204 protein-coding genes, 7 pseudogenes, 1 riboswitch and 1 other annotated feature (2 of these 213 cut by a window edge) are annotated in these 230686 nt (G+C 36.9%); of the genes and pseudogenes, 153 read left to right on the plus strand and 58 right to left on the minus strand.

Features of this window, described 5'->3' with window-relative positions; genetic code table 11:
- The 12 genes from MHB39_RS03540 to MHB39_RS03595 form a co-directional block, all read left to right on the plus strand.
- Positions 1–823, plus strand: partial view of a flagellin gene (locus MHB39_RS03540; protein WP_342545858.1) — the 3' portion only. The gene continues 437 nt to the left of window position 1, outside the view; 823 of the gene's 1260 nt are visible here — the last part of the coding sequence; its start codon lies off the left edge, out of view; it ends in the stop codon at positions 821–823.
- A 93-nt stretch (positions 824–916) separates the two neighbouring features.
- The gene (locus tag MHB39_RS03545) at positions 917–2608 is read left to right on the plus strand and encodes a 6-hydroxymethylpterin diphosphokinase MptE-like protein (protein ID WP_312123819.1); all 1692 of its coding nucleotides are present in this window, start codon (positions 917–919) and stop codon (positions 2606–2608) included.
- Positions 2605–2952 (plus strand): hypothetical protein, encoded by a 348-nt coding sequence (locus tag MHB39_RS03550; RefSeq protein WP_342545859.1) that lies wholly within the window; start codon positions 2605–2607, stop codon positions 2950–2952. Before MHB39_RS03545 ends, MHB39_RS03550 begins: the two co-directional genes overlap by 4 nt.
- A gap of 115 nt (positions 2953–3067) precedes the next feature.
- Positions 3068–4033 (plus strand): UDP-N-acetylglucosamine 4,6-dehydratase (inverting), encoded by a 966-nt coding sequence (gene pseB, locus MHB39_RS03555; RefSeq protein ID WP_342545860.1) that lies wholly within the window; start codon positions 3068–3070, stop codon positions 4031–4033.
- Between the two features lie 73 nt (positions 4034–4106).
- A complete protein-coding gene (locus MHB39_RS03560; protein WP_342545861.1) occupies positions 4107–4829 on the plus strand; it encodes a glycosyltransferase family protein in 723 nt (240 codons plus the stop codon).
- A gap of 11 nt (positions 4830–4840) precedes the next feature.
- Complete coding sequence (gene pseG, locus MHB39_RS03565; RefSeq protein ID WP_342545862.1) at positions 4841–5794, plus strand: UDP-2,4-diacetamido-2,4,6-trideoxy-beta-L-altropyranose hydrolase; 954 nt, start codon at positions 4841–4843, stop codon at positions 5792–5794.
- Complete coding sequence (gene pseI / locus MHB39_RS03570) at positions 5791–6837, plus strand: pseudaminic acid synthase (RefSeq protein ID WP_342545863.1); 1047 nt, start codon at positions 5791–5793, stop codon at positions 6835–6837. The genes pseG and pseI overlap by 4 nt, the downstream gene beginning before the upstream one ends.
- The gene (locus MHB39_RS03575; RefSeq protein ID WP_342545864.1) at positions 6837–8003 is read left to right on the plus strand and encodes an ATP-grasp domain-containing protein; all 1167 of its coding nucleotides are present in this window, start codon (positions 6837–6839) and stop codon (positions 8001–8003) included. Before pseI ends, MHB39_RS03575 begins: the two co-directional genes overlap by 1 nt.
- Positions 8004–8005: 2 nt before the next feature.
- Positions 8006–8680, plus strand: a complete 675-nt coding sequence (locus MHB39_RS03580; RefSeq protein ID WP_342545865.1) for a class I SAM-dependent methyltransferase — start codon at positions 8006–8008, stop codon at positions 8678–8680.
- Positions 8681–8836: 156 nt separating this feature from the next.
- Positions 8837–9976, plus strand: coding sequence for a UDP-4-amino-4,6-dideoxy-N-acetyl-beta-L-altrosamine transaminase (gene pseC / locus MHB39_RS03585; protein ID WP_342545866.1), 1140 nt, complete (start codon positions 8837–8839; stop codon positions 9974–9976).
- Between the two features lie 76 nt (positions 9977–10052).
- A complete protein-coding gene (fliB, locus tag MHB39_RS03590) occupies positions 10053–11285 on the plus strand; it encodes a flagellin lysine-N-methylase (protein WP_312123809.1) in 1233 nt (410 codons plus the stop codon).
- A 174-nt stretch (positions 11286–11459) separates the two neighbouring features.
- Complete coding sequence (locus MHB39_RS03595; protein ID WP_312123808.1) at positions 11460–13238, plus strand: hypothetical protein; 1779 nt, start codon at positions 11460–11462, stop codon at positions 13236–13238.
- A 197-nt stretch (positions 13239–13435) separates the two neighbouring features.
- On the opposite strand, the pseudogene MHB39_RS03600 reads toward MHB39_RS03595, so the two are convergent.
- The 3 genes and pseudogenes from MHB39_RS03600 to MHB39_RS03610 form a co-directional block, all read right to left on the minus strand.
- Positions 13436–14626, minus strand: a pseudogene (locus tag MHB39_RS03600) (ISL3 family transposase).
- A 228-nt stretch (positions 14627–14854) separates the two neighbouring features.
- Positions 14855–15763 carry a hypothetical protein gene (locus MHB39_RS03605; RefSeq protein WP_312123807.1) on the minus strand — a complete coding sequence of 303 codons (909 nt, stop codon included), beginning with the start codon at positions 15761–15763 and terminating at the stop codon, positions 14855–14857.
- On the minus strand, positions 15756–16148 hold the full coding sequence (locus MHB39_RS03610) for a hypothetical protein (protein ID WP_312123806.1): 393 nt from the start codon (positions 16146–16148) through the stop codon (positions 15756–15758). Before MHB39_RS03610 ends, MHB39_RS03605 begins: the two co-directional genes overlap by 8 nt.
- Before the next feature lie 688 nt (positions 16149–16836).
- Between MHB39_RS03610 and MHB39_RS03615 the strand changes: the two genes are divergently transcribed.
- The 9 genes from MHB39_RS03615 (at position 16837) to secA (ending at position 26558) form a co-directional block, all read left to right on the plus strand.
- On the plus strand, positions 16837–17883 hold the full coding sequence (locus tag MHB39_RS03615) for an AAA family ATPase (protein WP_312123805.1): 1047 nt from the start codon (positions 16837–16839) through the stop codon (positions 17881–17883).
- Positions 17876–18412 carry a hypothetical protein gene (locus tag MHB39_RS03620; protein WP_312123804.1) on the plus strand — a complete coding sequence of 179 codons (537 nt, stop codon included), beginning with the start codon at positions 17876–17878 and terminating at the stop codon, positions 18410–18412. The genes MHB39_RS03615 and MHB39_RS03620 overlap by 8 nt, the downstream gene beginning before the upstream one ends.
- 495 nt (positions 18413–18907) lie before the next feature.
- On the plus strand, positions 18908–19297 hold the full coding sequence (locus MHB39_RS03625; protein ID WP_312123803.1) for a flagellar protein FlaG: 390 nt from the start codon (positions 18908–18910) through the stop codon (positions 19295–19297).
- A 26-nt stretch (positions 19298–19323) separates the two neighbouring features.
- A complete protein-coding gene (fliD, locus tag MHB39_RS03630; protein WP_342545867.1) occupies positions 19324–21687 on the plus strand; it encodes a flagellar filament capping protein FliD in 2364 nt (787 codons plus the stop codon).
- 27 nt (positions 21688–21714) lie between these two features.
- Entirely contained in the window at positions 21715–22074 is a 360-nt protein-coding gene (locus MHB39_RS03635; RefSeq protein WP_312123801.1) for a flagellar protein FliT, read from the plus strand.
- Between the two features lie 202 nt (positions 22075–22276).
- Positions 22277–22687, plus strand: coding sequence for a flagellar export chaperone FliS (gene fliS / locus MHB39_RS03640; protein WP_342545868.1), 411 nt, complete (start codon positions 22277–22279; stop codon positions 22685–22687).
- A gap of 190 nt (positions 22688–22877) precedes the next feature.
- Complete coding sequence (locus tag MHB39_RS03645; protein WP_004227539.1) at positions 22878–23261, plus strand: PilZ domain-containing protein; 384 nt, start codon at positions 22878–22880, stop codon at positions 23259–23261.
- 90 nt (positions 23262–23351) lie between these two features.
- Complete coding sequence (raiA, locus tag MHB39_RS03650) at positions 23352–23903, plus strand: ribosome-associated translation inhibitor RaiA (protein WP_004227537.1); 552 nt, start codon at positions 23352–23354, stop codon at positions 23901–23903.
- 144 nt (positions 23904–24047) lie between these two features.
- Positions 24048–26558 carry a preprotein translocase subunit SecA gene (gene secA, locus MHB39_RS03655; RefSeq protein WP_054549768.1) on the plus strand — a complete coding sequence of 837 codons (2511 nt, stop codon included), beginning with the start codon at positions 24048–24050 and terminating at the stop codon, positions 26556–26558.
- A gap of 63 nt (positions 26559–26621) precedes the next feature.
- Here the strand turns inward: secA and MHB39_RS03660 are convergent, their stop codons facing one another.
- On the minus strand, positions 26622–28004 hold the full coding sequence (locus MHB39_RS03660; protein WP_257520888.1) for an IS1182 family transposase: 1383 nt from the start codon (positions 28002–28004) through the stop codon (positions 26622–26624).
- A gap of 410 nt (positions 28005–28414) precedes the next feature.
- Here MHB39_RS03660 and MHB39_RS03665 point away from each other — a divergent pair, with 410 nt between their 5' ends.
- Together MHB39_RS03665 and prfB are read left to right on the plus strand one after the other, a co-directional pair.
- The gene (locus MHB39_RS03665; RefSeq protein WP_048392056.1) at positions 28415–28957 is read left to right on the plus strand and encodes a competence protein ComK; all 543 of its coding nucleotides are present in this window, start codon (positions 28415–28417) and stop codon (positions 28955–28957) included.
- Positions 28958–29082: 125 nt separating this feature from the next.
- Positions 29083–30184, plus strand: a protein-coding gene (prfB, locus tag MHB39_RS03670; RefSeq protein WP_100069623.1) for a peptide chain release factor 2 whose coding sequence is annotated in 2 segments (ribosomal slippage) — positions 29083–29154 and positions 29156–30184 — 1101 coding nt in all. Because the reading frame shifts where the segments join, the coding sequence is not laid out codon by codon here.
- A gap of 43 nt (positions 30185–30227) precedes the next feature.
- On the opposite strand, the gene MHB39_RS03675 is transcribed toward prfB, so the two are convergent.
- Positions 30228–30737, minus strand: a complete 510-nt coding sequence (locus MHB39_RS03675; protein ID WP_048392055.1) for a competence protein ComK — start codon at positions 30735–30737, stop codon at positions 30228–30230.
- 227 nt (positions 30738–30964) lie between these two features.
- Between MHB39_RS03675 and MHB39_RS03680 the strand changes: the two genes are divergently transcribed.
- The 7 genes from MHB39_RS03680 to MHB39_RS03710 all read left to right on the plus strand — a co-directional run bounded on the left by MHB39_RS03680 (position 30965) and on the right by MHB39_RS03710 (position 41132).
- Positions 30965–31213 carry an IDEAL domain-containing protein gene (locus MHB39_RS03680; RefSeq protein ID WP_048392054.1) on the plus strand — a complete coding sequence of 83 codons (249 nt, stop codon included), beginning with the start codon at positions 30965–30967 and terminating at the stop codon, positions 31211–31213.
- A gap of 430 nt (positions 31214–31643) precedes the next feature.
- Positions 31644–33623 (plus strand): excinuclease ABC subunit UvrB, encoded by a 1980-nt coding sequence (gene uvrB, locus MHB39_RS03685; RefSeq protein WP_312123797.1) that lies wholly within the window; start codon positions 31644–31646, stop codon positions 33621–33623.
- A 7-nt stretch (positions 33624–33630) separates the two neighbouring features.
- Entirely contained in the window at positions 33631–36498 is a 2868-nt protein-coding gene (gene uvrA, locus MHB39_RS03690; protein ID WP_342545869.1) for an excinuclease ABC subunit UvrA, read from the plus strand.
- Between the two features lie 283 nt (positions 36499–36781).
- Positions 36782–37969 (plus strand): DUF4097 family beta strand repeat-containing protein, encoded by a 1188-nt coding sequence (locus MHB39_RS03695; protein ID WP_342545870.1) that lies wholly within the window; start codon positions 36782–36784, stop codon positions 37967–37969.
- Positions 37970–38213: 244 nt separating this feature from the next.
- The gene (gene ftsE / locus MHB39_RS03700) at positions 38214–38900 is read left to right on the plus strand and encodes a cell division ATP-binding protein FtsE (protein WP_016991524.1); all 687 of its coding nucleotides are present in this window, start codon (positions 38214–38216) and stop codon (positions 38898–38900) included.
- Positions 38890–39774: a permease-like cell division protein FtsX gene (gene ftsX / locus MHB39_RS03705; protein ID WP_016991523.1), complete on the plus strand. Its 885-nt coding sequence runs from the start codon at positions 38890–38892 to the stop codon at positions 39772–39774. The genes ftsE and ftsX overlap by 11 nt, the downstream gene beginning before the upstream one ends.
- 53 nt (positions 39775–39827) lie before the next feature.
- Positions 39828–41132: a peptidoglycan DD-metalloendopeptidase family protein gene (locus MHB39_RS03710; protein ID WP_342545871.1), complete on the plus strand. Its 1305-nt coding sequence runs from the start codon at positions 39828–39830 to the stop codon at positions 41130–41132.
- A gap of 26 nt (positions 41133–41158) precedes the next feature.
- On the opposite strand, the gene MHB39_RS03715 is transcribed toward MHB39_RS03710, so the two are convergent.
- On the minus strand, positions 41159–41584 hold the full coding sequence (locus MHB39_RS03715) for a hypothetical protein (RefSeq protein ID WP_342545872.1): 426 nt from the start codon (positions 41582–41584) through the stop codon (positions 41159–41161).
- A 204-nt stretch (positions 41585–41788) separates the two neighbouring features.
- On the opposite strand from MHB39_RS03715, the gene MHB39_RS03720 reads away from it, so the two are divergent.
- From MHB39_RS03720 to MHB39_RS03740, 5 genes are all read left to right on the plus strand, one after another.
- Positions 41789–42421, plus strand: a complete 633-nt coding sequence (locus MHB39_RS03720) for a hypothetical protein (protein ID WP_342545873.1) — start codon at positions 41789–41791, stop codon at positions 42419–42421.
- A complete protein-coding gene (locus tag MHB39_RS03725) occupies positions 42418–43005 on the plus strand; it encodes a redoxin domain-containing protein (RefSeq protein ID WP_016991519.1) in 588 nt (195 codons plus the stop codon). Before MHB39_RS03720 ends, MHB39_RS03725 begins: the two co-directional genes overlap by 4 nt.
- 237 nt (positions 43006–43242) lie before the next feature.
- Positions 43243–44685 carry a S41 family peptidase gene (locus MHB39_RS03730; RefSeq protein WP_016991518.1) on the plus strand — a complete coding sequence of 481 codons (1443 nt, stop codon included), beginning with the start codon at positions 43243–43245 and terminating at the stop codon, positions 44683–44685.
- A 122-nt stretch (positions 44686–44807) separates the two neighbouring features.
- Positions 44808–45989 (plus strand): PDZ domain-containing protein, encoded by a 1182-nt coding sequence (locus MHB39_RS03735; RefSeq protein WP_333006430.1) that lies wholly within the window; start codon positions 44808–44810, stop codon positions 45987–45989.
- Positions 45989–46210, plus strand: coding sequence for a DUF2198 family protein (locus tag MHB39_RS03740; RefSeq protein ID WP_016991517.1), 222 nt, complete (start codon positions 45989–45991; stop codon positions 46208–46210). Before MHB39_RS03735 ends, MHB39_RS03740 begins: the two co-directional genes overlap by 1 nt.
- A gap of 55 nt (positions 46211–46265) precedes the next feature.
- Here the strand turns inward: MHB39_RS03740 and MHB39_RS03745 are convergent.
- The 3 genes from MHB39_RS03745 to MHB39_RS03755 form a co-directional block, all read right to left on the minus strand.
- A protein-coding gene (locus MHB39_RS03745) for an IS3 family transposase (protein ID WP_342545874.1) occupies positions 46266–47596 on the minus strand; the annotation gives its coding sequence in 2 pieces (ribosomal slippage) (positions 46266–47215 and positions 47215–47596; 1332 coding nt in all).
- A gap of 112 nt (positions 47597–47708) precedes the next feature.
- Positions 47709–48035: an AzlD domain-containing protein gene (locus tag MHB39_RS03750; RefSeq protein WP_016992181.1), complete on the minus strand. Its 327-nt coding sequence runs from the start codon at positions 48033–48035 to the stop codon at positions 47709–47711.
- Positions 48032–48766 carry an AzlC family ABC transporter permease gene (locus tag MHB39_RS03755; protein ID WP_342545875.1) on the minus strand — a complete coding sequence of 245 codons (735 nt, stop codon included), beginning with the start codon at positions 48764–48766 and terminating at the stop codon, positions 48032–48034. Before MHB39_RS03755 ends, MHB39_RS03750 begins: the two co-directional genes overlap by 4 nt.
- A gap of 124 nt (positions 48767–48890) precedes the next feature.
- Here MHB39_RS03755 and MHB39_RS03760 point away from each other — a divergent pair, with 124 nt between their 5' ends.
- From MHB39_RS03760 to MHB39_RS03805, 10 genes and pseudogenes are all read left to right on the plus strand, one after another.
- On the plus strand, positions 48891–49442 hold the full coding sequence (locus MHB39_RS03760; RefSeq protein ID WP_016992183.1) for an XRE family transcriptional regulator: 552 nt from the start codon (positions 48891–48893) through the stop codon (positions 49440–49442).
- Between the two features lie 11 nt (positions 49443–49453).
- Positions 49454–50092, plus strand: a complete 639-nt coding sequence (locus tag MHB39_RS03765; protein ID WP_081977475.1) for a TVP38/TMEM64 family protein — start codon at positions 49454–49456, stop codon at positions 50090–50092.
- A gap of 285 nt (positions 50093–50377) precedes the next feature.
- The gene (addB, locus tag MHB39_RS03770) at positions 50378–53887 is read left to right on the plus strand and encodes a helicase-exonuclease AddAB subunit AddB (RefSeq protein WP_342545876.1); all 3510 of its coding nucleotides are present in this window, start codon (positions 50378–50380) and stop codon (positions 53885–53887) included.
- A 1-nt stretch (position 53888) separates the two neighbouring features.
- Positions 53889–55151, plus strand: a pseudogene (locus MHB39_RS03775) (UvrD-helicase domain-containing protein); the annotation flags it as partial.
- A gap of 672 nt (positions 55152–55823) precedes the next feature.
- Positions 55824–57740 (plus strand): group II intron reverse transcriptase/maturase, encoded by a 1917-nt coding sequence (ltrA, locus tag MHB39_RS03780; RefSeq protein ID WP_016994770.1) that lies wholly within the window; start codon positions 55824–55826, stop codon positions 57738–57740.
- A gap of 100 nt (positions 57741–57840) precedes the next feature.
- Positions 57841–60297: pseudogene (gene addA / locus MHB39_RS03785) on the plus strand (helicase-exonuclease AddAB subunit AddA); the annotation flags it as partial.
- 82 nt (positions 60298–60379) lie between these two features.
- Entirely contained in the window at positions 60380–61546 is a 1167-nt protein-coding gene (locus tag MHB39_RS03790; protein ID WP_342545877.1) for a DUF418 domain-containing protein, read from the plus strand.
- A 124-nt stretch (positions 61547–61670) separates the two neighbouring features.
- A complete protein-coding gene (locus tag MHB39_RS03795; protein WP_048392038.1) occupies positions 61671–62573 on the plus strand; it encodes a fumarylacetoacetate hydrolase family protein in 903 nt (300 codons plus the stop codon).
- A 200-nt stretch (positions 62574–62773) separates the two neighbouring features.
- On the plus strand, positions 62774–63142 hold the full coding sequence (locus MHB39_RS03800; RefSeq protein WP_004227486.1) for a YisL family protein: 369 nt from the start codon (positions 62774–62776) through the stop codon (positions 63140–63142).
- Positions 63143–63326: 184 nt separating this feature from the next.
- Positions 63327–64793 (plus strand): alpha-amylase family glycosyl hydrolase, encoded by a 1467-nt coding sequence (locus MHB39_RS03805; RefSeq protein WP_342545878.1) that lies wholly within the window; start codon positions 63327–63329, stop codon positions 64791–64793.
- Positions 64794–64843: 50 nt separating this feature from the next.
- Here MHB39_RS03805 and MHB39_RS03810 read toward each other — a convergent pair whose 3' ends face one another.
- Both MHB39_RS03810 and MHB39_RS03815 read right to left on the minus strand, forming a co-directional pair.
- Positions 64844–65701 (minus strand): DegV family protein, encoded by an 858-nt coding sequence (locus MHB39_RS03810; RefSeq protein WP_036076685.1) that lies wholly within the window; start codon positions 65699–65701, stop codon positions 64844–64846.
- 142 nt (positions 65702–65843) lie between these two features.
- Complete coding sequence (locus MHB39_RS03815) at positions 65844–66653, minus strand: Cof-type HAD-IIB family hydrolase (RefSeq protein WP_066036276.1); 810 nt, start codon at positions 66651–66653, stop codon at positions 65844–65846.
- 121 nt (positions 66654–66774) lie between these two features.
- Here MHB39_RS03815 and MHB39_RS03820 point away from each other — a divergent pair, with 121 nt between their 5' ends.
- Together MHB39_RS03820 and MHB39_RS03825 are read left to right on the plus strand one after the other, a co-directional pair.
- A complete protein-coding gene (locus tag MHB39_RS03820) occupies positions 66775–67539 on the plus strand; it encodes a prolyl oligopeptidase family serine peptidase (protein WP_066036275.1) in 765 nt (254 codons plus the stop codon).
- A 53-nt stretch (positions 67540–67592) separates the two neighbouring features.
- Positions 67593–67901 (plus strand): metal-sulfur cluster assembly factor, encoded by a 309-nt coding sequence (locus MHB39_RS03825; protein ID WP_004227477.1) that lies wholly within the window; start codon positions 67593–67595, stop codon positions 67899–67901.
- Between the two features lie 60 nt (positions 67902–67961).
- Here the strand turns inward: MHB39_RS03825 and MHB39_RS03830 are convergent, their stop codons facing one another.
- Positions 67962–68648, minus strand: coding sequence for a Crp/Fnr family transcriptional regulator (locus MHB39_RS03830; RefSeq protein ID WP_342545879.1), 687 nt, complete (start codon positions 68646–68648; stop codon positions 67962–67964).
- A gap of 269 nt (positions 68649–68917) precedes the next feature.
- On the opposite strand from MHB39_RS03830, the gene MHB39_RS03835 reads away from it, so the two are divergent.
- Complete coding sequence (locus MHB39_RS03835) at positions 68918–71044, plus strand: AAA family ATPase (protein WP_342545881.1); 2127 nt, start codon at positions 68918–68920, stop codon at positions 71042–71044.
- A gap of 49 nt (positions 71045–71093) precedes the next feature.
- Here MHB39_RS03835 and MHB39_RS03840 read toward each other — a convergent pair whose 3' ends face one another.
- Positions 71094–71288, minus strand: coding sequence for a YjzD family protein (locus MHB39_RS03840; protein ID WP_016994327.1), 195 nt, complete (start codon positions 71286–71288; stop codon positions 71094–71096).
- Between the two features lie 342 nt (positions 71289–71630).
- Here MHB39_RS03840 and MHB39_RS03845 point away from each other — a divergent pair, with 342 nt between their 5' ends.
- The 5 genes from MHB39_RS03845 to MHB39_RS03865 all read left to right on the plus strand — a co-directional run bounded on the left by MHB39_RS03845 (position 71631) and on the right by MHB39_RS03865 (position 75633).
- Entirely contained in the window at positions 71631–72569 is a 939-nt protein-coding gene (locus MHB39_RS03845; protein WP_016994328.1) for a beta-ketoacyl-ACP synthase III, read from the plus strand.
- Between the two features lie 30 nt (positions 72570–72599).
- Positions 72600–73841: a beta-ketoacyl-ACP synthase II gene (gene fabF, locus MHB39_RS03850; RefSeq protein ID WP_016994329.1), complete on the plus strand. Its 1242-nt coding sequence runs from the start codon at positions 72600–72602 to the stop codon at positions 73839–73841.
- Positions 73842–73966: 125 nt separating this feature from the next.
- On the plus strand, positions 73967–74392 hold the full coding sequence (locus MHB39_RS03855; RefSeq protein ID WP_058844812.1) for an HTH domain-containing protein: 426 nt from the start codon (positions 73967–73969) through the stop codon (positions 74390–74392).
- Positions 74335–75297, plus strand: a complete 963-nt coding sequence (locus MHB39_RS03860) for an IS3 family transposase (RefSeq protein WP_231745103.1) — start codon at positions 74335–74337, stop codon at positions 75295–75297. The genes MHB39_RS03855 and MHB39_RS03860 overlap by 58 nt, the downstream gene beginning before the upstream one ends.
- Positions 75298–75411: 114 nt before the next feature.
- Entirely contained in the window at positions 75412–75633 is a 222-nt protein-coding gene (locus MHB39_RS03865) for a hypothetical protein (RefSeq protein ID WP_016994330.1), read from the plus strand.
- Positions 75634–75635: 2 nt separating this feature from the next.
- On the opposite strand, the gene trpS is transcribed toward MHB39_RS03865, so the two are convergent.
- The gene (gene trpS / locus MHB39_RS03870) at positions 75636–76625 is read right to left on the minus strand and encodes a tryptophan--tRNA ligase (RefSeq protein WP_016994331.1); all 990 of its coding nucleotides are present in this window, start codon (positions 76623–76625) and stop codon (positions 75636–75638) included.
- 105 nt (positions 76626–76730) lie between these two features.
- Positions 76731–76952 (minus strand) — a binding site (T-box leader).
- Between the two features lie 491 nt (positions 76953–77443).
- Between trpS and spxA the strand changes: the two genes are divergently transcribed.
- From spxA to pepF, 4 genes are all read left to right on the plus strand, one after another.
- A complete protein-coding gene (spxA, locus tag MHB39_RS03875) occupies positions 77444–77839 on the plus strand; it encodes a transcriptional regulator SpxA (RefSeq protein WP_025116803.1) in 396 nt (131 codons plus the stop codon).
- Between the two features lie 433 nt (positions 77840–78272).
- Complete coding sequence (gene mecA / locus MHB39_RS03880) at positions 78273–78941, plus strand: adaptor protein MecA (protein WP_004227456.1); 669 nt, start codon at positions 78273–78275, stop codon at positions 78939–78941.
- 187 nt (positions 78942–79128) lie between these two features.
- A complete protein-coding gene (locus tag MHB39_RS03885; protein ID WP_342545884.1) occupies positions 79129–80250 on the plus strand; it encodes a competence protein CoiA family protein in 1122 nt (373 codons plus the stop codon).
- Between the two features lie 50 nt (positions 80251–80300).
- Positions 80301–82118 (plus strand): oligoendopeptidase F, encoded by a 1818-nt coding sequence (gene pepF, locus MHB39_RS03890; protein ID WP_342545885.1) that lies wholly within the window; start codon positions 80301–80303, stop codon positions 82116–82118.
- A gap of 388 nt (positions 82119–82506) precedes the next feature.
- On the opposite strand, the gene MHB39_RS03895 is transcribed toward pepF, so the two are convergent.
- The 4 genes from MHB39_RS03895 to MHB39_RS03910 form a co-directional block, all read right to left on the minus strand.
- Positions 82507–83316 (minus strand): DsbA family protein, encoded by an 810-nt coding sequence (locus MHB39_RS03895; RefSeq protein ID WP_036076678.1) that lies wholly within the window; start codon positions 83314–83316, stop codon positions 82507–82509.
- The gene (locus MHB39_RS03900; RefSeq protein ID WP_004227447.1) at positions 83309–83716 is read right to left on the minus strand and encodes a hemoglobin; all 408 of its coding nucleotides are present in this window, start codon (positions 83714–83716) and stop codon (positions 83309–83311) included. Before MHB39_RS03900 ends, MHB39_RS03895 begins: the two co-directional genes overlap by 8 nt.
- Before the next feature lie 220 nt (positions 83717–83936).
- Positions 83937–84695 (minus strand): lytic transglycosylase domain-containing protein, encoded by a 759-nt coding sequence (locus MHB39_RS03905; protein ID WP_342545887.1) that lies wholly within the window; start codon positions 84693–84695, stop codon positions 83937–83939.
- 20 nt (positions 84696–84715) lie between these two features.
- On the minus strand, positions 84716–85303 hold the full coding sequence (locus MHB39_RS03910) for a CYTH domain-containing protein (protein WP_258860673.1): 588 nt from the start codon (positions 85301–85303) through the stop codon (positions 84716–84718).
- A gap of 126 nt (positions 85304–85429) precedes the next feature.
- Between MHB39_RS03910 and MHB39_RS03915 the strand changes: the two genes are divergently transcribed.
- The 6 genes from MHB39_RS03915 (at position 85430) to MHB39_RS03940 (ending at position 90492) form a co-directional block, all read left to right on the plus strand.
- Entirely contained in the window at positions 85430–85813 is a 384-nt protein-coding gene (locus MHB39_RS03915; protein ID WP_016994337.1) for a hypothetical protein, read from the plus strand.
- Positions 85814–85869: 56 nt separating this feature from the next.
- On the plus strand, positions 85870–86541 hold the full coding sequence (locus MHB39_RS03920) for a GTP pyrophosphokinase family protein (RefSeq protein WP_004227437.1): 672 nt from the start codon (positions 85870–85872) through the stop codon (positions 86539–86541).
- On the plus strand, positions 86538–87332 hold the full coding sequence (locus MHB39_RS03925; RefSeq protein ID WP_016994338.1) for an NAD kinase: 795 nt from the start codon (positions 86538–86540) through the stop codon (positions 87330–87332). The genes MHB39_RS03920 and MHB39_RS03925 overlap by 4 nt, the downstream gene beginning before the upstream one ends.
- Before the next feature lies 1 nt (position 87333).
- Positions 87334–88242 (plus strand): RluA family pseudouridine synthase, encoded by a 909-nt coding sequence (locus MHB39_RS03930; protein ID WP_342546885.1) that lies wholly within the window; start codon positions 87334–87336, stop codon positions 88240–88242.
- A gap of 418 nt (positions 88243–88660) precedes the next feature.
- Entirely contained in the window at positions 88661–90037 is a 1377-nt protein-coding gene (mgtE, locus tag MHB39_RS03935; RefSeq protein ID WP_048392024.1) for a magnesium transporter, read from the plus strand.
- A 53-nt stretch (positions 90038–90090) separates the two neighbouring features.
- Positions 90091–90492 carry a hypothetical protein gene (locus MHB39_RS03940; RefSeq protein ID WP_231595610.1) on the plus strand — a complete coding sequence of 134 codons (402 nt, stop codon included), beginning with the start codon at positions 90091–90093 and terminating at the stop codon, positions 90490–90492.
- Positions 90493–90555: 63 nt separating this feature from the next.
- On the opposite strand, the gene MHB39_RS03945 is transcribed toward MHB39_RS03940, so the two are convergent.
- Entirely contained in the window at positions 90556–91080 is a 525-nt protein-coding gene (locus tag MHB39_RS03945; protein WP_004230953.1) for a CotY/CotZ family spore coat protein, read from the minus strand.
- Between the two features lie 133 nt (positions 91081–91213).
- On the opposite strand from MHB39_RS03945, the gene MHB39_RS03950 reads away from it, so the two are divergent.
- The 6 genes from MHB39_RS03950 (at position 91214) to MHB39_RS03975 (ending at position 94054) form a co-directional block, all read left to right on the plus strand.
- Entirely contained in the window at positions 91214–91618 is a 405-nt protein-coding gene (locus tag MHB39_RS03950; protein ID WP_257961534.1) for a YhcN/YlaJ family sporulation lipoprotein, read from the plus strand.
- Positions 91619–92074, plus strand: coding sequence for a stage V sporulation protein AC (gene spoVAC, locus MHB39_RS03955; protein WP_016994343.1), 456 nt, complete (start codon positions 91619–91621; stop codon positions 92072–92074). It abuts the gene before it with no gap.
- Positions 92068–93063 (plus strand): stage V sporulation protein AD, encoded by a 996-nt coding sequence (locus MHB39_RS03960; protein ID WP_036076668.1) that lies wholly within the window; start codon positions 92068–92070, stop codon positions 93061–93063. Before spoVAC ends, MHB39_RS03960 begins: the two co-directional genes overlap by 7 nt.
- A gap of 10 nt (positions 93064–93073) precedes the next feature.
- Positions 93074–93439, plus strand: coding sequence for a stage V sporulation protein AE (spoVAE, locus tag MHB39_RS03965; RefSeq protein ID WP_016994345.1), 366 nt, complete (start codon positions 93074–93076; stop codon positions 93437–93439).
- 65 nt (positions 93440–93504) lie between these two features.
- On the plus strand, positions 93505–93675 hold the full coding sequence (locus tag MHB39_RS03970) for a YjcZ family sporulation protein (RefSeq protein WP_009374137.1): 171 nt from the start codon (positions 93505–93507) through the stop codon (positions 93673–93675).
- A gap of 130 nt (positions 93676–93805) precedes the next feature.
- Positions 93806–94054, plus strand: coding sequence for a stage VI sporulation protein F (locus tag MHB39_RS03975; protein WP_004230969.1), 249 nt, complete (start codon positions 93806–93808; stop codon positions 94052–94054).
- Between the two features lie 120 nt (positions 94055–94174).
- On the opposite strand, the gene MHB39_RS03980 is transcribed toward MHB39_RS03975, so the two are convergent.
- From MHB39_RS03980 to MHB39_RS03990, 3 genes are all read right to left on the minus strand, one after another.
- Positions 94175–94603 carry a GNAT family N-acetyltransferase gene (locus MHB39_RS03980; RefSeq protein WP_026023480.1) on the minus strand — a complete coding sequence of 143 codons (429 nt, stop codon included), beginning with the start codon at positions 94601–94603 and terminating at the stop codon, positions 94175–94177.
- A 3-nt stretch (positions 94604–94606) separates the two neighbouring features.
- A complete protein-coding gene (locus tag MHB39_RS03985; RefSeq protein WP_036076666.1) occupies positions 94607–95122 on the minus strand; it encodes a YjcG family protein in 516 nt (171 codons plus the stop codon).
- An 83-nt stretch (positions 95123–95205) separates the two neighbouring features.
- On the minus strand, positions 95206–95925 hold the full coding sequence (locus MHB39_RS03990; RefSeq protein ID WP_342545889.1) for an alpha/beta hydrolase-fold protein: 720 nt from the start codon (positions 95923–95925) through the stop codon (positions 95206–95208).
- Positions 95926–96038: 113 nt separating this feature from the next.
- Between MHB39_RS03990 and MHB39_RS03995 the strand changes: the two genes are divergently transcribed.
- The gene (locus MHB39_RS03995) at positions 96039–96620 is read left to right on the plus strand and encodes a phosphatidylglycerophosphatase A (RefSeq protein ID WP_054549790.1); all 582 of its coding nucleotides are present in this window, start codon (positions 96039–96041) and stop codon (positions 96618–96620) included.
- A gap of 530 nt (positions 96621–97150) precedes the next feature.
- Here MHB39_RS03995 and MHB39_RS04000 read toward each other — a convergent pair.
- The 3 genes and pseudogenes from MHB39_RS04000 to MHB39_RS04010 all read right to left on the minus strand — a co-directional run.
- Entirely contained in the window at positions 97151–98962 is a 1812-nt protein-coding gene (locus MHB39_RS04000) for an ABC transporter substrate-binding protein (protein WP_342545890.1), read from the minus strand.
- A 12-nt stretch (positions 98963–98974) separates the two neighbouring features.
- Positions 98975–100471: an ABC transporter permease gene (locus MHB39_RS04005; RefSeq protein WP_342545891.1), complete on the minus strand. Its 1497-nt coding sequence runs from the start codon at positions 100469–100471 to the stop codon at positions 98975–98977.
- Between the two features lie 13 nt (positions 100472–100484).
- Positions 100485–101501, minus strand: a pseudogene (locus tag MHB39_RS04010) (ABC transporter permease); the annotation flags it as partial.
- Positions 101502–101516: 15 nt separating this feature from the next.
- Here MHB39_RS04010 and MHB39_RS04015 point away from each other — a divergent pair.
- Positions 101517–102971 (plus strand): annotated as a pseudogene (locus MHB39_RS04015) (ABC transporter ATP-binding protein); the annotation flags it as partial.
- A 133-nt stretch (positions 102972–103104) separates the two neighbouring features.
- A complete protein-coding gene (locus tag MHB39_RS04020) occupies positions 103105–103725 on the plus strand; it encodes a thermonuclease family protein (protein ID WP_258860668.1) in 621 nt (206 codons plus the stop codon).
- Positions 103726–104029: 304 nt separating this feature from the next.
- On the opposite strand, the gene MHB39_RS04025 is transcribed toward MHB39_RS04020, so the two are convergent.
- On the minus strand, positions 104030–104905 hold the full coding sequence (locus MHB39_RS04025; protein WP_342545892.1) for a glycine betaine ABC transporter substrate-binding protein: 876 nt from the start codon (positions 104903–104905) through the stop codon (positions 104030–104032).
- A gap of 221 nt (positions 104906–105126) precedes the next feature.
- Between MHB39_RS04025 and MHB39_RS04030 the strand changes: the two genes are divergently transcribed.
- From MHB39_RS04030 to MHB39_RS04055, 6 genes are all read left to right on the plus strand, one after another.
- The gene (locus MHB39_RS04030) at positions 105127–105699 is read left to right on the plus strand and encodes a manganese efflux pump (RefSeq protein WP_342545893.1); all 573 of its coding nucleotides are present in this window, start codon (positions 105127–105129) and stop codon (positions 105697–105699) included.
- Between the two features lie 275 nt (positions 105700–105974).
- Positions 105975–106262, plus strand: coding sequence for a class B sortase (locus tag MHB39_RS04035; RefSeq protein ID WP_342545895.1), 288 nt, complete (start codon positions 105975–105977; stop codon positions 106260–106262).
- Between the two features lie 134 nt (positions 106263–106396).
- A complete protein-coding gene (locus tag MHB39_RS04040; RefSeq protein ID WP_058844812.1) occupies positions 106397–106822 on the plus strand; it encodes an HTH domain-containing protein in 426 nt (141 codons plus the stop codon).
- Positions 106765–107727 (plus strand): IS3 family transposase, encoded by a 963-nt coding sequence (locus MHB39_RS04045; protein ID WP_231745103.1) that lies wholly within the window; start codon positions 106765–106767, stop codon positions 107725–107727. Before MHB39_RS04040 ends, MHB39_RS04045 begins: the two co-directional genes overlap by 58 nt.
- Positions 107728–108008: 281 nt before the next feature.
- Positions 108009–108536, plus strand: a complete 528-nt coding sequence (locus MHB39_RS04050; protein WP_004224534.1) for a YceI family protein — start codon at positions 108009–108011, stop codon at positions 108534–108536.
- Positions 108537–108722: 186 nt separating this feature from the next.
- Positions 108723–109664, plus strand: coding sequence for an NAD-dependent epimerase/dehydratase family protein (locus MHB39_RS04055; protein WP_036075245.1), 942 nt, complete (start codon positions 108723–108725; stop codon positions 109662–109664).
- Between the two features lie 79 nt (positions 109665–109743).
- Here the strand turns inward: MHB39_RS04055 and MHB39_RS04060 are convergent.
- Positions 109744–109953 (minus strand): annotated as a pseudogene (locus MHB39_RS04060) (tyrosine-type recombinase/integrase); the annotation flags it as partial.
- A gap of 764 nt (positions 109954–110717) precedes the next feature.
- Here MHB39_RS04060 and MHB39_RS04065 point away from each other — a divergent pair.
- From MHB39_RS04065 to ssuE, 8 genes are all read left to right on the plus strand, one after another.
- A complete protein-coding gene (locus MHB39_RS04065) occupies positions 110718–111302 on the plus strand; it encodes a matrixin family metalloprotease (RefSeq protein WP_342545896.1) in 585 nt (194 codons plus the stop codon).
- Between the two features lie 17 nt (positions 111303–111319).
- The gene (locus tag MHB39_RS04070; protein ID WP_333006604.1) at positions 111320–111886 is read left to right on the plus strand and encodes a hypothetical protein; all 567 of its coding nucleotides are present in this window, start codon (positions 111320–111322) and stop codon (positions 111884–111886) included.
- Between the two features lie 618 nt (positions 111887–112504).
- Positions 112505–112873, plus strand: coding sequence for a hypothetical protein (locus MHB39_RS04075; protein WP_342545897.1), 369 nt, complete (start codon positions 112505–112507; stop codon positions 112871–112873).
- Between the two features lie 410 nt (positions 112874–113283).
- Entirely contained in the window at positions 113284–114561 is a 1278-nt protein-coding gene (locus tag MHB39_RS04080) for an ATP-binding protein (RefSeq protein ID WP_312123773.1), read from the plus strand.
- Positions 114558–115133: an RloB family protein gene (locus MHB39_RS04085; protein ID WP_016993453.1), complete on the plus strand. Its 576-nt coding sequence runs from the start codon at positions 114558–114560 to the stop codon at positions 115131–115133. Before MHB39_RS04080 ends, MHB39_RS04085 begins: the two co-directional genes overlap by 4 nt.
- A gap of 126 nt (positions 115134–115259) precedes the next feature.
- Positions 115260–117341, plus strand: a complete 2082-nt coding sequence (locus MHB39_RS04090) for a catalase (protein WP_193364702.1) — start codon at positions 115260–115262, stop codon at positions 117339–117341.
- Between the two features lie 197 nt (positions 117342–117538).
- Entirely contained in the window at positions 117539–118876 is a 1338-nt protein-coding gene (lpdA, locus tag MHB39_RS04095) for a dihydrolipoyl dehydrogenase (protein ID WP_342545899.1), read from the plus strand.
- A 166-nt stretch (positions 118877–119042) separates the two neighbouring features.
- Entirely contained in the window at positions 119043–119576 is a 534-nt protein-coding gene (ssuE, locus tag MHB39_RS04100) for an NADPH-dependent FMN reductase (protein WP_258860663.1), read from the plus strand.
- A gap of 45 nt (positions 119577–119621) precedes the next feature.
- Here the strand turns inward: ssuE and MHB39_RS04105 are convergent, their stop codons facing one another.
- Positions 119622–119777, minus strand: a complete 156-nt coding sequence (locus tag MHB39_RS04105) for a hypothetical protein (protein ID WP_167334351.1) — start codon at positions 119775–119777, stop codon at positions 119622–119624.
- A 211-nt stretch (positions 119778–119988) separates the two neighbouring features.
- Here MHB39_RS04105 and MHB39_RS04110 point away from each other — a divergent pair, with 211 nt between their 5' ends.
- From MHB39_RS04110 to MHB39_RS04140, 7 genes are all read left to right on the plus strand, one after another.
- A complete protein-coding gene (locus tag MHB39_RS04110) occupies positions 119989–121377 on the plus strand; it encodes an aldehyde dehydrogenase (RefSeq protein WP_258860662.1) in 1389 nt (462 codons plus the stop codon).
- A gap of 317 nt (positions 121378–121694) precedes the next feature.
- Positions 121695–123161: a UDP-N-acetylmuramoyl-L-alanyl-D-glutamate--2,6-diaminopimelate ligase gene (locus MHB39_RS04115; protein WP_016994940.1), complete on the plus strand. Its 1467-nt coding sequence runs from the start codon at positions 121695–121697 to the stop codon at positions 123159–123161.
- A 135-nt stretch (positions 123162–123296) separates the two neighbouring features.
- Positions 123297–124874 (plus strand): peptide chain release factor 3, encoded by a 1578-nt coding sequence (locus MHB39_RS04120; RefSeq protein ID WP_048392002.1) that lies wholly within the window; start codon positions 123297–123299, stop codon positions 124872–124874.
- 195 nt (positions 124875–125069) lie between these two features.
- Positions 125070–128123 (plus strand): efflux RND transporter permease subunit, encoded by a 3054-nt coding sequence (locus MHB39_RS04125; protein WP_342545901.1) that lies wholly within the window; start codon positions 125070–125072, stop codon positions 128121–128123.
- Between the two features lie 19 nt (positions 128124–128142).
- On the plus strand, positions 128143–129228 hold the full coding sequence (locus MHB39_RS04130) for an SDR family oxidoreductase (RefSeq protein ID WP_342545903.1): 1086 nt from the start codon (positions 128143–128145) through the stop codon (positions 129226–129228).
- 325 nt (positions 129229–129553) lie between these two features.
- Complete coding sequence (locus MHB39_RS04135; protein ID WP_036075192.1) at positions 129554–130309, plus strand: TerC family protein; 756 nt, start codon at positions 129554–129556, stop codon at positions 130307–130309.
- 111 nt (positions 130310–130420) lie between these two features.
- Complete coding sequence (locus MHB39_RS04140) at positions 130421–131776, plus strand: potassium transporter TrkG (protein WP_036075771.1); 1356 nt, start codon at positions 130421–130423, stop codon at positions 131774–131776.
- A gap of 341 nt (positions 131777–132117) precedes the next feature.
- Here the strand turns inward: MHB39_RS04140 and MHB39_RS04145 are convergent, their stop codons facing one another.
- Positions 132118–133857 carry a B12-binding domain-containing radical SAM protein gene (locus tag MHB39_RS04145; RefSeq protein WP_016992456.1) on the minus strand — a complete coding sequence of 580 codons (1740 nt, stop codon included), beginning with the start codon at positions 133855–133857 and terminating at the stop codon, positions 132118–132120.
- A gap of 310 nt (positions 133858–134167) precedes the next feature.
- Here MHB39_RS04145 and MHB39_RS04150 point away from each other — a divergent pair, with 310 nt between their 5' ends.
- Both MHB39_RS04150 and MHB39_RS04155 read left to right on the plus strand, forming a co-directional pair.
- Positions 134168–135535: an ATP-binding protein gene (locus MHB39_RS04150; protein WP_238542750.1), complete on the plus strand. Its 1368-nt coding sequence runs from the start codon at positions 134168–134170 to the stop codon at positions 135533–135535.
- 122 nt (positions 135536–135657) lie between these two features.
- Positions 135658–136104, plus strand: a complete 447-nt coding sequence (locus tag MHB39_RS04155; protein ID WP_016992454.1) for a MarR family transcriptional regulator — start codon at positions 135658–135660, stop codon at positions 136102–136104.
- A gap of 86 nt (positions 136105–136190) precedes the next feature.
- Here MHB39_RS04155 and MHB39_RS04160 read toward each other — a convergent pair whose 3' ends face one another.
- The 3 genes from MHB39_RS04160 to MHB39_RS04170 all read right to left on the minus strand — a co-directional run bounded on the left by MHB39_RS04160 (position 136191) and on the right by MHB39_RS04170 (position 137824).
- Positions 136191–136877 carry a hypothetical protein gene (locus tag MHB39_RS04160; RefSeq protein WP_339280619.1) on the minus strand — a complete coding sequence of 229 codons (687 nt, stop codon included), beginning with the start codon at positions 136875–136877 and terminating at the stop codon, positions 136191–136193.
- 61 nt (positions 136878–136938) lie between these two features.
- Complete coding sequence (locus tag MHB39_RS04165; protein WP_036075766.1) at positions 136939–137556, minus strand: type II CAAX endopeptidase family protein; 618 nt, start codon at positions 137554–137556, stop codon at positions 136939–136941.
- Between the two features lie 79 nt (positions 137557–137635).
- Positions 137636–137824, minus strand: coding sequence for a DUF2187 family protein (locus MHB39_RS04170; protein WP_004224583.1), 189 nt, complete (start codon positions 137822–137824; stop codon positions 137636–137638).
- Between the two features lie 123 nt (positions 137825–137947).
- Between MHB39_RS04170 and MHB39_RS04175 the strand changes: the two genes are divergently transcribed.
- From MHB39_RS04175 to MHB39_RS04185, 3 genes are all read left to right on the plus strand, one after another.
- The gene (locus MHB39_RS04175; protein ID WP_016992451.1) at positions 137948–138136 is read left to right on the plus strand and encodes a hypothetical protein; all 189 of its coding nucleotides are present in this window, start codon (positions 137948–137950) and stop codon (positions 138134–138136) included.
- Positions 138137–138228: 92 nt separating this feature from the next.
- The gene (locus MHB39_RS04180; RefSeq protein ID WP_004224595.1) at positions 138229–138405 is read left to right on the plus strand and encodes an aspartyl-phosphate phosphatase Spo0E family protein; all 177 of its coding nucleotides are present in this window, start codon (positions 138229–138231) and stop codon (positions 138403–138405) included.
- A gap of 300 nt (positions 138406–138705) precedes the next feature.
- Complete coding sequence (locus MHB39_RS04185) at positions 138706–139572, plus strand: NAD(P)-dependent oxidoreductase (protein WP_016992450.1); 867 nt, start codon at positions 138706–138708, stop codon at positions 139570–139572.
- A gap of 68 nt (positions 139573–139640) precedes the next feature.
- Here the strand turns inward: MHB39_RS04185 and MHB39_RS04190 are convergent, their stop codons facing one another.
- Positions 139641–140033 (minus strand): DoxX family protein, encoded by a 393-nt coding sequence (locus tag MHB39_RS04190; RefSeq protein ID WP_342545907.1) that lies wholly within the window; start codon positions 140031–140033, stop codon positions 139641–139643.
- 158 nt (positions 140034–140191) lie between these two features.
- Between MHB39_RS04190 and MHB39_RS04195 the strand changes: the two genes are divergently transcribed.
- The 6 genes from MHB39_RS04195 to MHB39_RS04220 all read left to right on the plus strand — a co-directional run bounded on the left by MHB39_RS04195 (position 140192) and on the right by MHB39_RS04220 (position 148908).
- On the plus strand, positions 140192–140512 hold the full coding sequence (locus MHB39_RS04195) for a helix-turn-helix domain-containing protein (protein WP_016992449.1): 321 nt from the start codon (positions 140192–140194) through the stop codon (positions 140510–140512).
- Positions 140513–140714: 202 nt separating this feature from the next.
- Positions 140715–142037: an MFS transporter gene (locus MHB39_RS04200; RefSeq protein ID WP_016992448.1), complete on the plus strand. Its 1323-nt coding sequence runs from the start codon at positions 140715–140717 to the stop codon at positions 142035–142037.
- 65 nt (positions 142038–142102) lie between these two features.
- Positions 142103–143005 carry a chemotaxis protein gene (locus MHB39_RS04205; RefSeq protein WP_016992447.1) on the plus strand — a complete coding sequence of 301 codons (903 nt, stop codon included), beginning with the start codon at positions 142103–142105 and terminating at the stop codon, positions 143003–143005.
- Positions 143006–143171: 166 nt separating this feature from the next.
- Positions 143172–144719 (plus strand): Ppx/GppA family phosphatase, encoded by a 1548-nt coding sequence (locus tag MHB39_RS04210; RefSeq protein ID WP_342545908.1) that lies wholly within the window; start codon positions 143172–143174, stop codon positions 144717–144719.
- Positions 144716–146872: an RNA degradosome polyphosphate kinase gene (locus tag MHB39_RS04215; RefSeq protein ID WP_016992445.1), complete on the plus strand. Its 2157-nt coding sequence runs from the start codon at positions 144716–144718 to the stop codon at positions 146870–146872. The genes MHB39_RS04210 and MHB39_RS04215 overlap by 4 nt, the downstream gene beginning before the upstream one ends.
- Before the next feature lie 29 nt (positions 146873–146901).
- On the plus strand, positions 146902–148908 hold the full coding sequence (locus MHB39_RS04220) for a bifunctional diguanylate cyclase/phosphodiesterase (RefSeq protein ID WP_312123765.1): 2007 nt from the start codon (positions 146902–146904) through the stop codon (positions 148906–148908).
- Between the two features lie 19 nt (positions 148909–148927).
- Here the strand turns inward: MHB39_RS04220 and MHB39_RS04225 are convergent, their stop codons facing one another.
- Positions 148928–149566 carry a TetR/AcrR family transcriptional regulator gene (locus MHB39_RS04225; protein WP_342545911.1) on the minus strand — a complete coding sequence of 213 codons (639 nt, stop codon included), beginning with the start codon at positions 149564–149566 and terminating at the stop codon, positions 148928–148930.
- A 236-nt stretch (positions 149567–149802) separates the two neighbouring features.
- On the opposite strand from MHB39_RS04225, the gene MHB39_RS04230 reads away from it, so the two are divergent.
- The 17 genes and pseudogenes from MHB39_RS04230 (at position 149803) to MHB39_RS04310 (ending at position 169768) form a co-directional block, all read left to right on the plus strand.
- The gene (locus MHB39_RS04230; RefSeq protein ID WP_036075757.1) at positions 149803–150696 is read left to right on the plus strand and encodes an NAD(P)-dependent oxidoreductase; all 894 of its coding nucleotides are present in this window, start codon (positions 149803–149805) and stop codon (positions 150694–150696) included.
- Positions 150697–150711: 15 nt separating this feature from the next.
- Positions 150712–152232, plus strand: coding sequence for a CoA-acylating methylmalonate-semialdehyde dehydrogenase (locus MHB39_RS04235; RefSeq protein ID WP_312123764.1), 1521 nt, complete (start codon positions 150712–150714; stop codon positions 152230–152232).
- A 222-nt stretch (positions 152233–152454) separates the two neighbouring features.
- Positions 152455–152987, plus strand: a pseudogene (locus tag MHB39_RS04240) (GntP family permease); the annotation flags it as partial.
- Positions 152988–152999: 12 nt separating this feature from the next.
- Positions 153000–153761: a 3-hydroxybutyrate dehydrogenase gene (locus MHB39_RS04245; protein WP_342545912.1), complete on the plus strand. Its 762-nt coding sequence runs from the start codon at positions 153000–153002 to the stop codon at positions 153759–153761.
- 15 nt (positions 153762–153776) lie between these two features.
- Positions 153777–154961, plus strand: coding sequence for an iron-containing alcohol dehydrogenase (locus MHB39_RS04250; RefSeq protein ID WP_333006373.1), 1185 nt, complete (start codon positions 153777–153779; stop codon positions 154959–154961).
- Between the two features lie 152 nt (positions 154962–155113).
- Positions 155114–155881: a 2,4-dienoyl-CoA reductase gene (fadH, locus tag MHB39_RS04255; protein WP_036075751.1), complete on the plus strand. Its 768-nt coding sequence runs from the start codon at positions 155114–155116 to the stop codon at positions 155879–155881.
- A gap of 63 nt (positions 155882–155944) precedes the next feature.
- Positions 155945–156184: a hypothetical protein gene (locus tag MHB39_RS04260; protein WP_036075750.1), complete on the plus strand. Its 240-nt coding sequence runs from the start codon at positions 155945–155947 to the stop codon at positions 156182–156184.
- 197 nt (positions 156185–156381) lie between these two features.
- A complete protein-coding gene (cbpB, locus tag MHB39_RS04265; protein ID WP_004224640.1) occupies positions 156382–156822 on the plus strand; it encodes a cyclic-di-AMP-binding protein CbpB in 441 nt (146 codons plus the stop codon).
- A gap of 69 nt (positions 156823–156891) precedes the next feature.
- A complete protein-coding gene (locus MHB39_RS04270; protein WP_016992439.1) occupies positions 156892–157779 on the plus strand; it encodes a LysR family transcriptional regulator in 888 nt (295 codons plus the stop codon).
- Between the two features lie 161 nt (positions 157780–157940).
- Positions 157941–160334: a hypothetical protein gene (locus MHB39_RS04275; RefSeq protein ID WP_036075747.1), complete on the plus strand. Its 2394-nt coding sequence runs from the start codon at positions 157941–157943 to the stop codon at positions 160332–160334.
- A complete protein-coding gene (locus tag MHB39_RS04280) occupies positions 160334–161269 on the plus strand; it encodes an ABC transporter ATP-binding protein (RefSeq protein ID WP_016992437.1) in 936 nt (311 codons plus the stop codon). Before MHB39_RS04275 ends, MHB39_RS04280 begins: the two co-directional genes overlap by 1 nt.
- Positions 161266–162111, plus strand: coding sequence for an ABC transporter permease (locus MHB39_RS04285; RefSeq protein WP_036075746.1), 846 nt, complete (start codon positions 161266–161268; stop codon positions 162109–162111). Before MHB39_RS04280 ends, MHB39_RS04285 begins: the two co-directional genes overlap by 4 nt.
- A gap of 12 nt (positions 162112–162123) precedes the next feature.
- Positions 162124–163551, plus strand: coding sequence for a hypothetical protein (locus MHB39_RS04290; protein WP_312125526.1), 1428 nt, complete (start codon positions 162124–162126; stop codon positions 163549–163551).
- Positions 163552–163562: 11 nt separating this feature from the next.
- The gene (locus MHB39_RS04295; protein ID WP_258860268.1) at positions 163563–164558 is read left to right on the plus strand and encodes a MoxR family ATPase; all 996 of its coding nucleotides are present in this window, start codon (positions 163563–163565) and stop codon (positions 164556–164558) included.
- Positions 164555–165430 carry a DUF58 domain-containing protein gene (locus tag MHB39_RS04300; protein WP_342545914.1) on the plus strand — a complete coding sequence of 292 codons (876 nt, stop codon included), beginning with the start codon at positions 164555–164557 and terminating at the stop codon, positions 165428–165430. The genes MHB39_RS04295 and MHB39_RS04300 overlap by 4 nt, the downstream gene beginning before the upstream one ends.
- Positions 165431–165441: 11 nt before the next feature.
- On the plus strand, positions 165442–167187 hold the full coding sequence (locus MHB39_RS04305) for a BatA and WFA domain-containing protein (protein ID WP_258860267.1): 1746 nt from the start codon (positions 165442–165444) through the stop codon (positions 167185–167187).
- The gene (locus MHB39_RS04310) at positions 167171–169768 is read left to right on the plus strand and encodes a VWA domain-containing protein (protein ID WP_342545915.1); all 2598 of its coding nucleotides are present in this window, start codon (positions 167171–167173) and stop codon (positions 169766–169768) included. The genes MHB39_RS04305 and MHB39_RS04310 overlap by 17 nt, the downstream gene beginning before the upstream one ends.
- A 256-nt stretch (positions 169769–170024) precedes the next feature.
- Here the strand turns inward: MHB39_RS04310 and thiW are convergent, their stop codons facing one another.
- From thiW to MHB39_RS04345, 7 genes are all read right to left on the minus strand, one after another.
- Entirely contained in the window at positions 170025–170525 is a 501-nt protein-coding gene (gene thiW / locus MHB39_RS04315; protein ID WP_342545916.1) for an energy coupling factor transporter S component ThiW, read from the minus strand.
- Positions 170526–170621: 96 nt separating this feature from the next.
- Positions 170622–170729, minus strand: a riboswitch (TPP riboswitch).
- A 66-nt stretch (positions 170730–170795) separates the two neighbouring features.
- Positions 170796–171992 (minus strand): MFS transporter, encoded by a 1197-nt coding sequence (locus MHB39_RS04320; protein WP_342545917.1) that lies wholly within the window; start codon positions 171990–171992, stop codon positions 170796–170798.
- A gap of 501 nt (positions 171993–172493) precedes the next feature.
- Positions 172494–173567, minus strand: coding sequence for an ABC transporter substrate-binding protein (locus MHB39_RS04325; protein WP_342545918.1), 1074 nt, complete (start codon positions 173565–173567; stop codon positions 172494–172496).
- Positions 173564–174361 carry an ABC transporter permease gene (locus tag MHB39_RS04330; RefSeq protein ID WP_342545919.1) on the minus strand — a complete coding sequence of 266 codons (798 nt, stop codon included), beginning with the start codon at positions 174359–174361 and terminating at the stop codon, positions 173564–173566. The genes MHB39_RS04325 and MHB39_RS04330 overlap by 4 nt, the downstream gene beginning before the upstream one ends.
- The gene (locus tag MHB39_RS04335; protein WP_016992850.1) at positions 174358–175167 is read right to left on the minus strand and encodes an ABC transporter permease; all 810 of its coding nucleotides are present in this window, start codon (positions 175165–175167) and stop codon (positions 174358–174360) included. Before MHB39_RS04335 ends, MHB39_RS04330 begins: the two co-directional genes overlap by 4 nt.
- On the minus strand, positions 175157–176263 hold the full coding sequence (locus tag MHB39_RS04340) for an ABC transporter ATP-binding protein (protein ID WP_036075738.1): 1107 nt from the start codon (positions 176261–176263) through the stop codon (positions 175157–175159). The genes MHB39_RS04335 and MHB39_RS04340 overlap by 11 nt, the downstream gene beginning before the upstream one ends.
- Before the next feature lie 17 nt (positions 176264–176280).
- Positions 176281–176823 (minus strand): XRE family transcriptional regulator, encoded by a 543-nt coding sequence (locus tag MHB39_RS04345; protein WP_004224674.1) that lies wholly within the window; start codon positions 176821–176823, stop codon positions 176281–176283.
- Positions 176824–177229: 406 nt separating this feature from the next.
- Here MHB39_RS04345 and MHB39_RS04350 point away from each other — a divergent pair, with 406 nt between their 5' ends.
- From MHB39_RS04350 to MHB39_RS04380, 7 genes are all read left to right on the plus strand, one after another.
- Complete coding sequence (locus MHB39_RS04350) at positions 177230–177772, plus strand: peroxiredoxin (RefSeq protein WP_036075735.1); 543 nt, start codon at positions 177230–177232, stop codon at positions 177770–177772.
- A gap of 148 nt (positions 177773–177920) precedes the next feature.
- The gene (locus MHB39_RS04355) at positions 177921–178376 is read left to right on the plus strand and encodes a redoxin domain-containing protein (protein WP_004224678.1); all 456 of its coding nucleotides are present in this window, start codon (positions 177921–177923) and stop codon (positions 178374–178376) included.
- 141 nt (positions 178377–178517) lie between these two features.
- Entirely contained in the window at positions 178518–179180 is a 663-nt protein-coding gene (locus MHB39_RS04360; protein ID WP_004224679.1) for a TrkA family potassium uptake protein, read from the plus strand.
- Between the two features lie 6 nt (positions 179181–179186).
- The gene (locus tag MHB39_RS04365) at positions 179187–179666 is read left to right on the plus strand and encodes a hypothetical protein (protein WP_342545920.1); all 480 of its coding nucleotides are present in this window, start codon (positions 179187–179189) and stop codon (positions 179664–179666) included.
- Between the two features lie 130 nt (positions 179667–179796).
- A complete protein-coding gene (locus MHB39_RS04370; RefSeq protein WP_342545921.1) occupies positions 179797–180900 on the plus strand; it encodes a GNAT family N-acetyltransferase in 1104 nt (367 codons plus the stop codon).
- Positions 180901–181034: 134 nt separating this feature from the next.
- Positions 181035–181550, plus strand: a complete 516-nt coding sequence (locus tag MHB39_RS04375) for a GNAT family N-acetyltransferase (protein ID WP_342545922.1) — start codon at positions 181035–181037, stop codon at positions 181548–181550.
- Positions 181547–182527, plus strand: coding sequence for a S66 peptidase family protein (locus tag MHB39_RS04380; RefSeq protein ID WP_342545923.1), 981 nt, complete (start codon positions 181547–181549; stop codon positions 182525–182527). The genes MHB39_RS04375 and MHB39_RS04380 overlap by 4 nt, the downstream gene beginning before the upstream one ends.
- Positions 182528–182563: 36 nt before the next feature.
- Here the strand turns inward: MHB39_RS04380 and MHB39_RS04385 are convergent, their stop codons facing one another.
- From MHB39_RS04385 to MHB39_RS04395, 3 genes are all read right to left on the minus strand, one after another.
- Positions 182564–183106: a GNAT family protein gene (locus tag MHB39_RS04385; protein ID WP_342545924.1), complete on the minus strand. Its 543-nt coding sequence runs from the start codon at positions 183104–183106 to the stop codon at positions 182564–182566.
- Positions 183107–183221: 115 nt separating this feature from the next.
- Positions 183222–183425 (minus strand): hypothetical protein, encoded by a 204-nt coding sequence (locus tag MHB39_RS04390; protein WP_016992859.1) that lies wholly within the window; start codon positions 183423–183425, stop codon positions 183222–183224.
- Positions 183426–183603: 178 nt separating this feature from the next.
- Positions 183604–184866, minus strand: a complete 1263-nt coding sequence (locus MHB39_RS04395; RefSeq protein ID WP_036075722.1) for a dicarboxylate/amino acid:cation symporter — start codon at positions 184864–184866, stop codon at positions 183604–183606.
- A 396-nt stretch (positions 184867–185262) separates the two neighbouring features.
- Here MHB39_RS04395 and MHB39_RS04400 point away from each other — a divergent pair, with 396 nt between their 5' ends.
- The 3 genes from MHB39_RS04400 to mprF all read left to right on the plus strand — a co-directional run bounded on the left by MHB39_RS04400 (position 185263) and on the right by mprF (position 190532).
- Complete coding sequence (locus MHB39_RS04400) at positions 185263–186864, plus strand: sensor histidine kinase (protein ID WP_036075720.1); 1602 nt, start codon at positions 185263–185265, stop codon at positions 186862–186864.
- Positions 186865–187572 (plus strand): response regulator, encoded by a 708-nt coding sequence (locus MHB39_RS04405; RefSeq protein ID WP_342545925.1) that lies wholly within the window; start codon positions 186865–186867, stop codon positions 187570–187572.
- Between the two features lie 434 nt (positions 187573–188006).
- Positions 188007–190532 (plus strand): bifunctional lysylphosphatidylglycerol flippase/synthetase MprF, encoded by a 2526-nt coding sequence (gene mprF, locus MHB39_RS04410; protein WP_342545926.1) that lies wholly within the window; start codon positions 188007–188009, stop codon positions 190530–190532.
- 204 nt (positions 190533–190736) lie between these two features.
- On the opposite strand, the gene MHB39_RS04415 is transcribed toward mprF, so the two are convergent.
- On the minus strand, positions 190737–191984 hold the full coding sequence (locus tag MHB39_RS04415) for an MFS transporter (RefSeq protein ID WP_036077024.1): 1248 nt from the start codon (positions 191982–191984) through the stop codon (positions 190737–190739).
- A 547-nt stretch (positions 191985–192531) separates the two neighbouring features.
- On the opposite strand from MHB39_RS04415, the gene MHB39_RS04420 reads away from it, so the two are divergent.
- Positions 192532–194097 carry a family 10 glycosylhydrolase gene (locus MHB39_RS04420; protein ID WP_342545927.1) on the plus strand — a complete coding sequence of 522 codons (1566 nt, stop codon included), beginning with the start codon at positions 192532–192534 and terminating at the stop codon, positions 194095–194097.
- Positions 194098–194149: 52 nt separating this feature from the next.
- On the opposite strand, the gene MHB39_RS04425 is transcribed toward MHB39_RS04420, so the two are convergent.
- Entirely contained in the window at positions 194150–197239 is a 3090-nt protein-coding gene (locus MHB39_RS04425) for an efflux RND transporter permease subunit (RefSeq protein WP_342545928.1), read from the minus strand.
- Between the two features lie 99 nt (positions 197240–197338).
- Between MHB39_RS04425 and MHB39_RS04430 the strand changes: the two genes are divergently transcribed.
- Positions 197339–198172, plus strand: coding sequence for a TetR/AcrR family transcriptional regulator (locus MHB39_RS04430; RefSeq protein WP_342545929.1), 834 nt, complete (start codon positions 197339–197341; stop codon positions 198170–198172).
- Positions 198173–198232: 60 nt separating this feature from the next.
- Here MHB39_RS04430 and MHB39_RS04435 read toward each other — a convergent pair whose 3' ends face one another.
- The 3 genes from MHB39_RS04435 to MHB39_RS04445 all read right to left on the minus strand — a co-directional run bounded on the left by MHB39_RS04435 (position 198233) and on the right by MHB39_RS04445 (position 201178).
- Positions 198233–199006 carry a protein kinase gene (locus tag MHB39_RS04435; RefSeq protein ID WP_258859197.1) on the minus strand — a complete coding sequence of 258 codons (774 nt, stop codon included), beginning with the start codon at positions 199004–199006 and terminating at the stop codon, positions 198233–198235.
- Positions 199007–199295: 289 nt separating this feature from the next.
- On the minus strand, positions 199296–200963 hold the full coding sequence (gene rnjA, locus MHB39_RS04440) for a ribonuclease J1 (protein WP_036077035.1): 1668 nt from the start codon (positions 200961–200963) through the stop codon (positions 199296–199298).
- A 5-nt stretch (positions 200964–200968) separates the two neighbouring features.
- The gene (locus MHB39_RS04445; RefSeq protein ID WP_004224712.1) at positions 200969–201178 is read right to left on the minus strand and encodes a DNA-directed RNA polymerase subunit epsilon; all 210 of its coding nucleotides are present in this window, start codon (positions 201176–201178) and stop codon (positions 200969–200971) included.
- A gap of 436 nt (positions 201179–201614) precedes the next feature.
- On the opposite strand from MHB39_RS04445, the gene MHB39_RS04450 reads away from it, so the two are divergent.
- From MHB39_RS04450 to MHB39_RS04460, 3 genes are all read left to right on the plus strand, one after another.
- Positions 201615–202385 carry a Cof-type HAD-IIB family hydrolase gene (locus MHB39_RS04450; RefSeq protein WP_016994990.1) on the plus strand — a complete coding sequence of 257 codons (771 nt, stop codon included), beginning with the start codon at positions 201615–201617 and terminating at the stop codon, positions 202383–202385.
- A 143-nt stretch (positions 202386–202528) separates the two neighbouring features.
- Complete coding sequence (locus tag MHB39_RS04455) at positions 202529–202957, plus strand: hypothetical protein (protein ID WP_333007006.1); 429 nt, start codon at positions 202529–202531, stop codon at positions 202955–202957.
- The gene (locus MHB39_RS04460; protein ID WP_339281000.1) at positions 202897–203859 is read left to right on the plus strand and encodes an IS3 family transposase; all 963 of its coding nucleotides are present in this window, start codon (positions 202897–202899) and stop codon (positions 203857–203859) included. The genes MHB39_RS04455 and MHB39_RS04460 overlap by 61 nt, the downstream gene beginning before the upstream one ends.
- An 88-nt stretch (positions 203860–203947) precedes the next feature.
- Here the strand turns inward: MHB39_RS04460 and MHB39_RS04465 are convergent, their stop codons facing one another.
- Positions 203948–204709 carry a DeoR/GlpR family DNA-binding transcription regulator gene (locus MHB39_RS04465; protein WP_312125557.1) on the minus strand — a complete coding sequence of 254 codons (762 nt, stop codon included), beginning with the start codon at positions 204707–204709 and terminating at the stop codon, positions 203948–203950.
- Between the two features lie 145 nt (positions 204710–204854).
- Here MHB39_RS04465 and MHB39_RS04470 point away from each other — a divergent pair, with 145 nt between their 5' ends.
- The 5 genes from MHB39_RS04470 to phnX are packed head-to-tail and all read left to right on the plus strand — an operon-like array spanning position 204855 to position 210130.
- Positions 204855–205607: an ABC transporter ATP-binding protein gene (locus tag MHB39_RS04470; RefSeq protein ID WP_342545930.1), complete on the plus strand. Its 753-nt coding sequence runs from the start codon at positions 204855–204857 to the stop codon at positions 205605–205607.
- Positions 205600–207231, plus strand: coding sequence for an ABC transporter permease subunit (locus tag MHB39_RS04475; RefSeq protein ID WP_342545931.1), 1632 nt, complete (start codon positions 205600–205602; stop codon positions 207229–207231). The genes MHB39_RS04470 and MHB39_RS04475 overlap by 8 nt, the downstream gene beginning before the upstream one ends.
- Positions 207228–208214, plus strand: a complete 987-nt coding sequence (locus MHB39_RS04480) for an extracellular solute-binding protein (protein WP_342545932.1) — start codon at positions 207228–207230, stop codon at positions 208212–208214. Before MHB39_RS04475 ends, MHB39_RS04480 begins: the two co-directional genes overlap by 4 nt.
- Before the next feature lie 13 nt (positions 208215–208227).
- Positions 208228–209328, plus strand: a complete 1101-nt coding sequence (gene phnW / locus MHB39_RS04485; protein ID WP_016995003.1) for a 2-aminoethylphosphonate--pyruvate transaminase — start codon at positions 208228–208230, stop codon at positions 209326–209328.
- Positions 209318–210130, plus strand: a complete 813-nt coding sequence (phnX, locus tag MHB39_RS04490) for a phosphonoacetaldehyde hydrolase (protein WP_342545933.1) — start codon at positions 209318–209320, stop codon at positions 210128–210130. Before phnW ends, phnX begins: the two co-directional genes overlap by 11 nt.
- Positions 210131–210171: 41 nt before the next feature.
- On the opposite strand, the gene def is transcribed toward phnX, so the two are convergent.
- Positions 210172–210729 carry a peptide deformylase gene (gene def / locus MHB39_RS04495; protein ID WP_016995004.1) on the minus strand — a complete coding sequence of 186 codons (558 nt, stop codon included), beginning with the start codon at positions 210727–210729 and terminating at the stop codon, positions 210172–210174.
- Positions 210730–211122: 393 nt separating this feature from the next.
- Between def and pdhA the strand changes: the two genes are divergently transcribed.
- From pdhA to MHB39_RS04520, 5 genes are all read left to right on the plus strand, one after another.
- Positions 211123–212238 (plus strand): pyruvate dehydrogenase (acetyl-transferring) E1 component subunit alpha, encoded by a 1116-nt coding sequence (pdhA, locus tag MHB39_RS04500; RefSeq protein ID WP_258859607.1) that lies wholly within the window; start codon positions 211123–211125, stop codon positions 212236–212238.
- A gap of 3 nt (positions 212239–212241) precedes the next feature.
- A complete protein-coding gene (locus MHB39_RS04505) occupies positions 212242–213219 on the plus strand; it encodes an alpha-ketoacid dehydrogenase subunit beta (protein WP_004224734.1) in 978 nt (325 codons plus the stop codon).
- 47 nt (positions 213220–213266) lie between these two features.
- Positions 213267–214616, plus strand: coding sequence for a dihydrolipoamide acetyltransferase family protein (locus MHB39_RS04510; protein ID WP_258859606.1), 1350 nt, complete (start codon positions 213267–213269; stop codon positions 214614–214616).
- A gap of 5 nt (positions 214617–214621) precedes the next feature.
- Positions 214622–216037, plus strand: coding sequence for a dihydrolipoyl dehydrogenase (gene lpdA / locus MHB39_RS04515; RefSeq protein ID WP_004224738.1), 1416 nt, complete (start codon positions 214622–214624; stop codon positions 216035–216037).
- A 480-nt stretch (positions 216038–216517) separates the two neighbouring features.
- Positions 216518–217300 carry an SDR family oxidoreductase gene (locus MHB39_RS04520; protein ID WP_016995007.1) on the plus strand — a complete coding sequence of 261 codons (783 nt, stop codon included), beginning with the start codon at positions 216518–216520 and terminating at the stop codon, positions 217298–217300.
- 53 nt (positions 217301–217353) lie between these two features.
- Here the strand turns inward: MHB39_RS04520 and MHB39_RS04525 are convergent, their stop codons facing one another.
- The 5 genes from MHB39_RS04525 to MHB39_RS04545 form a co-directional block, all read right to left on the minus strand.
- Complete coding sequence (locus MHB39_RS04525) at positions 217354–218880, minus strand: tripartite tricarboxylate transporter permease (RefSeq protein WP_036077051.1); 1527 nt, start codon at positions 218878–218880, stop codon at positions 217354–217356.
- A 17-nt stretch (positions 218881–218897) separates the two neighbouring features.
- Positions 218898–219374: a tripartite tricarboxylate transporter TctB family protein gene (locus tag MHB39_RS04530; RefSeq protein WP_036077053.1), complete on the minus strand. Its 477-nt coding sequence runs from the start codon at positions 219372–219374 to the stop codon at positions 218898–218900.
- A 95-nt stretch (positions 219375–219469) separates the two neighbouring features.
- Positions 219470–220489 carry a tripartite tricarboxylate transporter substrate-binding protein gene (locus MHB39_RS04535; RefSeq protein ID WP_312125570.1) on the minus strand — a complete coding sequence of 340 codons (1020 nt, stop codon included), beginning with the start codon at positions 220487–220489 and terminating at the stop codon, positions 219470–219472.
- A gap of 125 nt (positions 220490–220614) precedes the next feature.
- Positions 220615–221301 (minus strand): response regulator, encoded by a 687-nt coding sequence (locus tag MHB39_RS04540; RefSeq protein ID WP_342545934.1) that lies wholly within the window; start codon positions 221299–221301, stop codon positions 220615–220617.
- Positions 221294–222940 carry a sensor histidine kinase gene (locus tag MHB39_RS04545; RefSeq protein WP_244905052.1) on the minus strand — a complete coding sequence of 549 codons (1647 nt, stop codon included), beginning with the start codon at positions 222938–222940 and terminating at the stop codon, positions 221294–221296. Before MHB39_RS04545 ends, MHB39_RS04540 begins: the two co-directional genes overlap by 8 nt.
- A gap of 334 nt (positions 222941–223274) precedes the next feature.
- Between MHB39_RS04545 and MHB39_RS04550 the strand changes: the two genes are divergently transcribed.
- From MHB39_RS04550 to MHB39_RS04560, 3 genes are all read left to right on the plus strand, one after another.
- Entirely contained in the window at positions 223275–223721 is a 447-nt protein-coding gene (locus tag MHB39_RS04550) for a CidA/LrgA family protein (RefSeq protein WP_036077057.1), read from the plus strand.
- Complete coding sequence (locus MHB39_RS04555; protein WP_036077059.1) at positions 223714–224391, plus strand: LrgB family protein; 678 nt, start codon at positions 223714–223716, stop codon at positions 224389–224391. The genes MHB39_RS04550 and MHB39_RS04555 overlap by 8 nt, the downstream gene beginning before the upstream one ends.
- Before the next feature lie 236 nt (positions 224392–224627).
- Positions 224628–226201 (plus strand): IS3 family transposase gene (locus MHB39_RS04560; RefSeq protein WP_342544679.1). Its coding sequence is split into 2 segments (ribosomal slippage): positions 224628–225270 and positions 225270–226201, totalling 1575 coding nucleotides; the frame shifts between segments, so codons are not numbered across the junction.
- Positions 226202–226271: 70 nt separating this feature from the next.
- On the opposite strand, the gene MHB39_RS04565 is transcribed toward MHB39_RS04560, so the two are convergent.
- A complete protein-coding gene (locus MHB39_RS04565; RefSeq protein WP_016992872.1) occupies positions 226272–227741 on the minus strand; it encodes an aminotransferase class I/II-fold pyridoxal phosphate-dependent enzyme in 1470 nt (489 codons plus the stop codon).
- Between the two features lie 145 nt (positions 227742–227886).
- Here MHB39_RS04565 and MHB39_RS04570 point away from each other — a divergent pair, with 145 nt between their 5' ends.
- Positions 227887–228846 carry a nitronate monooxygenase family protein gene (locus tag MHB39_RS04570; RefSeq protein WP_312127325.1) on the plus strand — a complete coding sequence of 320 codons (960 nt, stop codon included), beginning with the start codon at positions 227887–227889 and terminating at the stop codon, positions 228844–228846.
- A 20-nt stretch (positions 228847–228866) separates the two neighbouring features.
- Entirely contained in the window at positions 228867–229154 is a 288-nt protein-coding gene (locus tag MHB39_RS04575; RefSeq protein ID WP_016992870.1) for a UPF0223 family protein, read from the plus strand.
- Positions 229155–229256: 102 nt separating this feature from the next.
- On the opposite strand, the gene MHB39_RS04580 is transcribed toward MHB39_RS04575, so the two are convergent.
- On the minus strand, positions 229257–229883 hold the full coding sequence (locus MHB39_RS04580) for a DUF1054 domain-containing protein (protein ID WP_016992869.1): 627 nt from the start codon (positions 229881–229883) through the stop codon (positions 229257–229259).
- A gap of 126 nt (positions 229884–230009) precedes the next feature.
- Between MHB39_RS04580 and MHB39_RS04585 the strand changes: the two genes are divergently transcribed.
- The gene (locus tag MHB39_RS04585; RefSeq protein ID WP_026023402.1) at positions 230010–230207 is read left to right on the plus strand and encodes a hypothetical protein; all 198 of its coding nucleotides are present in this window, start codon (positions 230010–230012) and stop codon (positions 230205–230207) included.
- A gap of 212 nt (positions 230208–230419) precedes the next feature.
- Positions 230420–230686: the beginning of an inositol monophosphatase family protein gene (locus MHB39_RS04590; RefSeq protein ID WP_004224769.1), read on the plus strand. 528 nt of this gene lie beyond the right edge of the window; the window shows 267 of its 795 coding nt (coding positions 1–267); it begins with the start codon at positions 230420–230422; its stop codon lies beyond the right edge, outside the window.

The following is a 230686-nucleotide window of genomic DNA, read 5'->3' on the forward strand; positions in this document are numbered from 1 at the left end:
TGGTGCGAATGAAAACCAAGATATGGCTATGGACATCGGCAACATGGGGGCTGCAAACTTAGGGTTGACAAAAACAGTTGTAGGTGCGACTGGTAAAGATGTATCAACTAATTTCAAAGATGGTTCATATAAAGTTGACAAAGATGGTAATTTATTAGATGCTAAAGGTCAGAAAGTTGGACAAATTGCTGGCAATAAAATTGAAGTAGATGGTAATGTTGTAACAACATTCACAGGTATTGCTAATGGAACAGGTCTTTCAACTGGTACTACTCTTAGCGTTAAAGATGGAAAAGCTGAAGTTCGCTTGAATGCAAATGCAGATGTTTCTAAAATTGCTGCTGGTGAATATGAAATTAGCGGTTCCAATGTTTTAAAAGACGGTAAAAAAGTAGGGACATATGCTAGTGGTAAAGTAACAATTGAAATTGATGGCGGTAAATCAACTTCAGTATCATTAACAGCAACTGGAATTGGTCTTACAACTGCTTTTGGCGACGGAAGAAAATTCACAGTAGGCGGTGTAGATGTATCTACTCGTGACCAAGCTACTGGTACAATTACAGCTGTTGATGATGCAATTAAAAAAGTATCTGAGCAACGTTCTGCGCTAGGTGCGGTTCAAAACCGTTTAGAGCATACAATTAACAACTTAGGTGCTGCTTCTGAAAACTTAACAGCTGCTGAATCTCGTATCCGTGATACAGATATGGCGAAAGAAATGATGGAGTTCACTAAGAACAATATCTTAATGCAAGCTGCACAGTCAATGTTAGCGCAAGCTAACCAACAACCACAAGGTGTATTACAACTTTTAGGTTAATTTTTAAATAAGCTCCCTATCTTTAATAGATGGGGAGTTTTTTGTATAAAATTATAAGAAGGAACCGATATAGTAATTAGGTAGGTGAGCGAGATGAAATATACTATTGAAAAAGAACAATATACATATGAAACATTAAAAATTAATAACTTATATGTCCATAGTAAGTATAATCCAATCAAAGAAGCGGAAAGAATCGTAGAAAAAGGCTACAAACCTCATCATGTACATGTTTTATTTGGATGGGGATTAGGATATGTTTATGAACAATATAAAAAAGTGAAAAAATTTGATGAAGAAATTTATATTATTGATCCTTTAGTAGACTTAGGATTATTAGAGATTAAAGAGGATATCAACTATTTAAAATTAGATAAAAAAAGTTTAAATAAGCTTTTTCTATTTTTAACTTATGAGAGAGAACAAAATGGTAAGTTAATTCAAATTATAACAACACCCAATTATGATAAAATTTGTTCAGAAGAGTATAAAAATTTATTGCAGCATATTAGAAAATTTCAAGAAACTTTGTTAATAAATGAAAATACAAAGTATGATGGAGCATTGCAATGGGAATTTAATCGATTAATCAATATGGGGAATCTACTAAAATCTTGCTCTGTTAAACACTTAGAAGGAAAATATAATGCTCCAGTTGTTGTTGCATCAGCAGGACCATCGTTAATAAAACAATTACCCCTAGTTAGGAAATATCGTAAACAAATTATCCTGGTTGCTTCAGGATCTACAATTACAACATTGATGAAGGAAAATATTGAACCAGACTATATACTATCATTAGATGGCAATATAGTTAATTATGAATTATTTAGTCCATTAAAGTTTAAACATGCAAAGCTTATCTATCATATGACAAGTCATCCATTTATCCCAAGACAATTTAAGGCACCTTATTATGTGACTGAACGAGACGGTGGGGGTATTAACTATCGCTATTTAAAAAATAAATTAAATATTACTGTTCCAATGTTAGCAGCAGGACCATCAGTTGCTAACCTATCTTTATCTTTTGCATTATATATAACGACAGGAAAGATTGCCTTTATAGGACAGGACTTGGCCTTTACTAATAATTTAAGTCATGCCGAAGGAAATGCGGGATCAATTAAAATAAAAGATGAAGAGCATGTATTGAAAGGGCATTATAAAGTAAAAGGATATTATAATGATGATGTGTGGACTTCTTCTGTAATGAATGCAATGAAAGAAAATTTTGAAAGTCAACTCCGAAATTTCTTTGGAAAAGAACGAGTATTTAATTGTACTGAAGGTGGAGCATATATTGAAGGAATGAAACAACAGCCTTTTAAGGAGTTTTGTGATCTAAATGTTTCTAAAGGTATAGTTGAAATTATTGAACCAACAAGGGAACAAATAATTTCATTTGATTTAGAGGCTGAATTATTGAAAGAAGTGAGAGTACAACAAAAAGTTATTTCTTATTGCAAAGAAGGATTAAGTGCTCTTGCGCTAAATAAATCACCAGTAGCATTTTCTCCGCAAACGTTAAAAAAATTAGAAAAAGCGGATGAACAGATTCAAAAAAGTTTAAGTGAGTTACCGATTAAGGCTATTTTAGACCCGATTCAACAAAAGATTATAACGGGTTATTTGCCAAAAGTAAATGAAACAGATAAAGAAGCTTTTGATAGAGTATATGAGCAAAATAAATCTTTGTACATGGAATTAATAGATATTTTAACGTATGTCAATCGACTGTATAAAGAAGCGATTAAATATTATAAAGAGCAGGAGAATTTATGATGGAAGAAATAAAACAAGTAGTTGAGAGTTATAATGAATATATTGTAAAGGTACCAGCAGGGTGTATAATTATTGCGAATGATTTAAGAGTTGCAAATAAAAATAGAGGATTAGCTATTATTCAGGATTTTATTGATGGAATGTTTTGGTTGATTGAGGCAGATAAGCTGTTGATACAAAATAAAGTAGCAACAGGATTTAGTGTAGAAAAAGCAACAGAGTTTTTAAATGAAATCAATAGTGGATTAGAGAATAAGGATTACTTTTTAGTAGCTGATTTATTTGAGTATGAGGTAGCTCCGTTTTTCGAAAAATTGGAAGCTATTAGTTTCCAAAATAATTAAAGAGATCAGGAATAGTGTAAACATTATTTGAGTTACTCTTAACGAAATATTTGAAGAATAAGTGGATGATTATACATAATATCCAAACACTTTTAGAGCAGAGGTAGGATTTGTTATGCTACAAGATAAAACAGTATTAGTAACAGGTGGTACAGGTTCATTCGGTAAGACGTTTATACGTAAAGCTTTAGAACTAGATGTAAAAAAGATTATTGTTTTCAGTAGAGATGAATTAAAGCAATATGAAATGAAACAGGAATTTCATGATGAACGTTTACGCTTTTTTATTGGAGATGTTCGTGATAAGGAGCGATTATATAGAGCATTTGATGGTGTAGATATCATTATTCATGCGGCTGCAATGAAACATGTAGATGCTTGTGAATATAACCCATTTGAAGCAGTCAAAACGAATATTCATGGTGCACAAAATATTATTGAAGCTGCAATTGATCGTGGCGTAGAGAAGGTTATTGCACTTTCAACAGATAAAGCTTGTTCACCAGTAAATTTGTATGGTGCAACCAAATTAGCATCAGACAAACTATTTGTTGCAGCAAATTCATATGTTGGTGAGAAGAAAACCCGTTTTGCAGTAGTTCGTTATGGCAATGTTGTTGGTAGTCGAGGAAGTGTTGTTCCATTTTTTAAAAAGATTAAGGATACAGGTGTGATTCCGATTACAGACGAACGTATGACGCGCTTTTGGATTACGTTAGAACAAGGTGTCCAATTTGTATTAGAAAACTTAAAACGTATGCATGGCGGCGAAATTTTTGTGCCTAAAATTCCAAGTATGAATATTATGGATTTAGCAAAAGCAATTGCACCAGATTGTAAATATGAAATTGTTGGTATTCGTCCAGGGGAAAAGTTGCATGAAGCAATGATTATGGAAGATGATGCTCGTCATACTAAGGAGTTTGATACGTATTATGTCATCCAACCTGAATTTCCATGGTGGTCGATGGAATATATTAATGAAGGGAAGCTTTTACCAGAAAACTTTGCTTACACAAGTGATAAGAATACAGAATGGTTAAGTATTAAACAATTACAGCAATTAATAGAAAATCTATAACAACAATATGAATAATTTTAGGGGATTTTATATTATTTAAAATATTATTAGAATTTAATTAGGAGGTACAAGGGTGAACATAATAGTTATTATTCAAGCAAGAATGGGTTCATCACGTTTACCAGGAAAAATTTTAAAACCGCTTCATGATGTTGATGTATTAACATATAACGTTACTCGTTGTAAATCAATTGAAGGAGTAAGTGAAGTGATTGTAGCAACAAGTTCATTACCACAGGATGATGAACTTGTAAGGTGGTGTGAAAAACATGACGTAGTATATTATCGTGGGTCAGAAGATGATGTGCTTGATCGCTATATACAATGTGCAAAATTGTATCAACCTGATTATATTATGAGAGTTACATCAGATTGCCCATTTGTAGATTATGAAATGGCTAGTGAAATGGTTAAATTAATACAAAAAGAACACAAGGATATTATTTTTTTAGAGGGAGATATTCCGCGCGGATTAGCGGTTGAAATCATTTCATACAAAGCACTATTACATATTTATAATGTGGGTCAGAAGCCACGTCATCGTGAGCATGTTACATATTATGCATATGAATTTAAAGAACAATTTGAAGCAGTGACTTATAAAGTTCCAGAAAATCGGAAAGCTTTAAAGTTACGTATTACACTCGATACAAAAGAAGATTATAAATTAATACAAGCTGTTGCAAATTATTTTCAAAATCCCTTAGTATCAAGCGTAGAAGTTATTCAATATTTAAAAAATCATCCTGAAATAGCAAAAATAAATGCACATATTCAGCAGAAACCGGTGATTTAATGAAGAAAATTGTGATTGTAGCAGATGCTTCAATTGAAATTGGTATCGGTCATATTATGAGATGCTTAACTATTGCAAATAATTTAAAGAAATATTCATATTATATTACTTTTGTCATGCGTAATTTGCCCGGTAATTTAATTGATTATGTTATAAAACAGGGATATGAGCATAGTTTTGAATATACAAAAGCAGATTTATATATAGTAGATTGTTATGATAGAGATATTCAAGATGAAAAAGAAATGCGTAATTATACAAAATATATTATGGTGATAGATGATTTAGCAAATCGTGAGCATGATTGTGATATTTTATTAGATCAAAGTGTACTTCCAGACTATTCTGTACGTTATGATTTATTAGTGCCAAAACATTGTATAAAGCATTTAGGACCACAATATTTAATTTTGCGTGATGAATTTTTAGCTGTACGTCAACCTAGAAAAATACATTCAATTAATCGTCTACTTGTTTTTATGGGCGGATCTGATCCGACAATTGAAACTTTAAAAGTATTAAAAGCGCTGCAAACTACATCGTTTGAACATGTCGATATTGTTGTTGGAAGTAGTAACATGCAAAGACAAGAGATTCAAAAAATTTGTATAGAAAAAGGTTATCAATATCACCAACAAATTAATTATATGGCTGAATTAATGAGTAAAGCAGATTTATCTATAGGTGCTGGAGGCATCACAGCTTGGGAAAGAAGTTTTATAGGTTTACCTTCAATATGTACAATTGTTGCAGAAAATCAACGATTAGGTACTACTTATGCGGGGCAGATAGGGACTTGTATAAATCTAGGATGGCACGAAGAAGTAACTGTAGCCACATATAAAAATATATTGAATACTGTTACAGTTGATAAATTACAACAAGTAAGTGATAAAGGATTAAAGATAACAGAAAATGATAAACCTAATGCATGGGTAGATTCTATATTGGAGTTGATACAATGATTAAAATAGGAAATCGTGAGATAGGAAAGCATGAAAAACCTTTTATTATTGCTGAGATGTCGGGCAATCATAATCAATCATTAGAACGAGCTTTACATTTAGTGGAGTTGGCAGCAGAAGCAGGAGTAGATGCGTTAAAATTACAAACGTATACTGCGGATACAATTACATTAGATGTGCATACAGATGAATTTTTCATAACAAATGAAAATAGTTTATGGAAGGGACAATCATTATATGATTTATATGAACAAGCATACACACCATGGGAATGGCATAAACCGATTTTTGATTATGCAAATGAATTAGGGTTAATTGTATTTAGCTCACCATTTGATGAAACAGCGGTAGATTTTTTAGAAACATTGAATGTCCCAGCCTATAAAATAGCATCATTTGAAAATGTCGATATCCCTTTAATAAAAAAAGTAGCAAGTACAGGTAAACCTATTATTATATCAACTGGTATGGCGACAGCATCAGAATTAGATGAAGCAGTTAGAACCGTATTAAGAGAAGGAAATAACCAAATTATTTTATTAAAATGTACAAGTACATATCCTGCATCACCACAGAATTCAAATTTAGCTACTATACCACATATGCGTGATTTATTTAATGTAGAAGTGGGTTTATCTGACCATACGATGGGACTAGGAGTATCTGTAGCAGCTGTGACTTTAGGAGCGACAGTTATCGAAAAGCACTTTACAACTTCTCGTATTGAAGGTGGAGTAGATTCGGCATTTTCGATGGAACCACATGAATTAAAAATGTTAGTGGAAGAAACGGAGCGAGCTTGGCAAGCTGTAGGTAATATAAAATATGGTCCGACAGAATCTGAAATAAAAGCAACCGATGACCGACGCTCTCTTTACATTGGTGAAGATATGAGAGTAGGAGATGTATTTACAAAAAAAAATTTAAGAGATGTACGTCCAGGGCTTGGATTGCCTACTAAATATTATGATTTATTATTAGGTAAGACGATTAAACAGGATGCTAAAAAAGGAACACCTGTAAGTTGGGAGCTAATATTATAGTGAATTTAAAAGCTTTGGCTGTTGGTGCTGGAGAAGAACAAATCTTTTTTATTGAAGAAGCACAAAAATTAGGTATCTATGTTATAGCTGTAGATGGCAATCCTTTAGCAAGGGGATTGACTGTAGCTAATGAAGGTTATTGTATAGACATAAAAAATGAAGAAAAAATAATTGAACTAGCAAAAAAGCATGCTATTAATTTTGTTATACCAGTACCAATTGGAAGTTTAATTACTACAATGGGTGCTGTCAATGATGCATTAAACTTAAAGGGAGTAACTCGAAAGCAAGCTGAATTATTTTCAGATAAAGAAAAATTTAAGGAGTTTAAGATAACTCATGGATTCTATAATCCAAAAGAACTTTCAATAAAAGAGCCTACTATATTTCAGATTCAAGCTGCTCTAGAAGAATGGAATTGTTGTTGTATTTTACGTCCAAGTAAAGGTTCTGGAAGTCGAGGTATTGTTCTTGTTGAGAAAGAAGACTCTGCCTTAATACAAGAACATCTAGATGCTTTATTACCAACAGAGCACTGTTTAATAAGTGAATTCGTAAAGGGGATTGAATATGGTGTGGATTTAGTTATTTCAGATAAAGTTTATATACTGAGTATTCGTGAGAAACTGCTGACTGATATGCCATATCGACAAGAAACAGGATTTACTATTGTAATTGATAATAGCATTCAAGAAAAAGTAAAAAAGGAATTTGAAAAATTAGTACATATAGTCAGGTTAAAAAATGTAATGATGCATGCTGATGTAATTATTGATGGGGAACAAATTTTTATTATTGAAGCTTCACCAAGACCAGCGGGGTTAGGGATTTATGAGAACTTACTTAATGTGTATTACAGAGAACCTGTTGTTCAACAATGTATCAATATAATGACGAATGACAATAATGATTGTGTACTAACAGACAAAACAAATTTCATAGGCTTATATTTTTGGGACTTGCCAAATAAAAAAATTACAAAAGCTTTAGATTATTCAAAGGATGGTATCATTAAATTTAAATTTAACCTAAATATTAATGATACGGTACCTACAGTAAAGCAAGGTGCTGATATTTATAAGAGAGGCTATTTTCTATTAAAAGCAAATACAAAAGAAGCAATATTAGATTTAAGACAAAATGTATTAGATTCGGTGGTGCGATAATAATGGTGAAAAATTATGATGAGCAAAATAAAAAGATTTGGTCCTCTGTTATTGAAAAGGATGTTATGTTATATCCAAATGAACGAGTAGTAGCTTTTTTAGCGCGTAACTATCCAAATATAGAAGAAAATAAGGAAACACGCAGAGGTTTTGATATTGGTTTTGGATCTGGTAGGCACTTGAAATTATTAATGGATTATGGATTTGAGGCACATGGAATAGACTATAGTGAATCAAGTGTAGATACGGTCAAAAGCTTATTTGGTAGTAATGTTCATGTAAAATTAGCTAATTTAGATGATGTAAAATATACAGAGTTTTATGATGTTGTTTTGATGTTCGGAGTAGCCTTTTTGCGACCTGAAGAAGAGATAAAAAAAGATTTAGAAAGAGTAAATAAATTTCTTAAAAAGAATGGTAAGCTTTTTATTAATTTTAGAACAAAAGAAGACTTTTTATATAAACAAGGAAAGCAGTTAGCAAGAAATACATATTTACTTGAGAATCAAGGAGTTTATAGTGGGCTTACTTATACTTTTTTGGATAAGGAAGAGGCTGTGAAATTATTACAAAATGCAGATTTTAAAGTTGAGTTAATTGAGCGAGATGATTATTGGAAAAATAATTTGAAAGAACATAATAGCTGGTGGGTTATCACAGCTCAAAAGATTAATTAGAAAGATATAAAATGTATTATTAAAATAGAAGAGTAACAAGTTTCTGATTTGAATTAGATACATATGGCTCTTTATTATACGCAGAGAGTTTTACGAAAAATATTGTTAATTATTTCTGTGTTTATTGTTATTTTGTGAAATGAGGAATAATAGATAATGCGAAAATATATGCATTTTATTTCATATGGTTGTCAATCAATTGATGAAGAAGATATTCAAACAGTTATTGATACACTACGTTCGCCATTTTTAACACAAGGACCTAAAGTTGCTGAGTTTGAGCAAGTAATTGCGAATTTTGTTGGAGCAAAATATGCAGTTGCTTTTTGTAATGGAACAGCAGCATTACATGGTGCTTGTTATGCTGCGGAGGTTGGAGAAGGAGACGAAGTTATTACTTCTCCTATTACTTTTGTTGCTAGTGCAAACTGTGTACGTTATGTTGGAGGAACGGTTGTTTTTGCTGATATTGACCCAGTGACTTATAATATCAACCCGGCACAAATTCAAGCTAATATTACAGAGAAAACGAAAGCAATTATTCCGGTTGATTTTACAGGACAGCCTGCCGATATGGACGAAATTATGTCAATTGCGAAAGAGCACAATCTGGTTGTTATTGAAGATGGCGCTCATTCGTTAGGTGCTGAATATAAAGGGAGTAAAGTTGGAATACAAGCGGATATGACAATGTTTAGCTTCCATCCAGTAAAGCCGATTACAACTGCTGAAGGTGGCGTTATTGTTACTAATAATAAAGAGTATTATAAAAAGCTTCGAAAATTCCGTAGTCATGGTATTGAACAAACGTCTTATGCAAAAGAGCAAGGTGACTGGTATTATGAAATGACTGAACTTGGCTATAACTACAGAATGACAGATTTACAGGCAGCACTAGGTCTTTCACAAATGAAAAAGCTGGACCAATTCATTGAGAGGCGTAGAGAAGTTGCAGAGTTGTATACAGAAAAATTGAAAATTATGGAAGGTGTTATTACGCCACAGCTACTAGAAAATACAGCGTCTGGGTGGCATTTATATATGATTCAATTAGAGAAGGGAAATCGTAAACAGATTTTTGAAAAAATGCGTGCAGCAAATATTGGTGTACACGTGCATTATATCCCTGTTTATTGGCATCCATATTATCAAAAATTGGGTTATGAAAAAGGGCTTTGCCCAGAAGCAGAAAGTTGGTATGAAAAAGCTTTAACATTACCTATTCATCCACAAATAAGCAATGAAGAAATAATGTTTGTTATAGATAAATTAAATTCATTTGTAAATACTAATTAATTTTGTGGGACTGAAAGTTAACTTAGAAAGAAACTAGTTTAATAAATAGGACAAAAGAATTATAGGGGGAAGTTTGTTGATTAGGACTGATATAATGGGTAAAGTAATGATAGTTCCAAAAGGCACTGAGGAATTTCGATGTATAGGTACTGCCTGTGAGGATCATTGTTGTAATAGCTGGAGAGTTGATATTGATCGTGTTGGATTTATGAAGGTGACAACATCTAGTAATTCTGTAATTAAGCCTTTAGCTAAAAAGGCGTATGTGAAAAATCAGAATGCTACAAATGATTCTAACTATGGCTTAATGCAATGGAATGGCGAAAGATTATGCCATTTTTTAGATGAGAACAAATGGTGTATTATTCATAAAGAATTAGGGGAAAGTGCTTTATGTAATACATGTGCTATTTATCCTCGTGAGCATCGTCAAGTCGGTGAGTATGTTGAAAAATCTTTATCACTGTCCTGTCCAGAAGTAGTCCGGACATTATTACTTCAAGTAGAGGGATTAGAATTTGAGGAAGTTTTGGCACAGTCGAATGAACGAGTTATAAATAAAGCCTTTGTAAAAGGTGAAGCAGTAGATTTCATATGGAAAGTTCGAATATTTGCGATAAATTTGCTTCAAGAACGTAGTATTCCACTCGATATACGTATGTTGCTTTTAGGAGTATTTATGGAGCAAGTGAATAAAAAAACGCAAACACTTGAAAATATTGAGCAAGTAATTTTGAAGATGGAGCAACGGATATCAATGCCAGAATACCTACAAGCAATTTTGAGTGTTAAGGGTAACGAACTTGTACAATTACAACTGCATAAAGAATTAATTCGAACAACGATTGAAGAAATTTCATTTAATCCTCGTTTTGTGAATGTTGTCAACCAATTTATTCGAGGGTTACAAACAGGACCACTTGAAGAGAAGGAAATTACAGAAGAAACGCTTAAGGCATATATTACTGCACAGGCTAACTATCATAAGTTTATTCAAGAGCATCATTATATTTTAGAAAATTATGTAGTGCATTATATTTTTACAAATCTATTTCCTTTTAATGCTGCAGCACCATTTGAGGCATATGAGGATATTGTGATTAATTATCAAATCATTAAAGCTCTTTTAATTGGTGTGGCTGCGCATAATGGTGAGCTCACAGTTGATGATGCGATACTTGTTATTCAAAGTTATTCAAAAGTAGCGGCACATAACAGTAAAAGTTACAGCACGTTACGTAAAAAAATGAAAGAATCTGGGTTAGAGGCATTACCATTTTTATTTGCTTATATTAAAACAAATAAGTGAAGTTGATTGAAAGCTCACTAAGTTTCTTTTCAGTGTATTAATTTGGGAATAAGAATAGTTGAATTTTTTTCCTTTGGAGGGATTTTGGGGTTATCCAATCTCTCTTTTTTTCGTTTTTTAAGTATTTTGGGTAATATAATGAGATAAATATATGAAAAAAGGTAGATGATGAGCGTGGAGCATTTATTTTTTAAGAATGTCCATAGTTTTCGAAATGATCAAGGAAGAGTAACTGATTTAAGTAAGGGATATTTACAGCAATCGATTCAGTTTATATTAGTCAACGTAGTATTAGCTGCTAAGACAGTTCGAGTTTGCAAAGAAGAACCAGGATATATTTTTATTTACTTTATGGATAAGGTGTATTATGGAAAAATAGTACGGTTGTATTCTAAAGATGAAATTAAAAAATTGACCGAAGAATTAGCAAATGAAACGTTTACTTATTCAGTTGAGATAGCAGCTTTAAAAGAAATGCCTGTAGAACATTTAAAGTATTTATTTGCAAAGAGTAAGCGGAAGTGTATTGGTGATGCTAATTATTCTTTATTCCAGACGAAAGATGATAATTATCCATATGCTACTCCAATTGTAGATAATACAAAGGATTTCTTTCTGGATACATATTGCATTGTTAATGACTTTAAAGAAGTTATTTTATACAGCAATGACACTATTCAAAATCAAAAAACATACGGTAAAATTGTTGAAGAGGATGGGGAAATTTTTGTTACTTTAACGAACGAAAAGATGCTTCAAGTGGATACGGGTTATTTATTAGGCGAATATGATTCACGCTTCCCGAATTATCGACCGTATTTTTATGAATTTATCCCAGTCCATTTAACAGATAAAAAAATAGAACAAATGGGGTTAGAGAGAAATAAATGGTATAACGTAAGCCTTTATATTGATGTATCTGTTCAGGGGGAATTTAATGAAAAAATGATTAAAGGTACACTTCTTTTTAGTGCTTCTCCTATCATACGTAAAGGACGGCGACTAATATTTGGAGAAGAGGCTTCTACAGATATTGAACAGCATTTTAATCAATTGTTAAGTCAAGAACAGGAAAACTGGATAGTGAATAAAGGGGATGAAGTAAAGGAACAATTTGAACAAGCTTTAAATTTATCACAATATAATGATTTTGAAATAAATGTTATTGTCTATTCAGTAGGCCAAGGTAATTGGATTCAAGTGAAAGGTATGGACAAAGGGAATGAAATATTTTCATTGTGCTTTGATATTGGATTTACTATCACTGAAACAAGTACCCTTTATGAGGATGCGATACAACAGGCGGCATTAGAGGCTAAAAAATCAAATTTAATCATACTCTCCCATTGGGATTTAGATCATATTTTAGGTGTTTCTAAATTCAGTAAAATCGATTATGAGAAAACATGGATTGTCCCACAAATTATTGATACTGCGAGTGAATCTTCTAAACGATTAGCAGTTTATTTAGTAAAAGAAAGCAATATTAATGCCGTTTTTGCTGCAGATACATTTAATGGAACAGTCATTTTTAAGAGCGATTATTTTGTATTAGGAAAAGGACAAGGGAATCAATCAGGAAAAAAGATGACAATTGGAAATACTTATAGCTGGAAGACAAAGTACAATAATTTAAATAATTTAGGGCTAATATTAGAAGTGAAAAACAATGGGCATTCAATGTTATTGCCTGGCGATTGCGAATACATAGAGTTCCCGCAACCTTTTATGAAACTCTATAATACAATTGTCGTGCCACATCACGGCGCAGCTGTAGAAGGTGTTGCTTTACCAGACCAAAGTGTACATTGCAGTGAAGCGATTGCCTGCGTAAATCGTAAGAAAAGTAGAGGCTATCCGAAGAAAAAGCATGTGGATATTTTAGAGAACGATAAAGGTTATCAAGTAAATTCAAATACTTGTTATAAAATTTCTAAAACTTTTAAATTATAATTTTAAAACTGGGGTATCTGAAAATTTAGGATGACTACGTATGTTAAACTATACATCAATAGCATAGTAAAAAATAATAAGTATAGTTAAGGATGGAATAGGTAAACTTATAAGACGAGGGGGAGTTTGATGTTATTTGAAATTGAAAACTTTAAAGGTTCTACGTCAAATGTTGGGGTGGTGTAATCTTTAGCATGTTAACCCAGACGAACCCCGATTTCTTTATACTTAAATTTAATAAGATTTTTGCTCGAAAGTGATTGAAGCGTCGAAAGCCATATGCATTCCGTTTCATCACTTTTGTTTTATTATTAATGCCCTCCAAGAAGCCTTTGGAATAACCAAAACTGAAGCTATTTAAAATTTCTACTTGCCAGTTTTCAATGTTTGAATTGCTTTTAAGAAAGTGGGTAATTTTGTCCCTTCTACCTTACGGCAAAAAGCTTGTAATCACTTTTTCTTTTCTACGACATCATTCCTTGCCCAATCAAACCAATAGGCTTCCTTTAATTCATGAGCTACTTTCAATGTTGCAGACATTTCTGTATAGCGCTGTAAGTACCACTGTTGTTTCGGTGATAATTTGGATGCACGTTTATAAAACACAGGACGCATACGTTTACATTTTGTGCGATTGCATTTGTCCCATTCTTTTTGTACTTGTCGGCGTACTTCATCCATAGCCCAGTAAATATAACGACTAAAATGAAAGCGATCTGCTACAATGACAGGTCGACCCAGCGCTTGACGAACAGCTGCTTTAAAACTTAGATTCATATCTATGACCACTATTTCAACATCTGTTCCATACTGACTCAAGTAATTTTTTATTGTTGCTTTTTTACGATTGGGTAAAATATCAATCGGTTCGCGTGTCTCCGCATTTGCAATGATTAGCTGATAGGTATCTGTATCTGTATTGCCTTTATACTCATCAATCGCAATCGCTTTTGGTAACCGTACACCCTCTACTAATTGTTTAGTCGCTATCTTTTTAAAACGGAGAATGACCGTCGTGGTTGATGTACCTAGTACTTCTGCAACTGCTTTAAATGTTTTGGCTTTAATAGCACGTATACTTACCACTTGATTCCATTCTTTTGAGTAGCGTTGATATTTATCAACGAAAGGGGTATTTTCAGAGAATCGCTTTCCGCAATGACATACATAACGACGACGTTTATAGAATAGAATCGTTAAACGTTCAAACCACTTTAAATAATGGATCTTCTGTATACGATAATCGTGAACCTTCGATGTTTTTTATAAACTGGACGTGGATACGTATATTTTGGCAATTGTACATATAACGCGATTCGATCGTCTATTTCTTCCATTTTCATAACTTCTACATCTTTTAATCCTGGGATATTCATGTTAAAATTCATTTGCACAGTTCACCTTTCTATTACTTGTTTATCGACAATTCAAGTATATATAAATAGGTGATTCTGTGCTTTTTTTATGCGTGTAATTGTATGAATACCCTAAAAAATATTATAGAACCAAAAATTAAAAGACCTAAGCCCGGCGGAATACCGGACTCAGATCTTAGAAGTTGCTTAACTATATGTCTAACTTTTTTTGGTCAAATTACTTATTGTAAAAGATTAGCGTTAGGTAATACTATGAATCTTAATCCCCAGCTTTTTTTCAATTTTCTTTTTTCGGTGTTTTATCTGTTCCATCATTAGGTTTGTAGTATTTGGGGATAGCTGATCAAATTTGCTTTGCGCTCTTTTGGCATAATTAATAAAATTTCCGTATACCCCTCGATTTGTTCCTAAATCGGTATATAAACCATAAATACGTTTACGATAAGGCGCTTTGTTTAGACTTTTTCTCTTTTGCACTTTTTTTGCCCGGTGGATTAGTCTATATGCTTGGCGATAAAATTTATAAGGGCTTTTTCCACGCATAGAGACATTTTTTCCATCGAAAACAAAGCCTAAATAATCAATTTTAGTTAATGTTTGGCCATCGCTAGTTGTTATTTTTTTATCTTTATAAAGGTAAGAGTTAGTTTTTTCTTTTTGAATTTCGATACTATTTAACGATGCTAAACGAAGCACATTCATTTCGATTTGTCTGAATTCTGCCAGTGACAATATATGTGTGCATTGATCTTTAGGAATGACTAAAATAAAATCATCAGAGTATCTTCTATAGACACCCGAATATTGATTGGCTATTCTTTTCATTGAGACATCAAAGTCGGTTGCATAAACATTAGCAAAAACTGCACTTATAGCAGTGCCTTGGGGGATGCCATAAGGATGCTTATTTTTTTTCGTCTTGTGTATCTTTTGGAATTCTCTAAATCCCTTAAGTTGACTAAAGTAACTAGTTTTCTTATTACTTTTTAATTGTTTATCTGTACCAAATTGTTCGATTAGAAAATCCTTTTTATAATAACCGTATTTCGTAATAGACTTAAAAATATTATACCAATCGTTACTTAAACGAATATCATTTAAAACGACTAGCAATCTTCTTTTTAATAATCTATGGTTGATTTTAGTCATTTATAATTGTAGCTGCGAAATCAATGTTTGATTGACCATGTTTATTATTTCTGTATGCAATTGAGCATTCGTCAACTCCATTATCATCACACCATTTATTATATTTTTTGTTTAAAATTTCCTCAGTGTAATATTTGTAAATATAATTATCAAGATGACCTGCATACATAATATTGCGTTCTTTAGATGTAGCAGGGCGATTGTTTAATTCAGGATTATTTATGCCAGTATACTTTTCAGATGTAATCGTATAATGAATAAACGGTAAAAAACTATGTACAGCAATTCTCTTTGAATCTGTTATATAGCTTTCAACATGCTGTATTTGTATTCTATGATCAAAGTGTAAGTAGTGTTTCATTCTATATTTTTGGCTATCTAACATATATCTTCACCCTTTTTTGGAACAAAAGAGACGGCAAACCTGGCTTTTGTCAATTGTCTCTTTTGCGCTCTGAGTCATAGTACTATAGTATTGACCATTTTTTATATATAGTACGCCAGAAAGTTTAATCAACTGTGTTACGATGTGATTGCATCGATTGTCAGTAATCAGGAAGGTGGCATCGACATGAAGTTATCAGTTCTGCCAATCTTGTTTAGCTTAGTCGCTATTAAGATATCAATCCAGTTTCTACTAGATTTACTCTATAAAGCATTACTTGACAGTCTTAATCCCCGTGTTCTACTAACATATGTTATAGTAGGCAATTTCATAATAGCATATCTATTAGTAAGGGTATACAGATTAAACATGTATTTAACAATTGCTCTACCCTTGAGTGAAATAAATGAGCAATAAGGTAGAGACTACTGGCGGACAAATCTAATTTAATATGAAATTTTAAGTCAATAGGAACCAGTGCTTGATTTTGTATCTATAGGTTTAAAAAGTAGCCTATACTTTACGAAATATCATAACAGTAATAGATTTGAAAGCATGGACGAAAAAACGATAGAAATGTGGTGTGCAAAATGTGGCAAGGGGATATTACCATATGTATATGGATATCTTGTATAATAAGAATAACAAAAAATGATTTGTACAAAGTAAGATAGCGAGGGGTGTGTCGATGACAAGTCATGCAATTGAATCGATATGTTTAACAAACTTTACCGTTTTTCAAAAAAATGAAATAACATTTGCTAAGCATATTAATATTATTAGTGGGGAAAATGGTGTTGGTAAAACGCATTTGATGAAGGTGTTGTACAGTATAGGATCTTCACTTCAGAAAACGGAGGAAATCTCTTCAAAAAAGTTAGAGGAAAATCTTGCGGCTAAACTTGTTGGCGTTTTTCGCCCCGATCAACTCGGCAGGTTAGTGAAAAGAAAAGCAGGACGTCATAAAGCGAGTGTTGAAGTGAAGTGGTGTTCAGGTTCCACGTTTACAACGACATTTGCAACAAGTAATTCTAAATCTGTCAGTGTGGAGTTAAATCATCCACAACAAAAATGGCCAACGATGGTGTTTATCCCTGTAAAAGAAATGATTTCAGCAACGGAAAATTTCACTGGTCTTTATGAGGAGTATCATATCGCGTTCGAAGAGACGTATTATGATTTAAATAAACAGTTACTATTGCCATTGAAACGCGGACCTTTTGTTCAGACTCAAAAAGAATTATTATCAACGTTAGAAAGAGCGTTGTCAGGGCAAATTATACAGGAGAACAATAAATTCTATTTAAAGCAGCTTGGCATTGGGAAGCTAGAAATGGGCTTATTAGCTGAAGGGTACCGTAAAATTGCGACGATTGTTCAATTGATTGCAAATGGTACAATTCAGGAAAATACGATTTTATTTTGGGACGAGCCTGAATCAAATATTAATCCAAAAATGATTCCTATTTTAAGTGAGCTATTCTTACAGTTAGCGCGCTTAGGTGTTCAATTGTTTATTTCAACACATAGCTATTTTTTATTACAAGAAATGGGACTCTTCACTGAATACAATAACGAGGAGCAGCTAGACATTCAGTTTCTATCTATGCATATGGAGGAAGGGGTATTAAATGTGGAAACTGTATCCCAATTAAAAGACTTACAGCATAATCCTATAGCAGATGAATTTAACAGACTGTATAACCGTGAGCAGGAGCTGTTTTTCAATGACTGAAGTAATAGAGAGTCGTATGAAATTTTCAGTCGATGACACTGTTGATTTTGTAAAATTTGATGAAACTACTTTCTTCAATAAGCATTTTAAAAAACTACAAGATTCTAAAGGTATTGATTTTATTTTTTATGATACTGAAGCGAACGAGTATGTCATTATTGAAGTGAAAAATTTCCGAGGTGCTGAACAAGAACCAACTACTAAGAATCGTTTGAAAATTAATCATCCAGACAGTGTGATTACAGAAACAGCTTTGAAGGTGAGAGATTCGCTTTCATGTTTAATAGGTGTTTCAAGAAGTGAACAAGACTCTGAACTAAAGTCTTTTCAAAAGATACTTAAAAAAGATAGTAAGATAAAGATAATTTTGTTGTTAGAGGCTAATTCAGTTGATAGTAAATGCTATAAGATATTAACAGACGATTTAAAGAAGAAGTTGGCATGGCTGAATATCCGTGTATTAGTTGCTAATAAAGACGATTTACAAAAATATATTACATGGTTACAAATAAACAATATACCAGATTAGGAATCTTCACCAAAAACTGCAATTTCCACTACAAGCGGACGCTTTTTGCAAGGCGTCCGGTGAGCTACTTGGGGCAAAAGAAAGTGGGGCACGAAGGCATTGTCACAGGACGTGACGTATTAAGCCTTCGTTCTTCAATCCGTCCAATCCGTTTTTTATCCCCAAAGTATTTCTCCTTTTAATTCCGCATATTTACATATTTTTAGCTCAAGAACATATTTCGATATTGATTCTAAATTAATCAGTCATTTTTTTATAATCGATCGCTTAATTTCAGAGATGTTTTAGGCTGCCTTATGAAATTAGGCTAGTTTAAAGTGACCATTCGTTCTGTTTTGCTCTTTTTTAAGAGACAACAATCTACAGTTTTTTTCAGGAAATCTCTACAATCCTCCCAACCTCTATTACATTGTTTCATAAAAAACTGAAATTCTATATTTTTCATCCGATATTATTACTACTAATATTTGTATGACGGTCAAGGAGGATGGACATATGCGTATTACAAGTAATGCCGATATAACTGCAGTATCTGTAGGTAAACAAGATAAAATAGCCGTACAAGCAGTAGATCAAACAGCATCCAATCAAAGCGAAGCCGTGCAGAATAAAAAGGCACCTACGGTTGAGCAAATACAGCAGCTGAGTCATGATGATGAAACAAAGGCAAAATTGCAAGAAGTTGTTGATAAAATGAATCAGATGCTAGAAGTAAATCATAATGCAGCAAAATTTAAATATCATGACGGACTTGATCGCTATTATGTAACAGTAGTAGATCGTGCGACAGATGAGGTTATAAAAGAAATCCCGCCGAAAAAGTTACTTGATGCATTTTATGAAATGCAAAAGTTATTCGGGATGATTGTAGACGAAAAAGTGTAAATTTACTTTAAAATGGAGGGCTAATTATGGTAATGCGAATTGGTGGACTAGCATCAGGAATGGATATTGATGCTTTAGTAGAAAAATTAATGAATGCAGAAAAGGCACCATTAAACAAGCTATTACAAAATAAACAAAGATATGAGTGGCAACGTGATGCTTATCGCGATGTTAACAATAAGTTAAGAACATTTGATACGTACATTGCAGATAATTTAGTATTAAAAAATTTAAATACAAAAACAGCAAGTAGCTCAAATTCAGATTTAGTATCAGCTATTGCAACTAGTAAGGCTACAGGAACACTTTCCATTGAAGGGGTTTCACAATTAGCATCTGCAGCACGTACAACAAGTGGACAAATTGATGGTACTGGTTCAACAAAAATGAGTGAGTTAGTGGGAAGTGATACGGAATTTATTGAATTCACAGCTCCTACAGCTGATGGTTCAAATCCAACAAGTGTAAAAGTTCCAATTACATCCAATATGACAGTAGATTCCTTTATTGAAAAAGTGAACGAAAGTAATGCAGGTGTTTCAGCAATTTTTGAAAACGGACGCTTCTCTTTCACAGCTCAAAATACCGGTAAAGGCGATATCACTGTTAATGGTGTTAATGCTAATGGCACAAATACGGATATAAGTAAATTGAAGTTACAAGAGGGTGAAGGTGCAACAGTAACTGAAGGGAAAAATGCTATTTTCCAAGTAAATGGTATTGCCACAGAGCGTAATTCAAACACATTTACACTTAATGGTTATAACATTACCCTAAAAAAGACATTTAATGATACAGCTACAAATGTAAATAAATATCTTGCTGCACAAACAGAATTTACTAATGCTACAGCAGCTAAGGCTGATTTAGATACAAAAGCTACAACTGCAAATCAGGCATTTAATACAGCTTCACTTGCATATCAAGATAAGCTTAATGATGTATTTAAAGTTGGATTTGATGATACAGAGAAGGCAGCTTATAACAGCTTTAATCAGTTATTTTTAGCTAATCTAACAGATGATGAGATTTTAGAACTAGGTAATCTTCCTGTATTTGATGCAGATGATACATTTGAAGATATGCTAGCTAAAATCTCAGCTGATAGTACGATTTCAGAAGATTTAAAGGAAAAGCTACACACTTCTTTATCTTCAAAGGAACAGTTAGAAACATTGAAAGATTTAGATGCAACAGCTTTAACGAAATTCCGTGCAGAAGCAAGTAGAGAGGTTGACTATGCTAGTTTAAATAAGTCTTTTTTAAGTGGATTAACTACTGATGAAATTGAGGTGATTGCTAGCCTTGATTTATCCAAAGACGATCCATTTGAAGGGCTAAGCCTAGATGCTGATTTACAAGCAAGCGTTCAAGCAAAATTAGATAGTTTATCTACGGCACAAAAGGAGAAATTAGATACAGTTACCAAAGAAGATTTAACATCCTACTCCGAACTTGCACAATTACAAATTGTACATGATGAGAAAAGAGCTGCTAAAAACTCAGCAGATGCTGCACTTACTGCTGGAGAAGCTCGTTTAACAAATGCGACTGCCGCATTTGCATCAGCAAAGGCTGAAGCTGAAGCTGCAGGGATTTTAGAAGAAGGAACTGAAAATATTAAAGAAGGGTTGCCTACAAACCCAACTGAAGCTGCTGTTACATTGTCTTCTACAACAAACGTTGACGATATGATGAACAAAATTAAAGATTTTGTGAATATGTACAATGCGTTCGTTACAGATTTAAAAGACCAAACGACACAAACGAAATATCGAGATTATGCGCCACTAACAGAAGATCAGAAAAAAGATATGAAGGAAAATGAAATTAAGCTTTGGGAAGAGAAAGCGAAGAGTGGTTTACTTCGTAATGATTCTATCCTTCGTGATGGACTTTCGAAGATGCGTTCTCTTGTCTATGAAACAGTTCCAGGTCTTGAGGACTCAAAATTCCAGACATTATTTAGTATCGGTATTACAACTACAAAAAATTACAATGATGGTGGCACATTAGAAATTGATGAAAAGAAACTACGTGAAGCGCTAGAAGAAGACCCAGATGCAGTAGCACGCCTATTTAAAAATGATGCCGGTAATGAAAAGGATACTGTAAATGGCCAAACTGTTGATACACGAGGCTATCTTGCAAGACTCCGTAGTTCAATGGATGAATTCAAAATTTCAATTGAGCAAAAAGCTGGTCGTGCTACGATGACAGATCACCAATATACGATTGGTAAAAACTTAATTGATACAGAAAAGCGTATTTCTACATGGCAAGATAAGCTAAAAAATATCGAAGCTCGTTACTGGAAACAGTTCACAGCCATGGAGCAAGCCATTAATAAAGCTAATCAGCAATCTGGAATGTTCATGCAACAAGGTTGAGGCTTCTAATTAAGGTAGGGGAAAAATATGCAGCTAATAGATCAACTATTGCAAGCTTCAGCTAATTTATTTAAGCATTTGGGTGAAACTCCAAAAGGTGAAGACCGAGATGAATATATCGACACTATCAACAGCATGTTGGACAAACGTGGTACGATTTTGGAAAACCTAATGAAAGAAGGGTTTCGTTTCGATGAACAAAATCGCATTCATCGTACACTGTTGGAACTCGATAATGGCATTAAAGAACGGTTAGCGGCTGTTATGGATGCAGTTAAACAAGACATGGCAAACCTACAAAAAACGAAAAAAAGTGAACAGCAATATTATAATCCTTACTCGAATGTTCGCGTAATGGATGGCATGTATTATGACAAAAAAAATTAATAGTTTATCTTCATTCATCGTGCTGGAAGTTGCTAGCTGAATGAAGATAAAGCATTGGCAGATGTCATCCGATTTTAAAAGGAGTGAATTGTGATCATACAATTCAAAATCCAGACAAAATTACGCTGAGACGTAAATAGCTTTTCTTCGGAAAATGGTTTAAACTAGTAAATAAGTAACCTTTCAAAGGAGTTGTCCTTTATTGGCAGCAAATTTAACAGCACAAAACGCGTATAAGCAAAATAGTGTGACTACAGCTTCACCTGGCGAACTGACATTAATGCTTTATAATGGATGCTTAAAATTCTTGCATAAAGCGAAACTAGCTATCCAAGATAAAAATATTCAAGAGAAAAATACAAACATTCAAAAAGCTCAGGCGATTATTAGTGAACTTATGTCTACACTCAATATGGACATTGAGATTTCGAAACAAATGCTACCTCTTTACGAATATATGAATCATCGTTTAGTAGAAGCCAACATTCAAAATGATGTAGCCATTATTGAGGAAGTGGAAGGATTTGTGACGGAATTTCGCGATACGTGGAAGGAAGTTATTCGCATTAATCGACAACAGCAGTTTGGTCAGGGAAACAGCGGACAAATTTAGACACAATTAGAGACCATCGAAAAAAGATGGTCTTTTTTTTGTTAAACATTGAATTCGTAATTATCACTAACTAGTCATAATTTAGGCTATTCAACGGTAAAATATGTTACTTATTCCCTGTAGCTGTAAGTTGGGCATCATGGCATAATCAAAGCAATAAACATGTTTAAAAGAGTACTGGGGTGGGAATATGATCTTTAAGCGTCAAGAAGGTTTCCGATTTAAATTTAAGGAGCCGATTCAAATAACTTTTGCTATTTATGAGAATGGAAAGGTCAATCATGGACAAACGGCTATGGCTGAATTGTTGGATATTAGTCCACGTGGATTGAAGATGTTTACGGAAGTGGATTTAGGTATAAACCCTCCTCCATTAGATATCCATTTTGTGCTTGATACACAAGAAGTTCGAGCGTATGGAGAAGTAATTTGGAGTCGTCCATTTGGGAGCGGCAAGCAATACGGCATTTATTTTAATAATCAAGGACCAGTGGAAGATTTGATTGTTGGAGAACTAAAGCTTCGGCGAAAAAAGGAAGCAGCGGAAGCGAAAAAACAAAATAATAATTCATAAAAATTTTTGTAAAAAAAAGAATGATTTTAGAGGAATTTCACACACTTGTGTAGAAATAGATAGTATAGCAGTTATAAAGGAGGAGTTTACATGTTAAACTTTAACATTCGTGGTGAAAATATTGAGGTAACTCCAGCTATTCGAGAGTATGTTGAGAACAAAATCGATAAAGTTGAACGCTATTTTAACGAAGATGTTAATGCCAACGCTAATGTCAATTTAAAGGTTTACAATGACAAACAAACTAAAGTGGAAGTTACTATTCCAATGAAGAATCTAACTCTTCGTGCTGAAGAGCGTCATAATGATATGTATGCTGCTGTTGATCTAATTGTTGATAAATTAGAGCGTCAGATCCGCAAGCATAAAACAAAAGTAAACCGTAAATTCCGCGAGCGTGAAGGTGCAGGCCTTTATTTTGCTACTACTCAAGCAGCCGCTGATGCTGTGTCAGAGGAAGAAGAATACTCAATTGTTCGTACAAAGCAATTTGATTTAAAACCTATGGATCAAGAAGAGGCTGTTCTACAAATGAATATGCTTGGACATGATTTCTATGTCTTTACAGATGCTGAATCGAACGGCACAAATATTGTATATAAACGTAAAGATGGAAAATATGGCTTAATTGAAACTACTTAAAACTTCATGATGACAAAGGCTCTCGCGATGGCGAGGGCCTTTTTTTGGTATGACAATCATATGTAGCCGGGGTGACAGTTTGCATGAAACTGTTACACAATGGTAAAATGAAAGTTGAATCTATATAGGAAGTGAAAAACATTCATGGCAAACCTATTAAATAAATTATTTGATTTCAATAAACGTGAGCTAAAAAAATTAGAAAAAATCGCTGACCAAGTTGAGAGATTCGCTTCTCAAATGGAACAGCTTTCAGATGATCAACTACAAGCGAAAACAGATGAATTTAAAAAGCGCTATGCTGAGGGTGAGCATTTAGAGTCGATTCGTGCCGAAGCGTTTGCTGTTTGTCGAGAAGCGGCAAAACGTGTATTAGAGATGTACCCATTCCGCGTTCAAATCATGGGGGCAGCCGCTCTTGATGAGGGGAATATTGCGGAGATGAAAACCGGGGAAGGTAAAACTTTAACAGCGACAATGGCTGTTTATTTAAATGCCATCACTGGTAAAGGTGTACATGTTGTAACAGTCAACGAATACCTAGCGAGTCGTGATGCTGCTGAAATGGGACAACTTTATAATTTCTTAGGCTTATCTGTTGGGCTTAATTTAAATAGCCTTTCAAAAGATGAAAAACGTACTGCTTATGAGGCAGATATTACGTATAGTACAAACAATGAGCTAGGATTTGACTACTTACGTGATAACATGGTGCTTTACAAAGAGGAACGTGTACAACGTCCATTGCACTATGCTGTCATTGATGAGGTGGACTCGATCTTAATTGATGAAGCTCGTACGCCATTAATTATTTCGGGTCAAGCTGGGAAATCAGCACAGCTTTATAAACAGTCTAATGCGTTTGTGCGTATGTTAAATGCAGAGACAGACTATACGTATGAAGAGTCAACAAAAGGTGTTACGTTAACAGATGCAGGTGTGGAAAAGGCAGAAAAAGCATTTGGCATCGATAATCTATTTGATTTGACACATGTTCGTTTAAATCATGCGATCAATCAATCATTAAAGGCGCATGTAAGTATGCATAACGATGTCGATTATGTTGTGCAGGATGGCGAAATTGTGATCGTTGATGGCTTTACTGGTCGTTTGATGAAGGGTCGTCGTTATTCTGATGGCTTACACCAAGCGATTGAGGCTAAAGAAGGCGTTGAGATTCAAAATGAATCGATGACAATGGCGACAATTACCTTCCAAAACTACTTCCGTATGTATCAAAAGCTTGCAGGGATGACAGGTACAGCGAAAACAGAGGAAGAGGAATTCCGTAATATTTACAATATGAATGTTGTCGCTATTCCGACGAATAAACCGATTGCTCGTGATGATCGTGCTGACTTGATTTTTGCAACGATGGAAGGGAAATATAAAGCAGTTGCTGCTGATATCGCAGAGCGTCATAGAGCTGGTCAACCTGTTCTTGTTGGTACAGTTGCTATTGAAACGTCTGAGATTATTTCTAAACTATTGGATAAACATAAAATTCCTCATAATGTATTAAATGCGAAAAATCATGAACGTGAAGCTGAAATCATTGCGAACGCTGGTACAAAGGGTGCAGTGACAATTGCAACTAACATGGCTGGACGTGGTACCGATATTAAACCTGGCGAAGGAGTACTCGAAATTGGCGGTTTAGCGGTAATCGGTACAGAGCGACATGAATCACGTCGTATTGATAATCAGCTTCGTGGACGTTCTGGTCGTCAAGGGAATCCAGGGGTTACACAATTCTACCTATCCTTAGAGGATGATTTAATGCGTCGTTTTGGCTCTGATAATATGAAGTCGATGATGATGCGCTTAGGTATGGATGATTCCCAGCCATTGCAATCTAAAGTTGTGTCGAGAGCTGTAGAATCAGCGCAGAAACGTGTCGAGGGTAATAACTTTGATGCGCGTAAACGCTTATTACAATATGACGATGTACTACGTCAGCAACGTGAGATTATTTATAAAGAGCGTTATGATGTACTAGAAACAGAAAATATGCGTGTGCTTGTTGAGTCTATGATTCAAGAAACAATTGATAATGTTGTTAGCCTGTATACTCAAGGTGAACAGAAGGATTGGAACCTAAAGGCTATTGAAGACTTTGTAGCGGCTAATCTTTTAGAGGAAGGTCAACTTAAAGTATCTGATTTCCAAGGCAAGTCTGCTGAAGATATTAATCAGCTAATCTCTGATGCTGTTCATGTTCGTTATGATGAAAAAGAGGCAGAACTGACACCAGAGCGTATGCGTGAGTTTGAAAAGGTTATTTTATTACGATCAATCGATACAAAATGGATTGATCATATTGATGCAATGGATCAACTACGTCAAGGTATCCATCTGCGTGCTTATGGTCAAAACGATCCACTTCGTGAATATCAACAAGAAGGCTTTGCGATGTTTGAGGATATGGTAGCCTCTATTCGCGAGGATGTTGCGAAATATGCGATGAAAGCAGAAATCCGCAATAATCTGGAGCGTGAAGAGGTGGCAAAGGGGCAGGCTGTTAATCCAAAAGAAGAAGGTGGCGCTGCGCCGAAAAAGCAACCAGTACGTAAAGCTGAAAACATTGGCCGTAATGATTTATGTCCATGTGGTAGCGGCAAGAAATTTAAAAACTGTCATGGCACAGCTCAATAATATCTAGGTGAAAAACAACCCTGTCAATGAAATCCCTGTGAATTTCCACAGGGATTTTTTGAATTATTCAAAAGAATCTTCTATAATTTTATATGTGAGATGGAGTCCAACTTGTTTTAGTGAACGGAGCTTGGTCCATTTCTTAAAGTTTTGAATGAGTGCGATCATCAAAACTTGTGTTTTTACTTTGGGTATACCACGGTATCTGGCATAACGGAGACCGTGGTATTCTTTGCTATGGGCAAAGCTTAGTTCAATCGTTTGTGGTCGGACAGTTTTTAAAATTTTCCCTTTCCATGATAATCTCATTTCTCTTAGACGATCATAGGTTTTTTGATGAATAGAAAGCCTTAAAATACGGTCTTTTTCGTTTAAAGCGTACGGGCAGTTTTTGCAGCTTCCTTTTGATGCTTTAAATTCGTGATAGCCTTTGCGCGTTGATGTTGTATAACGAAACGGTACGCCCATTGGACAAGCATACGTCGTTTCGTTTAACTTTTTGAATTGATGACGCCGACAGCTTGGATGTTCTTTTGTCTGGCTTCTTTTATAAGGTATGGAGACAAAAAAGCCTCGTTTAAAGAGCTCATTCGCACATTGTGCATTATAATAGCCAGCATCTAATGTAATTTCTTTCGCATACTGCTGAAATAGTTCATGCAATTGATTCAGCTGCTGAGGTAAAATTTGATGTCCAGGTCTATTTGCTGCTGTGATTTCAGAGGCAATAATAAATCCATGTAATGTATCGACAATACGATGTTCATAATACGCAAATTGCCCTCTCTCCACATGTTTAACGGATAGGCGCGCATCTTCATCGACAGGACTAAAATTCGTTGGATGAAATATCACTTTAGATAGGGCCGGCTTTAATGGTTTTTTTCCTTGTTTTTCGCGGAATTGATTGATTCGTTTTAAATCGTTCTCATTCTCTTCAACCATTTTTTTCACAAGGAGCCGTTGACGAAAACGTTTATTGGCATTGGCCTTTAACTCCGTTTCATCTGCAGCCCACGTTTTATTCGCAATAAATCCTTCCTGATGAATGGCCCACACTTGTTCATTAAACAACGCTAACCAAAATGGAGGTCCTTTCAGACGTTCCCATAAAAAACGAGAAATTGTACTATGATGAGGTACTTTTTCAAATAGATGAATCCCTAGAAACCAACGATACGTGGCATTTGATTGAACTTGTTTACACGTCAAACGGACAGATCGAAACCCTTCTAGACTTTGAATCAATAATATCTTCACCAAAATAATCGGATCTTTAGACGGACGCCCGGTAGGTGTATTTGAATAATAGCGCATCAACTTTTTTAAAATCGATTGCCAATCAATTAATTGATCCAATTGCACTAACAGGTGGCTCTTATCATACATAGCTAAATAAGCCTCCCGATTTTTTTCGATGGTCTGTCTTGAAGTAGTAAAGAACATAAAAATCCCTCCAATTCATTTCATAGAATTGAAAGGACTTTACCCGATTTTTCAAAAAAATTTCATTGACTAAATAGTTTATCAACAGAATGAAAAAATCATTTTAACTACGTGTTAAAATGATTTTTTCTTTTTAAAATTACTCAAAAATGAAGAAATTTTAGTATAAAAAGTCAGAATTTATAGACAATTGAAAAATATGGGTATACAATAGCTGTAATAATAGGTATATAGTACAAGTTATTTATCCTGTTATTATCCTGAATTTTTGATGGTGATACTAAGTCTTAAGGAGGATCGGAATTTTCAAGCAATCTTACTCATTGAAAATAGCGGGAATGTACGCATATTTGTATATTCCTTTTTATTTTGACTGGAAGCAACATAAAATGTATAAAGGGGGACTATAGATGCATAAAAAAGATATTATGAATAGTGAAACAATGATGTATATGCCTGTGTATGATTCCTTTGGAAATTTATGTACGCAGGTGTATGAGAAAAATAATGAGTATATATCTACGTTACCACCAACGAAATTATTGGACTTTAATCTGCGTTATTTTGGTTCTAGTTTAAGAGGAGCGTTCGATGGTTCGAAAATGATCCTAGGCAAGCTTAATAAAAATCCTATCGTCGTGCACGAACGTTGTAATATTTTATGGTTTCCTAGTAGGTCTCCTTTACACCCTGACTGTATCTGGTTCGCTGTTCATCATATTGATGACTATGTCGCTGTGGATAAAAAGAGGACAAAGGTTACTTTTATGAATGGCAAGGAATTTATTGTGGATGTCAGTGTCAATGCGTTAGAGTCTCGGATTCAAAGAGCATTTTTATTAAAATATAGACTAGAGAAACGAACAAAATATTTACTTGTTCAGTATGACCGTGTGAAAGTATTTCAACGTCTTGCCAAAAATATGTTTGAGGACGAGACGCAGGATAGTTGACTTAATTCCACAAAACATCTGCTAGATAGTATGTTTTCGTTTCTAAAAACGTTATAATAAAAAGATACGGAGCTTTATAAATAAAGTGTTAGCTCCATGACTAACGTTCGGAGGATTTAACGATGATTGAATTAGCAGATGTACGCAATGTGTTAGACACTACAGCCAAAAAATTGGCGGACTTTAGGGGGTCTCTTTGACTTAGAGAACAAAGAGGCACGTATTCAGGAGCTAGATGAAATGATGCTAGAGCCAGGCTTTTGGGATGATCAGCAAGGTGCTCAGGTGATTATCAATGAAGGAAATGGCTTAAAAGCGATTGTCAATGAATATAAAGATTTAGTGGAAACACATGAAAATTTAGATATGACACTGGAACTTTTACGTGAAGAACCAGATGAAGAATTACAAGAAGAACTAGGCAAAGAACTAGCAGAATTCCAACAAAAGATGGCTGATTTCGAGCTACAATTACTGCTAAGTGGCCCATACGATCAAAACAATGCCATTTTAGAGCTACATCCTGGTGCTGGTGGTACGGAATCACAGGACTGGGGTTCAATGCTATTACGTATGTATACGCGATGGGCTGAGAAGCGTGGATTTAAAGTGGAAACAGTGGACTATCTACCAGGAGATGAAGCTGGGATTAAATCTGTAACATTGTCGATTAAAGGTCACAATGCTTTCGGTTATTTACAAGCGGAAAAGGGTGTGCATCGTCTAGTACGTATTTCTCCATTCGATTCGTCTGGCCGCCGTCATACGTCCTTCGTTTCCTGTGATGTTATGCCAGAGTTTGACGACAATATAGAAATCGATATTCGTACAGAGGATTTAAAAATTGATACGTATCGTGCAACAGGTGCAGGTGGTCAGCATATTAATACGACAGATTCTGCCGTTCGTATTACGCATATTCCTACTGGTACGATCGTACAATGTCAAGCTGAGCGCTCCCAGATTAAAAACCGTGAAAAAGCGATGACGATGTTAAAAGGGAAGCTATATCAACTAGAACTTGATAAACAGCAGGCACAATTAGATGAAATACGCGGTGAGCAAAAAGAAATAGGCTGGGGCTCCCAAATTCGTTCGTATGTCTTCCACCCATACTCGATGGTGAAGGATCATCGTACAAATGAAGAAACAGGTAATGTGGGTGCTGTGATGGATGGCGATTTAGATCCATTTATTAATGCCTATTTACGTTCAAAAATAAATTAATACCCAGATTCCCCAAGAGTGAGATGCTCTTGGGGAATTTTTGTTAAAAGGGTGGATGATAGGGTGCATCTTGGCTCAGCTGTTTTCGTTCATTCATGTAATATTTATACAGCATAGATGCGTTAAGAAATTGTTTACTAATGGAAGCATAACGAATAGGTAGTTCGATTTGTTTATCATTTTTTAACGTTACAATACACCCCAATTCACTAGGAGTAATATTAATAATTGCATGAAGCCCTATCCATATATTGTGAATGGAGCTGGGTGAATAAGTTGGCAAAAAAATACAGGGATAACCATAATCAAAGGCCACGACGATTGGTAGCTTGTGTTGATTGCCGAAAAAACGTTTAGCCGATTGTTTTGCGGCTTCATAAGTTGATCCTAATGAGAGACAGGATTTTCGAAGGACATGCATCGGTTTGCGTGTAACAATCAGCTCATTATGCTTATCAATCACGTGCGTGAAGACTTTGGAGTCATGCTGAATAGGTTGCAGCAAATAAGTATTGAATGAAATTAAGTAGCCGTTTACAAAGTTAGTTGTCATATAGGGAGTGCCTCCTTTTTTCTAGTTATAACGGTAGTGTAAAACAGAATATGACTTTCTTAAATTAAATGAAATAGTTGAAAATCGTTGAGAAAAGCACGAAATGCCTAGAGAATTTGCTCTAAATATCAATTGATTAATAGCTAATCCAAGATATTTTCGAATCGTAAGCATTGCTTTTTAATTTCAATTTTCATATAATTTAGAAAAGGATCGAGGTGAGATCGTTGGATAAATATTATTCGTATACAGATTTTCTGAAAGCCGTTGGTCAGTCGAAAAAAGTTGATGAGGCAGAGAAATTATTAAACGAGATTTATTTAGATTTATTTTTAAATCGTATCCAGCGTATGCATCGGCAAGAGCAGCTCATGGTTCTGATAGATAGAGCACTCGATGAAAAAGATGAAAACGCATTTTATCAATACGCATCCGAACTAACTTCCTTACACCAAACAGAAGATGAATCATGTTGACGAACCCGCTCTCCATATCTATTGGAGAGTGGGATTTTTTTGCTTTTGAAAATATTTGCAGAGGATGTGAAGATTGTATGTTTTGGTTAGAAGAAGTGATCTTGCTTATAGAATGGGGAAAGTCATTTAAAAAGTTTGAGACGCTGTTTATAAAAAAGTGAGAGTCGCTCTAAAAGTACATAGCCCGGCTCCTGAGAGAGTGTGAGCTGCACATAAAGCAAAACAGGAAATCTCATCCATAAATAAAGCTTGAAAACTTGATAAAACGGCTATTATAAGAGTAAAAAGTTAAATTGAACGCCATGTTATGTATTAAAAATTTTAGAGATGAAAAAATTTTTTACAAACATTCGTTCGTTAAATGTTCGAAATTTTAATATCGCTATGCTAAAATATATGTACAAATTGGAAGGAAAGGATGGGGACATGAGTGCAAACATTTGATTTACAAGCGCCATATCAGCCTAACGGGGATCAGCCACAGGCCATTGCGGAATTAGTGGAGGGTGTGAAAGCAGGCAAACGTCATCAAACATTGCTTGGTGCTACTGGAACAGGTAAGACGTTTACCATTTCGAATGTCATCCAGCAAGTCAAAAAACCAACACTAATCATGGCACACAATAAAACGTTAGCTGGCCAGCTATATAGTGAATTTAAAGAGTTCTTCCCAAATAACGCCGTTGAATATTTTGTCAGCTACTATGATTACTACCAACCAGAAGCTTATGTACCGCAGACAGATACCTATATAGAAAAAGACTCTAGCATTAACGATGAAATTGATAAGCTGCGTCACTCTGCTACCTCTGCATTGTTTGAGCGTGAGGATGTCATTATTATTGCATCTGTGTCCTGCATTTATGGTTTAGGTTCTCCCGAAGAATATCGAGAAATGGTTGTTTCCATTCGTACAGGTATGGAAATTGAACGTAATCAGCTACTGCGCAAGCTTGTAGACGTTCAGTATGAGCGTAATGATGTTAGTTTTACTCGCGGAACATTTCGGGTACGTGGAGATGTAGTGGAAATTTTCCCAGCCTCTCGTGATGAGCATTGTATTCGGGTGGAATTTTTCGGTGATGAAATTGATCGCATTCGTGAAGTAGATGCACTAACTGGAGAGATTTTATCGGATCGAGAGCATGTTGCTATTTTCCCAGCATCCCACTTCGTTACACGAGAAGAAAAAATGCGAAAAGCAATTGAAAACATTGAAAAAGAATTAGAGGAACGACTTGCATTATTACGATCAGAAGATAAATTACTAGAGGCACAGCGTTTAGAACAACGTACACGTTATGATTTAGAGATGATGCGTGAAATGGGCTTTTGCTCTGGGATTGAAAACTATTCACGTCATTTAACATTGCGTGAGGCAGGGGCCACTCCATATACTTTGCTAGATTACTTCCCTGATGACTTTTTGCTTGTGGTCGATGAAAGTCACGTAACACTCCCACAGGTTCGAGGAATGTACAATGGTGACCAAGCGCGTAAAGGTGTGCTCGTGGAACACGGCTTCCGCTTGCCATCTGCTTTAGATAATCGTCCATTACGTTTTGAAGAGTATGAAAACCGTGTACATCAAGCCATTTATGTATCAGCCACACCAGGTCCATATGAGCTGGAGCATACACCAGAAATGGTAGAGCAAATTATCCGACCAACTGGATTATTAGATCCATTAATTGATGTACGTCCTATCGAAGGGCAAATCGATAATTTAATTGATGAAATACAAGATCGAATTGCGCGTGATGAGCGAGTTTTAGTGACAACGCTAACGAAGAAAATGTCTGAGGATTTAACGGCTTACCTGAAGGAAATGGGCTTAAAAGTTGAATATTTACATTCAGAAATTAAGACACTAGAACGTATTGAAATTATCCGTGAGCTTCGCAAAGGAACGTATGATGTACTAATAGGTATTAATCTATTGCGTGAAGGTCTTGATATCCCTGAGGTGTCCCTTGTGGCGATTTTAGATGCTGATAAAGAAGGATTTTTACGTTCAGAACGTTCATTGATTCAAACCATTGGTCGTGCTGCTCGTAACGCGAATGGTCATGTCATTATGTATGCGGATCATATAACAGACTCGATGAAAAAGGCGATTGATGAAACGCAACGTCGTCGTGCATTACAAATGGCTTATAACGAGGAGCATGGCATAACACCTCAAACGATCATTAAGAAAATCCCAGATGTGATACGTGCAACACAAGTAGCAGAAGAAGAGGAATCCTATGTAACAAAGGCAACAAAAGGCAAAAAGCTAACAAAGGCGGAAAGAGAACAGCTCTTAGCTTCCCTAGAAGTCGAAATGAAGGAAGCAGCAAAAGCGCTTGATTTTGAACGTGCGGCTGAGTTGCGAGATACAATATTTGAATTGAAGGTAGAAGGGTGAATGACTTGTGAAAAATACTGAAATTGTCGTGCAAGGCGCACGTGCTCATAATTTAAAAAATATCAATGTCACAATTCCACGTGACCAATTAGTCGTTTTAACAGGATTATCAGGCTCTGGAAAGTCTTCTCTAGCATTTGACACAATTTATGCGGAGGGCCAACGTCGTTATGTTGAGTCCCTCTCCGCCTATGCCCGCCAATTTCTTGGACAAATGGATAAACCAGATGTCGATGCAATAGAAGGCTTGTCGCCTGCTATTTCCATTGACCAAAAAACAACTAGTCGTAACCCACGATCTACTGTCGGTACGGTAACGGAAATCTATGATTACCTACGTTTACTTTATGCACGTATTGGTAAACCGATTTGTCCAAATCATGGCATAGAAATCACTTCCCAAACGATTGAGCAAATGGTGGATCGTTTATTAACCTATCCTGAGAGAACTAAGATGCAGCTCCTTGCACCAATGGTTTCTGGACGTAAGGGTACCCATGTTAAACTACTAGAAGATTTAAAAAAGCAGGGGTTTGTTCGTGTACGAATTGATGGGGAATTGCGTGATTTAGATGATGCTATCGAACTTGATAAAAATAAAAAGCATTCCATCGAAGTAGTAGTGGACCGTGTTGTTATGAAGGAAGGTATTGCAGCTCGTCTGAGTGATTCTTTAGAAACGGCTTTACGTCTGGCAGATGGACGTGTGCTTGTCGATGTGATGGAACATGAAGAGTTACTATTTAGTGAGCATCATGCCTGCCCATTATGTGGTTTTTCGATAGGTGAATTAGAGCCTCGTATGTTTTCATTTAATAGTCCATTCGGTGCTTGTCCAAGCTGTGATGGCTTAGGTTCGACACAAGAGGTGGATTTAGATTTAGTGGTACCTGATTGGGATCGTTCCTTGCTAGAGCATGCCATCGCACCATGGGAACCAACTAGTTCACAATACTACCCACAATTATTAAAAGCTGTATGCGATCATTACGATATTCCAATGGACGTGCCTGTGAAGGATTTGCCAAAGGAAAAGATGGATAAAGTTTTATATGGCTCTGGAAAAGACAAGATACACTTCCATTATGAAAATGAGTTTGGCAATGTGCGAGATCAGATGATTGAATTTGAAGGTGTTGTGCGCAATGTTGAGCGTCGTTTTAAAGAGACAACATCCGATTATGTTCGTGAGCAGATGGAAAAATACATGGCACAGCAGGCTTGCCCTTCATGTAAAGGGTATCGTTTAAAACCTGAAACGTTAGCAGTGAAAGTAGCCGATAAGCATATTGGTGAGGTTACCCAATATTCGATTCAGGAAGCAGACACATTCTTCAAAGAGCTTGATCTCTCTGAAAAGGATATGCAAATTGCTCGATTAGTTTTACGAGAAATCGAAGAACGATTGGGCTTCCTTGTGAATGTTGGTTTAGACTATTTAACATTGAGTCGTGCAGCAGGTACATTATCTGGTGGAGAGGCGCAACGTATTCGACTTGCTACGCAAATTGGTTCACGATTAACGGGGGTCCTCTATATTTTAGATGAGCCTTCGATTGGTTTGCATCAGCGTGATAATGATCGGCTGATTAGCACGTTACAAAATATGCGTGACATAGGAAATACGCTAATAGTGGTAGAGCACGATGAAGATACGATGCTTGCAGCCGATTATCTCATCGATGTAGGACCTGGAGCAGGCGTTCATGGCGGGCAAATTGTGGCAGCAGGTACACCGCAGGAAGTTATGAATAATGAAAAATCTTTAACTGGACAATATTTAAGTGGTAGAAAGTTTATTCCTTTACCAATAGAAAGACGCCAACCAAATGGTCGAAAGCTCTCCATTAAAGGTGCCAAGGAAAATAATTTACGCAATGTTAAAGTAGATGTTCCATTAGGCTTATTTGTAGCAGTGACAGGTGTCTCTGGTTCAGGGAAATCGACACTGATTAATGAAATTTTATATAAATCTTTGGCACAGAAGCTGAATCGTTCAAAGGTTAAGCCTGGCGAGCATAAAGAAGTGACAGGTATCGATGAGCTTGAAAAAGTAATTGATATTGATCAATCGCCAATTGGGCGTACACCTCGTTCAAACCCAGCAACTTATACAGGTGTTTTTGATGATATTCGCGATGTTTTCGCAGCAACAAATGAAGCAAAGGTACGAGGCTACAAAAAAGGACGCTTTAGCTTTAATGTCAAGGGCGGTCGCTGTGAAGCATGTCGTGGCGACGGCATTATTAAAATTGAAATGCATTTCCTTCCAGATGTTTATGTACCATGTGAAGTATGTCACGGCAAACGGTATAACCGTGAAACACTTGAAGTGAAGTATAAAGATAAGAGTATTGCAGATATTCTCGATATGACGATTGAGAATGCAGTAGTGTTCTTTGAAAATATTCCAAAGATCCAGCGTAAGCTACAAACGATTGTTGATGTTGGGCTGGGCTATATGAAATTAGGTCAACCAGCCACAACCTTATCGGGTGGAGAGGCACAGCGTGTAAAACTAGCCTCTGAATTACATCGACGCTCTACAGGGAAATCCTTCTATATTTTAGATGAACCAACAACAGGATTACATGCCGATGATATTGCTCGTTTACTTGTCGTGTTGCAGCGTCTTGTTGAAAACGGTGATTCGGTATTAGTTATTGAGCATAACTTAGATGTGATTAAAACAGCAGATTATATCATTGACTTAGGTCCAGAAGGTGGAGACAAAGGTGGTTCGATTGTTGCAACTGGTACACCTGAAGAGGTAGTAGAAGTAGCTGGCTCCTATACAGGCAAATACTTAAAACCAATCCTGGAACGTGATCGTATGAGAATGGATGCATTGCTAGCAGAAGCTTCTAAATCTTAATGGATTTACATTTGAACGGAAATGATCAATTTGGATTGAACGGTGATCTTAAAGTGGAGAAAGTCGCTCAATCCAGATTGAAAATGATCCGAAATGGGAAGAACCAGCTTAAACAGAGGCCGGAAGTGATCCAACTAATCTAAAAAACGAGCAATAAAATCTTCATAGGTAAAAGCCTGACGATGTTGTAATGAAAAGACCCAATTTATTCAATTTTGCAGTGAAACTTTTCACATGATGGATCGTATAAATAGTATAACGAACTGAGGGAGGCTATTTATTTATGCAAAATGAACGTCAACGAATTTTAGAACTTGTAGAAAAAGGAACAATTTCGGCACAAGAGGCGATTACATTATTAGAAGCATTAGAGCAACCTGGCAAGTCTACTCAACATGTTATGAATGATGTGTCGAAAGAGACGCAATCCTTTTCAAGTGAAAAAGAGCCATTATTTGAAGAAAAATCAAAAGATGGTGACAAGAAAAAAGATGATTTTATGAAATACTTCCAAGATGAAATGCAAGATTTTCGTAAGGATTTAACGCAAATCGGTTCTCTTTTTATGGATATGATGAATACGGCTGTTAAAAAAGTGAAGGAATTCGATGTTGCTTCTCCATTCGGAGATAAAATTGAATTTACCCATACAGAAGAAGTGGCTGCTGCTAATGTAGACAAGATTATCGTTGAATTACCTAATGGTAACTTCTCATTGGACTCCGGTGAAGGCGATACTATTCAAGTAATCTGCAAGGTAAAGGCACCTTTGATGAACGATAGTGAAGAAGAAACTCGCAATCACTTTTTAGAGCAATTTGTTGTGAAAGAGGAAGCGCAATCACTTCGTATTTTAAGCCAATTAAAGCTTGTTCAAGTCAATGTGAAGGTGCTAGTACCAAAGGATAAGCTTGAAAAATTATCTGTGCGCCTAATGAATGGTAGTGTTTCATTACAGGATACAGAATTTGAAGAATTAAAAGTGAAAACGTTAAACGGTGCCATTAAAGGAACGAAATTTAATTTCGGAAAAGCGGAAGTGGATTCTTCTAATGGTTCCATTGAATTAACGAATGTTCGAGGTAAGGAATTAGAGGCTGAAACATTGAATGGGCGTGTATATTTAGATGGTGCTTTGGATGAAGTGGAAGCTAAGTCTGTCAATGGACATGTAGTCGTGACAACATGCTCGACAAATTCATCTAAAATTAAAGCTCAAACAGTCGCTGGAGCAGTGGAATTATATGTTCCACGAACAATTTCATTGAGCGGCAAAGTGGTCACAAATTTTGGTAAAGTGGATGTGGGTATCCAGGATGTTTCTAAAATGGAGTCACAAGATCAATTCCTATCCAAGGTAGTCCGCTTCGACAAAGAAGTTGAAAATGCGAATCGTTTATTCATCGAAGGCGAATCAAAAACAGGTGCTGTCTTAGTGCGCTACACAACAACAGATGAACAACAAATTTAACAGTAGGAGCATTCAAGTTAAAGCTTGAATGCTTTTTTTCTTGTCAAACAAGATTCGACCTTGCATATAGAGGCGAATCTTGTTTTCATTTTTGTCATTTTCTTAAGGATAATGGCAAGGAAAGAACGAAATAGAAGGAACTGCCACGGATTGAAATGAAACTGTAATAAAAAAACAGAAATAGAGTGCTATAATAGTAAAAGAAATACCTCTTACATAGATGAGAGTTTTAGGTGGTTTAATCATGATAGAAATGAAAAATGTGACAAAGAAATACCCAAACGGTGTTGTTGCGACAAATGGTATTTCGGTTAATATAAAGCAAGGCGAATTTGTGTATGTAGTCGGTCCAAGTGGGGCAGGTAAGTCTACATTTATTAAATTGATGTACCGTGAAGAAAAGGCAACATCAGGACAAATTATTGTGAATGGTATTGATTTAGCAACTTTAAAGAATAAGAAGGTCCCTTTTTTGCGCCGTCAACTTGGTGTAGTTTTCCAGGACTTCAAATTATTACCTCGTTTGAACGTTTATGAGAATGTAGCGTTTGCGCTTGAAGTAATTGAAGAAAAGCCAGATGAAATTCGACGTAGAGTTATGGAAGTGTTAGAACTAGTTGGATTGAAGCATAAAGCAAGAATGTTTCCAAATGAGCTTTCAGGCGGAGAGCAGCAACGGGTATCGATTGCTCGTTCGATCGTCAATGTTCCAAAAGTGGTGATTGCAGACGAACCTACAGGGAACCTTGATCCTGAAACATCATGGGAAATCATGAATTTGTTTGAGGAAATTAATGCACGTGGGACAACGATTGTAATGGCGACCCATAACCGTGAAATTGTAAATACGATTCGTCGTCGTGTTATTGCAATTGAAGGCGGCTTAATTGTCCGTGATGAACACGGAGGTGAATACGGCTATGAAATTTAGTACAGTAAAGCGCCACTTCCGGGAAAGTATCAAATCACTTGGTCGAAATAGTTGGATGACCATTGCCTCTGTCAGTGCCGTAACCGTTACGCTCATTCTAGTAGGTGTTTTTGCGCTTATTATGATGAATTTAAATAAAGTAGCAACGGATTTAGAAAATGATGTCGAAATTAAAGTGTTAATTGATGAGACAGCAGATGAAGCTGCGGAAAAAGTTCTCATCGAAAAAGTCAAAAAATTGCCTGGTGTCTCCGAGATGACTTATTCCACTAAGGAAGATGAGTTAACCAAGCTAGTAAAAGACTTCGGTGATGATTTTAAACTCTTTGAACAAAGTAACCCATTACGTAATGTTATTTATGTAAAAGCTGCTGATCCACAGCAAACAGCAAAAGTTGCGAAAGCTATTGATAAATATGAGTATACATATGACGTGATGTATGGCGAAGGAAAAGTAGAAAAACTATTTAACTTCTTAAATATTAGTCGTAATGTAGGAATCGTACTTATTTTAGGGTTATTATTTACAGCAATTTTCTTAATTTCAAATACAATTCGTATAACGATTATAGCTCGTCGTGATGAAATAGAAATTATGAAACTTGTAGGGGCTACGAATTCATTTGTGCGTATCCCATTCCTATTAGAAGGCATGTGGCTTGGGATTTTAGGTTCTATTATTCCGATTGCGGTTGTCACAACCCTTTACCACAATATATATAAAATTATTGCTCCACGTTTACAAGGAGAGCTTGTTCAATTACTAGACTTTTCCCCACTTGTGTATCAGGTAAGCGGTCTTCTGTTACTCATTGGTGTTCTGATCGGTATTTGGGGAAGCTTCATGTCAGTACGTAAGTTTTTAAAAATTTAGTCACAACGGATATTTGTGAAAAAGAAAAGAATAGTCGAAGGGGAGTTCAATCGGTGAAAAGTAAGGCGAAAAACACATTGAAAACACTTGCAGCTGCATCTGCTCTAATTCTTTTTATCCAAACTCCATCAGCATATGCAACAAGTTTATCGGATTTAAAAGAAGAAAAGAAACAAGTTGAAACAAAGAAGAATCAGTTAAATTCATCTATCAGCAATAAATCAAATGCAATTACAGCAAATCAAGAAAAGCAACAACAAATCTTAGATCAAATTCAAGCATTGAACGCTGAAATCGACAAGACTAATAGTAATATTAAAAAAGTACAAGCAGATATTCGGGCAACAAATGAGGAAATTAAAAAGTTAGAAGCGTCTATCGAAGAGCTTTTGCATAAAATTGAAGAGCGCGATTTATTGTTACAAGAACGTGCACGTGCGATTCAAGCAGGGGGCTCTGTTAGTTATTTAGATGTATTGCTTGGCTCTAATAGTTTTGTAGACTTTATTGATCGTTTCTCTGCAGTTAATGCATTATTGGAAGCGGATCGTCAAATTATTCAAGATCAAAAAGATGATAAACAAAAATTAGAAGAGCAAAAGCAAATTGTAGAAGAGAAGCGTAAAAACTTAGAAGATAAAAAAGCTGAGCTTGAACGATTAAAAGCATCATTAGATAGTCAAAAAGCTGAGAAAAATAAACTAGTCGACCAATTAGAAAAAGAGCAAGAAAAGCTGAAATCAGAAAAAGTATTACTTGAAAAAGAGTACTCAGAGGCTTTAGAAGTTAGTCAGGAATTGCAAGATCAAATTATTGCTGAACAAAATCGTTTGGCTGAAATTGCGCGTCAACAAGAGGCGAAACGTAAAGCAGCCGCAGCGGCAGCAGCTGCTGCTGCTAACAATGGTGGCGGATCATCTGGTGGTACAGTCCATGCACCTCAATCAAACGGAACATGGATTAAACCAACGAATGGTCGTTTAACATCACCATATGGTTGGCGAAATCTTGGAGCAGGACCTGAATTCCATTATGGTGTCGATCTTGCAAATGCAACAGGAACACCAATATGGGCAGCAGCAGATGGCGTTGTTTCTTACGCAGCCCCACTTAGTTCGTATGGTAATGTTGTCATTGTGACGCACTCAATCGATGGACAAATTTATACAACCGTTTATGCACATTTAAGTGCATTTAATGTTAGTGTAGGACAAGAAGTAACACAAGGTCAGCAAATAGCAGCGATGGGTAGTACAGGTCGCTCTACTGGCCCACACTTACACTTCGAAGTGCATATTGGACCTTGGAAAGGACAAGCAGTCGGCAGTGTTAATCCACTGAAATATATTCCATTGTAAACATAAAAGCTATACACTAGCGTTTTCTAGTGTATAGCTTTTAATATTTCATCGAATGTTTCACCATTCACCAGTTTATAGGTTTGCCCATCTATCGCCAATAAGCCATTATTGTAGAAAAATATTTTTAATGTATGGTCATAGTAAGTAATGTCCAATTGATAGACAACATCAGCTTGTTTGTTATTTAATAAGGTTCTTTTTACTTCCCAAGTACTTAAGGCTAAACGCATATCCTCTAATCGTGGATCGTCACGATTGATAATAGCCAAGCTTTTATTGGTACCATTGCCAACTTCCCAAATTGTCATCTTATTTACTATTTCTTCAAGATCCTTATTAGGTAAAAAATCTTGTAGCAAATTCTTTGTTTGATACTCTGAATACAGCATCAGAATACTAATGCCGAGAAAAATGGCGGCAATCCATAGTATAAGTCGCTTTGAAAGCATATCTCCCTCTCCCCTTTTATCATTTTACGAAATATTCCAATGAAAGTTTCATCGCTATTATAAGATTCTAATTAATGTTATGATGAATATATACATAGTGGGGTATTTTTATTGTTGTTATTTCTGAAGATTTTCTTAAAACAATGTGAAATATTCTTTTTTAAAAAGGTTCTATGCTATGCTTTCGGAGGAGGATTCGTTGGAATGATAAATACAGAGTGGTACTCGATCCGAACATTAACTTTACCAGCTACTGCAGTCGCTTTACTTATTACTTTTTTTATTGTATGGCTGATCCTGCGCTTACAATTTTCTAAAAGGTTGTCTGAGTTATATAGTGACGCCATTTTCACGTTTATTATTGTTTGGAAGTTAAGTTTGCTTGTAACAGATTTCAGAACGGTTATAAGCAATCCAATCACATTGCTTTATTTTAATGGCGGAACAATGGGTGTTTATCTTGGTGTTATCGTAGCATCCTTACAAATATGGAGAAAGCGACAGAGTCTACAGCTTGAGGAACAAGAGATGCTAGCTGGTAGCTGGGCTATTATTTTAACCCAATCCATTTATCAAATGCTTGCGGTGCTACTTAATGACAATAACACATCGAGTGAAGTTATAACATTAGCTGTGCTAAGTGTGGTCACACTCCTCATATTATGGAAACTAATAGCAGTGAAACAAGCTTTATTACTCTATACATTAAGCTATTTGATAGTGGCTTTCATACAGCCACTTGGTATATGGCAAACAGCTGTGGCTGTTAGTTTAATACTACTTAGTTTGGGTTTAATCATTCAGCATGAACGAATCAATGTGGGAGGTAAGAAATGAAAAAAAATATTGGGCTGCTGATCGTTGTGCTATTAGTGGTTGCGATGATTGGTACATATGTAAAACAACAAATTGACGAAGAACGTGCCATTGATAAATCGGCTCTAGGTAAGGATATGGAGGAGTCAGAAACCGGCTTAGGTAAAGGCAATATACCGCCTGATTTCACCTTAACAAGCTTAGATGGGGAAGATATCACATTAAGTGACCTTCGTGGAAAAAAAGTTGTTTTAAATTTCTGGGCGACATGGTGCCCACCTTGTAAGGCGGAAATGCCACATATGCAAAGCTTCTATGATGAGTATGCAAAAGAGAAAAATGTTGAAATTATAGCGGTCAATTTAACAGATGCTGAACGTGATGTGACCGCTGATGCCAAAGTGGATACAGTGATGACATTTAGAGATAGCTTTGAGCTAACGTTCCCCATCTTACTGGACCCAGACAATGAAGCTGGCTTAAATTATCAAGTCATCACAATTCCAACCACTTATTTTATTGATTCCAACGGCTACATTCAACGCGCCATCAGAGGACCAATGGATGTGGATATGTTAAATGATTATGTAGATGCACTAGATTGATTCATAAAAATCTGCTCGTTTTCTATAGTAGAAACGAGCAGATTTTTTTATTTTCTATGAAGTCAAGGTGAGTCGCGGAAGCATGTTGAATACCCTCGAAGTCAAGGTACATTCCTGCGAATCAGCAATCATCATGCATGTGTAAAGTGAAATATTCTCTCTTTATAATTTTGAAAGGTAATTTTGTATGTTTGAAAAAATAGAGTCATACAGTAAAAGAGACGGAGGAGGGAAGATTTGCGCAAATTAACAGCCGGTGTCGGAGTCCTACTTAGTAGTTTGGTGGTGGGCAGTGGTATTTACTTTGATTGGTTTAATATTGGCGATAAAAAGGAGCCTGTTACGGAGGTTGATACTATTGGTGAGGCTATGACACTCATTGAAGAGAAATCAGTATATAGTACAAAAAAGGATGCATTGGTGGAGGGGGCTCTTCGTGGTATGGCTGATGCCATTAAAGATCCTTATAGCACGTATTACTCCAAGGAAGAGGCTGAGCAACATCGGCAAATGTTGGCTGAGGAACGAGTAGGCATCGGTATTGAACTGACGGAAAATAAAGGGAAGTTTATCGTTGTGTCACCTGTTCGTTCATCCCCAGCAGAGAAAGCAGGGATGCGTTCACTCGATGAAATTGTACAAGTTGATGGGGTACGAATAGATGGAAAAACGATGAGTGAATTAATGCATTTAATTCAAGGTGAAAAGGGAACGAAAGTAACCATTGTTGTCTATCGTCCAAGTGAAGATAAGCATATTAAGATGACGATGGAGCGCGCAGCCATTTCTAATAAAACGGTTACCAGTGAGGTTGTGAAGGTAGAAGATACAGCTATTGGCTATGTGGTGATCTCCTTATTCGGTGAAAAAACCGCTAATGAATGGGTGGCTGAAACGAGTAAATTACTTCGTAAAGATGTGGAAGGAATTGTAATCGATGTACGGGATAATCCAGGTGGTTATTTACATAGCGTCGCAGCGCTACTGAGCACAGTATTGGACAATGGCAAAGTATTTGCATATATGCAAAATGCGGAAGGTGCTATGGAACCATTAAAAACACAAACAAAAGGCTTCGATCAAAAATATATAGAAACGATGAATAAAATTCCCATTGTTGTGTTACAAAATCAAGGTAGTGCGTCTGCTAGTGAAGTATTAAGCGGTGCTTTAAAAGGCTGGGGACGCGCTTCACTTGTTGGGGTTAAGAGCTTTGGAAAAGGGACTGTACAAGAATCTTGGGAGCTTTCCAATGGTGGGGAGCTTAAATTATCAACCAATAAATGGCTAACACCAAAGCGCGAATGGATTCATGGGCAGGGCATTGAAGCCAGTTTAATGATCGAGCAAAATGAATTATTTGCTTTTCAACTTCATCCACTAACAGGTAAGTTTAAAGTGGGCGATATGAGTGAAGAGATTTCCTATTCACAAAATGCCTTACAGAAACTAGGTTATCAAATCGATCGTTTAGATGGCTATATGGATGAAACGACTGCAGAGGCCGTTAACCTTTATCGTAAACAGAAAAAATTAAAGCTAGCAGAAGATGAATTTTATATGGATACGACATTCTTTAATAGTTTAAACGAAACATTAAAGGATTTTAAAGCCGATCGTCAAAATGACCAGCAATTCCAAATGGCCACTAGTTTTTTACTGCATACGATTGAACAATAAAACTTGCTGACAGAACAAAAATACCATAATACAAAGCTTTCTATGAGTTTGTACTACGCAAGCGTGTAGTCCTTTGATACAATAAATTCATAGTATTCAAGATAGAAATGGCGGGTGTTCGTATGGTTAGTGAGATATTAATAGAAATAGTAACAGCGATTGGCCGCTTTTTACTCAACCCATTACTGTATATAGTCATAATATTTGCTATTATTTTAGGTTATCGTCGAGTAAAACAGGAGCGTAAATTCTTTAATAGACGTATTATTTGGGGCTGGACGGAGTTAATCGGACAATGGAAAGATGGGTGGCTCTATGCACTAATTATTTCTGTCATTAGTATTGGAGCAGGTCTAACTGTCCCAAAGGAATTTTTAATCATTTTAACGGCAGTTTCTATAGTGGCACTTATCTTATTTGTCATGAATGCAATGTCACCTATTTTGACAATGGGGATTGCCACACTTGCCATATGGGGTATGTCCTATTACAATTGGTCATTTTCCTGGTGGAAAATTTCATTAGGGACTGTCCATTTAGAGAATGGCGCAATTGTGACAATTACCATTCTTGCGGGCCTTTGTGTCATTGCAGAAGGGCTATTAATTCGACGTATGGCGATGAAGGTGTCAACACCGTGTATTGAGAAAACGAAGAGGGGTATGCAGGCAATTGTCTATCGTTCAAGAAATGTGTGGGTATTACCTATTTTCTTTGTTATTCCTGGCGAGGCGATTTCGGCGATGTTCCCATATTGGCCTCAGTTTACGATAGGTCATAATAGCTTTGCGCTTGTGTTATTTCCACTTGTCATTGGCTTTACTAAACTGACAAGAAAGGAATTACCAGCATTAATGTATCCAAAAATTGGCCGACCTGTCTTTTTACTAGGGCAGCTTATTTTAATAGGAGGATTGGCTGCATATTTTGAGCCAGTGATTGGGTTCATTACACTTGCTGTTGGTGTAATTATCCGTATTATAATTGCTATCTACTTTGCACAGCAGGAAAAAACAGATCATTATGCAGTTGCGCCAAGTACGAAGGGTGCTATTATTGCAGCCGTTCTTCCTGATTCACCTGCTGAGAAAATGGGCTTACTTGCTGGGGAATGTATTCGCAAGGTAAATGGTGTGTCAATTTTTACAGAAAATGAGTTATACGAAGCACTGCAATTAAATGCCGCTCATTGTCGTCTAGAGGTTTTAGACCGAAACAATGAATTACGTTTAACGCAACATGTGATTTATAGTAATGATCATTACCGTATTGGACTATTATTAGCTGAGCCGAGGGAAGTATAATGGACGTTTTTGGGAAAATGATGTTAGCATTATTCATACCAGCTATATTGGTATTATTATTCACCAGAATTACCTATAATCGCTATGTTGCATTGTTATTAGCCATTGCACTTATTGCCGCCTCAGTATATGCAGGCTATACATCCCCACCTATTATTTTCGTTATTGATGCATTTTCATTAACAGTAGGCTTTTGGCTAGCAAGTAAAATGAATAAATAAGAAAGGTCAGTCCAGGCATAAACTGTACCCTTTGTAAAGGACATTTTGAAAAAGGTTAGGCAACTTCTTGAAGCTGCTGTCTGTATTTTGCAGGCGGCAGCTTTTTTAAATTCCACTGACCTCGATAATGGTTATAATAGATCATATAGCTTTTCACTTCTTGTTTTACATCTTCTAATGTCTCACAATCTTTTATATTCGTCTCATCTTTAAAATGTCCAAAGAATGATTCTTGAGGTGCGTTGTCCCAACAGTTTCCTCTGCGTGACATCGATTGACCTAAGCCCATTTGTTTCACGAGTTTTTGGAACGCTGGATTGGTATAATGAAAACCTTGGTCTGAATGGATGAAGGCGTCCTGAGCTAGGTGCTTTAACTTTTTCAGTTTTTTCAAAGTGTCGAGCACAATTTCCATTGTGATGCTATCTGCTACTTCATACGCCAAAATCTCATTCGTCTCAGCGTCTTTAATCGTTGATAAATAAGCACGTTTACCATTTTTATATGTCAAATACGTAATATCTGTTAAGAGGACTTTACCAGCCACGCCTTGTTTAAATTGGCGTTCGAGCAGATGTGGACACGTACGATGTTCTTGTGTGGCTTTGGCTAGACGACGGTAAGGATTCGCTTTACGAATTGGACAGATAACCCCAAACTTCTTCATAATGCGGCGAATTCGCTTCAGATTATAGGTAATACCATATTGATGGTAAAGCGTCATTTTGATTTGACGGGCTCCTTTGTGACGTCGTCGGAATCGATACGCTTTTAAAATCACTTCCTTTACGACTTCATCTGCTTGGTGTTTCATCGCTCTTTTTTGAAGAGATTCTTCCTTAAAATAGTTATAATAGCCTGAGCGTGATACCTCCAACACTTCACAAAGATAGCGTACCATTCGCTTCAATCCATACGTTTCAATCGTTTGACCAATCAGTTCAAATTTCAGTTCTGGTGCGAGTTTTATTTCTTTTTCAACATCTGCCTTTCGAGTAAATCGATCTTTTTTAATAGTTCGTTTTCAGCTTCCAATAAACGCATTTTTGCTTCAAGTCGTGCATACTTTTCCTCTATACTTAATTCTCGCTCGATAGGGCGTCCTGTACTGTGTTTTCTAGAATCTTCTAAACCGGTGATTCCACGTTTTTTATAAGCTGTTCTCCACCTAGTACCTGCTCTGTGAATACGTGTTATACCAATCGCTTCCACGTCAAATCCCGCTTCTTCAAAAATTTCTCTTGGTAATTTTCCCGTTTCAGATTGTGCAATAAATAAGCGTTTAAACTCATCTGTATACGTAATCGCTTTATTGCTCACAGCTTTTACATACGGATTCTTTTTTAATTCATTTTGTTGGTGGGGTGTTAAAAAGTTTTTAGTCATAGTAGTGGCTCCGAATCTTGTTTTTTTCAATTATAAACAAAAATGCCCTATAAGATGACCTTTTTCAAGTGTCTATCTTATAGGGTACACTTTAGCAATGGGACTGACCTTTTTACATGAAAAATCGCACAGCTGCCATAATAATTACTCCTGCAACTACTGTAATCGATAAGCTTTTTGTGACAAGGGCAATAATAAGTGTAGGAACAAATGTAATAAAGACTGGCCAATCAAGTGACACTACTTTGCCGCTTTCAGTGTCTATTAAATTTTCAATGACAAGAGCACTTAATATACAAACAGGAATAAAACTAAGCCATTTTAGCACAACATCAGGTAGTGTTACACTACGCACAAAAATAAATGGAATGACACGTGGTAGCCATGTTACAAGTGCGCAGCCAATAATAAGCCAGACCATATAAGAAGTTGTTGTCATTTATCTGTCACCACCCCAATTGTTGCGACAATCACGGTAGCCAGAAGCACAGCCACATGTGAAGGGACTACATAAGAAAGACCGTACATAATAACCGCCATATAGCCGATTAATTTGATATATTGCATGATTTTACTTTTGCCAACGCTGCTCAATTGCAAAACTAAAAGTGCAACAAACATGGCAATCAAGGCAAAATCTAAGCCCCATTTTTCAGGATTTGCTACCCACTGTCCTAAAAAGGCACCTGTAACACAGGAAAGAATCCAGAAGATGTAGGCTGTTAAGTTTAACCCATCCATCCATTTACCGTATAATTTACCTGTTTGCATTTGCTTTGTTACGGCTACCCCAAAGGTTTCATCCGTTAATAATGTACCGAAGCCTACATTTCTAAGCATGGAATAACTCGTAAAATGAGGTGCTAATGTTAAACTCATTAATAAATGGCGTAGATTCACTACAAAAATGGTTACAATGATAGCAGAGGCAGGGCTACTTGTTAAAAGAAGTGCACAAAAAATAAATTGTGCAGAGCCTGCGTAAATCAATATCGTTAATAGTGCGATTTCAAGGACAGATAACCCTGAAGCGGAACCTACAACCCCAAATGCTAGTCCTATACTAATATAACCGAGTAATGTAGGTACACAATCTTTCACGCCTTGTAAAAAACTGTCGTTGGAAGAGCTTGTTGCATCACCGTGTTGAAGCTCTGTTGTACTTGTCATAAATAGGTCATCCTTTCTTAATAATTTCCATGTATACTATTGATGGAATTGTTTGATAGTTCTTAATGTTTATTAAAGTATACATATGTCTGATAAAATAAACAATAGAAATTGGTGAGTAAAAATGGAACAAATGAGTCGAAATTTAGCATTTCAATTAAAGAAAATTAGACAGCAACGTCATTTAAGTCTTGATGATGTGGCCAAAGCGACAGGTGTCAGTAAAGCACAGCTTGCACAAATTGAAAAGGGTGAGGCCAATCCGACTGTTTCAACAATTTGGAAAATTGCTGCGGGTATGCGTATATCGTTCTCTTCATTATTACAGCCGCCAACTGCCCATTACATGCGTTATAGCAGTAAAGATGTACCACATGTCGATGAGGATGAGGGTCGCTATCGTGTTTACTCCATTATTCCGTATAATCCAGAGCGAGGCTGGGAGTTTTATAAGGTTGAAATGGAGCCAGGGGCAGTTAGTAGGAGTGAAGCCCATACAGAAGGGGTAGAGGAAACTGTAATGGTCATTAAAGGACAAGCAGTTATTTCTGCTGGAGACATGCATGAATTACTGGATGAAGGGGACACACTAGTATTCTCAGGGCATCAGCCCCATGAATATCGCAATACTTCAGAAGGATTAACAATTTTTCATTTAATTTTACAGTATAAATAGAGGTGTCGATGTTGAGTGAATGGTTTACTGTAGAAAATATTGAACAGGTTGCGGCACAGTATCGAACGTTTGGCCCAATCATTGGTTTACTGCTACCCTTTTTAGAGGCATTTTTACCATTCTTACCATTAGTTGTATTCGTTGTAGCGAATGCGAGTGCATTTGGCTTATGGTTAGGATTTTTATTATCTTGGCTAGGCTCTGTAGCGGGCTCCTATGCGGTTTTCTTACTTGTGCGTCATTTTGGCAAGCATCCACGACTACAATTTTTAACAGGTAGTAAAAAAGTACAGAAGCTTATTAAATGGGTGGATATGAATGGCATCAGCCCTTTGTTTGTCCTCCTCTGTTTCCCTTTTACACCATCTGTTATTGTCAATATTGTAGCGGGATTATCACATATCCATAAAAAATTTTACTTGATCGTTTTACTTGCAGGAAAGTTTGTCATGATTTTAGGTATGAGTGTATTGGGCTATGATCTAAAATCACTCTTGACAAGTCCAGTGAGATTGATAATTGCAGCTGTGGCCATTGTTATTTTGTGGTGGGTCGGTAAGTTGATAGAGAAGCGTTTGAATGCCCGTGTAGAAAGAGATTTAAAGCAAGCGCGAAATTTGACGAAAAAGCAGGACCACCATGCCAGTTAAGTAAGGTATCTGTAGCCTCTTTCATTATGTGAAGAGGCTGCTTTTTTGTGTTATAAAATCAACCTTTTTATAGGTAGGTGAAGGTTGATAGATAGTATTTACTAGCTTTTTTCGATAGAATTTAAGCTAGATGATTTATGTTGTTATTGGTGGCTGGGGAAACTACTCCAAAATAGATGAGAAGTGAACAATCTACTGAAAGAATCGCTCAAATAAGACTACAAATATTAATTTCATTAAAAAAGACATCCGCACACAGCAAGTTAATGAGGAGGGAGAAAATATATGACATTGCGTATTGTTTCAGGACGTTCGGGAACAGGGAAATCAGCATTTATTCATCAGGAAATTGTTGAGCAATTAAAGACAGATCCATTGGGACATCCGATTTTCATTATCGTGCCTGACCAAATGTCTTATTCTACGGAATATGAGCTGACAAATAAGCATGGTTTACAAGGCTTGATTCGAGCACAGGTGATGACGTTTAAACGTTTAGCATGGTTGGTTTTACAGGAAACAGGAGGTATTGCTCGTAAAGAAGTGAATGGCTATGGCTATCGAATGCTTATTCGTAAACTTTTGGAGGAACAAAAAAGCGAGTTTTCCTTATTTCGACAAGCAGCAGGAAAACGTGGCTTTACGGAGGAAATTGAAACCCTTTTAAGAGAATTTAGTCGCTATAGCGTCAATAGCTCAGTCTTGGCAGAGGTAACGGAATCGTTAAAGGCAATAGATGCACCTAATACATTGCAGGCGAAAGCGAATGATTTACATGTCGTTTTGCAGGCATTGGAGGAACGACTTGGTACGACCTATGTTGACAGCGAGAGCTATTATCCGATTTTAACGGAGCAACTGAAGTATGCAGAAACGATGAAGCAAGCGACCATCTATATTGATGGTTTCACCGCCTTCACTGTGCGAGAGTTAGAACTGGTTCGTGAATTGTTAAAGGTAACGAAGCAAGTAACTGTCGTCCTTCCCTTTGATCATATCGATGAAGCCTTTGATGAACAGGCACTATTCCATGAAGCAGCCTTAACAAATCAACGACTTCATGATATGGCAAAAGAAGAGGGCATTGATGTTGAATTACCATTACATTTTTATAAGACACAAAGATTTCATTCTGAGGATTTACAGCATGTAGAGGCAAAGTTTGCTGATTTGGAGCCTCAAACGAAAAAAACCTCAGGAGACGTAAGGGTACTTGAAGCTTCAAATCGTCGAGCAGAGGTACATGCGATTGCCCGGGAAATAACAAAACTGACAAGGGAAGACGGTTTTCGCTATCAGGATATCGTACTGTTGTATAGACAAGCAGATCTCTATGATCCGCTCATTACAAGTATTTTCCAACAATATGAAATCCCTATTTTTACAAATACAAAAAAGACGATGTTACATCATCCATTAATAGAACTAAGTCGTTCAGCCTTGGAGGTTATGACCTCGAATTGGAAATATGAGCCTGTTTTTCGTAGTGTGAAAACAGATTTATTTTTCCCTTTACAAGCGGAGCTAACGATTTGGCGTGAGCGAGCAGATCGATTAGAGAATTATTGCTTGGCACAAGGAATCTATGGGGAACGATGGTTTGAGGAGGCACGTTGGTTTTATAAAAAGTATCGCGGTTTAGAATTCCATTCTCGTGTACAAACAGACGAAGAGCGTGCAATGCAGGCAGAAATCGAGGCTATTCGGGATGAAATTTGCCAACCCCTAAAACTTTTACAAGATAAGCTTGATAACGCGAAGAATGGCAGAGATATTGCGACTGCTTTATTTGAACTTATAGAGTCATTACAGGTATATGATAAACTGCAAGCAATGAAAGATCGTGAGCTAGAGCGCGGTGATGCATTAGCAGCAAGTGAACATGAACAAGCTTGGAATGAATGGGTTGCTGTTCTTGACCAATTCGTTTATATGTTTGGTGAGCAGGAGATGACTGTAGAGGAAGCAGCAAAAATTCTTGATGAAGGTTTTGATACATTAGAATTTTCAAGAATTCCGCCAACTCTTGATGAGGTAATGGTGGCTACTGTTGATTTAGCCCGTTTATCCAATATCAAAGTTGCTTTTGTAATAGGGATGAATGACGGTGTTTATCCAACTCGGATGGAGTATGAGGGCTTGTTGTCAGATATAGAGCGTGAATGGTTTAGTCAAATTGGCTATGAGCTAGCACCTACCTCTACTAATCGCTTATTACAGGAAAATTTCTTGTTCTATCGTGCTATTACAACGCCATCTAACAAATTGTATATGACCTATCCTACGGCGGATGAGGAAGGCAAGGCACTTCTAGCCTCACTTTATATTAAGAAAATAATAGGGAATGACAAAAAGGCTGGCTTATTAAGTGATATTTCCATAGAACGTGTTGTAGTCGATCCGATTGAATTACTAGATGGAGATGTTTTACCATATTTACGCCATCCAAGGACTGCATTGGCACATCTAATGGTACAGCTACGTCAGGCTGAGCATAGCCGTGAACTAGCGCCAGAATGGCTAGCTTTACAAAGATTTTATAAACAAGATCCGTATTGGGCACTCATTTTCGAGCGCGTACTTTATCCAATTACCCATAAAAATGAGGCTGAACCACTTGAAACCTATATTACACAGGAATTATATGGTCAGAAGCTAACATCCAGTGTGTCGCGAATTGAGAAATACTTCAGATGTCCTTTTTCTCATTTCACTACGTATGGCCTACGTCTAGAAGAACGAGCTGAGTATCGTCTAGAAACGTTTGCAATGGGTGACTTATTCCATGAGGCATTAAAGTGGATTACAGAGGAAACACATCGTCAGCAATTGTCTTGGATTCGTTTAACAACAAAGCAAATTAAACAATTAGCACGGCAAGCAGTAGAACAAATTGTTCCAGTCTTTTCCCATCAAATCCTATTATCCAGTGCCCGTTATCGCTATATTCAGCGTAAGCTAATTCGAATTGTGGAGCGTACAATGACGGCATTGACACAGCATGCACATGTATCACACTTCAAACCAATTGCGATTGAGGCGTCATTTGGTCCTGGACAACATGAACAACTACCACCATTAGAGATTGATTTAACAGGTGGAAAGAAAATGTTTATGCGTGGACGTATTGATAGGGTGGATAGTGCAACGATAGATGACCGCTCTTATTTGCGGATTGTTGACTATAAATCCTCAGCTCGTGACCTTGATCTAAATGAGGTTTATTATGGATTATCCTTACAGGTCCTAACGTATTTAGATGTGGCAATGGAAAATAGCTCTTACTGGCTATCAGGTGAAGCAGAGCCAGCAGGGGTACTGTATGTCCATGTCCATAATCCAATGCTAAAGCTGGATAAGGATTTGACGAACAGTGAAATTGAAGAGGATCGTTTAAAGCAGTATAAAATGAAAGGTTTACTATCTGAAAATGTTGAAGCGATATTATCGATGGATGAGCATTTGGAAGAAAGTAGCGGGCATTCAAAAATCATTCCTGTCTATATGAAAAAAGATGGGACTCCGTCTGAATCACAATCGCGTATAGTTCCTGTTAATGATATGAAAAAGTTACAACATTTCGTTCGTCGTAAACATCAGGAGGCAGGGAATGGTATCTTATCTGGTGATACGGCCATTAGCCCCTATAAATTAAAAGCGAAAACGGCATGTGATTATTGTCAATTTGCTGCGGTTTGCCAATTTGATCCATCAGATGGTAAACAAGGCTATCGTCAATTAATGCAAGCAAAGCCGAATGATATAGTCGATAAAATTCGGAAGGAGATTGAATAGCATGGTACAAACAATTCCTGTTAAGCCAGCAGATGTCACATGGACAGACGATCAGTGGAAGGCCATTTATGCTAGCGGACAAGATACACTTGTTTCGGCTGCAGCAGGGTCGGGAAAAACAGCAGTCCTGATCAATCGTATGATAGAAAAGGTTATTGCTACTGAAAATCCGATCAATGTAGATGAACTATTGGTAGTGACTTTTACAAATGCCTCAGCCGCTGAAATGCGCCATCGTATGTCAGAGGCATTAGAAAAGGCGATAGCAGAAAATCCAACATCTAATCATTTAAGACGGCAGCTTAGTCTTGTTAATAAAGCACAAATCTCCACCCTGCATTCCTTCTGTTTAGCGATTGTAAAGCAGTATGCGTATTTACTTGATATCGATCCAGGCTTCCGTATCGCCAATGAAGCAGAAATCGCATTATTGAGAGATGATGTTTTAGCAGAAGTTCTAGAAGCTGCCTACGATGCTGAGGACGAGGCTCACGTACAAGCCATCTATCGTCTTGTCGATAGCTTTACCTCAGATCGTGATGATCAAGCCATCGAAACGCTGATTAGTAAACTTTATGATACGTCTCGTGTCCATGCTGAGCCTCAAAAATGGCTATGGAGTTTGCCAAAAGCATATGAACTAGCTGATGAAGTGACAATTGATGATTTAGAGCTATCTCAATACGTCAAATTAACCGTACGTCATAGCCTGGAAGAGGCGTTTGTGTTAATTTCTGAAATGCGCGCAATTACATTACAGCCAGATGGACCTGCCCCCTATGCTGAAACAGCAGAGATAGATTTTGCTATGATTCAGGAAGGGATTCGTATTAGTCAAAGTGGTACATGGCAGGAGCTATTTGATTATTTTGCAACAGTTAAATGGTCTACATTAAAACGGGTATCGAAGGATGCACTAGTTAATGTAGAGCTACAGGAGCTTGCGAAGAAAAAACGAGAAGCAGCCAAAAAAATGATGAATAAAATTAAAGAGACGTATTTTGTTCGTACGCCTGCACGACTACTCGAGGAAATAAGGTTAATGGCACCGACTATTACTACGTTAGTGGAATTGACCACTACGTTTAGTGAACAATTTCGACGAGCCAAATTAGAACGGGGAATCATTGACTTTTCAGATTTAGAGCATTATGCACTTCAAATTTTAACAGTAGAGGTAGAAGGCAAGCTGCAGCCGTCACCAGTTGCACTAGATATGAAAAAGCGTTTTAAAGAAGTACTGGTGGATGAATATCAGGATAGTGCGACACGTTGCTAATTGAAAAGATTAGCCACTAGCATCATTTCGCTAGGAGAACTAAGAAATCAGATGAGTCGAATGATGAGGTAACGCTCTGAAAGGCTCGACCTAATCCTCCGAATAGCATTGTCGCGTGCAATCGTGATGATGTTATAAGCTCGGTGAAGTCAGTTGAACATCCTCCTAATCGAAAGAAGGAAAGCGGGATAGAGGTATTCTGTGGGATGGATAGACTGGGGGTCTATAAAAATACTCATGGTTAGAATGTAGGGAACAAAACTTCCTACTGACGAAATTCCGAATGTACGGCTCTAGAGGTATAGGTATTCGAAAGGGTACACCAACTTATTGTTGGGTTAGTGAGGTGGAGTAAAATTTGTCTTTATGAAACACCTTATAGTGTTACAGGCACTATCCAGCTAACAGGGTTAGAGGAATGACCTAAAAGTATTATATGTACAGATATGATTTCTTGGAACGTGGTAAGCTGGCTACGTGGAGAGATTGCACTCGTTGAAGCGGTATGAGGGAAAGCGTCTATAGTATAACCTCATTTTAAGCACAGTGAAAGTGATGGCACAGTACCAGTGAAGCCGTGATAATAAGCGGTGGAGGGATAGCCATTAGTCAATTTATGAATAACTAAAACATTACTTTATACTATCAGGTTCTCGTATGACTAAAAGAAATGCAATCGCCAAAAGAAGTAATAAAGTGGTGAGAGTATTGACTGAAACAGCAAACAAGAAAGTTTTAAAACGACAGTCCTTACGAAACAATGAATATTACGACATGCAACAAACCTTAGATGACCTTTACAAAGCAAGTCAAATGAACAAACGCTTTAAAAATCTGTATGAATTGATTATTAGAAGAGAAAATATTTTACTGGCATATCGAAACATCAAGAAAAACAAGGGTTCTCTCACCAAAGGTAGTAATGAATCGACAATCATTACTATCGGAGAAAAAGACCCGAACGCATTAATTGATTATGTCAGAAAAAGACTTGAAAACTTCATACCACACAAAATAAGAAGAAAAGAAATACCAAAAGCTAATGGAGGAATTCGCCCACTCGGCATCCCGACAATCGAGGACCGAATCATTCAACAATGTATTAAACAAATTCTAGAGCCAATATGCGAAGCGAAATTCCATCATCACAGTTACGGTTTTCGACCGAACAGAGGAACTTTACATGCATATTCTAGAGCAGTAACATTAGCAAATATCAACAAACTGCACTATGTGGTTGATATTGACATCAAAGGTTTCTTCGATAATGTCAATCATGGCAAACTTCTTAAACAAATGTGGTCAATGGGTATCCAGGATAAAAAGGTTCTCTCAATCATAAGTAAACTACTGAAAGCAGAAATTGTAGGAGCAGGAACACCTAATAAAGGGACTCCTCAAGGTGGTATTTTATCACCGCTACTATCTAATATTGTGCTAAACGAATTAGATTGGTGGATAAGCAATCAATGGGAAACGTTTGAAACGCAGAAAAACTATGAGCGTAAAAGAATTATTGGTGGCAAGGTTAGATTTGATAGGTCAGTGAAATATAGTACCTTAAAAAGAGCCACAAGCTTGAAAGAAATGTTCATTGTGCGATATGCAGATGATTTTAAAATCTTTTGTAGAGACCATAAAAGTGCCTTCAAGATTTTCGAAGGTGTGAAAAAATGGTTAAAAGAAAGATTACATCTCGACATTAGTAAAGAAAAATCAAAGGTCATTAATTTAAGGAAAAACTTTTCGGAATTTCTAGGGTTTAAAATGAAAGTGGCTAGAAATAAAAAGAAGCATACCGTAAAATCATTCATGACAAATAAGGCGAAGAAAAACGCAATTAGCAAAATCAAAGAAAACATCAAACGAATTAAAAAGAAATCTAATGCTTCAGAAGTGTCCAAACTCAATGCAACAATTCTAGGACTTCATAACTTCTATCAGCAAGCAACGATGGTAACGAAAGATTTTAGTGAAATTGCATTTTCAGTCAAACGAACCTTATATAACAGCTTGAAGAAAGTTTCATCGGATAAAGGTGAGCCAAGTACGTACTACAAGAAACATTTCAAAGATTATCTTGGCAAGAAAAAGACATTCGTTGCAAAAGTAGCGATATTCCCTATCGATGGAATCAAACACAAAAATCCGACAAACTTTACGCAAGAAATCAATAATTATACAGTTGAAGGTAGAAGTCTGATTCATAAAAAGCAAAAATCAGTATCAGAAGAAGTTGTGAAGTATCTCATGAAAAATCCTGTCATCAATCGTAGTATTGAATACAACGACAATCGTATTTCTAAATACATTGCTCAAAAAGGGGTTTGCTTTATTACAGGAGAAGCACTCATTCTGAAAAATATGGAATTACATCACATCGTTCCAAAGGCAAAAGGTGGTAACGATAAGTATGACAACTTAGTTTTTATAACGAAAGAAGCCCATAAACTGATTCATGCCACAACAGAAGACGTCATTAATAAATACCTTCAAATGTTAGAGTTAACAAAACAAAGTTTGGACAAAGTAAATAAACTTCGTGTGAAAGCTGGAAATAAAGTATTAGTATAAAGATTCATAATTGATGGAACGCCGTATGAGGGGAAACCCTCACGTACGGTGTGAATGGGGGGAAAAGCAGGAGATTACTTCAAATGCTTACCTATCCATATCCAATATGCTACAGGAAACCATCTTACAGCTCGTCAAAACTGGTGAGGAACAAGATGGCAATCTTTTTATGGTTGGGGATGTAAAACAAAGTATTTACCGTTTCCGTTTAGCTGAGCCAAAGCTTTTTATGCGAAAATATAGTGAGTATTTGGAGACACCTGATGTAACGGGTATGAGAATTGATTTAAACGCTAACTTCCGAAGTCGAAAAGAAGTATTAAATGCCACAAACTACGTTTTTGCACAAATTATGGGTGAGCGAGTTGGTGAAATTCTTTATGACGACAATGCGTCATTAAAGCCTGCTGCGCCTTATGATGAGAAAGAAATACCTGTTGAGCTGGTCGTAATGCATCCACCAGAGGAAGAAGAAGTAATAGAAGAATTGGAAGAAATAAGCAATGAGGCTAATGAGCTAGAGGAATTAAAAAAATCACAATATGAGGCACGCTTTATTATCGATCGTATCCGTCAGATGATGGAAGATGGAACAACCGTTTATGATACGAAAACAAAAACAGAGCGACCATTAAAGTATAGCGATATTGTAATATTAATGCGCTCGATGACATGGTCAACAGACTTAGTGGAGGAATTTAAGCTGGCAGGGATTCCGCTCTATGCAGAATCAGCTAAAGGCTATTTTGACGCACTTGAAGTAATGATTATGTTAAACGTCCTGAAGGTAGTCGATAATCCCTATCAGGATATCCCCTTAGCCTCTGTACTGCGCGCACCGTTTGTTGGTTTAACGGAAAATGAGCTTGCGAAAATTCGTTTAGCTGATCAAAAGGTCCCTTTTTATGATGCTTTACGACAATTTATTCGTAGTGAGGGACATGGTGTGCAAACCTCTACATTTGAAAAGCTACAACGCTTTATGCTGGCCTTTGAAAATTGGCGTGATTTAGCACGGCGTGGATCATTGTCCGATTTAATTTGGAAAATTTATTTAGATACACATTATTATGAAATGGTTGGGGCAATGCCGAATGGCAAACAGCGTCAGGCAAATCTACGCGTTTTACATGATCGCGCGTTAATGTATGAAAAAACAGCATTTCGTGGACTCTTCCGTTTTTTACGCTTTATTGATCGTATGCGTACGCGTGGCGATGATTTAGGTACTGCCAAATCAATTGGCGAAAAGGATGATGTGGTACGTCTGGTGACAATACACTCTTCCAAAGGTTTAGAATATCCAGTAGTCTTTGTGGCAGGAATGGGACGTCCGTTTAATAAAATGGATTTTCATCAGCCCTATTTGTTTGATCAAGATTTTGGACTAGCTGTTAAGGCCATTGATCCTGAAAATCGTATCACATATACATCGTTACCGTTTTTGGCATTAAAGGAGAAAAAAGAACTGGAGATGCGCGCAGAAGAAATGCGTGTCTTATATGTTGCTATGACTCGTGCGAAAGAGCGTTTGATTTTAGTAGGCTCAGTGAAGAACTGGGAGAAAACACGCGAAAGCTGGCAGGACGCGCAAAGTTTACCAATGGATGCACCGCTTCAGGAATATTTACGTGCGAGAGCAAATAGTTATTTGGACTGGGTTGGCCCAGCAGTAGCAAGGCATGCAGATTTTGCAACAGTAGCAAGCACTACTTATAAAGAAGTTGAGGATCAATCACATTGGTGGGTTCAAGCCATCGATACAAAGCATTATTCGTATGAGTTACAGGCGATGGGCGATGAAGTACAGCAAGCGTTTGCAATGCAAGAGGATGAGGACCTGCTAGCTGAAATCACGACCCGCTTTCAAGCGCAGTATGCCTATCAAAAATCAACAAGAAAGCGCTCCAAAACATCTGTTAGTGAAATAAAGCGAATAGAAAATCTACAGCGCCAGGAGGAACCCGAATATTATTTTGCCTCTCCTACCAAGCAAAAGGCTTCGTCCATTGCACCTCGACCAACTTTTTTACAGGAGCAACAGCTAACAGGAGCTGAAATTGGTACAGCTGTGCACACAGTGATGCAGCATGTCCCTCAGTTTGGCTTTAGTCATATCAATGCTGTAAGAGACTTTGTAGAGGATTTAGTGGCAAGACAGCTTTTAACAGAGGCGGAGGGCAAAGTAGTTCCACAAGCGAAGATTTATCGTTTCTTTGAGACAGAAATAGGGCAACGCTTTCAACGCGCAAGGCAGATACGTAGAGAAATGCCGTTTACGATTAGTAGAATCGATGAAGATGGTGATGCTCAAATTGTGCAAGGAATTATTGACTGCCTATTTGAGGATGAAAACGGTGATTGGATCTTGTTGGATTATAAAACGGATCGTATACAATCTCATTTTGCGCAGGAGCCTGCCCTGTCAAAAGAAATATTAGGTCGTTATGCTGTTCAGCTTCGTGTTTATAGTGAAGCCATTGAATCTATTTTACACATTAAGGTGAGCGATAAAGTATTATATTTATTCGATAATGAACAGACCATATACGCATAAAGAACTTGTTATGGCCAAAGTAGGGCAAAGTTTTTTCTTGCCCTGCCTTCACCATAGCTGCTAGTCAAGAGGAGGCTATTTTGTGGAGTTAAAACCGACAATGTTGCAGGAACGAATAGCAACATTAGATATTTTACGAGGGATTAGTTTAGTAGGTATCTTACTTGTAAATATGTATACCTTTTATTTGCCAATGCCGCATATTGATTTGGCATCATGGTTTACAACCCCATCGGATATTGTTTGGCAAAAAAATATAGATATTTATGTGCAAGGTAGCTTTTATCCGCTTTTTGCCATGCTATTTGGTTATGGACTAGCCATGCAGTGGCAAAAGGCTCAGAGCCGTGAACAAAACTTTTATACACTAGGGCTTCGTAGACTGTCCATTCTGTTTGCCTTTGGTTTTGTCCATGCTGTGCTAATTTGGTGGGGCGACATATTAATGATGTATGCATTTTGTGGCGTTTTCTTAGTGCTTTTACTACGATTGAGTCCCATCTGGCTATTAGCGAGTGCTTTGATTATTAATGGCTTGATGCAAGCTTTTATGCTCTTTGTAGTAGGGATTGTAAATTTTAATACAAAAGTAGATGATTACTTAGATATCGTTTCAGTAGAGAAGGCCATCACGGCTTATGGGACAGGAAACTGGGTAGATGCCTTTTTGCAACGCTTAACAGATTTATCAACGCAGGCAGGCATCGAGATGTGGTTTGTCGCACTGTTCACGATTTTACCGTATATGTTAATAGGGGCCGCTGCCTCTAAATGGCATTTAGTAGAACGGGCTAAAGAATTGAAGTGGCTCTGGCTGGCGTTTGCAATTGCTGGATTGGTCATCGGTATTGGTATAAAAAGCTTATCTATTATGTTTACAAGAACATATTTACTAGATTATTTAAAGGTATACATAGGGGGCCCAGTTCTATCGGTGGGCTATATTGGGGTCATTGTGTTACTTTGCTTAGTGCCAATAATGCCAAAACTACTTAGTCCTTTTGCTAAAATCGGACGCATGTCATTAACGATGTATATTCTTCAATCTATTATAGGTACTTGTTTATTCTACCAATTTGGCTTTGGCTGGTATGGTAAAGTAAGTGTAGAAACAGGGGTATTAATTGCTGTCGGCATTATTGTTGTGCAAATGATCATAGCAGAAATCTGGTTATCTAAGTGGAAACAAGGACCGTTAGAAACAATATGGCGTAAATTAACATATAAGCAAAAAGTAGAAGTGCGTTAATATATTCCTCTTCACATGCATATTTTATGAAGATATAACAACTTATAAAAATGTTGTCGCAAAAATGAGGTAATTTCTATCATATTGTTGTATTATGTAGAAAAAAGAAGGAGCTCTTTCAATCATGAAAATTTTATCATTCAAATTAGGTGGACATGTAAGCTTTGGACCAAAAGTAAAAAAAGAAGAAGCGGTATGGGATGTACTCGCTATTCAAAGTGAACTTCAAGTTCTCCCTTCTTTTTCAAGTTCAATCGTGGATGGCATTGCTTTAGGCTTTGATTTTGTGGAACAGATTCGTAAATTAGTAGAAGCAGCAGAAAAATCAGATAATGCTAATAGTTTTAAACGTGAATTTACAGAGATCGAATGGCTTTCACCAATTCCACGTACACCTAAAAATATTATGTGTATTGGTAAAAACTATGATGAACATGCAAAGGAAATGGGTGCAGAGGCAGCACCAACGGATTTAATGGTATTCACAAAATCACCAACTGCAATTGCTGCAGATGGACAAACAATTTCCATACATGCAGATCTTTCTTCAAAAATGGATTATGAAGGTGAGCTAGCTATCGTTATTGGTAAACGAGGCAAAAACATTCCTAAAAACTTAGCGTTTGATTATGTATTTGGTTATACTATTGCCAATGATGTAACAGCTCGTGATTTACAAGAGAAACATAAACAATTCTTCTTGGGTAAAAGCTTGGACGGTACTTGCCCTCTTGGACCATACCTTGTGACAAAGGATGAGATCCCAAATCCACAAGACTTAACAGTAGTGACAAAGGTCAATGATGAAGTACGTCAAAATGGCTCTACGAAAGATATGATGTTCTCTGTTGAAACGTTAGTATCCATCCTATCTCAGCATGTAACATTAGAGCCAGGAGATGTGATTTTAACAGGTACGCCAGCTGGTGTTGGCAAAGGGATGAACCCGCCGCAATTCTTAAAAGCTGGAGATACAGTAAAAGTATCTATTCAAGGAATTGGTACTTTAGTCAACCATTTTGAATAATGATGATATCAATCCGCGTGAGTCTATACTCCGCGGGTTTTTTACTGCTTTAAGGCATAGTAACAGAAGTAAAAACTATGAGATGCAAGGATTCCAAGTTTTAAATGATGTAAATTGTGTGAACACTATTGTAATATTTGAAACCCTTTCCATCGCATGGTAGGATAGAGTTTGATAGAAAAAGAATGAGGGGGACAAACATGAGTTTTTTAACTAGCCAAACGCATTTGCATATTACTACGTGGGTAGTAGGTATTGTCATCTTTTTAATTGCGGCACTAATGGGCAAGCAATCAAAAGGCTTACATATGACATTACGTCTGTTTTATGTACTAATAATCATCACAGGTGGGGCATTATTTATCGAGGCAATGGACTATGGTAAAGGTATGCTTTACGGATTTAAGTTCTTAGGTGGCATACTTGTAATTGGCATGATGGAAATGGTCTTAGTGCGTCAAAAGAAAAATAAACCAACAGCTATGTTTTGGATTTTATTTGCAGTATTCCTATTAATCACTTTGTTCCTAGGATTTAAACTGCCAATGGGTCAAGATTTCTTAGCATAATGATTTAAAAGTCGTGAAGTAGTTGCTTCACGGCTTTTATTTTGTAAACGAAAACGGAAGACGGAATTGACACCTTTTTGTCGTAATTCATTTCGCTTTTACGCAAAATCTTTGGAAAAGATAGCGACGTGACAGAGTTATTTGGTAAAATGACGTTGATTGGTTTGAAAGAGAGGGAATAACAGTGAAATTTAAGAAGTGGATAAGTGCGACGGCTGCATCACTTTTATTAGCAGCTTCATTCGTAGGTACCATTCCAGTAGCACATGCGGATGAATCAGCGACTAGAACAATAGCAGAAGAAAGCATCTATGATTTACTCGTTGACCGTTTCTTTAATGGCTCGGGCACAAACGATTTTGATACAAATACGCAGGACTCTTCGAAATTTGCGGGGGGCGATTTTACAGGTTTACAGGATAAACTGAAATTTATCGGTGAGATGGGCTATACAATTGTTTCCATTGGGCCTATTTTTTCTACAGAGAAGTATGATGGATCAATGCCCACAAGTTATACTACAATAGAACGTCATTTTGGAACAACGGAAGAATTCCAAAGTACTGTAGAGGCCTACAAAGCGAAAAATATGTCCATTATGGTGGATTTTCCACTTACAAATGTGAGTCCAAATCATGAGTGGGCAAAGGATGCATCGAAAGCGGATTGGATTGCATCTACCAATAATGGACAAGTACAGTGGGATTTATCAAATAAGGATGTGCAAGAAGCACTTATTCAAGCAGTAACTGAATTTGTTTCTACATATGACATCGGTGGCATTCGTTTAACAAATATCGCAGGGGCTGATACAGCGTTTATCAATGCAGTAATAGCTGCATTAAAAGAGACAAAAACATCACTTTATGTGATAGCAAATGAAGAAAGCGATGCTGACTTTGATGCAACTTTCTCACCTGTAACGGCAGATATCTATCGTAATATATTTAAAAACGTGGATATGGATTCTTCTAAATTAATGGAACCCTTCGCAGGAGAAAAACCGACACAAATTATGGTGGATTCACTTGAAACTCATCGTTTTACATTTGACTCTGCTAATGAAAATATGTTCCCACCTACCCGCTTAAAAATGGCGATGGGTGCTTTATTTATGCTACCAGGAATTCCTGTCGTACAATACGGGACAGAAATTGCTATGAATGGGGAAGCAAAACCAGATACACACCAGCTTTATAACTTTAAAACAGACGAGGAACTGATAGATTATATTAAAAATGTTCAATCTTTACGTAATCAATCAGCTACTTTACGTAATGGTGATTTTGAAGTCATTACAAATGAAAATGGCCTTCTTGTCTTTACACGTTCTTCTGACGAAGAAAAGTGGGTAATCATGGTTAATAATACTGGTAAAACACAACGCGTCGACTTAACACCTGAACAACTTGGTGAAGGGAAAATGCTGAACGGTATTTTACATGAGGAAAAAGTTCGCATAAATGAAAAAGAAGTCTATCCTGTTATTTTAGACCGAGAAATGGTTGAAATTTATCAAGTTCGCAATGATGAAGGCTTAAACACTCCTTATATGGTGGCTCTTGGCTTAGTATGGGTGATCTTTATTGGCTTTGTTGTCATCATCATTAAACGAGGGAAAGTTCGTCGTCAGGAGCAAGACGTCCAATAATAATAACACGACAAAAAAGCATGCCAGGAGCCATCCTAGCATGCTTTTTATTAGCCTTCAAAGCTTTTATTTGTGAAGAAAATTGCAATAGTCCCAGGTCCGACATGTGAGCCGATCGCGGAACCTATCATGGTAATTTGCACAGCTTGAGGTGAAAAACGCTCCTGGATAGAGGCTTTTGCTTCATTCGCAAAGGCAGCGTCGTCACTATGGCTAATACCTACGATTTTATTTGTAAAGCTGCCACCACGCTCCTGCATTAAATCTAACATACGATTAAGTGCTTTTTTTCGACCGCGCGACTTTTCAATCGGTACAAGTTTGCCATCTTCTACATTTAAAATAGGCTTAATACTAAGAAGGCCACCTAAAAATGCACTAGCTTTTGATACACGACCACCTTTTGCAAGGTAATCTAAGTCTTCTACAGTAAATAAATGCTCGACCTGAGGTGCAAGGGTGTTTATTTTAGAGGCCATGTCTTCTAAGGATACTCCTATATTTCGCAGTCGTACAGCTTCTTCCACGACAAGGCCATGGCCTAGTGATGCGCATTTAGAGTCGATAATGACTAGTTTTAAGGAAGGATACTGCTCAAGTACCTGATTGCGAATCATTTGAGCAGTACTATATGTGCCTGATAATTCTGATGAAAAAGCGATATAAATACCTTCTTCATCATTTTTGGCTAGCTCCTCAAAATGCTTCAAAAAGAGCTCAGGTGACACTTGTGATGTTTTTGGCTGAGCACCTTGGCGTATTGCATCATAGATCTCTTTGGAATCAATTGAAATCACATCTTCATATTCTTTGTTGTTCAATTGCACTCGTAAAGGGAGTAGCACGACATCATTTTCTTCATAGTAAGATTTTGGTAGATCACATCCACTATCCGTAAAAATCTTCATTCTCTTGTCCCCCTAATTTCAACTTACTTTTAAAGCTTTTTAACTTTATTCAGTAGATACTCACTTTAGATAAATGGAAGGGGTACCACTGAATAAAGTTAAACTGGTAAAAATGGAATGTTAACTTGAACTTACTACTTAACTATGATAATTTCAAGCGTTCAATGAGTATTTTTGCAATTCCATCATCATTATTCGTTGTCGTAATTTCATTGGCAATGTTTTTAAGACTTGAAATACCGTTCCCCATCGCTACACCAAGTCCAGCATATTCGATCATTTCTAAATCATTGTCTTCATCACCAAATGCGATGATGCGCTCACGAGGAATACCTAAATCTTTTGCCACATGTGCAATACCCACAGCTTTATTTAAGCCGCGACGCACAATTTCAATAATATGAAGTGGTGCGCCCCATCGACGATGTTCAATGACTTCTGCGTGCACAGCCTGCAAATGATCACGTATAATAACTGAATTCGCTTCATTTGCCTGAATTAATAAACTTGTGGGATTATCCAGGAGGTGTGTGTATAAATCCCCAAGTGTAATTTTTGGATTACCCATATTAAAAATATTTAAAATACGATCGTCTTCTGTGTGGACATAAATATCATCTTTTACCTCAGCGATAATATTTTCGTATTCATAACTGTTAATAGAATCAACAACATCATGTACGACACTTAAATCAATTGGTGTGTGCATATGTTGCCAAGAGACATTTTTAGGATGATGCACATATGCGCCATTAAAATTAACAATGGGTGTAGTGAGCCCAAGTTCATGATAATAAAGATCGCTTGCACGGTATGGACGTCCCGTCGCAATCATCACTTGATGCCCTTGTTCCTTAGCCTGCAATAATGTTTTTTTCGTTTTTGCAGAAATTTGCTGTTGATCTGTTAATAAAGTTCCATCTAAGTCTAATACGATTAAATGCGGTTTCATAGCTCGTTGCCCCTTTCCTATAGTTTGAATAGTATCTCTTTGTCTTACATTCGTCAAAATTTTGTCACAGTGAAAAAAGTTTGCTAACATAAAGATGAGAGAATAGTTGGGAGTGACAATAATGTTTGTAGAAAAAGAAGTGTGGGGAAATATTCCTTTATTACATATACATACAGACAATATGAATGAAGAAACCCCGGTAGTCATTTTTTTGCATGGCTTTATGAGTGCAAAAGAACATAACTTACACTATGCATACCAATTGGTGCATAAAGGGGTGCGTGTCCTATTGCCAGATGCAAAATTTCATGGTGAGCGTAGCGAAGGCCTAACGGAAATGCAAATGAATTTAAATTTTTGGGACATTGTTTTAAATTCTATTCATGAAGTACAACAATTATATGATGAATTAAAGAATAAAAATTTATTAGCTAGTCATAAAATTGGCATAGGAGGCACTTCAATGGGTGGCATCGTGACATCAGGCTGTCTGAAACTTTATGATTGGATACAAACAGCTGCAATATGCATGGGTGCACCTGGTTTTATAAAATTGGGTGAATACCAATTGCAACAATTTGCTAAAAGCGGAGTTAACTGGCCGATGTCAGAGGAAGACGTTGAAAAAATTAATGAAGCCCTTGCTAAATATGATGTCAGTTTAACACCAGAAAAATTCGCGGGCCGCCCTGTATTCTTTTGGCATGGAGAATTAGATAAAACAGTTCCTTTTCACGAAACGTATAAATTTTATGAAACATTACGGGAATACTATGAAGCAAACCCTGAATATTTAAAGTTCATGGTTAACAAACGGGCTGGACATGCTGTACCACGTGACGGTATGCTAGCAGCCACAGCATGGCTTGCACAGCATTTGGCATAACAGGGTGCATCTGCTATGATAAGGTTAACACTATGATGGAAGGAGAAATACGAATGGATCAGGATATGAAAGATAGCATGTTAGGTGCTTTAGAAAACGTAATTGATCCTGAGCTTGGCATTGATATTGTCAACTTAGGTTTAGTATATGATGTGGAATTAGATGATGAAGGTGTTGCAACTGTTACGATGACGCTAACATCTATGGGCTGCCCACTTGGTCCAGTCATTGTGGATCAAGTGAATACGGCGTTAGGTGAACTTCCAGAAGTGAAAAGTACAAATGTTAATATTGTATGGAATCCACCTTGGTCGAAAGATAAAATGTCACGCTATGCCAAAATGGCATTGGGCGTACGTTAAAATGGCTTATTTAAAACCCTGCTTATTGAAAAATAAGCAGGGTTTTTGCTTGTAACGAAACTAATCGATACGGCATATTTGTAATGGACAATTTTCACAGGCAATTTCATTTTTTAAAAATTGTAAATCATGAATGGTAATAAATCCTTTATCAAAAGTGATAATCTCATGTTTTTTTAAATCATTCAGCATACGATTAATCATTTCCCGACTTGTCGCACACAGATTTGCAATTTCTGTATTTGTTAGTTGAAAATCAATAAAAATCGAGTCATTTTCTACAGGTTTACCATACGTATTGGACAGCCGAATGAGCGTTGAAAATAGAGCACCTTTTTTTCCGTTTAACACTAAATCGCGCAAACGACTCTGATGCTTTAAGTTTTCTGTTTGTAGCCACTTCATGTATTCCACCATAACTGTCGGCTGCTCTTCTAGTAAATGCTCCAAAGATTTACGACTCAAAACATACAACGTAGAGGGTTCTAAAACTTTGGCAGTCATCGAATTATAGACGAGATTACAAAATAACGAACCTTCTCCTATTATGCTGTCAGGGCCACAAATACGAATGGTTAATTCCTTACCCGTCTCGGATTCTTGGCTAATCGAAATAACACCTGATTGGATGTAATAAATTTCTTTTGCCCGTTCACCCTCTAGAAAAATTTTATTTCCTTTATTCACTTTGATAAAAACACCATGGGTTTGAAAAAGATCTTTAATTTTTTCAAACATATTATCCATTAAAACCATATCTCCAACACATCGCTTTCTTTTTGTAATAAATGGCGATTATTACAAAAGGATAGTGGATTTCGATACTAAAACATAGAAACATACCATTATTATAACGTAAACTTCCATAATAAGTGAAAAAATTTTAGGGCGATTTCTTTGCTAAGCATTGTCGAGTGATGTAAAATAAAGTTAGTCAAAAAAGGTCAAACTTTTTTTCTAATGAATAAGAATGGGTATATAAATAATGAGAAATATGAAAAAAAGGAGTGCTAGCTATGCAATTTCAACAAACAGACAATAAAAAACCATTAGAACAATTTGGACGCAATTTAATTGAAGAAGTAAAAAACGGCAAGATGGATCCTGTTATCGGGCGTGATGAAGAAATTCGAAATGTAATTCGTATTCTAACACGTAAAACAAAAAATAATCCTGTATTAATCGGTGAACCAGGAGTTGGAAAAACGGCAATTGTGGAAGGTTTAGCACAGCGTATTGTTAAAGGTGATGTACCAGAAGGCTTGAAAGAATGTGTATTATATGAATTAGATATGAGTGCGTTAATCGCTGGTGCAAGTTATCGTGGACAATTTGAAGAACGCTTAAAAGGTGTGCTAAAAGAAGTAAAAGAATCAGAAGGACAAATCATTCTATTTATTGATGAAATTCATACGATCGTAGGTGCAGGAAAAACAGATGGCGCTATGGATGCAGGAAATATGCTAAAACCTATGCTAGCACGTGGTGAATTACACTGTATTGGTGCTACTACCTTAGACGAATATCGTATGTACATTGAAAAGGATCCTGCCTTAGAACGTCGATTCCAGCAAGTACTAGTACGTGAGCCATCTATAGAAGATACGGTATCCATTTTACGTGGTTTAAAGGAACGCTTTGAATTACATCACGCAGTACGTATTCATGACAGAGCAATTGTTGCGGCAGCAGAACTATCCAATCGCTATATTACAGAACGATTTTTACCTGATAAGGCCATTGATTTAATTGATGAGGCTTGTGCAATGATTCGTACAGAAATTGATTCAATGCCACAGGAATTAGACGCAGTCACACGTCGTATTATGCAGCTTGAAATTGAGGAACAGGCATTGCGTAAGGAAAAGGACGAGGCAAGTAAAAAACGTCTGGAGCAATTACGCGAAGAATTAACTAAGTTAAAAGAGTCATCTAAGGGCATGCGACAACAATGGGAAGCAGAAAAAGAAAAACTACACGATATTCAGAAAAAACGTGAAACATTGGATAAATATCGTCGTGATCTAGATGAGGCAGAAAGTAAATATGATCTAAATAAAGCTGCTGAATTACGTCATGGTAAAATTCCAACACTTGAAAAAGACATTCAGGTACTTGAAAAGGAATTAGAGAACGGTGCGGAATCTCGTATTTTACGTGAAGAGGTAACAGCAGATGAAATCGCTGCAATTGTTTCGCGTTGGACAGGAATCCCTGTAACAAAATTAGTAGAGGGTGAGCGTGAAAAACTATTACGTTTAAAGGATACATTACATGAACGTGTGGTTGGACAAGATACAGCAGTTCAATTAGTGACAGAAGCGGTATGGCGTGCACGTGCAGGTATCAAAGATCCACACCGACCTATTGGTAGCTTTTTATTTTTAGGTCCAACTGGTGTAGGTAAAACAGAACTTGCAAAGGCACTTGCTGCACAGTTATTTGATTCAGAAGATCACTTTATTCGGATTGATATGAGTGAATACATGGAGAAACATAGTGTGTCTCGACTTGTTGGGGCGCCTCCAGGCTATGTGGGCTATGAGGAAGGTGGACAACTAACAGAAGCCGTTCGCCGAAATCCTTATTCTGTGGTGCTACTAGATGAGATTGAAAAAGCTCATCCTGATGTGGCGAACATTTTATTGCAAATCTTAGATGATGGACGTATTACAGATAGTCAGGGACGAATGGTGAATTTTACAAATACAGTGGTCATTTTAACTTCGAATATTGGCTCTAGCTATTTAATGGAAGCAAAAGAAAATGATGCAGCTGTGGAGGACTTAGTCATGTCAGCCCTAAGACAACATTTTAAACCAGAGCTATTAAACAGAATGGATGATATCATCTTCTTCCATGCTTTAACTACTAAACATTTTACGGCGATTGCTTGGAAGTATGTAGAGCAATTGATTAAGCGTGTCGCAGAGCAAGAAATTACTTTATCTGTCGAGCAAGAGGTCATTGATTGGGTAGTAGAGCAAGGAGCAGATGCCCAATTTGGAGCAAGACCACTAAAGCGCTTTGTACAGCGACATATTGAAACAGCCGTTGCTAAAGAACTTTTACGTGGAGAAGTTTTACCAGGGGAGACATTGCATGTGAAAATGCGTGATGGTCAATGTGTTGTGGAAAAATAACAGAAAAAACCTGTTCGGCATGGTGCTGAACAGGTTTTTTCTAGCTGAATTAATGATGGTCTGCAGCTTCTGGTGTAGGGTCGTTTGGAATGATCGCTCCAATAATAAAGATAAGGATGGAGAATACAACAGAAACGATTGCCCCAGTTTGGAAATTAAATGGTACACCAAGTACAGAGCTGACTACGTAGTTTAACATAGAAACTAGTAGGAATGACCATATGAACGTTACGATATATTGCATTAATTTCACCTCAACCGAACTTTTTTCATCATAAGGTTTTACTCATATTCATTATCATATCATAACATAAATCAAAAAAAAATGAACCATTTATGTGAAACATGGCGATTTTGTCACAACAAATATGAGATTTTGCATTTTAGTGATGTAAAGTATTTAGGGACGGCTCTGAAATAGGGGGAATCGCTCCAAAAAAGAGAACTCCATTTCATAAAATTCCTATAATCAACCACCACCCTTCTATATATTAATTTTAAATCATCTTGCGTCATTCCTTTTATATGCGTTATAATTATGACCAGTTACTAATAATTGATAGTAAGAAAGCTGAGGGGTTGCTATATGAACGCTGGTATTATAGGAATAGGCAAATATGTTCCTGAGAAGGTCGTTACAAATTTTGATTTGGAAAAAATCATGGATACTTCGGATGAATGGATTCGTACTCGAACAGGCATTGAAGAACGTCATTTTGCGGCAGATGATCAGGAAACTTCAGATTTGGCAGTAGCTGCTGCAAAAGAAGCTATTGCAAATGCGGGTATTACGCCTGAGGAAATTGGTTTAATTCTTGTAGCAACTGTCACACAGGATCAAACTTTTCCAAGTGTAGCTTGTATGGTTCAGGAACAACTCGGAGCAGTAAATGCTGCAGCAATGGATCAAGCAGCAGCATGTGCAGGATTTATATATAGCTTAGTGACAGCAAAGCACTTTGTTGAGGCAAATGCTTATAAATATGTCTTAGTAGTAGGTGTTGAAAAGCTGTCGAAAGTAGTTGATTGGGAAGATCGCAATACAGCTGTATTATTTGGCGATGGTGCCAGTGCAGCTATCGTTGGGCAAGTCTCTGAAGGTAGAGGTATTTTATCATTTGAACTTGGTGCTGACGGAACAGGCGGAAAGAATCTTTATTTAACGAAGCAAGACACAATAGCGATGAATGGTCGTGAGGTGTTTAAATTTGCTGTACGTCAAATGGGTGAATCGGCTGTTAATGTATTAGAAAAAGCAGGATTAACAAAAGAAGACGTTGATTTCTTAGTGCCACATCAGGCAAATATACGTATTATGGAATCTGCTCGTGAGCGTTTAGAGCTACCACCAGAAAAAATGTCAAAAACGATTCATAAATACGGAAATACTTCAGCAGCATCTATTGGTATTTCCTTGGTAGATGAGCTCGAAGCAGGTAAGATTAAAGAGGATGATTTATTAGTCCTTGTAGGTTTTGGTGGCGGCTTAACATGGGGTGCCGTAGCTATGAGATGGGGAAAATAAGTAGGAAAAATGCTTGAGGGGAGTAAGACAATGAGTAAAAGACGAGTAGTAATTACAGGAATTGGCGCAGTTACACCACTAGGAAATAGCATCGAAGAAACATGGGCAAACATTAAAGCTGGTAAATCTGGCATTGGTGAGCTGACACGTTTAAATAAAGACCTTTTTGCAGCAAAAATTGCTGCAGAAGTGAAGGACTTTGATATTGAAAAATACATTGATCGTAAAGAAGCACGTAAAATGGATCGTTTCACACAGTACGCATTAGCTGCTTCGATTATGGCAATGGAAGACGCACAGCTAACAATTGATGAAGAGCTAGCTCCACGTGCAGGTGTATGGATTGGTTCTGGTATCGGTGGAATGGAAACATATGAACAACAATTTTTAACATTCCAAGAGCGTGGTGCAAGACGTGTTAGCCCATTCTTTATCCCAATGATGATTCCTGATATGGCATCGGGCCAAGTCTCTATTCACTTTGGGGCAAAGGGAATTAACTCTTGTTCTGTAACGGCATGTGCTTCAGGTACAAACTCTATTGGGGATGCCTTTAAAGTAATTGAACGTGGAGATGCTGATGTTATGATTTCGGGTGGTGCTGAATCACCAATCGTAACAATGGCTGTGGCAGGCTTCTGTGCCAATACAGCATTATCATTGAATCAAGATCCACAAGCAGCATGTCGCCCATTCGATAAAAACCGTGATGGCTTTATTATCGGAGAAGGAGCGGGTATCGTTATTTTAGAAGAGTATGAACATGCAAAAGCTCGTGGTGCCAAAATCTATGCTGAAGTTTTAGGTTATGGTGCAACAGGCGATGCACATCATATTACGGCTCCAGCTCCAGAGGGTGAAGGCGCAGCGCGTGCGATGACGCAAGCATTAACAGATGGTGGTGTAGCGCCATCACAAGTTGATTATATTAATGCACATGGTACGAGTACGCCATACAATGATTTATTCGAAACACAAGCTGTTAAAACTGCATTCGGTGATCATGCGTATAACCTTGCTATGAGCTCTACAAAATCTATGACAGGTCACTTATTAGGCGCAGCTGGTGGTGTGGAAGCTATTTTCACAGCATTAGCTCTTAAAGAAGGGATCTTACCACCTACAATCAATTTAAAAGATCCTGATCCTGAATGTGATTTAGATTATGTTCCAAACGAAGCAAGAGAAGCAAATATTCAATATGCAATGAGTAATTCTCTTGGTTTTGGTGGTCACAATGCAAGTCTTCTATTCAAAAAATATGAAGCATAATATGTAAACATAAAAAACGTCAGCCGAATTTTAAAATGTACCCTATAAGATAGACACTTTCAAAAAGGTCATCTTATAGGGTATTTTTATTTATAATGAAGAAAAAACGAGCGGTGGTAGATTGTATGACTAAAAAATTTTTTTCGGAACAACAACAGGCACAATTAAAATTAAATCCATACGTCAAAACAGTAAGCGCGAAAGCCATTACTTATACAGATGAATTTAAAGAATTTTTTATTGATGAATACGATAAAGGAAAATATCCAAGTGAAATCTTTTTTGAGGCGGGTTTTGACATTGAAGCCCTTGGTCCAGCTCGTATTCGGAGAGCTTCGAATCGTTGGCGTACAGCTTATAAAGAGCATGGGCTTACAGGCTTAGAAGATGCCAGAAAACATGCTTCAGGTCGCCCTTTAGAACGCGAATTAAGTATAGAAGAAAAATACGCCCGCTTAGAGGCGAAGATGAAATTGTTAGAAGCAGAAAACGAATTTTTAAAAAAGCTAGATCAACTCGAAAGGCAGCTGATAAGGAAGCAATCAAAATAAGTACTACACAAAAATTTGAGTTAATCCATCAAATTATTGAAAAATATCAATTAAAACGGATGGTACGATATCTTTGTGAAATGGCAAAGGTTTCACGCTCAGGCTACTATCGCTATTTTAGAGAAGAAGCTGTCTTAACTCGTCAAAAACAGAATGAAGAAGATGAAGTGGTGAAAGAAGTCATTTTAAAGGCCTTTCATTTCCGAGGACGAAAGAAAGGCGCACGTCAAATAAAAATGACACTAGAAAACCAATATGAAATTACGTACAACCTTAAGCGTATCCGTCGCATTATGAAAAAGTTTAATATTATCTGTCCCATTCGAAAAGCCAATCCAGCGCGTCGTATGGCAAAAGCAACGAAGGAACACCGTATATGCCCTAACAATTTACAGCGCAACTTCAAGCAAGGTGTGGCAGGAAAAGTATTACTAACCGACATCACATATTTAACATATGGAGGCGGTAAACGTGCTTATTTATCAACGATAAAAGACGCCGAAACAAATGAAATTTTAGCGTATGAAGTATCCTCTACATTGGGTATAGAAATTGCGCTCAATACGTTACATAAATTAAAGAAACATCGGCATTTAAGGGAGGATGCCTTTATCCATTCGGATCAAGGTTTCCACTATACGAATCCAAAATTCCGAGCCTTAGTGAAGAAAATTGGCTTAGGACAGTCCATGTCACGTCGAGGAAACTGTTGGGATAATGCGCCACAAGAATCGTTCTTTGGGCATTTTAAAGATGAAACAACTATTAGAGCATGTGAAACGTTAGAAGAAGTAAAGAAAGAAATTAAGAGTTATATGATTTACTACAATCATTATCGAGGGCAATGGAATTTAAAAAAGCTGCCGCCTGCAAAATACAGACAGCAGCTTCAAGAAGTTGCCTAACCTTTTTCAAAATGTCCTTTACAAAGGGTACATTTTATTTAAATGGCTGACGTCTTTTTTTATAGTTTTGTGAATAAATGATAAGTAAGAAGAAGTAGAAAGGATGCCACTACTATGTTTCGTCTCTTTTTATTTTTAGTAAGTTATGGCTTAATGATCCTCTCAGTAGGGAATCTTATATTGTATTTAAATTACCGCACACTAGGTTATTCATGGAAGGTTGTTTTCAAATTTATTTTTCAAACAACAGAATTTTATATGGCAGTAGGAGCCTGTATTATCATCTGCGCAGTTGTGCTTGATTTAGGCTTTGATCGTTCCTCAGACAAGCCATAAGTTCAGCGACGTGCGCGACCAAGACCCATAGCATCTTCCATACGTTTTAATGTAGCGCTAGCAATCGCATTCGCCTTTTCAGCACCTTCATCTAGAATGACATCTAATTCTGATGATTCTACTAGATGATAGAATTTTTCTTGAATAGGTGTTAAGTGTTCGATTACGGCTGTTGCTACACCCTGCTTGAATCCACCATAGCCAATTCCCTCATATTTTTTGACTAAATCTTCAATGGCTACTCCTGAAATAGCCGATTCGATTGTCAATAAATTTGAAACACCTGGTTTATTTTCCACGTCAAATGCAACGATACCGTCAGAGTCTGTTACAGCTGATTTAATTTTTTTCTCAATGTCTTTCGCAGTATCTAATAAACGGATTGTTGCTTTCGTGTTTGGATCGGATTTACTCATTTTCTTAGTTGGCTCTTGTAAGGATTTAATGCGTGCACCTGCTTTTGGTAATTGAATTTCTGGAATCGTTAAAACATCACCAAAACGTTTGTTAAAGCGTTCTGCAAGATCACGAGTTAGCTCAATATGCTGCTTCTGATCATCGCCGACAGGGACTATATTTGTATTATAAAGTAGAATGTCCGCAGCCATTAGCGGTGGATATGTTAAAAGTGCAGCAGATACGCTTTCCTTACCATGTGATTTATCTTTGAATTGTGTCATACGTTCTAGCTCACCGATAGACGCAACGCACTGTAACATCCATCCTGCCTGAGCATGTGCTGGCACCTCTGATTGAATGAATAACGTAGACTTTTTAGGGTCAATGCCAGTAGCAATATAAGTAGCAGCAAGCTTACGAATACTTTCTCGTAATTCTTTAGGATCTTGTGCAACAGTGATGGCATGTTGATCAACGATACAATAAATAGCATTTCCTTCATCTTGTAGTGCTGGGAACTGCTTGAATGCTCCTAAATAGTTCCCTAAAGTTACGATACCTGTAGGCTGTACGCCAGAAAAAATTGTTGTCATTAAAATTTCCTCCTCGAATTCAATTTCTGTGACATTTTGTCAGCAGCGTTGTCTTCACTGATGAAGACAAAAAAACATCATGCGTCCTCATTAGATTTTTTCTAATGAAGGGACGAATGATGTTTGAATCCGCGGTACCACCCAGCTTGCCTAGAAAGGCCACTCAGCTTCGTAACGTGAAGGGACGAGCTTTGCTAATAGCTTCAAGTAGCGTTCACAAAGCTAACTCGGAAGTCCATTCCACATGCATCCACGATCTGTTTGCAGCAACCACAGACTCTCTATACGTGAATTAGCATATGTACTACTCTTCGTCAGCGTTTTTCTCAATTTAAATTGTTCAAATTGATTTGATTGCAAAGAATTATATTATAAAGATTCCTTTGTGTAAAGTCAGACTTTTGACGGTGTTTTTTTTCTAGAAAAAATTATATGCTTTTTTTGTTATGTAATTTTGTTATAAATTTATAATTTTTTATTAAAAAATTGTTTAGATGTACACGTGGGATTGACAATTTTCTCGATTATTTTTCTTAAATGAGAACAACTGAGATATCTGTTTAGATGTTTAAAATGCTTTAAAAATGGGAATGGTAGTAGTAGCACATAAGTTTGAAGAAAATACACTACATTAAAAAGCTGTATAAATAGACAGAATATTTAGGGATAGGTTCAGACTTTTTTTATTGGAACTATATTCAAATACAGCAGAGTACTGTATAATGGTACTGTGTATTTTACATTACATTAATTCTAATTTAACACACTGGTTCTGGTTTATAGATAATGATTTTGAAATGAAAGGATGTGTCAGAATGATCGTAACCCTATTTACATCACCAAGTTGTACCTCTTGTCGTAAAGCGAAAGCTTGGTTAGAGGAGCACGAAATTCCATATACAGAACGTAATATATTTTCTGAACCACTCAGCATTAGTGAAATAAAAAAAATTTTACGTATGACAGAAGACGGAACAGATGAAATTATTTCTACTCGTTCGAAAATATTCCAAAAATTAAATGTGGACGTTGAAAGTTTACCATTACAGCGTTTATATGAATTAATTCAGGAATATCCTGGATTATTACGTAGACCAATCATTTTAGATGAAAAACGTCTGCAGGTTGGCTACAATGAAGATGAAATTCGTCGTTTCTTACCTCGAAAAGTTCGAGCATATCAATTACAAGAAGCGCAACGAATGGTGAATTAAACCTTTCTTTTCTGAATAATATATGTAATAGATGTTACAAATGTGGAATACATGTTGTGACATCTTTTTTTATGTTTTACTTCTGTAAAACCTTCTATATGAAGTATAATAATTAATAGGGAAAAGTCATATATTTCCGTAAAAGTATGTTAAACTTGATTTAAGTTAAATAGTTTACTACAATTTCAATAATTCAAATATCTTCTGTGAAACGGTGTATATCCTTTTCATTTTATGACAGAACAGCATACAATAGAGTTAGAGACAACTGTGAACACAAAAACTCATGTTTATGGTTACTCGATGGTTTTACTGTAGTGTGGTCAAAGGTTGAAAAACAAATGCAGTATGAAGGTTAAAAACAAAGAATAAAAGCATACTAATGAAACAAAACTGTTTTTCGACATATGACAGTGAAGGGAGATGAGGTCTAGTGGACATCGAACGTGTAAATGAAAATACACTCAAGCTCTTTATTACGTACAATGATATAGAGGATCGCGGCTATAGTCGTGAAGAAATTTGGTACAATCGAGCAAAGGGTGAACAACTTTTTTGGGATATGATTGATGAAGTAAACACGGAGGATTATTTTGATGTAGAGGGTCCGATTTGGATTCATATCAATGCTTCTGAAGTAGGCTTAGAAATCATTGTCACACGTGCACATATTTTAAAAGACGGTGAAACATTAGATGGTCATTCGAATTTTGATGAACACAAAGATATGTTTGCGCCATTCGATGAAGTTGGAGAGGATCTTCTTAGCCAACTAACTCAATTTGGTGACATGGATGAGTCAGAATTATTTATGGATACAGACATTTATGTTTATAAATTTAAAGATATTGATGAGTTAATCCCTGTCGCAAAACGAATGACAGATGAATTAGTGGATTCCTCATTATTCAAATATGAAAATTGGTACTATCTAGTTGTTGATTTCGGAAACGCAGATGAGGATTTAAATCGTCATGATAGAAATGCAGTTATCAAGGAATTTTTAACACCATCCAATTTTACAATTCATCGTCTAGAGGAGTACGGTGAAAAAATTATGGAATTCAATTGCTTTGAAACAGTGCGAAAATACTTTGCATAGGCAATGAACCACTAATTATTTTAGACTGTAGTGAAACTCGTAAATGAATCGAGTTCACTACAGTCCTTTTTTATGCTTTCAACATCACAGAAATAACATCGCATTTTTAAAATTTCAAGAAAAAACTGCTTTATTTTTGTTAGTGAAAATCCATTCTATTATAGTTGTTAAAAAAGGAGCTGATTATATGCTTATTGCCTATAACAATCAACAGCAACTATTTCTCCCATATCAATATACGAGGAAAGCTTTGCAGCGATATAGGCGGCAGATGAAATTTTTTTGCCCTCAATGTTTAGAACAAGTTCAATTAAAAATAGGTAACTATAACATTCCTCATTTTGCGCACTTTACAAAAAACCAATGTTCACAGCTATTCGCAGAAGGTGAATCTACATTACATTTACAAGGTAAAATACAATTATATGAATGGCTCAAAAAGCATGGACATCAGGTGAAATTAGAGCCCTATTTAAAAGAGCTTTCTCAGCGACCTGATTTGCTCGTTACGATAGATGAGGAGCAGTTCGCAGTTGAATTTCAATGCAGTTCAATCTCTCATGAAAAATGGCGACAACGAACATTGGGCTATGAAAGAAACGATATACAAGCAATTTGGCTATTTCAAACTCCACAAAGCAAAGAATCCACCAATGGCATCAGAAAAATTAGAATCTCTCCATTGCTTCAAAAAGCGTTTATAACAACGACAACAGGCTTGCCTTATTTACTAACATACAACGCGGGGACAGCCCAATTTATTTATTGGACGAATCTTCTTCATGTTCACGGGCATACTTTCATAGGTAAAGTACAGAAAATTCCGATCGATCAACAACTTTTTCCTTTTTATATACCTCAACGTATTACTCAAGAAGAATTTCAACGCTATTGGCAGCTCTATAAACAGACTTGTAGGCAATTTGCGTATAATCGTCTTTTACATAGCAAGAAGGGAGCACAAGATCCATTTTTACGTAATTGCTATGAATTAAATCTTTCTCTTACTGCGATGCCGTCTTACATTGGGATTCCAGTGAGAGAAGGAGCATCTATCTCTTTGTTCACGAGTGAATGGCAAACAATGCTAGTATATTTTAGTAAACAATTAGGACGTCAACCATTTGAATTAACAAAGGGGCAGATGGAAAACTTTTTAAATCAGCATCAGCTAGAAGTAACCGAACAAGCAGTAAGGGCTATTCAAAATTATGGGCATCTACTTAAGTGTATGAACCATGAAGGTGGTTTACTAGATAATTGTGAGCAAGTCTATGTACATTTATTTGCAATTGCCACAATATACTGAGAAAATATGAGAGTAAAAGGAAAAAAGCACATATAAAGGGGGCTGGCATAATGGCTAGTAACAGTAATCAGGTTTTGGTTAGAAAAGAAGTACCAGAAGAATTAACATGGCGCTTAGAGGATATTTTTGCAACAGATGCAGCTTGGGAAGAGGAATGGAAGGAGGTTGCAGAGCTTGCTAAACAAGCACCTAGCTATGCAGGTACTTTAAATAATGGGGCAGAAGCATTATTAGCAGCTTTGCAGTATCATGATCATATATATGAACGTGCAATGAAGCTCTACACATATGCTCATATGCGTTATGATCAAGATACGACTAATAGCTTTTATCAAGATATGAACAGCCGTATACAAACATTGGCAACGAGTATCTCAGCTGGCCTTTCCTATTTAACACCAGAAATTCTGTCATTAAATGAAGAAACGATTGAAGGCTACTTAGCAGAAAATCAAGACCTACAATTATATAAGCAATCTTTAAAAGAAATTACGATGGCACGTCCACATGTGTTACCAGCTGAACAGGAGGCATTACTAGCACAAATGTCGGAGGTAACGGGTTCAGCTTCGAATACATTTAGCATGTTAAATAATGCCGACATGGTATTCCCTCATGTGAAAAATGAAGAGGGGGAAGAAGTACAACTTACGCATGGTAACTATATCAAGTTTTTAGAGAGCAAGGATCGCTCTGTACGTGAAGGGGCATTTAAAGCGATGTATGAAACGTATGGCAAGTTTAAAAATACGTTCTCGGCTACGCTAACTGGTAATGTGAAGAAGCATAATGTAAGTGCTCGAATTCGCCATTATGAATCTGCACGCCACGCTGCCATGTCTAATAACTTCATCCCGGAAACTGTCTATGATCAACTTGTGGAAACAATTCATAAGTATTTACCAGCTATGCAACGTTATATTTCGTTGCGTAAGAAATTATTGGGCGTAGACGAATTGCATATGTGGGATTTATTTGCGCCACTTGTTAAAGAGGTGGAAATGAAGGTTTCCTATGATGAGGCGAAAGATATTTTAGTAAAAGCTTTAGCTCCATTAGGGGAGGAATATCAAAGCATCGTTCAAAACGGACTGGATAACCGTTGGGTCGATGTTTTAGAAAATAAAGGGAAGCGTAGTGGAGCCTATTCATCAGGCGCATATGGTACGAATCCGTATATTTTAATGAATTGGCAAGACAATGTGAACAATTTATTTACATTAGCACATGAATTTGGCCACAGTGTTCATAGTTATTATTCACGAAACAACCAGCCATTTGTTTATGGAGATTATTCTATTTTTGTGGCAGAGGTAGCGTCTACTTGTAATGAAGAGTTATTAAATGACTATTTACTGAAAACAATTGATGACCCACAACAAAAGATCTACTTATTAAATCATTGGTTAGATGGTTTTAGAAGTACGGTATTCAGACAAACAATGTTTGCAGAGTTTGAACATCTTATTCATGAGATGGATAAGAACGGTGAGTCGTTGACAGCAGATCGTTTAACAGAAGTTTATTATGAATTAAACAAAAAGTACTTCGGTGATGATATGGTAGTGGATGAGGAAATTGGCTTAGAATGGGCTCGTATCCCACACTTCTACTATAATTACTATGTTTATCAGTATGCGACGGGTAAATCCGCCGCTACAGCATTGAGTAAACAAATTTTAGAGGAGGGTGCACCAGCTGTAGAACGTTATATTAATAACTTCTTAAAAGCAGGATGCTCTGATTTCCCTATTGAAGTATTAAAGGCAGCAGGCGTTGATATGAACGAGGCTAAGCCAATCGAAGATGCATGTAAAGTATTTGAAGAACGTTTAAACGAACTAGAGAAATTATTGTTGAATAACTAATTGATTGGGCTATAGGAATGTTCCTATAGCCCGTTTTTTTTATAACAGCATAATTGAAAAGGAAAGAATAATGATTTTTTTTGATTTATAAATAGGTTTAAAGTGTGCATCTTGGAAAAATACTGTTTGTAATCGCTTTCTATTTGACAAATTTGTGAATCTAGTATTGGTTTCATTGCTAAATATATTATTCCGTGATAGAGTAATTCTTGTGAAATAAATCACAAAACAAACATACACCCCTTTGTTTGAACGTGAACATTTCTCCCATCCCCTTTGTGAAAAAGAAGCGTCTCTATCGGTCGAGGATAGAGGCGCTTCTTTGTATTTTGCGTTATCTTAAAAAGGGACTCCATCATGATGACTGGAGTCCCTTTGGTTTATTGTATTATTTAAGACGCCATAACGTAGCGTGAGTAGTCTGGATTCGTTCGATCTTTTGTTGCAGCATACGTTTCTTTAGTTCACGCTCTGCTGCTTGCTCTGTTAATGAATAGATAAAAGCTATTTCATTAGTAGAAAGAGTATGGAATTTAGAAAATAAGTCCTCTATTGATGGTAATGGCTGACGAACAAGCTGTTCATTCAGCATTTCTTGTAAAATATGTTCATAAACTTCATAGGAATAGCTACCACTAACTTTTAGTCCCTCATCTTCAATACATTCATTGAAAAATACGATACTTGGTACTTCTTCCACTTCCATTTCGCGTTTAATATATAAATCGCATTGGAAAGCACGTGCTGCCTCCTTAGAACCAAAGTCAACAGTAAACTCATTCATATCGAGTTGAACATCCTCAGCTATTTTTAAAAGCGTTGCATAGGAGTTTACATCTTGATGACTTAATAATACATATTCTTGTAGTTTTGATAAATAACGTGCACCTGCACGCTTCCCCTGTAATTCAGCAGCTTTAATAGCGATAGAAGGTAAAACAGGGTGATTAATATCAAGTTCGATTCCTGAAATACAACCTTTGACACGTTTACTTAAGCAGTTTAAAGAAGTAAGTTCTGTGCTTAAAACAAAGCGCCATGTGAAGTAATGGTTGTATTCAAGCTGTAATTTACGAAGAGTTGCTTGCATGCTGAAAGCTTCAGGGCAAAGTGGATCTACGAAAATATACAATTCAATTGGCTTGTTTGCAGTAGAAATCGTTGGCGTTGGCTCTTGCAACATTTGAATATTATTCACGTAACAATTCCCCCTCATCGTCATTTGGCGTATTAACCATGTGATGAGCTGTTAATACTAAACGTTGATAATAAGTTTCACGGAACTTCCCTTCCAAACCTACCTCATCCATTGCTTCTGACATACACTCTAGCCAAGCTTGAGCGCGGTCAGGTGTAATAGGAAAATTCATGTGACGTGCACGCATCATTGGATGACCATGTTCTTCAGTAAAAAGATTTGGACCCCCTAAATACTGTGTTTGAAATTGAATTTGTTTACGGGCTGTTTCTGTTAAATCCTTTGGAAAGATTGGAATAAGATCAGGATGCTGAGCAACTCTTTTATAGAACGCATGAATGAGTTCTGACAGTTTTTCAGCTCCCAGCTCCTCATAAGGAACAGTGTATTTTCGACTCATAAGTTATATGCTCCTTTAATTCTTTATATCGTAAAGTACCATATTGTATACTTCATCCTCATCAAAATGTGAAATTCTTGTGACTACCTTCATTCTATCAACGTCTTTTCGTTAACACAAACAAAGAGCTCTTTCGAATTGCTGTTCGCTATAAAAGCACAAATTTCACCACTATGGGTGAAATTTGTTGGAAATGACATAGATAACGGGAAAAATGCGATTACACTGTAAAGTAATTCATCACTTTTTTGACATAATTCTGTGTTTCTTTAAAAGGAGGGATTCCTCCATATTTTGTAACACGAGATGCGCCAGCATTATAGGCTGCTAATGCTAATGTAGGGTCATTATTAAACTTATCCAGCATTTGACGCAAATATTTTGCTCCAGCCATAATATTCTGCTCTGGATCAAAAGCGTTAGTTACACCTAAATATTGTGCTGTTGTGGGCATAAGTTGCATTAAACCTTGCGCCCCTGCATGGCTTACTACAGTTGGATTAAAATTAGATTCTTGTTTAATAACTGCTGCAATAAGCTTTGCAGGTATCTGATAAGTAGCGGCTGCTTTTTCAATAATGGCCGTATATTCATTTGCTCCTGCTAGTGAATTGGCATATGCTGTAGAACCTATTACATCGTCTGAAACATAGGATTCAAGTTTGTTAGTAGCATATGTGTTTGCTAAAGCTTGTTTGACTGATTCAGGTATGAACACAGCATTAGACCCTTTGTAAAGAAATGATTCTAATGGACTTTGCTCAGAAGTAGCCAGCTGATTGATGAAATTTGAATTATTTGATGTGCCTGTAGCAAGCAAGCTTGATAATTTAGCATTCCTTGCTGTCGACGTTTCTCCTAATAATTCGTTAATCATGTCTGAAAAAATAGACTCATTGTCTGTGGATGAACTTTCGCTAGATCCAAGTGCTTGCAATGCCTGAATTTCTAGTAAAGATTTTAATGATTGAATATCCAAGGAGTCAGACACCTTCCTTTTTATAAATTTTGTGCTTTTAGTGCTTTCATAAAACGGGCGATTTTTTTATCAGTTGGTCGCTTATCAATACCATATTGTTGTAAAAAACTGTCGAAAATTATATTTCCTTTTATTGCATCTTTTGCTTCATATTCTACCTCATAATCGTCGCACTGCAAATAGAAAGAATGATCGAAAACAAGAAGTCCCTCTTTGTAAGGAATTTCGACACGATCTGTAGTGAGCGAACCAAATACATGCAATTGTTCTAAAGGAATATGATGGAGAGCTAATCTTTTAGCTACCTCTTGGGCATAAAATCCTTTGCCATCTAACATTTGTTGCGCCTCTATTGCTGTTATCTTATCCGTTGTTTCAAGGTGAGCATGCTCAGCATTTTTCTCTTTGAGCGTACATTCGTAATAATTACCAATTTGTCTAATACGAAGACCACTTTGTAGTTTGCGAATTGCTTGATTAGGTGTGTCAAAATAATGATTTGTTTGACGATGAATAGCATTTTGGCTAATGTGGAACTCTTGTAATAATTGCTCGTATTGTTGTTTTGTTAATAGATTTTTAAATTCAATCTCAATTTCTTGTGTCATTTATAGTCACCTATTTATTTTTTATTTTTCATCCGTTGTTTCGCTCGAATTAATATTTACACACTGCAACTATTTACCCTGTGTGCTAAAATAAGAGGAAGAGTACAACGAAAAGGGGAACCGCATGTGCGTAAAATTTATACAATAGATACATCGAATTTTGAACAAGATCAACTTCATTTTAGTTTAAACGACAATGAAGTAAATTTACAGTTAAAACCTGCTGGACAACTCATTGCAGATTCAGATGATTTTGCATTTATTTATTTACTTGATGCAGGTGACGACTATCATTACTTGCGTTTTCCACCGAGTAGTTGGGAGAATCTTGTACATATTTTACAAAAAGGGAAAAATCCATTGCTACGAATAGGTGAAGAAGTGATTGAGCTGACAAATTTCTACGAGGAATTGGAAATGCTCGTGTATAATATTGAAGGAAATTACAATTATGGGGCAGAATTTGTCCAAGCAGTGGAGCAACACTTCAAGGCTATTCTCGCTGAATAGAAAGACAAAACGAACAGACGGTGGTGTTCGATACCGATTGTCGGGAGGTTTTTACAATGGGACAATGGGAAATATTTTTAAGTCCTTATAAACAAGCAGTAGACGAATTAAAAGTAAAATTAAAGGGCATGCGTTCGCAATTTGGTATTGTAAATGCCAATTCGCCAATTGAATTTGTCACAGGACGTGTCAAGCCTTTAGCAAGTATATATGACAAAACGTTAGAAAAAGGATTAGCTTTTGAGCCTTCTAAACAACTTGGTGATGAACTTGGCGATATTGCTGGCCTTCGGATTATGTGTCAATTTGTTGATGATATCTCAACGGTAACTGAGCTTATTCGACAGCGAAAAGATATGCGTGTAGTGGAAGAACGCGATTATATTACACATAATAAGCCTAGTGGTTATCGCTCCTACCATATGATTGTGGAGTATCCTGTTGAAACTATTCAAGGAAAAAAAGTAGTATTAGCGGAAATACAAATCCGTACACTGGCCATGAATTTCTGGGCTTCAATAGAGCATTCTTTAAATTATAAATATAAAGGCATGTTCCCAGAAGAAATTAAGAATCGCTTGCAAAGTGCTGCCGAGGCGGCATTTCGGTTGGATGAGGAAATGTCATCCATTCGCAGTGAAATTCAAGAGGCACAGGCCTACTTTAGCGAATATAAAGAAGCATCGAATCCTAATTTACTAACGGAGAAGGAGCGTGACGCACAATGAAATTTTCGATTCAATCACGTAGAGATGCACAATCCAATGAGCTGATGGAACTTGCAAAAACCTATTTACAGGATTTTGGCTTAACCTATGATGAAGAGACGCCAGAAATTGTTGTTTCAATTGGAGGAGATGGCACGCTATTGCATGCCTTTCATCGATACGCTCATTTATTAGACCAAGTAGCCTTCGTTGGTATCCATACTGGGCATTTAGGATTTTATGCGGATTGGAAACCATCTGAATTAGAAAAATTAGTTTTATCCATTGCTAAAAAGGACTTTAATGTTGTGGAATATCCACTGCTGGAAGTAAAGGTAGAGCATCATAATGCAGAATCAAATACGTATCTAGCTTTAAATGAAGCAACAGTCAAATCGCCAGATGTTACACTTGTAATGGATGTTGAGTTAAATGGCAATCAGTTTGAACGTTTCCGTGGAGATGGCCTCTGTGTATCCACTCCGTCGGGTAGTACGGCTTATAATAAAGCACTAGGTGGGGCCATCATACATCCTACACTTGCAGCACTTCAAGTTACTGAAATTGCCTCAATTAATAACCGTGTGTTCAGAACAGTAGGATCACCATTAATTTTGCCAGCGCACCATCATTGTGTATTGCGTCCTGTAAATGAACAAAATTTTAATATGACTGTTGATCACTTGCAAATTACACAAGGTGATGTCAAAGCGATAGCGTTTAATGTAGCAAATGAAAAAGTACGTTTTGCCCGTTTCCGACCATTCCCATTTTGGGAGCGAGTGCATGAATCCTTTGTCGCAAATGAATAATATGGATACACGATTTACATTGCAATTTGTGGCGAAGAAAAATGGCCAACTATTACGCGAAGCCCTTCAAGAGTGGCGTATTTCTAAGCGAGCTCTAACCGCTATTAAATTCGATGGTGGTATGTTGACTGTGAATGATGTCGAACGTAATGTAAGGCATATCCTGCAAGCTGGTGATTGTGTGAAAGTAACGTTTCCTCCTGAAGAAAAAAGTGAAGGGCTTGCTATCGAGCATGGAGATTTGTCCATTGTATACGAAGATGATGCCATCTTAGTGCTCAACAAACCAGCTCATCAAAGTACGATACCCTCACGAGAGCATCCAACCAACAGCATTGCAAATTTAGTTTGTGGCTATTTTCAGCAACAAGGATTGGCCTCTACGGCTCATATTGTTACAAGGCTAGACCGAGATACATCAGGTTTACTATGCATAGCTAAGCATGCTCATATTCATCATTTAACAGGGCTTGCTCAGCGTAAGAGAGAGATTTCAAGACAATATGAAGCCATTGTACATGGACATATCGAACAAAACTTTCAATCGATTATAGCTCCGATTGGTCGTAAAGAAGCTAGTATTATTGAAAGAGAAGTACGAGAAGATGGACAATATGCACATACGGATGTAAAGGTTCTGAAGCGTTTTTCACTGGGTGCTGAACCAATGACACATGTACGACTTCAATTGCATACAGGGCGTACACATCAAATTCGCGTGCACATGTCACATCTTGGACACCCACTTGTGGGGGATGACCTTTATGGTGGTAGTCGTCTTCAGATTGATCGACAAGCATTACATTGTGTATCTTTAAGTATGGAGCATCCTTTAACAAGTGTGCCATTACACTTTACAAGTATGCTAAATGAAGACATGCAAAGATTACTGAAGGAATCTTCAGCATAAATTTTTGATAAAAGGAGGTGTTCGCGCAAACGAGCATCTCCTTATCGTTTTTTGAATTAGGTTAAACTGCGTATTTCTTCACGAGGGAGATTCTTAATATCACAGGTTGTATGGTAGGTGAAAATTGGATGTATTGTTTATCTGCGCGTCAACAACAACTATCTTGGAGTTTGGCTAGAGAAGTAGATTATTTTTTACACCTTATTCATAACAAAGTGACAAAGGTAAGGTATAGTAAAATAGAATCGTCATGATTTTAGGCGTAATATTGAATTTTATAAAAATCTGCCCAATTGCTCATAAATATAACTTAAAAAAGAGTTTGCAGAAAAGGTACATTACACTCTATTATATAGAAGGTAGATTTACGGCAGCATTGCCCGTAAAATGATTGAAAGCTCGGAAGGAGGGGACAAGCATGATAGAGGAAAGAAATGAAAAGGATGATGTGCAATTTGATGAGGCACATCTACGAGAAATGCTGGAAGCACATAATATTGACGCATTCCGTGATGAGTTTTTAGAACTTCATCCATATGATCAGGCAACGTTTTATGAAAAGGTGGAACCTGATATAAGGAAAATCATCTATTCGTTCTTGTCTCCGACAGAAATGGCTGATATTTTTGAGGCAATCGATATTGAAGATGATGAGTATAAAGCATATCTTGCTGAAATGGATCCATCATACGGTGCAGAAATGCTATCTCATATGTATGCGGATGATGCGGCAGATGTCTTAAATGAACTGGATACAGCACAGCGCGAAAGCTATTTAGAAATGATGGATGAAGAAGCGGCAGAAGATATTAATGAGCTACTAAGCTACGATGAATATACTGCTGGCTCTATCATGACCACTGAATATGTCGCTATACCAGAAAATTCAACAGTTCGTTCAGCTATGGCTATTTTGCGTAAAGAGGCACCAGATGCAGAGACCGTTTATTATATTTTTGTTGTGGATGAAGAACATCGTCTAACGGGTGTTATTTCGTTACGTGATTTAATCATTGCTGACGAGGATACACTTATTCGTTCCATTATGAATGAACGTGTCGTGATGGTACATGTAGGCGATGACCAAGAAGAAGTCGCGCAAATTATGAAGGATTATAATTTTTTAGCGACACCTGTTATTGATGATAAAGGAGAATTACTTGGTATTATCACGGTTGACGATATTATTGATGTTATTGATGAAGAGGCTTCTGAGGATTACTCTAAATTAGCTGGTATTTCGGATATGGATAAATTTGATGTAACACCATTCCAAGCAGCTAAAAAACGTTTGCCATGGCTAGTAGTTCTACTGTTTCTAGGTATGTTAACAGCTAACCTAATGGGGCAATTTGAGGATACTTTAGATAAGGTTGCCTTACTAGCGGTCTTTATTCCATTAATTTCAGGAACTTCAGGTAATAGTGGAACACAGGCATTGGCCGTGGCCATTCGAGGGATTGCAACAGGTGATGTAGAAGAACATAGTAAATTGAAGTTACTATTACGTGAAGCAGGTACTGGCTTAATGTCAGGCATTGTTTGTGGATTAATTGTTATTGGGATCGTTTATTTTTGGAAACATGAACTTGTCCTAGGTATGTTAGTAGGGGCAGCGCTTTGTGGTTCTATTTTAGTGGCAACATTAGCTGGTTCATTTATTCCATTGTTAATGCATCGACTAAAAATTGACCCTGCTGTTGCATCAGGACCCTTTATTACTACATTAAATGATATTACAAGTATTTTAATTTATTTGGGCTTAGCGACAGTTTTCTTAAGCCAAATAGGCTAAGAACCAATTTGCTTACTTTCGCATATTGTATGGAAAAAAGGGAAGTGAGTAAAGTGGATCAAGAACCACGCTTGTTTATAAAATCACCATCATATTTTTTAAATATTTCTAAGGTGTTACATGAACTTGATTTGGATGAAAGTACATCTGTCTATGTAAAGGACACTATGTTCGATGAGCAAATAGTTGAAGAAAAAAATGAGACAGTGGATGAAGTACAAATAGATCCTTATTTACTGAAACAGCTCCAGTTTTTAGAAAAACCATTTCGTCAGAGAGCCTATCAGCCATTATTAGTTTGTTTAAAGGATGGTAGAAAATTAACTGGGACAGCTTCAGATGTACAGAATGATTCTTTAATGCTCACATCATTAGAATTAAAAATACAGGAAATCATTCATTTTGAAGATATACAGCAAATACTTTGGCGAGGAAGAAAATTGCCAACTTTATAAAAAAAGTGTACAGCAGAGGATGCTGTACACTTTTTTTATGTGTGTGTGTCAAAGGTGAAAGAATTAGTCACAAATCCCTAAGTCAACATCAGCGATACATTGTACAGCGCAGAAGCAAGATAAATCCACAGTAATACAGCTATCTGTTGAGCTCCAGTCATCTACTTTACAGATTTTCTTCATGTTGATACAACAACCATCTTTGCTTAGTAAGTCTACTGTACTTTCACTAGAGTCAAATGTACATAATGGCTCTAAAACACGTAAAGTAGCACAGCATTCATCAAACATATCTTCTACACGGAAGAATACGGATGTACAAATACAAGGATCTGCTGTTGGAGAGTTAAAGAATGCTTTGAAAGGAGTACCATCTTTTGTAATTAACATGAAGACACGTGTATCTGCTTGTGAGCGTGCAGGACTAACAATCCCGCCTAGTGGTTCTAAGAAACAGTTTGCTGTACATGGAGAACACTCATCTCGCACCGCTTGATTTTGAATATCTAAAATAGCGCGAACTACGTCACAAACGCAGCCTGCTGAATGGATTGGTCCAATAGGATTTGTTGGCTTACCACAACCCATTTTGTCACCCCCTTTCCTTGTTACTACTTCTACAATATGTACTTTTGAAAACTGGACTCGGGCTTTTGTGTATTTCTTTGAATGAATAGTTTTTTTATGTGTGGAGAAACTGTAAAGAAAAGGAGGGTAAAACTTGAGGCTATTAGGAATGACGTTACCTCTCTTAGTTGTTTTATCGCTGTTAAATGGTTGTGCTGAAAAGGAAAAATTTATCGTCTATGGGTCTACACAAAATGAAAGTGAAGTCGAAGCCCTTATAAAAGAAGAAGACTATGTTGATCGTTCAACGGTTATCCAATATGACGATAGTATGCTTGTTGCAGTACAAATTAAACCATGGGAGAAGTGGAAAAAAACTAAGTTAGAGAAAAAGTTGCAAAAGAAATTTGAAAAGAAATATCCAAACAAGGATGTGTTTGTCTCCGCTGATTACAAAATTTTTTATGAAGCCAATAAAATAAAAAAGGATCAGATGGAAGATACTAAATTAAGCGATAAAATTACAGAACTAAAAGAACTTGCAAAGGAGGAGACATAAATGGAAAAAGAGCAATATCAACAGTTAGAGCAAAATGTTACACCAAAGCCCCCTTATTTAAAGAATGTAGCAAAGGCCTTTTTCGTTGGTGGTTTTATTTGTGCAATTGGTCAAGCTGTGTCTCTTTTTTATATTATTTTCTTCAATTTTACAGAGGCGACAGCAGGAAATCCAACTGTTGCAACAGTGGTGTTTTTTTCCATGATTTTAACAGGTCTTGGCCTTTATAAAAGAATTGGTCAATTTGCTGGGGCTGGATCGGCAGTACCAGTAACAGGCTTTGGTAATGCTGTTGTTTCGGCAGCTATTGAGCATCGTTCTGAAGGGTTAGTATTGGGAGTCGGCGGAAATTTATTTAAATTAGCAGGATCGGTTGTATTATTTGGTGTAGTGTCTGCGTTTTTTGTAGCACTCATTAAGTATATCCTCGTAACGATAGGAGTGGTTTCATGGTAATTTTATTTCAAACGAAGCCCTCTCTTTTAGCTGGTGGAGTGGTAGCGGGTCCATTAGAGAATCGGAGTGTTTTTAGTCAGTATTTTGACTCCGTTTATGATGATGAACGTTGGCAAATGAAAACAAATGAACAGGGTCATCGCAAAATGATTGAAGAAGCCTGTGAATATGCTATGAAAAAAATGGGTGTACAAAAAGGTGATATCGATTATTTGATGGGCGGAGATTTAGTCAATCAAATGACACCGACTAATTTTGCTGCTAGAGATTTAGAAATTCCTTTTATTGGACTATTTTCTGCATGTGCCACTTCCGTTTCTTCAGTAATTATTGCATGCCTATTAACAGAGTTAGGTGCTGCTAATTTTTCATTAGCAGGTGCCTCTAGTCAACATAATGCAATTGAACGCCAGTTTCGTTACCCGATCAATTATGGAGCACAAAAACCACAAACAGCTCAATGGACTGTAACTGCTGCTGGTTATGCGCTAATTGGGAAACATCGCGAGGAGTATCCATCTATAGAAGCAGCAACAATTGGGAAGTCCGTTGACTATGGTATGGATGATCCTTTCCATATGGGTGCTGCAATGGCACCTGCAGCTTTTCAGACGATTCAATCTCATTTACAACAGAGAAACCAAAAAATTTATCATTATGATTTAATTTTAACAGGCGATTTGGGCCAGCTTGGCTTAAAGCTATTAAAAGGAATGCTTGTAGAAAATGGCGTGAAAAATGAAGAGCTCACGTTATTACGTGATGCAGGTGCTGAATTTTATGGACAGGATGAAGCATTCCAATCTGGTGCAAGTGGAGCAGGCTGTTCGGCAGCTGTTTTTTTTAGTTATGTTATTCAACAAATGCGTGCAGGGAGCTATAAGCGAGTATTACTAGTAGCAACGGGGGCGCTATTATCCCCGCTATCCTATCAGCAAGGCGAGACGATTCCATGTACGGCACATGCGATAGAAATTACGATGAAATGAGGCAAAAAACATGGTTATGACTTTTATATTTGCATTTATTGTTGGAGGCATTATTTGCGTCATAGGCCAATTATTAATGGACGTTGGCAATTTAACACCTGCACATACATTAAGTACGTTAGTGGTTGTAGGCGCTATATTGGATGGTATGGGCTTATATGAGCCATTAATTAATTTTGCTGGAGCAGGTGCGACTGTACCCATTACATCCTTCGGGAATTCATTAACACATGGTGCTCTGGCAGAGGCAGAAAAACATGGACTTGTAGGCGTATTAACAGGCATGTTCGAGGTAACAAGCTCAGGAATCAGTGCTGCTATTGTGTTCGGCTTTATTGGTGCATTAATATTTAGACCAAAAGGAAATATTGACTAGACGAATACCCCTCCCATTTTTACGACCGAAACATATTATAGGTTGTAGAAGGGAGGGGTGCTTTTATGGGATACCAAGGCTGGGGCTCACAACCGTATGGAAATAACGTTGGTGGGTGGAACAATAGCTACTGCGGAGGTTACTCTGGAGGCAATAACTATGGTTATGGTTCTACATTTGTTCTAATTGTTGTACTATTCATTTTATTAATTATTGTTGGCGCTACTTACATCTAATTTGATGAACATAATAAAGGCTTTAGCTTTTATTTAGGAAATTCTAAATAAAGTTAAGGCCTCCACCATTTGCGAAATGTTTCGTGCAAGACGCAAGGTCATTTTGAGTTTTAATGATAGGAGGGAAAACATGCATCGCTCGTTTTTTAATTCGATTGAGCAAAAAACAGGTGTATCGATGGATGAAATCTTCGCATTAGCCAATGCCATTCAACATGCGGATTTTACCAGTGAAAAACAAGTAAGAAAAATTGTACGAAGAGTTGCTAAAATATCTAACAGATCGATTACGCAAGAGTTAGAAGATAAATTAGTACAATCTATTATTCAAGATGGCGCATCACTAGATTTCGATAAAATCACTAGAATGATGAAGTAGCGCATGGCATATCTACTTGGCAATGCAGCTTGTTACGATAGAGTAGATAAATGGTGGCAAGCGAATTCGTCTCATAAAAAAGGGGTGTTACGACATTATAAATATCGTAACACCCTTTCATTAAATGTTCTTCTCCATAGCACGGTGTGGAATACCTGCATCCATAAACTCGGGTGAGGTAACTGTAAAGCCTAGCTTTTCGTAGAAGGGAATAGCATAGCTTTGTGCATGAAGTTTTAAGGTTTTTTTATTAATGGAAATAGCGTGCTTCTCCATTTCCTTCATAATTAATGCACCTAACTTTTTGCCACGTTGGGATTGTAAAATACAAACACGCTCAATTTTAGCTGTATTGTTGTCAATACTGCGTAAACGTGCTGCTCCAACAGGCTCATCGTTATCATACATAATAAAATGTGTTGCAGTTGCATCTTCAGCATCACATTCTAGATGAAGCGGAACACCTTGCTCTTCAACAAATACTTTTTTGCGAATGGCAAAGGCATCATCGTGTTCTTGCTTTGTTTCAACAATTTTAACGGTATACAACAATCACTCAGCTCCAGACAAACGGAATGTTTCGTATGTTGTCCATGAACCATCTTCTAATTGATATAAAAGATGAATGCGATCAATTGTATCTTTTTCATCAACGCCCGTCATGCGTAATTGACCAAAAATGTCATCATGCTCTGAGTCTGTCATTTTTTGAGCGATTGTAATATGTGGAACAAATACATGTTTCATTTCCCCATGAGGGATTTTTTCTTGAAGCTCATGTTGGAATGCTGCTAATTGTTCTGTTGGTTCAATGCGGAAGTAAATCGCATTTGTTGTAGGGAAAAACGAACTAATGCGAGATGCATGAATGTTTAAAGGTGCATATTTGGCAGCAAGTTCATCTAATTGCTTGACGATGGTTTGAATCTCTTCTTCAGACGCATCGAAGCTGTCCTTTAATGTCATATGCGGTGTAATCTTTGCATAATGAGGATCGTATCGTTTACGATAAGTATTCGCTAAATCTTGCAATTTTTTTGATGGAAATGCCACAATACCGTACTTCATAGTCCATTACCTCCCGAAAATAAACAATTTTTCTAATTAAGTATAACAGAAATTTCAGTTTTCGTAATTTGAATCGCTTCATATTAATTGAAATTTTCAATTAATGCACGTCGAAGGTCTGGTTTCCAATATTTCCATGTATGATTACCATCGAACTCGTCATAAAATGTAGTAAACCCTTTATTTATCATGAGATCATGCAATTGACGATTAGGTGTTAAAAAATCTTTGATGGTTTTATCCATTGTCACAACCCGATCCTCGCCTTTGCCTACGATATGGTAAATAGAAATAGATCCTGGATCTTTAAAATTTTCCACGGCCTTTAATACATCAGCATCTACATAAGGTGATTGTAGAATGACTTTGCCAAAGATGCTTGGGTACTTTAAAGCAGCCATTAAGGAAGCAGTAGCAGCCATAGAGTCACCAATCACTCCACGACTCATACCCATTTGGTAAGTGGCATACTCCTGATCTAAATAAGGCACTAGCTCATGTGCTAAAAAGCGAAGATAGGCTTCATGTTGCTCACCGCTCGGGATATATTTATGACGTCGATCTTTTATGTCTTTGTAAGGAACAAATGCAATAATTAAATTTTCGATTTCATAGTCATCAATCAGTTCATCAGCTAGCTTTGTAATACCACCAAGTTGGAAATAATCTTTACCGTCTGATGCGATTAAAATGTTGTATTTATATAGTGGAGAATAATTTGCAGGAACATAAATATAAAGCTGTAATTCTTCCTGTAATGACTCACTGTAAAATGTTAAATCCTGTACTGTTCCCTTATCCAATGATGACACTCCTTCTTGTGTTTGTAACAAAATTGTACCATATTACGTAAGTAAAGGTATAATAGGTTGGGCTAGCATTATACTAGCAATAAAAATCGAAATGAGGGTTAAATATGCATAATAAAAGTATTCGTGTGCACTCTGACGAAGTAGCAAAGGCAGCTCAAGCCGCGTTAATTCGTAGAGGTGTAGCGATAGAGGATATCGCGCAAATTGTTTACGAAATGCAAAAAACCTATAATGAAGGTTTAACACTAGAGCATTGTGTTCATTCTGTTGAACGTGTATTACGTAAGCGAGAAGTGCAACATGCTTTATTAGTAGGGATTGAATTAGATGAATTAGCAGAGAAAAAATTATTATCTTCACCACTACAACAAATTATCGAATCAGATGAAGGTTTATTTGGTGTAGACGAAACAATTGCACTAGGATCTGTATTTACATATGGCAGCATTGCCGTTACTACTTTTGGTCACTTAGACAAGCAAAAAATAGGGATTATAAAAAAACTAGATACAGAACCCGGACATCATGTCAACACGTTCTTAGATGATTTGGTTGGTAGTATAGCAGCTTCAGCGGCTTCACGTATTGCACATCGTATGCGTGACCTAGAAGAAGAAGGCGAAACATTCGCTGATATCGAACCTGAAGAGCTAGGACCAAAACCAAAATCACATAATGAAATATAAAATGAGTTTCTTCTATTAAAAAAAGCCTTCTCAAATTTTGAGAAGGCTCTCATGTTGTTGAAAAAAGATAATGTCAAAGGCAGAAAAAGCAGCTTTGCAAGGTGAGGGGTTGATTTCCGTTCCGCCAGCGTCCTTTCCAGGGGGCGTCCGATGAGCCGCTTCACTCACTTCCGTTCGCTCCAGGGTCTCATCTGTGACGCTAACTCCACTCCAACCAAAATGTCTTTACTTTTTTCATGCTAGCATAGCAATCAAATAGTCCAATATCTGTATTCTTAGGGGGATGGGATTTTTATTTTCAATATGGAGAAGGGATGTGTGACAACACCTCTCCATAAAAAGTAGTGAAGACCTTTGCTAAAAAGGTAACACTTTTGTAGGTTGGAGTAGAAGGCTACTTGACTCTCATGGAATAGCTAGCCCACAGGAAAGCAAGTAGCCTGCAACGGAAATCCAATTCTTTCAATTGAATGTTTTGTTTTTCAATACTAATAGAGCCTTCTCAAATTTTGAGAAGGCTCTAATTTATTTTACTTTTTATCGTTATATGCTTTTACAAATTCTTTTACTTTTTCGCTATCTGCTTGAAGTTTTAAACCAGTATCAATTAATGGAGAGACTGTGGATACAGCTGGTTTTTTATTGCCTTGATAATAGCTAATGAATTCATCTTGGTTAATAGAGTATAGAATTGCTTTACGTAAATCTGCAGAATCAGAAACTGCACGGCCAGATGTATTCAATTGTAGGTAGGACACAGCATTACTATCTGCCGTATTTAATGTTAATTTCGTATCTGATTTGACAATATCCAGTTTCGTTTCTGGTACTGTTTGCAGAACATGAATTTCACCATTACGTAATGCAGATAGGGCACTATCAACATCAGAGATAAAACGAACATTGATTTTAGCAATTTTCGGCTCGTATTCGCTGCCAGAACGATATGCAGGGTTTTTCACAAACTGTGCTTCATAATCATTTTTTTTCACCAAAATGTAAGGACCACTTGCATATAGCTGGTTATTGAATGTTGCTGAACCTTCCGTTACAGTAGCTTGATCACCATAGGCAATGTCTTTGTCAGGATTATAACTAGCTACATCATACGTATTAATACTTGTTACTTGTTTTTCAGATACGATACCACCAGATTGGTGTGCTAAGTAATTTAATACTTGTGGGAAAGGTGTAGGTGTTGTAATTTTAACAACTTGGTATGCACCTGATGCATTATTAACAGCACCTTTATCTTTTGCTAATTGCGCTACAGAAGCAGGTAGGTTTTGTGATAATGCTTCTAAAACGGATTGCTCAGAGCCTGCTACTTTTTTATTTTGTAATTCGGATAAATCAGAAACGATTTCGACTGTTTCAATATTTTCATGAATGCTGTAGGTACGATGATCCGGTACTGAATTAGCATCTTTTGCACGGTTTAGTGAGAAGACTACATCCTCAGCCGATACTAATTCACCTGTATCAACAGCTGCACCATCTTTCACAGCAGCAAAATTGATATCATCGCGTAAAATGAAGTAATATTCTTGATTCCCTTCAGCCATTACATGGTTATAAGATAATGAACCATCTGACACAACCTCATCTGTGTCTGTTAAGTTAACAAGACGAACATACATATTCGTGTTTAATGTGTTGATTGAACCATCATTCCCTTTAATCGGATCAAGTGAAGTAAGAGAATTGATTGTTTGGTGCAAAATTAAAGGTTCTGTTGCATTTTTAGATGGATCATTAAATTCGATTTTTTCCCAAACTTGTGCACGAGATTTTGGTAAAAGAACTGTTTTAGGGTTAACAAGTTCAGAATAGATACCTTGATACTTATTGGAAATATATAAAGGCGCAATATAAGCCTGATCGAATACTAATAATTGCTCTAAATCTTTATATTTAGCTGCAGCTTCTTCACCAGTCAATGTGCTCGCTTCATCAATCAACGCATCTAGTTTTGAATCTGCCACCACACTGTAGTCACCGCCAGTTTTAAATAAACCACGAACAGCATAGTCAGGGTTCCCTGTAACTGTCGTCCAACTTGAAAGAGCAAGATCATAGTTACCTGCTTCTTTTTGAGCAGAGAAAGAACCGTAATCTGGTTGAATGTTAAGTTTTACATCAAAACCATTTTTCACTAATTGGTCACGTACAATGTTCATGTCTTCTTCAGAAGCTGCCATGCCTAATACTTCAATGGCAATCTTGCCATTGCTCTTGTCACTATCTTTTGAATCTTTACTGCCTTCTACGTCAGTTTTTGTTTGTACACAGCCAGCCAAAGCTAGTACTGCAACGAATAAAAATACAAGTAATTTCTTCATAGTTACCTCCGATTAATTTGTTTTTGGATCTAAAGCATCTCGTAAACCATCTCCTAAGAAGTTAAAGGAGAGGACAAGAAGCATAATACAAAGACCTGGGAAAATCGCGACATATGAATGTGTTTCCAGGTACGTACTACCAACTTTTAAAATATTGCCCCATTCGGGAATATGCGGCTTAATACCAAGCCCTAAAAAACTTAAACTACTCGTTGAAATAACAGCTCCACCAATCGTTAATGTTGCTTTCACAATCATTGGTGCTAAAGAATTGGGGACAATGTGCTTGAAAATAATAGCTGCATCAGATGCACCTAAAGCTCTAGCCGATTCTACAAACTCATAATTAGCAAGCTGCATAACATTTGCCCGCATTGTACGGGCATAGGTTGGAATTGCTCCAACACTAAGTGCAATAATAAGATTCACAGTATTAGCACCAAATGCGGCGATGATAGCAATGGCTAACAATATTCCAGGAATGGCATATAAAATATCGAGACTTCGCATGATGATATTATCAGTGGACTTACCGTAATAGCCTGAAAAAGCTCCTAATGCGCCGCCAATAACTGCGGGGATAATCGTGGAGAAAAATCCGACGATTAACGATATTTGTGCCCCGAATACTATACGAGAAAATAAGTCTCGGCCATAATTATCTGTACCTAATGGGTATTCTAATGTCGGTGTTTGTAGCAATGCTCCATAATTATTTTCCGTAGCGAAATCATAGTCGAAAGTCCAAGAGCTTGTAACGGACAATGAGAACATGAAAATGATAAAGAATAAACCGAATACAGCCATCGTATTGCGTAAAATCTTCTCCCATATTTTTTGCCATTTCTCAATAGAAGATGGATTTGCCTTTCGAGCCTTTTGAATAAGGCTATATCCTAATAAAGTCGCAAATAGATTACCAGTGAAAGTCGCCAATAGTAGGACAATACCTGGAATGAGCATCCATTTAGGTGCCTCAGTTGCTGTGACGTATTTTGTACATAAAATGGCCATCACGATATAAAGAAGTGAGAGTACTAAGAAAACGCCCATTGCCAGTAAAAAGGTATCTGTTACATATGGCTTAAATAAATTTAATGCTGCAATACCTAAGATGAATAGTTGTGTTATAAAGGCATAGGCAGCAAAAGTATATTCTGCAGTCTTTCTTTTTGACACAAGCATAAATGCAAAGGATGTCGAAAAAATATTGCCTGACAGTATCGTTATTAAAAGGGGATAGCCAAACATTCGAGTGGTTTTTTGAATGTCACCATACTTGGCTAAATCCTTTTTAATTCGCAAATTCACGAAGGCAACATATGCCGTGGTAATGGCATAAATAATAAAAAAGAGCAGAACAACAGGTCGCCAGCTATTGCTGGAAAAATTATAGCTATAGGCTAGAAATAGTAAAGAAAACAGTAAGGAAAAGACAAAGGTAAAATGAGAATTGACATATTCCTGTGTAATCTTCAAGAGTAGTTTGACATGTAAGATGTTTTTCACAGGCGATCCTCCTTTAAGACTTCTTCATTTTCGAGCGAATGCGTGGATCAAAAAAGGCATACATGATATCAATGAATAAATTGACAATTGAAATGGTGATGGCGATATAAACAACGCCCCCAAGAATGGCCGGAATATCAGGGATAAATTGTTTATCGACGATATAGCTACCTATCCCACTAATGTTGAATACCTTTTCTGTTACAGATGCGCCTCCCAACATACCTCCAAAAAGAAGTCCAATCACCGTAATAATCGGAATCATAGCATTGCGAATGGCATGTTTTGAAATCACTTTGAATTCATTTAAGCCCTTTGCTTTTGCTGTAATAATGTAATCCTCATGAATCACCTCAAGCATACTTGACCTTGTCATCCTAGCAATAGATGCCGTAATCGATGTTCCCAAAACGACAATTGGCATGATGAGCGATAGCCAATTATGAGGGTTATAGGTAGCTGGAAACCATTGTAGCTTTAGAGCGAACGTCAAAATAAAAATTAAACCTTGCCAAAAGCTCGGAATGGATAAACCGATTAAAGCAATAAACATAAATGTATAATCCAAATATGAATTTGGACGAACAGCTGAAATAATACCGACTGGAATGGCAATAGCAATAGCCATTAGCAACGACAATACGGCGATTTCAAGAGTGACAGGAAATTTAGTAGCAATGCTGTGTGTGATATCTTCTTTACCTGCAAAGGATGTACCTAAATCAAATGTAAATAGGCCCGATAATGCGTTCCATAGCTGTGATAAATAAGGTTGATCTAAACCATGAATGCGATTAAAGTTCACTATTTGCTCGGGTGTTGCTTCAACTCCGAGTAGATTTCTTGCTGGATCAAATGGTGATAAATATAAAATGGTAAACACTAATGTAGCCACACCAACAATCACAATAAAGCTTTGTAAAATACGTTCAATGATAAATTGCAGAAATGGATTCGCAAATAAGATAAGTACTACATAAAATAAAACAGCTGGTAGAAAGGTAAGAGCCACAAAACGTTTGTTAGTTAATTGCTGATTAAAAAATTGATTTTCCAAGATCCAATGACATCCACAAACCCTACTATACGAATAGGTGATCAAGTGGCTGAAAGTTTAATCAAGCATCAGTCAATGTCAAAAACTGAGGCCTATCAACAAACAATAGAATTATTAAAACTGGTTGGTATTAGAGACGCAGAAGAACGGTATCGACAATACCCTCATGAATTTTCAGGTGGTATGCGTCAACGCGTAATGATTGCAATGGCGCTTGCTTGTAATCCCTCGCTGCTTATTGCAGATGAACCAACAACAGCATTGGACGTTACGATTCAAGCTCAAATCCTAAAATTAATGCGCGATATGCAAAAGAAAATGGGAACGTCTATTATTTTAATTACACACGATTTAGGTGTAGTTGCAGGTATGTGTGATCGCATCATCGTGATGAAAGAAGGAGAAATAGTTGAACAGGGCACAACAGAAGAAATTTTTGCAAATGCCCAGCATCCGTATACCAAGAAATTATTAAATGCGTTACCAAAGCTGCATGAGAAAAAGCAGCCAAAAGAGATTGCTACAATTCAGCCAGGTATCGATCGACATAAGCCGTTAATCGAAGTAACCCATCTGTCCAAAGAATTTCCATTAGGCCGTGGTCAAACGTTGAAAGCAGTGAACGATTTATCATTCTACATATATCCTGGTGAAACATTGGGCTTGGTTGGTGAATCTGGTTCAGGTAAATCGACTACAGGTAGGACGATTCTTCAGCTTCATCAGCCTACAAATGGAGAGGTACTATATCAAGGAATACCTGTAACAAGGTTATCGAAAAAACAGCTAAAGGCAATGCGTCGCCATATGCAAATTATTTTCCAAGATCCTTATTCATCGTTAAATCCTCGCAAAAAAATCTTAGACATTATTGGCGAGGCTCTTGATATTCATGGTCTGGTGAGGACACATGAAGAGAGGCGACAACGGGTAGAGGAATTGCTTGAACTTGTCGGTTTGAAGAAAGAGCATGCCATGCGGTATCCTCATGAATTTTCAGGAGGTCAGCGTCAACGAATCGGTATTGCAAGAGCGTTAGCAGTTGAGCCAAACTTTATTGTTTGTGATGAACCATTATCAGCACTGGATGTTTCCATTCAAAGGCAGATTGTTGATTTATTAAAAGAATTACAACAAAAGCTTGGATTGACGTATTTATTTATTGCTCATGATTTATCCATGGTGAAGCATATCAGCGATCGTGTAGCCGTCATGTATGGTGGGAAGATTGTAGAACTGGCAGAAAGTGAAGAGCTATATGCTAACCCACAACATCCATATACACGTGCATTATTACGCTCCATTCCTATTCCAGATCCTGCAATAGAGAAACAGAAGTATAGTGAGGCTGAACATGCAGAAGATGTGAAAATACGTTATGAGGTAGAAAATAGTCAACTAGTAGAGGTTTCTCCTAATCATTGGGTAGCTGTGACTCGATGATAGCTTGAATGTAGTAGCTTGATATTTTACAATAGAAACATCGTGTAACTTGTTATCTTCGTGATAATGAGGTACACACCTTATACGAACCGCTCGTATAAGAAATGATGATTAGTTGTGAGGGGCCTACTACATGAAAATGCAAGATATAAAAACATTAATAACAAGTGGTACGATTATTTTGGCTGTAGCATTGTACATGATATTTGGCAGATCACCTGCGGAAGATCAAGATACTAATTCAGTTACAGATCAGCAAGGTACTATATCCATTGAACAGGTGGAAGAAAAAACAGGAAATAAACGCTTTGAGCTAGACTATATTAAAGCATATGATGGAGATACGATTCAGGCGACAATTAATGGTGAGAAACGAAAAATTCGTCTGTTAATGGTGGATACACCTGAAATGAATTACAACAAAGGTGGCGCCCAACCATATGCTGAACAAGCAAAAGAGTATACGATCAATTTAATGGAAAAGGCTAAAAAAATTGAAGCGGTCTATGATGTTGGACCAGAAACAGACAATTATGATCGTCTTCTAGCCTATGTGTTTGTAGATGATGTATTATTGCAAGAATCTTTATTAAACGAAGGACTTGCAGTTGTACGTTATATTCATAAGCCAAACAACACATTCGAAGATGCCTTTAGAGCTATTCAACAAAAAGCTCAGAATGCAAAATTAAATATTTGGTCACATGATGACTACTTCCAAAACGATGGTTTCCATCCTGAAGTAGTTCAATAATCTACCCCTTTACTATACGCTTTTTAAAGGATAATTTTTTAATAGCTGCTAGGCAGTAGCTTCTATGTTGAAATATGGCGATTTCATTCGCAGAAACTTTTGACAAGGTGAGAGGGCGTCCGATAAGCCGTACACTCAAAATATTGGAATTAAAAATCTAATGTTGGGGTGCTAGTTCATAATTACGCTTCTGAACCCCCTCATTTTTGGGAACGTTTAAAATTGTAGACGGCTCATTCTATTATAGAATGAGCCGTCTACAGTCTGAATCCATTTACTAATGAGTAGTAAATGGATTCTCTTTTTATGCATCCACATCTTTCGTCCATTCGGCTACTTTATCTGGATTGTTATCAATCCATTTTTTCGCAGCTTCTGTGGCACTCATACCTTCCATAATATCAAACATTACACTTTCTATATCGTCGGCACTCCAGTTGAAACGGTCAAGGACACGATAGGCTTCAGGGGCATCCTCTTTTAAACCATTTCGCGCAAAAGTGCCAATATATTCTTCTGTTCCATATAAGCCTTTCGGGTCATCTAAATACTTTAAATCATAGGCATTAAAGATCCAGTGTGGTGACCAGCCTGTAATGATGATTTCTTCATTATTGGAAATGGCTTGGCTAAGGGCTGCGGTCATTGCACCAGCAGACGAGGTCAATACATTCCAACCTTCCAGATTCTTATATTCCTTATAGGCATTTTCAGTCGTAGCCATCATATTGGCTCCTGGTTCTATCCCAGTAATGGTTTGATTAGCTTGGTTTGTTAAATCTTCAATAGAATCGACATCCATATAACTTGGAACGACTAAACCAATCTTAGCACCCGTTAGATTTTCACCTAAATTCTCTATTTTATCTTTGTATTTCTCTACTTGTGGGGCATGTGTTTGCGGTAACCAGGCAGATACCATACCGTCTACCTCTCCGTTTGCAAGTGCCTCCCACATGATCCCATTGTCTAAAGGCGTCAATGTTACCTTATATCCTAATTCCTCTAATACTTGTCCTACTACATGTGTAGAAGCAACCTCAGTATCCCATTCAACATATGCTAAATTGATTTCACCTTTATCATTATTCTTTGTATCCTCTTTTTCTGAACCACATGCAGTTAACACTAAAATGCATATAAATACTATACCTATTTTCAATAATTTTATGATTCTCATATTACATCTCCTTTCTATTATTTCTTACATATAAGTAAAAATATTTACAAGTAACAACTTAATTTTATAAACAAGTTGTTACTTTTGTCAAATTGATGGTTTATTCAAACAGTCGAAAAAGATGGTAAATAGTCAACTAAACTTCCCTGTGCCCATAAATTTTTTTATTGGTGACATACGATAGGTGAAAATGGAGAGATGGAGATTTGAGGAGGCTTAGTATGCATTGGATTACAATTATTCTAATAGGAATTGCTGCGAATTTAGATAACTTGGGGATTGGCCTAGCTTATGGCGTCAAACAAGTTAAAATCCCGATTTTATCGAATGCTGTGATTGCTGTTATGTCGATGATTGTCACATATGTCGCAGTAACAGCTGGTAGCACAGTTGTTGAGTATATTTCACCGCATACTGCCAATTTACTAGGGAGTTTACTACTGTGTGTGATTGGTATATGGACTTTGATGTCCAATAATTTTTCTAATCAGCGGATAGCAGGAAATCCCGAATTATTTGATGAAGATAAAAATCTAGTAATCTCAACAAGAGAAGCAATGGCACTTGGCTTTGTCTTGTCAGCGAACTGTTTAGCAGGGGGTATTGCAATAGGCGCAAATGGCATCTCGGCCCTTTGGACAGTTATTTCCATCGGGGTATTTTCCTTTATCACAGTTGGGGTGGGAAGTAGATGTGGCTCTTTACTAGGAAAAACGTTTATTGGCAGGCATTCTACTGCAATATCAGGATGGCTACTAATTATGATTGGTATTTTTGAGATTTTTGCAAAATAATATATGCTGTGCTAAATATCACCAAATTTTGGTGATATTCTTTTTGTTAGGAGGGAAATTTGACATATTGAGGTCGAATTTGGATTAGTGTTGACATACACTGGTAGAGGAACCTATACGACCACAATTTCATGATTTATTAGCGATCAATCCTCATATTGTTGGGTGGATTTTAGTGGATGGGACAAAACTTAATAATCCGATATAACAAGCTGATACCAATGACTATTATTTAAAACTTTAAAGATCAGGAGAGTCGGGCTGGAAGTGTGTTTATGGATTACCGAAATAATATACTGAGTATGGACAAAACCACGGTTTTATATGGACATGCTATGAAGAATAATACAATGTTTGGTAATCTTAAAAATTACTTTAAGCAAGGCTATGTGGATAAACATCCAATCCTATACCTCGATACCTTATATGAGGGCTATGAACAGGAGCGGTCTGCTATTCAGATGGATGTTGATTTAAGTCCAGAGGATAAAATTCTTACTTTATCGACATGCAAGGATGCTGTGATGAGTGACGATTATCGCATTGTTATGCAAGCAAGTTAGTAAAACGTGGAGGGTAGAATAGATAGGGATGTACCGATAATAAAATGTACCCTATAAGATAGACACTTTCAAAAAGGTCATCTTATAGGGTATTTTTATTTATAATGAAGAAAAAACGAGCGGTGGTAGATTGTATGACTAAAAAATTTTTTTCGGAACAACAACAGGCACAATTAAAATTAAATCCATACGTCAAAACAGTAAGCGCGAAAGCCATTACTTATACAGATGAATTTAAAGAATTTTTTATTGATGAATACGATAAAGGAAAATATCCAAGTGAAATCTTTTTTGAGGCGGGTTTTGACATTGAAGCCCTTGGTCCAGCTCGTATTCGGAGAGCTTCGAATCGTTGGCGTACAGCTTATAAAGAGCATGGGCTTACAGGCTTAGAAGATGCCAGAAAACATGCTTCAGGTCGCCCTTTAGAACGCGAATTAAGTATAGAAGAAAAATACGCCCGCTTAGAGGCGAAGATGAAATTGTTAGAAGCAGAAAACGAATTTTTAAAAAAGCTAGATCAACTCGAAAGGCAGCTGATAAGGAAGCAATCAAAATAAGTACTACACAAAAATTTGAGTTAATCCATCAAATTATTGAAAAATATCAATTAAAACGGATGGTACGATATCTTTGTGAAATGGCAAAGGTTTCACGCTCAGGCTACTATCGCTATTTTAGAGAAGAAGCTGTCTTAACTCGTCAAAAACAGAATGAAGAAGATGAAGTGGTGAAAGAAGTCATTTTAAAGGCCTTTCATTTCCGAGGACGAAAGAAAGGCGCACGTCAAATAAAAATGACACTAGAAAACCAATATGAAATTACGTACAACCTTAAGCGTATCCGTCGCATTATGAAAAAGTTTAATATTATCTGTCCCATTCGAAAAGCCAATCCAGCGCGTCGTATGGCAAAAGCAACGAAGGAACACCGTATATGCCCTAACAATTTACAGCGCAACTTCAAGCAAGGTGTGGCAGGAAAAGTATTACTAACCGACATCACATATTTAACATATGGAGGCGGTAAACGTGCTTATTTATCAACGATAAAAGACGCCGAAACAAATGAAATTTTAGCGTATGAAGTATCCTCTACATTGGGTATAGAAATTGCGCTCAATACGTTACATAAATTAAAGAAACATCGGCATTTAAGGGAGGATGCCTTTATCCATTCGGATCAAGGTTTCCACTATACGAATCCAAAATTCCGAGCCTTAGTGAAGAAAATTGGCTTAGGACAGTCCATGTCACGTCGAGGAAACTGTTGGGATAATGCGCCACAAGAATCGTTCTTTGGGCATTTTAAAGATGAAACAACTATTAGAGCATGTGAAACGTTAGAAGAAGTAAAGAAAGAAATTAAGAGTTATATGATTTACTACAATCATTATCGAGGGCAATGGAATTTAAAAAAGCTGCCGCCTGCAAAATACAGACAGCAGCTTCAAGAAGTTGCCTAACCTTTTTCAAAATGTCCTTTACAAAGGGTACATTTTATAACTCGTACATCCTTTTTTATATTTTAAAAATTTACTTTTAATTACTTGACGTAACTAAATTATTAATATATAGTAAGTTACAGAAAGTAATTAAAAACTTTTCATAAGCTAAGATGTAAACAAATAAGTAACTACAAATGTTTATCCTATCCCATTTTGGGTAACATAAAAGATGTAGTTGCTTCATATTTTAAAATATATCTCGAAATCGAGATAAAATCAACCAATTGGAGGAATTTATAATGGCAAAATGGAACATTGATTTAGGGCACTCAGCAATTAACTTTCAAGTAAAACACATGATGGTATCAAAAGTTAAGGGTGTATTTGACAGTTACTCAGCAGATATTGAGGCAGCAGATCTTGCAGATTTAACAACTGCTAACATTAGCTTTACAATCGACCCAGCAAGCATTAATACACGTAGCGAAGATCGTGATAATCATTTAAAAGCAGCAGATTTCTTTGATGCAGAAAAATATCCAACGATTACGTTTAAATCTACAAACATTGCTAAAAAAGCAGGCGATGAATATGCAGTAACTGGTGATTTAACAATCAAAGACGTTACAAAATCAGTAACGTTTGATACAGAATTTAATGGAAAAGGCACAAATCCATGGGGTCAAGAAGTATACGGCTTTGAAGCTGAAACAACAATTAATCGTGAAGACTTTGGTCTAACTTGGAATGCGGCATTAGAAACTGGTGGGGTCCTTGTTGGGAAAGATATTAAAGTAACGGTTGAATTAGAAATTAATCCAGCTTAAAAATAGATAGCTAGGGCATGTTTGAAATAATTTTCAAACATGCTTTTTATATAGCTTAAAATAGATACTTGTTAATGAATTAAACTAGTAAAAAGAATTTGAGAAAAATTACCAACAAATAAGTTTCTTGCATATTTTTAGTAATTACTGCATATAAATCATCATATTGTTTTTGGGGGCGATAGGATGAATGTATTAGTGACAGGTGGCTATGGTTTTATTGGTAGTGCAGTAGGTAGGCGCTTTTTTGAAGAAGGTGCGACGATTTATATTATTGATAATTTAAGTACGGGGCATTTACGGAATGTTGACTTTGAGCATAAATCCTATCTTTTAAATGTTGAAGATGAGGTTTGCGAGCATCTTTTTAAGGAAATAAACTTTGATGTGGTCGTCCATTGTGCAGCGCAAACGAGCGTGCAGCAATCTATCCAGGAGCCAGTAAAGGATATTTTGACAAATATCGTTGGGCTTAGCCAAATGCTCTTTTTATCATCTAAGTATAAGGTACAGCACTTTGTCTTTGCCTCCTCAGCAGCTGTTTATGGAGATAGTCACTATCCACCATTAGAAGAATCCGATGTCTGTGAACCAATATCTATGTACGGATTAAATAAGAGCATTGGCGAAACCTACTGTGAGAAATGGCAAAAGGATTATCGTTTGCCCGTTCTCATATATAGATTTGCCAATGTTTTCGGTCCAGGACAGCAAATGCAAGGTGAAGCGGCCGTGATTCCAAGTATGTTAAAAAGCAGTATAGCAGGTAAACCATTTACAATTTACGGTGATGGTGAACAAACGCGTGATTTTATTTATGTAGATGATATTGCTGATGCTATTTATGCAGGTGTATCAGCGCGTTTACAAGGTACGTATAATGTATCCACTAATGAGGCTTGGTCTATTCACCAAGTCATCTTACTGCTCCAACATTTAAATCATCCACTAGAAATTCAATATGCCCCAGCACGAGAAGGAGATATTGAGCATTCATTTTTAAATAATGATAAATTAGCGAATGCAATTGGTTGGAAGCCTAAAATTTCTTTTGCAGAAGGCATTGAACGTACACTGCACGCGCTACAAAATGAAACATTAGCAGAAATTCAACAAAAAAGTGGATAAAGTATAAAGGCATATTACATTGCGTAATATGTTGCATGGGCTAGAAACCTTGTTGTATTAGTGTTTCTAGCCTGTTTTTTTATTGATTGGCCCCACTTGTTTGTAAACTTTGACTAAACAAAGATACAGATTCAGTCTCCATTTCTTTCAAAACATGTCCATATACTTTATAAACCATATCAGGCGTGTTACCCAATCTTTCAGCGATTACCTTCACATTTACTCCTCGATTCAACAAAACGGTACAGTGTGTATGACGTAAACCATGTACAGTTATTTTAGGAAGCGATTCCAAACATAGGGAGGTGTAATTAATTGAATGAAAAAGAAGTACATCGAAAATACCTTCAAGATTTTCAAGCGAGAATTAAAATGAAATCACAGACCAATCCACAAATTTTACAAGCACTACAGCTTTCCTAAGCTTTACGTGACGCTTATGCATTGTGTAAGGGGAAGTACATCGCTATACCCCATTAAAAGGGCACAGATACACGTTCAATATAGTTCTACAACGGATGTTTGAAAGCAAAAGTATCTAGACCTACAGGATGAAATTTCAAGGCTAAAAGTAGAACTACTTTTAGCAAATACTGATAGAATTATTTATAAAAACCAACTAGAGTTTAATAAGGTTACCCCATTAATATAAGATAGCCATAAAACACTCACTTCGGTAGGTGTTTTTTTATATCCATTAATTGTACGTGTATGTCAGAAACAAGCATTTGGACGTTCGCTTGTACGTCTTGTGAAGAAACAAGCAATTGAGACTACTAAATTGGTAGTCTCTTTTTCATGAGAACAGCGTATCTCCTAGATATGCAGCAGCATAAGAGGGAGAAAAGACTTGGTGGAGAAGGGGTGTTCTCAAAGTGAAAGATAGTGGGAGAACAATCACAATAATTTATTGAAGTCTTGACCCAAACAAGTGTCTATTAACACGATTCTTTGTAATGGTTTAAGGATACTGTTATTTAAATACTTATTACCCATTTACTATAAAACAATAATAAATTAGTATATTAATTTCTTTACTAACATATATGGGGGATGGTTACAATTTTAACGAAGAAGAATAGAAGTATATTGGTCGTTTTTATTACAACATTATTTGTTATTATCTCTGCAACACAAGCATATGCTTATGTTCGAAATGGCCCCAATGGTAAATGGAGTGCCGTTAGTGCAGCTAATTTAACTTATTGGAAAGATGCTTCTGTTGGTAGTTATGGTTATGGAGGTCGCGTTGATTATGGGGCCACTCAATGGAATAATGTATCGACAAAGGTGAAACTTACACCTGTTACATCGGGTTATGTAGATATAAAAATTTATGCAGGTGACACAGGGGATACAAGTGTAGCTGATGCCCTAAACTACAAAACTGATTTCTTTGGAAACTATGTTGCATGTTGGGATTGCACTTATGAAATGTCAAGAATAAGGATTAATCAACCAGTATATAAAAATATATCTGAAAAATGGCAATACAAGGCACCAGGACATGAGTTTGGTCATTCTCTTGGATTAGATCACTCTAATACATCACCAGCCATCATGCTTCAAGGAGATCTTGATTATAGTGTAACCCAGACGGATGACAAAAATGGCCTAAAAGCCATATATGGGAAATAGACAGGGGGAATATTTTAATGGTAAACAAAAAAACTAAATATGGATTAATTGTATTATTAGCTATAATCGCTGTCGGCTATGCTACGTTTGTCTATCTCGACAATACTTTAAAAAGTACCATCATATCCCGTTCTGATATGCAGATATACCAAGAGGTTTCTGAAATAGAAAATGATTCAGATGTTATCGCAACTGTCCGTGTAACACCAAACGTAATAAATCATATGGAATATGACAATGATGGATTACCCCTGTGGTATTGGACCGAACGTGAGGTTATAATTACGAAACCCATAAAGGGGGAAGTAAAGATTGGTGATAAGTTAACTGTCCTTGAGCCATATGCAATTGGCGAAAATAAGACTATTGGGAAGCTCGAGGTTATTTCCGAACAATATACCAAGATGGCTGATGAAGAAGAATACATCATGTTTTTAGTAGAGCGCGAAGATGGAAAGTTCATGATTGCAGGAAAAGATCAGGGAAAAGCAATGATTAAACCGAGCAAGGAATTTTCAACCAACTTAGAAGCTGGCTCGGAATTTGAAGAATTACACAAAAAAATTAGAGCAAAATATGAATAAAGTAATCTTTACTTTATCAAATTGTTCATTTCGTAAATAAAATTAAAATTTTTATTAAAGTAACTGAGCTATAGTTTAATATGATAGGACTTGCAATGTGATTATTCTTCATAACTGTAAGTCCTTTTATTATGCTCGAGAAAGCTCCTGTGGGACATCCAGACATTGCTCCTATTGCAACCCCAAGGTTATAGCGTTTTTAATGTAAAATAGGTTTCGGAATAGAGGGAGAATAAGTAATACGTAGTCACAATAACCAGATGTGGCTTTTTAAATTTCCTCATAATTCTACCAGTTACATATAACTCCATTCATTATAATATTCTCTGGAGGAAAAAATGAAAACAATATTGATGGTATTTAACAATGCATGGGTAATAAGTATTGTAACAGGCGTGATAGTATACTTTATAACAAATTGGATGAATAAATTAAAAATAATAAAGACTATCAGAAAAATATAAGACAAGTTACAAAAGAAGTTTTACATGTGTTACAGGAATTTATTGTTGAAAATAAGTTACCAGAACCAAGTATAATGAGATCTTATTATTTAGCAACATGCACAAAGCATAAGTAGAATTAAAAGATGCAGATGATATAGTAAGTATATTAAATATGTTGATTAAAGAAATTTTAGATTCAAGTTTTTTACCAAAAGATGATAAGGAGAACTATTCTAAAGAAATTGAAAAAGTAAAGTATCATTTTATAAATGACGAAATTGATAATACGGAAATAGCTAATTATAAATTGAAAGAAGAAGAGAATACTAGGACATATAGCAGAATGGTTAGCTTATTATTAGCAGGGCTTTCTACTCTTTTTTCTTATCTTACTTTATTAAAAATGGATGGATTTTCATTACCTTTAGATTCAAACATAGAAAAAATTAAATATCTTGCGCTAGTGATTTTAACTATATTTGTAATAGTTATTTCTATGATTATGTATCTTGAAGTTAAAAGCAAAGTAAAAAATAAATAAAGGTCACGGTCATAATAAACAAAAATGCCCTATAAGATGACCTTTTTTAAGTGTCTATCTTATAGGGTACAGTTTATTAACCCCAATCCAACTCAGACATTTTTGTACGCATGTTCGTCGTATATTTTTAATCCAAGTTTTTACATTTATCTAGCCCTACTCATTAACCGCCATTATTGAATTCATTGGTCCCAATCTAGCCCCACTTAGCCCCAAAAGCATACTCCATTATGCTTTATTCTGCATAATTATTTTAACATATATAAGTTGGAAACCCTTGATATAACTGAATTTAAGGTATTTAAAGCGATGTTTTGCATTCAATTAGTATTACATTGCGTAATATGTCTTTTTCTATGTCTATAGTATAATAATTCATTAAAGAAATGGTTGTGGACGGAGGCTTACATATGCTTGTAGATTTTAGAGTAAAAAATTGCTTAAGTTATAAAGATGATACGTTGTTTTCAATGGTAGCGGGAAGTCGCCTACGAAAATGGAAGGACACCCATACAATTCAGTTTGATACACTACGTCTTGTAAAAAGTGCATTTATTTTTGGCCCAAATGGAAGCGGAAAATCTAATCTTTTTACGGCTATTAAAGTATTACGATCCTTGCTTTTTAATTTTGAAAACTTAAATAATGTAAAGCAGTTACGTTTACCCTATCAACCGTTTAAGTTAGGAAGTCAGCAAGACAAACCAACCGAGTTTATGATATCGCTTTTTTTGGACGGCGCTTTATATGATTATGAAATACAGTATAATGCTTCTCAAGTTCTCTATGAACGTCTTGTGAAAACGAACAAGTCACTGAAGGAAGAACTATTTGTCAGACAATGGGATGGTACAGAATATTCTTATGAAACATTTCAAACAGCTTCACAGGAATTGACAAAATATACACGTAATAATACAGCCTTTCTATCAGTATTACATGTTTTTAATGATCCAGACGCTTTAAAGATATTCGATTGGTTTTTACATAAAATTCTTTTCCTAGATGAAGCAAATCGGTTATCAAATCATCCTCTTATTCGTAAACTTGAAGAGGAGCCCTTTAAAAAGGAAGTGATTAAACTTCTAAAGATTGCAGACCTCTCCATTCAAGATGTCACTGCTAGACGTGTGGAACGCAGAGAGAAAAATACAATTGGCTATGAGTTTGATTCATCTGAAGTGATTCAAGAAGTAGATATTGATCTACATTATTTATCGTTTGATGAAGCAGGTGCACCGATAGGGACAGAAACAATTAATTGGACAATGGACTCTAAGGGGACAGTGCGAATGCTGCATTTAGCCTGTGTGATGGTAGATGCTTATAATAAAGGAAAAACTATTTTTATAGACGAATTCGACACAGCATTCCATGTATCGATTTGTGAGTTTTTAATGGCTATTATGAATAGTAAACGCAATAGCAGTAATCAATTCGTCGTGACGAGTCATGAAATAGAATTACTTGATCAGCCATTACGCTCCGATCAAATTTGGTTTGTTAATAAAAGTTTTAAAAATGAATCGGAATTATACTCCTTATTTGATTTTGCAGATTTACAAAAGAAACGTGGAGATCTTTCTTATGCGAAACGCTATATGAAAGGGGAATTTGGTGCAACACCTGTTATTAATGAGTATTTATCTGAACAATACTTAGAAGAAGCGGAGGTATCTGAGCAGTGAGAGTACGTCAACAAGGGAGCCGAACACTGCGTAAAACCATTTTAATTTATTGTGAAGGTGAAACAGAACGCATCTATTTTGAACAAATGCGTATTTTAAAGCGCTCTAAGATGGTTAGCGTCAAAATAAAAAACGTTAAACGTTCAGCGATCAAACTGGCCCAACATGCTTATAGAGATTCCAGCTATCAATACTTTGATGAGGTTTGGATTGTTTTTGATAAGGATGATCTAACCGAAAAGCAATTAGAGGAAGTAAATCAATTTTGTGAGGAAAAAAATATTCATATTGCCTATACAAATGAAGCATTTGAATTGTGGTTACTCTTGCATTTTGAGGAAGTCGACAGTACAGAAAAATACCCCCGGGCTGTCCTAAATGACAAAATGGAACAGCATCTTGGTGTGAGTCGTTATTTTCGGCATAAGGCTGATGAATCCATCATAGCCCCCATTGCATTACGACATGAGGTAGCAATTAAAAATTGCACAGATATGATGGCCCTCCGAGAGACAGAGAGCCGTGACAACCCATACTGTAACATACATGAAATGATACGATACATATTTTAAAATGGAGCAGGTTTTCTATTAACAAATAGAAGCCTGTTTTTATCTTTACATAAGGCTTTGTCTAAATGAAGGCATGTTTCTTTTTCAAAAACATATAGTGTATATGGAGCGAAATTCAGTACATGTATGAAAGGGGATTGCGTGGATAACTCAAAGTCGAATCAATCCAAAAATGTAGAAGGAAACGCAAAGGATCATCAACTTGAGCCGTTTCGTGTCGAGAATGAGGGCACGAAAATGACAACGAATCAGGGACTAAGGGTGTCCAATGATGAAGATTCGTTAAAGGCAGGTGTTCGTGGCCCGACAATTATGGAGGATTTTCATCTTAGAGAAAAAATCACCCATTTTGATCATGAGCGTATTCCAGAGCGTGTTGTACATGCCAGAGGTTTTGCAGCACATGGCGAGTTTGAACTATATGAATCCATGTCAGAGTATACGAAGGCGAAATTTTTACAGGACCCGAAAAAGAAAACACCGGTGTTTGTCAGATTTTCGACAGTGGTAGGGAGCTTAGGTTCGATGGACACAGCTCGTGATGTACGTGGGTTTGCAACGAAATTTTATACGGATGAGGGGAACTATGATTTAGTCGGTAATAATATCCCTGTCTTTTTTATTCAGGATGCCATTAAATTTCCCGATTTGATTCATGCCGTAAAGCCTGAGCCACACAATGATATGCCACAAGCAGCCTCAGCTCATGATACGTTTTGGGATTTTGTAGCGAATAACCAAGAGATTGCTCATATGATTATGTGGCATATGTCTGATCGAACAATTCCTAGAAGCTTTCGTATGATGGAAGGCTTCGGTGTGCATACGTTCCGTTTCGTCAATGACAAAGGTAGATCAAGATTTGTTAAATTCCATTGGAAGCCTGTGTTAGGAGTGCATTCTCTTGTGTGGGATGAAGCTCAAATAATTGCAGGGAAGGATCCCGATTTTCAACGTAGAGATTTATGGGAAGCCATCGAAATTGGAGATTATCCAGAGTTTGAGTTAGGTATACAAATACTAGAACCTGAGGATGAATTTAAATTTGATTTTGATATTTTAGATGCGACAAAGCTATGGCCAGAGGAGCTAGTGCCTGTAAAGAAAATTGGAAAGATGACCTTAAATCGCAATGTGGATAATGTCTTTGCTGAAACAGAGCAAGTTGCCTTCCATCCAGGTAATGTTGTACCTGGCATAGATTTTACGAATGATCCTCTACTACAAGGTCGATTGTTTTCCTATTTAGATACACAATTGATTCGCTTAGGTGGACCAAATTTTGCAGAAATCCCTATTAATCGCCCGATTTGCCCAGTGCATAACAATCAACGTAATGGCTTTAGTCGACAGACCATTAATTTAGGCAGGGTAAGCTATCATAAAAATTCATTAGCAAATAATACACCAGCTACTTCTACTGCAAAAGAAGGCGGTTATGTTCATTATGAAGAAAAGGTTGAGGGACGAATCACAAGAGCACGTAGTAAATCCTTTGACGATCACTTTTCACAAGCAAGGCTCTTTTGGAACAGCATGTCTCCACCCGAAAAACAACACATTATCGATGCCTTTAGCTTCGAAGTGGGAAAAGTGAAAAGTAAATTTGTTCGTCAGCAAGTAGTAGATATGTTTGTTCATGTGGATAAAGTAATGGCTACAACAGTGGCAGACAATGTTGGCGTTAATCGACCTAATGGCGAACAGTCTAAGGTAACGGCCTCTTCACCTGCACTGAGTCAAGCCAATACCGTTAAATTGCCTTATACGCTGAAAGTAGGTGTCTTAATTGGTGATGGCTTTGATGCAAATGAAGTCGGGGAAGTATTGAAATATTTGACAAGACAAGGTGTGCGCTACAGTATCATCTCTGATCGACTAGGTGTTGTGACAGGGAATAATGGTGTGCAATTAACAGCTACTGACACATTTATTACAACCGATGCTGTATTATTTGACTCATTATATGTTGTTGGAGTAAAGGCAAGTAATCAGGCCAAATTTAATACTTATATCGTGAATTATATAAATGAAGCATATCGTCACTTTAAGCCCATAGGATTTGCTGCAACTGGCACAACCTTCTTCAATATGTCGAATGCCAATGTAGGACCAGGCATCGTTTTAGCTACAGGTAACAAAGATTTTCCGAAAAAATTTGTAGCTGCCATTGCCCAGCAACGATTTTGGCAACGAAATATTTATTAAACACTCAATGATTGTCGAATACTCGCGAAAGAGAAACAAATACCCGAGAGCAGGTCAATACCTGTGAAAGAAAACCGAATGCTCACAAAATGTAAACAAGTATATCAAAGGGCCTTTCATTGTATGGAAGGCTTTTACTATGTCTGTCATTGCATTCAAAATTTGCAAATGATATGGTGGTACATGAGGTGAAAATTATGGAAAATTTTGATATTGCTATTATTGGAGCGGGACCAGGTGGCTATGTGGCTGCCATACATGCAGCCAAGAATGGCAAAAAAGTAGCGCTAATCGAACGAGATAAATTGGGAGGAGCCTGCTATAATGTTGGCTGCATTCCGTCAAAGATTTTATTGGAGCATAGTAAACTTGTGCAGGAAATAAAAAGAGGGAATAGCTGGGGAATAGAAGTGCCTAAAGTAGAAATTAATTTTCCTCGACTAATGCAACGAAAAGATACGATTATTCATGAACTAATAACAAACATTGAGCATGATATTGCCAGCAATCATATTACTTTATATCGTGGTGAAGCTTCAGTCGTAAAGGATTTAACGATAACGATCGGGAATGAGACGATAAAGTCATCACATATTATTTTAGCGACTGGTAGTAAACCATTTGTTCCACAATTTGAAGGATTAGAGACATCTACCTACTATACGACGGACACCTTTTTCGATATAGACAAGCTTCCAGACCAGTTAACGATTATTGGTGGGGGCGTAATTGCAATTGAAATGGCGTTTAGTTTAGCACCACTTGGTACAAAGGTAACAGTACTTAATCATAGCGAGGATATTTTACAAACGGAAGAGGCTGAAGCAAGACCGCTGATTCGAGAAAAGATGAAGAAACTTGGTATTGATCTTGTGACAGATTTTCAATTTGAAAAATTTGAAGATAATACCATTCATACATCTAAAGGATCTTATACATATGAAAACCTATTATTTGCAACTGGACGTCGTCCCAATATCGAAATTGCTACACAATTAGAATTAGCTCTTGATGGTCGATTAATCGCTGTCAATGAGCATTTTGAAACAAGCTTGCCAAATATTTATGCGATTGGTGACTTAGTGGGTGGTTATCAACTTGCACATGCTGCCAGTGCAGAGGGAATATATGTTGTCGATTATATAGTAGGCAATCAACCAATACCAATTGATCAAACATGCATTCCACGTTGTGTTTATACACATCCTGAAATTGCCACTTTTGGTTTACTAGAAGAGCAAGTCAAATCACCGTTCATTGTAACGAAAATGCCACTACAAACAAATGCAAAGGCATTAATGGAGGGGAATACCGAAGGCTTTGTGAAGCTAATTTCATCCAAGGATAATGGGCAAATTTTAGGTGCTTGTGTAGTAGCTGATGGTGCAACAGAAATGCTTAATGCACTATTAGCAACAAAAAATATCGGGGGTACAGCTCAATCACTTGCACATATGATTTTTCCACACCCTACTGTATCGGAGCATATTGGTGATGTAGCAAAAGCTGTATTTGGGAAAGCAATCCACCAATGATAAAAAGCTGTTGACATTCAAGAAATTTATGTTAAATTAATTTTATAAGAATACTAGGTATTTAAGTTAACTAGACATCTAGAGGCTTCTATTTTACAAAACGATTATCCATCGAATTGTAGAATAGGGGCCTTTTTTAATAACAATGCTAAGGGGAGTGGGTAAGATGACAAAAGCAGTCATTATTAATGGAAGTAATTCAAAAAATTCTAGAGTTACCGCCATTCATGAAAAGGTGGAGAATCATTTCATTGCACAAGGAGTAGAGGTTCACTCAAATTATGTACATGAGCTCCCAGCTACAGATTTATTAACAGCGAATTTTTCTAGTAAGGAAATACAATCTGAAAATGAGCATGTGAAGGGAGCAGATTTTATTGTCATCCTCACACCTATTTATAAAGCATCCTATACAGGTATTTTGAAGACTTACTTGGATTTACTACCCCAGAAAGCCTTGCTCGATAAGGCTATACTCCCGATTGCCGTAGGAGGGTCAATTAGCCATTTACTGGCATTGGAATATGCGCTTAAGCCAGTATTAGCTGTACTGGGAGCCACATCCATTACTAATTCTGTTTACATTGTAGATAAACAAATTATTCGTTTGGAAGAGGGGGGCTTTGCGATAGAGGAAGAGGCCATCAGTAGACTTGAAGCACAATTAGAACAATTGCAGCAAGTATTTATTGTTAATTAGAATAATAAAAACGCATTATAGGGGCATCCTATAATGCGTTATTTTTTAATTTCCTTCTGGAATTTCTTCATTCTCCACAGGTATTGTAGAGAGATATAAGAAAGCCTCATCTTGTAATAGCACTATTTTTTCTTCACAAATTCCATGCGATAATGGTCCAGAAAAAATGGACTCCCACCATGTTCCTGTTGTTGTTGTCATTCATCTACGCCCCCGTTTCGGTTTTAATATGTAGTTGTATATTTCCCGAGATGAAAAAACTAAAACATTTCATTTCACATATTGCCATTACACCCCCTTGATGTAGAAAGAGGATTTTTGCCTCTCGATGTTGTATCGTATAGACAAAGATAGTTTGTTTCAAAATGAAAAAAACTATGTATGCCATTTTAAAAAAAGGGGTGCTTTATTGATGAATTTTACGTTACAAGATGTAGAAAATATGATTACAGAGCAACGTCAATTTTATTTTTCCCGCGCTACAAAAAGTGTGAAATTTAGAAAAGAGCAACTAAAGAAATTAAAAACTTCAATTTTGAAATATGAGAAAGAAATATTGAATGCGCTATACTTAGACCTTCGTAAAAGTGAATTTGAAGCATATGCAACAGAAATTGGCATTGTATTAGATAGTATTTCATATATGGTAAAGCATGTAGAAGAATGGATGGAACCAGAAGCAGTCAAAACACCGATACAATATCAAATGGGCAAGAGCTTTATTGTTCGTGAGCCATATGGAGTTACATTAATAATCGGGCCTTTTAATTATCCATTCCAGCTTGTAATGGAGCCACTAATTGGTGCCATTGTTGGAGGAAACACAGCAATCGTCAAACCGTCAGAAACATCTGTACACACAGCAGCCATTGTGAAAAAAATCATTGAGGAAACATTCCCTTCTTCATACGTACGTATTGTAGAAGGTGAAAAGGAAGAGGTTACGGCTCTTATCCATGCTTCCTTCGATTATATCTTTTTTACAGGTAGTGTAGCCGTAGGTAAAGTAGTAGCAAAAGCTGCTGCAGAACGTTTGACACCGGTTGCTTTAGAGCTTGGTGGCAAAAGTCCTGCAATTGTCGATCAAACAGCAAATTTAGAAGTAGCGGCAAAGCGGATTGTATGGGGGAAATTTACTAATACTGGACAGACATGTGTGGCCCCAGATTATCTGCTTGTACACAAAGACGTTTATGACCGGTTTATGAAAATATTAAAAGAAACAATCCGTTCGTTTTATGGCAAAAATCCTTTGAAAAGCCCTGATTACGGACGTATCGTCAATTTGAAACAATTCGATCGTTTACAGCAAATAATAGTGGAAGAACGTGATGCCATTACATATGGTGGACGAATGGATCGAGATGATTTATATATTGAACCGACAATTATTGAATATGTAAAATGGACAAGCCCTTCAATGCAGGAGGAACTATTTGGCCCTATCTTACCTGTTATGATGTATAATGATTTGCCACTTGCAATTCATCAAATTCGCCAATTACCGAAGCCTTTAGCGGCATATTTCTTTTCAGAACATGAAAAAGCAATACAATACTTTTTGGAAGAATTACCATTTGGAGGAGGATGTATTAATGATACCATCACACATGTTGGAAATTTACATTTACCATTTGGTGGTGTAGGTCCTTCAGGTGTAAAAGCATACCATGGCAAAGCGAGCTTTGAAAACTTTACTCACCCGAAATCTATCTTGAAGAAATCTTCCAAGCTGGAGACAAATGTGCTGTTCCCACCATATAAACAAAAAGTGAAAATTGTACGCTCAATTATGAAATAGCCTAACAATGGAGGTATCTTCTCATGCCTCCATTGTAACTATAAGCTTCAAATGCATAGACGATTGTTCTCTATATAAACCTTTCTCGCTATGTCGAAAAATGCCGATTGGTGATTATAAATGAAAATTTGAAGAAAACATGATTTTTTCTTCGAATGAAAGCGTTTTCGTCGAAAAAACACAAGAGAGGCATTTTATTTATCATGAAATAAGTAGTAAAATAAGTTCAATAGAACGTGGGGGATTTTATATTGTCGTTTTTTGTCGATTATTAAGAATGATGATATGAGTGTAGAGATTGATTGGAGGACTATGAAATGTATGCAGAGGAATTGTTAAGCGCATTACCTTTGAAAAAAATAATTGGCGTGCTGCCAGATCAGGTTAGCGATATCGTAATAGATTCGAGAAGTGTGCAACCAAATAGCATGTTTGTTTGTATCAAAGGTTATACAGTAGATGGGCATGATTATGCGCAAAAGGCTGTAGATGGCGGCGCAACAATTGTTGTAACAGAGCGTGAATTACCGCTAGGAGAGACGATTGCACAAGTGATTGTGAAAGATACAGATCGTGCAGTAGGTTTACTAGCTGCAAAGTTCTTTGATTATCCTTCTAAGGACATAACAATGATTGGTGTAACAGGAACAAACGGTAAAACATCTGTAACAGGAATTATTCAAAATATAATGCATGGGATGGGCGAAAAATCGGCCTTATCCGGCACAATTGGCTTTAATTTAAATGGTATCTTATATGAATCAGCTAATACAACGAGTGATGCGTTATCAACACAACAAATGATTTTCCGTGCAAAAATGGAAGGCTGTCGATTAATGACAATGGAAGTTTCATCACACGGATTAGCACTTGGACGTTTAGCAGGTGTTGATTATGATATCGCTATTTTTACGAATCTAACGCACGATCATCTTGATTTCCATGGTACGATGGAGGAATACGGCCATGCAAAAGGCTTATTATTTTCCCAACTTGGACAAGATTTAGAAAAAAATAAATTTGTTGTGTTGAACGCTGACGATGCTTGGTCAGAGCGGTACGCTGCAATGACACCATTTCCAGTGTGGACATATGGTTTAAAAAATGAAAAGGCTGATTTCCGCGCCATTAACTGTGAGTATCACGACTATATGACATCATTTGACGTGGAAATGCCTGAAGGAATTTATCGTGTAAAAATGAATTTGCTTGGGGAATTTAACATTTATAATGTATTGGCAGCCATGATTGCATTTTATGGTCGCGGCTATTCAATGGAGTCCATTATTGAGCAAATCGAGCAACTACCGCCCGTCAAAGGTCGTATGGAGAAAGTATGTTCAGATCTACCTGTACAAATTTTTATTGATTATGCACATACTCCAGATGCAATTGAAAAGGCGATTGAAGCAGCGCAACCTTATAAAAAGGGCAAGCTGATTTTCTTAGTTGGAACAGGTGGTAATCGTGATAAATCGAAACGTCCTGCCATGGCTGAGAAAGCGTCTGCTGCGGAATATGTTATTTTAACGACAGATGATCCACGCTATGAAGACTACGATAGTATTACAGGCGATCTTGCTAAAGGTATGCTTCATGATAATTATGCTTGTATTGGAGATCGTGCAGAGGCAGTGCGCCATGCGATTGAAATTGCTGAACCAGGTGACATGATTATTTTTGCTGGTAAAGGCCATGAGGATTATCAAATTATCGAAAATACCAAATTTCCACATAGTGATGCAGAAATTGCGATAGAAGCAGGCCGATTAAAATTCGTGTGATGAAAGCTGAATTCTTAGGAAACCCTTTTAGTTGTAACTAAAGGGTTTTCTTTTTTGAGATTTCATGTAAAAAGGTTGTACGAAAGGCAAGTCTTCTTTTATTATTATTAAGTATGAAAAAAGGAGAATGACGAGATGAATTCAAATTTAGAACAAGATATACTATCGCGTCGTACTTTTGCCATTATCAGTCACCCTGATGCTGGGAAAACGACGATTACAGAAAAGCTTTTACTTTTTGGTGGTGCCATTCGTGATGCAGGTACAGTAAAAGGTAAAAAAACAGGTAAATTTGCAACATCGGACTGGATGGAGATCGAAAAACAACGTGGGATTTCGGTTACTTCATCTGTCATGCAATTCGATTATAACGGCTCTCGTGTGAATATTTTGGATACCCCTGGTCACCAAGATTTCTCGGAAGACACATATCGTACATTGATGGCTGTAGATAGTGCCGTCATGGTAGTGGATGCTGCCAAAGGGATCGAGGCACAGACTTTAAAGCTATTTAAGGTTTGTAAAATGCGTGGTATTCCTATTTTTACATTTATTAATAAGTTAGACCGTCAAGGGAAAGAGCCGCTTGAATTGATCGAAGAGCTTGAAGAGGTATTAGGTATCAATGCATATCCTATGAACTGGCCAATCGGTATGGGTAAAGAGTTCCTTGGTATTTATGATCGTTACAATAAACGCATTGAGCAATTCCGTACAGATGAAGCGGAACGTTTCTTACCAATTGACGACAATGGGGAGCTTGCTGTGGAGCATCCAATGAAGGTGACTTCTTATTATTCACAAGCAATGGACGATATTTTACTTTTAGATGAAGCGGGAAATGCATATTCTGAGGAAAAAATTCGTCGTGGGGAATTAACACCTGTATTCTTTGGTTCAGCATTAACGAACTTTGGTGTTCAAACTTTCCTGGAAACCTATTTACAATTCGCACCGACGCCGCAGCCAAGAATTACTGAAGATGAGCAGTTTATTGATCCTGTGGAGCATGATGAGTTTTCAGGTTTTATTTTTAAGATTCAGGCCAATATGAATCCAGCACACCGTGATCGTATTGCCTTTGTACGTATTGTTTCTGGTAAATTTGAACGTGGAATGAATATGACGTTATCTCGTACAGGGAAGTCATTTAAAGTCACACAATCTACACAGTTCCTTGCAGATGATCGTGAGACAGTAGATGAAGCAGTTGCTGGCGATATTATTGGTTTATATGATACAGGAACATACCAAATTGGAGACACTGTTGTAGGTGGCAAGAAAACATTCCAATTTGAAAAATTACCACAGTTTACACCAGAATTATTCGTCCGTGTCACGGCGAAGAACGTTATGAAATCAAAGCAATTCCATAAAGGGATTTTACAATTAGTGCAAGAGGGTGCTATTCAATACTATAAAACGCTGCATACAGAGGAAGTGATCCTTGGAGCAGTTGGTCAATTACAATTTGAAGTATTTGAACATCGTATGAAAAATGAATACAATGTGGAAGTAAAAATGGAGCCAATTGGTTCGAAAATCGCACGCTGGATTGAAAATGAAGAGGATGTCAAAGAATCAATGTCATCAGGTCGATCAATGCTTGTAAAAGACCGTTTTGACAATCTTGTTTTCCTATTTGAAAATGAGTTCGCTATGCGTTGGTTTGCAGATAAAAACGAAAACATTAAACTTTATAGCCTTTTATAATTATAAAACACGAATCGACAATTTTGCGATTCGTGTTTTTTTGCAAGGAAAAATGACACTGTTTGTAGAATATATACATTATTAGGAAATATAAGTTTCCTTAGAGATAGTATCTCAATAACGGGAGCTTATTTATAAAATAATCTCCTTTTCGGCTATCATAGAAAGGAAGAGGTAGAAAAGGAGTTTGTTTATATGAATATTAGTCATTTTTCTATTAAAAGACCTGTCTTTACGATTGTTACTATGCTTTTTGTCATCATACTAGGCGGTGTATCTTTATTAAAAATACCGATTACGTTAATTCCAGAGTTAAATCCTCCTATTGGAGTGGTTGTCACCTCATATCCTGGGGCAAGCCCGACGGAGGTAAATGAAAAGATAACGAAGCCATTAGAGGCTACACTTGCCACCTTACCTGGTATTAAAAAAATCCAGTCAACCTCCCAGGAAGGCTCCAATTTAATTGTGCTTGAGTTCAACTGGTCCACAAATATGGATGTTGCCCAACTTGATATTTTACAGCGAATTGATATGACCCCATTGCCTAATGATGCTGGCAAGCCTAGTTTCCTAAAATTTGATCCGTCTCAATTTCCTATTATTCAGCTGTCTTTACGTGCGGAAAATAATCAAGTAGATGTACGTGTATTAGCAGAGCACTTAGAGAAGGAACTGCTACGGACAGAGGGTGTTGCCAGTGTGAATGTTTCTGGCAAATTGATTGATGAAATCCAAATAGAATTGGATGAAGCAAAGCTAGTTGAAAAAGGCTTGACTCAGACAGACGTGATGCAAATAGTTCAAGCGAATAATGTGTCTCTTCCTGGTGAGCCTGTTTCAACAGATGATGGCAAAATGCTAACAACACGTATTGTTAGTACATTATCGTCTCCGGAAAGCATTGCCGATTTAATTGTTTCTGTGAATCCTTTAACGGGCAAATCACTAACCGTTGGTGATCTTGCAACCGTCGAGAGGACAGAACAACAAACTATTACCACAACACGTGCAAATGAGCATCCAGCAGTTCTTATGTCTGTATTACAGGAATCTGGTGCAAATACAGCAGAGGTTTCTAAGGAGTTCCAGAAGGCCTTAGAGGCATTACTAAAGAAAGAACAGTATAAAGGAATTACAGCAGATATTTTAGTTGATCAAGGTAATTATGTAGATTTAGCGATTAGTAACATTGGCTCTTCCTTACTACTAGGTGGATTATTTGCGATGTTCATCCTTTTTGTTTTTTTACGTAGTGTAAAGAGTCCAATCATCATTGGTATTGCGATTCCTTATTCTGTTATTGTTACATTTGTTTTGATGTTTTTTGCGAATTTTTCCCTCAATATTATGACATTAGGTGCTCTGGCACTTGGGATTGGCATGCTTGTGGATAATGCCATAGTCGTTATTGAGAATATAGAAAGACATCTAGGACTAGAAAAGGATCCGATTACTGCAGCAAAGGAAGGAACAAAGGAAGTAGCCCTTGCGATTACCGCTTCCACTTTAACCACAATAGCAGTATTCATTCCTGTTATGTTCATCGAAGGATTGATTGGTCAAATTTTTACAGAGTTTGCCTTAACAATCTCGTTCAGCTTAATTGCCTCTTTGGTTGTTGCGCTAACAGTCGTTCCGATGCTAGCAAGTCGACTTTTAAAAATGAAAAACAGTAATTTTTATGTCCAACGCAGTAAATCACGATTTTATAGGCATTACAAGGCGTCAATTGTATGGGTACTAAAGCATCGAATGCTTATACTACTTTTTACAGTGGTTTGCTTTAGTCTTTCTTTGTTTGGACTGACTAGAATAGGTACTGAATTTTTACCACCTACAGATGAGGGGTTCACCTCTATAAGTGTCAATCTTGAAAAAGGTGTCGCTGTATCAGAAACAGAAAAGATTGTTAAGCAAATTGAGGAACGATTAAAACAGGAAAAAGATGTAGATGTGTATGTTAGTTTCATTGGTGGTACGCAACAATCCCAAGCACGTGGACAAACTAGTGCCAATCAAGCTGAAATGTATGTAAAACTTGTCCCACTAGCAGAAAGAAAGCGTTCCATTTTTGAATTTGTGGAAGAATTAGAACAAGATATACAGGGTGAATTTGGAGAGCAAGCTGAAATTACTTTTAATGTATCGACAGCTACAGGCTCGTCACCACACACTTTAACATTCCGCTTAACAGACTCTGATGAACAGAGGCTACAGCAAACGGTTAAGAAAGTGCAGCAGAAACTACTAGCGATTCAGCAAGTGACAAATGTTTCTACGGATTTAGATAATACTGTTCAAGAGATTCAAATTGAGGTTAATCGTGAAAAAGCAAAAGACTATGGTTTTGCTCCAGCACAAATCGCTCAAACTGTAAATCAAATGACAAAAGGTCAATTAACGTCCCAATTGATTACTGATGACGGTGCAGTATTACCCGTTTATACAGGTTTTGGGCAGTCATTTAATACGAGTATAGATGCTTTAAAAGCTATGCAGCTTCGTTCGCCAGCAGGATTATTTGTAAAATTAGAGGAAGTGGCTACTGTTTCTATACAAGAGGGGCCGGTATCCATTCGTCGTTCTGATCAAGCAGCAGCAGTGGCCTTTTTTGTAGATTATGAAACAAAGGAATCGTTGGGAGGAATCTCTGCAAAAGTAGATAAAGCATTAGAACAAGTTAATTTACCATCTACTACTCAAGTTGTGTTCAGTGGGGACAGAGAGCTCTATGATAGTGCAATCGATGATATGCTTCTAGCTGTGATGCTAGCAATCGTGCTTGTATATATTGTGATGGCAGCTCAATTTGAGTCATTTAAATATCCGTTTGTTATCATGTTTACTGTTCCATTAATGATCATTGGTGTGGCGATCGCTATGTTCGTTACAAATACTTTAATTGGTGTAACCTCTGTTATCGGTATCTTAGTGCTAGTTGGCATAGTCGTAAATAACGGCATTGTACTAGTAGATTATATTAATCAGCAAAAGGCAATGGGCATGCCAGCTTATGAGGCAATTTTACTTGCAACCCAAGACCGGCTTCGTCCCATTTTAATGACAGCCTTAACAACTATTTTAGGGCTATTACCACTCGCACTTGGCATTGGAGAAGGGACCGAGATGAATCAGCCAATGGGGATTGCTGTTATCGGAGGGCTTGTAACCTCAACTTTACTGACGCTGTATATTGTACCGATTATTTACAGTTTAATGGATAAAGAAACAAGAAAGATGCACTAGGTTCAAGGGGGAATGGGAAATGAAGGTTCATTTTTTTACAGGTTTTCCTGGTTTCATTTCGAGTCAACTAATTCGAGCGTTATTTCAAAAGAAACAAACACAACAAGTTATTGCAATTGTGTTGGCAGGTGAAATCATAAAGGCACATAAGGAAAAAGACAAAATATTAGAGGATTTTCCTGACTGTTCGATTCGAATAGTGGAAGGCGATATCACACTACCAAACCTTGGATTAGACAATCAGAACCTCAAAGAAATTGTACCGCAAATCGAAGTGCTTTGGCATTTAGCTGCAATCTACGATTTAGCTGTGCCACGTGATATTGCATGGAAAGTAAATGTTCATGGCACAACAATGGTCAATGATTTTGTCCGTACCTTACCAAATTTACAACGCTATATGTATTTTAGCACTGCCTATGTGGCTGGTACACGAGAGGGAGTACTACGTGAAAATGAACTTATTCGACCAAGAGCATTTAAAAACCATTATGAGGAAACAAAATATGAGGCTGAGCATCGAGTAGAAGATTTAAAATCAGAAGTACCGTTGACAATTATTAGACCTGGCATTGTTCGTGGCCATTCACAAACTGGTGAAACCATTAAATTTGATGGTCCTTATTTCTTTTTAAACTTAGTGGAACGTTTAAAAGGTTTACCTTTTATTCCGTATATTGGTCAAACTACCTCGACGATTAATGTGGTGCCAGTTGATTATATTATAAATGCTTCTACTTTCCTGGTTAGTGAACAGCATGCAGAAGGGAAGACACTTCATTTAACTGACCCTAATCCTCACCCAGTACAGGAGGTGTACCGTACAATGGTGAAACTAGTTACAAATTCATATCCAAAAGGACGTTTACCATTTATAGTGGCAAAGCTATCATTACAGATACCTTTTATTCGAAGGAAATTAGGTGTCGAACTAGAAACATTAGATTATTTAACATGGAATGCCACATTTGATACGGCTGAAGCACTTCATATTTTACAAAAAGGAGGTATTACATGCCCTGATTTTATACAAACGATGCCAAAAATGATTGAGTTTTATTTAGCACATAAGGAAGACAAGAGCTATCAAATTCAGATTAAGTAACGAAAAAAACATATAGATATTTTTGTCAGCTGTAAATGATAGTGCTATAATATTTGAAAGAAGATACCTTCGACAATTTGTCAAAGGGGAGTAGCTAACAGGCAACTAACTTTACCTGGTTTCACATCCGTCAAGACATGGTACTACCATCGGGTGTGATAGTGAATGGCTCTATACGTATGACGTGTAGATTGAAGTACCATAAATAGAAAGGGTACGAATTTACTTAGCGAGACCTTTGCCTGAATTAGGGCAGGGGTTTTTTTCTTTTATACTTGGATGACATGGTCATTGAGGGTATAGAGAGCTTAGAGGAGGCACTAGAATGGAAGCGATTTTATTACAATATGGCTGGGTGTTAATTGTCCTTGTAGTATTAGAGGGATTACTTGCAGCCGATAACGCGGTAGTAATGGCTGTTATGGTGAAGCATTTACCACAAGAGCAGCAAAAAAAGGCATTATTTTATGGACTATTTGGAGCATTAATATTCCGATTCTCCGCACTATTTGTTATTACAGTTTTGGTTAATTATTGGCAAATTCAAGCAGTCGGTGCTGCTTATCTATTATTTATGTCTGCGAAAAATATTTATGATTTGCGGAAACATAAGGATGAAGAAGAAGAGGCAACTGAAAATGCTGGAAAAAAAGGTTCTGGTTTCTGGTTCACCGTTCTAAAGGTAGAGGCGGCCGATATAGCATTTGCTATTGATTCGATGCTTGCAGCCGTTGCAATTGCTGTAACATTACCACACTTAGGCGAATTTGATATTGGCGGTATCAATGGCGGGCAGTTTATTGTGATGCTCCTTGGTGGATTTATTGGTGTTATTATGATGCGTTTTGCTGCGCAATGGTTTGTAAAAATATTAAATGATTACCCGTCACTTGAAACAGCAGCATTTCTTATCGTTGGCTGGGTAGGCGTGAAGCTAGTAGTCTTAACATTGGCCCATGAGAAGGTGGGAATATTGCCTAAAGAATTTCCACATTCCACGGCATGGGAGTTAACATTCTGGATTGTCCTAGTAGGTATTGCTTTTGTCGGCTATTTAGTCGGTGTAAGAAAGAAAAAATAAGTAGATGAACGTTGGAGGAATAGTTATCACTATTCCTCTTTCTTTTTTTATGTATTTTTTCTATACTATAATCTATCTAGTTGGGCATCATATGTGGGAGGAGTTGTTAAAGTGCCTTGGAAAAAATCATCAAATAAACTAGTCACACCATTTCAGGTACTTGTTTCTTATTATTTTATAGCGATAGCGATTTCCTTCCTGTTATTACGGCTTCCAGGCGTTCATCAAGAAGGGGTAAAAGTCTCTTTTTTAGATAGCTTGTTTACGGCAGTAAGTGCAGTAAGTGTTACAGGGTTAACAACGATTAATATTTCGGAAACCTATACAACCTTTGGGCTTGTAATGATTCTTGTTATTTTACAGTTAGGCGCCATTGGTATTATGTCACTTGGTACCTTTGTGTGGCTTCTTGTTGGGAAAAAAATAGGGATGCGTGAGCGTCAGTTAATCATGATTGATCATAACCAGTATAGTGTCTCTGGTGTTGTTAAATTAATCCGCGAAATTTTAAAAATTTTATTTGGCATAGAATTAACAGGTACCATTATTTTGACGCTACATTTTACGAATTATTTTGACACATTAGAAGAAGCCTTTTTACATGGAATTTTTGCTTCTATTTCTGCTACAACAAATGGTGGTTTCGATATTACGGGCATGAGCTTACTCCCATTCCATGATGATTATTTTGTACAGATGGTTACCATGGTACTGATTGTATTAGGTGCTATCGGCTTTCCGGTATTAATTGAACTGAAGACTTTTTTGCTTAATCGACGCGAGAATTTCCGTTTTAGTTTATTTACTAAAATCACTACTTCAACATACGCCATTTTATTTATAGTTGGTGCGCTTGTCATTTTACTCCTTGAATCATTCCATTCTTTTAAGGAAATGTCTTGGCATGAGGCATTATTTTCAGCAATGTTCCATTCCGTATCAACGCGATCAGCTGGACTGACTACTTACGATGTCACGACTTTTAGTGAAGCTACAGATATATTCATGAGCTTCCTGATGTTCATCGGCTCTTCGCCAAGTTCAGTAGGTGGAGGGATTCGTACCACAACGTTTGCCTTGGCCATTTTATTCTTAATTACCTTTGCTAGAGGAAGAGAGGATATTCAAGTATTTGGACGAGAAATTCATTTGATTGATGTCTTTCGGTCATTTGTCGTCATTTTATTAGCCTTTTTCATGGTATTAGTAGCAACCCTGATCTTGCTTATAACAGAGCCACAAGCATCTCTTATCCAAATTATTTTTGAAATTACTTCAGCGTTCGGTACATGTGGTATGTCGTTAGGCATAACATCTGATTTATCAGTGGTTGGTAAAATCATTATCATTATTTTAATGTTTATTGGTCGAGTTGGATTAATTTCATTCCTTTATACACTTGGAGGAGGCGGAAGAGGAAAGAAATCAGGCTTCCATTATCCGAAGGAACGAGTAATTATTGGTTAAATTTTTAAAGTATACGGGCATTAAGTAAGGAATAATTCCAACGTATACCTCTATAAAAGTAAGAAATTATTATCTTGTCATAAAATATTCATAAAATTTAAACTTTTATTTCCTGATTGGATTGAATACTTTTTGGGCATTTTTTACAAAGTTCTATCAATCTTTGTTTAAGGAATTTGACCTATATTAACGAGGGTGACTGTGAATACTTAACTAACCGAATGACTGACGTGCAGAAAGTACAAATTAAGCGGTATTTATTGTTGCTTTAAGGATTTAAGAATCGTTTAAGTAAGAAAAAAAGCTAGTCCTGATAGTTATTACAGGACTAGCGTTTCTTATTAGTTAGAGTAGATTGTTGCAAAATAAGGCGCTTGGCCATGACGGAAATAGGTTAACAGATAGCCATTTTTTTGTACAATTTTGCCATTTACAAACTCTTGGTAGTCAAGTGCATGAGGGATAATCAAGGTATGCTTAAACAACTCTTTTTCAGTTAACTTAAAGTTAGCAAATTCCTCGCCTGCGATAGCTGGATTTTCTCGTAAAGCATGGTAAAGAGTTTTTTGCTGCTCCTCAGTAGGACGCTCATTCCACCACAGCTTCCGTGGTTGGAACTGCTGAGCCATTAAGTAATCTAGCTGCATTAAACTCTGGACAATGTTTAAATTCACATTATCAATCGTTTCTAAAAACATTAATAAACGGCGGAATAAATCCTCCAGTTGATGGCCAATACGAGACCAACCTTTTGTTTCCCAATATGTTCCGAAATTTTGGAAGAAATCAAATGGTGTATCAAAGACCTCTGTAACTAAGTATTCAATCGTATGATCCATACGGTGATCATTCCAATACTTCTCAAGAACATCCTCTGCATGTTTAATGCGAACGATATCATCAAAAGTTAGTACATTATTTGAAAAGATTTCGTAAGGTGATAGATCCACATAGGTATAGCCAAACTTTTCGGCTTCTAATCGAAGTCCTGTGCCGCGTAAAAGTTTCAAAAAGCCAAGCTGTAATTCCTCTGGTCGCATTGCAAAAACATCATTAAATGTTTGACGGAAGCTAGCGTAATCTTCCTCTGGTAAACCAGCAATTAAATCTAAATGTTGATCTATTTTTCCGCCATCTTTCACCATGGTTACTGTTCGCTTTAACTTTTCAAAGTTTTGACGACGTTTTACAAGAGTATTTGTTAAATCGTTTGTTGATTGAACACCTATTTCGAATCGGAACAAACCTTTTGGTGCATTGTCATTTAAGAATTGAATGACTTCAGGGCGCATTATATCAGCCGTGATTTCAAATTGGAATACCACGCCAGGTTTGTGTTCATCAATTAAAAATTGGAACATTTCCATTGCATAGCTACGACTGATGTTGAAGGTACGATCTACGAATTTAATTGTTCGAGCTCCGTTATCCATTAAGAAACGAATATCCTCTTTTATTTTTTCACGGTTAAAGTATCGGACACCAACTTCAATAGAAGATAAACAAAATTGGCAGCTAAATGGGCAGCCTCGGCTTGTTTCAATATATTGAATTCGTTTACCTAGATGGGGAAGATCCTCCTCAAAACGGAATGGACTTGGTAATTCACGCAAATCAATTTTAGGTGGCATAGCGTGAATCTTGACTTTCTCATCCTCTAAATAACAAATACCAGGAACATCTTCTAACAATATTTCACCATGGAAGTAGCGCAGTAATTGTTTAAATGAAGTTTCTCCTTCACCCATCACAATGAAATCTACCTCAGGTATTCGACGTAACCAATGGTGACAATCATAAGATACCTCAGGTCCCCCGAGCAAAATTTTAACATTTGGACAGACAGTTTTTAACATTTTAATCACGTGAATTGTTTCTTCGATGTTCCAGATATAGCAACTAAATCCAACGATATCAGGTTTTTTTTGGAATAAATCTGATACAATATTAAAAGCAGGGTCTTTAATAGTATACTCTGCTATAATTGGATTAAACTCCGGTAAAGCTGCGCCTTTTAAATAGCGCAATGCTAAATTTGTGTGAATATACTTTGCATTTAAAGTAGTTAAAATAGTATTCATGCAATAATCTTCCTTTCAACATCCTATTGTATCAGTCAAGTATCTGACATACAATATAATTCTTTTTACCTATTTATTTTGTGAACAGTTCGTGAAATAATTTAAAATACTTAAATTTACTAAATTTTGTAATAATAGAATCGTGCTGTCATAAAGTATAGTAAAGGCTCAAAATTCGATTTAGAGGTTTTTTACTCTTTTGAAAGGTTCGGTGAGAAAGTTGAAGCAAAATGATATTAATCAATGTTTTGGAAATCTTATGAAAAGTACTTCGTCACCAACACTTATACTCAATAAAGCAGGGAAAATTTTGAACGTCAATGAGGCTGCTATCAAGCTTTTCAATCTTAATTTAACCTATATTGGCTATTTAGCTATGGACGAGCCATCTAATTTTAAATGGACTAAGTTCGTCAAACAGTTACAAAATGATTTACGTTCAGAGGAAATTTTCAATATTCGCACAGTTGGAAATGACTACGAAATGTTATCTTTCAAATGTTTTTACGATCCCAATACAGAGGAAATTGTTGCGCAAATTTCAACATTGAATGATGATGTTGCCCATAAATTATATGTTAGTCAAGCACATGAGAGAGCGCAATCTTTTAATGCCTACGATTACTTACCTTATGCTGTTATTGTTAGTGACGCTAGTGGTATTATTCTTGGGCTTAATAAGTATGCCGAAATGTTTCTGAAAGTTGAAAATTCACAGCTCCTTCATAAAGCGCATCAGCATATATTTGATTCTTTTACATTGAAAAAAGGGCAAATTACAACCTACCTTTCTAAGCTAATGGGTGAAAAACATGCAAGCATTCATGTAGTCGACGAAACACAAGTAAGCAGAACTTGCTATTATGAAATTTCAAGTATTTTTGATGAATACAATAATATTATTGTCACTGTTATCAATGATGAAACAGAGAAAAAGCAACTTCAGCATAAAGTTGAGCATCAGCAAGCATTAAACGTTGTTGGACAGATGGCTGCGAGCATTGCGCATGAAATTCGTAACCCATTAACTTCTTTAAAGGGTTTTACTGAATTACTAAAGTTAAATGCTGATGATGAATCACGCATGTATCTCTCTGTTATTGACAGTGAGCTTCAACGGATGGAACAAATCTTATCCGAATTATTAGTATTGTCAAAGCCAACAACGATGAAAGTGGAATTATTAGAACTGGATCATATTGTAAAGCAAGTCATTGAGTTTATGCTACCTGATGCACTCATGAAAAATATTATGATTCAGTATATTTCAACTTCTAATCAAGTATATATTGGCGGCAACGAGAATCGATTAAAACAAGTGCTGATGAATTTAATTAAAAATGCAATGGAATCCATGAATAATGGTGGAACGATTACCGTCGAAATGGCAACAAATGACTGTGCGATTGTCGAACTTATGATTAAAGATGAAGGTGTTGGCATGGACAGCACGACACTTCAAAACCTATTCCAGCCTTTTTACACGACAAAATCATCAGGGACAGGACTGGGCCTTGCTTTCGTGAAAAAGGTGATTGAAGAGCATGAAGGTGTAATCGGTGTTAGTAGTGAATTACAGAAGGGGACATGCTTCCATCTGCAGTTTCCAATTTACACATTCAATCAGCTGGATACAATGGAAGTATCCACAAAAGATTCTGCTTATTTAGTAACATAAAGAGAGTAAAAATGGTTGCATAATGAACAATAAAACCTTCTAAATTATATATTGCTTTTGACAATGCTTTTCTAATGTCGCTATAATGTCATGTATAAAGAGCGAAGTGAGAGGAAAAGAATATGCCGTCAGAAGATCTAAAACAATCTTTAAAATTATATATTGTATTGTCACGTGCACTAAAAGCAATTAATGAAACAACACATCAATTATTTCAGGATAATGGTTTAAACCCAACTGAATTTGCTGTTCTAGAACTTCTCTATCATAAAGGAAGACAGCCATTACAGCAAATTGGCAATAAAATTTTATTAGCCAGTGGGTCTATTACGTATGTCATTGATAAGCTGGAGAAGAGAGGTTACTTATTACGAGTATCTTGTCCTGCTGATCGTCGTGTTACGTATGCAGAAATCACCTCGGAAGGTGAAGCCTTTATGGGTGAGCTGTTCCCAAAACACGAGCAGCATTTGCATGAATTAATGAGTGTACTTTCATCAGAAGAAAAAGAACAAGCTATTACGCTATTGAAGAAAATAGGCCTTTCTATAAAGGACCTATCTTATTAAAAAAGTTGTCTCATTGATTTGAGACAACTTTTTTGTGATGAAAAGGTAAGGACGATAGACAATAGTCTATCGTCCTTAGTATTTTATTATTTTTTAGATATAGTTGCTGCCATATTAAGCATAGCATCTGTTAAATCTTGTTCATCATTATCATGAATAGTTAATTTCGTAATGAGACCATCTTTCTCAAATACAACCCCAATTACTTTCTCAGTGTCGAAGTCCACAACATAACCCTCGATATTTTGAACATCTTTAAATGCTGCTAATTCCTCGGCTGTTAGAGCTACTGTTTCTCCCACTGCGTTCATATAATCTTGCATAGTTGTTTTTACTTCTTCAAAGCTCGATTGTGAAGCTTCAATTGTTTCAATACGCATAAACACTTCATCATCATCATTTGACACTAACATGTCTTTACCAGGTTCTTCTTGTGTCAGTGTAAATCCAGGAAGCTGTTGTAGTTTATAGCTTTGATCAACACTTGCTGATTCAGTTGCCTTTTCTGTTTTATCTACACCCTTTTGGACGTATTTCACATCTTGTTGAGGCTGTTTAGCATCCTCTGTATTTGTATCATTTGCTGCAGGTGTATCTTCTTCTTCCTCATTTGATTCACCAGCTGTATTTCCAGATGGTTTTTGATCGGCAGCAGTATTTGATGGCTCATTTTGTTGAGCATCTGAATCCCCTGTTTTATCAGATGTATTACAACCTACAACTAATACGGCTGTTAGTAATAATGCAAGAATAGAAACTAATTTTTTTTGCATAAAAAACCCTCCTTTTCTAAATTAAACGTTAGTAAAGATAAAATGTTTCCAAATATTAATGTTATGATGTTAAAGGCAACACTAAAAATAATAATAGTACAAAAACGACATGAGCTACAATAACAAGTGGCATACTTTTACGCCATTCATATAAGAAGCCCCAAATAATGCTTGTTACCAGTGCAGCAATGACACCAAGCATAAATCCGCTTAGGGCAATTGAGACAGCACATAATACTGCGGTAACTATGACAGCCAAAGTTGGGCGCATAAAGCGTTTTAACTGTTGTTGGATATAACCACGCCAAAATAATTCTTCACCTATGGAAACGATAAATACGAGTAAAACATAGTGCCAAATATTTTGTGGTCCGTAGCTTGCTAAAAATTTTTGAACGGATTGTACTAAGTTATTATTAATATATGGAGCGAGCCAGTAACCAAAGCGAATAATACCATATGTGATGGTACCGTATCCAATACCAAAGAGTAAAAATTGCCATGTAGGTAATTGATCTTCGATGGAGCCAGCTAAAATGGCAATGGCAATACATACTAGTAGAGTGAATGCATACATGTACCAAAATACCGCTTGGTTAGCAAAGGTAAAAGCAAGCATGCCATAAACGAATAATAAAGAAAGGAGAAATAGAATTGTTTGTTTCGAATTTGTTAGCATATTCGACCTCCATACCCTAATCTTATCAAAAAAATAGTCCCTTATCATCTATTAAGACAAATAGGGACTATTCAGACTATTAAGCTTCATTAGTATATAAAATTTTATATCGTTTATGATTGACGACCGTTTTTTCTTCAATTTCAAGGGAATCAAAATTCTCCATATATGTTAAATTAACGATCACCGAATTTTCATTTACCTTTTCTACAATACCTTGGAGACCATTTTTAAACTCGATAATATTTCCAACTTCAGCTATTTTCACAGACAGTCAGCTCCTTCATCGACTAATAATATACAGTTTGCATGAAAAATTGGTAAACGTAAAGCCTTTTTTAAATAATTCATAATTTATTACACAAATGAGGCAAAGAGAGGAATAAAGTTCATGGAAAAATACGAAAATATGCTTAAACAATTACAAAATGGGGAAAGAGAAAGTATTGAAATTCAAAAGGAAGAATTTTACGAATTTCGTGAAATACTTGTAAAACACCCATTATTTAAACATTTTAGAGGTGAGGCCAAGCAAAATGGACGAATTATCTATACTTATACTGAAACACCAAGAAGTTAATTTGTCGAACATTGTCGTAAGTTAATGCTGTAAGAAATGAAATATAAATGTATAATAATGGTATGATTATTTGTGTGTGGAGGGTTGTATGAATGGTCAATCTACTCTTGAAACAAATGGAACAAACTCGTGAGATGATGATTCGCTCAGGTGTAGAAAACGGGTTACAAAATGCAAAAACCATTCAACTGAGTCGCAGATTAGATCAGTTAATGAATACTTATTATAGACAGATGGCATTTGAAGAAGAAAAAGACCAAGAAGACTAAAAAGATTGTTCCAGTATTCAGAGTAAAAAAACATTTTAACATATATGTTTAAAATGCATTTCTATGGGGAATAACTTACTATGAACACAGCAACATTCTCATTTCCCCCTTTAGAGCAGTGATCCCCCAATCACTTGCTCTCTTTTTTTTGCTTATTCGGTATATATGCCCTACATATAAATTTTAGTACAAGTTGTGGGAAGGGTTTGAATTATTTCTTTCCTTCACCTAAACTGAAAAGATATAGAGTTAGACTCTCACGGAGAGTGCAGACATTCTAGAACAAAGGAGCATGTACATATGACAAAGAAACGTATTGCATTTATTGGAACTGGAGTAATGGGTGCAAGTATTATTAAGCATTTATTAAAAAATGGTCATGAAGTAACCGTCTATACGCGTACACAAGAAAAAGCAAAACCTCTTGTTGCTTTAGGGGCGTCATGGGCAAGCTCGCCTGCTGAAGCATTTAGAAATCATGAAATTGCCTTTACAATGGTTGGCTATCCTTCAGATGTAGAGGAAGTATATTTTGGGGAAAATGGCCTTTTCCAAACGGCAGAACAAGGCAACATTGTCATTGATATGACGACTTCAGAACCATCTTTAGCAAAGAAAATTTATACGCATGCTCAATCCATCGGTGTAGAGGCTTTAGATGCTCCTGTTTCAGGTGGGGATATTGGTGCGCAAAATGGTACTTTGTCTATCATGATTGGTGGCGATCAGATTACATATGACAAGGTATTGCCAATTATGAAGCAATTTGGAGAAAATATAGTTTATCAGGGTGAGGCAGGAGCCGGCCAGCATGCAAAAATGTGCAATCAAATTGTCATTGCCTCTGGTATGATTGGGGTGTGTGAATCGTTAGCTTATGGACTAAAGGCGGGATTAGATTTACCTACCGTATTACAATCGATCTCTTCAGGTGCAGCAGGTTCATGGTCTTTAAGCAATTTAGCACCACGTATGATAAAAGAAGATTTTGCACCAGGCTTTTATATTAAACATTTTGTGAAGGATATGAAAATAGCTTTAGATGAGTCAAATAAAATGGGCATCACATTACCAGGACTTGCATTAGCCTATGAAATGTATGAGAAATTAATCGCCTTAGGCTATGGTGAAAATGGTACACAAGCGCTCTTAAAGTATTATAAATAATTCGCGATGTGATTATGAATAGGAAACCTGAAGACTCCTTATGAATGGGAGGCCTTCAGGTTTTTTATTTACTCTTTCCCAAAAAGTTGAGAATCCAGTGAGAAGCTAGACGGGCCTGCGAGAGCAAAGTAAAGAGCTATGGCGCCTAAAGCTAAATCTAATTCATAACCAGCCAATCCATCTGCCCCGATAAAGCCGATGCTAAGCTTTGCCGTAAAGATCGCTACAATCATTGTAATGGTTAATAAAGCACCAAATATTCTTGTTGCTAAACCTAAAATAATTGCAATTCCACCAACTAATTCAATAATCCCCACGATATACGCCATAAATCCTGGTATACCTAGGCTATCAAAGAAGTCAGCTGTATAGCTGATACCGCCTTGAAATTTTTGAAAACCATGCACTGCAAAAATAATGCCTAAAACGATACGTAAAATAGTTGAACCAATATTTTGCATAATAGAGTAACTCCTTTTCTTCTTTACTTACAATTCGTAACTTAGTTTATTTTTAAAAATAACTTTTGTCAAGTAACTAAATGTTTTTTTAGAACAGTTTTTTTAAAAAAAGTGATATACTGTTAAATAGGAACTAATATACAAAGGGGGTAAGTCATTTGGATCAAAAAAATATTTGTCCACGATTTGAAAAAGCACTCATGATATTAAATCATCGTTGGAATACTCTACTTATTTATCAGCTACTAGATGGTCCACAAAGGTATTCGACCATTAAAAATCAGCTAAATATTAGTAGTCGTGTATTAACAGAACGTTTAAAGGAGTTAGAGACTGAGCAAATAGTGCTTCGCACAGTAATTCCATCAACACCAGTTGTCATTGAGTATGAACTGACGGAAAAAGGTTATGCTATTGCACCTGTGCTAAAAGCGATTGAGCAGTGGTCCTCTGAATGGGTGACCATAGATATAGAATGATAAAAAGGTATTCAAGCGAGGGGCTTGAATACCTTTTTTGATTCACAAGGAAAATGAGTATTCAATTATCGGCCAATTGGCAGTTATTTTTCAGTGAATTTACTGTTATATTGTAAATAATATTAATTTTCTTTAAAAAAAGGTATTTTTTATTACAGAGAGAAATTAATTGATTATTATAGAGAATGGAGGGGAGGGTTTTATGAAGAAGAGTACAGCTATAGACGTACAACATCGAAGTCAATTAGCCATTTATTTATCATTGCCGATACTTTCATGGGCATTCTATGATTTTGCGAATACAATTTTTTCTTCAAATATAAATACAATATTTTTCCCGTTTTACATGGATGAGGTTTTAGGTACAAATGAAGTCATGCAACAAGTTGCGAGCACCTTTATATCGTATGCAAATGCCATTGCAAGCTTGTTGCTCGTTATCTTTTCACCGCTTTTCGGTGTTTGGATTGATAACACAGGTTATAAAAAGAGATTTATTGTATGGTTTGCATCCATATCTATTCTGTTTACGTTTATGATGGGAATGTTTGCGAATATACAAACCACTGTCAATTACTCTGGTGTACCTCTTAGTTTGTTTTTGGTTGTTGCAAGTTTTGTCATAGCAAAATTTTTCTTTAATTCTAGTTTAGTATTTTACGATTCTATGATGGGTGATCTAGGGACAAAAGAAGAAATGCCACTCATCTCAGGGTATGGTGTTGCAATCGGGTATCTTGGTACACTTTTTGGATTACTTGTTTACTTGTATGTTGGTAATAGCGATTTTCATCGAGCTTTTATTCCAACAGCTATCCTGTATCTACTCTTTTCATTGCCATTATTCTTAATTAATAAAGATACACCGATTCCTAAATCACAGCGGAAGTCCTTAAAGTTTTTAGATGGTTATAAGGAAATCATTCAAACATTTAAAGATATGAAGCAATATAAAGCAATCTTTACCTTTATGATTGCTTATTTCTTTTTAAATGATGCCATCGCTACAACGATTGCAATGATGGCTGTTTATGCGACAACAATTGTCGGCTTTAGTTCTGGACAATTTATTGTTCTTTATTTGGTCTCTACAGTTTCAACAATCCTTGGATCACTTGCATTTGGGTATATTACGAAATCAATAGGAGCTAAACGTGCCATTTCAATTGTTGCACTTATTATGATAGTTGCGTTAGTATTCGCTGTTTTTGCCTCAGCACAATGGATGTTCTGGCTTGCTGGTAGTCTTTTTGGTATCTCACTTGGCTCAATGTGGGTGACATCTAGGACATATATAATTGAATTATCACCAAACGAAAAACGCGGTCAATTTTTTGGGTTGTTTGCTTTTTCAGGTAAGGTATCATCCATTATCGGTCCAGCCGTATACGGAACTGTTACATTGTGGATGAAGGATTATGGTACTCTTGCTAGTCGTGTAGCACTATCAACGTTGATTGTTATGACTGTCGTTGGTCTACTGGTACATCTAAAAGTTAATGATAAAAATGGAAATAGCAAGTAGGAGAAATGTATTGCCTATGATACAATTGAATTATAAACAGATGTAGAGAAAGGAGCGGGGTTGCATTGGAACATAAAGGAATATTATTAGAAAGTGGCACAAATGAGCTAGAGATCGTTGAATTTGAAGTAGCAAACAATAAATTCGGCATCAATGTTATTAAAGTAAAAGAAATTATTCAACCGATCCCAGTAACATTTATCCCACACGCGCACCCGCATGTAGAAGGAATCATTCAATTACGAGGTGAGGTATTACCTGTTGTAGATATGCTACGAGTATTAGGGATTCAAGGTGCTGAGCGTAATCCACAACAAAAATATATTGTAGCAGAGTTTAATAAACAACGTGTGGTTTTCCATGTAGATAATGTCACACAGATTCATCGTATTTCTTGGAATCAAATTGAAAAGCCTTCAGATATGTATCAAGGAGGTACATCACAAGTAATTGGTGTCATTAAACAGAATGAGCAAATGATTCTATTACTAGATTTCGAAAGAATTATGGTGGATATCAATCCTGCATCAGGAATTAGTGTGGAATCTGTTAAAAAGCTCGGCAAACGTGAGCGATCTGGTAAGCGAATTTTAATTGCGGAAGATTCACCGTTATTACGTAAATTACTATTCGATACAATGAGTGAAGCTGGTTATGACAATGTTGAATTCTTTGAAAATGGCCGCGATGCTTATGAATACTTAGAGGGAATTGTGAAGAGTGGTAGTGATATAGCAGAGCATATTCAATTGGTGGTAACGGATATTGAAATGCCACAAATGGATGGCCATCATTTGACACGAAAAATCAAAGAGCATCCCGATCTTCAAAAGCTTCCTGTTATCATTTTCTCAAGTCTCATTACAGATGACCTACGTCATAAAGGTGATCAAGTAGGGGCTGAGGATCAAATAAGTAAGCCAGAAATTGCAGAGCTCATTTTACGTGTTGACCAACTAATTCTGTAATCACCATGGCTTACATGATACTTCTCAATTTTAATAATTGGTATCCTGCAAGTAAAAATAAATGAAAGAAAAGTCGGATGCCTTAATTAAGAGGGACCGACTTTTTTTGTATATGTCCAAATATTATGAACAAAATAAATTGTAGACGCTTGAAGGATGTGATTATTTGAATGAATTAAAAACAGCGATTATTGATATCGGCTCCAATACTATTCGATTAGTATTATATCAATATGATAATGAAGAGGGACTTCGTGAGCTTGGAAATATCAAAACGGTAGCACGATTGCGTACATATATACAGCCCTCAGGGGAGATGTCTGATGAAGGTATTCAATTGTTATCAGAAACTTTATTAACATTTAAAGCAATGCTTGAGGATTTTGAAGTAACAGATGTAAAAGCTGCTGCGACTGCTGCCATCCGACAAGCCACTAATCGTGACAAAATTATTGAGGTAATGAAAGAACGAACAGGTATCCAAATAGAGCTTTTATCAGAAGAGGAAGAAGCCTATTTTGGCTACGTTGCTGTTGCTTATTCCATGGGTACGAAATCGGCTGTGACGATAGATATCGGTGGTGGTAGTACCGAAATTACGCTGTTTGAAAATAAAGAAATTCAGCAATCACATAGCTTTCCTTTTGGGACAGTTTCTTTAAAGCAACGTTTTGTAAAAGGTGACATTATCAATAGTAGTGAGAAAAAAGAGCTTCTTACCTTTGTAAAAGAGCAGTTCCAAACTCTCCCTTGGATAAAAAATATTGCTCTACCTATTATCGCAATTGGTGGTAGTGCGCGCAATATTGCTCAAATACATCAACAAAAGCATGATTATCCTATTGCCAGCGTTCATGGCTACGAAATGACAAAGGGAGATTTGGATGATTTAAGCTTATTTTTAGGGCAATTAAGCTTTCAGGAATTGAAACAATTGGACGGTCTTTCATCAGACCGTGCAGATATCATTGTTCCTGCATTAGAGGTATTTAGAGTGTTGATGGAGGTAGTTGGTAGTGAGTCCTTCCAACTGACAAAACGAGGTTTACGTGAGGGACTCATTTTTCAACGGATTTTGCAAACAGAGACACAAGCCTTTGATAAATATAATGTATTTGAAGGAAATGCTAGAAGATTAGCACGTCAGTATGGTCGGAGTGAAATGGAAGTAGATTATTTAATGCATTTAGCAGATCAATTGTATCGTGAATGTTGTCATTTAGGCTACTTGCAATATAATCCAGAAGATTTGCATTTATTAGCAAAAGCGGCGAAGGTTTTTAATATAGGAGAGTATATCGAATTAAGCTCTTCAAGCCAACATACTTTTTATTTAATTGCAAATCAATCCATTGATGGTTTAAATCATTTAGAACGAGTAAAACTAGCACTTCTTGCCTCCTATAAAAATAAAGATTATTTCGAACGATTTGCTGCTCCATTTGCTACATGGATGAGTCGGGAGGAACATCGTAAAATACGAGATTTCGGAGCGTTATTAAAATTTGTCTATGCATTAAATGTTTCAAAGCGCAATATTGTACACGCTATTGAAATGCACACCGAAGAAGATCATGTTCAGCTTGATATTTATGTTAAAAAGAATGCTGCGGCTGAAAAATATCAAGCCAATCGACATAGAAAACATTTAGAACGTGCATTAAAAATCCCAATGAAAATCAATTTTATTGAAGAAGGGTGGAACAATGGATGACAACTGAAGTAACGAAAAACGAGCTATACGAGGAAGAGTTTTCCGAAAACTACAATCTATTGTTGGAGGAAATTGCAAAGCCTCAATATTACAATAATCGGGAATTAAGTTGGCTTGCCTTTAATGAGCGAGTATTAGAAGAAGCAGAGGATATTAATAATCCTCTGCTAGAGCGTTTAAAATTTTTGGCTATATTTAGTTCAAATTTAGATGAATTTTTTATGGTGCGTGTTGCAGGATTACAGGACCAGGTACGCGCTGGTTTTCATAAGCCCGAAAACAAATCTGGCTTAACGCCAAAGGAACAGTTGGCCAAAATCGCAGAACGCACACAAGCATTAGTTCGTCGACAAACCGAGGTATATCGACATTTAATCTATGATTTACTGCCACAACATAATGTACATATTGCGGACATGAAAGATTTAAATAGCACACAAAAATCATTTATCAATGAAATGTTTGCAGAAACTATCTTCCCTGTTTTAACACCTGTTGCAGTGGATGCATATCGTCCTTTCCCAACCTTACTTGGTAAAACCTTGAATTTACTAGTACTGTTAGAGCAGGATGAGTCAGATCTTGAAAGTCGTGAAAAAGTGGCAATTGTCCAGGTTCCATCTGTGTTGGATCGCTATATAAAAGTACCGTCAGAAGAAGGAAAGACAGTTGTCGTTTTATTGGAGGATGTGATAGTAGCGCATATAGAAAAGCTGTTTTATGGCTATAGCGTAAAATCAGCACAAGCCTTCCGTTTAACAAGAAATGCGGATTTAACGATCCATGAAGAAGGGGCTCGAGATCTTCTCGTGGAGATCGAAAAAGAGCTGAAAAAGCGAAAATGGGGAGTAGGAAGCCGTTTAGAAGTTCGAGTTGGAGAAATGAATGAGGAAGTGCTGAGATACTTACTAGATGAATTTGAAATAGAAGAATCCGATGTATTCCATATTGATGGTCCATTGGATTTAACGTTTATGTTCTCTTTTGTGAAAGGTATTTCTGTAGGTCGTGAGCATTTAGAATATGAAAGCTTTATCCCACAGCCACCTTTAGATTTACAGTCTGACGAAAATATTTTCGAAAAAGCACTTCAACAGGATATATTTTTCCATCATCCATATGAATCTTTTGCCCCTATTGTTGATTTTATTTCTGAGGCCGCTGTTAACCCGAATGTATTGGCTATAAAACAGACATTATATCGAGTAAGCGGGAATTCACCGATTATTCAAGCGTTAAAGCTTGCCGCTGAAAACGGTAAACAAGTCACGGTATTAGTTGAGCTAAAGGCTCGCTTCGACGAAGAAAATAATGTGCACTGGGCAAAACAATTAGAACAAGCAGGTTGTCTTGTGATTTATGGGATGAATAATTTAAAAACACACTCCAAAATCACGCTAGTCGTTAGTCGTCGTAACGGCAAAATTGAACGCTTTGTCCATTTGGGTACAGGAAATTATAATGATGCTACTGCAAAAATCTATACGGATATGGGCATAATAACGACAGATAAAGAGTTTGGCATTGATGCGACAAATTTCTTTAACTACTTAAGTGGCTATACAGAAAAGCCTACTTTTAATCATTTAGTCGTGGCACCATTTGATATACGAGATGAGTTTATTCGTTTAATGGATGAGGAAATTGCCTGTCATAAAAAATATGGAAATGGTTTTATTCGTGCAAAAATGAATTCATTGACAGACAAAGATTTAATGATGAAGCTTTATGAGGCATCAATTGCGGGTGTAAAGGTCGAACTTATTATTCGTGGCATATGCTGTATTAGACCAGGTATCCCAGGTATTAGTGAAAACATTACCGTAACAAGTATTGTTGGTCGCTTCCTTGAACACTCTCGTATTTATTGGTTCCATCATAATGGGGAAAATAAAGTCTATTTATCCTCTGCAGATATGATGACACGCAATATGATTAAACGTGTAGAAATTTTATTCCCTGTATATGCAAGTGAAGCAAAAACTCGTATTATTGACATAATGAATGCACAATTAATGGATACTGCCAAAGCACGTATTCAAGACTCTAATGGTAAGTATCATTATAAAGAGTTTGATCGTAGCGAAGATCCATTGAATAGCCAGGAAATTTTCTTGAAGGAAGCATTAAAGCCTACGCTAGACGAAGAATAGAGCAAACACGCTACTTAGTGAGGGATAGAATGAAAAAATGTAGAGAAAGTGTAGCGCCATTTGCAGATTATCAACAGCTCATGCAACTGAATCCATTTGATGCAATCGTTTTTTTGCAACAAGTTGATAAGACAGTGTTTGAGGTCGTTGAATTTAATGATAAGCTATCGTCAATGATTGAGCTGGAGGATATAACAGCCAAAAACGCTGAGAACTTTTTTACTAAGCAATGCTGGCTGCAATTGTCGGGATTTCTAATTGAAGACTTCAATAAACAGCATACTCTAAGATTAGGTAATGGTCTTCAAGAGAAAACATTTGCGCTTCATGTTCAGCACTTTTCTGAATCAATAGTTGCCATTATTCTTCGAGCGATAGCAGTTGAAGAAAAGCCCTATTTACAGTTCATTGAGCAACATGTAAGTCCAGTGTTAACGACAGATTTACAAGGTCGAATAATTCATCAAAATATTGCTGCTACTGCTACACTGTCGAGAGAGCAGCAAAGTCTAATTGGACTAGATATTTTTTCATTACTCGAAAGTAAATATCTCAATGAATTTAAATTATTATTTACCAAAACAATTGAAGGTTCAGCGTTTGGCATGCCTAAATGTTTATTGAAAGGTGATTTGCTAAGTAAAGAACCCTTTTATTTAAGAACGCATCCAACATATTATAATGATGAAGTTGTAGGTGTACACTTATTTGTTAAAGATGCCAATTCATTTATGAATGATCATGAAGCATTCTATTACCTAGCACTAATGGACGAATTAACAGGTATTTGGAATCGAAAAGCTTTTAAAGAGCATTGGCTCCAACATTTAAATGATAAAAAGCAAGAGCATAAGCAAGCCGCTCTTATTTTAGTTGACATTGACCGATTTAAAAAGTTTAATGAATCCCTTGGCGAGAGCAAGGGAGATGAGTTGATGCGTATGTTTAGCCATAGGTTACGGGAGCTTTGCTACTCAAAGTGTTCGTTATATCGATATAATAGTGATGAGTTTATTTTTGTACTAAAAGATGCAACCATCCAAAAAATTGAGCGGACTGCAAACTTGATCATGGACGTATTAAAACAGCCATTTATGATAGATGGACAGGAATATTTTATTAGCGTATCGATTGGGATTTCACTTAGTCCAGCAGATGGTAAAGATATCGAGACACTTGTAAGGAAAGCTGATAAAGCTTTATTTTCTGTTAAAGAACATGGTCGCTCACATTACCGCTACTACCGTGAAGATATGACGGCCATTTTTCCAAACGAAGCATTGATGGAAGCACATTTACGTCGAGCAATTGAATTTAATGAGCTAAGTCTTCATTTACAACCACAAATGGATTTGGCAAATAATAGCATCAATAGCTTTGAAGCTTTATTACGATGGAATAATCGTAAATTTGGTTTTGTATCACCAGCACAGTTTATTCCTATTGCGGAAGCTTCAGGTTTAATTATTGAAATCGGGGATTGGATTATTGACGAGGTATGTCGATACCAAAGAGAATGGCAATCGAAGGGATATCGTCCTGTACGGATTGCAGTCAATATATCACCAAAACAGTTTAGAAAAGAAAATTTTGCCCGAAAAATTAAAACAGCTTTAAAGAAATATGGTGTACCACCTGAATTATTAGAAGTAGAAATTACCGAAAGTTCCATGACAAATGTACATGAAACATTTTCGATTCTTACAGAACTGAAGCAATTAGGTGTTTATGTGTCTGTGGATGACTTTGGGACAGGCTATTCATCATTAAGTTATCTCAAGCGTTATCCGATTGATATTATTAAAATTGATCAGTCATTTATTGCAGATATAGCAAAGGATGACAAAAATGAAGCCATCATAAAAGCCATTATCTCGATGTCTCATAATTTAGGGTTAGAGGTCATTGCAGAGGGAATTGAAGAACCCACACAAGTCGATTTTCTCAAACGCCATCGTTGTCAAAAAGGGCAAGGCTATTTGTATAATAAACCATTACCAGTTGAAACGATTGTACAACAATATTTTGTTAGCTAGAAAACGGGTAGCACTTACATCATAAAATAGATGAAGTGCTACTTTTTAATTTGTCGTTTTTAAGACCTTTTAAAACAATTGCTGTAAATTGGGACATCTCGGAGGTTAGGTCAAAATCTTCACTATGTATTAACCAATCATAGACATTCGCACGCATACAGCGCTGAATAAGTGTTTGTATGGTAGTAGCAGATAGATCCTGTCTAAATTCCCCTTGTTGAATACCTTCCGCGATATAGGTATTCATTATCTGAAAAATCTTTCGTTGTGGATTGATTAAATAATGATCCTGTTCTACTTGGTTTGTCATAGCAGCCGTATATACTGTACGCAATAAATCCTTTCCTACAATTTTTGTTAAATAGTTCATTTGCTCTTGAAACACTAATAGTATTTTTTCACTTGCTGGTAATGTGGCATCAATATTTTTTTCAACTGTACTATAAAAATTATCAAGTTCCTTAAATTTATCTAAAATAACATCGTATTTAGATGGGAAATGTGTATAAAAGGTACCCTTCGAAACATTGCATGCCTTCGTAATTTGTTCAACAGAAACATGTTCATAACCATGTTTGTTAAATAAGTCTAAAGAAGTTTTCAATAATTTTTCACGTGTTTCTAATGCCTTTTTCTGTCTGCTTGTGAGTGCTTCCATAGGTAGCTAATACCTCCTATATAAAATATTGTAAAATATCTTTTATAAAAAATATTCTGAAAATATCAAATTTTTAATTGACGAGATGGATTTCGATTGATTATGATTTAAATGACCAAGGTCAATGACTATGGTCAGTGAAATTATCTCGTTATTAATGTTACTTTAAAAAATGAAAGTTGGCTAGTATATCATCAAGTTTTCCTGGTGTATTTTCAAGGTATGAGGAGGTCACAATGAAGGAAAAATTAGGTTTTATTGGCTTAGGGAATATGGGTTTACCGATGTCTATTAACTTATTAAGAGCAGATTATGAGGTGTTTGGTTTCGATACGAATGCGAAAGCAATGGAACAATTCGTCGCAGCAGGTGGTATCGGTCTTGAGACAGCAATAGATATTGCGAAACAATGTGATGTTATTATGACAAGTTTGCCTACCCCTCACGTTGTAGAATTGGTTTATCAGTCAGAACAAGGAATTTTACAACATGCAAAGAAAGGATGCCTGCTGATTGATTTCAGTACTGTTAATCCCGAATTGAATGATACGTTACATACAGAAGCTAAAGCTTTGGGATTACGTTATTTGGGCGCACCTGTCAGTGGGGGTGTAATTGGGGCTGTCAATGCGACATTAACCATTATGGTTGGTGGTGACACAGCTGATTATAAAAGTGCTACAGAAATATTCGGAATAGTGGGAAAAAACGTTTATCACCTGGGCACATCTCCAAGTGTAGGAACGCGAATTAAATTACTCAATAACTTAATGATTGGCTTTTACACAGAGGCAGTCGCTGAAACTATTTTACTTGGAGAAAAAATGGGTATTCAGGCAGACACGCTGTATGAGGTATTAAGTAATAGTTATGGGCAAAGCCGTATTTATGAACGCAATTATATGGAATATATGAAAAATGATAATTATGAGCCAGGCTTTTCGACAAATCTATTAGTAAAAGATTTGAAATTAGCTAAGGAAATGGCAGATGAAGCAGGCGTATCTCTGCGAATCGGTGAAAAGCTGGTGGATCTTTACAGTGAGATTGCGCAGCAGGGCTATGGAGAAAATGATATGTCTGCAGCTTATTTAAGCTTAAAAGAAAAATGTAAACTAGAACAATTTTAAGAGGAGGATATGGATATGACAACAGCTCAAGTGGTTAAAACATTAACACATTTTATTGGTGGCAAAATGGTTGAAGGGAAAAGTGGGCGATTTGGGTCGGTATTTAATCCAACAACAGGTGAAGTCATTGCTAAGGTACCCCTTGCAACAGTAGAGGAAACACGAGATGCTATCGAGCAAGCTCAAGCAGCATTTCCAGCTTGGCGTGATACATCAGTAGCGAAGCGTGCAGAAATTGTACTAAAGTTCCGTAACCTTATCACTGACAATATGGAGGAGCTATTACAGATTATTTGTACTGAAAGCGGTAAAACGATTGAAGATGCCAAAGGTGAAATTACAAGAGGACTTGAATCTGTTGATTTAGCCATTGGTGCGCCCCACTTAATGAAAGGAGAATACTCTGTAAATGTTGGAGGTCAAATAAATGCTTATTCTGCAAAATATCCATTAGGGGTTGTGGCGGCAATTTCTCCATTTAATTTCCCCATCATGGTGCCTCTAGCGCAAACGAGTATGGCCCTTGCTGTAGGAAACGCGGTGATTTTAAAAGCATCCGAACGTGTGCCGATGACTGCATTGTATGTTAGTGAGCTTTGGAAGAAGGCAGGGTTGCCTGATGGTATTTGGACAGTGGTCAATGGTGATAAAGATGCGGTCAATGAACTTTTAGAAAACCCAACTGTGCAAGCGATTTCATTTGTTGGATCAACACCAGTGGCAAAGTATATTTATGAAACTGGATCAAAATACGGAAAACGCGTTACGGCACTAGGCGGGGGTAAAAATAATATGGTTGTAATGCCAGATGCCGATCTTGAACAGGTAGCTAATGCCTTTATTGGAGCAGCATATGGGGCAGCCTCTCAACGCTGTATGGCGATATCTACTATTATGCCTGTAGGAAAGGATACTGCAGATCGTCTAGTGGAGATTCTGAAGGAAAAAATCTCTAATCTTAAGGTCGGCCCTTATACAAACCCTGATTCAGATTTCGGCCCTGTTATTTCTCAACAATCAAAAGAAGCAATACTTACTGCAATTGATCGAGGAGAAGCAGAAGGAGCTTCAGTAATCTGTGACGGACGGGAACTTGACATTGTTAAAGAGTCTAAAGGGTTTTATGTAGGACCTACATTATTAGATCATGTAAAGCCAGGCATGGAAGTTTATGAGCAAGAAATATTTGGTCCAGCTCGCAATGTAGTTCGTGTAGATTCATTAGAGGAAGCTATAACACTTATAAATAAGCATGAGCTAGGTAATGGCGTCACAATCTTTACGAATGATGGATTAGCAGCTCGCAAATTTACGACAGAAATTGATGTTGGCATGGTTGGTGTCAATGTACCAATTCCAATTCCCGTTGGCTATCATAACTTTGCTGGCTTTAAAGGCTCTCGTTTTGGTGAGGGGCATATGTTTGGACCAGATCAAGCACGTTTTTTTACAAAAACAAAGACAATTTCAGAGCGTTGGATGGCTGGTAACGCCTCCACAGCATCCACATTTGCATTCCCAAGCAATAACGACTAATAAAACCTAGAGCTGTAGAGACATACAGCTCTTTTTCTAAAAAAGGGGATGGGTGAGGTGTAAATGTTAGAGTATATCGGTCTTTTTGGTAGTTTATTTAACAAAGAGGGGGTATAAATCTACTTATTTCAGCACCGTTAACTGCGCTGTTAGCAGCCTTAACAAATGGTCTCGCATTTTTTCCTCAAACAGCTAATGAAAATCAGGCCAACTTCCTAACTTTTAATTGTAGCCTTAACTAGTGGCTGTCTCGTGGCTTATTTAGTGAGCTACAAATATGCAAAGTCAGTTGGCGCAACATTAGCAGCAGGTGCAATAGGTGCGATCATTGCCATTGCCAATACGGCGGCTGTTGTCGGCTTTGAAGGCGTAGTAAAAGCAACGCCATCCTTTGTTGCAACAGTAGATGTAATGACCAATATTCCTGGTAGTCCGCTGATTGGAGGAGCCTTAGCAATAGCTGTTATTGCTGGTTTAACAGGTTCAGCATCAGGGGGACAAACGATTCCAATGCCCTTACTTGCACCGCATTATATCGAGATGGGTGTAGATACAGAGGCACGTTACATCGAACAATCGCTATAGCATTTGGTTCCCTAGATTCATTGCCACACGGTGGATATGTTGTGACAACCATCAATTCAGTTTGTAATGAAAAGCAGAAGGATGCATATATGCCATTTGGAGCTTTGACGGTTATTATCCCCATCATAGGTACAATACTTGCGATCATATTATTCTTATTAGGGATGTAGGAGGGATGTAGTATGCAAGGAAAAACGGTTTTTATTACAGGAGCAGCTCGTGGTATTGGCCTTGCCATGGCACAAGCATTTGATGAGCAAGGGGCTAATGTTGTGATTACGGATAAAAATGAACAGCTTTTAGAAGAAGCTGTCGCACAAAACCCCTCTTTAACTTCCTTTATATGTGATGTGACAGAAGAACAAGCCATAAGAGAAGCCATTGATTTTACGATTAATAAATTCTCAACATTAGATATTTTAATCAATAATGCAGGATTTCAACATGTGTCGCTTATTGAGGATTTTAAGACAGAAATTTTTGAGTCAATGCAAAAAGTGATGGTCGTTGCTCCCTTTGTGGCGATGAAGTATGCGTTACCACATATGAAGAAAAATCAATTTGGTCGTATTATTAATATGGCATCCATCAATGGCGTTATTGGGTTTGCTGGTAAGGCTGGTTACAATGCAGCAAAGCATGGTGTGATTGGGCTCACTAAGGTAACCGCACTAGAGGTGGCGACAAATGGAATTACGGTAAATGCCATTTGTCCAGGGTATGTTGATACGGAATTAGTACGTAATCAGTTTATGGATTTAGCAAAGACACGGGGTATTCAAGTGGAAGAAGTACTTGAACAAGTGTTATATCCACTTGTCCCACAAAAACGTTTACTTGATGTCTCGGAAATTACTGGACTTGCATTATATTTAGCAAGTGATGTAGCAAAGGGGTTAACCGGTCAGGCCATTCTATTAGATGGTGGCTATACAGCTCAATAGCTTAGGAGGGAAAATATGATTCAAACAAAAACCATCTTTACCGTTCATTCACCAGGAACGATTGTATATGGTCGTGATTCATTTGAAGAAGTAGGAGAGTATGCTAAAAAACTAGGCTCTAAGGCATTAATTATTAGTGATCCAATCATGGACAGTTTAGGCTTTGTCAAGCAATGCCATACACTGTTAAAGAACCAAGGGCTAGAAGTCGTTTCATATTTAGGGGTGACAACAGAGCCAGATGATACGTATGTAGCAGAGGGATTGCAGCTTTTGCAGAAGGAAAACTGTGATGTCATTATATCTGTTGGTGGTGGTAGCTGTATTGATACGGCAAAGGCGATTGCAGTAGTGGCTACAAACGGTGGCTATATAGGGGATTATATGAAAATGGCAAAGGTAGCAGCTTCTGTACCAATCCCACACATAGCGATACCAACGACAGCGGGTACAGGCTCTGAAGCAACAGATGCAACCGTTATTACCAACACGATAAATGATGTGAAAATGATGATTAAGCAACCAGCTTTTATGCCAACTGTTGCGATTGTTGATCCTATTTTAACCATTACTTCACCTCCTGCCATTACCGCAGCAACAGGAATAGATGCATTGAGCCATGCCATTGAGAGCTATTTATCGCGCTTAGCTCATCCTTATTCGAATGTGCTCGCCTTATCTGCTATGGAATTAATTGTGAATAACATCATAAAGGTTTATGAACATGGCGATGATGTTGATGCTAGAGAAGCGATGTCATTGGGCTCGATGCAGGCAGGGCTGTCATTTTCAAATGCTTCTGTTGCCCTTGTGCATGGAATGTCGCGTCCGATTGGTGCTCTTTTCCATGTTCCTCATGGTATCTCCAACGCGATGCTTTTACCAGCTGTACTAGACTATTCAAAAGATACTTGTATAGATCGATTGGCAGATTTAGGACAATTTTTTAATAAAACAAAAGAAAGTCTATCACAAGAGGAGCTTGCTCAGCTTGCTATTACTTCCATTAAAAATATGTGTAAGCATATGAAAATTGGCAATTTAAAACAATGGGGAATAGAGGAGCATGCTTATTATCAGGCCATTCCTAAAATGGCTGAGGATGCGCTTGCAAGTGGAAGCCCAGGCAACAATCCGAAGATACCAACCTTACAAGAGTTAATGGAGTTATATAAAATTGCCTATACGTATGAGTTTTAATTATATTGAAGAGCTATTCAGACTAATGAATGGCTCTTTTATATTTTTTTAGAAAATAAACTCACATTCTATAGAATTAATATGACATATTCGAGAATATATAGTAAAATTTTAGTGAATCATCATTCATTTTTAACAAAGGGGGAAATGGAATGTTGCAAGGGAAAACGATTATTATTACGGGTGGATCAAGTGGCATGGGCCTGTATATGGCAAAGCAATTCGTGACTGAGGGAGCTAATGTTGTTATAACAGGTCGTAACGAAGAACGATTAGCAGAGGCAAAAAAATTTATAGCGGAGGCTGGTCCCTCTATTGAGACATTCCAAATGGATGTACGTGTACCTGAGCATGCTGAGGCTATGCTCGCATTTGCTATTGAAAAATTTGGTCAAGTGGATGGGCTTGTGAATAATGCAGCAGGTAACTTTATTGTACGTGCAGAGGATTTATCCCCGAATGGCTGGAAGGCTGTCGTGGATATTGTATTAAATGGTACATTCTATTGTTCTTCAGTAGTAGGCAAGTATTGGATTGAACATAAGATTAAAGGGTCTATATTAAATATGGTAGCGACGTATGCTTGGAATGCAGGAGCAGGTGTGATCCATTCTGCTGCAGCAAAAGCAGGGGTACTTTCATTGACGAGAACGCTAGCTGTTGAGTGGGGGAAACAGTATGGAATTCGCGTTAATGCTATTGCACCAGGTCCAATCGAGCGTACTGGTGGAGCCGATAAGCTTTGGGAATCAGAAGCAGCGGCAGCTCGTACACTAGATTCTGTTCCACTAGGCCGTATAGGAACACCAGAAGAAATTGCTGATTTAGCTACGTTTATGATGTCTAACAAAGCAAGTTATATGAATGGAGAATGTGTAACTTTGGATGGTGGGCAGTGGCTCAATCAATATCCATTCTAAAAATGTTTGCATAACGAATAGCTGGGTTGACGCATACTAAGGGTAAAGAAAGGAGTTTTGCCGATGGGTATGTGGTTAATACCAGCAATTATTGCCATTGTAATCATTTCTGCTATTTCGTTTGTCTATACGCTAAAAATAGCCAAAATGACTTCTGAACGGAAATCTGAAAATGATACTCCGATTTCTGAAACAGTTGAAGAGTATGCAACGATGTTGAACCCAATTGTTTGGGTCTATGCAATTTTTTTGCTTTTTTTAGGGATCATGATTTTTTATTACTGGAGTAAGACTGGCTATTAGATAGGAACCATCTTCATTCAGTCACGAAAAACTGGACTGAATGAAGATATACTAAGTTTTTGCTGTAAGGGTTAAAATAATTCATTGTTCATGAAAAACTCTTCTTGGCCTTGTCGTGGTCATACATAGAAAAGTTGTGATATGATGAAAGGGAAGGACTGTTCTACACAGTGAGGACAGAAAAGGAGAAGAAGTTCATGATTTCAACTAACAGCAAAGACTTATTAGCAATGCCAATTAGTGATTTTATCATTTCCTCTGAAAAAGTTGCGCATGTACAAAGTGGAAATAGTGCAGAACATGCACTCCTTGTACTAACACGTACAGGGTACTCGTCCATACCTGTATTAGATTTGAAATATCGACTTCAAGGTTTACTTAGCATGAAAATGATTACCGAATCGATTCTTGGACTTGAGCATATTGAATATGAAAAGCTACCTGATATTAAGGTTGACTCTATTATGGAAAAAGAGATCGCTGTATTAAAGCTGACGGATACTTTCCAGCGTGCTTTGGATTTAGTCATTAACCACGCCTTTTTATGTGTAGTGGACGAAGATGGTACATTCGCAGGGATATTAACAAGACGTGTTATTTTAAAGCAATTGAAAAAATATATTTATCAAAAAGAGTAGTAGCTTAAGAGGGAACTCAGATGAAAATCATGAGGCCCTCTTTGCTTGTATTGGAGGTTTTACAGATTGATGGCAACAGAGGCAGAAATTTTAAAGATCTTAGCTGAAGAACGCAATATGCGAAAAGCAGCAGAACGTCTATTTTTATCCCAACCAGCCCTTTCACAACGATTGCAAACAATTGAGAAAGACTGGGGTGCACAATTATTTATTCGCTCACAGAAAGGTCTAACTGCAACACCTGCTGGCGAACAGGTGATAGCCTATGCAAAGGAAATGCTGACTAAAAAGGAAGAAATTTTTGAAACCATTCAATCCTTAACGACAAAGGTAAACGGGACATTGAAAATTGCTTGTGCATCCATTGTTGGTCAGAACTGGCTACCAAAAATCCTGAAGGAGTTTGTGTCAAAATATCCAGAAGCTAAAATATCACTGATGACAGGCTGGAGTTCTGAAATTGTGAAAGCTCTTTACGAGGGCGAGGCCCATGTAGGCATTGTACGAGGCCAAGTTGACTGGAAAGGAGAAAAGATCCACCTTTTCAGAGATACTCTTTATTTAGTGGACAAAGAGGTTAAAACAATTGAAGATGTGTTAAAGACAGACCGTCCATTTATTCAATATAAAAGTGATTCCAACTATTATCAAGAAATTCAGCAATGGTGGCAGCAGCATTTTGCCTCGAATCCAAGAAAACAAATTTTAGTGGATCAAATTGAAATTTGTAAACAAATGGCATTAAATGGTATCGGTTATGCAATCTTACCTTCTATTACGTTAAATGACCACGATGCCATTCACAAAATCCCTCTGACAAATAACGAAAAGGAATTTGGGCTTACACGCGATACTTGGCTAATTGGTTATGAATCTTCCTTTGAATTAAGGCAGGTAGAGGCGTTTGTTGAAGTGGTGCAGGATCATGCGCGGTGTTTGTTTGACTATACTAAATAGAAAATCAGGCAGCTCCAAGTTGTTTTGGAGTTGCCTTTTGACATTGTAGAAATCTTAAGAGTTTATGAATATTCATGAAGATATCATAAGAAATGGAACAAAATGCAATCTAAATCGTATAATTATGTAACCATCTATTTACATAAAAAGGGGTTGAGCTTTTGAAAAAGACAAAATGGACGGCACTGACCTTACTAGTCATGCTTGTAATGAGCTTTATCTTGCCTGCAACAGAGGCGAGTGCGGCTGCTACGCTAGAGGTGAAAGCAACAGCAGGTATTTCTGGTAAAGCGAAATATCAATCAGTAGTACCACTACAAGTTACAGTGAAAAATAATGGAGCTGACTTCTCAGGAGATATGGCGATTAATTCATCAAATTCTTATGAGGCAGCTTCAGCACTCGTCGTGCCAATTGATATAGCAGCAGGAGAGGAAAAGACATTTACTTTCTATCTTGATGGTTTAGCTGACTATAGTTATTCGGACACAGATTTATTTGCCTTTTATGAGGGGAACATTGAAAAAGGAAAAAAGATTGCCTATAAGGGAACAAAACGTCTGCAATCAAACTTTTTAGATCCCTCATCAACATTCATTTATACACTAACAGATAAAAGTGATCGACTTTCAGCACTATTACGTTTATCAACATTTGTAGCTCAAAGCAATGTGGAAGTATTTAATATCAATCAATTAAAAGATTATACACTTCCAGAAGATTCGCAGGGACTTGCAATGGCCAATGTCATTGTTGTAGATGAAGTGGCTATTGCTGATTTAACTCAGAAGCAACAAGAAGCATTATTAAAATGGGTGCAAGATGGAGGTACCTTACTTCTAGGTGCTGCTGACCAAATTAATGCTACAGCAGGCATTTTTAAAGAGTATTTACCTTTGTCATTATCACAAGAAATGACTGCGATTTCTGCAGAAGCTTTAACTAAAATGTCAGGAGGCGGCATTTTTACACAGCCGATTTCAGTTTACTCAGCTACTAGTAGTGAAGGAAGTTTACCTGTATTAACAGAAAATAATACAGTGTTAGCAGCAAAGAAAAAAGTGGGTAGCGGGGAAGTGATTCAAACTACCTTCTCTTTAGGTGATCAACCACTTGCTTCTATGGACGGCTACGGAGCACTTTTAGCCAAAGTGATAAATATTCAAAGTATTTCACAGCAAGGAATAATGAGACAGGGACAATCTCCTCTCGATCAAATATCTTATGAACTTCGTAACATAAACGAATTATTTCCATCCTTCGAAGTATCAGTGAGCTATATGCTAATTGTCATTATTCTTTATATTTTAATTATCGGGCCAATCCTTTATTTTATCTTGAAAAAAGCGGACAAGCGCGAGCATGCATGGTGGATTATACCATCTATCTCTGTTGTTCTTTCCATTGTTCTCTTTATTGTCGGAGCGAAGGATCGTATTGTTCAGCCACAAGTTCAACAATCGGCATTCTATAAAGTAAATGAAGACAATAGTGTAAATGGCTACTATGTAGAGTCCATTCTAACGAATCGCAGTGGGGACTTTGTGGTCAATGCTGACCAAAATACAACGGCCGTTGCATTAAGAAATTATAATAACTTCACAGGCACAATGGGACCATTACATGAATCTTCTTATATAAAAGAAAATGCTAGCGGTTCAACACTAACATTACGTGATTTAAGCTACTGGTCTGTGCAATCCTTTGGTGGAAAAACATCAGCGCAAAATATTGGGAAGATGGATATTGATATTACACTGAAAAATGAAAAACTAACAGGAACGGTTAAAAATAATTTCCCATTTGCATTAAAAGATGTCACATTAATCTCCGGTGTGAAAGAAGTGAAACTGGGTGATATTGAAGCAAACGGAACATTACAGGTAAATAAAGAACTGAAAACAACGGTTCTTCAAAAACCATCTATCTTCAATAATTATAATTATAGTTACCCATCGAAAAAGGATGAGGTAGACCCAATGCGTATTGAAAGAATGAAAACATTAGCATTGCCGCTTGTCGAAAAGGATAACCAGCCAATACTTACAGCTTGGACAGATCAAGCTGTGGTAGGTGTTGAACTAGAAACAAGTGCTAATATGTCACCAATTACGATGCTTGTTCAACCATTTAAAGGAAAAGTTGAGCTAACAGGTCCATTTACAATGAAGCGTAATAACTTCTCGTATTCAGTAGAGCCGCTATCAGCAAATGGGTATTATGAAAAGATCGAGGAAGAATTGAATAAATGGTACCTATCTGAAGGGTTGTACGAAGTAACGATGGCCATGCCGGATCAATTTATGGATGCCGTTGAATCACTTAATGAGCTCACAATTTCTAATAAGGATGTCTCACGTATGCAGCTATCCATTTGGAATAATGAAACGAATATATATGAGCCTTTAGTCGATACAAAGCAAGTGTTTACAGACAAAGTTTCAACATACTTTAATCAAGATGGAGAGCTTCGAATTGAAATCAAATATGGTCCTGATCCATCAGGAGAACAAACAAAGTTACCAGACATAGAGCTGAAAGGAGTGGCAAAATAATGATTGAAATTCGTGATTTAACGAAACGATATGGCTCCTTTACAGCATTAGATCATTTAAACTTATCTTTGGAAGAAGGCGTTGTATTTGGATTTGTTGGCGCCAATGGAGCAGGTAAATCAACAACATTCTCTATTTTAGCTACACTATTGTCACCGACTTCTGGGGATGCTCTGATAAATGGCAAAAGTGTTGTGAAGGAACCAAAGGAAGTTCGAAAGCAAATTGGTTATATGCCCGATTTCTTTGGTGTATACGATCAGCTAAAAGTAGATGAATATTTAGATTTTTATGGAGCGAGTTACGGTATTCAGTTAGCAGAGCGCCAAGTGTTAATTCCACAACTATTAGAACTCGTAAATTTAACAAATAAACGCTATGAATATGTTGATTTATTATCACGTGGGATGAAGCAACGCTTATGTTTAGCTCGTGCACTTATCCATGATCCAAAGGTACTGATTTTAGATGAGCCTGCATCAGGACTAGATCCACGTGCTCGTGTGGAAATGCGAGATATTTTACGAAATTTAAAGTCCATGGGGAAAACAATTTTAATATCGTCACACATTTTGCCAGAGTTGGCTGAAATGTGTGATGAAATCGGTGTTATAGATAATGGTAAATTAATTGCACATGGCAATGTAGCTGCCATCCAAGCACAACTACAAGGGGAAAAGCGTATTGTGCTTAAAATAACAGATCGTTTAGACGAGGTACGAGCATTTTTAGAGGAAGATCCGCATATATCATCAATTGATGTCATCGACAATCGTTTAGAAATAGCCTTTAACTATCGAGGAACAGACGCAGAGCAGGTGGCATTGCTGAAAAAGGCGATGCTTGCAGATTTACCGATCTATGCTTTAAGTGAAGAAGAGAAAGATTTAGAGGATGTCTTTATGGCGATTACGAAGGGAGCGGACAATCAATGATGGAACGCTTTTATAATCCAGTATTTGTTAAAGAATTGAAGTTACGCTTCCGTTCTTTTAAAAGCTTTTCAGGTTTAATGTTTTATTTAGCTGTACTTTGTATTTTCATTGCAGGTTTTTTATTGCTTACAACTGAATTTACTGGCAGAGGCTTCTTTAGACCTGAGACAAGCTTTATGATGTTTGCTGTGCTTACCATTTTACAAATGGCATTAGTTCTTTTCATTACACCAAGTTTAACTGCAGGTGCTATCAGTAGTGAGCGCGAAAAGCAAACATTAAATATTTTATTAACAACAACACAAAGTTCTACACAAATAGTTATTGGAAAATTACTATCTTCCGTAGCATTTCTAGTATTGATGCTGGTAGCAGGCTTACCACTATATAGCCTAGTGTTTCTGTTTGGTGGTGTGTCGCCTTCACAGCTTATTTCTATATTTTTATTTTATTTAGTCACTGTAGTAGCGATAGGTAGTATAGGCGTGATGTTTTCTACGATTACCAAGAGAACCATTGTTGCCATGATTGCCACATACGGCTCAATTATTTTCTTAGGAGGTATTACTGCATTCTTCTTCTTTTTAACAATGGCCTTTCATCAAATGGGCAACGCCATTGGAACAGGTGCCTCCTTTATGACCTATTTCTGGGCGTCAATTAATCCAGGTGCCTTGATGCTGACACTTATTTCTCCAGAGATGGGGGATGCGTTAGCAGAGCTTTCTGGTGTAGAACTACCTGTATGGATTACTTATTTAATTGCTTATGTATTCATCATTGTACTTTGTTTAACGATTGCGATTAAAAAATTGCGTGCCAACATGAAAAGTAACCGATGAGGAGGAATTTGTATGGAGCGTCGTAAGCAATTACGAAAATATATTCAGCGTGCAAAATCGAGATTAACTCTTGAAAGAAGCATTCCCATTGCACAATATGGTTTGTTTTTGGCATTGCTTTCGAGTGCTTCTCTCGTACTTATTTCCCGACTATTTGTCTGGCCATATTATCGCCAAATAGCATTAGGAGCCTTTATTACTGTTATTATTGCAACCATTGCTTATATGTGGTGGAAAAGGGTCAAAGAGCGAGAGGCATTGCATAAACTGGATCATTATTTCTCACATAATGAATTAGTGACAGCTTTATCATTTAAAGATGATCAGGATCCTCTTGTTCAATCATTATTATCGAAAGCAATGCAAAATGCTGAAAAAGCATTCGCAGACTTTAAGGCTCGAAAGAAAAATCTATTTCGTCCAAAGGCGTTTATCGGATTGTTTATTACAACAGTTGTACTAGCCATTCTTTACATGTTCCCAGCAGCTACGCAAATTGAAGCAATAGAGGTTGAAAAGGAGCAGGCAGTTATCCAAGATATAAAGAAGGAAGTTGCTGAATTAGAGAAAAAGGCGGAAACAAAAGAAGTAAAAGAGCAATTGCAAGAACTTCAAAATACTTTAAAAGAAGCTGAAACAGCAGAAGAAGCTTTACGAGAAGTTGTCAAAAAACAAAAGGAGCTAGCATTAAAGGAGCAGCAATTAAAGGATAAACAATCGGCTAGTCAAGATGGCACAACAGAAGGCCAAGGATTATCGAAGGAAGAGGTTGAGCAGCTAAAAGAGCTTGCCCAAATGCAGCAAGGGCTTACAGAAAATGCAAATGCCACACAAACTGCTATGAGTAAACTTGGTAAACCAGCAAGTAATTCCTTACAAAATGCAATTGCGAGTGCCAATAATGCAAGCAGCCACAATCAAAATAGTCAACAGTCATCTGGTAATTCCCAACCAAGTAATCAACAAGGCCAATCTAGTCAAAATAATGCTCAAAGTGGTTCTCAACAGCAAAATGGTAATAGCCAGAGCAAAGGTCCAGGACAGGGTCAAGGCCAAGGACAGGGTCAAGGCCAAGGACAGGGCCAAGGTCAAGGACAGGGTCAAGGTCAAGGACAGGGGCAAGGCCAAGGACAGGGACAGGGACAAGGCCAAGGTGGTCAAGGAGCAGGAAGTGGCCAAGGCGGTCGGAATTTGTTAACGACACCAAATCGAATTGGTGGGTCAACTGAGACATCCGTAGATGGTGGCGCATTAGGAGATGGTTCCCATGTATCTGAGCAACAAGGAAATGGTCCGATCACAAAAGGTTCTATTCGACCTTATGAAGAAGTAATTGGATCATACAAAGACAGCTATTTAGAGAGTTCAGAGCGTTTACAATTACCGAAGGATTTACAAAATGTCGTGCAATCTTATTTCACGTCAATTGAGTCGCAGTAGGAGGAAAAGAAATGGCCTTTACAGAGCAACAATATGTAGATATGAGTACGAAATTACAACGAGTTAAAGAAGAAATTCATCGCTTCATTGTTGGACAGGAAGAAGCAATTGATTACACCCTATATGCAGTATTAGCGGATGGTCATGCATTGTTAGAAGGTTTACCTGGTTTAGGAAAAACGATGTTGATTCGTACGATTTCAGAGGTACTGGATCTGTCGTTTTCACGTATTCAATTTACACCAGATCTTATGCCAGCAGATATAACGGGAACAAGCATGATTGAACGTACACCCGATGGGAAGCAGCAATTTACGTTTCAACCTGGGCCAATCTTTAGCCAAATGGTATTGGCTGATGAGATAAATCGCGCCACACCAAAAACCCAAAGTGCCTTGTTGGAAGCAATGGGGGAAAAAACGGTAACAATATTGGGGGATACAAAAAAAATGGCGAAACCATTTTTCGTGTTGGCCACTCAAAACCCTATTGAAATGGAAGGAACATACCCATTACCAGAAGCGCAGATGGACCGTTTCCTTTGTAAAATTCTTGTACCCTATCCTGAAAAAAGCGAACTTATGGAAATTATGAAGCGAACGACAGGAGCCCAGGAAATTGGTTTACAGAAGCAAATGGATACGGATGCTCTTATTGAAGCTCAGCAAATGGTAAAAGAAGTGATGGTTGCTGATGAAATGCTGGAGTATGCAACGGATCTAGTGGTGGCTACGCATCCTGAAAGAATAGATGCGCTTGATGAGGTTAAACAATATGCAATGTATGGAAGTGGTCCACGTGGTTTGCAGAGCTTAATCAAATTGGCAAAGGCAAGAGCTTTAATGAATGGTCGTTTTCATGTTTCTGTAGCGGATATTAAATCTGTTGCTAAGCCTGTTTTACGTCATCGAATGCTGTTGAATTATGAAGGGGAGGCTTCAGGAAAAACGGCAGACGATGTGATTGATGTAATTTTAGAAAAGGTTCAGCAAGGTATTAGCAAGTGACAGCTAAATACTTATTGCCCGAAGACTGGTTAGCGAAAATCAGTCGCTTTCAAATAGCGACGGCCTCCAAACTACGCGGGCAACATAAGGGCTCGCACCGTTCTCAACGCTTCGGGGCATCCCTCGATTTCTCAGATTTTCGAGAATACCATTTAGGAGATGATGTACGCCAAGTGGATTGGAACGTCTTTGCTCGTACAGATAAATACTTTATTAAAAGGTTTTTAGATGAGCAAGAGATGCGTGTACATATTTTACTAGATGCGACCAAATCAATGGGAGAACATGCTAAGTGGCTATTTGCTCGTCAAATTGTGGCCTCCCTCGGTCTAATGGTATTAGGTCGAGATGATCGTCTTTCCTTTTCTATTGTTCAAGATGAAGTGAAGCCACCATTTCGACGGAAGGGTACCATGTATCGCCGAGCTTTTTTACAGCTAGTAACTGATATAGAGGAAGCTAATTACTCTCATCGTTTTGCCAAGGATGCACTTAAAGCTTTGCCTAAAGATAGTACCTTATTATTCATCGTTACTGATGGATTAGAGCCAATTGAAGAATGGGAACAGCTATTAAAAAGGCTACCACGCTACGCTGGAGATGTTCGCATTTTGCAAATTGTAACGCAAGAAGAACTGTCACCAAATTACTCGGGTGATGTACGTCTCCTTGATCGTGAAACAGGTAATGATGTGAATGTGACGATGTCCTCTAGAGTACTGGAGTCCTACCATGCAAGACGTATACTACATGAAGAAGAATTTGAAGCCATTTGCCGTCGCTTTGGTGTTCGACAATTACAATTGAAAGTGGAAGATGGCTTACAATATGCGATTTTCCAGCAATTATTAAAAGCACATTGGATTAGGTGAGGTGAGCCGTATTGGGCTTTAGTCAAATTATATTTAGCTGGACGGCCATCATCCCGGTCATTGTCCTACTTTATTATTTTTTTCGAAAAAAATATACAGATCAAACTGTTTCTTCGACACTTTTTTGGTCGGAGATTATGCAGGAAACGCGTGTATCGCCTTATTTAAAGCATTTACAAAAAAATGCCCTACTATATTTACAGCTTCTTGCTTTACTGCTACTTGTTTTGGCATTGATGAATCCTTATATAAAAAAATCAACCATTGTTGGTGCACAAACTATATTTATTGTAGATACTTCAGCCACAATGCTGGCAGGCAAAGAGCAATCAACCTTTGACGCTCATAAACAGGAAATGCTGAACTTGATGGATGAATTGAATGGTCGACCTGTCACATTAATTACAACTGGCGCAGCCCCAAAAGCTGTTTTACAGCAAGAAACAAACACAAATGAAATAAAAAAAGCTATTCAAGATTTACAAGTAACCTATGAAACTGCTGAAATGAATAAGGCACTGGATGTAGCACAGGCATTTGTGGGCGATACACCAACTTCTATCTATGTTTTTACAGATACACTTGATAAAAAGCAATTACCGATGGACAAGGATTCTGTTAAATGGCTAGTAAGAGGCGCTACTAAAGACTTAACAAATATTGCAATTACACGCTTTGCTGCTACGACAGATGGACAAGTTACGCTGGCGCTTATCCAACTTCATAATGATACAAATACCGAGCAAAAGATAACACTCGCATTGAAAAATGCAAAGGGTGAGGAGCTGGTAGCAGAAAGTGTCGTTGTGCCTCCAAATGAAGCCATTACGAAAACATTCAAAGATTTGCCTATTGCAAAATCGATGACAGCTACTATCGATGCAAAAGATGATTATGCTGTAGATAATCAACAAACTGTTTTACTACAAACGACTTCTTCAAAAATTGTTGTGGATCAAAGCATGCATCAACTGATACAAAAAGGTTTTCAAACGGTTAGTAGTGGTGTGAAAATCGTTCCTTCATCGCAAGTAGCTGACAATCAAGATGCTACAGTAATCACAAATCAAACAGCCTTATTAGAAAAGATGGATAAACCGCTTGTATTATTTGGTCGTGATGATGCAGAGAAAATAAAAGCAAGTGGGACGGTAAGCACTAGGAGTGATGCATTGTTTGCTTTTAGTGAACTAAAGGATGTTTATGTTAGTGCTATTTATCCTGGCTTTGCGGACTATGAAACGATTGCTTCTGTTGGAGAAGAGCCGTTCATACAACGCTCCCCTAAAGGAGATATTGTTATTTTAGCGGATATTGCCGATACTGACTGGCCCTTACATCCATCATTTCCACTATTTCTATGGAGTACTGAGCAGCAGCTAACAGAATCAGTTGGTTCACTTGGGATTTTTTCACCCAATGAACAGCGTGCAGTAGCTTTAGCGCAAGGAGACTGGAATGTTTATTCGCAAGAAGACGAGTTTCTTTCGTCTGTTACGAAGGGGATGTTAACTGCGCCAAAAGAGCCGGGCATTTATATGGTACGTTCAAATAATGAGGAAAAACAATTGATTGTCCAATTGCAAGCCCAAGAACGTGTTATTGAACAAGGAACAAGCTTTACATTAGGTGATATCTCAGACAACGGGAAGGAAGAAGTATCGATGACCTCTTTCGTACCTTGGCTAATTGTCATTATTTTACTATTGCTTGTTTCAGAGTGGGAGGTGCAACGACGTCGTGGATTTACGAATTGATATGCCGTTAGTATTGTTGTTACTCCTTCCATTATTCTTGTATTTTGGATGGACATACTTTCATGAGCGGCAGCGACTCAAAAGAAGTCATATTGTTGTACTTACTATTCGCATAGTGGCAGCAGGCTGTTTAGTTTTTGCACTTGCAGGACCGTATCTATTATTACCAATAAAAGAAGAACAAATTGTTTATTTAGTAGACCGTTCTGCATCTATGAATGGTACGGAAGATGAGATGGTTCAGTTTATTCAGGAAAGCCTACAATCAAAAAAAGAACCACAGCTTGCGGGCATTTATTCATTTTCCTCCACTTTACAAACAGAAGCCATTTTGTCTAAAACCTTAAAGGAAGTACCAAAACTGACTGAAATCAAAGCTACCGATCAAACGAATATAGAACAAAGTCTACAGCTTGCCACAGGTATTATAGATCCTAAAAAGGCAACTCGTCTTGTGCTATTAACAGATGGTAATGAGACAAAGGGAGATGCTTTAGAATTTGCTTCGAAGTTGAAAGGCTCCAATATTAGTGTGGATGTTAAGACTTTTAGTCAGCCAGTTGTCAACGATGTGTCATTAAAAAGCTTTGTATCCCCTCAGGTTGCTTATGTTGGAGAGCAGCAACAATTAGTGACAGACATACATGCAACATCAGCGGCCCAAGGTGAGCTTTTACTATATGAAAATGATGAGCTTATTCATCGAGAGGCCATTGAGCTGACTGAAGGCACGAATGTGTTTACCTATAAACATGCAGCAACAGCTGAAGGGCTTGTAAAATATGAAGCCGTTGTTCAAGTTGGTCAGGATGCTATTTTTGAAAACAATAAGCTAACGAGTGTCACAATGGTTCAAAGTGAACCACATTTATTAATCGTGAATGGTTATGAAACAGCTTCACCAATCGGAGCAGCACTTGGTAGTCAATCGATTGCCTATGATGTTGTAGCGCCCGACAGTCTACCAAATGAATTATCCAGCTATTTGCAATATAATGCTATTATTTTCGACAATGTGCCAGGTCATTTAGTGGGTGAAGCAAAAATGAGTGTTATTGAGCAAGCAGTCAAAAACTTTGGGGTTGGTTTTACAATGGTGGGTGGAGAAAATAGTTTTGGTCTAGGCGGCTATTTTAAAACACCGATTGAAACCTTATTGCCAGTGGAAATGGAAATTAAGGGCAAAGAGCAATTACCTTCCTTAGGATTAGTGATTGTACTTGACCGTTCTGGCAGTATGCAAGGCTCGAAGCTTGAGCTTGCTAAGGAAGCAGCGGCACGTTCTGTTGAGATGTTGCGAGACGAGGATACATTAGGATTCATCGCCTTTGATGATCGTCCTTGGGAGATTATAGAGACAGGGCCTCTTAGCAGTAAAGAAGAGGCTGTGGATACTATTTTATCAGTAACACCTGGTGGTGGAACAGAAATCTATAGTTCACTAGCTAAAGCCTACGAGAACCTTGCTGATTTAAAGCTCCAACGTAAGCATATTATTCTCTTAACAGATGGGCAATCACAGGCAGGGAACTATGAGGATTTAATTGGTGAAGGAAAAGAAGAGGGTATAACCTTATCGACAGTAGCGATTGGACAAGATGCCGATGCGAACTTATTAGAAGCGCTTAGTGACATGGGCAGTGGACGTTTCTATGATGTGATAGATGAGCAAACCATTCCTTCTATTTTATCTCGTGAAACAGCTATGATTTCCCGAACGTATATTGAGGACAATCCATTCTATCCGGCAATTTATAATGCAGCAGGATGGAATTCACTGTTTGCTAATGGTGTCCCACAAATGAATGCATACATTGGCACAACGGCAAAACAGGGGGCTACTGTTGTGGCAGAAAGCGAGAAGGAAGATCCTGTGTTAGCCCAGTGGCAATATGGTCTTGGTAAAACATTTGCCTTTACATCTGATTCAACGGGTAAATGGACAGGAGATTGGGCAAGATGGCAGGATTGGGGAGCATTTTGGCAAACACTTATTTCTCAAATGCTACCAAGCTACAATGATGTAGCCTATGATGTAAGATTGGAAGCAGATGGTTCCTTTATGATTACAGACCCTACAAATGAAGCTGCATTTTTAGATATTGTAGCTGTAAATGAAGCAGGGGAGGAGCTAGAAACACAACTTGAAACCATTTCCGCATCCCAAGTTCGAGCTGTAGTACAAGCTGAACCTGGATTAATTTTCTTCCGTGTAGCAGATGAAAAGCAGGCCATTTACCAGGCAGGTCTAAGTGTTCCTTATAGTGCTGAATACGAACTACTCCCTGTAAATAATCAACTGATAGAAGAGTTGACTCAACAAACAGGAGGCACTGTTTTAAAGGAACCACAAGATGTCTTCCGTGACTTTACGACAAAAGGAGCAGATCGGCAAAATATTGCCACATGGCTGCTCTTAGCGAGTATGCTCCTATTCTTTATTGATATTACCATAAGACGTTTTGGTTGGAATTTCCTAACGAACGCGAAGAAGAAAGAGCCGCTGGTTGAGGAAAAACCTGTACAGGCAGAGAATACAAATGTAGCACAGTTATTAAAAGGCATGAAAAAGCGATCTTAAAATGGCGGAGGCAGTGCAAACTTTAATAGGTTTGCACTGCTTTTTTTGTATTGTTTGAATAGAGAGTTGCTCCCTTTGTAGAGAGCGGCAAGTGGGCTCTTTGCTCATAAGGAGAAGAAAGGCGCTCTAAGAAGAGCCATTGCCGCTCATAAAGGAAGAAAGACCCTCCAAGTTGGGACACAGCCGCTCATAAAGCGAAGAGAGACGCTTTAATTTGGACTACCTCTATTTCAAAGAATGCTCCTATTCTCCCCTCTCAATAAAGAGAAGAATTAAACCTCTTTACTAGCTCCGTTTTACACAAGCTGCTAGCAACCATAACACCTAAAATGGCGCCGATTATACTTGATGTTAAAAAGGCTGGTAGGAAGAAGAGAGCTGCTACAGATGTGCCCATGAATAATTTTGCATAAGGGACGGCAATAAGTGAAGCAAGAATGCCAGTGCCTACAACTTCTCCGATACTTGCTAACCACATTTTACTGCTATACTTATAGGCAAGAGCAGCACAGAATGCGCCAATGACACTTCCAGGGATAGCTAATAGAGAGCCTGTCCCGGTAAGGATTCGAATGATAGCCGTGACAAAGGCAACAATAACTGTTGGTACGGGTCCAAGTATAATGGCTCCTATCACATTAATAGCATGCTGAACTGGGTACGCACGTGCGATTCCTGTTGGGATGGATACGAAAGTAGACCCTGCAACAGCAATGGCTACTAATAAAGCCATAACTGTTAATTTACGAATTGACATAAGGTTCACTCCTTTTGATAAAGTTCGTGAGGAAAAATAAAAAGGCCGCCTCCTTGAAACACAATAGGAAGCGGCCTTGCCTGTATATAGTGACAATAGCAAGTAGCGCCACTTCCCTCCGCTAATATGAACTAGATCAGGTTCAAAGGGTCCGTATATTACCATATACGTCTCAGCCTTTTAAAGACTCCCCTAGTGGTTAAAATCATTCAATTTTGTGAATCAACAATAATGTAACATACTGCTAAAAATAGTCAATGATTTTTCAGACTATTTTGTATCGGGATGCATTAAATGAGGTGCTTTTTTCAATGTCCAGATGAGCGCAAGGAAGAAGCAGGCTAATAATATGATAGATCCGAAAATATAGGGGCTATTCATATTCCAGTCAAATAATAGACCAGCTAAAGCAGGTCCAATCATATTCCCAAGGCTCATATAGGCATTATTCAAGCCCGCAGCAAATCCTTGCTCTTTCTCTGCAAGCTTTGAGATAAGTGTATTAACAGCTGGACGAATTAATGTCGTTGCTGTAGAGAAAATCGTTGCTACAACTAATATAAGGGCAAAGCCAGAAACAAATAATATTAAGAAAATAGCAACAGCTGCAATAAATAAATTGACAAGTACTACTTTCATTTCACCGAAGCGATTGAACAGCGGTGTAATGATAAACATTTGTACTACTACTCCAAAAGCACCACCAACAACTAATATAATTGCTATATCCACAGGTGTGTAATTAAACTTTTCTGTCACAAATAATGATAATGTCGTTTGGAAATTTGCAATTCCGAATGAGAACACCAGCATAATAATAAGCATTACAAAATAAGGCATATGTATGGAACGAGCCATTTGCTTCGCCAGATTGTCTTGCTTTTGTTTCTTTTGAGCAGTGTTTGGTTTGGTAGATGGTAATAAGAAATAAGATAAAATAGAAGCTAGGATGGCTGCAGCTCCAGCGGTGAAAAATGGAAAATGTAAGCTTACCTTTGCTAAGAAACCACCGATTCCTGGCCCAATCATAAAGCCAAGAGACATAGCGGCACCCAACATCCCCATACCTTTCCCACGTTCTTCATAGGTTGTGACGTCAGCAACAAAAGCCATAATAGGAGGTGCAACAAATGCGGAACCTAGACCACCTAAAAAGCGTGCTAAAAAGAGCATCCATACATCTGTAGCAAGGCCGAAACCGATTTGAGCAAGACCTGTTACGATAAGACCGAAAATAATTAAATTTTTTCGACCGTACTGATCTGAAAGATTCCCAGCAATTGGAGAAAATACGAATTGAGCTAAGGCGAACGTTGCAATTAGCATACCTAGAACTTGTCCTGCTGCACCAAATATTTTTAAATACTCTGGCATGACAGGAATAATTATGCCGATACTCCCCATTGCGATAAACATATTAAACATTAAAATATACAAAGCCGCCTTATTGGACTTCTGCTGGGTCATCGAATGAACCCCCTTTTTGTAATCAAATATAGTACAGTCTATCATAAAGAATTATTGCTTGGCTAATAGTTAAGATTATAGTACTGGTTCTATATTTAGAATGGTTTTCCACAAAAGTTTTCGTCGGGGCACTTATGAATTGTAAAATAATCCATTTTTGTAATAAAAGTGGATGGACTTCGCTTGTGAAATTTGTGGGTTTGTCTGTAATGGCATAAAGTTTAACTATGTTCAGAAGTAATGAGTGAAGGTTATGTAATACTAAAAGTACATTTTTATGGCTTGCTTATTGATAAAATAATTTGTGCAGGATAGGTGACAAGTATCTATATGCGAGGTTTTTTCATAACAGAAGATGTGGGGAATCTTCAAATTCTAGTTAAATTATTTTCTAAATATAATAATACAAATAGTTGATGGATAATGTTCTTAATTTAATAGAAAGTTAGATAAGCAGAGAAAAAACTAGCGAATTGGTGTGAAACCAATTCGCTAGCTGAATTATCGAATACTCATTTTAAATTCTAAGAATAATTCATTGTATTTCCCTAAATAATCAGGTCCTAAATTTTTGTAGACCTCTAATGTGTCACGTTGTTCTTCAGAAGGATAGTAACGTTCGTCAGAAACAACTTCTTCGTCCATTAAGTCCATAGCTGCAATATTAGGTGTTGAGTAGCCTACAAAATCGGCATTTTGAGCACCAGATTCAGCACTTAGCATGAAGTTGATAAAGGCATGGGCACCATCAATATTTTTTGATGTTTTTGGGATGACCATATTATCAAACCATAAGTTTGAGCCTTCCTCAGGTACAGCAAAGTCTAGCTCTTCATTTTCATACATCATGTCAGCAGCTTGACCAGACCAAGTAAGGGCAACTGTTGCCTCATTATTGATCATTAACGGTGTAATTTCATCTCCAATGATCGCTTTTACATTTGGTGCAAGTGTGATTAACTTGTCAGTAGCTTTGCGAAGTTCCTGATCATCTAGTGAATTTAGAGAATAGCCAAGACTGTTTAAGCCCATGCCAATGACTTCACGAGCACCATCTACTAAAAAGACTTTTCGTTTTAAAGAAGGGTCCCATAAATCGTCCCAAGAAGAGAAGTCTAAGTCACCAACTAGGCTTGGATTATAGACTATACCGACAGTTCCCCAAAAATAAGGGACAGAGTATTTATTGTTATCATCGAATGGTAAATCTAAAAAGTAAGGATCAATATTTTTTAAATTAGGGATTTTCGTTTTATCTAAAGGAATCAATAAATTTTCTTCCTTCATTTTTTCGATCATATACTCAGAAGGGACAGCAATATCATAAGCTGTTCCGCCTTGTTGAATCTTTGTCATCATAGCTTCATTGGAATCGAATGTTTCATAAATGACATGAATGCCTGTTTCTTTTTCAAATTCTTTTAACAAATCAGGATCAATATATTCTCCCCAGTTAAAGATGGTTAACGTATCTTTTCCACTTTTACCGCCACCTGCACTTAAGGCATCAGCCGCATAGAATAGAAGGGCTGAAACGACAAGGATGGCGATGGTTGCTTGAATTAGTGACTTCATCGTTGCCCCTCCATTTTTTTATTCGTACGACTTGTAATGAAATAATAACCAACAACAACTAAAACCGTAACAAAGAATACTAAACCAGAAATCGCATTCACCGTTAGAGAAATTCCTGCGCGGGCCATTGAATAAATTTCTACTGATAAAGTACTAAAGCCATTACCTGTTACAAAGAATGTCACGGCAAAATCATCTAATGAATACGTAAGGGCAAGGAAGAAGCCTGCAAAAATCCCTGGTTGAATATAAGGAAGAATGACACGCATCATAACGTCCTTTTTCGTTGCCCCTAAATCTAATGCTGCATCGATTAATGAGTTATTCATTTCTAGTAGCTTTGGTAAAACCATTAATACAACAATCGGTACACTAAATGCAACATGCGCTAATAAAACAGATGCAAAGCCCAGTTTAATACCTACCAGTGTAAATAAAATTAAAAAGCTAGCCCCGATAATAACGTCTGGGCTGACGATTAAGACATTGTTTAAGGATAATAAAGTATTACGCATTTTTGAATCCTTAACCGTCACAATTCCAATAGCTCCTAGGGTACCAATAATAGTGGAAATGAGAGCGGAAAGAAGTGCCACGATAACCGTATTTATTAATATAACAAGAAGACGTGAATCTTCAAAAACCGCCTGATAATGCTCCAAAGTAAAGGATTTAAAATTATTCATGGAACCGCCACTATTGAATGAGTAAAAGATTAAATAGAAGATCGGAGCATAGAGAACGATAAAAACAATTGTTAAATAGACTTTGGCTGATGCAGATAGTTTGTTCATCGTACGCGACCTCCTTTATCCTTTTGCCCCGTAACTAGCATAATAATCACCATAAATAAAATTAAGAATACAGCAATAGTGGAACCCATACCCCAGTTTTGTGTCACAAGGAATTGCTGTTCAATCGCTGTACCTAGAGTAATGACACGGTTCCCAGCAATTAAGCGAGTAATCATGAACAGGGATAGAGCAGGAATAAAGACGACTTGAATACCAGATTTAACGCCATCCATTGTCAATGGTAAAACAACACGACGGAAGGTAGTAAAAGCCGAAGCACCTAAATCACGTGCTGCATAAATGAGCGTTGGGTTTAAACGATCTAAAGAATTGAAGATCGGTAAAATCATAAATGGAATAAAAATATAGACTGACACAAAGACAAAGCTAATATCAGTAAAGAGCATTTGCTTTGGATCGAAGCCAAATACTTCGATAAATGCATTAATAGGTCCGTATAACCCAAAGATGCCGATAAAGGCATATGTTTTTAACAAAAGATTAATCCATGATGGAATAATAATAAGTAGAAGCCAAAGTTGTTTATGCTTTGTCTTCGTTAAAAAATAAGCAGTTGGATATGAAATTAATAGTGTAAAGAGTGTAATTAAAAATGCATACCAAAATGAGCTCAATGTCATCTTTAAGTAAACTGAAGAAAAGAACGCTTTATAGTTATCGAGCGTAAAGTTGCCATGTAAATCGAGTAGGGAATAATAAACAACAAGTGCAATTGGCGCGATAACGAAAAAGGCAATCCATAACACATATGGAAATAACGCTGATTTCGATGTTTTAGTTTGCATCTTCATCGTCTCCATATGATTCTAATCGTTTATCAAACTCTTCCTCTGTTTCATTTAAGCGCATTACATGAATCGCCTCAGGATCAAAGTCTAAGCCAATTTCTGTCCCTACTTCTGCTTTCTTTAATGAATGGACTAGCCACTCATTACCATCTTTATCGTATGTGGATAATTCATAATGTACCCCTCGAAATAATTGTGTATCCACTTTTACTACAAGTTTGCCTTTATCAATTGTTGTCATTTCTAAATCTTCAGGTCGAATAACAATATCTATTTTTTCATTTGGCTTCATTCCTTGATCGACACATTCAAAAACTTTGCCAGCAAATGCAACCTTAAAGTCCTCAATCATCACACCAGGTACAATATTGGATTCACCAATAAAGTCAGCAACAAAGCGGTTAATTGGTTCATCATAAATATCCACAGGTGTACCTGATTGCTGAATTTGACCTTCACTTAAGACAAAAATTTCGTCACTCATGGCAAGTGCTTCTTCTTGATCATGTGTAACAAAGACAAATGTTTTGCCAAGACGTTGCTGTAATTCACGTAGCTCATATTGCATTTCTGTACGTAGCTTTAAGTCTAAAGCTGAAAGTGGCTCATCCAGTAAAATCACTTCAGGATCATTGACAATGGCACGCGCAATCGCGACACGTTGTCGTTGTCCTCCAGACATTTCAGATATTTCGCGGTTACCATAGCCTGCCAAATTGACAAACTTTAAGGCTTCAGCCACACGTTCTTTTATGTCCTTTTCAGGAAGCTTTTTAATGCGGAGGCCAAATGCGACATTTTCAAAAACATTTAAATGAGGGAATAGCGCATAATCCTGAAAAACAGTATTAACTTGACGTTCATTGGCAGGAACTGCATTAATCTTTTTATCATGGAAAAATACATTTCCTGTTGTAGGTTCGGTAAATCCTGCGATAATTCGTAAAATGGTTGTTTTACCACAACCTGATGGACCTAGGAGTGTGTAAAATTTCCCTTTTTCAAGCTCCAAATTGATATTTTTTAAAACGACGGTACCGTCACTATATGACTTTGAAACATTTTCAAAGCGGATAATTGAATTGGTTGTCATGGATGCGCCTCCTTAAGCTATAAATAAGAATCTGTTGCGACAAGTAAAATTTTTGTTTCATCATCATGTGCATTAAAAATCTGATGATGGTCTGTCGCGTCATAATAAAGTGCGTTGCCTTCACTTGCGATATACTGTTCATTCCCTAAAACGAGACGAATACGCCCTTTAACCACATAAATAAATGTTTCCGAGAGCGAAGGCTCAAACTGTTTGAACTCGCCATCTGCCGCAAAGGTTAAGAAAATGGGTTCCATCTCTTTCTCATTCGAAGTAGGAATCAGCCATTGAATTTCATATTTTTTTTCTTCATCGGTATAGGTAGATTGATCTTCCTCTGTATAAACAACCTTCTGTTCAGGTGATTCATCATCAAAAAAGTCTTTAGGTCTCGACCCTAAAACTTCTAATATTGAAAATAATGTTTCAATTGAAGGTGAGTTTAGATCACGTTCTAATTGGGAAATATAGCCTTTACTTAAATCTGTACGTTCTCCAAGTTCCTCTTGGGTAAGACCTTTTTTTAAACGAAGCGCTTTAATTTTTGCTCCTATTTGCATCTTTTCCCTCCTAAGAGAAGTTTAGCAATGATAAACTTTTGAAATATGAAGTTTACTTTAACGAAACTTTTAGTTTACTAAAACCATTACAATTATACATAATAATAAAAAATTTGCAATCGTTTTTCGTGAAAAAAATAGCTATAAAAAGTTAAAAAATGAGGTATAAATGAAAGTGAGAAAAATTTTGTATAGTGTAGAATATTTTTGTTAAAAATAGCTAATAGAAAGACATTAGTGATAATTCCAGTGATGGATTTGACGAATTTTTGTCAATCCATTTCAATCATCCGAACGGGCGGAGTTTACTTGTTTGAAAAACTGCGGTTACTCTGCTATCGTAGAAGACGAGTTCGCTAGTGCGAATGGAATATATAAACTACATATTTATTCGGAGGGATTTATTATGGCAGAACGCATGGTAGGTAAACAAGCACCTGACTTTACAATGGAAGCAGTACTTTCAGACAAATCGTTTGGTAAAGTATCATTAGCAGATATTAAAGCACAAGATAAATGGACAGTTCTTTTCTTCTATCCAATGGACTTTACATTTGTATGTCCAACTGAAATCACTGCAATGAGCGATCGTTATGACGAGTTCGAAGACTTAGATGCAGAAGTAATCGGTGTTTCTACTGACACAATCCACACACACTTAGCATGGATTAACACAGACCGTACGCAAAATGGTCTTGGTGAATTAAAATACCCATTAGCTGCTGATACAAACCATCAAGTATCTAAAGAATATGGCGTATTAATTGAAGAAGAAGGTATCGCATTACGTGGTTTATTCATCATCAACCCAGAAGGCGAATTAAAATACCAAACAGTATTTGATAACAACATCGGCCGTGATGTTGATGAAACACTACGTGTACTTCAAGCACTACAAACTGGTGGTCTTTGCCCAGCTAACTGGCGTCCAGGCCAAGCAACTCTATAATTTAAATAGAGTTCAGGCATTATGCAACAAATTAACAGTCCCCACGACAAGCTTGTGGGGACTTTTAACTGAACTTTTATTATTGGAAAGAGTTTTTAGACCGTTATCTAAATATTGAAGACAAACAATCTATTAGAGGAGGATTTTTATGAAACTTCGTGAACAAATGCCTGAATTAGTTGGCGCTACGACTTGGTTAAATGGTGAAGTAACAAAAGCAGAATTAGTAGGCAAAAAACCAACATTAATCCACTTCTGGTCAGTAAGCTGCCACTTATGTAAAGAGGCAATGCCAGACGTAAACAATTTCCGCGATCAATATAAAGATGAATTAAACGTTGTAGCAGTACATATGCCACGTTCTGAGGCAGATACTGATTTAGATACAATTAAAGCAGTAGCAGCAGAGCATGATATTGTGCAACCAATCTTTGTAGACAGTGAAATGAAGCTAACGGATGCTTTTGAAAACCAATATGTGCCAGCATATTTTGTGTTCGATAAAGATGGTCAGCTGCGTCATATGCAAGCTGGTGGTAGTGGTATGAAAATGCTAGAAAAGCGTGTAAACCGTGTGCTAGATGAGATGCGAAACGCTGAATAATAACAATATTTAGAAGGCGGGGATATAGGTCCTCGTCTTTTTTGCTGTCCAACATTGACGAATGGGCTCTTGTTTTGACAATACATATTGCAAAGAATACGCTACAATGGTGGTATAGTAGTTTTCGGAGGGATTTTTATGATGAAAAAAGAGTTTGCAGTCATAGGGCTTGGACGTTTTGGAGGGAGTATTGTTCGTGAATTAATGAGTCAGGGCGCACAGGTAATGGCGATTGACCATTCTTCAGAGCGTGTAGATGAGTTTGCTTCCATTGCTACACAAGCTGTTATTGCAGATTCAACCGACGAATCGGTATTGAATTCATTAGGTATTCGTAATTTTGAGCACGTAATTGTAGCAATTGGGGAAGATATCCAGGCAAGTATATTAACAACCATTATTTTAAAGGAAATTGGTGTTGAGCAAATAACAGTAAAGGCTCAGAACGATTACCATGAAAAGGTTTTACGTAAAATTGGCGCAGATTTTGTCGTCCATCCTGAGCGGGATATGGGTATTCGTATTGCTAATAATATGTTATCGAATACTGTTCTAGATTATTTAGAGCTATCAGATGAACATTCAATTATGGAATTAAAGGCCAATGATGCGATTGCTGGATATTCCATTATGGATTTGGATATTCGCGCTAAATATGGCATCAACATTGTGGGAATAAAGCGTGGGGCTGATATCATTGTATCTCCACAGGCAAGTGACAAGATTTTATTAGGAGATATTATGCTTGTTATAGGCGCTGATGTTGATATAAATCGTTTTGTTAAAAAGGCATTGAACGGGTAAGAGCAGATGACGAAACGCAGATGGAGACTTGTTATATTAGCTGGTATTTTACTAATTGGTGCTTTTATTATGCAAAACAGAGAAAAAAGTGAAGATGAGGCAATCTCTCTTGTTCTAGATCATGCTACAGAAATTGATGACATTGAATTATTTCAAGGAGATCGATCTCTATTTCGTGCTACAGGCGATGAGGCACAAGACTTTATTGAGAAATATCCATTGAGTCATGTAAGGAAGCTTTCCAAAAAGGAAAGAACTATTTTTGAAGAAAAGCCAGCATATCATATCGTTTATAAAATGAAGGATAAGCCTCTTTATGAGGTGGAAATATTAAAAGTGGTTATTAGTTCTGAACTTGATGAAGAGTTGCAGCAAATGGTTTTTCGCTTGGATGATGCACAATATTTGGTCTATTGGGCAAAGGAGAAAAAGGTACTTGAACAATCAACCAATACGCAACGGTTACTTGAACAATACGGGCAATAATGCAGGTAGTGATTCAGCAATTCATGCTGGTCACTACTTTTTTATATCTGTAAGAAAAAAATGGAAAAAATATTTGATTTTAACGAGAGAGTTAGATTAAACTTTGACATAACGAAGGGGGCTAGATGTAATGAAAATCATGTCAACTAATTGTGTAATCGAACAATTACAACTAGAACATTTTACAGATATACATAAACTCTACTCTAATAAACAGGTTCGAACTTACCTCGGTGGTGTTCCATCAAACAGCTATATAGAAGCATCTTTTAAAGGCATGCTAGAAGCGCCATTTCCTAATACATATTTATCTATCACTTTAAAGGAGACAGGTGAATTTATCGGTCTTGTCTCAATCGATGAATACCATGATAAGGAGTTATATGAGCTTTCCTATCAATTTTTACCTCAGTTTTGGGGGAGGGGGCTAGCTTTTGAAGTACTTACACAGATAATTGAGGAGGGTTTGAATTATCTGAATATAGCATCTATTGTGGCAGAAACACAAACAGCTAACAAGGCATCGTGTCGCTTGCTCGAAAAGTTAGGAATGAAGAAAGTACAGATGTTAGAAAGATTTGGGCAGGAACAAGCTGTATATGAATTAAGAAAAAATAATAAACCGACAAGACAAATCATTGCCCTATCAGGCGGCGGATTTTCTCAACAGAATCCTTCATTTATCGATGAGTATATTTTACAACAAGCTCAGACAAATGAACGAGTTAAAATTTGTTTTATTCCCACCGCAAGTAATGATGCACAAGGGTATATCGAGAAGTTTTATGCAGCTTTTCATCATTGTGAAGCAACACATATTCTGCTAAAGGATATGCTTGATAATAATATTCGAGAAAAAGTACTAGCACAGCATATTATCTATGTGGGCGGGGGAAATACAGGTTATCTTCTTGAAAAGTGGCGAGAATATGGTTTTCATGAATTGTTAAAGGAAGCTTATCAAAAAGGGGTTCTATTAGCTGGTATCAGTGCTGGGGCAATGTGTTGGTTTGAAAAATGCTATAGTGAAAATACCGAGAATGATTTTGAGGAATGGAATGGCTTAGGGCTATTATCAGGTACCTATTGTCCTCATTATAATGATCAAGAGAGAAGATGGGCATTTGATCGCTGGATAGAAAATCATCCCACATTACAAGCTTACACACTCATAGATACTGAGACACTCCATTTTAGGAATGAAAAGTTAGTAGCTAAAATTCAAACCTATTAGAAGGGACGAAGAAAGTATGAGAATTCCAGCAAAACTAACACTGGGTGATGAGATACTTTGGTGGCAATGTCCATATAAATACAAAAGAATTGAGGTTTCAGGTATCTATATTTTAGAAAGAGAGCGTGCTAAACATGATCATACGAGAAGCAACCCGACAGGACAGTGAACAAATGATAGCTGTTATGACAAATGCAGAGGCATCTAATTTTATGTTATTTGGACCAGGTGAGCGCAATTTAACACCTAAACCATTTGGGGAGTATATAGACAAGCTACAGAATAGTCACCACTCAGCTTTGTTCGTAGCTGAAACGGATGAGCGGATTGTGGGGTACTTAATTGTACAGGGCAATGAGCTGAAAAGAATTGCTCACCGTGCTTATCTTGTCATAGGCATACATAGTGACTATAGAGGGAGAAAAATTGGAACGGCTTTATTTCAACACGTAGAAAATTGGGCAATGGAGAATGGTGTACATCGACTAGAATTAACCGTTATGGAAAATAATGAGGCTGGGGTTGCTTTGTATAAGAAAATGGGCTTTGATATCGAGGGAACGAAGCGGGCTTCGCTGTATGTAGATGGACAATATATTAATGAATACTACATGTCAAAACTATTGATTGGGAAAGGACTTAACATATGACTTCAAAAATAAACATCGGCATCTATTCACCGTCCTCCCCAGCAACCGTGACGGCTTTGGAACGATATGAACGTGCTAAAGCATTTCTCGAGAATAAAAATTTTCAAATCGTGACAGGTTCTCTAACTGGTAAATCCGATTATTATCGTTCAGGTTCGCCAAAGGAAAGAGCCGAAGAATTGAATGAGTTACTACGCAATCCGAATGTGGATATGATTATGTCTACCATCGGGGGCACCAATGCTAATAGCATGTTACCTTATATTGATTATGAGGCTTTTCGACGACATCCAAAATGGGTCGTAGGTTATTCGGATGCAACGGCCGTTCTGTTGGCACTTTATGCAAAAACGGGAATATCAACTTTTTATGGTCCGGCCCTCATACCTTCCTTTGGCGAGTTTGCACCATTAGTAAATGATACCTTCAAATTTTTTGAGCATTATTTCTTTAAGCCGCAAGCAATACCATACGAAATTCCAATGCCTCCTTATTGGTCGGATGAGCCTGTTAATTGGCTTGAGAAGACAGTGGATAAGAAACTCAAGAAGAATGAATGGTTAGCGATTCAGGGAGGGGTTGCGGAAGGGAGATTAATTGGTGGGAATGTCAATGCCATGTATGGATTTATTGGTACGCCGTATTTCCCTGAAATTGTGGAAGGTGATATTTTATTAGTGGAGGACTGCTTAAAAAATGCTGCTGTTGTTGAAAAGAATTTTGCAATGCTAAAATTGCATGGTGTCTTTAACAAAGTTAGTGGAATCATTTTGGGGAAACATGAATGCTATGATGATTTAGGAACGGGTCGACAGCCATATGATATTCTACTTGAACAGTTGGATGGAATAGAGATTCCTATATTAGCAGAGGTGGATATTTGTCATACACACCCTATGCATCCGATAGCGATAGGCAAACGAGTAAAGCTAGATGCCACAGCTAAAAAGATATACTGTATAGAGAGATGGTTGTAATGATTAAGCCTTGCAAACGTAGCAAGGCTCTATTTGCTAGAGGTTTCGATAATCATCATCAGTTATGGCGTACATTTTTACATTTTGGTATTGTCCCTTAACAAGCATACTTTTCCGTAATAACCCTTCAAACTGCATACCTGTCTTCTCCATAACCTTTTGGGAGCCAATGTTTTCTTCAAAGCATCGTGCTTGGATACGTACTAAATCTAATTCATTAAAACCGAATTCAATGAGTTTTTTTGTTGCTTCAGTTGTGAATCCCTTATTCCAAAAATCCTCAGAAAGCACATAGCCAATTTCCGCGTATTTATGGGTGTCATTAATCGTGACAAAATCAATCGTTCCAATAATTGTGCCTGCATATTCAATACCCCATAGCATCAAATTGCCTTGCTGATAACCATTAAAAATTAATGCCATAAAAGCCTTTGTATCCTCTAAGCTCGTGTGTGCTTGCCATGTCACATAACGCGCCACATTTTCACGGGAAGAGTAGTCATACATTGCTTCTAAATCCTCGTGTGTAATAGGTCTCAATAGTAACCTTTCCGTTTTCATAATTGGTATTTTACTCATGATTTACCCCCTTTAACAAATAGTATCAAAAAAGTCGACCCATAATAATGAATTAGGTCGACTTTTTAGATTTATCCATTTTTGCAGCACTATAATAAAAAATTCTACCTTCACATTATCGATAGCGCTTATCTGTTGCTGAGGAATCCTTAGTTTTGGATTTATGTTGTTCATCTTTCACTTTTTCATTCAATTCTTCGACAGGTATTGGATCAACGGTTTTCATGTCCTCGTGTTTATCAAAAATACTTTCTTTATCTGTATCCAATACATCAGGGTTATTCGTATTACGTGTTTTCGCCTGTTTTTTATCATTCATTCACTATCACCTCTTACTATTAACTTTCACTTTTTTACTAGAGTGTAAACATTTTATTTTGGGTGATAGTGTAAGCTGATTGTTTGTTGGTTGTCAGCGTCAACCCATAAGTTCATAGCTTTTACTAGAATGAAAAAGAGTGTAGTGAAACAGAGATGGCTATCATTTCCACCATTTTTTAGGAAGAAATAGTGGTCTTTCCTTGAAGTGCACGTTCTTCCATAGCTATATCAAACTCTTTTTCAGATTTTGAAACGACCACACAAGCTACCCCATTACCAATTAAATTTGTTACAGCACGAGCCTCAGACATAAAGCGATCTACCCCGATTAACAGCGCTATTCCTTCCACTGGTATCATTGGGAATGCCGCCAAAGTTGCTGCTAATGTAATAAATCCTGAGCCTGTTACACCTGCTGCACCTTTAGAAGTAATCATTAAAATTCCGAGCAGTGTAATGATTTGAATCCAAGTTAGTTCCATTCCATATGCTTGTGCGATAAACAATGCAGCCATGGACAGGTAGATGGAAGTCCCATCTAGATTGAAGGAGTACCCAGTAGGAACGACTAAACCTACAACCTGCTTCGAGCAGCCATAATTCTCAAGCTTTCGCATCATAGATGGCAGAGCTGATTCAGAAGAGGAAGTCCCAATTACTAAGAAAATCTCATCTTTGATATAAGCGATAAATTTAAAGATGCTAAATCCAAAGAACTTTGCAATGGCACCTAAAATAAAGACAACAAATAAAAACATTGTAATATATACGGCAGCCATTAATAGACCTAGGTTACCTAAAGATTTTAAACCAAAATTCCCAATTGTATAGGCCATTGCACCAAAGGCTCCGATTGGTGATATTTTCATGACCATACTGACAATCTTGAAGAAGATCTCTGCTACTTGCTCAAAGAATGTGATAACTGGTTTTGCAGGTGCTCCGATTGAGGCAGCTGCTAAGCCAAATAAAACAGCAGAGAATAGGACGGGTAATAATTGACCAGTTGCCAATGCACCAACTACATTCTCTGGAATAATACTAGAAATGAAGGCACCTAAGCCCTGCTCAGATTCAGCTGCAGCAGTTGTATATTTCGAAATATCAGCATCAGATGCACCTGATGTATCCAAGCCTGTACCAGGACTTACGATTAAAGCAACAGCAATTCCGATTGCTAATGCAATTGTGGAAACTATTTCGAAGTAAAGTAATGCCTTACCTCCGATTTTCCCGACCTTTTTCATATCTCCCATACTGCCGATTCCAATAACGACTGTTAGGAAAATAATAGGGGCAATTAACATTTTAATTAATTTAATGAATAGATCTGCTAAGATTTTTAAGCTGGCACCGAACTCGGGGAAAATGGCTCCGACAATAATCCCAAGTATGATAGCCGCTATAACCTGAACAGTCAAATTTTTCAGTAACTTCATTTTTTGCTACCTCTTTTCTAAATTTTCTCTTTGATATCGCTTTCACTAAAAAGTATCATAGCGAATATTTCTTGAAAAAAGAGATTTAGAAAATAAGAAACATATCGTTCATTAAGTACATTTACTTACAATTACATATAAATATAGTAATATCAACAACTACCCCTGTTATGGTACGCTATAGTTAATTAATTATTGTTATAATACAAAAACATAGAGTGATAATTAAGTTCTTTTTAAATTATCAATTTATAATATTGTTCATTAAATTCAATATTTTCTGCTACTTATCTAGACTAAAGGTGTTGTCAAAAGATTTTTTTGCAGATAATCTTAAAACTAAATAAGTGTGCCACTGATTATGGGAATGCAAATTTGAAAGGAAGGAATTTTTTAATGATGAAAATGCCTGTGAACGGCAAAATACTGTTAGTGACATTTTTAATCATTGCACTCTCCTTTTTACTAGGTGGTATTTTTTTACTCGGTAACCTATTATCTGAACAGGAAAAAGATTTTGGACAGCGGGCAATGCTTGTGGCAAGAACTGTATCCAATGTACCAGAGCTTAGTGTACATTTGGAAAATGACAATATAAAAGAATCTGCAAAAAATATTAATAAAATTGTAGATGGCATTAGGGTGATTCATAAGGCCGAGTATATTGTTGTAATGAATATGGAACGTATTAAACTATCACACCCAGTAAGTAAGGAAATAGGAAAACGCAGTGAGTCGCAGGATTTAAACGCCGCATTTAGTGAACATTATTATGTATCAAAGGCACGTGGAGAATCGGGTGTTATGATACGGGCTTTCGTGCCAATTATTAATGATAAAAGGGAACAAGTGGGCATTGTAGTAGTTGGCTATTCATTACCCACACTGCTAGAAATGCTTCAAAGCTATGAGCGAGAAATTATGATAACTATTGTTATATCACTGATTTTCAGTATTTTCGGTGCATATACACTTGGACGACATATAAAAAAACAAATGTTTGGGCTTGAACCTCATGAAATTGCAAAAATGTATGTGGAAAGAACAGAAACCTTTAATGCCATGCATGAGGGAATAATAGCGGTTGATAAGGAAATGAATATCACCATTTTTAATGAAAAAGCGGCCGATATTTTAGGCGTTACTAGGAAAATAGAGGACTGTATTGGACAAAAGATTTATGATGTTTTGCCTGATACCCGTCTGCCTGAAATTGTTGAAACAGCAACACCTGTTTATGATCAGGAGCTTTACATTAATCATCATAGTATCTTAAGTAATCGTGTACCTATTATTGTGAATGGAGAGCTAGTTGGTGCAGTGGCTATGTTTAAAGATTTAACAGCTGTGAAAAAGCTTGCGGAGGAAGTAACAGGTGTAAAGGCCTTTGTTCAAGCATTGCGTGTGCAAACCCATGAGCATAAAAATAAGATTCATACGATTGCAGGACTACTGCAATTGGGACATACAAAGCAAGCGCTTGAATATGTTACTGTCACTACTGAAAATGAAGCCTCATTGACGAAGTTTCTAAATGAACGCTTTCATAATGAAAATATTTCAGGTTTGTTATTAAGTAAAGTAAGCTATGGAAAAGAACTGGGTATCGAGGTTGAGATTGATCGGAAAAGTCATTTTAAACGCTTTCCACCTCTATTAGATCATCATGATTTTGTTGTGTTGTTTGGCAATTTAATCGAAAATGCTTTTGAGGCTTTAAATGTCCTTTCGAAGGAAGATAAATATGTAGCCATCTCTGTAGATGAGCATGATGGCGTCTTAGCGATTGCAGTTACTGATAATGGGATTGGTATGACCAAAGAGGTGCAGGATCGTATGTTTGAAAATGGATTTTCATCAAAGGCTAGTGAAAATCGGGGCATTGGCTTGCATTTAGTCTATGAAATTGTAAGAAAAGGCAATGGAGATATTGAAGTCATAAGTGAATTTATGAAAGGAACAAGTTTCTTAATTTTATTTGAGTTAGGAGAAGTATAGATGGATGTAATAAATGTCTTATTAATAGAAGATGATCCAATGGTACGAGAAGTGAACAGACAATTTATTGAACAAATCAAAGGTTTTTCATTAGTTGGCTATGCTAGCAATGGAATGGAGGGAATTCAAAAAATTAAACAATTAACCCCAGAGCTTGTCTTTATGGACATTTTTATGCCAGAGCAAGATGGCATTATTACGTTAGGGAAAATCCGAGAAGAGCATCTTCCTGTTGATGTTATTGCTGTAACAGCTGCGAATGATATGCCCACTGTGCAGCGAATTTTACACTTAGGTGTCTATGATTATATTATGAAACCTTTTACGTTTGAGCGGATTGAGCAGACTTTAAAAAATTATCAAAGCTATAGAAGAAAAATAAGCGGTATGCAAGATTTAACTCAGCATGATGTCGATCATTTAATGCAACAGCGTCTTCCTGAACAAATTGTAGTAGAAACAACAGGAATGGACGCCATTCTTATAGAAGAACTCCCAAAAGGGTTTAATCGAGCTACCTTAGATAAGGTACTTGCATATATAAAAAAAAGTGGTGAGGCAGTATCAGCAGAAGAGGTATCAACTTATATAGGTACAGCACGTGTAACAGCTAGACGCTATCTAGACTTTTTAGAAAAGCAGAAGCTATTAAAAGTAGATATACAATATGGAAACGTAGGACGTCCTATTCATCGTTATTATATTTAATGATTAGTTATATGTACTGATACAAGATAGAGCCAATTTAGGAGGCGTTCTAAAAGCTTTATTATAAAGGAGAGCAAGAAGCCCGATCTCCCCATACATATAAGGTAGCATGTAAATTCGAATAGTAAGGAGTAGGGATGAGTTTTCAAATCCAGATATGCTTGTAAAATTGTTAACTTTATTGAATATGGACATTTTTATTTCTCTACTGTATAGGGGAAATGAAAATGTCTTTTTTAAGGCGATGTAGTAGGAGTAGGCAGATAAGCAAAATTGTTCGGTTGTTTGTGAATAGTATGAATAGGAGTACTTTACTTTGACAATACATATAGCAAAGAATACGTTACAATATGGAAATAGCCCGTTACCTAAAAAAATAAAATGATTTAGGTAATAGAAGTTCTAATTTAGCTCATAGGAAGTAGGTTAGGCATATGTTTAACGTCCGAAAAGAGACACTATTGAAATTTTTGAAGATTCTATTTCCAATATTACTTTTGGTGGTAGCTATTTATGAAATCCAACAATCAGTGAGTGGGATAGATGTTCATTTACTACGAAAAGAAGTGAATGAGCTTCAGCTATGGGAGCTTTTATTGATTTTTCTAATCACTTTTTTCGCAATTACACCAATGATTTTTTACGATCTTATTTTAGCAAATATATTAGGCATCAACATCAATAGACGTAATTTGCTCAATCATTCATTTATTGTAAATACCTTTTCAAACCTTATTGGCTTTGGAGGGTTAGTTGGTATATTCTTACGTGATTACTTTTATTCCAAATATAAAGAAGATAAGGAAGGCATGATCAGAAGTATTGCTTCGGTCACCCTGTTCTATTTAACAGGGATTTCTTTGTTAACGTGGATTATGTATATATTCTTTTGGGATTTCCCATTGCTAAAAGAAGAACGGTGGTTATCGATTGCAGTTGTTCTTGTCAGCCTATATGTACCAGCTTTTTGGGCGATGTATATGATTCGATATAAAAAGGAAAGTTCTTTAAAACCAAAAATATCACTTCAATTGATGGCCACTTCAATAGCTGAGTGGCTTGCTGTATTTTTCGTAATTTGGGCTTTAACGTTTATTTTGAAGATTCCAATAGAATTATCCGCATTAATTCCTATATTTTTAATTGCTTCTAGTGCAGGAATAGTCAGTATGATACCTGGCGGAGTTGGCTCCTTTGATCTCGTTTTTTTGTGGGGAACACAAAGTATAGGAATTGCTGATGAAAAAGTGTTGTTTCTATTAATTTTGTACCGTATTGGCTATTTTGTTCTACCATTTTTGGTTTCCGCATTCTTATTTATTAAAGAATATTGGATGCGGTGGAATCAATCGTGGGATGACTTACCTAATATTATTTTTCAAAAACTAAGCCATTTGCTATTAACAATATTGGTGTTTATTTCTGGCATTATTTTATTGCTATCTGCAGCAATGCCAGGGGTGCTAAGTCGTCTAAAAATTGCTCAGGAATTTTTATCCTCACCAATAATGAATGTCTCACACCAAATGACGGTAGCGGCGGGCTTTATCCTCTTAGGGTTATGTAGGGGGATAAAATATAAAGTAAAAAGGGCATATCAGCTCGCAATAGTAGTGCTAAGTAGTTCGGCGATATTTTCTATTTTTAAAGGTCTTGATTATGAGGAAGCTATTTTTTTAGTAATTGTCACAGTGTTATTAATGGTATCCAAAAAGCAGTTTTATCGAGAAAGTTATGTTTTGACATGGGGAATTGTCATACTTGACCTTGCGATAGTAACAGTTATTACAGCTATGTATGTGATGATTGGTTATGTCAATTTACCCTCTGCCAAAATTCATTTTCCTAGTGCCCTACAGGACTATATTATAACCGATTATCACGACCTCTTTTATAGTGCTGTCATCGGTATTCTTATCGCCATTGTTATTTTTTATATAGGTTATTTTATACGTACACCTAAGAAAATGGTAAATCTTTTATCTATTGAGCATGAGGAAGCTATTAAAAATCATTTGATGACCTATAAGGGAACGGAGTATTCACATCTGATTTTTTTGCATGATAAATTTGTACATTGGAATGAAAAAGGAACTGTTTTATTCTCTTATCAAATTTATGCAGATAAGATTATCGTTCTTGGAGATCCAGTTGGAAATGAATCTGATTTTTTATCTGCTATCCAAGAATTTTTAGAATTGGCAGATCGGCATGGTTATACACCTGTCTTTTATGAGATAAACAATAAAATTTTCTCTGCATTACATGAGTATGGATATAGTTTCTTTAAGCTTGGTGAGGAGGCATTTGTAGATCTAGAGAAATTTACCCTCACAGGTAAAGAAATGAAGGGAAGTCGAGCGATAAAAAATAAGTTTGAACGAGAAAATTATATAGTAGAAATACTGAGTCCTCCTTATTCTCAGGAAGTCATGAAGGAATTGAAAGAGGTATCAACAAAATGGTTGCAGGGAAGAGCAGAGAAAGGTTTTTCGCTCGGTTTTTTTGATGAACATTATTTAAGCACTTCAAATATTGCCATTTTACGTGGCGCACAAGGAACGTTTGGCTTTGCTAGTATTATGCCGATGTATGATCGAGGCGAAAGAGTTTCTGTGGATCTTATGAGGTTTAAGCCTGGTTCGCCATCTGGAACAATGGATTTCATTTTCCTATCATTATTTGAATGGGCAAAATCGGAAGGCTATCGTGTCTTTAACATGGGGATGTCGCCTTTATCCAATGTCGGACAGTCTAGATATTCCTTTTTAAGTGAAAAAATAGCTGCACAAATCTTTCTACATGGGCAGCATTTCTATCATTTTAAAGGATTAAAAAACTTTAAGCTAAAATATGCGGATTTTTGGGTACCAAAGTATGTAGCGTATCGGAAGAAATCCTCATTACCGTTCACAATGGCACAAATTACGTTGTTAATCGGGCAAAAGAGGAAAAAGTAAGGAATTAAACTTTTAAATAATAATAATTCAGGTGCTGCATGAAGCAAGATGTGAAAGCACAAGAAATTATTCTTAAGACATGAATAAAGACGAAAAAGCCCTACATAAAGTAGGGCTTTTTTAGCGTCAAGATGCGTTTATGATTGTTTATAAGCTAAATTCTAATTGTTATTTTATCCTCAACAATTATCTGAAATAAAATCTTCACTTTTTTTCTAGCGAGTCACCATGCTCAGCAGTAGGTTTACCAGCTTTTAATAAGACTTTACTGCCCAGAAGGAAAAATCCTTGGATGAAGAGTAATAGTCCTGTACCGATGAGTAGCCACTCAATAGCAATAATATCAGCTATTGGCCCAAAAATTAGCATTCCTAAAGGCATCATAGAGGTAGATATCATACTAAGAATGCCAAATACTCTTCCCATATAGTCACTTTCCACTTTTTCTTGTAATAACACCGTTGCAGGTGTATTAAAGATTGGCATGGCTATGCCAGTAAGGGCCATGATCCCAAGATACAGCCAAAAAACAGGGATGATTCCGAGAGCCATTGTACAAAGACCAAATAATAGAGCGGATAATGTCATCGTATGCACTTTATTTTTAAAGCCACCCCAAGTTGCGATTGCGATACCACCAACTAACATCCCAATGGCAAAGGCCATTTCGATGGCAGTCAAACGCCATACATCATTGCCAAAAGTTCGTGTAACTTGTAAAGGCGTTAAAAAGGCAGCAGGTGCAGCAAGCAGCATGAAAAAGGCAAAGAACAAGAATAATTGTTTCAAGAAAGCATGCTCTTTAATATAGATAAAGCCTTGTTTCATATCACTAAAATAGCCTGTTGTTTGTGGCTGATTAGCTTTTGCATGTGCAGGAATATGCAGAAATAATAAGAAGATAGCGATGGCAATAGCCGCTGTTGTCACATCAATAAAGAATATAGATTCAATAGAAGCCATCGTTAATAATGCACCACTTGCCATAGGAGCAAGAATCATGATAAACGCTTGAATGCTACTATTTGCGCCATTAACCTTCATTAAATGCTCTTCAGGCACAAATTGTGGTAAAATAGCGCCCACTGCTGGTGTTTGAATACCTGCACCAACTGCACGTACAGCTGATATAACAAATAGTAGCCAGAGCTCATCATAGCCGATCAAAAATAAAATCGCTAAAATTAGCGTAGATAAGGCAATCATACCATCAGCTAAAATAATAAGCCATTTACGGTTATAGCGATCTGCCCAGACACCAGCAATAGGTGCTAAGAAGAAGGTTGGTAAAAAGCCGCAAATAATCGCAATGGTCATCATGCTGCCTGATTGCGTTGTAAGTGTGATATACCATGTAATGGCATATTGCACAAGAGCAGAGCCAAAAAGTGAAATTGTTTGACTACTTAAAAAAAGTATCGTATTACGTTTCCAATGTTCCAAATTCGTCATTCCTTTCTAACAGTAGTGCCTGTGTGGAAAGTAAAAGACAACACAAAAAAAGAGGGGAGTAGCAGTCCCCTCTTTTCCAGTATTCCTAAAACAGACTAGACCTAATTCCATTTCCCTTGCACAGCAGGCAAAGTGTACACATATTTAATTAATAATGTGAAATCGTAGTCTAATTGAAGCTGTCATTTGGAATACCTCCGTTCTATATAAGTTGTGTTGATTGTAGCATAAAGTTCATCTATGCGTAAAGAATGAATGAAGCAAAAATTAGGTTGAATTTAAAAATATGGAAATTGTAAAGAAGCAACTCATCTACGTTTTTTCACTCTTTTGCTATATTTATAGTTTTTGTTAAAGGAAAAGTATTACTCATCGCTTTTTCAGTAGTTTTTTATGGTTTGTATACATATTTTGAATCTTTCTGAAACGTTTGTAGACGTGAAACTTATTAACTGCTTCCATTCCTCCCGATAAAGTTGCTTCGGAGACGTGCATAAAGCGGGTACTTATCATATACTAAAATAGAAAAATAGCAAATGGAGGAAATATGAGAAAGAAAAATAGTAAATGGAAACTCTTAACTTTAGTCGCGATGATTTTTATGTTATGCCTATCGACAATCCCTGCAAAGACTGCCATGGCAAGCACGACACAGCCAAAAAGTGAAATGAGGGCTGTCTGGATTTCAACCGTTCTTAATCTTGATATGAAAGCAGGTATGACGAAGGAGCAGTACACGGCTTGGACACGCCAAACATTGGATCAACTTAAAGCCAATAAATTCAATACTGTTATTTATCAAGTAAGACCGACAAATGATGCAATGTATGCCTCTGAGCTAGCGCCGTGGTCATCTTACATAACAGGCAAAAAGCAAGGCACAAATCCAGGCTACGATCCTCTTGCGATCATGATAGAGGAAAGCCATAAACGGGGTATGGAGCTGCATGCATGGATGAATCCTTATCGTGTAACAATGTCTGGACAAAAACTGACAGACCTTGCTGCAGATAATGTGGCGAGAACACATCCAAACTGGGTTATCAAATATGGCAAGCAGTATTATTTAAATCCAGGTTTACCAGAAGTACAAGACTATTTAGTTGAAGTGGTAAGAGAGCTAGTAGCCAATTATGATATTGATGCAGTGCATATGGATGATTATTTTTATCCATATAAAATTGCTAATGAAGTTTTTCCAGATCAAGCAGCTTTTAAAAACTATGGAGGTTCCTTTAAAAAGGTGGAGGATTGGCGACGAGATAATGTCAACCGTCTTGTAGAAAATCTTTACACGGCCATTAAAGACACAAAGTCATATGTTCAATTTGGTATTTCACCATTTGGTGTATGGCGCAATAAATCGCTAGATAAAACAGGAAGCGATACAAAGGCTGGTGTTAATAATTACGATGATTTATATGCAGACGTCAGAACATGGATTCAAAATGGCACAATTGATTACGTTACACCACAAATTTATTGGTCAAGAACATTATCTGTTGCGAAATATGGAACGCTGCTAGATTGGTGGAGCCATGAAGTGCAAACCTACGCAACAACACACCCTGTCCATCTATACATTGGACTTGCTGATTACAAAGTTGGCAATGATAGTGATGCAGCATGGAAAAATAAAATGGAGCTGCCTAGTCAAATACTAGCGAATCGTTCGGAAAAGGTAGCGGCTGAGGGGCAAATGCATTTCTCCTTAAGAAGCTTTCAAAACAATAAACTAGGCTATGCAACGATTGTTAGTCAACAGCTATATAATTACACAGCATTGACACCAGAAACAACTTGGAATGATGACACAGTGCCGAACGTGCCAACTTTTGTGCAGGTGACAAAGGAAGCGACAGGTCGCAAAATAGAGATTATAGACGAAAATGAAACACAACCACGCAAGTATGTCATTTATCGTTTTACAGGAAACAAAGAAGGCTCTTATGATGACCCTCGAAATATAGTGGATGTTGTTTATAATATGGATGGCCTCACTAAATTTGTGGACAAGTCAGCTCTTGCTAAGCATAGCTATACATACGGCATTAAGGCTGTATCTGCTACAGGTGTGGAAAGCAAGGAAGCTTTTGTAGTGAAAGAAGATTAATAAAAAAAACAGCCACTCACATGCAATGACTGCATGAATGGCTGTTTTTTTATTAATTTTCTTCAATATCTTTACGGTTTTTCTTTAACATTTTAGATAGCATTTCATAAACAATTGGTACAACAACGAGTGTTAATAGGGTAGAAGATAATAAACCGCCAATTACAGTAATAGCTAAGTCTTTGGAAATTAATCCACTACCGCCAGTACCAAGTGCCATTGGAATCATAGCACCAATTGTAGCGATGGCTGTCATCAGGATAGGACGTAAACGTGTTGCCCCAGCTTCAAGGATCGCTTCACGCATGGCAAGACCATCATGTTCCATATGAATGATACGGTCAACTAATACGATGGCATTTGTTACAACGATACCAATCAACATCAATAGACCCATCATGACAGATACAGAAATAGTTTGCCCTGTAACGAATAAACCAATGAATGCACCAATTACTGCGAATGGTAGTGAGAAAAGAATAGCGAACGGAGCTAAACCTTCTCCGAATGTAACCACTAGAATGAAGTAAACAATGGCAATGGCTGCTAACATCGCAATACCAAGCTTAGTGAATGTTTCTTGCATATCTGCAGCAACACCAGCAACACCAAGTGTTACACCTTTTTGTAAATCTAATTTATCAATTTTTTTATCAGCAGCAGTAGTGGCTTTTGAAATATCGTCACCGATAATCGTACCCGATACTGTTGCAAAATATTCACCTTTTGAACGAGATAATGAGTTAAGTGTTGTACCTTCCTCAACATCTACTAATTCTCCGATAGTCATTGTTGTACCCAATGCTGTTTTAATTTCAGTGGCTAAGACATCATCAAGTGAAGTCGCAGCTGCTTTAGCATCGCGTTGAACGATGACATCGATATCTTTACCATCGTTTTTCACGGTAGTTAATATTTCTTGTGATGTATTTGAATTTAATGCCATCACGATTTGAGCTGTCGTTAACCCGTATTGAAGGACATTTTTTTGTTCAACTTTTAGCACATGCTCTACATATGGATCTTCATTATCAGATTTAATATCTTCTAAGCCATCCACTTCTTTTAGAGCGCCCTCTACTTGCTTCACAGCATCTCGAAGTTTATCTAAATCATCACTATACAGTGTATAGCTGACTTCGTTTGATGACATCGACATAGAAGTGAAGTTTTGAGACTTCCATTCTCCTGATTGCCCGATGTTAAATACATAGTCTTCAACCTCTTCACGAGCTTTAGGGAAGTCTTCCATATCCGGATCAAAGATAAGGTACATTAAGGCACCGCCAGCACCTCCACCCATCATCATTGCTGATGGATCGACATTCTTCGCATCTGTAATGGAAACTTGTAAAATATCAACATCTTTACGTTTCATTAATTCTTTTTCTACTTTTTCAACATTTGCTGCCGTTTCGTCAGCCAGCTCTCCCGTTGCAGGCGTATACGTTAAGTACATAACTTTTTCTTCTTGTGATCCCATAAAACTAAAACCAATAAGTGGTGTTAATGCAAGAGAACCAACAAGTAAAAGAATCGCAATGACAGATGTAATAATTTTGTGATTTAATACTTTTTCTAGGACACCTTTGTACCAAGTAGCAAGTTTACCAACTTCTTTATGTTGGCTTTCAGTCTTCTCACCGTATAATTTTTTACGGAATAAGAAGTGAGATAAAGCAGGTACGATTGTGATCGCAACTAATAATGATGCACCTAATGCAAATGTCATTGTAAGGGCAAATGGCATGAATAATTCGCCTACCATACCACCTACGAAAATAAGGGGAGCGAATACAGCTACCGTTACTAATGTTGAAGAAAGAATTGGTTTAAACATTTCAATTGTTGCTTCACGAATGAGGGTACGACCTGTAAGCTTTTCTTGCTTTAAGTGAATTCGTCGGTAAATATTTTCTACAACTACGATTGAGTCATCGATAACACGGCCAATTGCGACGGTAATCGCGCCCAGGGTCATGATGTTTAATGTAATATCCATCCAGTGTAATAGAAGTAATGCCATGAAGATAGAAACTGGGATAGAAATAATTGAGATAATCGTTGATTTGAAATCACGTAAGAATAGTAAAATGATTAATACGGCAATTGCGCCACCAAATACTGCTTTTTCGATCATTGTAAATACAGAATCTTCGATTGGGGCACCTTGGTCAAGAGAGATCTCTACGTTTAAGCCGTCTAATCGTTTTTCCTCATCCTTCATAAGGTCTTTGACTGCATTGACAACTGTTACCGTATTGGCATCTTGGCCTTTCACGATTTGAATAGCAATGGCATCTTGACCATTTGTACGTGAAACAGATTGCACTTTACCTTCTACTTCAATTTTTGCAATATCACCTAGACGAACGAAAGGTGAAGGATTTGTAGCTGAAGGTGTAACTGGAATTAATAAGTCTTTCAGTTCATCCACAGATTTTACCTTACCGTCTACTGAAACTGCTTGTTCGCCGACAGTAAATTGATATAAACCAAGTGACAGTGACATATCACTTGCCTGAATCATTTGTTTAACAGTATCCTCTGTTAAACCAAGTGCTGCCATTTTTTCTTCATCATATTTAAATGATACTTGTTCAATATGCTGACCTGTGATAGTAGCGGATGCCACACCATCAATTTTTTCGATTTTAGGAAGTAGAACATCTTCAACTGTTGAAGTTAAATCAACAATATCTTCCTTAGAGCTACTTACAGATAAAGCGACTACAGGCATCATGTTCATGCTGATTGCCATAATAGTAGGCTCTTGAGCGCCTTCAGGTAGTTTAAGATTATCTAAAGCTGCCTCTAATTGTCGTTTTTTCTCATCCATATCAATTCCATAGTCGTATTCCACTTGAACTTGTGCTACGTTGGAAGAGGATGTTGAGTAAACAGCCTTCACATCTTCTAAACTTTCTATGGATTTTTCGAACGGAATGGAAAGCTCATTCATGACTTGTTCAGGCGTTGCGCCAGGATATACGCCCATGACAATTAAATACGGGATCGAAATATCGGGTATCGATTCCATTTTCATCCTTGTACCCGAATAAATACCAGAGACAGTGATGATAATTGTTAATAACCATACTGCCAATTTGTTCTTTAATACAAAATTAACTAAACCTTTCACCTTCACACCTACCCTTTATTGACTATCTAAATTCAATTATTTATACTAATGACTAATCGGTCATTTGTCAACGAAATGCATTAGGAGAGAGTTAAAAATATGTTAAAAAAGCAATTAATTATGGAGAAAGCGTTAGAACTGTTTTCCGAACAGGGTTTTGAAGCTACGTCAGTACAGCAAATTACAGACCGCTGCGGGATTTCTAAAGGTGCATTTTATTTATCCTTCAAAACCAAAGATGAGCTTGTTATATCAATGGTTGATTACTATTTACAGCAGTTTATTATAGATGTTGACCAAGTAGTCAGAGGAACGTATAACAAAGAAACTGTTTTGGTTGAATTTTATAAAAGCATTTTTCAAGCATTCAAAGACCATTCTGCATCCGCACGTGTATTCTTTAATGAAAAGGTCTTTTTAACAAAAAAAGAGCTATTTCATAAAATAACGGCGTATGAAGCAGAAATGTCGAAATCAATTCTCTATATGCTTGAGCAACTTTATCAGGATCAATTACAAGAAACGAAATATGATGTAATGTACTGCATAAAAGGATTTATGAAGAGCTATGCTGAGCTTTTTATTTTTTCAGATATGCCACTTGATTTAGAGCAATTAGCTAAATCTTTAGCAGAAAAGACAGATATTATTGCACATCATACAACTATTCCTTTTATTACAGCAGATCTTGTGCCGTTTATTGCAAAGCCGTGTGAGCAAGACGTGTCAAAAGATGCTTTACTACAATTATTGGAGCAAAATATAAATCATGCTGAGGATTCTATAGAAAAAGAATCCATTGAGTTGTTAAAGCAAGAAATAGAAAATCCTACTTATGGTAAAGCAATCATTAAAGGACTAATTGAAAATCTACGTTTAGACCCAGCGTATCATTGGATTGCATATGTAACTGCAAAATACTTTAATATTTGAACTCAAGGATAGAATTGTTCACGTTTGGTGGTGAACAATTCTATTTTTAATGGTTTTTATCTATGGATGGGGGCAAGATTGCAAGGCCTCTAAAGCACTTGCAAAGGGTTCTTGAATCCATAATAGGCGCTCAAGAAAATCTTGGACATTGGATGGTAACTTCAATTCCTGCTGCCAAGCTTTCTCTTTTTTATTGCTTGGCTTGTAGTCTGAGTATAGTAAAAATAATAAAAAATGGCCGACAAAATAAAGATCACTAATATGATTTTCAGCACGTTTTGGGTTTTCAATCGTAGAGATATCGATTTGCTTTTGATAAGTGGTAGCTAGACCAAAGTCAATAATATGCAATTGTTGACCCACTAACAATATATTCGGAATCCGTAAATCGCGATGTACAATATCATAATTGTGTAACTGTACAATTTGTTCTAATAGTTGCTTTGTAATAGCAAGGGATTGAGCGGTTGAAAATTTGGCACCGTTTTGAAAAATAAGCTGCTCAAAAGTTTGCCCATTGACATAGTCCATCATAAAAAATGGGCAATCTTGAATTGTTCCTGTTGAATGAATGGTAGGAACATAGGGTAGTGATAGTTGCTGGAGTATGTGTATTTCTTGTTGAAATTTTTGAATGGTTTTCTGGTGATGACGATGTTTGGGACGCAAGCATTTTAAAACAAATAGACTTGCTGAAGAGCGATCTTCAATTAAATACGTACGACCATATGAGCCATAGCCAAGGAATTTTTTAAAAGAAAAATCGGGATGTTTGGCAATGTAAAGTTCAACAGCCTGGTCAAAACTTTTTTCGGATAGTCGTTTCCACCACATTAGCTACTAAAGAAACTCATAGAGCTGAAAAAACTGCGTGAACTTTTACGAGAGCTACGCTTATAATGCTTATGACCATAATAATTATGTCGTTTTGAATATCTGCTACGGCTACTTGATGAAGAGTAACGGCGTTTGGATTTACTATTGAGTAAGGAATGTAGAATTTTATCTAGCATAAAAACGCTCCTTTTTGATGTTGTTATTACTATATACGCAAAAATAAAAAGGAGGTTTCAAAAATAAAAAAGAAACTATGTAAATTTTTACATAGTTTCTTTTTATGAGGTTAAACCTCCATAATAATTGGTAAAATCATTGGACGACGTTTTGTTTTTTCGAATAGATAAGGTCCTAAAACGTCTGTAATTTCATTTTTCAATTCTGTCCATTGAGGTGTTTTGCTTTGAATTGTTTCATTCAGATGACGGTTTAACATTTTTTGTGCCTCATTGATCATCGTGCCTGATTCACGCATATAGACAAATCCACGTGAGATGATGTCAGGACCAGAAACAATTTTTTGTTTTTCCATATCAACGCTTACCACTACAATCACTAAACCTTCTTCAGAAAGAATGCGGCGATCACGCAACACAATATTGCCGATATCGCCAATACCATTGCCATCAATGTAAACATCTCCTGAAGGGATTCGGCCCGCTACATGTGCTTCGTTGGCACTTAGTGCAAGAACATCACCATTTTCCATAACAAATGTATTATCTAGTGGAACATCGCAATCTTCCGCTAGATGTGTATGCATTTTTAACATACGGAATTCACCATGGATAGGCATAAAGAACTTAGGCTTCATTAAACGAAGCATCAGTTTTTGTTCTTCTTGAGATCCGTGACCAGATGTATGAATATTGTTTAATGCGCCGTGAATGACTTCAGCCCCTGCACGGAACAATAAATTAATGATTTTATTAACGCTTACGGTATTACCTGGTACTGGTGAAGAAGAAAAGATAACTGTATCGCCAGGCTGTATTTGAATCTGACGATGCGTACCATTGGCAATACGTGATAAGGCAGCCATTGGTTCACCTTGAGAGCCTGTACATAAAATCATCACTTCGTTGGCAGGAAGTCGATTGATGCTTTGAGCATCAATAAATGTATCCTTTGGCGCAGTAATATAACCTAGCTCACGGCCAATCGTAATAGCGTTGTCCATTGAACGACCGAAGACAGCAATCTTTCTTCCATATTTTACGGCTGCGTCTGTGGCTTGCTGTAAACGGTGAATATTTGACGCAAAGGTAGCAAAAATAATACGGCTGTCCACCTTGCGGAAAATCTCATCGATACTTTTTCCAACTGTGCGCTCTGACATTGTGAAATTAGGCTTTTCAGCGTTAGTACTATCAGATAGTAAGCAAAGAACGCCATCACGTCCAATTTCAGCCATCTTTGTTAGGTTGGCTGGTTCACCCACTGGTGTAAAGTCAAATTTAAAGTCCCCTGTGTGAACGATATTACCAGGTGGTGTTTTAACAACAATTCCATAGGCATCAGGAATGCTGTGTGTTGTTCTAAAGAAGCTAACAGATGTTTTTCTGAATTTAATAACATCCTCTTCCTTAATTTCAATTAGTTTTGTTGTACGTAGCAAGCCATGTTCTTCTAATTTATTACGTAATAAGCCAAGTGCGAGCTTACCGCCATAGACAGGGATATTTACTTGACGTAAAAGGTATGGAATACCCCCAATATGATCCTCATGTCCATGGGTAATAAACAGTCCTTTGATTTTGTCGACATTACGTACTAAGTACGTATAATCAGGAATAACATAGTCAATGCCTAGTAAGTCGTCTTCTGGGAATTTAATACCGGCGTCAATTAAGATAATTTCATCTTGAAATTGAACGCCATAAGTGTTTTTGCCGATTTCGCCCAGTCCGCCGAGCGCGAAAACAGCTGCTTGGTCATTTTTAACAAACTTCATGTTTGTTAAATTTCCTCCAAGACGAAGTTCGGGCTTGCTTGTTCGTACTCTAAGTAGTTACCTTCAAGCAGTTGAATGAACTCGATGTTGTAGTTTCGGTCTTTTAGCTTTTCACGTACTTCACGTTCTGAAGTAGCTTCTAGGTATAGACTTTTAGTATTTTCGCGAACTGGAATCTCATTTGCATTTTCTTGATAATAAACTTTGTAAATCATAGTTTGCTCTCCTTTAATTGCGTACAATTTTCTTGCACCTTTGACTACTACCACACACGTGCTACAAGAAAACAACGAATTTCTTTTATTGAAGAAATGTACATTTGTAATACTTGTATCTCAATGCTTCAGATGTGCACTATGTTATAAAATTGTATAGGAAGTAGTGAGACAGTGGTTGCGTATAGCCAAATAAATGCATTTCCTTTATATTATCACGCACTTCCTCTAAAATAAAGAAAAGCCCTTCAAATAATGAAGGGCAAATGTTAGGCAATTGATTTTTTTCCGAGTACGCCACGAAGTTGCTTCAACAATTTCCGTTTGAGTTTCTTCAGCATGGCACATCACTCCTTAGGATCATTATAATTAAAATTATTGTCTGTGTAAAGTCATTAAACTTGAAAGAATAATATTTATGGAAAGGGTTAATAGAATGAACAAAATTTTATTTTTTGATGTCGATGGTACTCTCTATAACAGTGAAAAAAAATTACCCTCATCTGCAAAAGAGGCACTTTTAACAGCACGTCGTAATGGTTATGAATTGGCGATTGCTACTGGTCGAGCACCATTTATGATTGAGTCATTACTAGAAGAATTAGAGATCGATACGTATGTTACCTTCAATGGCCAATATGTTGTCTATAAAGGTGAGGTTGTCTATACAAATGGGATTGCCAAGGATGAACTAGCAAAAATTATTGCCTTTGGTGAGGCACGTAACGAACCCGTAGTGTTTTTAGATGATAAACGGATGATTGCCTCAGTTGGAGATCATCCTATGGTAGCTGAAAGCTTAGATACTCTTAAATATCCGTATCCAGAATTAGACTCATCTTATTATATGCAGAACAATGTATATCAAACACTTATTTTTATGGAAGAAAAAGATGAACCTTTATATAATGAAACATTCCCGAATGTTCAATTTGTACGTTGGCATCCCTATTCTTGTGATATTTTGCCAAAAGGAGGTTCGAAGGCCGCTGGTATTGAGAAGGTGCTTGAGAAAATGGGCATCACTTTACAAGATGCCTTTGCTTTTGGTGATGGCATAAATGATATTGAAATGCTACAGGCTGTTGGGACAAGTGTTGCTATGGGGAATGGCCATGAGCGAGTGAAGGCAGTCGCTCATCATATTGCGGACCATGTAGATGAGGATGGTCTCTCAAAAATAATGCGCAAGCTATCCATTATATAAAATAAAAAACAACTAGTTGGAGAACTGAACTGAACCCCGAATAGTGGACACTTAAAAAAAGTGGACCTATTCGGGGTTTTTCTATTTTCATCACCGAAAAATCCCGTTATACTGACCATACGATTGAAGAACAGGAGAACATCATGAGTAAAATTATTTTTAATGACCATCAACGTAGACAAATTGAAGAGAATCCAAACGTGGCGTCTGTTTCGGATCGCTCTATTCAATATACAGCGGACTTTAAATTAAAGGCTGTTCAAGAAAATCTAGCTGGAAAAGGTCCTGTCCAAATTTTTCAGGAGGCGGGTTTTGATTTAGAAATGATCGGAATTAAAAAAGCTCAAAGTTCATTGGGGCGTTGGAAGGCTACCTATAAAACACAAGGTGAACAAGGATTTCTAGAAGAGCGTCGAGGGAAAGGCAGCACAGGTCGCCCTCGTGCCGAAAAATTAGCAGCGGACAAAAAATTAGAGAAAGCCGAAGCACGTATTCGACTACTAGAAGCAGAATTAACGCTCCTAAAAAAGCTCGACGAAATGGAAAGGCAGGCGAAGAAGAAACGTTTCTAAAACCTCGAGAAAAATACCAAGCAATCAACGAAACGATTCGTATGTATCAACTCAAAAACATGACACGCTATTTATGTCAAGTAGCGAATGTCAGCCCAAGTGGTTACTATAAATGGCTTCAAAATACGCAAAAGGATGCACTACGTGAAGAATCGGATTATCAAGATTACTTACTATTAAAATCGATTTATGATCAAGCGAAAGGAAAGATTGGCTATCGTGGATTTTATATGGCGTTAGTGGATATATTAGACCAACCAATAAATCACAAAAAGATTCTTCGTCTGATGCGTAAATTCAATTTATACGCTAAAATTCGCCGTGCGAACCCATATCGCCACTTAGAAAAAGCAACAGAGGCACACCGCCGTATTCCGAATCATTTAAACCGTGAGTTCAACCAAGATGAGCCAGGAAAAGTATTCTTAACCGATATTACGTACTTACAATATAGAGGTGGTCAAACGGCCTATTTATCCTGTGTAAAAGATGTCGCGACACGAGAAATCGTTGCCTATGTGTTATCAACAACCCTTAAGATGTCCATTGTTTATGAGACGCTTGAACAATTAAACATTCATTTAGATGGAAACCTCCATCCAGAAGCCATCATTCATTCAGATCAAGGTTTCCATTATACACATCCGGAATTTCAGCAACTTGTGAAAGAAATGGGGCTGAAACAGTCGATGTCACGTCGTGGGAACTGCCTCGATAATGCGCCAATGGAATCGTTCTTTGGGCATTTTAAGGATGAGGTAGATTACAAGGAGGCAGAAAGTTTTGCGGAATTACATACACTTGTCGTAGACTATATGAATCATTACAACCATACAAGAAAGCAATGGACATTAAAAAAGATGACTCCGGCAAATTACCGAAGTCATCTGATCGCAGCTTAAGAACAACTAAATCCCTTTTTATTAAACTGTCTACAAAATAGGGTTCAGTTCAAACTCACACTAGTTGTTTTTTTATTTATTTTTGGCTCTACGCTATATTGACGATTTTTATTTGAACACCTTTATCCGAAAAATGTTGAATCGTCTTTTTGGAAAGGGCGTCATCTGTGATAATGACATCTATGTCATTCACTGGACAAACTTGAATTGCTACATCTTTATTAAATTTTGAGGAATCTGTAGCTACATAGACTGTTTGAGAGATGGAAATAATTTGCTTTCTAGTAATGGCTTCATCCAAGCTAAAATCAGATATGCCTTTTTCAATTGAAACGCCGCTAGCGCAAATAAATGCTTTATTAATATTAAGGTGCTCGAAGCGAAACAAAAATTCATTCGATGTCACTGATTTTTCAGAATGACGTACTTTACCGCCAAGCAGTATAACCTCAATGTTAGAGCCAATTAGATCAAATGCTACAGGTAGTGAATTTGTTACCACTGTTAGTTTTTCCTTGTCCAATAAAAATGGTGTCATTTGATAGGTGGTTGTTCCACTATCAATAAAAATACACTCCCCATCTTGAACGAGCGAAGCACATGCTTTGGCAATGGCAATTTTCTCTGTTAACTGTTCGTGAAGTCGTTGATCGATTAGTCCCTCTATTGGCTCAATGTATTTAACGCCCCCATAAAATTTTTCGATTTTTTTGTCTTGCATCAACTGTTGGACATCGCGACGGATCGTCTCCATTGAAACATTAAACTCTTTTGTAAGTGTTACTAATTTTACTACCTTATGTTGACGTATAAACTGCAAAATTTGATGTTGCCTCTCTATCATATACATTTCATCACCTCTACTAGATATTTACTCAAAGTAATCATTACTTTGTCAACAGTTTGTCAGAATTTACTCAACATTTACACAAATAAGCAATTTCCTTTACAAATGGTCTCTATACTGAAGCTAAGAACTGAGTGAGGTGACCAATTTGTTAGAGCTAAAAAATATCTCAAAAAGCTATAAAAATAAGAAAGTTTTAGTAGATATCAACGTAACCATCGAATCAGGTGAGATCATTTCATTGCTAGGGCCGAGTGGCTGCGGTAAAACTACTTTGCTAAATATCATTTTAGGACTTGTAGATCCAACTGCTGGTCAGCTTGTCTACAATGGACAAGATATTTCCAAGCAATCAATGCAAGAAAGAGGATTTAATATTGTATTTCAGGATTTTGCGTTATTTCCTCATTTAAATGCATACGACAATATTGTTTATGGATTAAAAAATAGAAACCTGCAAATGTCCAAAGAGGAGATACAAGAATACATTGATTTTTTAGAGCTAACTCCTCATTTGCATAAAAAGATTCATGAACTGTCTGGTGGGCAAAAACAACGTGTTTCCATTGCCAGAACACTCGTGATGCAACCTAAAATTCTATTATTAGATGAACCACTAAGTGCACTAGATGGCGTTATAAAGGAATCCATAAAGGAACGCATTAAATCCATCGCAAGTGAATTTAATTTGACGACGATTATCGTGACACATGATCCAGAAGAAGCGCTTACCTTATCAGATAAAGTCATGATAATTAATGAAGGTACAGTTGCTCAATTTGGCACACCTCATGAAATAGTAACAGCGCCGAAAAATCAATTTGTAGAGGATTTTATCTTAAGACAGCTTCAAATTAAGCGACATAACATCTATCAATTATTTGGAGAAACATATGCTTAAAACAAATAAAATGATGAAATTAATTTTTCTGCCGATTCTACTATTTTTTCTATTCTTCTTAATTGTGCCATTGCTTTATATGTTTTGGCAGTCATTCAAAATAGGTCATGTCGTGACCACTCAAAATTATATAGAGGCTTTACAGAGTATTGAAATTCGTGAAGCTTTTACGAATAGTTTTAAAGTTTCTTTTGTAGCATCGGTGATTACAACCGTTTTAGCCTTTTTGTTGGCCTATGCTGTTCATTTTACTACGATGCATCGCCATACAAAAAAGTTAGTGCAAATTGGAATTACCTTGCCTATGCTACTGCCAACCATTACATATGGCTTTGTATTGATTTATACATTTGGAAATCAAGGAATTCTAACAAAATTAGTGGGGCAGCCTCTTTTTACAATCTATGGGTATAACGGCTTGGTGATCGGTTACGTATTATACACATTACCAGTTGCTTTTATATTAATGCAAAACTCCATGCAATATATCGATAAACGTTTTTTACTTGTTTCCATGTTAATGCATGATCATTCAATGCGTCGTTTTTATCATACCGTATTCCGTCCTATGTTAGGGACTGTTGGTGGGGCATTTATTTTAACATTTGTTTTAAGCTTCACAGACTTTGGGATCCCTGCATCTGTTGGTGGATATTACAGAGTGATAGCTACTGAGCTCTACCAAGCCATGTTAGGTTCCATTGTACATTTTGAACGTGGAGCAGTCATTTCGGTGTTCATGCTAGTACCTGCTGTACTAGGTGTTGTCATCCTAACGATTTTAGAGCGCTTCAATTTTCAATATAAACAAGTTGGGCAAAGTGAACTTGTTAAGCATCGTTTACGAGACGGGCTATTTACAATTTATTCAATTCTCTGTGTAACAGTTGTAGGTATTATTTTTTCAACCATGTTTATTGTGCCTTTTACCAAAGGCTATCCGTACGATTTCAGCTTTACATTAGAGCATGTTCAAAATGTACTTGCAGAGAAAGATTTGACGAAGGTTTACATCAATTCTCTCATCGTAGCGGTACTAACAGCCATATTTGGTGTGGGCATAACATTTATGTCAGCGCTTCTTAATGCAAGGACACCGTTAAAAGGACGGAAAAGCTTAGATGTAGCTTCTATGATGACAAATACAGTACCAGGTATGGTGCTTGGGTTATCCTACTTGTTTTTCTTTAATGGAAGTTCATTAAAAGGTACTTTTCTTATTATTATCGCATGTAATATAGTGCATTTTTTTACGACACCTTATTTAATGGCTAAAAATTCATTGCAAAAAATGGATCCTACCTGGGAAGTGACAGCTGAGCTGTTAAAGGATTCGTGGCTAAAAACCGTGATACGAATTATTTTACCGAATATTAGGCCGACGATTTATCAAATGTTTAGCTATTATTTTTTAAATGCTATGGTAACGGTCAGTGGCGTTATTTTCCTTGTCAGCACAAAGACAATGCTTGTATCGACAAGGATAAAAGAGCTACAGCATTTCGCAAAGTACACAGATATTTTTGTTTTATCAATATTCATTTTATGTACAAACCTCATTGTGAAATTAGGTTGTGATTATATAGCAGCACATAAAGAAAAAACGGAGGAGATTTCAAAATGAAGAAGTCAACAGGCATGATGTTAGGGACAGTGAGTGTAGCAGCAGTCGTTTTAGCTGCATGTGGAGGGGTAGCGGCAGATTCCAAAGAGCAAGTCATCATTTATTCAAATGCTGATGATGAAGCTATTGAAGTGATGGAAACTACATTGGATGACAAGGGCTATCAAGGTAAGTATTTAATCCAGTCGTTTGGTACTTCTGAGTTAGGTGGCAAAATGATGGCGGAAGGGACAGATATTGAAGCAGATGTTGTAACAATGGCTTCTTATTTTATAGAAAGTGCACAAACCTCAAAATCTATGTTTGTAGATATTTCTTCAGACTTAAAGCCTCTTGATGGGGGTGTTACGTATGCATTGCCGATTTTAGGTAACGTAGGCTCTATCTTTATTAATACAGAGGTATTACAACAAAAAGGGCTATCTATACCGAAATCCATTAAAGATTTAACAGACCCTGCTTATAAGGATTTAGTGTCCTTCCCAAACATTATGGACTCCTCAACAGGATGGCTCTTAGTACAAGCTATTATAAAGGAATATGGTGATGAGGAAGGGAAAAAAGTTTTATCAGATTTAACTAAAAATGCAGGACCACATATTGAAAGTTCAGGCTCTGGCCCTATTAAAAAGGTGAAAACAGGAGAAGTTGCTGCTGGCTTTGGTTTACGTATCCAAGCTATTGATGCCAAAAACGAAGGGTTGCCGATTGATTATATTGATCCGACAGAAGGAAATTTCACTTTAACGGAATCTGTAGCTGTTGTAGATAAAGAAGGTGATGAAGCATTAGCAAAAGAAATAGCAACGGTAATTGCAACAGAGGCTCGTAATGGTCTTTTAGAGCAATATCCTGTAGCTCTATATGAAGGAGAACAAGTAAAGGACGAGCACGTTCCGGCGTATTTGAAAAAATGGGATAAAACTTTAACCGTAGATTTATTAGAAAAACACCAAGCCTTCTTTAAGGAAGCACAGAGATAAGGAGTTATAGCAGATGAGTAACTATAAATTATTGACGCCAGGTCCATTGACAACAACTGAAGCGGTGAAACGAGAAATGTTAAAAGATCGTTGTACTTGGGATGACGATTATAAAAATGTGACACAAGTAATTCGTAAGCAGCTCTTAAAATTAGCACAAGTTGATGAGCCTGATTACACTACGGTACTGATGCAAGGAAGTGGGAGCTTTGTCGTAGAGTCTGTACTAACAACAGCAATTGGTGAGAATGATAAAGTGCTGATACTTACAAATGGTGCTTATGGTGAAAGAATTGTTGAAATGGCCAAAGTCTTAAAGTTGCAGCATATTGTTTATAGTGTTCCTTATGATGAACAGCCATCCTCATTAGAAGTTCAAGCCTTCCTTGAAAGAGATGCAAGTATTACCCATATAGCTATCGTACATTGTGAGACGACTACTGGTATTTTAAATCCAATTAAAGAAATTGGAGAAGTTGTTCATTCCTTCGACAAAACATTTATTGTGGATGCCATGAGTAGCTTTGGAGGCGTACCAATGGATTTATCAAGCTTGCATATTGATTTTTGCATTAGTAGTGCCAATAAATGTATTCAAGGTGTTCCAGGGTTTGGATTTGTTATTGCGAATACAAGAGCTCTAGAAAAATGTAAGGGACAAGCTCGAAGTGTTGCATTAGATTTGTATAATCAATGGGAGGTGATGAAGCAAGACGGGAAATGGCGTTTCACTTCACCTACACATGTAGTGGCTGCTTTTGCGAAGGCACTTGAAGAATTAATTGAAGAAGGTGGCATTCATGCTCGCTATAAGCGCTATGCGTATAATAATCATCTACTTCGCTCTCGCTTATCAGAGCTAGGATTGAAAGCGTATATTTCGGAGGAGCTTCAATCACCAATTATCACAACATTTTTATTCCCGCATAAAGAGTTTTCTTTTGAGCATTTTTATCAAGAAATGAAAAAGGCAGGTTTCGTTATCTATCCAGGTAAGCTTACGGATGTCGATACATTCCGTGTTGGCAATATTGGTGATATTCATGAGGATGATATGCTTGCATTATGTGAGGTTATTGAAAATTATATGGTGGTGAAAAACAATGAAAATTGAGACGGTAATTTTGGACTGGGCAGGCACAGCAGTTGACTTTGGTTGCTTTGCCCCTGTAAAAGTTTTTTTAACAATTTTTGAGGACGCTGGTGTTACAGTTACACTAGAAGAGGCTCGTAAACCAATGGGTATGCTGAAAATTGATCATATCCGCACCATGCTAGAAATGCCAAGAATTAAAGAAGAATGGCACCGTGTACATGGACAACCCTTTACGGAAGAAGACGTGCATGTATTGTATAGTCATTTCGAAACAAAATTAATGGAGTCTTTAGCGACTTATACAGATCCTATCCAGCATGTGAAAACAACAGTACAGCAATTAAGAAAAGCAGGTATTCATATAGGCTCTACAACTGGCTACACAACTGCAATGATGGAAGTAGTGGCAAAGCATGCGGCTGACAAGGGCTATCAACCTGATTTTCTCGTAACACCTACACAGGTAGGCGATAAAGGGCGACCATATCCATATATGATTTTTAAAAATATGGAGGCGTTAGGATCGCAAGCGACGAAGCAAGTTGTCAAGGTTGGCGATACAACATCTGATATAAAAGAAGCCTTGAATGCAGGTGTTTGGGCTGTTGGCGTAATTATTGGAAGCTCGGAAATGGGCCTTTCCGAAGAAGAATTCCGTTCTCTATCTTCAGAAGAGCAGCAACAAATCATAACGAAAACAAAATGTATTTTTGAAGAAACTGGCGCTCACTATACAATTGAAACAATGGAGGAGTTGCCAGCGTTAATTGAGACGATCAATGCTCGTTTAAATGTGGATAGACAATTAGAATATAAATAAAAAACAACCTCGGCAGATAGTACTAACTGCCGAGGTTGTTTTTAGTCGCGCTCATATGGGATTGAATCTGGTATTTCCGCAAACGGATTCTTTTCATTGATGCGGTCATAAAACATAACGCCGTTTAGATGATCTAATTCATGCTGAAAGGCAATAGCTGGCAAGCCCTTAAGGCGCATTTTTTTCTCTTCACCATCAATTGTTTTAAATTTTACTGTGATGCGTGCATGGCGAGGTACATACCCAGGAATATTACGATCAACAGAAAGACATCCTTCTCCTGCTGATAGGTATGTGTTTTCAACAGAGTGGCTAACGATCTTTGGATTAATGGCTACAAAGCTTAATTGTTCACCAGCCTCATCTTTTAAATGAAGGGCAAACATACGCTGTAAGCTATTTACCTGATTAGCAGCCAAACCAATTCCACTACGTAAATTGTATTTTTCTGCCACTTCAGGGTCTTGGCTGTTGATTAAATATTGAAGCATATCCTCAGCAAGCTTTCTTGTTTCATCAGTTAAAGGGAATTTAACTTCCTCTGCTTTTGTGCGTAAAGTCGGATGACCTTCGCGGATAATATCATCCATTAAAATCATATAGTAATCTTCCTTTCAACTTTGTAGTGCTTATTAATAAGTATACATCACGTTTTCGTACAATCCCATGAAAAAAGACCTTATTTGAATATACTCAAAAAATTTTTCTAATGCTATTAGATTTTCGAGAATGGGGTATTCTACTAGGGGAAAACCTATTGGAAAACGTAACAGTTGTATGGTGTGAGCAAGGTGTTGTAATACAGAATTTGAATATTAGTAATACAGTATAGGACAGCGGCGTTTGATTGTTATTCTAGAAAAAATCTTTGTATATAGCAGTAATAGATGATTGACCGACAGTATTTTATTCAGTATACTGAGTGTCAAGAATAAGTTGTACTAGTTAAAAAGGTGATTTATTTTAATACAGCTGAAAGGGAGATGTGACAAATGAGCAAGAAAAACAATAATATTTTTGATGCTAAACAAACGCTAACTGAAATCGAAGATAAGTTTGAAATGTTTCAAATTTTGAATGAAGAAGGCGAAATTATAAATAAAGAGGCGGATCCGAAATTATCAGATGAGGAACTTGTTGAGTTAATGACGCGTATGGTTTACACACGTATTTTAGATCAACGTTCAATCTCATTAAATCGTCAAGGCCGTTTAGGCTTCTATGCACCGACTGCTGGTCAAGAAGCTTCACAACTTGCTTCTCACTTTGCATTAGAACAAGAAGATTGGATTTTACCAGGTTATCGTGATGTACCGCAAATTGTATGGCATGGCTTACCTCTTGAAAAAGCATTTTTATTCTCACGTGGTCACTTCATTGGGAACCAGGTTCCTGAAGGTGTAAACGTTTTAGCTCCACAAATTATTATCGGTGCACAGTATATTCAAGCTGCTGGGGTGGCACTTGGTATTAAAAAACGTGGGAAAAAAGCTGTTGCAGTAACTTATACAGGTGACGGTGGATCTTCTCAAGGGGACTTCTATGAAGGCATTAACTTTGCAGGTGCATTTAAATCTCCAGCAATCTTCATCGTACAAAATAACCAATATGCAATCTCAACACCTCGTGAATTGCAAACAGCTGCTAAAACAATTGCACAAAAAGGTGTAGCAGCAGGTTTACCAAGTATTTTAGTAGATGGAATGGATGCGCTTGCAGTTTATGTAGCAACTCGTGATGCTCGTGAGCGCGCGGTTAATGGTGAAGGCCCAACATTAATTGAAACAATGTGTTACCGTTATGGTCCTCATACAATGGCTGGGGATGACCCAACTCGTTACCGTACTTCTGATACAGATAATGAATGGGCTCAAAAAGATCCTCTAGTTCGCTTCCGTAAATACCTAGAAGCAAAAGGTATATGGGATGAGAAAAAAGAAGAAGCAGTTATTGAGCGAGCAAAAGAAGAAATTAAAGAAGCAATCAAAAAAGCAGATGCTGCTCCAAAACAAAAAGTAACAGAGTTAATGGAAAATATGTATAAAGGCGAAATGCCATCTAATCTAAAAGAACAGTATGAAATCTATAAAGAGAAGGAGTCGAAATAACCTATGGCACAAATGACGATGATTCAAGCAATTACAGATGCACTTCGCACAGAATTAAAGAATGATGAAAACGTTCTTGTATTCGGGGAAGATGTAGGTGTCAACGGTGGGGTATTCCGCGCGACAGAAGGCCTACAAAAAGAATTTGGGGTAGACCGCGTTTTTGATACACCATTAGCAGAATCAGGTATTGGTGGCTTAGCAGTTGGCCTTTCTCTTCAAGGATTCCGTCCAGTTCCTGAAATTCAATTCTTCGGATTCGTTTATGAAGTAATGGATTCAATCAGTGGCCAGCTAGCACGTATGAGCTACCGTAGTGGTGGCGTATACAATGCACCAGTAACAATCCGTTCACCATTTGGTGGTGGTGTGCATACACCTGAGATGCACTCAGATAGCTTAGAAAGCTTAATGACAGCACAACCAGGATTAACAGTTGTTGTTCCATCAACACCATATGATGCAAAAGGTTTACTTATTTCTTCTATTCGTAATGACAACCCAGTTATTTTCTTAGAGCATTTAAAACTATACCGTTCATTCCGTGAAGAAGTGCCTGAGGAAGCATACGAAATTCCACTAGGAAAAGCGGATGTAAAACGTGAAGGTACTGATTTAACAATTGTTGCTTACGGTTTAATGGTTCATGAAAGCTTAAAGGCTGCAGAAGAACTTGAAAAAGAAGGACATTCTGTAGAAGTAATCGACTTACGTACAATTCAACCAATCGATGTTGAAACTATTATTGCATCAGTTGAAAAAACAGGTCGTGCAATCGTTGTCCAAGAAGCTCAAAAACAAGCAGGGATCGCTGCAAACGTAGTAGCAGAAATTACAGAGCGTGCAATTTTAAGCTTAGAGGCTCCTGTTCTTCGTGTGGCTGCACCAGATACTGTGTACCCATTCCCACAAGCTGAAGGTGTTTGGTTACCAAACTACAAAGATGTAATGGAAACAGCGAAAAAAGTTTTAACATTCTAATAAAGCTTCTAAACTTGAACAACAGTAAATAGAAAGGATGGGTACACATGGCATTTGAATTCAGATTACCGGATATTGGCGAGGGTATTCACGAAGGCGAGATTGTGAAATGGTTCGTTAAAGCTGGAGATACAGTAAAAGAAGACGATATTCTTTGTGAAGTACAAAATGATAAAGCGGTAGTAGAAATCCCTTCACCAGTTGAAGGAACAGTAGAGGAAGTTTTAGTAGGAGAAGGAACAGTTGCCGTTGTTGGTGATGTTTTAATCCGATTTGACGCACCTGGCTATGAAGACTTAAAGCTAAAAGGTGACGATCATGCTGAAGCAAAAACAGAGGCACAAGTTCAAGCAACTGCTGAATCTGGTCAGAACGTAGAGAAAGCTCCTGCTAAAGAGGAAAAGGCACCAGAAAACGCTCCTGAAAAAGCTACAGAAAAAGTGGAGACAGTAGTTGATGAAACTAAACGTGTGATTGCGATGCCTTCTGTACGTAAATTTGCCCGTGATAACGATGTAAATATCCGTGAAGTGAAGGGTACAGGCAAAAACGGTCGAATCCTTAAAGAAGATATTGAAAACTTCTTAAAAGGTGGCGGCACTGTAGAGGCCGATACTGCAACTATCGAAGCATCAGAAGAAACAGTTCAACAAGAAACGTCTGCACCAGCAGCACCAGTAGTTCTTGAAGGGGATTTCCCAGAGACTCGTGAGAAAATGTCAGGTATTCGAAAAGCGATTGCAAAAGCAATGGTACACTCGAAACAAACGGCTCCTCATGTTACACTAATGGATGAAGTCGATGTAACAGCTCTTGTAGCACATCGTAAAAAATTCAAAGATATCGCTGCTGAAAAAGGTGTTAAATTAACATACTTACCATATGTAGTGAAAGCACTTATTTCAACTTTACGCGAGTTCCCAGAATTTAATCGCTCTTTAGATGATGCAACACAAGAAATTATCCAAAAGCATTACTATAACATTGGTATTGCAGCAGATACTGAAAGAGGCTTACTAGTACCAGTTATTAAGCATGCAGATCGTAAATCTGTATTTGCAGTGTCTAATGAAATCAATGAATTAGCGACGAAAGCCCGTGAAGGGAAGCTAGCACCACATGAAATGAAAGGTGCTTCCATGTCCATTACGAATATCGGCTCTGCAGGAGGACAATGGTTCACACCAGTAATTAACCATCCTGAAGTAGCAATTCTAGGTATTGGTCGAATTTCAGAAAAACCTGTAATAAAAAATGGTGAAATTGTAGCCGCACCTGTGTTAGCATTATCATTGAGCTTTGATCATCGTATGATCGATGGAGCCACTGCGCAAAATGCTTTAAATCACTTAAAGCGTTTGTTAAGTGAGCCAGAATTATTATTAATGGAGGCGTAACAAAAATGGTAGTAGGAGATTTCCCAATCGAAACAGATACTCTTGTCATTGGTTCAGGTCCTGGAGGATATGTAGCAGCAATTCGTGCAGCTCAAACTGGCCAAAAAGTAACAATCGTTGAAAAAAATGTACTTGGTGGTGTGTGCTTAAACGTAGGTTGTATCCCATCAAAAGCATTAATTTCAGTAGGTCACCGTTTTGAGCAAGCTAAACATTCAGATGACATGGGAATCATCGCTTCTGATGTGAAATTAGACTTCTCAAAAGCACAAGCATTTAAAGACAGCGTTGTTAAAAAATTAACTGGCGGTGTTGAAGGCTTACTTAAAGGGAACAAAGTTGAAATTGTACAAGGTGAAGCTTATTTCGTTGACGCTCATTCAGTGCGTATCATCAATGGTGAATCTGCTCAAACTTACACATTTAACAATGTCATTATTGCAACAGGTTCTCGTCCAGTTGAAATTCCAACATTCAAATTCACTGATCGCGTATTAAATTCTACTGGTGCACTTTCTTTACAGGAAGTTCCTGGTAAATTAGTTGTTATCGGTGGCGGTTATATTGGTACAGAGTTAGGATCTGCTTACGCAAACCTTGGCTCTCAAGTAACAATTATTGAAGGCGGAAAAGATATTTTAGCTGGCTTCGAAAAACAAATGACACAAATCGTGAAAAAAGGCCTTAAAAAGAAAGGCGTTGAAATTGAAGTTAACGCATCTGCAAAAGGCGTAGAAGAAACTGAAAACGGCGTTGTAGTAACTTATGAAGTTGGCGGAGAAGAGAAAAAAGTTGAAGCTGATTATGTATTAGTAACTGTAGGTCGTCGTCCAAATACAGATGAAATGGGCCTTGCTGAAATCGGAGTTGAATTCGGTGAACGTGGTCTAATCAATGTTGACAAACAATGTCGTACAAATATTCCAAACATCTATGCAATTGGTGATATCGTTGCAGGTCCTCAACTTGCACATAAAGCATCTTACGAAGGTAAAGTTGCTGCTGAAGCAATTGCTGGTGAAAAATCAGTAGTTGATTATCTTGCTGTACCTGCTGTATGTTTCACAGATCCAGAAATGGCGACAGTTGGTTACAACGAAGAACAAGCAAAAGCAGAAGGCATCGAATACACTGCAGCGAAATTCCCATTCGCAGCAAATGGTCGTGCTCTTGCATTAAACCAATCAGAAGGTTTCGTGAAGCTTGTTGCTCGTAAAGAAGATGGCTTATTAATTGGTGCTCAAATCGTAGGTGCTGGTGCATCTGATATGATCGCTGAAATGGGCTTAGCGATTGAAGGCGGCATGACTGCTGAGGATATTGCATTAACAATTCACGCTCACCCAACATTAGGTGAAATTACAATGGAAACTGCTGAAGTATTACTTGGCAACCCAATCCACATTGTAGCAAAAAAATAATTTGAATAAAGGAGTGTAGATAAAGCGGATGGATCATTCGCTTAACTACACTCCTTTTTTTATTAGCTCTGGTTCAATTATTTACACGTATTGTCCTAATCATACCTTTTTATAGCTGATCGGGTTTTGATGACTGCAAAGGATAAGGATGTTGTATAGGGTACTGTACATGAAATAATGTCAGAGGAGAGAATACAGTCGCTTTTTGGTATAGAGCTAAAAAATACTATATGAGGATGAAAACGATTAGTAGAAACGATGGTGCCTCGTGCATTAGGTGCAGAAAAATAAGAACGAAATAATAGTTAGCATGTAGTTAGAAAACACAATGATAAGTAAAAAGTAGCTCCTTATGGAAAATATTCCGTAACACTATTGCCATCAAATATTAATTCTATCATTTACAAGTTCCTTTGATTATTCTGAATAATCGATAAATGCTATAATGATAGCATTGTAGAAAGTAAGGAGGATTTAATAATGGAGCTTAATTTAACAGGGAAAGTAGCAATTATAACAGGATCGAGTAAAGGGATTGGCTATTATACAGCCATGCAGCTTGTTAAAGAGGGTGCAAAGGTTGTACTTTGCGCTCGTGGTGAAAAACAACTACAAGTGGCTGCTGGATGCATAAAAAATGAAACAGGCGTAGATGTTTTAATTGTTCCAACTGACATTACAAAAGAAAAAGATTGTAAATATCTAATCGAGCGTACTGTAGAACATTATGGACGTGTTGATATTCTTATTAATAATGCAGGTACAGCTTCAGCGAATCCCTTTGAAACGGTGAGTAGTGAGCTGTGGCAGGCAGATTTAGATCTAAAGGTATTTGGAGCTATTCATTGTTCAAAATATGCAGCTCCATATATGCGTAAGGCTGGGGGCGGTGCAATCGTTAATGTGACAGCGGTGATGGCGAAAACGCCACCTGCAAGCTCACTTCCTACTACTGTAAGTCGTGCTGCCGGTCTTGCCTTGACAAAAGCGATGAGCAAGGATTTAGGGAAGAATAATATTCGAGTAAACTCTGTATGTATAGGACTGATTCGTAGTGATCAAATCGAAAAGAAATGGAAAAAGGAAGAACCCAATTTATCGTGGGAAGAATATTCTCGTAAAGTGGGGCAAGCAATTCCGCTTGGTCGTGTAGGTGATACGCAAGAAGCAGCAAACGTTATCACTTTTTTAGTATCTGATGCGGCAAGCTATGTTACAGGAACAGCTATTAATATTGATGGCGGCTCTGGTCACGCATTATAGGGAAAAATAAAAATCCACTATATGGAAATTATGTATAGTGGATTTTATATATTTTAACCTTCTTCGTTAATAAGAACATTTTTTCCACGCATTTTCATGAACAGTGGTATAAGTAACCAAGAAATCGCTACTACTAAAAATGTGAGAGATAAAGGCTTTGATACAAAAATAGAAAAATCTCCATTAGAGATAGTTAATGCACGGCGCATATTATTTTCAATCATCGGCCCTAGTACAAGTGCAAGGACTAATGGTGCTACTGGATAATCATTTTTAGCAAATAAATAACCAAGTACACCACAAGCTAGTAATAGATACAAATCAAAAGTAGCGAATTGTACAGCATAAACACCAAAAATTGAAATGGCGATAATAATTGGCAATAAATATTTTTTAGGTGTTTCGATGATTTTTGCAAAAATACGGACCAATGGCATGTTTAATGCTAATAACATTAAATTCCCAATAAACATACTAGCAATCAATCCCCAAGCAACTTGAGGATGCTCTTCGAATAATAGGGGACCTGGCTGGATATTGTACATAATAAGTGCACCCATTAAAATAGCTGTAGTACCTGAACCAGGAATTCCTAATGTTAGCAATGGAATCATTGCACCGCCTGATGCCGCATTGTTAGCTGATTCAGGTCCAGCTACACCAGCAATATGGCCTTTTCCGAATTGCTCAGGTGTTTTACTGAATTTTTTTTCGGTAATATAAGAAAAGAATGAGGCAAGGGTTGCGCCCGCGCCAGGCAATACACCAATGAAAAAACCTAATAATGAGCCACGGGCAATCGGAACAGCACTATCTTTTAAATCTTGCTTTGTTGGTAATACACGATTAATTTTTGCTATTTGACCATCTTCTTCGTCTTTTTCAAGAATCGTTTTAAACACTTCACCTAACGCAAATAAACCAACAGCAATCGTTAAAAATTCAATACCAGAGAATAGCATCGGCTGACCAAATGTAAAACGTTCGATACCGGATACTGCATCGATACCTACTGTGCCGAGCATAAGTCCTAAGGCAGTCATAATTAAAGCTTTTGTTATAGAGCGTCCTGCAAGTCCACTTACTGCCGCCAGCCCTAGTAACATTAACGAAAAGTATTCTGCTGGTCCGAATTTTAATGCTAATTTTGAAAGGGGGTTCGCTAATAATATCAGACCTAGTAACGCTACTACCCCAGCACAAAATGAACCGATGGCTGCGATAGAAAGAGCACTTCCAGCACGGCCTTGCTTCGCCATTTGATAGCCATCCAATGTTGTGACAACGGATGAGGATTCACCAGGCGTATTTAACAAAATAGAAGTAGTTGAGCCACCATACATGGCTCCATAATATACTCCTGCAAGTAAAATAATTGAGCTTGTAGCTGCCGCTTCCGTTGGTAAGCCAGCTGTAATGGTTGCTGTAACAGGGATTAATAAAGCAACACCACTCATGGGACCGATCCCCGGAAGTACACCAACTGCTGTTCCAATTATAACACCAACAAGAGCGAATAGAAGATTTTGCCATTGGAAGGCAATAGCAAATCCATCAACTAAAAATTGCAATGTTGACATATGTTCACTCCTTTATACTAAAAAGTCGGAAAACTAGGCAGAGACCCTCCTAGTAAACCTGTAAATACATAATAGACACCCAGTGAAAAACCAGCTGCAATAATGATTGAATAGATCAGTTTAGATCGTTCCATCATTTGGAAACTGATGCATAAAAATAAAAATGTAGTAATCATATATCCTATTTTTTCAAGGAAAAATACATACGCAAGAGCGCTACCTAAAATAATTAAGAACTTTTTGAGCTCTGTTGAAGATATTTTAGAAGAAGTAGTTGGTCCTCCTGTGATTCGCTCTTTCACAGCATTTTTCCACGATTCATAAAATAATTGAAGACTTAATAAACCTAAAATAATGCCTAAACAGAGTGGAAATATTTTAGGACCGACAGTAGATCCATAAGCACTATCAGAAATTTGTGTTGCTTGAAAGACAAATAAAATACTTAGTGTGAGTAAGATAATGCTAAATACTTTATCAAATGTGTGGTTCAATCGTTTTCACCTCCATAGAGAATAATAGAAGGTTACACAAGTAGTTCTATATTTCTTTGAAATACTTGTGTCCCTTTTCTTGACAAATATTATTCCTATTTTTGCATACCAAGAGCTGTTAACAGTTCAACAATTATTTTATTTTGATTATCTAGGTAGGTTGTAAATTCTTCAGCGTTGCGGTATTCGGCTTGCCAGCCATTACGTGTTACTTCAGCTTGCCATTCTTCTGATTCAGACATTGCTTGTAATTTTTCAGACCAATAAGCAACTGCATTTTCACTCATATTTTTCGGACCAAAAATACCACGCCAGATTGTAAATTCTTCATCAATACCAGCCTCTTTAAATGTTGGAACTTCAGCTAGCTCACCCTCTAAGCGTTCAGATGAACTTACAGCTAATACACGGACATCTCCAGATTTAACATACGTAGCAATTGTAGAAGCATCTGTTGCAATCACATCAGCATTCCCTCCGAGTAAAGCTGTTACGGCCTCACCGCCCCCATCATAGGAAACATATTTGATTGTTTTTAAATCAATGCCTGATTTATAAGCTGGAATAATTCCCACTAGATGATCCATAGAGCCTGGTGCAGAGCCGCCTGCTAATGTGACATCTTTGGGCGAAGTTTTCAGTGCATTTAATACATCTTCAAGCGTTTGGAATGGAGAATCCTGTTTAACAACGATTGCACCATAGTCGCGCGTTAATTGCGCTAAAGGTGTAGTGTCTTTGTAGCCAAATTTACTATTTCCTTCAGCCTTTTCATGATTAATAAGAATAGGAGGCGATTTAACCATCAACATATAATCATTATTTACTTCCTTTGTAGCGAATGTTGCCATAAAGGCAGCCCCACCACCGCCTGGTTTGTTCTCAACTTGGATTGCCTTATCAATTAAACCTGTATCATTCATTGTTTTTGCTATTGCACGAGCTGTTAAATCCCATCCACCGCCAGCCCCAGATGGAGCAACAATAGTAATATTACTTTTCGGATAATCACTTGTTTTCTTTCCTTCTGTTGTTTCTCCATTTGATGCTGAACAGCCAACCAAACTAGTAAATAGTAAGCCAGCTACCATTATTTTTGATATTTTCCTCCACATAAAAATCCCCCTTAAAAATAAAATGGTAGCGCTATCAATCTAGCGCTACCAATACTATAACGTATATCAGAATTGTTTAAATATTGTGTTAATAATGTGGATTAATATCATTTTGTTCATAAAGTTTATTTGGAAATAAAGTATCGTCGCTCAGGACGACCAACTGTACCATAGGTGAGTTCAGTGTATGCCTGCTTTTGTGTAACTAAAAATTCTAAATAGCGGCGAGCGGTGGAACGACTAACACCGATATTTCTTCCTAATAGTTCAGCTGTACTACCATCTTCCATCGTACTTAAATAATTGATAACATGATTCATTGTTGTTGAATCAATGCCTTTCGGTAGTAGTGGTGTATCTTGAGGAATAGTTAAAGTTGCTTTTGGCCATAAATATTGAATTTTTTCTTGTGTAAATTTCTCGTTCTTTTGCAGCAATAAATGCTTGTAACGGAATTTTTCTATACTTTCTTTTAGTTGATCGAATGTAAATGGCTTTAAAATATAGTCCGTAACATTTTTCAGATAAGCTTTTTGAACAATATGTGCCTCTGTAGCTGCGGTAATTAAAATGATGCTAATTGTTGGACTTAATTCATTGATTTTATCTATTAAATCAACTCCAAGAATATCTGGTAAAAATACATCCAGTAATATAAGATGTGGTGAAAATGATTGAAGCCAGTCTATAGCTTCTTCCCCAGTGTTGGCACGCGCAATTACTGTGAAACCTTCAATTTTCTCTAAAAAACGACAATGTACGTCTGCTACCCGTACATCGTCTTCAATGACTAGCACTTCAATATCATTCATTAATGATAATCCCCCTTTTGCTAATAGATACAATGAATAGGGCACCGCCTAAATCGCCTTCTCCAAGAGCGAGTGAGCCGTTTAAATCATGGATGCTGGAAATTACTTTCCTTAATCCGTAGCCTCGGAGCTTAGTATCTTTTGTAGAAATATTTTCTGAAAATAGTACATCTAGTTTTTCTTGTGCTAAACCATTACCAGAGTCCTCGACTTCAAAGATGATTTCCTCGCCATTATCCAAGATAAAGAGTCTGACGATTCGTTGTTGCTCTTTATTTTTTTCAACCTCTTCAAAAGCATTGGTTAATAAATTACCCATAATTGAAATGATCAGACTTTTTTCGATATTTTCAGGAAAATTTTCTAAATAACTATCCTCATCAAAAATCAATTGAATCTTTAATTCACGAGCACGGTTAAAAAATCCAATAATTAAACCATTTAAAAATGGGTCTTTCACACGATTTGTAATAAATTGTGTTAGAGAGGAATGTCCTTGTACTTCTTTATGAATAATAGATAGGGCTTCTTCGGATGCATTTAATTGAATAAGGCCTGAAATTGTATAAAGGACATTTTTAAATTCATGTGTTTGGGCACGTAAGGATTCCGTGTATTGTTTTACTTGTGATAATTCGATAGCCATTTGCTCAATTTCTGATTGTAAACGGAAGCTTGCAACAGCACCGACAATTTTACCATTCACCTTCATAGGAACACGATTTACAATAATTTCATGACCGTTGATATTCATTAATTTATCTAACTGTTTTTCACCGTTCATTAACACATTAAGAAGATGTGTATTTGGTATATGTTGCTCGATATTATCACCAATGATAGTCGTATTGTTTGCAAGATTTAAGATATTGGCTGCAGCATTATTCAATGTTGTAATTTCACCTTTATCATTTACGGTAATAATAGCTTCACGAACTGATTCAATTAAAACATTTTTTTCTGTTAACAGATTTGCAATTTCATTTGGCTCCAAATTAAAAATTTGCTTTTTAATATTTCGGGACAAAAATATAGAACCGATAATACCAATACTTAGTGCAATTACCATCGTATAAAAAATATTATCCAGGTATAAAAGGTATAAGTGATCTAATTCACTTGTTAAGTAGCCAATTGACACAACACCTATAATCGAGCCATTTGTATCAAAAATAGGTGCTTTGCCTCGAATTGATTGTCCCATTGAACCATTTGCAATTGAAATATAAGATTCACCTTTTTTCAATGCCCTGTCATTATCATCACCCACCATGGATTTGCCAATACGATCAGCAAGCGGATGGGTGTAGCGTATCCCTTCTTTATCTCCTATGACCACGTAAGTCGCTTTTGCAGCATGCATGATGTCATTGCTAATTTTTTGCAGAACCTCCGATGGGTTGTCTGTGTGAAAAGCTGCTATAACATCGCCTCTACTAGCTGTTGTTTCCGCCAAATATAGCGCTCTGTTACCAATTTGTGTTTGTAATGCATCCGAAATGGTTACATAAAAAAGTAGACCAGCTAAAGTGACGATAATAAAAATTAAAAAACTACTGTAATAGGCAAAGCGAGTTTGGAGTTTTAATGTTTTAAAGAAAATCGAAAATCCCACCTTAGAAATTTTAATAGTATACAAACTAGTATCTTGTGTAATTTTCGATTATATAGAAAATTTTAAAAATTTGCTAGATAGTGATTAAAATATATAATGAAATGCTTCTAATGAGCCAAGGATGCTGAAAATAACAAGAGAAGGAAGTTATTTTAACGGTCAGTGTATAAGAGGATCACAAAACAACAATACATTTTACATATGTAAAATCGTGATTTATAAAGGGAAAAGAATTTTAATAGCGTACCATAGAAAGGGTTGGTTTTTCTGTAACTGCTCATTATTTTTCTAAAATTATAATAGACAGAAAATTCCTGCAGATGTAGAATGAACGATATAGGGGGTGAAAAGTGGCGAAATGTTGAACGAAAATTTTGCTGCGTTGTTGTTACGTGTTGTTCGGATTATTGTGCAAATTGGGATACTTACTATTTTCTATTACATGGGGGTTGGCATTGTTTCTTACTTGCATATCCCTCTTCCAGGAAGCGTCATTGGATTACTTTTATTAGCACTTTCACTCAATTTTAAAATAATTAAGGTTGAATATATACAAGACGGAGCAGGTTTTTTAATTGGCATCTTAACGTTGTTTTTCATTCCAGCAACTGTTGGTGTTATTGATTATCCAGAACTCATGTCAATCACTGGTCTGCTCATTATTTTAGCAGTTATTGCTAGTACGTTAATTTCTATTTATGTAACAGGATTACTGACACAACTTATTGAGAAAAGAGAATTGGCCAAAAAAGAAAGCTCGAAGACTACTGTGGAAGAAGGAAAGGGGGAATTAACTGTTGATTGAAGTAACTGTTGTCCTTAGTACCATCATCATGTTTATTTTATTTACAAAGCTCTATCAACGTTTTCCCCATCCTATCATGATTCCCTTGGTCACTACTACGATTGTCAGTGCAGTGATTTTACTTGTGTTTGATATTCCGTATTCAACTTATATGGAAGGTGGGGAATGGCTTCAGAAAATGCTAGGGCCAGCTGTGGTGGCACTTGCATATCCTCTCTATAATCAACGAGCAATTATTATGAAATATAAGTACTCTATTTTATCAGGACTCCTAATCGGCATGATAACAGGCTTAGTGACAATTTTTGTGTTACTAAAATGGATTGGTGTAGAACCTAGCTGGATGCTCACAGCATTACCTAAATCGTTAACAACGCCTGTTGGAATGCAGGTGAGCGAAACGATTGGTGGCATTCCTCCTTTAACCGCTGTTTTCGTCATGATTGCAGGGTTTGTAGGGGCCATTATCGGACCATTAGTCATTAAGTATGGCAAAATCGACTCTGCTGTGAGTAGAGGAGTGGCAGTAGGAAGTGCTTCACACGGGGTAGGTCTTGTGAAATTAAGAGAATATGGGGAACAGGAATTATCAGTTGGTTCCTTATCAATGGGTTTAACGGCTGTTATCGGAGCATTCTTCTGCCCTTTATTTGTTTATTTATTTTTATAGATGGTGATATGCATAAGCAATTTATCGTTATGAAAATGAAATTAAAAATACTTCTGATAATATTCTATTATATCTATTTTGTAATGAAGAGAATGTTTTTCTGCTTGTGTTCAACACGAAGGATATCTTCATTTCTGTGTTGTATAAATATAAAAGCTAGCCCTTCTTTTTGATATGCTCCCCATTAGGTAGACAGATTAAAAAATAAAATCTGTTTATCTAAGGGGAGTTTTTTCATGGCTCGAAGTAAGCATACAATTGAAGTGAAATTAAACGTTCTTCATTTATTAAATGAAGGCTATTATTCTATCAAAGAATTATGTGAAAAATTCTTAGTAACTAAGCAAACTATTCAAATTTGGAAGATTAAATATGAAGTACATGGAGTAGAGGGACTTATCGAAGCAACCTCTTGGACGAAGTATTCCAAAGAATTAAAACTAGAAGCGGTAGAAGATTATCTTAAAGAAAGGTTAACTTTACTGGAGATTCTCGCTAAATATAAGATTAGCAGTATCTCTGTTTTAAAAAAATGGGTGAAAAAGTATACTAGTCATAGTGAAATAAAAGATTCGGGTAAAGGAATGAGCCAAACTATGACTAAAGGAAGAAAGACAACGTTTGAGGAACGTATTCAAATTGTCAACTACTGTTTAAAGAGCCAGAAAAATTATCAATTAGCAGCACAAGCCTATGATGTTTCGTATCAACAGGTATATCATTGGGTGAAGAAATTTGAAGCGACTGGTGAAGAGGGATTACGTGATCATCGCGGTCGAACAAAAAATGAAGTTGAATTAACAGCCGAAGAAAAATTAAGGTTAGAAATCAAACGAATCGAGCGTGAAAATGAACATTTACGTGCTGAAAATCTATTTTTAAAAAAGTTAGAGGAAATCGAAAGGAGGAGTCACTAAGCCAAATTCGCTTACAACAACGCTATTTAGCAATTCAAGAATTACACCAAGAGGAGAAACTTGCGATTCTTTTATTATGTGAAATCGCGGGTGTTTCGCGCGCTGCTTACTATAAGTGGCTAAGTCGCAAGCCATCTAACAGAGAAGTTGAAAATGAAGCCATTTCAAAGGATATTGATCTCCTTTACCACCAAGTAGATGGCATTTACGGCTATCGTCGTATGACGTTGACAATCAATCGTCAACGAAAAGAAAATAATCAAGCGACGGTTAACGAAAAGCGTATTTATCGTTTAATGCAGGTGAGTGGATTGAAGTCCGTTATTAGGCGAAAGAGAAAGCCTTATCGTAAATCCCCAGCACATCATGTGGCGGAGAACGTATTAAATCGGGCATTTACCTCGGAAAAGCCAAATGAAAAATGGTGTACAGATGTCACAGAGTTTAAGTATGGAAACGGGAAAAAAGCTTATTTAAGTGCAATTATCGATTTATATGATGGTTCAATTGTAAGTTATGTGTTCGGTCATTCGAATAATAATTCCCTTGTTTTCAAAACAATAAAATCAGCTATTCAATCATTACAATCAGGCGAGCAGCCATTAATACATAGTGATCGAGGTTTTCAATATACATCGAAGGGATTTAAACGAATTGTGGAAACAGCCAATATGACACAAAGTATGTCCCGTGTTGGTCGATGTATTGATAACGGACCAATTGAATCATTTTGGGGCACATTGAAGTGTGAGAAGTATTATTTGCATAAGTTCGATTCATATGAAGAGTTAAAACTAGCGATTGATGATTATATTCATTTTTATAATTACTATCGTTATCAGAAACGATTAAACGGCTTGAGTCCTTTAGAATTCAGGGCTCAAGCCGCTTAATACATTTTTTATTATTTCCACTGTCTACTTGACAGGGAGCAGTTCATTTTGAAGAGCTAGCTTTTATTTTTTAGAAAATTGGCTTACGTTCTTTGATAACACGAATTGTTTTTAAAGTTGTATCTTCTGGTCCTTGAACTGGTAAACCTGCTTCAATATTCATTTGAATATAATGAATATTTTCTTGTGTAATTATTTCCCCGGGAATAAAAATAGGAATCCCAGGAGGATACACCATAATAAACTCTGCACAAATACAGTTATCTGCTTCGGCAAGAGGAACGACTTCTGTATCTGCATAAAAAGCATCACGTGGGGACATGGCAAGTGCTGGAATTTCTGGCACATTCACCAAGGCCTCTGTTATAGCTGCTTCAGAATCAAATGCTTTTGACATACGAGTTAAGGCATTTACTAAAAGGTTAATTTCCTTTTTTGTATCTCCTAAAGTCACTAAACATAAGATATTATAAAGGTCAGACAGTTCTACTTCAATATTGGCATTATACCTCAACCATTCCTCAGCTCGATGACCAGAAATACCTAAATCTTTCACACTAATCAGAAGTTTTAATGGGTCCATATCATAAGTTGCAGATGAATGTAACTTTTCCTTCCCTGCACACTTTAAATGTGGTATTTGATTAATGCGTTTACGAGCATCCTTTGCTAAACGTAATGCATCGTCAATTAAATCGTATCCATGAATGGCTAGCTGACGTCGCGCTGTGTCAAGTGAAGCAAGTAATGGATAGGATGTCGAAGTTGTTGTTAACATAGAAAATACAGCTTGTACACGTTTTGCAGAAACAAGACCTTCACGTACATTTAAAATAGACGTTTGTGTCATGGAGCCACCAAGCTTATGCACGCTTGTAGCTGCCATGTCAGCACCTGCTTCCATAGCTGAATATGGAAGGTCATCATGGAATTTTATGTGTACGCCATGCGCTTCATCTACCACTACCGGAATATTACGGTCATGAGCAATCTCAACAATGCGCTTTAAATCAGCTGTAAAGCCAAAATATGTTGGATTAATAACAAGTACTGCCTTTGTATCTGGATAAGCATTTAATGCTTTTTCCACAGCTTCAGGGGATATGCCATGAGAAATCCCATATTCGCTGTCGACTTCAGGATGAATAAAAATTGGAATGGCACCAGCGAATACAATCGCTGACATAATAGATTTATGGACATTCCGTGGTACTAGAATTTTATCACCTGGACCGACGACGGTTAGAATCATCGTCATGATGGCGCCACTAGTACCTTGAACGGAAAAGAATGTATGATCAGCACCAAAGGCTTCAGCTGCTAAGTTTTGCGCTTCTTTTATAGCACCCTTTGGTGAATGTAAATCGTCTAGTGGAGCAATATTAATTAAATCAATTGATAAAACGTTGTCGCCGACGAATTCTCGGAAAGCAGGATCCATCCCTTGCCCTTTCTTATGGCCTGGAATATGGAACTGAATGGGATGTCTGTTCCGATGTTTTAATAATACGTCGAACAATGGAGTCTCTAATTGTGACAACGCAGGTACCACCTCACTTTATAATATCTAAGAAAACAAATGAATTATAGCACCTAACGACACGAAAAAATAGGCTTTTCCTAAAAAATAAAAGGATTTTTTTCAGGATATCGAGAAAATAGTATTGAACGAAAGGGGAGGTACTATGAATTGGAATACACGTGTGACGGACCTATTACAGGTTAAATATCCAATTATTCAAGGGGGATTAGCCTATTTAGCATATGCTGATTTAGCCGCAGCTGTGTCGAATGCTGGTGGTTTAGGGCAAATAACGGCTATGAGTTTACGAGATCCTGAATTGTTACGAGCAGAGATCCATAAAGTCCGAACATTAACAAATAAACCATTTGGCGTAAATTTTGCGATTGGCATGCATGGTACAGGCTATGAGGATATGGTGCGTGTTGCAATCGAAGAAGCAGTACCGGTTGTTACAATGACGGGGGGGAATCCAGCGCCTATATTTAATTTGCTGGCAGGCACAGATATAAAAAAATTAGTCCTTGTAGCTGCTCGTAGACAAGCTCAAAAGGCTGAACAGCTTGGAGCAGATGCTGTGATGGTCGTGGGTCAAGAGGGCGGTGGTCATCTTGGTCGTGATGATGTCGGTACAATGGTTCTTGTTCCACAAGTGGTTGATAGCGTAAGTATTCCTGTCATTGCTTCTGGCGGAATTGGCGATGGACGTGGCTGGATGGCTGCTCAAGCCTTGGGAGCTGAAGGCATTGAAATGGGCACTCGCTTTATAGCAACAAGAGAGTGTGTTGATGCTTCAGAGGCTTACAAAGAGGCGCTAATTGCGAGTACTGAGGCAGATACAACCATTATTAAACGCTCAATTGGTGCACCTGCTCGTGCCTTACGCAATGATTTTACTGCAAAGATTTTGGAGATTGAGGAAAAAACGCCAACATATGAGGCATTAAAAGAATATATTAGTGGCTCAGCGAATAAACGTTTTATTTACGATGGTGACAAGGATCAGGGCTTTGGCTGGGCTGGACAAGTGACTGGAATGATTCACGATATCCCAACCGTTGAAGACCTTATTAAGCGAATGGTTGCAGAAGCTGAAAGTATACGGTTAAAATGGGGGCAATAACGTAAAGGTGGTTTTGTCGAATGGAATACTCTTATCCGTTTTCAACTGATTGGTCCACAGAGGAGATCGTGGATGTTATTCAATTCTTCGAGGGGATTGAGAAAGCTTATGAAAAGGGCATCAAGCGTGAAGTTATGCTAGCTAAATATCGACGCTTTAAAGAGATTGTTCCTTCCCAAGCAGAGGAAAAATCAATTTTTCGCGAATTTGAAGAGGCGAGTGGCTACATTAGCTATCCTGTTGTAAAACAAACAAAGGAAGCCGAAGATGGGATGATCATAAAAGTTACCCCTAAAAATAGTCGTTAAAAGAGTGGATGTGAGTTAATCTCACATCCACTCTTTATTTTTTTGTGTTAGAAAACGGCATTTTGCATAAACTACATCAATAAAAAGCTTTAATAGCTAATCCTATTTTCCAACAATAACATTGTAAAGAGGAAGTAAGCTGTTAAATGTGTCCTCTATTAATTGATGTAATTCGCTTGCTGTTAGCTTTGTTGCTTGCTCTTTTGGAATATGACGGCCAATTAAGAATTCACCTTTTTTGACATCACGTAGGCGAATAAGTAGTTCTTCAAGCTTATCTTCTTTTGCTACTTCCAGAGAAACGGACTCAGGGGACATATGATCTCCTGACACAATAAAATCATCTGGAAGCTGCTCAATTAATGATTTATGAGCTAGTAAACGCTCAGCCATAACATTTTTTTGAGGCGCTTCATAAATAATAGCTAAGACGATGAATAAATGTGTGTGCCATAGACCAATCTGAAAGTGAGGCAATGATTTATAGCCTCTTTTATAAGGGGCGAAGGCAACCCAGCTATCTTTTGGGGGGTTAACAGTTCTTCGAGCATGTTTAGCCACATGAGGGAAGAATTCTTCACCTAATTGGCTAGAGAAGTATGCAGAGAAATCTTCCCCTAGCTGATTAAATTTTGGACGTACATGTAAATTTAAAGCATCCATTCTCTGTTCTAAACCGTCTATTGTAAAAACCTTAAAGTCTTTGTTTGTCCACTTTATTTTTGGCAATTTTATTTTACTCCTTTCGTTTTATAAGGTTTATTTTACGCTGAATTTGGGAAAAAATCTTATAACAAGAACTTTATCAAATGAGCGAAGTTTTTGTAAAAAAAATAAAAAAAGGAAGTGTTTTTTATGAAACCGTTCGTAAAAATTATACGTAAAGTTGACATTGAAAAGCAATATGAGCACATATTACAATTAGAATTAGATTATGAATTAGCTTCACTTTTTGCAGCAATGAATGAAAAAAATGACATTGAAATTGAAAAAAGTAAAAAACGTCTGGCAGAAATTCAGATGGAACTTGAAAGTTTGCACGCCTATGCGTAATCAAAATCTAATACCCATTTAAAAAATCACTTGCTGAATATTCCGACAGCAGGTGATTTTTATTGTGACAAAGGGTAAAATAGAAATTATATCATAAGGTAGTATTAGCTTTTATATAGCAAAAGTTATGAAGTAGTGGGAAAAGGTATCATACACATACGAGAGCGACCAACATAGATGGCCTTTTCTTATATTCGAAGGGTGGGTTATGAGTGGATTTACAACAAATTGATAAATTTGCAAAAGATATTATTTTTGAAGCTGGGCGACGTATTCGGGAGGCTTTTTCGTATAATCTAGTAATAGAGACAAAATCAGGTGCAAATGACCTCGTTACCAATATTGATCGAGAGACTGAGTTATTCTTTATTGAGCAAATTAAAGCTTTTGATCCAACCCACAAAATCCTAGGGGAAGAAGGAATGGGCGAACAGGTTAAATCGCTAGATGGTGTAGTTTGGATTATTGATCCAATTGAT

The sequence above is a fragment of the Lysinibacillus sp. FSL K6-4013 genome (genome assembly GCF_038630435.1).
GTDB lineage: Bacteria > Bacillota > Bacilli > Bacillales_A > Planococcaceae > Lysinibacillus > Lysinibacillus boronitolerans.

Excerpts from the sequence above, each read along its gene's own strand:
- MHB39_RS03735 (WP_333006430.1), top strand. The coding sequence starts at position 44,808 with ATGGTTAGTGAGATATTAATAGAAATAGTAACAGCGATTGGCCGCTTT.
- MHB39_RS04115 (WP_016994940.1), top strand. The coding sequence starts at position 121,695 with ATGTATGCAGAGGAATTGTTAAGCGCATTACCTTTGAAAAAAATAATT.
- MHB39_RS04335 (WP_016992850.1), bottom strand. The coding sequence starts at position 175,167 with ATGCAAACTAAAACATCGAAATCAGCGTTATTTCCATATGTGTTATGG.
- MHB39_RS04575 (WP_016992870.1), top strand. The coding sequence starts at position 228,867 with ATGGAATACTCTTATCCGTTTTCAACTGATTGGTCCACAGAGGAGATC.
- MHB39_RS04465 (WP_312125557.1), bottom strand. The coding sequence starts at position 204,709 with ATGTATATGATAGAGAGGCAACATCAAATTTTGCAGTTTATACGTCAA.
- addB (WP_342545876.1), top strand. The coding sequence starts at position 50,378 with ATGACATTGCGTATTGTTTCAGGACGTTCGGGAACAGGGAAATCAGCA.
- MHB39_RS04360 (WP_004224679.1), top strand. The coding sequence starts at position 178,518 with ATGAAAAAAGAGTTTGCAGTCATAGGGCTTGGACGTTTTGGAGGGAGT.
- MHB39_RS03925 (WP_016994338.1), top strand. The coding sequence starts at position 86,538 with ATGAAATTTTCGATTCAATCACGTAGAGATGCACAATCCAATGAGCTG.
- lpdA (WP_004224738.1), top strand. The coding sequence starts at position 214,622 with ATGGTAGTAGGAGATTTCCCAATCGAAACAGATACTCTTGTCATTGGT.
- MHB39_RS03675 (WP_048392055.1), bottom strand. The coding sequence starts at position 30,737 with ATGACAACTAACTTTGTAAACGGCTACTTAATTTCATTCAATACTTAT.
- MHB39_RS03825 (WP_004227477.1), top strand. The coding sequence starts at position 67,593 with ATGGATCAGGATATGAAAGATAGCATGTTAGGTGCTTTAGAAAACGTA.
- MHB39_RS04430 (WP_342545929.1), top strand. The coding sequence starts at position 197,339 with ATGTTAAAAAAGCAATTAATTATGGAGAAAGCGTTAGAACTGTTTTCC.
- MHB39_RS04185 (WP_016992450.1), top strand. The coding sequence starts at position 138,706 with ATGACAAAGAAACGTATTGCATTTATTGGAACTGGAGTAATGGGTGCA.
- MHB39_RS04340 (WP_036075738.1), bottom strand. The coding sequence starts at position 176,263 with ATGACAACCAATTCAATTATCCGCTTTGAAAATGTTTCAAAGTCATAT.
- MHB39_RS04245 (WP_342545912.1), top strand. The coding sequence starts at position 153,000 with ATGCAAGGAAAAACGGTTTTTATTACAGGAGCAGCTCGTGGTATTGGC.
- MHB39_RS04365 (WP_342545920.1), top strand. The coding sequence starts at position 179,187 with ATGACGAAACGCAGATGGAGACTTGTTATATTAGCTGGTATTTTACTA.
- MHB39_RS04505 (WP_004224734.1), top strand. The coding sequence starts at position 212,242 with ATGGCACAAATGACGATGATTCAAGCAATTACAGATGCACTTCGCACA.
- MHB39_RS04405 (WP_342545925.1), top strand. The coding sequence starts at position 186,865 with ATGGATGTAATAAATGTCTTATTAATAGAAGATGATCCAATGGTACGA.
- MHB39_RS04180 (WP_004224595.1), top strand. The coding sequence starts at position 138,229 with ATGGTCAATCTACTCTTGAAACAAATGGAACAAACTCGTGAGATGATG.
- MHB39_RS03810 (WP_036076685.1), bottom strand. The coding sequence starts at position 65,701 with ATGAAGATTTTTACGGATAGTGGATGTGATCTACCAAAATCTTACTAT.
- MHB39_RS03845 (WP_016994328.1), top strand. The coding sequence starts at position 71,631 with ATGAACGCTGGTATTATAGGAATAGGCAAATATGTTCCTGAGAAGGTC.
- MHB39_RS04415 (WP_036077024.1), bottom strand. The coding sequence starts at position 191,984 with ATGACGAATTTGGAACATTGGAAACGTAATACGATACTTTTTTTAAGT.
- MHB39_RS04550 (WP_036077057.1), top strand. The coding sequence starts at position 223,275 with ATGTTGAACGAAAATTTTGCTGCGTTGTTGTTACGTGTTGTTCGGATT.
- MHB39_RS03695 (WP_342545870.1), top strand. The coding sequence starts at position 36,782 with ATGCAAAATGAACGTCAACGAATTTTAGAACTTGTAGAAAAAGGAACA.
- spoVAC (WP_016994343.1), top strand. The coding sequence starts at position 91,619 with ATGGAAAAAGAGCAATATCAACAGTTAGAGCAAAATGTTACACCAAAG.
- MHB39_RS04050 (WP_004224534.1), top strand. The coding sequence starts at position 108,009 with ATGGCAAAATGGAACATTGATTTAGGGCACTCAGCAATTAACTTTCAA.
- MHB39_RS04400 (WP_036075720.1), top strand. The coding sequence starts at position 185,263 with ATGATGAAAATGCCTGTGAACGGCAAAATACTGTTAGTGACATTTTTA.
- thiW (WP_342545916.1), bottom strand. The coding sequence starts at position 170,525 with ATGTCAATTCGTAAATTAACAGTTATGGCTTTATTAGTAGCCATTGCT.
- MHB39_RS04160 (WP_339280619.1), bottom strand. The coding sequence starts at position 136,877 with ATGCAAAAAAAATTAGTTTCTATTCTTGCATTATTACTAACAGCCGTA.
- fabF (WP_016994329.1), top strand. The coding sequence starts at position 72,600 with ATGAGTAAAAGACGAGTAGTAATTACAGGAATTGGCGCAGTTACACCA.
- MHB39_RS04215 (WP_016992445.1), top strand. The coding sequence starts at position 144,716 with ATGACAACTGAAGTAACGAAAAACGAGCTATACGAGGAAGAGTTTTCC.
- MHB39_RS04125 (WP_342545901.1), top strand. The coding sequence starts at position 125,070 with ATGAATATTAGTCATTTTTCTATTAAAAGACCTGTCTTTACGATTGTT.
- MHB39_RS04320 (WP_342545917.1), bottom strand. The coding sequence starts at position 171,992 with ATGACCCAGCAGAAGTCCAATAAGGCGGCTTTGTATATTTTAATGTTT.
- phnW (WP_016995003.1), top strand. The coding sequence starts at position 208,228 with ATGAGTAACTATAAATTATTGACGCCAGGTCCATTGACAACAACTGAA.
- MHB39_RS04455 (WP_333007006.1), top strand. The coding sequence starts at position 202,529 with ATGAGTAAAATTATTTTTAATGACCATCAACGTAGACAAATTGAAGAG.
- MHB39_RS04435 (WP_258859197.1), bottom strand. The coding sequence starts at position 199,006 with ATGTGGTGGAAACGACTATCCGAAAAAAGTTTTGACCAGGCTGTTGAA.
- MHB39_RS03740 (WP_016991517.1), top strand. The coding sequence starts at position 45,989 with ATGGACGTTTTTGGGAAAATGATGTTAGCATTATTCATACCAGCTATA.
- trpS (WP_016994331.1), bottom strand. The coding sequence starts at position 76,625 with ATGACAACAATTTTTTCTGGCGTACAGCCTACAGGTATCGTAACTTTA.
- MHB39_RS04035 (WP_342545895.1), top strand. The coding sequence starts at position 105,975 with ATGGATTACCGAAATAATATACTGAGTATGGACAAAACCACGGTTTTA.
- MHB39_RS03800 (WP_004227486.1), top strand. The coding sequence starts at position 62,774 with ATGAGTTTTTTAACTAGCCAAACGCATTTGCATATTACTACGTGGGTA.
- MHB39_RS03610 (WP_312123806.1), bottom strand. The coding sequence starts at position 16,148 with ATGTTAGATAGCCAAAAATATAGAATGAAACACTACTTACACTTTGAT.
- MHB39_RS04585 (WP_026023402.1), top strand. The coding sequence starts at position 230,010 with ATGAAACCGTTCGTAAAAATTATACGTAAAGTTGACATTGAAAAGCAA.
- MHB39_RS04220 (WP_312123765.1), top strand. The coding sequence starts at position 146,902 with ATGAAAAAATGTAGAGAAAGTGTAGCGCCATTTGCAGATTATCAACAG.
- MHB39_RS03750 (WP_016992181.1), bottom strand. The coding sequence starts at position 48,035 with ATGACAACAACTTCTTATATGGTCTGGCTTATTATTGGCTGCGCACTT.
- MHB39_RS04380 (WP_342545923.1), top strand. The coding sequence starts at position 181,547 with ATGACTTCAAAAATAAACATCGGCATCTATTCACCGTCCTCCCCAGCA.
- MHB39_RS04145 (WP_016992456.1), bottom strand. The coding sequence starts at position 133,857 with ATGAATACTATTTTAACTACTTTAAATGCAAAGTATATTCACACAAAT.
- MHB39_RS04110 (WP_258860662.1), top strand. The coding sequence starts at position 119,989 with ATGAATTTTACGTTACAAGATGTAGAAAATATGATTACAGAGCAACGT.
- secA (WP_054549768.1), top strand. The coding sequence starts at position 24,048 with ATGGCAAACCTATTAAATAAATTATTTGATTTCAATAAACGTGAGCTA.
- MHB39_RS03910 (WP_258860673.1), bottom strand. The coding sequence starts at position 85,303 with ATGACACAAGAAATTGAGATTGAATTTAAAAATCTATTAACAAAACAA.
- MHB39_RS03970 (WP_009374137.1), top strand. The coding sequence starts at position 93,505 with ATGGGATACCAAGGCTGGGGCTCACAACCGTATGGAAATAACGTTGGT.
- MHB39_RS03550 (WP_342545859.1), top strand. The coding sequence starts at position 2,605 with ATGATGGAAGAAATAAAACAAGTAGTTGAGAGTTATAATGAATATATT.
- MHB39_RS04040 (WP_058844812.1), top strand. The coding sequence starts at position 106,397 with ATGACTAAAAAATTTTTTTCGGAACAACAACAGGCACAATTAAAATTA.
- MHB39_RS03960 (WP_036076668.1), top strand. The coding sequence starts at position 92,068 with ATGGTAATTTTATTTCAAACGAAGCCCTCTCTTTTAGCTGGTGGAGTG.
- MHB39_RS04000 (WP_342545890.1), bottom strand. The coding sequence starts at position 98,962 with ATGAAGAAATTACTTGTATTTTTATTCGTTGCAGTACTAGCTTTGGCT.
- MHB39_RS04570 (WP_312127325.1), top strand. The coding sequence starts at position 227,887 with ATGAATTGGAATACACGTGTGACGGACCTATTACAGGTTAAATATCCA.
- MHB39_RS04520 (WP_016995007.1), top strand. The coding sequence starts at position 216,518 with ATGGAGCTTAATTTAACAGGGAAAGTAGCAATTATAACAGGATCGAGT.
- fliD (WP_342545867.1), top strand. The coding sequence starts at position 19,324 with ATGGTAATGCGAATTGGTGGACTAGCATCAGGAATGGATATTGATGCT.
- MHB39_RS03760 (WP_016992183.1), top strand. The coding sequence starts at position 48,891 with ATGGAACAAATGAGTCGAAATTTAGCATTTCAATTAAAGAAAATTAGA.
- phnX (WP_342545933.1), top strand. The coding sequence starts at position 209,318 with ATGAAAATTGAGACGGTAATTTTGGACTGGGCAGGCACAGCAGTTGAC.
- MHB39_RS04190 (WP_342545907.1), bottom strand. The coding sequence starts at position 140,033 with ATGCAAAATATTGGTTCAACTATTTTACGTATCGTTTTAGGCATTATT.
- mprF (WP_342545926.1), top strand. The coding sequence starts at position 188,007 with ATGTTTAACGTCCGAAAAGAGACACTATTGAAATTTTTGAAGATTCTA.
- MHB39_RS04130 (WP_342545903.1), top strand. The coding sequence starts at position 128,143 with ATGAAGGTTCATTTTTTTACAGGTTTTCCTGGTTTCATTTCGAGTCAA.
- mgtE (WP_048392024.1), top strand. The coding sequence starts at position 88,661 with ATGATAGAGGAAAGAAATGAAAAGGATGATGTGCAATTTGATGAGGCA.
- rnjA (WP_036077035.1), bottom strand. The coding sequence starts at position 200,963 with ATGAAGTTTGTTAAAAATGACCAAGCAGCTGTTTTCGCGCTCGGCGGA.
- MHB39_RS04535 (WP_312125570.1), bottom strand. The coding sequence starts at position 220,489 with ATGTGGAGGAAAATATCAAAAATAATGGTAGCTGGCTTACTATTTACT.
- MHB39_RS04075 (WP_342545897.1), top strand. The coding sequence starts at position 112,505 with ATGTTGATTAAAGAAATTTTAGATTCAAGTTTTTTACCAAAAGATGAT.
- MHB39_RS03840 (WP_016994327.1), bottom strand. The coding sequence starts at position 71,288 with ATGCAATATATCGTAACGTTCATATGGTCATTCCTACTAGTTTCTATG.
- MHB39_RS04260 (WP_036075750.1), top strand. The coding sequence starts at position 155,945 with ATGGGTATGTGGTTAATACCAGCAATTATTGCCATTGTAATCATTTCT.
- MHB39_RS04445 (WP_004224712.1), bottom strand. The coding sequence starts at position 201,178 with ATGATTTACAAAGTTTATTATCAAGAAAATGCAAATGAGATTCCAGTT.
- cbpB (WP_004224640.1), top strand. The coding sequence starts at position 156,382 with ATGATTTCAACTAACAGCAAAGACTTATTAGCAATGCCAATTAGTGAT.
- MHB39_RS03995 (WP_054549790.1), top strand. The coding sequence starts at position 96,039 with ATGCATAATAAAAGTATTCGTGTGCACTCTGACGAAGTAGCAAAGGCA.
- MHB39_RS03815 (WP_066036276.1), bottom strand. The coding sequence starts at position 66,653 with ATGAAACCGCATTTAATCGTATTAGACTTAGATGGAACTTTATTAACA.
- MHB39_RS03835 (WP_342545881.1), top strand. The coding sequence starts at position 68,918 with ATGCAATTTCAACAAACAGACAATAAAAAACCATTAGAACAATTTGGA.
- MHB39_RS04525 (WP_036077051.1), bottom strand. The coding sequence starts at position 218,880 with ATGTCAACATTGCAATTTTTAGTTGATGGATTTGCTATTGCCTTCCAA.
- MHB39_RS04165 (WP_036075766.1), bottom strand. The coding sequence starts at position 137,556 with ATGCTAACAAATTCGAAACAAACAATTCTATTTCTCCTTTCTTTATTA.
- MHB39_RS03665 (WP_048392056.1), top strand. The coding sequence starts at position 28,415 with ATGCATAAAAAAGATATTATGAATAGTGAAACAATGATGTATATGCCT.
- MHB39_RS04225 (WP_342545911.1), bottom strand. The coding sequence starts at position 149,566 with ATGGAAGCACTCACAAGCAGACAGAAAAAGGCATTAGAAACACGTGAA.
- MHB39_RS03615 (WP_312123805.1), top strand. The coding sequence starts at position 16,837 with ATGACAAGTCATGCAATTGAATCGATATGTTTAACAAACTTTACCGTT.
- MHB39_RS04280 (WP_016992437.1), top strand. The coding sequence starts at position 160,334 with ATGATTGAAATTCGTGATTTAACGAAACGATATGGCTCCTTTACAGCA.
- raiA (WP_004227537.1), top strand. The coding sequence starts at position 23,352 with ATGTTAAACTTTAACATTCGTGGTGAAAATATTGAGGTAACTCCAGCT.
- MHB39_RS03660 (WP_257520888.1), bottom strand. The coding sequence starts at position 28,004 with ATGTTCTTTACTACTTCAAGACAGACCATCGAAAAAAATCGGGAGGCT.
- MHB39_RS04155 (WP_016992454.1), top strand. The coding sequence starts at position 135,658 with ATGCCGTCAGAAGATCTAAAACAATCTTTAAAATTATATATTGTATTG.
- MHB39_RS04070 (WP_333006604.1), top strand. The coding sequence starts at position 111,320 with ATGGTAAACAAAAAAACTAAATATGGATTAATTGTATTATTAGCTATA.
- MHB39_RS04090 (WP_193364702.1), top strand. The coding sequence starts at position 115,260 with ATGAAAGGGGATTGCGTGGATAACTCAAAGTCGAATCAATCCAAAAAT.
- MHB39_RS03930 (WP_342546885.1), top strand. The coding sequence starts at position 87,334 with ATGGATACACGATTTACATTGCAATTTGTGGCGAAGAAAAATGGCCAA.
- MHB39_RS04540 (WP_342545934.1), bottom strand. The coding sequence starts at position 221,301 with ATGAATGATATTGAAGTGCTAGTCATTGAAGACGATGTACGGGTAGCA.
- def (WP_016995004.1), bottom strand. The coding sequence starts at position 210,729 with ATGATTTTAATGGATGATATTATCCGCGAAGGTCATCCGACTTTACGC.
- MHB39_RS03830 (WP_342545879.1), bottom strand. The coding sequence starts at position 68,648 with ATGGATAATATGTTTGAAAAAATTAAAGATCTTTTTCAAACCCATGGT.
- MHB39_RS03985 (WP_036076666.1), bottom strand. The coding sequence starts at position 95,122 with ATGAAGTACGGTATTGTGGCATTTCCATCAAAAAAATTGCAAGATTTA.
- MHB39_RS04235 (WP_312123764.1), top strand. The coding sequence starts at position 150,712 with ATGACAACAGCTCAAGTGGTTAAAACATTAACACATTTTATTGGTGGC.
- ltrA (WP_016994770.1), top strand. The coding sequence starts at position 55,824 with ATGACTAAAAGAAATGCAATCGCCAAAAGAAGTAATAAAGTGGTGAGA.
- MHB39_RS04510 (WP_258859606.1), top strand. The coding sequence starts at position 213,267 with ATGGCATTTGAATTCAGATTACCGGATATTGGCGAGGGTATTCACGAA.
- MHB39_RS03635 (WP_312123801.1), top strand. The coding sequence starts at position 21,715 with ATGCAGCTAATAGATCAACTATTGCAAGCTTCAGCTAATTTATTTAAG.
- MHB39_RS04025 (WP_342545892.1), bottom strand. The coding sequence starts at position 104,905 with ATGAGAATCATAAAATTATTGAAAATAGGTATAGTATTTATATGCATT.
- MHB39_RS04290 (WP_312125526.1), top strand. The coding sequence starts at position 162,124 with ATGGAGCGTCGTAAGCAATTACGAAAATATATTCAGCGTGCAAAATCG.
- MHB39_RS03885 (WP_342545884.1), top strand. The coding sequence starts at position 79,129 with ATGCTTATTGCCTATAACAATCAACAGCAACTATTTCTCCCATATCAA.
- MHB39_RS04395 (WP_036075722.1), bottom strand. The coding sequence starts at position 184,866 with ATGAAGTTACTGAAAAATTTGACTGTTCAGGTTATAGCGGCTATCATA.
- MHB39_RS03625 (WP_312123803.1), top strand. The coding sequence starts at position 18,908 with ATGCGTATTACAAGTAATGCCGATATAACTGCAGTATCTGTAGGTAAA.
- MHB39_RS03755 (WP_342545875.1), bottom strand. The coding sequence starts at position 48,766 with ATGACAAGTACAACAGAGCTTCAACACGGTGATGCAACAAGCTCTTCC.
- MHB39_RS03855 (WP_058844812.1), top strand. The coding sequence starts at position 73,967 with ATGACTAAAAAATTTTTTTCGGAACAACAACAGGCACAATTAAAATTA.
- MHB39_RS04230 (WP_036075757.1), top strand. The coding sequence starts at position 149,803 with ATGAAGGAAAAATTAGGTTTTATTGGCTTAGGGAATATGGGTTTACCG.
- spoVAE (WP_016994345.1), top strand. The coding sequence starts at position 93,074 with ATGGTTATGACTTTTATATTTGCATTTATTGTTGGAGGCATTATTTGC.
- fadH (WP_036075751.1), top strand. The coding sequence starts at position 155,114 with ATGTTGCAAGGGAAAACGATTATTATTACGGGTGGATCAAGTGGCATG.
- ssuE (WP_258860663.1), top strand. The coding sequence starts at position 119,043 with ATGACAAAAGCAGTCATTATTAATGGAAGTAATTCAAAAAATTCTAGA.
- MHB39_RS03545 (WP_312123819.1), top strand. The coding sequence starts at position 917 with ATGAAATATACTATTGAAAAAGAACAATATACATATGAAACATTAAAA.
- pseB (WP_342545860.1), top strand. The coding sequence starts at position 3,068 with ATGCTACAAGATAAAACAGTATTAGTAACAGGTGGTACAGGTTCATTC.
- MHB39_RS04350 (WP_036075735.1), top strand. The coding sequence starts at position 177,230 with ATGGCAGAACGCATGGTAGGTAAACAAGCACCTGACTTTACAATGGAA.
- MHB39_RS03605 (WP_312123807.1), bottom strand. The coding sequence starts at position 15,763 with ATGACTAAAATCAACCATAGATTATTAAAAAGAAGATTGCTAGTCGTT.
- MHB39_RS04375 (WP_342545922.1), top strand. The coding sequence starts at position 181,035 with ATGATCATACGAGAAGCAACCCGACAGGACAGTGAACAAATGATAGCT.
- MHB39_RS03580 (WP_342545865.1), top strand. The coding sequence starts at position 8,006 with ATGGTGAAAAATTATGATGAGCAAAATAAAAAGATTTGGTCCTCTGTT.
- MHB39_RS04420 (WP_342545927.1), top strand. The coding sequence starts at position 192,532 with ATGAGAAAGAAAAATAGTAAATGGAAACTCTTAACTTTAGTCGCGATG.
- MHB39_RS03715 (WP_342545872.1), bottom strand. The coding sequence starts at position 41,584 with ATGCTTTCAAAGCGACTTATACTATGGATTGCCGCCATTTTTCTCGGC.
- MHB39_RS04330 (WP_342545919.1), bottom strand. The coding sequence starts at position 174,361 with ATGAACAAACTATCTGCATCAGCCAAAGTCTATTTAACAATTGTTTTT.
- MHB39_RS04200 (WP_016992448.1), top strand. The coding sequence starts at position 140,715 with ATGAAGAAGAGTACAGCTATAGACGTACAACATCGAAGTCAATTAGCC.
- MHB39_RS04135 (WP_036075192.1), top strand. The coding sequence starts at position 129,554 with ATGGAAGCGATTTTATTACAATATGGCTGGGTGTTAATTGTCCTTGTA.
- MHB39_RS03720 (WP_342545873.1), top strand. The coding sequence starts at position 41,789 with ATGATAAATACAGAGTGGTACTCGATCCGAACATTAACTTTACCAGCT.
- MHB39_RS03900 (WP_004227447.1), bottom strand. The coding sequence starts at position 83,716 with ATGAGTCGAAAATACACTGTTCCTTATGAGGAGCTGGGAGCTGAAAAA.
- MHB39_RS04345 (WP_004224674.1), bottom strand. The coding sequence starts at position 176,823 with ATGCAAATAGGAGCAAAAATTAAAGCGCTTCGTTTAAAAAAAGGTCTT.
- MHB39_RS04175 (WP_016992451.1), top strand. The coding sequence starts at position 137,948 with ATGGAAAAATACGAAAATATGCTTAAACAATTACAAAATGGGGAAAGA.
- MHB39_RS03645 (WP_004227539.1), top strand. The coding sequence starts at position 22,878 with ATGATCTTTAAGCGTCAAGAAGGTTTCCGATTTAAATTTAAGGAGCCG.
- MHB39_RS04385 (WP_342545924.1), bottom strand. The coding sequence starts at position 183,106 with ATGAGTAAAATACCAATTATGAAAACGGAAAGGTTACTATTGAGACCT.
- MHB39_RS04450 (WP_016994990.1), top strand. The coding sequence starts at position 201,615 with ATGAACAAAATTTTATTTTTTGATGTCGATGGTACTCTCTATAACAGT.
- MHB39_RS03795 (WP_048392038.1), top strand. The coding sequence starts at position 61,671 with ATGAAAATTTTATCATTCAAATTAGGTGGACATGTAAGCTTTGGACCA.
- MHB39_RS04120 (WP_048392002.1), top strand. The coding sequence starts at position 123,297 with ATGAATTCAAATTTAGAACAAGATATACTATCGCGTCGTACTTTTGCC.
- MHB39_RS04370 (WP_342545921.1), top strand. The coding sequence starts at position 179,797 with ATGAAAATCATGTCAACTAATTGTGTAATCGAACAATTACAACTAGAA.
- MHB39_RS04295 (WP_258860268.1), top strand. The coding sequence starts at position 163,563 with ATGGCCTTTACAGAGCAACAATATGTAGATATGAGTACGAAATTACAA.
- MHB39_RS03865 (WP_016994330.1), top strand. The coding sequence starts at position 75,412 with ATGTTTCGTCTCTTTTTATTTTTAGTAAGTTATGGCTTAATGATCCTC.
- MHB39_RS03725 (WP_016991519.1), top strand. The coding sequence starts at position 42,418 with ATGAAAAAAAATATTGGGCTGCTGATCGTTGTGCTATTAGTGGTTGCG.
- MHB39_RS04285 (WP_036075746.1), top strand. The coding sequence starts at position 161,266 with ATGATGGAACGCTTTTATAATCCAGTATTTGTTAAAGAATTGAAGTTA.
- MHB39_RS04325 (WP_342545918.1), bottom strand. The coding sequence starts at position 173,567 with ATGAAGTCACTAATTCAAGCAACCATCGCCATCCTTGTCGTTTCAGCC.
- MHB39_RS04065 (WP_342545896.1), top strand. The coding sequence starts at position 110,718 with ATGGTTACAATTTTAACGAAGAAGAATAGAAGTATATTGGTCGTTTTT.
- MHB39_RS03920 (WP_004227437.1), top strand. The coding sequence starts at position 85,870 with ATGGGACAATGGGAAATATTTTTAAGTCCTTATAAACAAGCAGTAGAC.
- MHB39_RS04250 (WP_333006373.1), top strand. The coding sequence starts at position 153,777 with ATGATTCAAACAAAAACCATCTTTACCGTTCATTCACCAGGAACGATT.
- ftsX (WP_016991523.1), top strand. The coding sequence starts at position 38,890 with ATGAAATTTAGTACAGTAAAGCGCCACTTCCGGGAAAGTATCAAATCA.
- MHB39_RS04390 (WP_016992859.1), bottom strand. The coding sequence starts at position 183,425 with ATGAATGATAAAAAACAGGCGAAAACACGTAATACGAATAACCCTGAT.
- MHB39_RS03975 (WP_004230969.1), top strand. The coding sequence starts at position 93,806 with ATGCATCGCTCGTTTTTTAATTCGATTGAGCAAAAAACAGGTGTATCG.
- pepF (WP_342545885.1), top strand. The coding sequence starts at position 80,301 with ATGGCTAGTAACAGTAATCAGGTTTTGGTTAGAAAAGAAGTACCAGAA.
- MHB39_RS04355 (WP_004224678.1), top strand. The coding sequence starts at position 177,921 with ATGAAACTTCGTGAACAAATGCCTGAATTAGTTGGCGCTACGACTTGG.
- pseI (WP_342545863.1), top strand. The coding sequence starts at position 5,791 with ATGATTAAAATAGGAAATCGTGAGATAGGAAAGCATGAAAAACCTTTT.
- MHB39_RS04105 (WP_167334351.1), bottom strand. The coding sequence starts at position 119,777 with ATGACAACAACAACAGGAACATGGTGGGAGTCCATTTTTTCTGGACCA.
- ftsE (WP_016991524.1), top strand. The coding sequence starts at position 38,214 with ATGATAGAAATGAAAAATGTGACAAAGAAATACCCAAACGGTGTTGTT.
- MHB39_RS04030 (WP_342545893.1), top strand. The coding sequence starts at position 105,127 with ATGCATTGGATTACAATTATTCTAATAGGAATTGCTGCGAATTTAGAT.
- MHB39_RS03945 (WP_004230953.1), bottom strand. The coding sequence starts at position 91,080 with ATGGGTTGTGGTAAGCCAACAAATCCTATTGGACCAATCCATTCAGCA.
- MHB39_RS04475 (WP_342545931.1), top strand. The coding sequence starts at position 205,600 with ATGCTTAAAACAAATAAAATGATGAAATTAATTTTTCTGCCGATTCTA.
- MHB39_RS04080 (WP_312123773.1), top strand. The coding sequence starts at position 113,284 with ATGCTTGTAGATTTTAGAGTAAAAAATTGCTTAAGTTATAAAGATGAT.
- MHB39_RS03820 (WP_066036275.1), top strand. The coding sequence starts at position 66,775 with ATGTTTGTAGAAAAAGAAGTGTGGGGAAATATTCCTTTATTACATATA.
- pdhA (WP_258859607.1), top strand. The coding sequence starts at position 211,123 with ATGAGCAAGAAAAACAATAATATTTTTGATGCTAAACAAACGCTAACT.
- MHB39_RS04270 (WP_016992439.1), top strand. The coding sequence starts at position 156,892 with ATGGCAACAGAGGCAGAAATTTTAAAGATCTTAGCTGAAGAACGCAAT.
- lpdA (WP_342545899.1), top strand. The coding sequence starts at position 117,539 with ATGGAAAATTTTGATATTGCTATTATTGGAGCGGGACCAGGTGGCTAT.
- MHB39_RS03620 (WP_312123804.1), top strand. The coding sequence starts at position 17,876 with ATGACTGAAGTAATAGAGAGTCGTATGAAATTTTCAGTCGATGACACT.
- MHB39_RS04020 (WP_258860668.1), top strand. The coding sequence starts at position 103,105 with ATGAAAATGCAAGATATAAAAACATTAATAACAAGTGGTACGATTATT.
- pseC (WP_342545866.1), top strand. The coding sequence starts at position 8,837 with ATGCGAAAATATATGCATTTTATTTCATATGGTTGTCAATCAATTGAT.
- MHB39_RS04480 (WP_342545932.1), top strand. The coding sequence starts at position 207,228 with ATGAAGAAGTCAACAGGCATGATGTTAGGGACAGTGAGTGTAGCAGCA.
- MHB39_RS04055 (WP_036075245.1), top strand. The coding sequence starts at position 108,723 with ATGAATGTATTAGTGACAGGTGGCTATGGTTTTATTGGTAGTGCAGTA.